Here is a 223,892-nt window from a genome sequence, read left to right on the forward strand (position 1 = left end):
ACATGAGCTTGTGATCGTAGACCGACATCCCTTCGTCTCCTTTACTGAGCGGTGCCGGTGCGCGTGGTCTGCGCGTGGAGGCGTTCGCGGATGCGGGCGGCGATGCCCTCGGAGACCACGGCGCCCTTGGGCTGCAGCAACCGGGTGACGGGGTTGCGGTGCGGCCCGAGGAAGGTCCGTTCGACCAGGCGAACGGTGCACTGGAGCGTCGAGCCCAAGGGGGTGAGCGGCGTGAACACGGCGTCGGGGTCGACGGGCGGCTGGCCGGTGGCGTCGTCGAGGATGACCTCCGCCAAGTTTTCCTCGTCGGGGATGACCTCGGTCGGGGTGACGTAGGGGCGCGGTGCCGGCGGCTCGGGGGCCTCGTCGATGTGCGGCGGCTCCAGCGGGGCGGCGTCCGGCGCGGCAGGGGCCGAGTCGCCCTCGGAGGGCGTCTTGGCGGTGGCCTTGCGGGCGCGAGCAGTGGTGGCCATGGGTGGCTCCTCAAGGGGTGTCGGTCCGAACGCGCAGGGCGCTCAGCTTGTGTCTCGTGGTGGGGAAGGCGGCGAGGGGCCCCGCGGCGGGGCCCCGTCTCCCATCAGCCTCCGGCCGGGGCTTCGTAGGCGAAGCCGTCCGCCTTGATGGCACCGCTGTCCGTGGTGAGGACGACGGGCGCCGCTCCGGCCGTACCGGGCGGCGTCTTCACAGACAGCTCGGCAGCCGAGCGGACGTGAAGACCGGTGCCGGCGACGCCACCGAAGCTGACTGCGGAGACGCCATCGAGGCCGGCCCCCTTGATCGTGACGGTGGTGCCGCCCGTTGCCGGGCCCATGGCGGGACTGATGGTCGAGACCGTCGCCGAGGTGAACAGGCGGTCGACGACGGAGCGCGCGACGATTGTGCCGGTCGGGTACAGCAGGAGGCGCTTGGAGCCCTCGGGCTGTCCGTCTCCGCGCCCGTACGGCTCGGACTCGTAGACGTCTTCGGTGACTCGGACCGGCGGGTCGTCGAGTGCGGCGGCGGGGAACGCTGCCTTGGTGATGCGGGTGCCGTCCTGGCGATACAGGCCCATGGTGTCCGTCCTCCGAATGCAGTGGTCGAAGGAGGATGCGCGCGGGCAGTCGTTTGGGTCGCGCCCTTCGGAAAGGACGGTGCGTTGCCGTTACAGCAGCCGGAGGGGGTCCCAGCCGTCCGGGCCGACGCTGAAGACGAGCAGGCCGGCGGAAGGAGCCTCTCCGCGGGCTGGAGCAGGGCTTCCAGGTCGCTGGGCAGGGATACCGGCCGGGCACCGGCATCCGGTGACTTCGCCGCGGCGGCGGTGCCGTGCCACGGTGTAGGCGGTGATCGCGCGGCCGTGCTGGCTGAGCACTGCGGCGATGGCCGTAGAGGGGATGGTGGGGGTGTCGAGGGTGCGGCACAGCGTTGCCGCGGTCTCCTCGTCGACGGACGCCAGCGCGACCGCGACGCTGCACGGCGGTCCCTTGCGGGTGGCCGGCGCTTCGGTCAGCGCGTCCAGGTCGGCGGCGAGCCCTGCGAGTTCCTTGTGTGTCACTGGCATTCCTCCGTGTCAGATGGTGCAGACGAGGGGTGGAGGGGAGGCGCCGCTCGGGGGCGGTGGGCGGCGCCTCCCTTCCGCCGAGGTCAGCCGGTGGTGGGCTGGGTCCAGGTGCCGATGACGAAGGACTCGGGGCGCGGGACCTCCAGGGCCACGCGCTCGTCGGCTCGGAAGGTGATCAGGCCCTTCTCGAAGTTGTCGGCATTCTCGGAGCTGACGGTCACGGAGACGGACTCGCGGTCATGGAGCTGGGCGCCGAGCCCGAACGCGCCAATGAGGAAGTTGTCGTCCGCCATCGCGGTCGTCTCGACGACGTCGAGGCGCCAGACGCGCTTGGTCGCACCGACGGCGATCTGCAGGGCCACGCGGAAAGCCCCGGTGCGGTCTTCCTCGACCTCGACGTGCTCCCACATCGTGGGGGACAAAACAATTCCGGTCGGGTCGTATTCGGCCAAAAGCGCCTTGGTGATGCTGCGGCGGATCTGGACGCTGTACTGGTCGGTGGCCAGCCCCTTCGTCTGCTGGACCCCGGGCGTGTTGAAGATGCCGGTGAGGCTCTGGCCGTCGCCGACGCTGTGCAACAGGTCCCAGTCCTCCTGGTACTTGACGCCCTCGACCATCCGCGAGTTGATGAAGGTCTTGAGCCTGGGTTCGTCGGCCAGGATGTTCTTGTGGGCGTCGAGCAGGTGGGCGATCTCGCTGACCGGGTACATGACCGGGACGAGCGAGAGCTTCGATCGGGGCGCCCGGCCCCAGTTGTCGCTGTCGGCGCCGGTCGCCGGGCTGACGCCGTCGGCGGCGTAACGTTCCTTCACCTGCCGGGCGTTGTTCGTCCAGCCGGTTTCGCGGGCACCGTAGAGCACGGCCTGCTTGGTGCTGCTCTTGGGGAAGAGGTCGCGGATGTGGAACTTGCGGTACTCGCGCTCGGCGATGCCCAGGTTCTGGGCGGAGCCGAGGGTCTGGTGGGTGACGGTTCCGGCGGACAGGCTGAAGATGGACTTGCCCTCCATCTCCGCCCGGACGTAGGGACGGTCACGGAAGCCGGCCTGGGCCGCGTTCTTGTAGGCGTCGCTCTCGACGAACATGTCGCCGAGGCTCTTGCCCTCGATGGTCTGTGCCTTCTGGCCGTAGTGCTGGCCGGCGGCGGGGACGGAGTCGGGCGCGTCGAGATACTGCTTGACCTCGCTCATGCCCTCGGCGTCGGCGATGAGCTGCTTGAGCTCCATCGCCTGGGCGGAGACCTTCTTGAAGGCGTTGGCCTGCTCGGTGCTGACGACGAAGCCGCCGTTGTCCTCGACCTTGAAGGTTCGCGATATCCGCTCGGCTTCGGCGGACTTCTCGGCGAGCTGGGCCTTGAGGCTCCGGACCAGTCCCTTGCTCTCCGAGGTGACGGGGGTGCTCACGGTGTGCTCTCTCTACGTGCTGGGGTGCGGTTGACGTGCGTCGCTCGCCCGGCCAGCACCGGGACGACCCGACAACGCGGGGCATTTGAGAGAGCGGTGGTGCTTAACGTCGCGTGCTGCCGTTCCTTCCGGGCGAGGGAACGGCAGCACGCATGCTTTGACCTGCTGTTTTGTTGTATGCGGTGGGGTAGGTGCCGCTGTTGCGTCCGCTCGCTGTGAGAGCCGGCTGGTCGCGGTTGTTACCCCTGGATCGCGGCGAGCTGGGCCTTCACCTCGTTCGCATCCAGGCGGACGGTGTCTTCGTCGCCCGGCTCGTCCTCGTCGTCGTCCGGCTCGGTGTCGTCGCCGTTCGGCTCGTTGGCGACGGTGGGGGTGGTGTCGTGGGGCTCGTCGTACGGGTCGTCGTCCCACAGGTCCATTCCGTTGCCGGCCATCGGGGACGGCGGAGGGGGCGGCTGCTGGTCGTCCTCGTCGGCACGGTCGATGTCCAGGCCCTTGGAGGAGAGAGCGGCGAGGAGTTCGCCGACGGTAGCGCGAACAGGTTCAAGCTGTTCGGCGGAGTCGGCGGCCTGGATACGGGCGGTGGCGTCAGCAAGTGCGCGCAGGGCCGGTCGCACGACCATGCTGTCGGTGGTCTCGCTGCTGTCGGCCGCGCGTGCCGGTCCCTGATCGGGGATGACCACGGTGGTCAGTTCGACGGGCTGGGGGGTGCCGAGGGATATCTCGGGCCCCATGCTCTCGTAAGGAACGGTGTAGTTGACCGGGTCGTCGCCGTTTGGGTGGACGGAGACGATGACGCGGTCGGGGTAGGTGGCTTCGATACACGTCCAGGTGCCGTCGTCGGTGGCGAGCAGGCGGCGGACGGCGGTGCCGAGGCGGTCTCGGATCTCCTCGTAGGAGGCGGGCAGCGGCTGGATCGACGGCACGGTGGCTCCTGGGGTGATGCGGGATTTGGCTTCCAGAACGGTGGCGCGGGCACTCTTGTGGTGACCTGGCCTCTTGTCCATGCCGCCTGCCTTGGCTTCGAGAACGGCGGCTCGAGCGGTCTTCGCTTCGACGCTGGCTCGCAGCCCGAGTCCGCTCGCGCCTGGCTGGGCGTTTCCGTTCTGCACTGCGGGTGCGTCGTCGGCCGCTGCGCCGGTGAGGCGGATGGGGGTTGCGTCCGGGCCCCGCACGACGTGCACGGTGTCGAAGACGACGGGGAGGGGCGGCACGACCGGTATGTCCGCCGGAAGGTCGTAGCCGAGGGTGATGTGCGGGACGAACCCGTGGTCGCTGCGCAGCGCTCCGGCCAGGGGTGAGAGGGCCAGTGCGTTGATGACGCGTTCGCGGAGTTCGGTCAAGCCGGGCACGTCGACGGGGACGAACACCGGCTCGCCCTCCCCGGTGTCGGGGAAGCGGCCGATACCTCCCACCGTGCCGGTAAGTGGCGCGGCGCCGCGGAGGGCTGTGGCGAGGATGCCGGCAAGGTCGTCGGGGTGGCCTGGGAGTTGGTCGGCGTCGCCGAGGTAGGCGAGGGTGACGTGTAGGTCGCGTGGGGCTGTCCCGTTGTGGTGGGCGATCTTTCCGGCGACGCCGGCGGGGAGGTAGAGGGCGACCATGGCCCCGCGTCCCACCTGCTGTTCGGCGGCCTTGACGTCGATGTGGCCGTTGGAAGCGGTGGTCTTGTGCTCCAACTCGGGTGTATCAGAGGCGGCCTTGACTTCCAATGATCTTGTCAGTGGGTGGGCACCGTGGAGGACCGGGGAGACCTCGTACAGGTCCAACTTGTGGATCACGCGGACGCCGTCGGAGCGCTTCGTCGCGCCGCTCGGCGGGACGCGGTAGCCGATGGAGAACTGCGCCTCGTTGTGCTCGTGCCACTGTCGAACCTGTTCGTACACATCGCGGCCCCTCGACGTGCGGAGGTTGAACTGGATGGTCGCCACGAGCGCCCCGGCTCCCGCGGGCCAGTTCGGGATGTCGGCGAACCGGGGGTCGCCGGGCTGCCACTCGGCAATGTCCAGGACCACGCCGATGGGCTGCTGCCACTCGTGGTGCCAGACCGTTTTGACGGGTCTGGTGGCCAGGGTGTGGGCGAACGCACCGGGGACGATCAGGTCCGCGACGTCGTCAACGACGCCCGTGACGGCGAAGATTGCCCGACAGATGCCCTTGCGCGCAGGGGCTCGGGATGTGGGGGCGGGTGGCACGGCGAGGAACCTCCGGGGCGGGTGGACAGTTGGCCGCCGCGGACCGTGCCGTGCCTGCTCCCCTACTGTCCTGCGCTGGCCTCTGCCGCGGAGTTCTTGGCTTCGGACGCCGTGCGCGCCGCGACCCACCCCTTGGTCCAGTAGCGGGCGCCGAACTGCTGCGCGGGATCGGCGCTGTACTGGTCGTAAGGGCAGGCATCCGAGGGGTCTCCCGTCGCGAAGGCGACCTTGCCCTCATTGAGGAGCGCCAAGTACCTCTGGCGGTTCAGCTCCACTGGTTCTGCTCCCCACTTTGCTTCGGCGGGAACAGAGCATCCTGCCCGCCGCGTGTGACCGCCGCGTCTCCGCCGCCGTCGTTGGCCTGACTGTGCGCTCGGGTCATCTGAGCGTCGTCGACATCGATGGCCCAGACGTCCGGGTCTGTGTACCGCCACACCTGGCCGGTGGCGTCGCGCACCCATCCTGTCAGGGTGCCGTCTGGAGCCTGGTCCAGCCACGCCTCTTCGCCGTCGGCACCTTTATAGGCGGCGAACGCGTCGGCCGGGTCGGTCTCGTCGCCCTCGTCGTACATGTCACCGGACCATGGCCGCGCGTCGTCCTCCGGGGCGTGAGCTGGGCCGGGGCCGGCGTCGTCATCCGGCGTCTCGGCGCTCTCGGCCGCGGTGGCTCCCCCGTCTGGGCTCGCTTCGTTCGGTATCTCCTCGTCGGCGGTCTCGGTAGGCGGTGGGTTTTCGCTGGAGGCTGCGGCGGATGCCGTGCTCGGGCGGGTGTCGTCCGTTGGAGCTTCGGAGACGGCCGGGTCGGTGGCCGCGCTGTCCGGGTCCTGGTCTTCGTCCTCGTCCCCGAACGGCTTGCCGCCCTTCGGGAGCGCCTTGATGGCGATTCCGTATCTGGTCACGGCGCACAGAGTGAGGAAGCTGACCGGCTAGCGTCCTGCGCTGCTGACCGGACGACGAAGGGCGGTTGCCCTTCTCCGCGGAGGTCACCGTCCGTTGTCCGTGGCTGCTGCTACGGTGGGAATGCCCTCTGTAGGTTCACGCCTTCAACAGGGGTTGCGTCCCTGCGTGAGCGGGGGTGGTCCATACAAACCGGGCGGCATCGGCGAGATGATGCCGTGCTTCCCCGCTCACGCGGGGGTGGTCCGACGTACTGGCCCTCGCCCTTCTTCCTGAAGCGGGTGTCCCCGCGCATGCGGGGGTGAAGCTGGTGGGGCTGCTCGCCCGCTGGTACGGCCCCGGAAGGGGCACACCGCACAGCACCGGTGCGGTCGAACAGCCGGGAACGGCTTCCCGAGTGAGGATCGCGACGACGCATCCACCGAGATGGCGCTGTTCACCAAACGGGTAGATGGCCCCGGGCTCCGGCCCGGGGCCATCACTCATTCCTTCGTCGTGCGGTGGCTCGCGATGACGTCGGTGTACCGGCGGAGGACGGCGAGGATGGTGTCCTCGTCGGTTCCCGATACCGCGCGCGGCGGGCCCGTCGGTGTCAGCATGATCGACTCGCCCGCGTGCAGCTCGACGAGCGCTGCCGCGCGGGCGGAGCCGGCCACCGGCCGGGCCGCGTCTCCGGTGACCTGCACTTGGTAGGCAGAGCCGTCGTCGAACCGGCCGGTGACGGTGTGCATCGTCTTCTCCCTCATCGCGTGGCGAGCAGGCCGAGGAGGAACGCCCGCAGGTCGTCGTCCTCGTACCAGTCGCCGGTGAACATCGCCTGCAACGACCGGGCGAGGCTGTCACCCGTGTCCGTCTGCGTCTGCTGCTGGGCCAGGAGCCTGCCGAGGGCGGTGCGGTCGAGTGTGCGGGCGCCGGGGCGGCCGGTGTGCGTGCGGGTGTACCAGAAGGCGCGCTGCGCGGCGTCCAGGTCCGGCAGGTGCCCGGCGAGGTGTTGCGCCAGGGCGTGCGCGGCCGTGCCCACGCCAGCGTCGCCGAGGTCGGCGACTGTGGCGCGACGGGCATCGGGTTCGTACCGGCCTGCCTCACCTGCGACGGCGGTGAGCCGGCGCCCGTCCGGGGTGGCGAGCCAGTCCCTGGGGATGAGGCGCTGCACGTCGCGCACGGCCCGCTCGGCGTCCGGGGTGGTGTCCGGGCCGAACACGATGCCCGCGGCGCCCTGGGGTCCAAGATCACGGACATCGGCCAGGGCCGCCGCAACGGCGTCGGGCACCGCCGCGGCGTAGCGGCTCCGCAGCTCCTCCCATTCGCGGCGGGCGGCCGCAGCTTCCATGCGGGCGGCAGCGATCTCCACGTCCACGGCCGGGTCCTGGATGGTGTTGCTGCTGCGCGCGGCCTGGAGGTTGAGCAGACGCCGCTCGGTGGCGGCCACGTAGTCGTCTGCGTGGCGGAGGGTGCCGTGCGGGTCGCCGCCGAAGTCGTCACCAAGCGCATCGGCCAGATGGCGGGTCACGTCCTGGTCGACATCCGTGCCGGCCGCCCGCAGCACGGCCATGTGCCGCAGCGCGGTAAGACCGGGGCCGCCGTCGGAGGCACGGTCCGGCACCCACCGGGCCTCTGAGGCGCGGCCGGGGAGTCTGCCCGCGGCGAGCTGTGCCCACGTCGTCGGCCGCCACCAGGAGATACGGCGGGACGCCTGCCCGAAGCGGCCTGGCTCAGGCAGCAGGCCCGCCCACTGGGACACCCGTGCGGCCAGGGACTCGCCCTCGACGTCCGGGAGGTCGAGCGCGGCGTGCAGACGCGCCAGGCGGCGGGACTCCGGCCAGTTACGCACCCGGCCCACCAGGCGGCGCAGGAACGCCTTTAGGCGGGAGAGCCGTTCACGGCGGTCGCGCCACAGCTCGGCGATCTTCTTGGCGGCAGCCTTCACCAGCTCGGTGAGGCGGCGGCCCATGCGTCCCAGCAGAGCGATGGTGCGCGCCAGGAAATCGGGCTGCCGGGCCGCGTCCGGGGACGAGGCGGCGGCGCGGCGGACGATGCGGCGGGCGGCGGCCTGCCGGGTTCCGTCGAGCTGCGCGGTGAGGAGCCGGGTCAGTGCGTCGGTGTCGGCCGGGTCGACGCCGGCCTCTTCGAGCTGCCGCAGGAGCGCTGTCACCGCGTCGTTGACGTGCGTGGTGGCGTCGGCGTGCCCGTCGCCGCCCCGGACATTGCGGGGGCGCGACGGTGAGGCGACCTGGTCCGGGATGAGCCGCAGCAGGTCGGCCGCGCGCTGCGCCAGGTCCTCGTTGCTCTCGCCGGGGAGGGGTTCGAGGTCGTTGACCGTGCGGAGCGCGGCCCGGACGGTCTGTTGGTGCGCCGTCGCGCGGGCCCGGCGGATCGCCTGCTGGATGGCGGCGCGGTCACGGCCGGTGATGCCCGCGGCGTCCAGGGCGGCGCTTGCGCTCTGGCGGGCGGCGTTGCGGGCGTCGTGCAGGGCATCGGGGGTCAGGCGCTGCGCGATCTGCTCGCGCAGGGCGTGGATGTCGCCGGGCGGCTCGGTCCCGGTGACGGCCTCGTCGATGATGCGCACGGCCACCGTCCGGCGGTGGTCGGCGACGATCTGGTGTCGTACCGCGGTGATCGGTGGGTTGGGGTCGCGCGGTGCGGGAGCCGGGTTCGGGGTGTCGTTGCCGGTGGTGTCCGGGCCCGGTTCGGGAAGCTGCCAGAGGGGCATGGCGGCGTGGACGATGCGCCGCTTCCACTGCCGGTTCTCGTCCTCCAGGAGCAGGCTGCGCACCCCGCCGGGGCCTTCTTCCACGTCGATGACGCGGTAGACGTGGATCTCGTCACCGCGGCGCTCGTCGGGCATGGCGATGACGTCGCCTTCGCTGATCTGCGCGGCGTTGGACGGGCGGGGGCGGTCGAGTCCTTCCGGTGCGGTTCGGCCGGCAGCACGGTCGAGGTGGTCGGCGGCGCGCAGCGCGGCTCGTCCCTCGGTGGTCGCCGGGTCCGCGTTCGCCCGGAGCTGGGCCGCGAGGGCGGCGGCCTGCTCCGGTGTGACGGGGAGGTCGGCGCCGAGCCGGGCGGCGGCTTGCTGGGCGTCGGGGTCGTCTTCGGGGCTGCTGCCGTTGGCGGCGATGGCGTCGCGGTCGGCCGGGGTGAGGTCCGGGTCGACGGTGGGGCCGTTGACAGGGTCGAGCGTGGGCTGAGGCTCGTGGACGGTGAGTTCGTCGTCGGCGGCCGGCGCATGGTCCGGGCCGAGGTTCGGTGCGGTGCCGTTGGGGCCTTCGGCCTTGTGAACGACGGCGGTGGCGTCCATGTCGATGGCGCCGAGTTCGCCCGTCGTGGTGTCGACGTAGTCGAGGGCGACGCGGTCGCCGTCGCGGTCGGTGTTCCGGATCTTCACGGTGGTCGGAGCCCCGTCGAGGTCGAGCACGACGGTGTCGCCCTTGTTGATCTCGCCGGCGGTCGACTCGCTGATGCCGGTGATGGGTGCGGTCTCGGGGGTGTCGTCGCGGACTTCCCCGACGACTCGGAGGTCCGAGGCGTGGCGGGTGATGGTGCCCTGGGTGGTGGTGACCGTGATGCTGTCGCCGTTGGCCTCGTCGACCGGGCCGAGGAGCGCTCCGTTCTCGTCGGAGACGACGTGGCCGGGGCGCAGCCGCTGGCCGGCGGGAGTCCAGCCGGTGGGGCGCCGGTCCTGGGTGTCGTCGACTGTGAGGGATGTCGGTGTGACACCGGTGTCGGTGTCGCCGTTGGCCCATCGCACGGAGACCGTGGTGTCGGTGACGCCGGTGACGGTGCCGTCGCGGTCGCCGTTGCCGGTGACGTGGCTGCCGGGGAAGAGGCCGCGGCCGTGGGTGTCGGTGGCGATGGTGTCGGGCAGGTCACCGCTGATGACGTCGCCTTGGGCACCGCTCGCCGGGGCGCCGGACGCGTTGATGTCGGGGGCCTCGGCACGGGCGGCGCTGGCGTTGAGGGGCGTGTAGACGGTGCCGCGGCTGCCGGTTCGGCCGTCGGGCGTTTCGCTGATCGTCGTGCGCCACATGGTCTCGGTGCGGCCCCGGCGGGTGACGGTGACGCGTTCGGGAGCGTTGAGGACGTACCCGGCGCGGGTCACGGTGCGGCCCCGGCGGGTCGTTCCGTCGATGCGCGCCACGTCGCCGAACTGGAGCTGGTCGACGCTGGCCCAGTGGGCGGGTTGCCCGCCGATGGGCTCGGGGTCGAGGCGGGACTCGGGCTCGCGCGAGTGCGTGTGCGGGTTGTCGGGCGTGCGGGTCGGCTTCGGCGCGGGCCCAGACGCGCGGGTCTGGTCGGCGTTCGAGGCTGGGGCTTCGCCCCTCGGAGCGCGCTCGGTGTCGGAGTCGTCACGGCGGTTCGTTTCGGGTGCGGCCCCGGCGCCTGGAGTGCTGTCGCTGTGCGGGGTCTCGCGGGTGTCCGGGGCGCTGTCGTCGCGCGGGACTTCGCGGTTCCGCCGGATGCTGCCACCGGGTGGGGTCTGGACAGCATCCGGAACGCTGTTGCCGTGGGGTGTCTCACGGGTATCCCGAGCGCTGTCACCGCGCGGAACCGCGGCAGCGTCCGGGTTGTCACCCGCAGGGTGCAACTGACTCCCCGCACCAATACGGGGGGCAGCATCGCCCGTTGCGGTTGCGGCCGTCTCCGCAGCGGGCGGCTCCTGTGCGCCGCCGGGGACTGCGCGGGTCGCGGGCGGGGTTGCGCCGTCCGGCTCGTCGCCGGCCCTGTCGGGGGTGTGGTTGTCGTGGTTCTGGAGGAACCCCTCGCGCAGGCGATCTGCCCAGAGGGAGCGCTGCGTGAGGTCCTGGAGAACCTCGCGGTCCTGTGGCTTGCCCGGGGCGGAGGTGAGGGTGTCGTGCAGCCACTGGAAGTCGTCGCGGGCCTGCGCCAGGTCCGTCGCCAGGTTCCCGTTGGGCGACTGCTGCGAGCGGAACGACTCGATGAGGTGCACCAGACGGGCGTAGCGGTCCTTGACCGCCTGGTCGGTGCTGACGTTGTCGGGGAGGCCCGGCAACTCGGGGCTGGGGGCGGCGAGGAGTGCTCTGACCGTATTCCAGGTGTCCTCGTCGGGGTTCGCGGGGTCGGCGGGGTTCCGCATGGCCCGCACCACCAGGTTGGCCACGGCCAGATCCCGGCTGGCGGAGCGGCTGTTGTTGCCGTGGTTGATCGTGAGTAGGGGCGTGGCGTCCCACATCGGGCCGCGGTCGTCATCGTCTCGGTTCGCGTTGCGCACGGTGCCGATGCGGCGGCTGTCCATCCATACGTCGAACGCGTCGGCGGTGGCGGCCGGTCGGAGTTCGGCGCGCTGAGCAAGGGCACGCACCTGCTCGGCGCCGCCGAAGCGGCGGTTCGCGTCGTCCTCGGGCTCCGGGGCCGCGGTGAACGACGGCAGATCGATGTCGTCGATACGGGGCCCGGCGGTGGTGCTGCCAGCCTCTGGGGTGGCTGCGGAGGTCGGCGCGGCTGCGGTGCGGCGCTGCTCCTCCTCGTACTCCTGGCGGGCGCGCTTCTCGTCGTGGCGGTGCTTCTGCTTGTACTGGTTGTAGGTCAGGCGTCCGCCGTTGGCGTCGAACCAGTCGGCGAGTTCCTCGCTGGCGTACTCCCGCCACCGGCCGAATCGGGAGAGGTGGCCGCCGGAGAACAGGTCGCGCTCGCTGACGGGAGGGAGACTCCCGCTCGCGCGGTTGAAGAAGTAGCCGTTGGTGGCGACCATCGCGGCGGCGTACCTGGCCTCGTCGAGGTCCTGGAACTCGCGCTGCAGGCGCTCCTCGCGCGTCTGCGGGCGCCGGGTGATCTCCGAGGTGCCGAAGCCGAGCGCGGCATCCATCGCTTCACCGCGACGGCGTACCTCCTCCGCATCGACTGCCGGGGTGGCGGGGATGGCGTCGCGGACTCGCTGATCGGCGTGGTCGCGCCGGTCCATCTCGGCGGCCACGCGCATCTGGTCGGCCTCGGACAGGCCCTGCCCCCAGGCGGAAGCGAGGTCGTCGTCGCTCAGGTGGCCCAGGTCTTCCGGGAGCGTGACGGTGGGCGCCGGCTCCGGGGAGTGGCCCGGCTCGTCGCCGTCTTGGAACAGGTCGCGCAGGGCACGCAGGGCCTGGGGCAGGGTGCGGCCCTGGTGGTCGCGCCACCGGCTGATGTCCTCGGGGTCGAGTGGCTGGTGCCAGTCGAGGGTCTGCCCTTCAGCGTCGGTGGCGATCTCGAACAGGCTGGCCAGGTCACGGGCGTCGACGGCGTTGCGCGCCGTAAGCGTGATCTTGCCGAAGCGGCCTCCGTTACGGGCCTGCGCGAACTGCCAGCGCCGCATCCCTTCCGGCGTGGTGTCGTCGGTCCACGTGATCAGCCCGCCGCCGGCGGACAGGGTGAGCGTGGGGTTGTCGGCGATCTGGGCGAGGAACTCGCGTCGTTCCGGCGTGTTCTCCTCGGCGGTCAGCCCGCTGCCGCGCTGCCAGGCGGCACGGAGGTCTGCCGCAGTGCGCGGTGTCGTGCGGTCGGCTGCCTCACCGTGGTGCCCGGCGCCGTCGCCGGGCTCTGCGCTGCCGCCGGCCGCCGGGATGCGGGGCGGGCGCGGAACGTCCAGCCGGGGCAGGCCAGGTCCGCCTGTTCCGCCGGGTCCTGCGCCGCCGGGGCTGCCGTTGCCACCACGTCGACGCCGACGACGGCGGCGGCGTTCGTTGTCGTCTTCGTCGTTATGGGTGTTCGGCTCGTCGGTGTCGACATCGTTGTCTTCACGGTCAGAGTCGGAGTTGTGGTCCTGGGAGTCGCGGTCGCCGTCCTCCGGGGCGTCGTGGGGCGCGGTGTCCTCATCGTCCGAGGTGCGTTCCAGGGGCTCCGGCGTCCCCTGTCCGCCGTCCGTGCTGTGCGGGGCCTCGTCGGGCGCTGCCGAGTCCGAGGCCGTGTCCGTTTCCCGGTCGCGGTTGTTGTGCCCGTCGTCGTGCCCGGCCCCGCTCCGGCCCTCTTCCGGCTGCTCGTTGTTTCCCGGTTCCCAGGCGTCCGGGGCAGTGGGAGCTTGCGGTGCGGGGCGATTTCGGTCGTCGTGGTCCGGGCGGGATGCGTCCTCGTCGTCGCCTCGCGCAATGCGGGCTGCCCGGCGGAACAGCTTTCCGGCCGCAGGGCCGAAGCGGCCACCCTTCTCGTACTCCTCCGCCAAGGCGTCGAGGCGCTTGGCGATGTCGCGGAGTTCCGAGTCCGGGTCGTCTGCTGTCTCCGCCCTCTCCAGAGCGTCCGCCAGGTCCTGGATGGCGGGGAGGGCGTCTCCACCCGCGATGTCGAGGGCTCGGCCCACCAGGTCACTGATGTGCGCACTGCGTTGCACGACGTTGAAGGAGGCGGTGTCCGCCTTCGGGGCCGGCTGGTCAGCCGCGGGCTGCGGCGGGTCTGCGGTGTCGGTGACGTTCTCGTCCGGGTAGCGCAGCCGGAGGGCGATGTCACGGGTGTAGAACCGTTCCTGGCCGTCACGGGTGACGATCCGTATGCGCCCGCGGCTTGTGACCCGCGGGGGTTCGGCGACCGTGTGGGTCCGCCCGTCGCTGTCGGTGTATCGATCACCTTCCTGCAGGTCGGCGGCGGCGCGCATTTGGACCGGCCGCAGGTCGCTGGTGTCGCGTCCTTCGTGGTCGGCGAACATGTCGGGCGTACCGAACGGGTCGTCGGCCACGTCGAGCGGGTTGTCCGGGTCGGGAGCGGGCGCGGCAGGCGAGTGGGCGGGTTCCACGTCGAAGAGGCCGGTCGGCTCCGCGGGCTGCCGATCGGGCTTCGCCTCTCGCTTTGGAGCGCGGCCGGCACGTCGGGCTTCCTCTGCCTCAAGGACTGCCATGCGGGTGCGGTCGATGCCCGAGAGCTCTCCCTGGGTCATTTCCCGGCCGATGAGCTCGACCATTTCGTCCGCGATCTCCTGGTCCGTCATCGCGGACGGAGCCTTGGACCCTTCGGGGCGGACGGCGTCGAGCTGCGCGGATACCTCATCGTGGCTGAGGGTGACCGTATTCGGCGGCGTGCCGCTGTCGGTGCTCTGGGGCCCTGTGATGGGCTGTTCGGCGTCGTGGGGCGTGTCGGCGTGTGCCGGTCTGGCGGGTTCGTCGGCGGTGGTGTCGATCTTCGGTGCGGCGGCCGGCGTCTGGGTGGCGCGGGCCTGGCGCCGCTCGGCGACGGCCTTCTCGATGCGCTGCTCGTACGTACGGTAGGCCCGCTGTTCTTCCTCGCTGGATTGTTCGTCGTCGTCATCGCTGGCGAGGACCCATGCCAGGTCCAGAAGGTCCCGGTGGACGGCAAGGGGGCCGTCACTCGCAGGGCCCCGTTCCGTGTCCGCTTTGCCTCGTCGAGGGCCTTGCGGGTGTCTGGGTCCTCCATTGCCGCCGTGCCGTCTTGGCGGTGGAACTCGACGAGGGCTGCGGGCATGGTCACAGCGATGAGTTGTTCGGGCTTGCCCCATGCCGGTGACAGAGGTCGGCCGGGCTGTTCCTCGGCCGGCTGGTGAGGCTGCGCAACGTCGCCGCCGGCCTCCGCGTCCGCCGTGGTGTCGGGCGTGTCGACGGGCTCCTCGGACGTCTTGTCGTTGCCCGAGTGGTCAGGGCGGAGCTGGTCAAGGGTCTGGGAAACCTCCGTGGCGGAGAGCCGGACGCGGTCCGGCTTCGGCTCCGGCCCCTCCGGCTTCTCCGGCTTCTCCGGCTTCTCGGGGCGCTCGGGCTGGGGGAACTTGCGGTCGAATTCCTTAAGTTCACGCACCGCGGCGTCGACGGCCGCCTGGAGCGGTACACGATCCTGGTGCCGCTCCTCGATGAGGTCGCGGCGCTGGGCCTTGCTCAGCTTCTTGTCGAGCGTGTCCGCGTCGAGGTCCGGCAACTTGTCGAGTTCAGCGATCCGGCCGACGATGTCGTCCAGCAGATTCGCGCGGGCCCTCGCGTGCTCGATCTGCGGGCTGAGGTCCACGGCGGCCTGCGCCGACTGCAGAAGGGCTATCTGCTCCTCCAGTTCGGGCAGTCGCGCGCGGTCTGCCTCCTGGAGAGCAGGCGCCTTGTCCAGGGCGTTGGTGAGCCGGGTGATCATGCCCGACCCGGCGCCCTTCTTCTTCAGGTCCTCCGGGCCGCGCTCGAAGTCGGAGCGGGCCAGGTCGGGGAAGCCGACGTGTGCGACCAGCTTGCCGTCCGGGCGGCGCTCGGTGCGTACACCGATATCGAGGCCGCCGAACTGGCCCAGGATTTTCCACGGGCCCATGCCGTCGTGGTTGTGCTCCAGGAGTTGAGTGGTGACCTGGCGGTGAAGTGCTGCTGCGGCGTCGGAGCGCTCGGTGTACGACAGGCCCCCGAGCTTCATGTCGAAGGAGTCACGGACGTCGCGGATGCGGGGCAGGGCCTCCTCGCGGCGGGCGATGCCGTCGCGGGTTTCGGCGAGTTCCTGGTGGAGGTCGGCCAGGGCTTCTTGGCGGCGGACGCGTTCGGCGGCCTCGTTGTGCTGGTCAATCTCCAGGTCCTTGAGCCGGCGGCGGGCCTTCATGAGCTGGCTCATGTGGGGGTTACCGCCGATCTCGGCTTCCATCGTCTCGTAGTCGGGGTAGTCGACGTCCAGCTCGGTGACGGTGTCGCGGGTGTCGCTGTCGGCCATCTCGGGGCGCTGGATGTCGATGAGCCCCTCCGCCTTGGAGGCGACGAAACCCGCTTTCCAGCCGTCGAGGCTGCCCTTGGTGGCGAAGATGTCGATGTCGACTTCGGGGTTCTGGTTGCCGTAGCGGATGGCGCGGCCGTTGCGCTGTTCCATCTGCGCGGCGCCCCAGTCGAGGTCGACGTGCGTGAGGCTGATCATGCGGTTCTGGGCGTTCATGCCGGTGCCGGCGACGCTGCTGGAGCCGATGAGCACGGCTATCTCGCCGTCCCGAGCCTTGCGGAAGAGTTCGGCCAGTTCCTCGGGCTTGCCCGTCTTCTTGTGGTCCTGGACGAACGCGATCTTCTCGGCCGGGATGCCGCCTTCGACCATGAGCCGCTTGAGCTCGGCGTAGGCGTCGAAGCTGCCGCGGTTCCGGGTGCCGGGCACGCCCTCGTTCAGGAAGATCATCTGGAGTGCGCCGGGGACCGGGTGGTCCGGGGCGGAACCGTCGGGTGAGTAGTGCGTCTTGTAGACGCGGCCCTTGTGCTGGTGGTAGCGCTCGACGTGCCGGGCGGCGACGGCGGCGAGTTTGTTGCCTGCCGGGGCGTTCGCGTCGATGAGCCTCGGGTCCAGCGCGACGGACGTGCCATCGTTGGAGACGGCGAGCATGTTGTCCTGCGACTGGTCGACGTCTCCGTTGTGGATCGCGCGGCCGCGGGCGACGAGCCCCTTCAACCGGGCCGTCTGGTCCTTGGTCGGCTCGACCATGATCAGGTTCGGGCCGCCGCCGGCGATCTTCGGGCGCGGGATGCCGACGTCGTCGGCGCGCTTGGTGTCGGCGACCAGGCCCCACATCGTCTTCATGGCGCGGCGGTTGTGGAACTCTGAGAAGCGCTCCACAATGCGCAGGCCACTGCCGTCGGGGGCGTTCTCGATACGGAGGGTCTTGCGGCCGAACGTCGCGGCCCACAGGTCCGGTGCGCCGGCCCGGTAGGAGTCCAGGACCCACGGGGCGGCAAGGGCGAGCATCGTGTACTGCTCGGTGATGCTGTTGCTCAGCGGGGTGCCGGTGGCCAGGGTGACGGTGGCGCGGCCGGCACGGCGGCGGTGGAGGTCAGTGAGCTTCTGGTGCAGGTCGATGCCGCGGATCGAGGCGGGGTCACCGCCGCCCTCGCGGGAGCGGAAGCCGACGCCCTTGTACCTGTGGGCCTCGTCAACGACGGCGTAGTCGAACCCGAGATCGTCCCAGTACGTCTGACCAGGTGTACGCCTCGGCGCATCGTTTCTGCTGATCTTGTTCTGGACCGTCGCGATGCGCGCTTCGATCTTGGCGACGATGAACGGGTGTTCCGGGTTGCTGGCGTCCTCGTACTGCCGGTCGAGCTGCTCGCGCAGGGCTTCCAGCTCCCGGAACTCGTATTCCTCCTGCGCCTCGGGGCTCATCTTGATCGAACCGAAGGCGGGCTCGGTGAAGATCACGAGGTCCGGCCGGTTGGCGCGCAGCCACTCCAGCGTGCTGTCGCGGCGTCCATCAGCCAGGTCTGCGCTGGTGATCAGATGAATCTCGGCGTTGGGGTAGAGGAACCGCGCTTCGTCGTACCACTGCTGGGCGAGGTGGTCGGGGACGACGGCGAAGGGCTTCTCGATCTGCCCGGACGCCTTGAGGGCCTGGGTGCCCATGACGAGGGTGGAGGTCTTGCCCAGCCCGACTTCGTGGGCGAGGATGACCGACCGCTCGAACTGCATGCGGGCGGCGCCGGCGAGCTGCCAGGCGTGCGGGGTGCGCTCTGGGGTGAAGCCGTCCAGGGACGGGCTCATGCCGTCGTAGGAACGGACGACGTGCCCGTTCATGATCTTGTTGTAGGCGTCGGTCAGTCGCGTGAGCCGGTCGGCGTTGGCCGTCGCGTACTTCGCGAACTCCGCCCGCATTTGGTCGGCCTTGTGGCGGACCAGGCGTGACGTTTTTTCGTCGACGTCCCGACGCTTGTCGTCGCGGTAGACGGTCAGCGAGCCGTGGCCGAGAAGGGAGCGGGCGATCTCGACCGCGCTCTTGCCCTTGGTGCCCTTCTCCTCGTCGGCCGCGACGCCGTGCATGACGTTGTTGGCCTTGGGGACCTGGCCGGTGTAGAGCATCCAGCCGTAGCGGTCATCGTGAGCAACCCGCAGCGTCTTGTCGCCGAGGTATTCGCGCAGGAACCCCTGCAGCAGCTCGGGCGGCGTCCAGTGCGCGCTCATCTCCGGCGTGAATTCACCGATTGCGCGGTCGGTCGGCTGGACCGCTTCGAGCGCGGAGACGTTGACGGCGAACGCCGGGTCCGTCTCGGCCGCGCGGCGGGCGGCTTGAAGCTTGTCGCGGACGGGGCCGGAGAGGTAGGCGCCGGCCAGCTCCAGACGTCCGGTGGACGGGTCGGTGAAGACCTCGTTGCCCAGTGCCCGCAGGGCCTCCTGCGGGTCCACGTTCAGCAGGCGCGCGATCTCACCAAGGTCGACTTCGCCTGTGGCGGCGACGACCGCGGACAGGGCCGTCTTCGGGTCGTCGGTCCGGTCAAGCGGCTGCCGGCGCGCGGCGGCACGCTCGTCGAAGACGCGGGAAAGGATCGGTTCCTGCTTGTCGGCGTCCCACCGCTCCAGGGCAAGGACCGAACCGGCGTCCGGGTCGGAGCGGAAATAGCCGACCGCGGTCGGGGTGCGCTCCTCCTTCCCGTCCGGCCGCGTGCCGGTCTTCATGCTGCGGACCTGTCCGGGCTTGGACAGGGGCCCATACCGCTCGACGTAGGCGGTGTGCAGGTCGCGAAGCCGGGCACGCAGTTGTTCGGCGCGCTCGTCTTCTGCGTTCTTGCGGTCGAGCGTGCGCAGCTCAGCGGCGACGTCGCGCAGTTCCATCAGGGCGCGGAGCTGGTCGCCGCGGCCGTCGGACGGCTCGACGGCGACGGGGTTTCCGCCGTTGACGTGTTGGTAGAGCTTGCCGTCGTCGCCCTCGTAGAGGCGGCCGGTCCAGTCGTTGGCGTGCTTCTCCCTGGCGGTCTGCAGGATGACCGGCGGGCGGTTGTCGCCGTCGGGGTGCGGCTGGTAGCCGTTGCCGTTGGCCTTCGCCTTGGTGGCGATGTCCATCAGGGCGTCGCGGAGTTGGTCGGCGGCCTTGGCCGGGTCGCCCTTGACGGTCAGGCGTGGCCCGAAGGGCGAGGACTGGGTGGTCAGTTCTCCCAGGACGTGCTCGGGGTGCTCGGTGAAGTACGTGTTGACGTGCTCGCGGGACTCCCCGACCTTGCGCTCGGGGGCGTTCAGCCATGAGGTGTCGGCCGGCTCGTCGCCGTCGGCGCGGCGCCGCAGCACCAAGACATCGGTGACGACGCTGGTCCCGGCGTCGTTGAAGACTCCGGCGGGTAGGCGGACGGCGCCGAGGAGGTCGCCGTACTTGGCGATCTGCTTGCGGGCCTTGTCGCCCTTGGAGTCGAGGGTGTGCCGGGAGGTGAGAAGCAGGGTGATGCCGCCGGGCCGCGTCAGCGCGAGTTCCTTGGTGATGAACCCGTTGTGCAGGGACTCGGCGGGATACCGTTTGTCGCCGAACGGCACCGACGCGAAGGGGACGTTGCCGATGGCGGCATCGAAGGTTCCGGGGTCGGCGTCGGTCTCGGCGAAGTTCTCGTTGAGGATGTTGGCGTCCGGGTAGATCGCCTGGGCGATCCGCGCCGTGGTCGGGTCCAGCTCGACGCCGGTGAGGTGAGCGCCGGCCGGGGAAAGCCCGAAGAAGGTGCCGGAGCCGCTGCCGGCTTCGAGGACGTCACCGCGCTCGAACCCCAGTGCCTTCAGGCCGTCCCACATCGCCTCGGCGATGGGCTGCGGCGTGTAGTGCATCGACAGCGTGCCGCGTCGGGCCTGCTGCCACTCCAGGGGCGTCAGCTCTTGGGAGAGCTTGGTTCGCAGCTCGCGGTACTCCGCCCAGCGAGCGTGGTCCTGGTCGATCTTCCCGTATCGAGCGCCGCCCTGCTGGTAGCGGGGTTCCTTCTCCTTGGGCTCCGACGCGAACAGGATGGGCACCGCTCCCCACCCGCTCCAGCGGGCGAGGACGGCCTTGTCGTCTTCGGTGGCCGGGCGGTTCTCCCGCTCCAGCCGCTTCATGACCCGGATGGCCTCGACGTTCGCGGCGGCACGCTGGATCGGGCCCTTGGGGGCACCGGCCGGATTGGGCCGGAAGCGGGGGCTACATGTCGTACACCGCGTCCTGCATCGCCAGCAGATCCCGCATCTCCGGCGTCAGCGCCGGTGTCTCCTCGGTCTCCGGCTCCGGTTGCGGCAGCAGCTCCCGCAGAACCATCGCGGTCGCGTCCGCCCTGATCTGCCGGAGTTGACCTGCCCGCGCCTCGTACTCCGTCGCCGCCGGCGCGGCCTGCTCCAGCGCCTCCTCGGCTACCAGGATCGCCGTCTCGATCTCCCTGCCCTTGTTCAGGAAGAACCGCTCCGGGTCGTCCATCTGCGCCAGCTCCCGCGGCCGGTACCGCGCCCAGTGATCCCTGGCCACCTGGCTGTAGATGCTCACCATCAGCCCCTTCATCCGTTCCAAGAGCCGCGCGCAGGGCTGCCTGCTGCGCCTCGATCTCCTCGCGGGAGATGACCTTGCGGTCGTCGTCCCCGCCATCCTTACGTACTGCTGTGCGCTGTGCGTCGATCCCGTGCAGCGCAGCGTTGATAGCGGCCAACCGCGTGCGAGCCTTGGACCGGTCTGATGAGTCCAGCTCCCGGTCGCTGGCCTGCAGCATCATCTCGCGGGAAAGTTCCTCCGTGACTCGGTGGAACTCGGCGAGCAGGCCCTCGGGCACGTCGAGGTTCGCACCCTTGCCGACCTTCCTGGTGATGGGATTGGTGCCGTCCGACCAGCCGCCGTAGGCGTATCCGGTGAACAGGCCGTAGAGGGTCTGGCGCTCCTTGCTGGCCGTGGGGAAGGAATCGGCGCGGCGGAAGGGTCGGTAGTGCTCGAAGAACATCTTCGGCACCCACACGCGGCGCACCGGCCCGTAGAGGCGCACCGGTTCGGTGGCCGGGTCGGTGTCGTAGCTGTCGACGAGCGCGGCGAGGGCCTCGGTCATGCTCGGGAAGGCGCCGAGGTTACTGCCGGGGCTTTCGCCTTGCGCGTTCCACCCGGTCTTGGGCCCGCCCGGCCATGTGGAACCGTCCGCCTGGTAGTCGATCTTGCCGTACTTGTTGCCGTCGACCTGGACGGTCACGCCGTGCGAGGTGGTGAGGGGGTCCTGTCGGGGCTCTGCTCGTTTGACCTTGTGCTCGCGGCCCAGAGCGCCGCGGCGGTTCTGCTCCTCGAAGAGGGCTTTCAGCCGCTCTCCCAGGGCCTCCCGCACCGCTCCGTAGGCCCGGTGCTTTTCCTTGTGGAGGGCGCGGAATTCCTGGTCCAGGTCCGCGTCGCTGAGTCCGGTCGCGTCGGGGCGGTTGCGGTAGACGGCGGCCGCTCGATTCTGGCGTTCCTTGTTCAGCGCTTCACGGCGGGCCGTCAGGATCTCGTTCTGCTCATCGCTCAGCCGAGGCAGGCGGTGGGGCAGGTACAGGTACTCCTTCTCTAGGGTCTGGTCGTCGAGGTCCTGGACCGCCGGCCGTTCCTGGATGGCGTGAAGTCGGCGGGATTGGTCCTCGGTTTCAGCGTCCTTCAGGCGCTCGGATACCTGCTTCCACAGGTCTCGCTCCGGGGCGAGATCGTCCTCGTCGTGCAGCGCCCCGGAGGGTTTGTGGGCCCGTTCCTGCCGCTGCAGGTCCGCCACGTGTGCGGCGAGCTCCTCGCCGCTCATGTCCTGCGGGCGCCCGGCCTGGTTGAGGCGGTCGGTGGTACGGCGCCGGCGGTCGGCGTAGAGGGCCTGCTCATCCTCGTTGAGCCGTTCGCCGCGCCGTGAGCCGTAGGTGCCTCGGTCTCTCTCGGCGGTCTTGATGGCCTCGGCGAGGTGGACGTCGCTCATCGCGGAGGCGCGGTCCTGCGCACTTTGCTTGGGAACCTCGGGTTCCTCGCGCGTCTCGGCGTCCCGCGCGATGCGGCGCCGTTCGAGTTCGGCTTCTACCTTCTGCAGGGCGGCTCGGGCTTGCTGCCTTCGGGCCGCGGTGGTGGCGACCTGGACGTGGATCTTGAGGTTGTCGCGTGACCCGAGCAGGTCCGACTCGGGCATCGCCCTGAGTCGCTTGGTGTCCTCATCCAACTGGGCCTTCGCCGGGGCAGCGGCGGTGTTGTTGAGGTCCTCGTCGGTGACACGGACGTTGCGGCCTTGCCGGATGAAAGCCGCGAGAATGTCGGCGGCCTTGCGGTCACGGGTCTCCGGGTTCCAGCGGGTCCCCGTTACGCGGGCGTTCTGGTGACCGGACCAGTGGAGTTTGCCGGTCACGTTGACGGCCCGGTCGTCGCGCGCGTCGTTCTTGATAGTGCCGCGGACGGCCAGGATGCGGCAGCCCTTGTGGGTGGTCCACGCCAGGTGGACGTGGTCGGCCTGCTCTGGGTGGGCGGTGGCCAGGTGGTGGCGGGCAATGATCTGGTCGGCCACGTCGGCGTTGCTGCCGATGGGTACGCGGACGCCGTCGACCATGGCGTGGCGGTCGCTGTAGCCGCCGACGACCGAGGCGATGCGGGCGCCGTCTGGCCCATACACGGTGATCGGCCCGGGGTTCCAGGAGGTCGCCCAGTACCCGGGCACACCTTCGACGGGTTCGGCGTCCTTGGGCACACCTGCCGGCCGACCGTCAGTCTCGGCTCCAGAGCCCTCTTCCGGTTGCTGCGCTGCGGCAGGCTCGGGTGCCGGCTTCGGTTGCTCGGCCGCCGGATTCCGCTCCTGCTCGCTCTCCTTGTGCCCCTCCCGCGCGTGCACGGGGATCGCCGGTTCGTCGGCGACTTCGGGTCTCGTCGTCGGCTCTGTGACCGCGCCGGCCTTCGGCGCCTGAGCGTCGTCGTCACCGAAGGGGCGCCGCCGCAGCGTCTCGGCGAGACGGTCGGTGGCGATGCTGTGCTTCGGCGGGTGTTCCTTGTCCCACAGGGCGCGGGCGGCCGTCCATTCCTGGTGGTAGTCGCGCCCGTTCGCGGAGCGCCAGTTCTTGCGGTAGTCGGCGAACTTGGGGTCGGAGAAGTCGAGTGGTGTCCCGTCGGCGTCCTTGAGCGTGCCGACGATGTGCTCGGCGAAGCCCTTGGCGTCGCTCTGACGGTCGAACCAGTGCGCCATCTGCTGGCCGGTGCCGGTGGCGTGCAGGTACCAGTCGCCCTCGTCCTGGCGGGTGACGAACTGGCCATCGCCGACGAGCTTGAGCCGCTGCTCCTTCACCAGGGCGTCGAGGTCCTGAGCGGTACGCCGGTCCTCTTCGTTACCGGTGGCACGAAGGGTCTCGGCTCGCTGAGCCCAGTTCGCGCGGACCTGCTGGAGGGTGGTGAAGCGGCCGCCGGTCTGGGTGCGCTGCCGCTTGGGCGTCGGCGTCTTCGGCGCAGGGCCATCTGTGCGGGAGGCGCGGAAGTCCTGTACGGCTCGGTGGATGGCCTGCTGTGCGTCCTCGCCCTTGGTGGACCGCCACGTGCGGAGCGTGTCAGTGATCTTGGGGTCGGAGAAGTCGATCGGCTCGTCGAACTCGCCCGGCATGATGTGCCCGTTGCGGACGTGCTCGCCGATGTACGCGGCCGCCGCTTCGGCTTCCTCGCGGGTGGCGAAGTCACCCGCGTCGAGGTACCCGCCGGTGCCTGTGGCGGTGAGGTACCAGCGGCCGGTGGCGTCGTCGCGGGTGGTGACAAGGCCCCCGGAGGGGGTGACCTGTAGGTCCTCGTCTCCTGCCAGGCGGCGCAGTGCCGGCGCGTTGGCGCCGGGCTGCTGGGCCAGTTCGAGGAAGTGGCGGCGCACCGCGGCCGTGTCCTCGAACCGGGATCCGGCTTGGGCCTTGTGGTTGGGCAGCGCGGTGAGGTCGACGTCGTGGTGGCCGCCCTCGGGCTCGTCCTGATCATCGTCGTCAGGGCTGTCGCCGTCGTCGTCGCCGATGGGGTTGCCCTCGTCGTCGGCGTTGTGCGGCTCGTCGGGAGTGTCCGGGTCGCCGTGGTCGTCGCGGGACAGACCCATGCCTCGGCGTTCGTCGCGGTCCCGCCGGGAGTCCTCTGCCTCGACCTTCTTCTGGTTCGAGGTGGGGGCGCTGCCGTCGGGGCGCGCGACCATGGTGATCCAGCGGGCGCTGGTGCTGTGGCGCCGCCCGGTGTACGTGCCGTCGGCCGCGCGGTCCTGAACGAGGACGCGGTCACGCGGGAGCGCGCGAACGACGCGGGCGAGTTTCCCGCTCCACAACCTCGCGATGCCGCCGGTCTCGATGAACCTGCCCTTGCTGTCGCGGGGATGCAGGGCGGGGTTCCACGGCCGTCGTACGGACTTGGCCTCAAGGGTGCGACTCAGGTCGGCCGGGGAAGTGCGCTTCAGCATGGCGCGGACCATGCATCCCGCGTCCGGTTAGCGTCGCGTGCTGATGGGTGCGGCCGTGCTTGGGCCGGTGCTGTAGTGGAGGCGGCATCGGCAGTTGGCCGTGAGGGCGGTGGGCGCGAACGGGTCTCCGGGGTAGCGCAAGGTGGAGCCCTGGATGGTGTACGGGGTGCCGGCGGGCAGGGTGGTTCCGTTCAGTTGCGTGTGGGCGGGGCGAACGAGGGGGTCGCCGCGGGAGACCCAGGTACGCAGCACGGCGGGGCCCACGGTCTCGGCGGCGGCGTCGACTGCGCCGTTGACGGTCGCTACCGCACAGGACTCGGCGAGGCGGGAGATGAACTTCGCGGACCGGGCACGGTAGAACGCGGCGACCGTGTCGGCGAGGGCTTGAAGGGTGACGGGCTCGTGCTGTGCTGTGTCGAGGACGTCGGCCAGGTCGGCGAGCAGTGAGGTGAGGGCGCGCCCGGCCATGGCCGCGGTGGCGAGCCCGGCAGTGGCCGCGTTCGGCGGTGCTGTAGGCGAGCCGGTCAAGCTCCTGCTGAGTGCCGAGGCGGTGGTCGTCGCGGTCTGTTGGAGGATCGGGGCCAGGGTGGTAACTGCCTCTTCCTCCCATCGGGCTGCACCGACGACGCGTGCTCCCTCGATCGGGGCGTCTCCCCGGCGTAGGTCGGTGTCGCCGTCTGGCAGCCAGTACCGGGTGTGTTTGCGCGACTTGGGGGCGTGCAGGCGGGCGGTGATGACGCCTTCCTGTCGGGCGAGCAAGGCGGTCAGTGCGGCCGTGACGGCGGCGGCGGCCGTGTCGAAGTCGCGGTCGGTCACTTCGAAGCCGCGGTCGTCTTGGGGCAGGGCCTTGCGTTCGGTGCTGCTCCGCGCGGCGTCGACGTCGGCTGCGGCGTCCCTGCGGGTTTCCGGCTTCGTGGTGGTGCGCGCGGCCGTGACGTCGGCGGCGGCGTCACCGGGCAGGGTAAGAGGGACGTTGTTGCGGGCCTGGGCGACGGCGATTGCGGCTGTGCCGTCGGCGGCCGGGTCGCTGGCGGCGTTGCCGCGGGCGGCTGCCACGTCTGCGGCGGCGGTTGTCTGCGGCGCGTGGCCGCGGGCCTCGGCTACCGTATCGGCCGCTGTTCCTCCCACAGGGCCGGAAGCGGCGATCGGGGGCGGCGTGCCGCCGGCGCCGGGGAGGCCGGGTGTACCTCCGGCAGGCGGGTCCTGGGCGACGCCGAGGGCGGCTGCGTCCTGCTCGTTGGCTGGGACGGGCGCCTTCTGCGGGCTGATCCACAAGGCGCGCGTGTGGGGCACGTTGAAGGGCCGGCGCCCGGCGATCTCGCGGTATTCATCGACGGTGATCAGGCCGGCGGTCCATTCCTGTCTGGCCTCCTCCCTGCGCTGGCGGCGGGGGAACTCCAGCGCTTCGACGGTGGAGGTGTTGAAGCGCAGCGACCATCCGTCGTCGAGGTCCAGGTCGAAGGCGGAGGCGAGCAGGGCGAGATGAGGGAGCTCGGTGTGCTGCCAGAAATTCCACTCCTCGCGGTCGGCGTTCGCGTACGTGCGCTCGCTCGCGTTGCCGACGATGCTCTCCGGCACGCCGAACGCGCTCAGGATCTCGTCCTTCGCGGTCTTGGCGAGCACCGCGTAGTTCATGTCGCGTGGACGGGTGCTGGTGTCCACGTAGTTGAGGCCGCCCGGCCCGCTGCCGACGACGACGGTTTCACCCGCGTGGTGGGCGCCAGGGGCGAGCCGTTGTTGGATGCGGTCGATCTCGCGCTGGTCCAGGCCGTCCACGTCGATGCCGACGATTCCCGACGGGCGCGCGTCGTTGTCGATGAAGCTGATGTTGTAGGTCCGGGCTTTCACGTCCAGGTCGACGGACAGGCCCGCGGCCTCCAGGGGTGTGACACCGCAGAAAGGGTCGGTCGGGTGAGGATCGCGGAGCCAGACGACGCGGCTGGGGTCCAGCTCCCGGACCCGGCCGTCGTACGTCGTGAACTCGTAGTGAGAAACGTAGTCGCCGTGGGGGTCGGGAATCGGCTCGACCCGGGTGGGCGGCAGCAGGTCGAGGCGGGTGACAGTGCCTCCACGGCTGCGCGTGACCTCGACGAAGGCGCCCTTCTTGGACAGAAGGAGCTGCGCGGAGAGTCGCTTCTTGAAAACGGTGCCGCGCTCCAGCGGGTTGGCCTGCACATTCAGGACGTGCAGGAGCGGGTGGTCATCGAGCGTCTCAGCGAACTGTCGTTCGTCGCCGCCACGTCCGATCTCCACGTTGAGCGCGCTGGGGTGCTTGGAGATCGCTTCGACGGACTTGAAGGTCCAGATCGACCTCTCGTAGCCCTCCTGGATGACGCGGTCGAGGTCCCAGCCCGCGGCACGGTTCTCGGTACCCCATACGGTCGTGGTGCCCGCGTAGGTCATGGAGACGTAGGAATTGCCGACCGGGCCGGCTGACTTCTCCTCCAGGGGAACCGGCAGGCGGGGGACGAGGAGGCGGCGGAGGCCGGGCAGGAACTGGCGCGGCGCCATCAGGCCCCCTCACTGGCCAACCACACGCCTACCGCGCTGACGCCCACGCCGACCTCGATCGAGCCCAGCAGCGGGAAGTACATGAAGGTGCAACCGACAGCGGCTGCGGCCACGATGCTGCTGATCGTCCATGCGACGGCGCGCGAGACCCTGGTTCTCGGCGGTGCCAGGAAGCGGAAGGCCGCGAAGGTCCCGACGGCCGCCACGCTGCTGCTCAGCACCGGGTGCACGGCACGCAGAGCCACGAGCGCGACGAGGACGCCGGCGGCAATGAGGAGCAGCCCTGCGGTTTCGCGGACGAGGCTACGCGGCGAGGGTGTCTCAGGCGGTGTACTCACGGCCCGGACAATGGAGGCAGGACGACGTTACTGTCTCGTGCTCGCTCGGGGGACTCCGACAGCGCTCAGCGGGGCCGGCTGACCCCGGCCATGTAGGCATGGATACCGCGGCGCTGGACCGTCTCACCGACGATGATCTTGGCACCCTTCGGAGGCAGCGGGATCTTGCGTTTCTTCCTTGTCGACTGGTCGCCGCCGATCAAGTGTCGGTTGTCCACCTTCTCTGCACAGTCCTCGCCCCTCACCTCGTCGTACGGACGTCGGCAGCCCCTGCAGTACACCTCCAAGGCGTCCACGCGTTGTCCGGCGGTCGTCTTGAAGCTGCCGCGGAAGTCGGCGATGCTCGCGACGCGTGCTTCGACCTGGATCTCAGCAGCGACGACCCAGGTGTGCGAAAGATCCTGGGGCGGTTCGGAGGGCGCGGGTGACGCCGCCTTCGTCTCCACCTTGGCCACCGGCGCCTGTGGGGCCAGGGCGGGCTTCGACGGGAACAGCGGCTCCTGCCAGAACGCTCTGCCCGCTGCCGGTGAGAGGGGAGCAGTAGCCGTCGTCACCCATTCCTCCGCGCCGTGTCTGGTGGGGTTGACACAAACGCCAACCCCTTCATAACGCGGAACGTCGAGCGGCCCTGATCTGTTACACCGGCCCGTCGACGACCGAGGTTGCCGCTGGGGATCTCGGACTCGGAGTGTGCTCAGGAAGCCCCAGGAACTTCACCCACGGGGCGGCAGCACCGGGACAGGGGCTTGTGGCGGGCGTCGTCGGGTATCGAACGGTGAAAGATCGGCATGCGCGGGATCGTGGTGGCGTACTGCCCTTACGGGAGACCACGTGCCTACACTGCCCTGGTCCGGACACAAGAGCTCTCCCCTCCTCAAATCCCCTGAGGAGGGGAGAGCTCAGCGCGCGATGACGGTTACCGAGTTCCTACAGCGTGCCGTTGAGCATGCCGGAGCGGAACGCGGCCCATTCCTCCGCGGTATACCGCAGATCGGTGCGGTCAGGGTTCTTGGAGTCGCGGACAGCGACGCCTCCACCAGGAAGGTCGGCGATCTCGACGCACTGGTTGCCGCCGTTGCTTGCGTTGCGCCATTCAGCGCCGCTCAGGTCGAGGGCGTACAGGTCTTCCTTGCGATCCATGTCTAGTCCTTCTCCATGATCTTCTTGATGATTTCCCGTGAGTCATCCACGGGAAGTGCTGTGGCAAGAATGCGCTCGAAAGCCGTCTCGAAGACCTCTACGTCGTCCGTGCCCTCGACGAAGTAGCCGCCTTGCAGATTTTCGAGGTTGATGACAGTGGGCCAGGGGTGTGGAAACCTCACCACCTCGAAGAGACCCATCATCCCGGGGTTCGGCGGCATCGACATCGGCATGATCTGTACCGTGACGTTGGGCAGATCGGAGATTTCCAGCAGATGGCGGAGCTGGTCGCGCATGAGGTTTGGCTGCGACGCGAAACGTTGATGCAACACCGCTTCGTGAATGACAGCCCAGAAGCTGAGCGGCTGCCTGCCGTGGCGCGCGGTGAGCACGGCTTGACGCGCCTTGCGAACCTCCGCGAGCGCGTTGACCTCGTCGGGAGCGCGGTTGAAGGCGGTGGCAGCGATGATCTCCCGGGCGTAGGTGCCGGTCTGGAGCAGGCCCGGGATTAGGTTCGGGGAGTAGATGCGTGTGCTGTCGGCGTCAGACTCCAGCGACAGGTAGTCCTTGTAGTCGGCGGCGACAACATCACCGTAGGTAGTCCACCAGCCCCTCTTGCCGGCGTCTCTGGCCAGACCCTCGATGGCCATGAGGACGTCGGGCGCGTCCACGCCGTAGACGCCAAGGAGCTTGGCCGCTTCAACAGGTTTGATGTGAGCCTTGGCGTTTTCGATCTTGGACAGCTTGGTTCGATCCCAGCCCATGACCTCTGCAGCTTGATCCAGGCTCATGTGGGCACTCTTGCGGAACGACCGGAGCGCTTCGCCGAGGCGCCGCCGCCGGAGGGTCGGTTGAGCAGGTTGATTCGGCATGGACGCGTCGTCCTCCACGGGTGGTGAACTACCTTGCGCGGGTGCGCGCTTGGGCCTCGCGGGTTGCATTGTGCCCGCACCTGGTAGGCCAAGTCGATAGAAAGAGAATTCGGTATGTGCCAATCCAGGTAGCCAGGTTGCGAACCTCGGTTTTGAAGGGGCATCCTGCCGGAGCCAAGGTGATGCGCGCCACGGTTCGCGCTCATCCGGTGATCAGTGCGCGACGGGCCGTCGTCCCCCCGACGAGTAGCAGCGGCCCGCCCTCATCATCCACACCGCTCGTGCTGGAGACCCCCATGCCCCTGTCCCCTGGTACCGGCATGCCCGGGCCCGCCCCCAGGCTGACGTTGCAGCAGCGCCTGCACGCCTCCGTGAAGCCACTCGTACACCTTCCCGGGGACTGCCCGGGGGCGGCATTCGTGGCAGCGCACGGCGACCCGGCGAACTGGTCCGGGGAAGCCTGCGACGTTTACCTCGACCTCGTCCACGCCGAGGGTCTGCGATGACCGCGCCCGTTCACGACCGCGCCTTCGACGAGGCGACGCTCCAGGCCGTGATCCGCCGGGCGCTGGACCGCTTGCCACTCGCTGACACCGTGGACAACCTCATCGCCGCCCTGTGCTGGCACACCGAGCGCCTGGTCCCCGTCGTTGAGGCGAAGGACTGGTCCGCACACGGGCAGGGCGACCTCATCACCGCGATCACGAACGAGGTACGCAACAAGCTCGCCGCCCGTCCCGTACCCGGCACCGTCGCCGTCACCCGCGCCGTCTACGCCCAGGAACTCGCACGTACCTGCCGCATACTCCTCGGCCTGGCCCTCGCCGAACCCGGCAACGAGGGCACCGAACGCCGACACACGCTCGATGAGCACTCGCGCCGGCCGATCAGGCATCGAGCTGATCCTGCATGAGCGGCCCGGCGGCCACCACGCGCGGGTACTGGTGTGAGGTGATCGCGGAAGGACCGGTCTACGGCAAGAGCGAGAGGGCGCGGGTGATCCTGGGGACCTTCCAGACCCCGTTCGTCGGCCGGGCGCTGCGGTGGCTTCGCTACCAGGCGCTGCGTATCGCCGACGGACTCGATCCCCTACCGGATGCCACGTCACCACTGTGCGGTTCCCTTCGCCCGCTCGAATACGCAACCGCCGCCCAAGTGGGGGACGTTCCCGCGGAATTACGCGGTTGGGCAAACGGCGATCAGACTCGCCAGGTTGCGTACGACCAACTGCGCGGCGGAGGGCAGTTCGTTCTGGCCGCAGCCGACCACACGGGCAGATACGTCCTCGCCGCATGGCCTATGGACATCCCGGCGCCTCCTGAAACCCCGCCTACGCAACACGAACAGTCCATGAACTCCCGCTCTGGTCATCTGAAACACAGGAAGCACCGCCACAGGCTGGGCGGTCTCCTCTTTCGGTGATCAGAGTGGGCCAACCGTCCGCCGCTGGTCGGGGGTTTCCCGGGGCACCGGTAACCATCACGGCCGGATTGCCCAGCCAGCGGCGGACCGCTCGGCCCCACGCGTGGGGATGGGGTCGAGCACACCAAGGCCAGCCGACGAACCCTTCAACGAGCCTGACCAGCCGATGACCGCCGAGAGGTGATTAGCCGTGGACACCCGTGCGTGCCGCGAACTCCCGCATCCCCGGCAGGTTCGTCGAGGAGTACAGCAGGTCCGCGGTGAGGGCTTTCACCGACGGCCGTCGGACCTCTTCGGGTGCCTCGCGCTCGATCGCACGAAGCGAAGCGAAGGTGCGTTCGTGGTTGCCGAGCTGATGCCACATGCGGGCCGCGTCCGTGTGGAAGCGGGCTCTGCGCTCGGCAGTTGGGAACTCGCGGGGGTTGACGCGGCGGACAACGGCAACGCCCTCGTCGGGGACACCGAGTTTGTTGAAGACGCCCAGGCGAAAGGTCTCGCACTGCTCACGAGTGGCCTGGATAGTGACCTTCTTCAGTCCGGGTCCGTAGTGGATGCGCGCGCCGATGTCCTGGGCTTCGTCCACCATGTCGAGTGCGGCGGCGCGGTCGCCGTAATGGGCGGCGGTGTAGGCGCAGGTCAGCAACATCGCGGCATGGACGGCGCGGGCCTGCGGGGTGGGGTCGTCGGCCAACTGCCGGCCGGTCTGCATGAGCAGATCCACGGCCTGGCGGTGGCGCCCGGCGTGCCGCATGGCGACCGACAGCATGCGGGTCGCCTCGCCCAACGGCGCGGGCTGTCCGCAGGCGCGGGCGGCGGCGAGGGCACGGTCGGAGGCGACCCAGACCACCTCAGAGCGCTGCTTGACGGCCAGCTCGCCCGCGAGGCTGTAGCTGTAGGCCGCCAGTGCGCAGGCTTGCTCTCTGGCGTGGCCGACCAACTCCTGCCGGGTGGCGTCGGCAGCGGCGAGGAGCGCCGGCAGTTCGGCGCCGAGGATGTCGTAGCGGGCCCGCCGGAAGCCCTCACGTGCCTGCCGCAGTGCTCGTTCCAACCGGTCGAGAGGCACGGGGCCGGTGGGGGGCGGCGCGAACAGCGCCTTCTCCAGCCATGCGCCAGGATCGGCCGCCGGCCGGTCGGCCGCAGCGGCGGGGGTGCCGGTGACCACAGCGGCCCCGATCCCGACTGCCCCGTTGAGAAAACCCCTGCGCCGCACTGCGTCCTCCTGCTGGCCCTCGACGTCCCCTGTGGTCACCGTAACCGTCGCCGGGGCCACGAATGCGAGTGTTTCCGTATCACGTACCCGCTCTCGCTCCGGCGGGTGAGCCGCATTGATCAGGTCATCGGGTGGAATTCCCAGCACCTCTGCGATCCGTACGAGGGTGCTCGGCTGGGGCACAACCTCCCCCTTCTCGACGCGACTAATCCACGATTCGGAGTAACCGACGAGCGCTCCGAGCTGGGCCTGGGTCATGCGCGGCCGACGACCGTTTCGGCCGGCACGTATGAGGACCCCAAGATCAGCGCTTCGTGCTCGGTGCTGCACCTGGTCCGCATGGAAGACCATCGTCTCTCCTCGCCCGAGGACCTGTTCACGGTAGTCGCGCTTTCCGGGCTCCGGGAGGGCGCACGCAGAGAACTTGCCGATGTCGCAAGCCACTTGAAGGGCTCCGGCTTCGTGTGGCCGTGAGCGGATGCCCTGCGCAGACTCCAACGACAGAACCGCCACGCCGGGTGCATGCATCGGCCCGGATCAACCACGTTCCCGGCTCGCGGGCCGGGAGGAACGACTCGACGAATGAGGTAACGGGATGACTGAGCGCACGCCGCAACACGCCGTCGTGATCGCCTCTGGCGGCCTGGACAGCACGACGGTGGCCTACCTGCTGGCCTCCCGGGGAAGCCAGGTGAGCCTGCTGTCCTTCGACTACGGCCAGCGGCACCGCAAGGAGCTCGCGTCCGCGGCCCGGATCGCCGAGCAGCTCGGCGCCGCCCACGAGATCGTCGACCTGACCGGCGTGGGCCGCTTGCTGGGGGGTTCCGCGCTGACCGACAGCTCGATCGCGGTGCCCGACGGCCACTACAGCGACGAGTCCATGCGGATCACAGTCGTGCCGAACCGGAACATGATCCTGCTGTCCGTGGCCGTCGGGGCGGCGGTCGCGGCGAAGGCTGACGCGGTGGCCTTCGGCGCGCACGCCGGGGACCACACGGTCTACCCCGACTGCCGACCGGAGTTCTTCACGCAGATGTCCAAGACGATCCGTGCCGCGAACGAGGACCTCCTCGCCGACGGCTTCGAGCTGCTGGCGCCGTTCCTGGACGCCAGCAAGGCGGACATCGTGCGCACCGCGGCCGGGCTGAACGTGCCCTTTGGCCTGACCTGGTCGTGCTACAAGGGCGGCGCGGTCCACTGCGGGAGCTGCGGCACCTGCTCCGAGCGCCGGGAGGCATTCGCCGTGGCGGCCATCACGGACCCCACCGAGTACAGCGAGCCGCACGAGGTGACCCGATGACCAGCCATGGCCAGCAGGTCCGCTACAGGATCGGCAAAACCTTCCGCTTCGAGGCCACCCGCAGCGTCCCCGGCCACAAGGCTCTCGACGGGCACTCCTTCAGCGCCGAGGTCGTGCTGGGTGCCGACGAACTGATAGGTCCCGGCTTCGTCGCCGACTTCGGCGACCTTGCGCCGGTGCGGCAGTACATCGACGCCAACCTCGACCACCGGCTTCTCGACGACATCATCGGGATGCCGCCCACGAATGAGCGAATCGCCAGCCACCTGCACGCCTGGTGCCACGAGTACCTGCCGCCGCATGCCGCCGACCGGCTTGAAGCGGTGGTGATCCGCACGGGCCGCCCGCTGGCCGACGCGGTGACGTCCGTGGGCTTCAGTGCCTCGCATCATCTGGGCGGGCTGCCCGAGGGACACCCGTGCGGCCGCATGCACGGGCACTCGTACCTGGTCAGCCCGACGCCCGGGAGCATCCTGCCGCCACAGGTCCGCACCTACACCACCTCGGTGCTGGCCGGATGCGTCCTGAACGACGTGCTCCCGGTCGAGCCCACCTCCGAGCTGCTCGCCCAGCACCTCTTCGAGCAGGCCCTGGCCGCCGGCAGCCCGCCGCTGCCGGGCATCAGGGTCTCGGAGACCACCTCAAGCTGGGCCGAGTTCACGGCCGGTCCACGATGACCGCGCCCCACGCCGCGGCGACCGAGCGGGGCCTGTGGGTCGCGGAGATGTTCGCCGAGACGGTGCAGGGCGAGGGACCGAGTACGGGGGTGCCGGCGGCGTTCATCCGGCTCAGCCGTTGCAACCTGACCTGTCTGCCGTGGTGCGACACCCCCTATACCTGGGACACCAGCCGCTTCGACCTCGCCCGTGAATCCCACCGGGCGGCCGTGGCCGACCTGCTGGCCTGGGCGTTGCCCCGGCCGGAGGAACTGATGGTGATCTCCGGTGGGGAGCCGCTCATGCAGCAGCACGCCATGCTTCCCCTTGTTCAGGCGCTGACCGACAGCGGCAAGCAGGTGGAGATCGAGACCAACGGTACCTACGTGCCGTCGAAGGCCCTGATCGAGGCCGGCGCCCACTTCAACGTCTCGCCGAAGCTGGCCAACAGCGGCATGCCCCTGGCGAAGCGGATTCGCTCGCGGGCGCTGGAGGCGTTCGCGGCAGCACCGCGCCGGACGTTCAAGTTCGTCGCCTGTGAAGTCGGCGATCTCGACGAAATCGATGACTTGGTAGCTCGGTACGGCCTGAACCCGGTCTGGGTGATGCCGGAGGGCACGACCGCCGACGCCGTTATCGAAGGCATGCGCGCCCTGGTCCCCGGGGTGGCCGTGCGCGGCTACCGGCTCGCCACCCGCCTACACGTGCTGATGTGGGGTGATGAACGTGGCCGCTGAGCGGCCCGTGGGCGGGCTGGTGATCGTGGGATGCTCACGCCGCAAGATCGTCACCTCCCGGCCGGTGCCCGCCTTCGACCTGTACCAGGGCTGGTGCATCCCGCTGCTGAGGAACCGCATCGGGCCCGCCGTCTCGGAGCGTCAGCGCGTGCTGATCTTCTCCGCCCGGTACGGGCTGATCCGAGCTGACGAGCTGGTCTCCACCTACGAGCAGCCGATGACGCTCGGACGGGCCAGCGCCCTGCGTGCCCCGGTGCGCCGTGCGCTGGCCCGGCACCTGAAGGCGTACCCGACCCGGGAGGCGTTGGTGCTGCTGGAACAGCGCTACCTGGACGTCATGGGCCTGCCCGGGACACCCGTCGTCCACGCGATCAACAATCCCGTCGCCCACTTCGCCGAGGCCCACCGCATCCTCGATTCCTGGAGCTGGCCATGACCTCTGCCGAGAGGGTTTTCGAACGCCGCAGGATCTGGCGGCTGTCCGACGAGTCCTTCCTCCACGCCGCCCACCTGATCGCCGAGGCGGAAGAGCCGCACCGCCCCCAGACCGTGATCGGCATCGCCCGGGGAGGCACCCGCCTCGCCGAAACGGTCGCCGAGCACCTGGGCGTGGACGCCGTGGTCGTGACAGCCCGGCACAACACGAGCGATACGTCCGTACTGCCGGCCACTGGCCGAGTGCACCTCGACGGTGACCAACCGTCGCTGTCCCGCGTCGAGAACGGAAGCCGACTGCTGCTGGTCGACGACATCGCCGGCTCGGGCGCCACCCTGCGCGCCGTCACCGACTGGCTCATCGATCGGCTCCAGCCGACCATCCTGCGGACGGCTGTCCTGTGCCGCAATCAGGGAACCGATCTCACCCCGGACACCTGGGCATGGGACGTCGCCGACTGGGTGCGCTTCCCCTGGGAGGACGGCTCCGGTCTCGTGACCGAACCGCTTCCCGCCCTGACCGTGCTCCAACGCCGCGAGAACAACTTCCCGCCCAGCCCGCGCTAAGGGCCCCAGTCGGCGCCCTGCGCCCACCCGTCACCCTTCCACGGAGATACAAGAGGAGGCAGGCCATGACCCTTGGCCTGAAACCCGGCGACCGCGTTCTGGTCGTGGCGCCCCATCCCGACGACGAAACCCTGGGGGCCGGCGGCACCATCGCCCGCCTCACCGCCGAAGGCATCGAAGTTCACGTCCTCGCTGTGACCTGCTACGCCCTTCCCCGCTGGGGGCAGCCCGCCAGCACCGAACAGCGCCGGGAGGAATTCGAAGCGGCCTGCGACGCGCTCGGTGTGGCCGGCCGGGGAATCGCCTGGGCAGAGGACGAGCGTGCCCGTCACCTCGAAGCCCACCTGACCGAACTCATCCGGCTGATCGAGGACGGCCCCGACCTTTCGCTCAACGCGCTGCGGCCAACCGCTCTGCTCATGCCCGGCACCGGCGCCGTCCACCAGGAGCACCGCCTGGTCCACCGCGCCTGCTACGCGGCAGCCCGTCCCAGCGGCACGACCCGCCACAGCCCGGACATCGTCCTCGGCTTCGAAGGCCCCGAGGACTACACCTGGGGCACCAGCCCCGAGCACCGGCCGATCCTCGTGGACATCACCGACAGCGCCCCCGCCAAGGACAAGGCCCTGGGCTGCTACCGCCGGGAGATGCGCGATGCCGCGCACCCTCGCAGCGCGGAACGGATCTGGGCCATCGACGCCGCCCGGGCCGCGGCCCTCGGCACCGAGCGCGCGGAAGCCTTCTCCGTCTACCGGATGGCCTGGTGATGAACGAATCCGCTGTGCTCGTGCCGCACCAGCCCGCCTACCTGCCGTGGCCGGGCTACTTCTCCCGACTGCTGGACGTCGACGAACTCCTGCTCCTCGACCACGTCCAGTTCACCCGCGGATGGCAGAACCGAAACCGCGTCCGTGGCACAGGCGGCCACGGCCCGGTGTGGCTGACGGTTCCCACACGCCACCGCTTCGGCCAGCCCATCAACGAGGTGCGTCTGGCCGACCCGGCATGGGCTCGCCGGCACTGGCGCACCCTGTCCTACACCTACGCCCGCGCCCCGTACTGGCCGGCCTACCAGGACCAGCTCGCCTCGCTCTACCAGAAACCCTGGGAACACCTGGCGTCACTGGACGTGGCCCTGATCCAGTTCCTGCTGGATGCCCTCGGGCTACGGGTGAGCCTGGTGTACTCCAGCAGCCTCCAGCCCACCGGTACGCGCACGGACATGCTCGTGAACCTGTGCGAGCGAACCGGCCGCCGCATCCTGCGACTCGGAGTAGGAGCGCCGGCCTACCTGGATCTTGAGCTGCTGCGCGCCCACGACATCGACCTGGAGATCGCCTCCTACACCCCCTCGCCCTACGGCGCGGCCAGCCAGGAGTGGACACCGGCTCTGAGCGTCCTTGACCTGCTGCTCCACGAAGGCCCCGCCGCCCTGGACGTACTCCGCGCCGGCGCGCGGACCGAGAGGAAGGCCCTGGTCCCATGACGAATTCCAAGGTCCTGCTGCCCCAGCCCCGGCGCGTGAACACGGCGCGCGTCGCCGAGCTGTACCGGGAACTCCTGGTGGAGCTGGGCGAGGACCCACAGCGCGAAGGGCTCGTCGGGACGCCCGAGCGGGTGGCCGCTTGGTGGGCCGAATTCCTGGACCACGACCCGGGACGAACCGACACCGTCTTCCCGCAGCAACTCGCAGCAGGGGCAGATCAGATGGTGGTCGTAGGCGGATTGCACGCGTGGAGCCTGTGCGAGCACCACCTGCTCCCGATGCACCTGGTGGTGACGGTCGGCTATCACCCCGGCGCGCAGGTTCTGGGTCTGTCGAAGTTCGCGCGCATCGTCTCCGTGCACGCGCACCGCCTTCAGGTCCAGGAACGGCTCGTCGACGCGGTCGCTGAAGAAGTGGCCAAGGCAACCGGGGTCGAGGACGTGGGCGTGGTGGCCGACGGCGAACACCTGTGCATGAGCATGCGCGGCGTGCGCGAGCAGCAAGCCCGCACCGTCAGCTACAGCTTCCGCGGTTGCTTCAGCGGACCGGGACTCGGAGACCGTCTGCTGGCTCTCTCCCGCCCGGGAGGGCGCCGGTGACGACCACGGCGCCCAGACAGGGCCGTCTTTCGCCGACGCCGCGCCCGCGCGTGTTGGGAAGCGAGCGATCCAAGGCGTCGAGGAACGTACCTGCTGCCTGGAGCATCTCCACGGTAGCCGCCCAGGCGGACTCCGTGCAGTGGATTCGCGTGAATGGGGGCCATCTTCCCGAAGGGGAATGGCACCGCCCCCAGGAGGTACCGGACTTGTGGTGGTCCGCGACCCCCCTGGCTGGCCGCGGCCTTCCCCTGACCGGGTTGTCGCTCCACGAGGCGGTGGCACTCGCCGCGGCGCTGGGGGGCCGAGTGCCGACGACGGCCGAGTGGGAGTGGATGGCCTCCGGCGGACAACGCCGCTACCCCTGGGGCGACGAGAGCCCCAGCGTCGAGCACGCCAACCTGCGGAGCCTGGGCCCCGGGTGTTGCACCGGGGTCCACCGGCACCCGGCCGGGCGCACCCCGCACGGTCTGTGGGACGTGGCCGGCAACGTCTGGGAATGGACGACCGCCCCCGGACGCCGCGACGGCGTCGCCCTGCTGCGCGGCGGCTCGTACCACTCCCTCGCCCATTACGCGGCCTGCACCCACGCCAACGACGTGCCGCCCGACCTGCGGTCCCACGGCATCGGTATCCGCATCGTCCGCGATCCCTCACCCACTGCCAGCCACGGCACGACCCCGAACGGAGAGCCCCGGTGAACATCGCCTTCGTCCTGCTGACCCACAACCCCGACGAACCGGCCGGGATCGAGCGCAGCATCGCCTCCCTCGCCGAGGGCCTACGCGAAGCCGGCCACCACCCGCTGATCATCGCGGCCGGACCCGCCAATCCCATGGACGACAGCAGCCTGCTGCGACTGTCCACTCTGACCCTGCCCCGGCCCGCCCGGGAGGAAGACCTCCTCGCCCTGCTCGCCGACCCGACGCCGGTCGAGCGCGAAGTGCGGCACCTTCTGACCACGCACCGCGTCGACCTGGTCTGCTGGGCCGATGCCGTGTGGGGCCTCGGCTACCTCAACCCCGCCCCGGTCGGCGTGCGCACCGCGCTGATGGTGCATGTGCCCCGGGCCGATAAAGCGATGCACCAGAGCCTCGCGCACCGCCCCCGGGCCGTCATCACCACCGGCGACTTCATGATCCGCGAGATGGCCGACACCGGGCTGGACACCAGCTCCTGGCACACCGTGCCCAACGCCCTCCTGCACCAGACCCTTCCGTCCGGCCCGGCCGAGCGGGAACAGCTCCGCCACTCGGGCCCGGTACGGATCGTGGCCCGCGCCGAGCCACAAAAGGGCACCGCCGAACTGCTGGCCGCCTTCCCCGACCGGCTCGGCCGGCCGGTGCAGATCGTGCTGGCCGCCGCCGGATTCGAATACTGGCCCGGCATGCAGAACCAGACCATCGAGCAGTGCCGCGAACTGGCCGCCGGATTGCCGGAGGTGGAGCTCCTCCCGGCACTGCCCTGGCAGCAGGTGCAGCCCTTCCTGGCCAGGGCCGCGGCCACGCTGGTCGGCTCCACCAGCCCCGAGACCTTCGGCAATGTCGCCGCCGAGGCCCTGTCCGTCGGCACCCCCGTCGTCGGCTACCGGCTCGGTCACCTGCCCGACCTAGTCGGGCAGGGCGGGCGGATGGTCGACTTGACCGACGGCCCGAAGCACATCTGGCGCACCCTTGCGGAACTTCTGGACGATCGGGAGGCATACCACGCCGCCGCGCAGCTCGGCCCCACTCAGGTCGCCCCGTTGGCACCCCGCGCCGTCGCCGAGACCTTCCTGACCGCCACGCTCGGGGAAAAGCCGTGACGGGCACGATCGCCGCGCACTCGCTCATGCGGCAGGTCACCGAGGTCAGCAGCCTGAAACGGGCCGCCCGCCAGTGCATGGACCGCACCGGTGCCCCCGGCGTCGACGGCATGACCTGGAAGGAGTTCCGCCAGGACCTCCCCGCCCGCCTGGATGCCCTCTCCCACTGCCTGCGCGACGGAACCTGGCGCCCCGCCCCGGTGCGCACAGCGAGTTTCGAGGCGTGGGGGAAGGAGTACCAACTGAGCATCCCCACCGTCGGCGACCGTGTCGTTCACCGCGCGGTGCGCAACGCGGTCGAGCCGGTCCTCGAACGCGACGCCTACCCCCGTGGATGTTCGGCTGGCGTCGACGGGCCGGACGACCGCTGGCCATCGCCGCGGCCGCCGGCCACCTGGCCGCCGGGCGCGTCTGGGTGGCCGACATCGACGTCGCTGCCGCCACCCGCGGCGTCACGCTGGAACAGGCCGTCACCTCCGTGGCCCGCTTCATCCACGACGGCACCCTCCTCGCGCTGCTGCGCCGCATCCTCACCGCCTTGCCCAACCCGCTCGCCCCCGGCAGTGGCCTGACCCCGATGCTCACCAACCTGCGCATGGCCCCCGCCGACCACGCCCTGGCGGACCTGGAGGTGGTGCGGCTGACGGACAACTACACCGCCTTCTGCGCCACGCACGCCGAAGTCGAGACCGCCTGGCAACGCATCGTCGACGCCCTCGCCGCTCACGGCATGAGCCCCGCGCCCGCGAAGTCGAAGATCTGGCGCCCCAACCCCGAAGACCTCTACGCCGCCGGCTGACCACCAGGAGCCGCCCCGTGCCCAGCACCCCCGCGCTGCTGTACTGCGCCGTCAACGGCATCACCAACTGCACCAACGGCATCGGCCGACAGACCAAGACCCTGCTGGCCACCCTCGAACACCACTACCGCCGCCTCGCCGACGCAGCCGGAGGCCCCTTCACCCCGTACCTCGCTGTTCCCCAGCCCGGACCAGCCACTTGGGGCTTCAACCCGGACGACCTCACCTACGCCCGCAACGTCGTCGGAGAACTCGGAGGTCGCATCCTTACCCTGCCGTACAACACCGAACGGTCCCTGTGGCGGCCCGACACATGGCAGCAGCTCTCCTCCGGCGCCGCGGACGCGGCCCGGACGCTCGCGGCTGAACACCACCACGTGCTGGCCATCGCTGTAGACACGCCCTTCGCCGGACTCGCCCGCGCGCTCTCGGACGATGACGTCGACGTGCTGCTCGCCCTGTTCAGCACCGCGAAGATCACCGAACGCCCGTCACCTGACCCGACCCACGTGGCCTGGGAGCACAAGGCCATCGCGGCGGTCAACCGCAGCCGAACCACCTGGGTGGCCGGCATCGGCACCTACCTGACCAGCCACCTGCGCGACGAGTACGGACTCGACGCGACCCGCATCGTGTCCTGGCCTTCCGGTCTGCACCTGGCCGCCGCAGACCTCGCCCCCATGAACGCCGCCGTCGCCGAGACGACCGTCCGCCGCTTTGGCATCCCCACCGACCGCCCGATCGTGGCCGCGGTCGGACGCACCGACCGCACCAAGGGCCTCGACCAGCTCATCGAGGCCCTCGCCCCCTTGCGCGAACGCGTCCACCTCGCGGCCATCGCGGTCCGTACCGACGACGAACGCGCCGGCCTCCTCGACATCTACCGGGACCGGTGCGCCGAACTCGGGCTACGCTCGACCTGGGTCGGCGCCTTCCATCGGGACCTGCCCCGCGCCCTGGCCGCCCTGCCAGCCACCCGCGTCATGGCCTGCCCCAGCCGCGGCGAGACCCTGGCCAACATTGTCTTCGAAACCGCCCTGTGGGCCGAGCACCAGGGCGCCGTCGTCCTCGCCCCCGCCCAGGACGGCTTCCCCGAACAGATCACCCACCAGCACAACGGCCTGCTGTACCTGCCAGGAACCCACGGTGCACTGGCCAGGGGGATCGAGCAGGCGCTCGCCCTGACCGAAGGGGAACGCGACCGCATGCGGACAGCCGCCGTCGAACGGGTCCGTTCCGAGCGGGATGCCGCCCAGCACCTCGCCGCGCTGCTGAAGCGCTTCTGGCGCACCCCACCGGCGCCGGCCGATACACTCACCGGCCATCCGGCACCGGATACCCGCCCGCCGCGGTCACAGGCACCCGCCATCACCACCGGCACCATGGAGGCCGCACCGTGACCACGCCCGCCCCGCTGCTGCTCGTGGACGGCCATAACCTGCTCTACCGGGCGTGGTACGGCTTCCCCGCCCGCATCCAGGCCCGCAGTACCCCCGGGACCTGACGGGCGTCTTCGGCTTCGCCGCCCTCCTGCGCAAGGCGCATCTTGCCCACGCCGACGGACACGAGGTCTTCGTCGTCTTCGACGCGGAGAACGGTGCCGCCGCTCGGGCCGGCGAGGACGACGCCTACAAAGCGAACCGGGCGGCGCCGGAACCCTGCCTGTTCGAGTCCTTGGCGGACATCAAGCGAGTCCTCGACCTGGCATCGGTCCGCTGGATCGAGCAGGACGGCTGCGAAGGCGACGACGTGATCGCCACCCTGACCACTCTCGCCCGCGGCCAGGACCGCGCCGTGGACATCATGAGCGTCGACAAGGACTTCTACCAGATGCTCGCCGACCCTCGAGTCCGCGTCCTCAACACGATGCTCGCCGAGAACCGCCGCAGCATCGACGGCGCAGCGGTGCGGGCCCGCTTCCACGTCAGCGCCGACCAGTGGCCCGACTATCGGGCACTGACCGGAGACCCGTCCGACAACATCGCCGGCATCCGTGGCATCGGGCCCATGACCGCCGCGCGTCTCCTGGCCCACGGCGGCCACCTTGAGCAGATCCCGCAGTCGCTCATTCGCCCGTCGTGGGGCGAGCAATGGGAACAGGCGTTGCGCTGGCGCGAGATGATTCGCCTGGACTGCAAAGTCGAACTTCCCGATGACCTGCTCACCGGTCAGGCGACGGACGCGATGCCCCGCGCCGCCCATCTGCTCGAAACCCTGGATCTGTGGTGACCCGCCAGCGCATGGTCGTGTGGGACTTCGACGGCACCCTCGGCCACCGGCGCCACGGTACCTGGGCCGAGTGCCTGCTGGAGATCCTTGACCACCAGCAGCCTGGGCGTCCCTTCACCCGCGACCAGCTCTACACCGCTCTGACGAGCGGATTCCCGTGGCACGACCACCTCCGGCCGCACCCGCACCTCGCTGACCCCGACCGCTGGTGGAACCACATCACCGGCGTCATCACCCGCGCGTTGACCGGCCTCGGAGCCCCGCTCCGCACCGCGCAGTCCATAGCCGGTCAAGCTCGGAGCACCTACAGCGATCCCGCGGCGTGGAGCCTGTACCCGCAAACCACCGCGGTCCTTCGTCTGCTCACCGCCAACGGCTGGGGGCACGTCATCCTCTCCAACCACGTTCCGGAGCTCCCCTCCATCCTGGACGCACTGCGCCTGACGCCGTACGTGCAGGCGGTCGTCAACTCCGCATGTACTGGATTCGAAAAACCTCACCCACAAGCGTTCGAACTCGCCCGCGCCGCTGCCGCACCGGCCCCGTGCGTGTACATGATCGGCGACAATCCCCAGGCAGATGTTGCCGGAGCCCGGGCCGCCGGCCTTCACGCGATCTGGGTCCGTCGCGACGAGCCCGGCCATATCCCCGACCTCGATGAGGCAGCGCGCCTCATCCTCCATCCCGCTCACGAATCGAACTCCCGGCCAACAATCCCACGAACGTGGGAAGTTGCCCCACTCAATGCCGGGACCGCCGCCAGGGCGACCCGGATCGGCTAAGCTCTGCCCGTCCGCGAGGCGGGCACCCGGCAGCGCCCCGGCCCTGGTGCCCCGGAGCCCCGCCGTGCTTCATGCCCCTCAGCCTCAAGCCGAGTGCATCACCGCGTTCAACGCCCTGCGGACCGACACCCCAAGGGACGCGTTCGAAGTCGGGGAGGGCTGCAACCGCTTCCCTCCCTCGCCCCTCGTGGGCATCCACCTTGCCGAATCCCTGCGGCGCCTCGTCGAGGACGGCAGCCTGTCCGTCTACATCGACCCCTTCAAAGGCGGCGCCCGCGCAGCGTTCGCCGAGCTGGTCGGCGACCACCTGGGCCTGCACCTGGACGCCGACGACATCCGCTTTGTCCGGGGCGGCACCGAGGCCATCAACCTGATCACCGCCCACCTGGCCTCCACCGGGCACGGCCTCACTCTGCCCCTGCCGAACTACTACGCCTTCGACCACTGCGCGGCCCGCTGGCAAGCCCCCGTCACCGGCTACTACCGCCACGACGGAACCCTTCACCTCACAGGCCATGCAGACACCCCGCACACTGCACTGGTCGATGTCCTGCCCAATGGCGTCACCGGCACCATCTACACCACCCCCGAAGGACCGGACTACGACTTCGTCCTCCTCGACGCCGTCATCCAGGTCGGCCACTTCGGCACTGGCCCCAGCCCCACCTCCGCCCTGCGGGCCAAAGCCCGCGCGCTCGACCTTGAGCACAGTGCGATCATCATGACCGCCTCAAAGGATCTCGCCCTCCCGGGCATCCGGGCCGCCGCCGTCATCAGCCGCAACGCCGAATTGCGCGCCCACATCGGCCGCGACGCCTTCGACCGCGCGCCCGTCACCAGCCCCTTGGGAAGTCTGCTGATGACCCTTTACGCAGCGCTGCTCACAGCCCTCGAAGCACCAGAGGATCACCTGGACAAGGTCCACGCTGCGGCCGAGGACACCGCCGCCCGGCACGGGCTGCCACCCCTGCCTCCCGTGTCCGCCGTTCGCCGCCTGCTTGATCACATGGCACAGATGACCGAGCACTACCAGGCCAACTTCCACCGGCTCGCTCAGGACGCCGACATCCTGTCCCTTCCCGCGGCCCTCGCTCCCACATGCGGCTACTCAGCCTTCCCTGAACTCGCCGTTCCGCGAGCAGACTTTCTCGGCTGGGTCCGACAGTGCGCACTGGACGGGCTCAGGCTGAACCCCACCGTCGTTCACGGCGGTACCACTGACGCCTGGAAGCACCTGATGCCCGGACAGCACCTGCGCATCAACCTGTCCGAGTCGCGTCAGGACATGGCCCGTGGCCTTCAGGAGATCCGCATGCACCTCAATCGCTCGAACAGGCAGGCGCCGTAGTCGGCGAGACCCGATTCCCTGACCGGCAGCGCCACACGACGGTGGGGATGAGGAGTCGGTGGGCCAACGGCCGCCTTCCAGTGGCGCTTTGCACGAACCTTCAGGGGAGGGAGAACAAGCAGGTGGAGAGCCCGTCAGGCAGTAAACAGGCCCCGACCACGGGGCGGCCTCCGATGCCGGAGCCGAAAGAGATCCAGTCGCATCACGTGAACACCAGATCGGCGTTCGCGGACACGTCGTTCTGGAAGCTGTGCCGCAAGATCCCGGCGCTGCTGGCGCAGATCACGCGGATGGCGTGGGCGATCGACCGGCGGGACGTCCTTGTCCTCCTCGGTTGCCAGATCGCCTCCGGTCTCGCGGCGGCGGTGGTGCTGGCGGCCACGGCGCGGGCGATGACTCCGATCCTCGGCGGTGGCCTGGTCCCGGACCGTATCCGCGAGGCCGCGCCGGCGCTGGTGGTGATCGCGTTGGCCGCGGGCGTCGGCCGGGTGGCCTCCGGGCTGGCGTCGTGGTCGGTCAACCGACTCAAGCCACGCCTGATGACCGCCGCCGACATCACCCTCGTCCAGGCGATGGTGTCGGTCGAGCTGGCCGCGTTCAGCCGGGCGAAGTTCTCCGACGAGCACGAGGCCGCCGAGATGGGCGTGATGCGCTGCGAGCGCATGCTCTACGACGCCCAGTCCTTCATGGCCGCGCTCATCCGGCTCGTGGCCGCCTTCGGAGTCGTCACCGCTCTGCATCCGCTGATGTTCGTCGTACTCGTCCTGGCCGTCGTGCCCTCCGGCGTCGGGGCGGTCGCCGAGGCCCGTGTCGAGCACACGACGCACCACGCCCACCTGTCGAACCGCAACGTGAAGGCGATGATGCGCTGGCACGTCACCACCTCGCTGCTGGCGGACGAGGTGCGGGCCAACAGCATGCGCGGCTTCCTGCTGTTCTGGTACGGCACGGTCTCGAAGCGGATCGACGCCGCCATGGTGAGCGCGGCCGGACAGCAGATGCGGATCAACCTGTCCGCCGCCGCGGCCGGCGGGGTGTGCCTGGCGGGGGCGTGGGGGACGCTGGTGTGGCTGACGGTCTCCGGGCAGGTCACCCTCGCCGTCTCCGCCACCGCCGTGGTGGCGGTCCGTACGGCGCTGGGGAACTTGACCAACATCGTCCACTACCTGGCGTCGTTGTTCCAGTCCACGCTGTTCATCGGGGACTGGCGGCGCTTCGTGGACACCGCCGGGAACCTCGCACTGCACCGTGGCACTGTTCAGGCGCCGGCGTGCCCGGAGACGATCCGGCTGGAGAAGGTCACCTACTCCTACCCGAACAAGACCGCGCCGGCCATCGACGACTTATCGCTGACGCTGCGACGCGGCGAGGTCGTCGCGATCGTCGGAGAAAACGGCTCCGGCAAGTCCACGCTGGTGCGGCTGCTGACGGGGCTGTACACGGCGGACAAGGGCACCGTTGCCTGGGACAACGTGGACCTAGCCACGGCGGATCCGGACACAGTGTGGGCGCAGACCGCGCTGGTGCCGCAGACCTTCGCGCACTGGCCGCTCGCCTGCCGCGAGAACGTCACCCTCGGCCAACCCCTCACTTGGGACGACCATCGTGTATGGGAGGCCATCGAGCGGGTCGGCATGCGCGAGACCGTCGAGGAACTGCCTGAGGGGCTGGACATGTTGCTGGCCCGGGAACTGTGGGGCGGTGTCAGCCTCTCCGGCGGCCAGTGGCAGCGCATCGCCTGCGCCCGGGCGTTCTACCGCCAGCCCTCAGTTCTAGTGCTGGACGAGCCAACCTCCGAGATGGACGCCCGCGGTGAGCACCAGATCTTCACCGAGCTGAAGAAGACGGCCCGTTTCTCTGAACTACCTGAGCAACGAGACGCGGAGGCCGACTCGGCGCAACCCGCGCGCCCTCACATGGGGCGGATCACTGTGTTCATTACGCATCGCATGGCAAGTACGCGGATCGCTGACCGGATCATCGTGATGGACAAAGGGAAGATCGTAGAGGACGGAACTCACGAAGAGTTGATGCAGGCTGGCGGCATGTTTGCAGAGCTCTACAAGATTCAGATGGAGGGACCCCAAAGATGAATAGCTGAGGGTTTCCCCATAAATGATCTCCGGGCTGGTTTGGCGCACGCCGGTTGCGTAGAGTCGTTGCGTGCAGTGGCATCTGGTACTCGGCTTCGTGGCCGCAGTCACACCCCTGACATTGATTCCCGGCACTAGTTTCACGCTGGTCACGCAGCAGGTGATCGCGGGGTCGCGGTCCGACGGTATGCGCGCCGCATTTGGCTCGGCGTGCGGGCTCTTGGCCCACGCCACGTTTGCCGCGGTCGGCCTGTCTGCCCTCGTCATGTCGTCGGCTCGGGCGCTGACGGTGGTGAAGCTTCTGGGGGCATCTATCTCATCTGGTTGGGCGTGACCACGTGGCGTTCCGTGCGTCGAGGCGTCGAACCCGCGACACGCAGACGATGGCGCCTGCCGTGGGCTCAACTCGGGGGCTTCGGTCAGGGGCTGTGGTCCAACGTCCTCAATCCGAAAGCTGCGTCGGTCTATCTCACCCTAGTACCACAGTTCCTGACCTCCAGTCGCCCCATCGCGCCACAGATCGCCACGCTTGCGATCGCACATGTAACCGTCGTGCTGGTGTGGCTGCTGTTCTGGACATCCGTGGTCGCCGCCGCACGCACGGCAATCGACACACCTCGATTCCGGCGCGGGGTGAGTCGTCTGGCAGGAGCCGTGCTGGTCGCCTTTGGGGTTCGAACGGTGACGGCGAGCTAGATTATGAGCTCCCCCGCCCAGTCACTTCGCGAAAACCAGGCATCCCGAGGTCAATGGAGCTTTGTCGCACTGCGGATGCGTCCAGCTGCTCGATCTTTTCCGTTGCCCCCGAAAGGCTGACGTGTAGTCCTTCCACCTCGCCAAGCCATCCTTCGCGTTCGGCTTCTTCGATACGCGCAAGCAGATTGTGGCGGATTTCGACCAGCCTTGCCCGCTGCTTGATGTCCGGCTGGAGCATTGGGCACCTCACACAGGCGTGCTCATGGATACAAGGGGTTCCGAACGCGCGGGCGCAGTTCCCGACGGATACCTTGCGCCTCTCGAAGTGCCCAAGGAACTCCTCCCATTCGCCGTCTGTGAGGGTCCGGTACTCATCGCCCGGGCGGGTGGCACGACGCCGCGCGATGAAGGCACGATGAGCTTCAATCGCCTCTTCCGGGTAAATAGCCTTGTAGCCCATGGTCGTTCCTATGTCCTGATGGCCGCACACCACTTGAGCAATGTGGGGTGGGAGTCCATTAAGGATCGCATCCGTGACGAAGAGCCGTCTGAAGTCGTGCGGCGTGAAGGTGAGCGGCCTTCCCTGAGCATCGGTGAGACCGCTCACCCGGAGAACGTCATTCACAAGTTCCCTGAGCGCACTCCTGCTTATCGCCTTGCTCTGTGACCCTCGCCGCCATTGGAAGAGGATTGGCATGGGGGAACTCCAAGTCTCCTCATGGATGTCGAAGGCGGAAACCAGAGGCAGGGCCTCGCGGCCTTCCCGGACACGGAAGATCAGCTCGGCTAGTACTTCGCCGAGTTCAGGAGAGACCAAGAGGAGCCGCTCCATGTCGGTCTTCGACGGCGCAACCTGGAGAAGTGGAACGACCTCACCCGTCGCGGGAAGGCGGTATGAGACGAAGCTGTGATGGGTTAGCTCCGTCAGCTCTTCGAAACGGATTCCCGTATGGCGAAGTACCTCGATGGCAGCCCATGCAAAGAACGCACGCTCTTCAGCAATCGTGAGATCGCGGCGGCGGCCTGAGATTTCCGACACGGCGAACACGTGCCCGCTGGATTTCTTCTTCACGCCCAGGACACGGAGAATCTCTCCGTCGATTGACACAAGGGTGCCTTCACCTCCTTCGCGAGCAAGTCGGAGTTGTTCCTGGGCTTCCTTCCTCCTGCGCTCAGCCGCGGATACCAGTGAAGGCAAGACGGGAAGTCGCTCCCTCGTTCGTTGATCCATTCTGGCCTTGCGTGCCTTGCGGCGCTTGCCGTAGCCAGCGAGATCGCTTTCACGGACGGGCGACGGGGTTACCCACAGCGCCCAGCGAGCCGGATCTTCAGCAGCCCACTGCGCCAGGTCCAGGTAGAAGGCTCGGACCGGTAGCAATACTTCATCAGTTGCTACGCGGTCGCGTATGGGGCGCCCATCCTTGTCCCAGATGCGCTGTATACGTTGCTTCCACGCCGTGGCATGCTCCGCAGACAGAGCAAGGGAATCGATTCCTGGATGGTGTGCCTCGATGTCCTTCCAGAAGGAGCTGCACAGTGTCCTAGCAAGAGACTTGAGGGAGGCGTAATCCAGGGCTGCCTGCCGCTCGCTGAGGTAGTCGACAAAGAGGTCTCGAATGGGACGGCACGCGATCTCGTACTGATCTACCAGCTCCGGGACGGTCAGCTGACCTCGAGTGCGGAAGTAGAAGAGTGTGTGGGGTGCACCTTCTGGAAACACCCCCAGGTCCCTCAAGATCTCGTAGAACAGCGTCCTGCCGGCGGTGCGCGCCTCAGATCTGCGCAACAGTTCATAGAGTTCTAGGCAATCCCCTACTGTGATGTCCCGAAGCCTTCCCCCTTTTCGAATGATGATCCACGTGAGGCGGGTCGTGGCGTATCTCCAGGACGCCTCTGATATGTGGGAAGAAGACGAGCAATGCTCGTCCACCTCTTCGAACCCTTCGGCATCCAGATGAATTCGGGCAAGCCTGAATAGGGCTCGCGGCTGCTGTCGCCGAAGCCAGTGATAGTCAGGGCGCAGTACGCCACCACAGACCATCACCAGCATCCCCCAAAGTAGGTCCGTTCGGTGCCTGCGTGAGGATCGTGGGCGCTGCAGTTGCCACCATTCGACTGCTTCATCGATCCACTGCTGTCCACGGGAATTTGAGCCGCTGGCTTCCCAGCGTTCCTGCCACGTGCTCCCCGGGAAAGACTCCAACCAGTCCAGCATCTTCAGCACTCCGCGCCTTCGACCATTGGCCATTCCTCGCGCGGACCCGCTCAGAGAAGGCTGGGTCAGATGGTCGATCACGTCATGGCGCGGGAGGGCCGTCTCCCGCCAGTCAGCCACGGTTGTCCTCTCAGCCCATCGAGGATCATTAACCATCTGCTTCTCGTTGGCGCCACGATCGCTCTCACTCGATGTGGCAGCCGAGTTCATGATGAGGGTATTAACGGGCATGCTGACGAACTCCAAGTAGCGTATCCAGAACCTCGGGACGATATCCCGGCCCGGGACGCGGCTCCACAGGCTTCTGCGGTTTCTCCGTCTGTCGTGCATGGTAAGCAATTACGTTCTCGATTACCTCACCCTTGTCGGGAGTCAGATATATCTGAGTTGTCGTCAAGCTCGCATGGCCGAGCACCCATTGCACATCCGTCAAGGAGAGTTCCGGATCGCGAGCCATCCGGTAGCTTGCCGTGTGGCGTAGATCGTGGAGCGTCCAATTTGAACCGAGCGCGTCATTGGCTCGATTGAACATCGCGCGTGCCGCATGGTAATTCAAGGGCCGCCATGGACGCCGCAAAGTCCACCAGAGCGGCTGATTGCGGCCTCGTGGCGCCCCCAGGCGCCAGGCCGCCTCCTGGTAGAGGCGAAGCCAAACGAAGGCGTCCGGTGAGGCGGGAAGCTGCTGATAGTCGCCGCTTCCCTTCCGGATCACCCCGATGAGTTGACGGCCTGGATCGGCGTCGCGCAGCTTGCTGGTCAGGAGTTCCTCAGATCGCGCCCCGGTGGATACCCAGAAAGCCAGCAGGGCCCGGTCGCGATGATGATTCAAGCTGGCAAAAAGGGCGTTGAACATCTCATCCGGGATCCTCCGAGGGATACGCTTGGGGACCCTTGGCCGGTAACGCCCCTGTCGCTCATTCCTGAAGCCGGCCATCGGGTTGTGATGAGCGTTTGCTCGTCCAGAGCGGCGAGACCGGTCCAGCGGAAAGGGATTCAGGACCGGCCCAGTGCCCGACTCCCGGTGGAACTCGTAGAAGTTCCTCAACACCGTCTCGCAGTGCGCACGGGTCGACGCCGAGTACTTGCGCCCCGGCGACGGCTTGCCAGTGACGGGATTCGGCGTGCCCGGTGTCGGTTTACGTGGCGAATTCTGTGCCGACGGCGCAGCGCCTTCCTGATCCCGGTACCGCCAATGAACCCGTACAGGCTTGTCGGCGATCTGCATCCAACGCGAGAAATCTCTTGCTTCACCCTGCGTAGCGCGGTCCCACGAAATTCCCAGTGCCCAAAGGAATCGATACCACCGCAACAGGTCCATGCCGTACGAGCGGATGGTCGAGGCCACGTTCCGCGCGGCCTGCAACTCGGCGAAGTACGCTGCGACCGGCTCCACGGCCGTGCCAGTTGCGTCCAGGAGCTGGTACGGCTCCCAGGGATCGTCGGTCTCGATCAGCCGGCCAACGTCGGGTACGACAAGGTCCGCAAGGTTCCGCGGAGAGCTTCCCTCAGTGATCATGCCGGGAAGCTAGCAGAAAGGTCCTCTGACCTGCGAAAACGTCATAGTTAGTTCAGTCAACGGGACGACCGCACCACCGTGGTGGTCACGCACCGGCTCGACAACACCCGGATCGCGGACCGGATCATCGTGATGGAGCGTGGCCGGATCATCGAGCATGGCTCGTTCGAACAGCTCGTGATCGCCGGCGGGCTGTTCCAGGAACTCTACGAACTCAGCAAGGACCGATAGGAGGGGGACCTTGAGCGATCGCTACATCCGGATCTCGACGACCGGCCTCGTCGTCCGTGACGGCCGCATCTTGCTGGGCCGGGGCGACTGGCCTGAGCCCGGAACCTACTGGCTGCCCGGGGGTGGACAACATCCCGGCGAGACGCTGGCCGCCTGCATCGAACGCGAGGTTCTCGAAGAAACCGGTGTCCGCGTCGCCGCCGGACCCGTGATCAAGCTGCGCGAACACATCCCGTGGAACCACCCGGGAAGCCCGAGCACGCCGCACGTTCACCGCGTCGAGGCCCTGTTCTGGTGCCGCTTCGTCGAGGAGCCGGACACGCTCGGCGCCACCGTGCCGGACGACGTGCAGACCGGCGCCGCGTGGGTCCCGGTGGACGAACTCAACGGTCTGCGGTTCATGCCGCCCTCGGTACAGGCCAGCCTCCCGGGACTGATCGCCCAGGCCGGTGCGCTGAACGACTTTTACGCGGGAGACGTCGCATGAATGAGATCGTTCTCATGTCCGACCCGAAGGTCGCGGCGATACCCGTGCGCGAGTGTGGCGAGCGACTGGTCGACGCGCGCGGCAGCGGGCTTCTGGTTGACGAAAGCCGGCAGGACGCGGCCGGACATTACGCGCACGTGCGCAGGAATGTCCTTGAGCGGCTTCTGTCTGCCCAGACCGCCCTTCCTGATGGGTTGCGCCTGCTGCTGGTCGAGGGCTACCGGCCGCCGCGGCTCCAGGAGCAGTATTTCGCCGAGTACGCCGAGCAGCTACAGGCGGAGAACCCGCAATGGACGGACGAGCAGATCCACAGGGCGGCAAGCCGCTACGTCGCTCCGCCCGATGTCGCCCCGCACCCCGCCGGCGCAGCAATCGACATCACCCTCGCCGACTCCAGCGAGGCGGAACTGGACTTGGGGACCCGAATGAACGCCACGCCGGAGGAGAGCGAGGGCGCCTGTTACATGGACGCCGCGAACATCACCTCCCTGCACCGAGCGCGCCGCCGGATTCTCGCTACCGCCATGTCGAACGCGGGGTTCGTGAACTACCCAAGCGAGTGGTGGCACTGGTCATACCGTGACCGCTACTGGGCGCTCGTCACAGGCGCGCCGGCCGCGGCCTACGGGCCGGTCACCCGATGAAGGCATCCCAGGACCCGAAGTACCTGCACCGTCACGTCGTTCGCACGGCACGAGCGTAGGGGGAAGCATGACCGTGATCGTCGGCCTGGTCCACGAAGACCAGGTGCATATCGGTGGGGATTCCGCCGGAGTCTCGAAATACAGCTTGTCCATCGCGATCCGTAAGGACTCGAAGGTTTTCCGAAACGGCCGCTATGCCATGGGATTCACCACCAGCTTCCGCATGGGCCAGTTGCTGCACCATGCCTTCAAGGCACCCAGGCCCAAGGGCGACCTTGAGCGGTTTATGGCCACGAAGTTCGTGGACAAGGTGCGCGCGTGTCTGAAGGATGGCGGCTGGGCGCGTAAGGATTCCGAGCAGGAGTGGGCCGGCACGTTCCTTGTCGGCGTCTATGGACGCCTTTTCGTCATCGGGGGTGACTACCAAGTGGGCGAGCCGGCTGACGGTTATGCAGCCGTGGGCTGTGGCAGCGACTTGGCCCTCGGTGCCCTTCACGCCACGGCCCCAGTTGGCCTGAGCCCGCGCGAACGGCTGGACGCCGCGTTAGCCGCCGCTACTCATCACAGCGCGGGGGTGTGCGGGCCGTACAGCTACGCTACAGCGCCCGCCCACAGTGAACTCCTCAAAATCGAAGCAGCGCAGTACGCGACCGCGAAAATGCCCGCCCCGAGGGGAGAGGAGCCCGCAGATGCGTGAACCAGTGGGCTACGGAGTTCTCCGCCGGACTTCTGCACGAGATCACCGAGCTGGGAGGGAATCACCGATGACCACGATCATGCCGAGGTGGGTGCAGTTGTCCCGCCGCACTGCCTACGCCCAGGGCCGGCTCCAGGTACACGAGGACAAGGTGATCCAGCCGGACGGAGCACGCAGCGGATTCCGGGTTGTCGAAGTCCCCGACGGGGCACTTGCGGTCGCGGAGGACGACGCGGGAAGGATCGCCCTGGTGCGGTACGCCTCGTACGTGAACGGCGAGGTGCTGACCCCGCCCGGCGGCACGATCGAGCCGGACGAGACCCCGGAGGCGGCGGCCCGGCGGGAGCTGGCCGAGGAGGCCGGTATCACCGCCACCACCTGGCGGCGCCTGGGCGAGACCGCGCTGATGACCAAGAACACCTGCCGCCTCCACATGTACGCCGCCTCGGGCCTGACCATCGGCCGGCAGAAGCTGAACGGCACGGAGACCGGAATGACGCTCGAGTGGTGGCCGCTGCCCGACGCGGTCCTGGCCGCCATGGACGGGCGGATGGTCCTGTCCGGCGCCTCGCTCGCGGTGCTGATGTACGCACGGGAGAAGGAGACGCGATGACGAACCCGCTCAACCCCGAGCTGGCTGCCGAGCTCATGCGGCGCGTCGCTGTCGACCAGCACGCCCGCGGGGTCCGCGAGGGCCAGGACGATGTCGAGTCGGACTACGAGGCGATGCGCGCGGTGGATGCGGACAACACCGCGTGGCTCAAGACCGTGGTGGCCGAACACGGCTGGCCCGGACACACCCTCGTAGGAGAAGAAGCTGCGAATGCGGCGTGGCTGCTGATCCAGCACGCCGACCGGGACCTGCCTTTCCAACTGCACGGGCTCCAGCTCCTGACCGCAGCCGTGGAAGCCGGCGAGGCGTTGCCGCGGCATCTCGCCTACCTGACCGATCGCTGCCAGGTCGCCCAGCAGCGCCAGCAGACGTACGGAACGCAATATTTCGACGACAACAAGGGCCGCTTCGGGCCTCGGCCGGTCGTCGACCCAACCCGGCTGGATGAGCGCCGCGCCACGATGGGTCTGGGGCCGCACGCGCAGTACGACGCCGAGATCCGAGCGAGGTACGGCTACCCGCCGACCACATCGGACGGACAGTCCACCAGCCACCCGGACGCGACGTAGGCTGAGAGGATGGACGACGAGAAGCTGCCCACCGATCCCATCGCCCTTCAGGCACTGGAGCAGCGACTTGTCCAACAGCTCGCCCAGGTCCGTGCCGCCCAGGCAGCTCTCGACGACAGCGCGCCGCGGTGGTGGATCCAGCGGATCCCGCACCCGCCCGGCCGGTTCGTCGGCTACCTCCACTACGGCGACTGCTTCATGCCGGGCCAGCCGACGCTGCGCCGCGCCGACGTTCTCATCGAGCTGGAGCGGCAGGACCGGAACCGGCAGGTGATCACCGACTGCAACGTGTGCCGTCCGCTGCTCCCTCTTCAGGACGTGGTGGCAGCATAGGGTCAGGAGGGGGCCGGAGCGTCCTCGGCAGCGGTGATGCGGAAGGCGACCTGGGCGAGCGCGGCGTCGACGAGGAGCTCCTCCGCCGCGATGGGGCGCGCGGTTCCGTCGTACGTCACGCGCACGGTGCGAAGGACCGGGGTGGCTTCGGAGATCCCCAGTGCGGCGCGTTCCTCGGGCTGGGGCATGCGCGCGCTGACGGTCTCGGTCCACGTCAGGTCTCGGCCCGCAGCAGCAAGCTCGGCGTAGACCTTCTCGGGATCGGCGTCCGGCATGTCGGCCAGCGGCGTCCCCTTGATGACGGATTCCGGGATCAGGGTGCGATGGAGCGCTCGGGTGCCGGCAGAAGGGTCCGCCAAGATCCGGTCCGCGACGACGAGCGCCTCTCCTTCGCCCAGTTCCAGGAGCGGGCCCGTGGCGGCCGTCGTTTCCGTGCGGTAGACCTGCGGCGGCTCGGCGGTCTCCCACCGGTGTCCGAGTACGTACGTCGCGCTGTCGTGGCGGGTGATCGTTCGGTGGATGGTGAGGGCGGGAACGGGGGTGGGGCGGACGAAGCTGCCCTTGCCGTGGACTACCTCGATCAGCCCTTCGGAGCGGAGGGCGGCGATGGCGTTGCGGACGGTGGGGCGGGAGACCTTGTAGCGCTCGATGAGCTGGGTTTCGGAGGGGAGCGGTGCTCCCGGCGGGAATTCTCCGGCGGAGATGGCGTTGCGGATCTCGGCGGCGACCTGCTGGTACAGGGCGCCTGGACGCTGGATGCTCCCCACTGGGCACTTCCCCCTCTCGGCCGGCCTCACCACACGGTAAGGTCACTCGTCAATATAAGTGACAAGGCTTCCGCCGCGCACCGCTCCAAGGCCGGCGGCAGTCGCTGGTTCTCCCGGGAGGGCGCGCAGGCAGCCCCTGCAGTCGGCGGGCCCGTGGACTTCTCGGCTCCTCACCTACTCGGCGTGCGGCGCTGCAGCACTTCGCCCCGAGGGCGTGGCCGCCTCGACCTGTCGAACACGGCGAGACCCGCCCCGACGACCGCCCTCCCTCAGCCGCCTTCCGCTTCGGCGACGATCTTTGCTAGCACCGGACACCGCCTGAACCATGCGGCTTGCCGCGCCTGCGCCCGCAAGCTGTCACGTTGGGCGACCAACTTGTTACTGGCTTGCACGTCCCATGGTTGCCCATCGCTCAGGTCATCAAGGCGATCGATGTCAGCGGCGATACGGAGCATCAGCTTGACCATCTCGATCTCACGCGAGGTCGCCCGCGCCCCTGCGGGACCTGTCTCACTCATAAGGGAACCCTAAAGCGGGCGCATCCAGCCCTTCGAGCGAAGCAGCCCGGCCCCCTCGATCGCCCGCGGGTGGAGGCGGTGTCCGACCGCTTCCTCGGGGGTCATCGTTCCCCTTGGAGCGCCCCGGCGGACCAAGCGGCGGGGGTGGCGGGGGTCTGGGGGGCGAAGTAGAGCCGGTAGTCGGGGTGGTGGTGCCAGGCGGTAGCGAGGTAGCGCAAGGCGTTGCCCAGCCCGTCGACAACCCCGGTCGCGTAGTCGGGGCCCAGGCCGGCGAGGCGGGGCAGGATCTCGTTGTACGCCTCCAGCAGGTCGGACGTCCCGGCGGCGAGGTTCTCCGCCGCCCCCGGGTCGGACCCCAGGGCCTCGATCCGCGCGGAGACGAACGCAATCAGCTCCTCGGCCTGGACGCTCTCGGCGGGCCAGGAGGTCGGCTCAGTCGTGCTCAAGGGAAACTCCTTCAGGCTGGTGAGGGCAGGGCATTGTGGTTGAGCGCGACGCTGTCCTCGTGGACCTCAACCGCGACCGGCTCGCCGCGGCCGGGCCCCCGTCCACGGGTGCGGTTCTCGACCCGGGTGCTCGGCCGGCTGCCGCGGTCGCCCTGAGGCGGGCGCCGGGGTCGATGACGAGGGTAGCGATCTCACTTGGCGGCGTTCACGGAGCGGCGCGGAAGACGTGGCCGCAGGTCGACATGGTCACGAGGGAGGCGACAGGCGCCGAAGCCTCCGCGGTAGACCGGCCGTTGGCGTCCCGAGCGTATGCGGCTTCGGCGACGAAGGCGCTGTTCTCGCGAGCGCAGATCGGACACCTCCACCATCGCGGCGTCGCCCAGGCCGTGGCCGACGGGACAGGCGAGATGACCTCGGGCTCGTCGCATGCGAGAGGGTAGGGCTGGTCGGGCGCGGCGGCGTACCGCTCGCCCCAGGTGGGGTCGGAGGCGTCCCATCCGTGCGGAGCGAGCCGGTGGAGGTCGGACGGACGGTCGTCGCAGTTGGGCCCGGCCCCTTCGTTTCCCGCGTTCACATTCAAGGCGTGAATCCTTTGGTGTTGAATTGCCCGACGGGACTTCGCTACCTCGTATCCTTCCACGCAGCCGAAGCCGCCGAGCCGCTATCGCTACCGGCCCCAGCGCCAGGCCAGCGCCGTCGCCCTCAGCGGCCCTCACCATCCGGAACCCACGCGGGCGGAGACCTGACATGCCCTATCGCAGCCCGGAGATATCGCGGCACCGCCCTCTCGATCGCCTGCTGGCGACCATCCACGAAAGTGCTCAGAGGTTTGAAGGGGTGTACCCCGGCACGAAGAACTGGGCATACCAGACGGCCTTCCACCTTGTCCTCGATCTTGGTCGAGGCTTCACCGCCACGGCGCCGCCGGCCGGGCTCGGGAGGATGCCGGCGCGAGAGTGCTACGCCAACGCCGCCCGCTACGCCCTGGAGCACCACAGCCGTGAGGGCGTGATCTACGTCGAGGGCTTCGCCAGTTCCGACGTCTTCGGTGGCCACCTTCCGCTCGCCCACGCGTGGTGTGTTCGTCCGGATGGCACGGTCATCGATCCCACTTGGGTCGATGGCCTGGCCTATGTCGGCATCCCGTTCGCCGAGACCCGGCTGTGGCCTGTCGACGGCTTCGGGCTCCTCGACTACCACAAGCGCCTTCTCCCGCTGCTGCATCACGGCATCCCCGAACAGGTCCTTGCCGACGTCGGCCACCCCTTGCCCCTCCTCGGCCCCAACGATCCCGCCGGCCCTCGCCAACCCGGAACCGTCGAGCAGCGGACCGAGGCGGTCAGATGAGTACGAGCGAGGGGCGCGGGTGGGCGGGGACCATCGCCAGCAGATATGACTTGCACCGGTTCGGCGCGGACCGGCAGGCGCTGTGCGACCCGTCCATCCGCACGTACAGCGCGATAACACCGCGTGACGCCTTCCGGGAGCCGTACATGACTTTGCGGACCCGCGCGGACATCGAGGCCAGCGGATTCGCCCATATGTACACCTTTTGCTCGCGCTGCGCCGATCGGTAAAGCAGGCGCGGCTGCTTCCTCGCTGGGACCTTCGGGCCGCGACAGCCACTCCGGCGCACGGCGGGGCGGTGGCCGCCCGCTCAGGTGTTTCGTCATCCGTGCTCTGCTGACCGCGTCAGCAGCGCCGGCCTTGGTGGCGGCTGGGTGTAACAAGTTTCGCGGCTGCGCGTACCTAGACACGGGATGCTCCGCTCAGGGGTTCCCCGTACGTCGAAATTCCCTACCAGGAGATGCCCCTCCGATGAGCGCTGCACTTGCCGTGAAGGCCCCTGCCTACCCTGTCCCCAAGACGCTTCGCGACCTGGACCGCTTGCTGGCGAACTCCGATGGCCCGAGCGCCCACATCATCGACTTGCACCCCCAACTGGCCGTCCGACTTCTTCGCCGCAACACCAAGAACCGCAACCTGCGGCCGGCGATGGTCGAGGACTACGTGCGCGACATCCAGGCGGGCACCTGGCCGCTCAACGGGGAGGCCATCAAGCTCGACATGAACGGCAACGTGCTCGACGGCCAGCACCGCCTCCACGCCGTCGTGAAGGCCGACGAGCCGGTCACCACCTTCATCGTCGGAGGGCTGCCCCCTGAGGCGCAGACGACGATGGACTCCGGGATGCGCCGCACCACGGCAGACGCCCTGTCCCTCGCGGATGAAACCAACGCCATCACGGTCGCCGCCGTTCTCCGCAAGGTCTGGTCGTGGCAGCAGGGCGACCGCCGGTTCACCCGCCGCATCAGCCCCACCACCACGGAGTCCCGGGCCCTTCTGGAAAAGCACCCCGAGATCCGGCGCTCCGCCGAAATAGCCCTGCGAACCCGCGCGGCCTTCCCGCATATTCCCCAATCCGCGCTGGGCACTGCTCATTTCCTTTTCAACGCCATCGACCCCGATGAGTGCACCTGGTTCTTCCAGCGCCTGGGTGACGGCGTTGAACTCTCCAGCGGCCACCCGATCCTCGCGCTGCGCTCGCGGGTCACGTCCGAACGGGCCAAGGAAGGCCGAATCGCGTGGGAGCGCCACCTGTCCTACTTGGTGTCCGCCTGGAACGCCGTGCGGGACGACCGGCCCTTGACGCGGCTGGTTGTCCGTCCTGACGCCCCCGTGCCGAACCCGAAGTAACGTGCCGAGCAGAGGAGATGCCCCTCCCATGAGCCCTGCCTTTGCCGACTCCGCGCCTCGGCGTATCAGCCGTGTTGGCGGGCTGACGCCGAGCACGCGTTCCGACGGGGTGGTGGAGAAGGCCACCGCCTTGGACTCGGAGCCGGTCTACATACGCCTCCAGCCCAAAGCTGCCGAAGCCCTGGCGCTCGCCGCCGGGCTCCCGCTCTTCCCTCCCCCGCAGGCCGACACCGTCGTGACGGTCCGCAGCGAGGTCCCGTGCCCGGCCTGTGGCGACGGCCGGATCTCTCGGTCCTGGCGCACGGAGCGCCGCGCGCTCGTTGCCGGGGCCGGGTGTCGGCGGCGGCACGTTTTCGTGATGGCGCCGCCACGGATCGAGGGCGGGGCATGACCGCTCTGGCCGTGGAGATATCGACCGCGCCGTGGGCTGGACGCGCCATCGTGCGGGCGGCAGGCGGACTGACACTGCACGTGGCCGTCGAAGGCGCGCAGGTGCCCGCCGCCGCGATGTTCACCGTGCCCGTGGAGTGCCGACCGGACGCCGAGTCCGCGCCGGGCGTACGGCCCTGGTCCGGACCGGTCGACGAGGGGCGGCTGTGCGTGCCGTGCCTGCAGGCGCTGCGAAACGGGCCCGGGTTGGGAACGGCCCGGGTGCTGCCTGCGGGCGCGGCCCCGGCCTCTCCGCCCCCGGCGCCAGAGCCGGACGGGAAGGGGCGACGGCTGCTGGCCGAGCTCGGCGGGCGGCCGCTTCGGTGGTCGAAATGGGGCGAAACGCCACATGTCTCGTGACTCGTCGACGCGCCGTTCGCGCGGAGGCCCCGTACTGCACGTGATGGCCGACGATCCTCAAGGTCACCCCGTCGGCGAGGGTCAGCCCGCTACGCTGGTTCGTCGCCTCCCGCTGCCCGTACTGCAAGGAGGCGCGTGTTCACCAGCAGGCAGGAACGCCGGCGCGCAGCCGGTCACCCGCTTCAATCTCGAGTCCTCGAAGGGAGGCCGCACGTGAGCGCCACCACCGAACCGTCCGCGAAGCTGCTGGGGGAGGTAGCCCTGATCGCCTGCGGCCGCCGAAAGGGCAAGATCAGGTCGTGCCCATCGTGCGAGAGCAAGGCACCGACCCTGCTGAACATCGCCCGCACCGGCGCCATCGACGCCCTCGCAGCCGCCATATGCGGCGGCACCAAGGCCGCCTGCCGAGACTGCCACGACAAGGCCCAGATCATCCTTGACGAGACGGCGGAACGGTGCGCGGCCTGCGGAGAGGCCGGTCCGTAGCCGGGGCGGGACCTGTTCTCCCGGAGGGCCCATTGCTGCCTCGGCGGAATCGGCCCCCTCCGGACGGCGTCCCGCAGGTTCACTGCCGATGCACCGCGTGCGGGAACCCGACGGCGCCGGCTCCCGCGGTGAGCGCGCGACGGTAGGGGCCCGGGGTCTCCACAGTGCCGGGACCTGCCTCTTTCGGCAGGACCCGCGACACAGGAGGACTTCCCCATGACCCAGTGGACCCCGAAGCTGACGAACGTGAAGGGCACGGACGGCACGGTCGGCTCCGGCCACTACGTTGAGAGCGGCGGCGTGGTGACGTTCACCGCGCAGATCGTCGCGAAGAAGGAGACGAACGCGGCCTCGTCCGGCGGCTTCGGCCTGACGCTGCCGCGGCCCGCAGCGACGGGCGTCCGCTACGTCTTCAACCTCAGCCTTGACGGCCGGGACGCCGACCACGGCGTGTGGACGGGCGAGGCTCAGATGTACGCCGGCTCCGACGGCTCGCAGCTCGACCGCCTTCGCGTGACCAGTCCGTCGAACGGCGCGCAGGTGCTGAACATCCAGCACCTGTACGGCGACGTCGAGGGCGCGAAGGAGGCGGAGATCATCACGGTGACCGGCTCGTACCCGGTCGCCTGATCGGTCCGTTGAAGGGCCGCCGTGGACCTCGTGTCCGGCGGCCCTTCGGCGTTCTCCGGACGGGTGTCAGGGCCGCCGAGGGGTTCAGGACGCGCGCTCGTCCGCGTCACACAGCGGGCAGGCCACCTTGCCCTCGTCGAGGTCCACGCACACGACGCAGCCCTGCTCCCCTTCCCCCGCCTGCGGCAAGCCGTCCAGGTCGGTCCCGCACAGTGCCCGGTCCGGATCGCAGCAGTAGCGGTGGCTGATCGCGACGCCGGGCGGCGTCGCTGCCGTGGGAGTCGGCGCCGGGACCGTGCCGCGGACGCGCGCCACGACGGTTCGGGTGGCCTGCTCAAGAGCGGCGAGGAACGGATCCGTCATGGGTTCGGAGGGTACCGTGCCGGGCCCTGCCGCAAACGCCCTTTCCGGCGGGGCCGCCCCGCCTTCATACTGGCGCGATGACGGAACAACCGCAGATCATGTCGGCGGAGCAGGCCGGTGCTCTGGTGGGCGGCGCGCTCGCCGACGACGGGCTCGACCTTGCTGTGCCCCTCGCGCTGTCGTTGGCGCTTCGTGAGGGTTTGCCCAACAGGGTGCTCAGTGGACTGTCGCGCGGGGACTACCACCCGGCGGTCGACGGTGTTCCGGGAAGCTTGACCTATCGGGACGGCGACCAGGTCCGTGTCGTCGCGCTCTCACCTCAGTCGGAGCTCCTTCTCTCCGGGTACCTGTCGGCCTCGGCCTGATCTATCGCGGGTTCCGGGGCCACAGGTCGGGGTCATTCGACGGGTAGCGCGCGCCCGGCTCGAACGGCGGCTCCGTCGAATACTCCAGCTCGCCTTCCAGGTACTGGTCCAGGCCCGCCGGCTCGCAGTCACACGAGTTGCCGTTGTGCGGCCAGCACGACGGCTCCGTGGGCGGCTCCGCCTGCTCCAGCCGGTGCAGGCCGTACTCGGTTTCGTCCTCGTCTCCGGGTCCTTCAGTCACCATGGACTTCCCCTCTGCTTGTCGCTCCGGCGGCGCTCTCCGGCCGCGGAGGCGCCCCAAAGGAGTGTGCCTTGCCGGTACTCACCGTGTACGGCTAACGCCCTACGGGCTTCTCCTCCGCCCTACAAGCTGGGCAGACGGGCTGGGCCTGGTGGCCGTACCGGACGGTGAGACCGCGGCAGCGCACGCACGGCCCGACCTGCCGTGGCTCGCATCGCAGAACCACCGCGGCGGACGCCCGGTCCATCGTGGGATCCAGGCGTCTCGGATAGTCGCTCGTGCTTTCGAAGCTGCTCACGGCGCAGGTGCCTTTCAGTTGAGGAGGCCGCGGCGGCGCGGCTTGTGCAGGGGTTCCGGCTCGTACACCGCTAGGAGAACGGCTTCGGCCCGGTCCGGCGACTTCATGCCGCGCGCCTTCATGGCTTTCTTCGGCTCGATCTGGGTGTAGCCGCTGGTCGTCGAGAGCAGTCGCGGGGTGGAGAGCTGGGCGGCGGCCTTCTTGTCGACGTGAAGGCGCAGCCGACCCCGGCCGGAGGACGGATCCGGCTGGAGGAGGCTCCGGGTCGCCAACCACATCTCGTCCCTCTTGCGCCACGGCCTCATCACGGCGCCGGGGTCATCCTGGCTCGGGGACTCCGAGACCATGACGCCGACGATCTGCGCGCGGTGTCGGCCGGTCTCCGCCCACCGTTCCAGCATGGACACGACGCCGTGGCCGATGCCGTTCTGGTCGACCTTGACGCGTACGGGATGGGGCGAGTTCAGTGCATCGGCAAGGCGCTGCGCGGCATGGATCTCGTCGAGGACCACTTCGGCGACGGACACCTGGTTGTCGTTCGCTGCGCCGGCGGAGGCGTGCCGGAACTCGATGGCTTCACCGACACAGCGGTAGACGGTGAACTCGTCGCCGCCGTCCGCGGCCACATCCACGCCGAGGCGGATCCAGGCGCCTTCCCGGACGGTGTGCTGCGCGGTCTCGCCTTCCAGGCCGAGGTCGCAGAGCCGGTGCCAGCCATCGCCGGTGGGGTCCTCGTGCGATGTGGCGGCCTCGACCCAGCTCGGCGGGATGACGATGCCGCCACCGCCCTTGGGGAACCGGGCGTACACCTTGGCGATCACGTACGGGTGGTCTTCGCCGTAGGAACGGATGGTGCGGTCCACCCAGTCCTGGTCGGGCATGTGGTCGGCGAGGGAGTGCCGGCCGACGCCTTCGGGGCAGTCGGTGCAGTACGGGGCGCGTTCGCCGGTGATCGCCGGGGAGTCGAGCGAGGAGATCGGGATGGTGACGGTGGTCGGCTCGCTCGGGTCGTCGCCCTCGAGGCACAGTTCCTCGAACCAGCTCGCCGGGTCGTCCATCGCCGGGTTGCCGATGGCGAGCATCGCCGCATGCCCGCCGGTGAGCAGGTTGTTGGTGCCGTGGCCGATCATCGGGGCGATACCGCCCGCTTCGTCGACGATGAGCAGCAGATGGGGCATGTGGATGCCCTGCATCGCGGCCTCGTCGTTGGCGGGCGCGGAGAATCCGTAGGCGACCACGACGTCCTGGCCGTACGGGTCGGGCATCTTGTACTGGACGGTGTCGCAGTACCCCGGAAGGCCGGCGCGCGGGACGACCTTGCGGATGTGCGGCCAGAGCTGCCGCTGGACCTGCCGGAAGCGCGTCGCCGTGGTAATGGCCAAGGCGGTGCCGACCGGGTACACGTTGGTGAACCACACGGCAGCGCGCGCGGCGAGGTGGGTCTTGCCGACACCGAACCCTGCCGGGACCGCGACTCTCTTGTGATCGACGATCGCGTCGAGGACGGCGCGCTGCTTGGACCACAGGCTCTCGCCGAGGACGTCCTCGACGAACCCGGACGGCGAGTCCCGCCAGAGGCCGTACAGAGAGCCCGTCGCGCGCTCGACCTCCGTCATGACGACGGCCCGCTCGCGGGCGGTGAGGCGGTGCTTGAAGGCGTTGCGGCGCTCGGTGGGCGGCAGGCGCAGGAGGATGTCGGCAACGTTGGCGGCGTCTCGGGAAACGACGCCGGACCTCGCCTGCTGCAGCGTGGACGCCGAGGGAGCCACGCGCGTGCGTGTCGGCTGCTCAGGCTGCGTGCGGGACATGAAGCGGACGGTGCCGCTCGGCCCGGGTTTGTGTCGCGGTCTGGCCGGGTGCCCATGCCCTGACGTCCCGGCCAGACCGCGGAATTCCGGCGCGCTGTGACTCGTTCGCGCCCCTGCGCGCTGCGCGCCGGAAGTCTGGCTCAAGGCCCGCGCGACCGGGGGGGGTGATCGCGCGGGCCTCAGCACTCAGTAGTACGTCGGGATCGTCGATCCTGTTACACCCGGTCCAACGCCCCCTGCTGCGATCGGTGGCGCGCCGCCGGGGCTACCACTATGCCGGGTCGTTGTACAGGGTGACACCCGCCAGCCCCGGGGCCTGGGCCGTGAGCTTCAAAGGGCCCTTCACGAGCATTTGCGGGGTCTCGAAGTCGTCCCTGTCGATGACGAGGGTGGCCGGGAGCGTGACCGTGCCCCGCTGTGGGTCTTCGAGGACCAGTTCGCACTGCACGCCTTGGCCGCCGGGCTGCCACTCCGCCTTGATTGTCACCATCATGCCGGGACCCTAGTGCGTGGCTCGGGCGAGTCCCAGAGGGCGTATCGGGCTTCCCGTGTGCCGCGGACCGGCGGTCATCCGGGTGTCGGTACCTCGTCGGCGGTGGGCAGGCGGTTGCCCAGGACGGTCACGAGCACCGCGTGTTCCTCGGTCGCGCGGCGCACCGCTTCCTGAATGATCACGGCCTCTGTGACGGCGACGGCCCGCTCCTCGGGAGCAAGCCGGTACCAGGGCGTGAGCTGTGCGCCGCCGGCGGCGAGGACCTCGCGGCGGGTCTCGTAGTAGTGGCGGGCCAGGGGGACGGTGTCGGGCATGGTCGTCATGCTGGAGGGAACGTCGCCTCTGCCGATTCTGTGACAGCGGTGCCGTCCGCTTGGAGTACGCCGCGGAACTGGTCTCGTCGAAGGGGCTGGTTGCTGACCTCCGGATGCCGACGGTGCCTGAGCGAAGCGAAGGCACCGTAACTACTTGATGGTCTTGCTTGATGTTCTTACTAAAGGCGCCTGATCTGCCGGGACCCGGTTGACCGAGACCCGGACCACCGGGAGCCGGTTACACCGGCGCCGGATTTTCAGGCCCCGGGTCACCGGAGACTGAAAACCCGGCCCCGGTGACGCTGCGGGGCCGGGCTGGAAAAGGGGGGCGCGGATCAGCGCTGGCGACGCCTGGCCGCCTCGTTCTTCACGTCCCGCACGTACTTCGCGGTGGTGTTCCCCAGCTCGGCGATGCGCTCCGTGGACCAGTCGTACGGGTCCTCGGTGAGCGTGAGCGCAGCCTCCCGCAGGAACGGCATGGCGGCCTTCCGGCGGGCGGTGGCGACGGACACGATGGCGGCGAGGGCCGGCAGCCGGTCGGCGGCGTCGTCGCGTTCCACGCGCGGCACACCGGCCGCCTCTGCCGCCGCAGCGCGCTCTTCGGCGCTCATCTTCAGGCCGAGGTCGCCACCCTCGTTGATCGGCAGATTCCTGTCGCCGCGCAGGGCAAGGCGCCGCATCTGGTTGTAGGCGCTGTGGGTGACGCCGAGGACTCCGTCCAGGCCGCGGACGCCGTCGTAGAACCACAGCGACATCGCCGCGTCGTTCCGGTCCTCGACGTGCGCGGCGATCTCAAGGTCGGCCTGCTGCACGATCTCGCAGGCCCGCTTGAACCGGTCGTCGGGGCGGGCGATCATGCCCAACTCCTCCTTGACCTGGCTCGTGGCCTCCGCGCGCAGCGCCTTGTGGTCGGGGACGGTGAGGTTGTGGTGCACAGCGGGCATGGCTGGCCTCCGTGTGGACGGGCACCCGGGGGGCGCCGGCGAAGGCTGGGGCAACCCCATGCCGAACGACGCCTAAATAGTACAGCCGAGGTCGCAGAACCTCACGTCAGTCGACGCGCACCCCGCCTGAGCAGGGCAAACCCAAATCGGCCGCACACGATCACCGCCCCATCAACGTCCGTACACCTATCTGGATCGCGGGCGGTCGGTGCGCTGGTGAAGGCGATCCGGCCAACCGCCGTGCCCGGCACGGCGCCGCGGCGCAGAACGCCGAGCCCGCTCAGCCTCTTCACAGCCACCACAGCAGCCGCCGCAGGCCACGACGAGGGCGGAGCAGGGGCGGGAACTCCTCGCTCTCCTTCGCCCACGGGTCGCCCTTCCGCGCCTTGTACGCGGCCCGGGAGTACAAGGGGAACACGGCCCAGGTATGGCGGCCGACCGTGACGGCGGGCCCGCAGGCGCCGTACGGTCGCTCGTTGCGCCCGTAGGTGTAGCCGATCGCGAACCAGGTGCCGGGCTTCGTGGTGGTCCAGGTGGCGGCTGTCCACCGGCCGAAGTCGACGAACCGCGCGGTTCCCCTCTTCACCGGGCCATCCCTACGACCGCGGTGCGCACACCGTCCGGGGTCAGCCGGTACTCCCGCCCGTCGGCGTAACGAACCTCGACCTTGTCGGGGAGCTGCGGGCGCCGCACCTTCCACCCGGCCTCGTACGACGGTTTCGGGTGGTCCTCGAACCAGCCGTTGCACACCTCGCAGGCCAGCAGCAGGTTGTGCGCCTGGTTGATCCACGCCTCGCGCGCGCCGCCCATGCCGCGGTTGACCCGATGGTGGATCGTCAGCCGGTGCAGGGAGCCGCAGCGCACGCAGCGCCCGCCATCGCGCTGGTAAACGAGGTCGCGGACTGTGTCCGTGGGGCCGGTGCGCCGTCGGGCCACGATCGGTCTCCGTCCTGCCCGGCCGCCGGGCCGCGGGGGCGGCCGCGGGGTGCGGCGGGGCGAGCGACGGGAGGGTGGACCGAGGCGGGGCCTTACGTCGCGCTCTCCGTCGGCCGCCGCCCGGCAGCGGCCCGGTCAGTGCGGGGCCGCGCTGACGTCGTGCTCGTCGAAGGCACGCTGCAGGGCGTCGAGGACAGCCACGGCGTCCGGGATGGTGACGAAGGACAGGACGACGCGGCCGTGCCCGAGCGTGCCGAGGGTGAACTCGTACTGCGCAGCCGTCCCCTCGCACTCGTAGACGTAGGTGCCGGGCGGCGCCTCGCACAGGGGCCCGTCGGCGTCGTCGAGGTACGGGAGCTGGATCTCGTCGACAGCGTCCGCGATCACGGCGTTGGGCATCTGGTCGAACTCGACGTTGGCGCGGCCCTCGTCGTCGACGCAGACCCTGCCGGCGCCGAGCCCGGTCTCCTCGTACTCCAGGCGGAGGTCGTCGCAGCCGACGTGGCGCGGGCACTCGCGAAGGTGTGGGAAGGCGATCTTGAGCGCGGTGACGGCCGCGGCCTGCGTCTCGTCCCAGTGCTGCTCCCACGCGCTGATGGCCTGAAGGACGGCGGGCTGCAATGCGGTGCTCCGTTCGGTGGCCAGGCCGCGGCCGCGATCGGGCGGCCGACTCCGCCCGGCAGGGGTAGGTGACAGGCACCATCCGGCCTTCGGGGGCTTAGCGTCGCGGTGACCTGCCTGGCCTCGGCGCCATGGCAACGGAGACCTGGCGCACCGATCGGTGGCCCCTACGCGTCCGCCGTCGGAAGCAGAGGAAGCACTGACGCCGCGGCGGAGGGCCCCGTAAGTTGGCGGTCATGGCTGACATGAGGGATCTGTGGTGGGCGGCGGGGCGGATGGCGTTCGACGTCTCGGAGAAGGACGGGACGTTGAACCGTCGGTGGAGTGAGGCCCTGCGCCGGTCGGCAACGCTTCTGGAGCCCGTCTGGCCCAAGGGCGACAGCAGTGGCGTTTTCACCTTTGCCCTGCCCACCGTCGCCCTGGTCCTGTACTCGCGGCCGATTCGCGAGCATCCGGAGGACGTGCTGATCGGGGACATCATCGAATGGCTCGACCAGCGGCTCAAGGGGGGCGAGGACGCGCTGGCGGCTGTGGGCTTGCCGTCGGAGGAGTTCTTTGCAGCGCTGGAGCACAACGAACGCCTCAGGAAGGACCAACCGTCTTTGGCAGACGTCATCCGGGACCGGATGGTGGAATTCGGCCACGACCTCGACGACGACTCACCCCTGTCCGTCCTGTTTTACCAACTGGCGGGGCGCCGCCCACGGGTAAGCGAAACCGCCGGTGGATTTGAGCTGCCCTCATCGGAACAATCGCCCGGCGGGCCACTGTTGAGCGCGGCGGCGGGTTGGGCTTTTCTCGCCTTCAACCAGCATTACCTGGGCAGTGATTGGGAAGCGGTACAGCGCTACCGCCGCTAGGCGGCTTGACCGAGGCGGCGCAGGTCGTAGTCGGCGCTCACCGCCGCGTGGTCCGACAACTCCCTATCCACCGTCTGCTTGTGCACCTGGTAGTCGACCTGTGCGGCCGCCATGTCAGGGCTCTGCAAGATGAGGTCCTGGCGTCGGGGCACATCTCCTTCACCGAATGCGGCTGTCGCGACCGTTTCCTTGTGGACGGGCACGCTGGCGTCTACGAAGCCGGCGCGGGCGAGCAATTCCACCGCCTCGCGATCGGATACCGCCTCGCGGCCTGGAGAGCGAAGATGCCCGTTGAGCAGGTGGGGCGGAAGGCGATCCCAGTCTGGCTCGGGGTACCCGAGCCCGATCGAATTGATGTCGCCGACGACCAGGGACCGCCGTCCGGGCGCGGCCAGCACTTCCAGCGGGGCGACCTCGCGTGCCCGAGAGCGCGGGTCGAAGGGGTCGAGGTGGAGATTGCGCAGCTCTACCGGCCCCCGACACCGGGTAGGAGCACCTGGGCCCAACCCATCACATGGTGATAGCGATCCCGCTCCGCTCCCTGCGCGACGACCTGAACGCGGCTGCTGAGCATGATGACGCTGTGGAAGCGATGCATGCCGGTCGTCGCGTTGGCGTAGGCGAGGAACGCGGAGCCCATTCCGAGAGCGTTGGCGGTCTCGTACATCCACCTGTTGCCGAGCAGGTCCCAGAAGGTGCACTCCTGCAAGGCCAGAACGTCAGGGTGCATTCCTTTGAGGAATTCCACCTGCCCTTCCCAGCGTTTCCCGGCGCCGAGTCCAAAGTCGTCGTGCCCGCCGAAGAACGTGTTGAACGTGACGACCCTGATGACGGTCATGGCCTTCCACCCCTCCCAGTCCTGCGGAAGTCTGCCAGCCGCGGCAGGCGGGAGGGGGCGGAACGCGGAAAGTTGCTCGGCCGTCAACCGCGCGCGAGGAAAAGCTCATCCCCTGCGGTCTCGTCCGTGTCGTCAGGAGGCGTGGACGGCTGCGCGGCGTCCTCGCTGGGGCTGTCGTCCTCTCTCCCGTCCTGGCACTCCAGGTCGTACAACGGGCAACTCGGCTGCGGCGAAGGGCCGCTCGTCGGCTCGCCGGTGGGCGTCCGCGCGACCGGCGAGTGCGGCGGCTTGGAGTCGGGAGCGGTGCCGCCGCCGAAGACCGCGATGGATGCGATCACAGCGCCCACGATGACGAGAACGGCGGCTCCAACGAAGCCGACGGTGCGCTGAGAGCGCGCGGATACGGTCACTGGGCTTCCTTCCGGAACGGGGAGTCGGAAGGTCGGACAGTGGCCGCCGGACGACTCTTGTGTCACTCGGTGCGCAGCGGCGTTCAGCCGCAACACGCGCTCGCCCCCGTCAAGTGGCCGGAAACGGCTGGGTAATATGCCGCGCGTGAGGCCGCTCCCGGGGCTTTCTCCGCCGACCGTTCGATCATGAAATGCGAGGCACCACCCGTGACTGCGTACGACATAACCCCACCGCCCGGCGGCCCGGACCAGGAGTACGAGGTCACCGTAGGGAAGATCACCCTCTCGCCCCCCGTCGCCCCGGGAGACGCCCGCTACGAAGGGTTCGTCGGCAACGCGCTCGACGCAGACTCCACCTTCTTCGAAGAGGGTGAGCCGCCGCTCCCCGAGTCCTCAGCACCCGTCACCTTGACCTGTCAGCGCCCGTGGGACGACGGCGTGTGCACCTCTTCCCGGCTGCGGGTGCGCGGCACGTGGGACACCCCGGCCGCCATCACCTGCGAGAACGGGCACACGTGGCAGGAATCGGTCGACTTGATGCGATGCGTGATCAGAGCTGTGCATCGGGCGGCGTAGCCAACACGTCGAATTCCGCCACTGTCGGGCACGCGAGCCATCATTGCGCCACGATGCTGCGATGCACGAGGAGTCGTTGGAGGAGTGGGCGCGGCGACGTGAGGCGCGCCGGGCCCGGTCGAAGGGGAAGCTGCGCGCGGTACCGCTGACCTCAGGGCCACACCGCGGCGCGCACGTCGAGCCGGCCGCGCCAAGGGTGATCCAGGAGTGGAGCGGCAGCGAGTGGGTGACGGTGGGCGTCGTGCCGGACCTGGCGGCGGCCCGGACCGTCTTGTACCCGCCGCAGTCGCCCGAGGAGCGTCCGGCCGAGTGGGACCGGCCCGCGATGGGCAAGGGACGGGGCCGTCACCGGAAGTCTTCTGCGGCGGAGCAGCAGCGAGACCAGTGAGCCCCTCGACCTATCGGACCATCGCCAGGTGACGCCCGCGAGCCCCCTCCGGGGCCCACCCGGGCGACGGCGAACCACCCGACTGGCCCCTCCACCACGCGACCCTTGCTGACCAGCCGCTTGCATGCCACGCGAACCGTCGCGAGGGGGCCACGCCCCTCCTTGCCCCGTGCGGGTCGCCCGAGAGCCTCGGTGATGTCCTTGACCGTCAACGGCCGCCCGACACCCACAAGGACCTGCTCCACCTTCGCCATGAGTTCCCCGCGGGGCAACCTTCGCGGCTGATCCCCGCGCCGTCGAGTACGCGCGGCGGGGTTCCGCCGCAGCGATACGCTGCCGGGGAACGGACCGACGGAGGCGTCCTCCGCAGGCTCATCAGCCTGGCAGGTGGGACGGGGCGCCCCTCTCCATCGCGGCTTCGACAACCGCCAGTTCAGCCTCAAGCAGGGCGATGCTGGCCGATGCCCGCTCCAGCTTCCGTGAGTAGAGCTCGATGGCGAGCCGCAACCCGTGCGCCGCCAACGCATCTTCAGCCGCTGTGGGATCCATCAGGCCCTCCCCGTCCCGGTTCGAGCCTGTGGCCCGGAGCATGGACCCTGCTCCGCCCCGTCATTGGGGGCCGCGCACGGCGGTAGGACCGGCGCAAGGAGCAGGGCACGACTCGCGGGGGATGTACCGGGCGTTGGCGTCGAGCCGTCGGCCAGGTGGGCGGGGAGGTGCGGGTGGAGCCGCCCGTACGACGTTCTGCACGACCAGGCGCCCGCTTGCCCGAGCGGGCGCGGCTCGGCCCCTGCCGGGGGGCCGAGCGCACGGAGGGTCAGGCCACCAGGTCGTACTCATCCCACAGGTCTTCGTAGTGGTAGAGCCCGGTGAGGTAGTCGAGCACCTGCGACTCCCAGGCGACACCGTGCAGCAGGGCGAGGACATACGCGGCGACGACGGGGCAGACCACGTCTCCGGCCTGCTGGAACTGGCTGGAGCGGGATCCTTGCCAGGGGTAGGTGGCGCGGAAGGAGACGAGCTTTCCGGCTTCGGCAGGGGTCAGGCGCAGCCCGTCCCGCTCCCGGACCCATGTCCGCGACTTGCCGGTGAGGCACCAGGACGGCTTGTCGGCGGAGAAGCAGTTGCCGCCCTTCGCGCGGCCGGTGGCGGGATCGACGGGCCGGTTGCCTCGGGTGTTGACCCGCTCGCCCTCGGCCCAGCCGAGCGCCTCAGCCATGGTCGTGACGGTCAGGGGCCGAGAGGGCGCAGCGATACCGGCGGCCATGTGCCGGGCGGCGATCATGAAGACGCGCTTTCGGCGGGAGGCAACGCCGAGGTCTGCGGACTCCACGACGGCCCAGGATGTGCGGAACCACTCTGCCCCCAGGAACTCCGTCGAGAGTTCGTCCAGGACGCGCTCGGGCAGGTTGCTGGACTGCTCCATGGCCATCCACTGGATCGGGGCGCCAGCGGCTTGGAGGCCGAGCGGCCAGATGGCGACCTCGGCCATTAGGCCGATGCGCGCGTCGGTGAGTCCGTCGAGCATGGCGCGGACCTCGTTCCAGGTGTGGCCGGAGCGGGGGGCGAAGCCGACGTCATTGCCGTTCCCGTCGCACAGCGGGCACTCGTCGTCGAAGTCACCGTGCAGTTCGTCGCAGCTCAGTTCGGAGAGACTGATGAGCCCGGCGGCCTGGCCGACGAACGCGATGGTCTCGCAGAGGATGTCCAGGTTGGCCTTCAGCAGCCCGGCGCGCTTTCCTGCCGTAGAGAAGCTGGGGCATGGGGGACTGATGATGACGCCGCGCGTGCAGCGCAGTGCCGGGTGCTCGGGGTCGAGCCGCGTGATGTCGGCGCAGATGCGGACGTGCCCGGCGGCGCGGGCGGTCGCGCACGCGTCCTTGTCCATGTCGACGCCGACGACGTCGAAGCGGGTCATGCCCAGGACCGTCTTCAGTCCCTCTCCCCAGCCGCCCGGACCGGCGCACAGCTCGACGACGCGTTCCGGCTCGCCCTCTTCCCAGGGGAGGAGCCAGCGGCCGGGCCACGGCGCGGCGATCTCGTCGAGTTCGGTTATGAGGTGGGCGGGGATCGGAGCGCCGGAGGCTTTGTAGGACAGGGCGGTGGTGATGACGCTTTGCTGGGCTGCGGTCAGCTCGCTCACGTGCGCGGTCTCTTTCGCTTCGGGTCTTGCTGGCGGTTGCTCTCCACCAACACCGAAATAGTACAGCACGCGTCATCGAATGCTTATCTCCGCACCTCAGCCCACGCGCACGACAGGTGCCCAGCTATTCGGCTAGCCCCCGATGGTGGTGTCCCGACCCGCCGGGAACACCGCTGTCCAGCGTGAGGCCAGTCACCCCGGACAGGCAGCCCCAAGCCGCGGGGGCGCCCCCTCGATGTGAGGGGGCGCCCCCGCGCAGTCCCGAGATCCCGTGGGCAAGGCGCTACGCCCGGCGGAGCCGGCGCAGCGCCTTCGGCACTTCAGCGAACCCGGCCCGGCCGCCGGTCAGCCGTCGTCTTCGCCCGAGACCAGATCGACAACGAGCTGCGCACCATCGTCCGGGCGCAGCAGCTCGGCGAGCGTGCCGAGTGCCCCCGACAGCGGCGCGTCGTCCAGGTCGACGATCTCGTTCGGGTCGTCCTGCCCTGCCGCGTAGAGCTCCACGTCCCGATCGCTGAAGTCGGAGTGGCCCATGCACAGCTTCGAGTCCCTGGCCGCGAGAACGGCGGTCACGTACTGGCGACCGTCGCCCGGCACGAGGGCCCGGATCCGGCGGGCGACCGCGCGCCGCAAAGCGGCTTCCTCGGACGCTGCGGCTGTCTCCCGAAGTTCGCTGAGCATCGTGAGGCTGAGGCTGTCCAGGAGCCGCCGCAACCCCCGCGCGCGCTCCCGCCCGGCGGTCGACGAGGGGGACAACTCCCGGAACTCGCGGTCGTCCTCCACCAGGTTGGCCGCGAGGAGCTGTCCGTCGTTGCGCAGCATCTCGGCCAGCTCGGTGCAGGTCTGCCGCCGCACGACGCGGCCGTACGCCTCGGCGTAGGCGCTGATGAGCAACGGCAGGGTCTCGTCGGAAAGGGCGTTCTCAGGCATGGGCGTGTCTCCAGTTCGAGCGGTGCGCCCGGTCGGTGGGCCGGGCGCACCGTGGGGGTGGGTCAGGGGGCGAGGACAGCGGCGAGGTGGACCAGATGGTCGATGCCGACGCCGTGCAGCTCAGCGGTCACGGGGGTGGTGTCGCGGACACGGGCGGTCGGGTCGGCGGGCGGGCAGACGTAGCCGAACGGCCCCGTGGCCGCGCCGAAGGTGAGTTCGCCTTCGTCGAGTTGGTCGACGGGGATGAACTGCACGAGGTGCGCGGCCACTCGACGGATCAGAGCGGTGCGCACACCATCCAGCGGGAACCGAGGCGCCACGGCAGGGGGTTCGGGGAGGAACAGCGGCAGTACCCGTTCGACGGCGGCGACCGGCCCGGTGACGGACAAGTCGCACGCGGGGTTCGCGCCGAAGAGGGTCACGGCGTACCGCACTCCCCGGCTGCTCCACTGCACGAGGTCGATGGTCGGGTAGCGACCGGTGCGGTTGACCGTCGCCGCGCCATGGGCGCGCACCGCGCTTCCGATCAGGTTCAGGTGCCGCAGCCGGGCGCGCCGGGCCTCAGCAGGCCGGTCGGCGTAGGAGAGGGCGGCGGCGTCGTCCAGGCGCGGCAGGACGAGGCGCAGGATCTCGCGGGCCACGGGCCCCGGTGCCGTCTGGTCGGGGCGGAGGTCCGGCTCATACGGCTCGCGGTCGTCGAGCTGCCACGCAATCTCGGTGCACTCGGGGTGCTCGGCGAGGATGAGCGCGCCGGGCCGCCCGGCCTGGGTGAGGCGCGCGGCAGGGCGGGTGGTCCACCAGGCCGCGTACGGGGTGACCTTCCAGGCGTTGCCGTCGCGGTGCGGCAGTCGCTCGGCGACGCGGTGGGCGATTGCCGGCGCGGCGGTCGCGGGGGCGGTGGCAGTGGCCATCAGGTGGTTCCTTCGGGTCTTCCGGCGTTGCTCTCGCCGGGGAGTGGACCGGCAGGGGGCGGCTTGCGTCGCCCCCTGCCGGAGCGGGGGTCGGGCTACTGCTGGAAGTCGTGGAGGTCCAGGCACGCGGTGACACCGGGCGCGGTGCAGCCGGGCGGGCACAGCCCCGGCTCCAGGCGGTTGAGGTACGCGCGGACACCGAGGGCGCCCTCGGTCGTGGCCTGTACGACGCCGTAGTCCGACAGCAACCGGTAGTCGACGCGGAGCACCTTGCCCGAGCGGGCCCCGACGACGATGCGCCCCTTCGGCCCGTGCGGGCCGCGCCCGGCGAAGTGCAGCAGGTGCGTGGTCTTTCCGGTCTCCCAGGACAGGACGAGTCCCTTGGCGACGGCCAAGTCCACGATGCTGTGCGTGTACGTGGACAGCCCGTACGGGGCGATCGGCTTCGGTGCGGCGAAGGTGTTCAGCTCCACGTTCTCGCCGTCCAGCGTGAGGGTCAGCGTGTTGTGCCCGTCGCGCCGGGCCCGGATCAGGTCGGAGTGCAGGCAGGCGCCGGTCTCGGGTTCGTACAGCGGGAACGCGCCGATGAGACGGGAGTCGCCGCCGAGGATGCCTGCGGCGTCGTCTTCGCCCGGTCCGTGTCCCTCGGCGAACGCGTCGCGCGGTGCGCCCTTGTGGGTGGAGTTCCCCGTGAGGTAGGTGCCGCTACTGTCCCGGACCCACCACAAGGCGGCGTGGACGGTCTCTCCGCTCTCGCGTTGGTCGGCGGTGGCGTGCAGCGTGTGACGCGGGGAGCGCGCCGCGTGCATGGCGATGGCCAGTACCTCGTTGAGGGCGAACTTCACGGTGATCATTGGGGGGTGCCTTTCGTTTCGGGGCTGTGCCCGGTTGCTCTCCGGGCGGGTGGGGGTGGGGCGCGCCGAGAGGCGGCGCGCCCCTCGGGTGGCTAGAGCCAGGAGCGGACGACGCGCGGGCTGTCCGCGTAGCACTCGGCGACGACCGTGTAGAAGGTCGCGTCCGGGTCGTCGAGGAGGGTGAGCGCCGCGTTCACGACGAGGTTGTCCAGGTCGGGGGCGGGGCCCATGTGCTCGGCGGCCAGATCGACGCCGTCGTTGACCGCCTTCGAGACTCTCTTGTGGGTGTACTGCGGCGCCTGGTCACCGGCTGTTTCGGACGGCGGCTGAAGGTGCCGGTCCTTCACCCGGGCCCACGACGCGCTCGGCTCGTCGAGCAGCGTCATGACGGCGGTGACCGCGAGCGCGAACCGGTCGGCGGGCAGGGGGGTGCGTGCCTCGTCGGCGGCCAGAGTCGTGCCGTCGTCGATGGCGGCGAGAACCTGGGCGCGGGAGTACAGCTCGGCCGATGCGGGGTCGGCAACGGGAGCGGGCGCGTCGGCGGTGCAGTCAAGGGTGGTCACGGGAGATCCCTTTCGGTTTGGGTCTGGCGGCCCGGTTGCTCTCCGGGCCGTGCCCCGCCGTTGACCGGGCGGGGCTTGGGAGTTCAGTTAGCGGTGTGCAGGGCGCGCAGCATGTCGGCCACCTGAGCGGCGAGCGTCTCCAGTCCCTGGGCGGAGCAGGCACCGGGCAGGTAGGCGCGGCTTTCGTCGACGAGGTTCGCCGACACGTACAGGTCGCCGTCCTCGTCGACACCGACGAGGTAGTGCTTGCCGGTCTCGTGCTCGATGTGGGCACCGACCCCCAAGGGAGAGACTCCGCGTGCCAGTCCGTGCCGAGGAGTTGGATGGCGGCGCGGCCGATGTCGCTGACGCTGAACGGGTACTCGGTGCCCGGGGCGGGGTTGTAGCGGCCGTGGTCGTCGTAGGGGGCCTGCTCGAACGCCTCCATCGCTTGGTACGTCGTGCGGCGGGGGAAGGCGGCGTAGGCGCCCCACGCTGCGCGGGCGGTGGGGGTGAGCGGGGTGATGTCCGTGGTCACGCGGGGTCCTTCGGTGTCTGGCCGGTGGGTCTTCGCCGGCGAAGCCGGGGGCGCCCGTCTGGCGCGCCCCGGGGCAGGTGGAGGGAGCGTTAGCGGGCGGGCGGCTGGTTGGAGGGGCGGGCGTCTTCGGCGGCCACGACCTCAGCCAGGTGGGCCAGGGCCCTCTGGTAGGCGAGAGCGCTGGGCAACCACGCGTCGGTGGCCGCCTCGGTGGTCGCCCTGTCGAGCCAGTAGTGCATCCGCTCCAGGCAGTGCCGCAGGTCGCTGTCGTGCTGAGCGAGGTCGGATGCGACCGGGTCGAGAGCGGGGGGCATCGGCAGGGCGCAGCCGCTGAGCGGGGCCGTGATGTAGTCGGTGAAGTTCACGGGGAACTGGGTGTCGCGGTGTTGAGCGACGAGTGCGCGGGCTTCGGTGAGCGCCTGCTCCGCCTCGGCGAAGGGGGCGTTGGTGGCGCCGGTGTACTGCTCGAAGGCGGTGGCTGCGGCGTCCAAGTGGGTCGCGATAGAACGGAGCACGGCCTTGGTGCGCGGCGAAACGTACCGTATGCGGGCGGTCTCGGCGATGATGCGGGCACGCACGGCGGCGGCCTGGGGCGGAGTAAGGGCGGTGCTGCTCAACTGGGTTCTCCAGGTGTGGGACGGGGCGCGGTGGTGCGCCCCGTGACGGGCATGGGGTCAGATGTGCTGGCAGCGCGGTATCGCGGTACGGCCGATGACGGCCACCCGTTCGGTGCGGCTGTAGCGGAGGGCGGCGGTGCGACCCACGACCCGGACGGTCAAGCGCGGCGCTTTCGGCGGGTTCTCGACGTTGCAGACGACCACGACGACGCCGGGGACGAGTTGGAGGAGATCACCGGGCATGAGGCTGCGGGCGTAGGGGCGGCGGGGGCGCTGGGGCATGGTGTCCATGAGGGGTGTCCTTTGGGGGCCGGGGCGCAGGGTGGGCCCCGGCTGGTGGTTGCGTCCGTTAGGCGGCGGTGAGGGCGGCGCGGATGACCTTGTACTCCGCCTTGCGCGGCTTGTAGTCCGCGACGATCCGGGTGACCTGCTCGGCGGTGTAGCGGTAGACGGTCACCGCGCGGCGGGCGCGGCCGTTGAGGGTGCGGCGGATGCGGGCGGCTTGGCCGCGCACGCCTGCCTTACGGGCCTGAGTGCGCAGGGCGGTAGCGGCGCCCTCGACGACGCTGAGCGGGGCGCCGGTGGCGATGATGTGGGTGGTGAGGGAGCGGGGGCCGGTGCGCACCCGGCGGGCGGAGCGGGTGATGGCTCGGCGGGCGCGGGAGGCGGCGCGGTTGGAGCGGATGCGGTCGCGGAGGACGGCGGCGGCGCGGCGGGAGTCGGCGGAAGCCATGTCGGGCCTTTCGGTTTGGGTCTGTGTCGGCGGTTGCTCTCCGCCAACAAGGTAAATAGTACAGCACGCGTCACGCGGGGTCTAGTTCGAGACCCGACACCTAGGCAGATAAGGGTGCTCGACCTGCAACAATGCCGCTGATCCGAATCCGGATCAGCCCCGCCCATTGACGCAAACTTAGCTAACAGTCGCCTAGAACAAGGCGTCGCGCTGCGGCGGCTCGGCCTTCCCCCGGCGGTGCGGCACGGCCCGGCGGGTGGATGGCTCGTCGCCGAACAAGGCGGCGGTGCCGTACCGGTCCGGGACTGCCGGCACACGGACCCCGCTCCGCACCAAAGCCTCCTCCACCAGGGCCAGCGGCGCGGAAGGGTCGAAATCGGCGCGCCGCATCTGCCTCCAGTCGCGGCCCGTCACCGGTCCTCCCCCTCTCCACAGAAGAGGTCGACCACGGTTTCGCGTCCGCTCTCGTCCGTCACCTCGAACTGAGGCGGCCAGGAGTCGGCGTCGGCGTACCCCTTGAGCTGCCGGTACGCGAGAAGCGCCGCGTCCCGCACGCTGGACGCCTCGAAGTCGGCGCGCCAGGTCACGTGGTAGGTGCGCGTCGGCAGCTCGGCTACAGCCTCCTCGGCGCGTTTCACGGCACCGGCGGGGATCACGGCAACGGGCTGGTTGCGGAGCATGATCGCGCAGGGTTCGTCATCGTCGGAGGGGGCGAGGCACAGGAACCGCCAGTCGACGTCCGCAACGCGGTCATGCCCGCCGAGGGTCCACGCCTCAAGATCCTCGCATTCCTCACACCACTCGCACGGGCATGCGGTGATGGTGTGCGGGGCGGCCGAGAACGGCACGGGCACATGCCCGGACCGGCGCACGCCCGTTCCGTCAGGGAACTCGTAGACCACGAGGTCACCGGCCTTCACCTCGTGAGCGCGGACGGCCACGGCGTCATCGAGGCTGAGCCCGCAGGGCAGGGGCGACGGGAAGTCGGTCCCGGTCGGCCGGTCGGGAAGGGGGAGGACGGCGGAGCCGTCAGCGAGGGTCAAGAAGCGCATGACAGGAGACCTTCCGGAGTTGGGTTCGAGGTTCAGGAGGCCGAGGGGCGGCCCAGCCGCACAGAGGGCGGGCTATCGGCCGGGCGGCGGCAGCGACGCTGCTCACTCGCCGGAGATGGGGCGGGGGCCGCAGACGTGGTTGCCCATGGTGTGGCAGTCCCACCCGGACTCGTCCTCGTCGACGTAGCCGTCCCGGTTGTCGTCGCCTACCGCGTCGACACGGTCGTCCGGGGAACCGTCGTTGTACACGGTGATGACCCCCGTGTCGCCGACGGGCCCGTCGGCGCCGTTCCCGCCGGCGAAGAGGGCGACCCCGAGGGCAACGGCGGACAGTCCCGCCGCACAGGCGGCAGCAGGGCGACGAAGTCGAGTACGAACGCGCAGCTTGCGCATAGGGAAGTCCCTTTCCGGACGGGTCTGTTGACTCGGTTGCTCTCCGAGCCGGTGATGCGATGCGTACGCTACCCGCCACATCACAGAAAGTACAGCTCACGTCATTAATGCGGTGAGCGCCGCCCACACAAGCCGCTCCGCCTGGCCTGACGGGTTCGACTTCCCAAATGGATGACCAGTGCTGTACTATTCAGGTGTTGGCGGGACACCCCGCCTGACAGCCCGGAGAGCAACCGGGCACAGACCCAAATCAAGAGGGACCACCCATGCCCGTCACCCTGCGCAAGACCCCCCGCTCCTTCACCGTCCTCATGCAGGACGGCGCCATACACGCCGTACTCCTCACCCCCTCCACCGAGGAAGACCGCGACGTCCTGTACCTGGACGCCTGGGCAGACTGCCTCGACGTGCACAGGGTGACCGCCATCGACGGCTTCGACGCCCACACTCAGGCCACCAACGCCCACCAGCGCACGACCGCAATCGAGAGCTACATGCTCCGCAGCGGCACCACGTACGAGGCCGCCCACGACCTCTACCGCCGCCTCCGCACCTGGGCCGACTCGATCGGCGCGGAGAACCGGGCCCACTGGGCCAACCGCCCGATCGTCGTCCGCTTCCCCCTGATGCGCTTCGTCCTCACCGAAGCCATGCGCGAACACCGCGACCCCACCGCCTGACCGCCCCGCACCACCCGCCCCACACCAACGGGCGGTGCGCCCCGCCCCCGCACCGGGCCCCCGGTGCCGGCGCCGGGCACACCGCCCCAACCCACCACACCCATAAGGAGCACCACCATGCCTACGCCATTCACCATCAGCGCCCGCTTCGACGTCCACCACCACCCCGACGGTGAGGGGGACGGCTGGTCTGAGCACATGCGCCTCATCGGCGGCCGCCTCTTCTACTTCGAGCACGGCTACACCGCGCAGGGCTACCAGACCATCCGCGCCTACGTCCGTACGCCCCGCACTGACGTCCCCGTTGAGCCGGGCCCGGTCGTCCCCTGGCGGCTCGTGCACGAGCTGCACATCGACTAACCCCACACCCCCGCAGCTCACCTCGGCCCCATCCGCCCCCGAACACACAGCACCGCGCACAGCACCCCGTTACGCGTGCGCGCGCGTAGAGCACTCGCAAAACTCGCGAAATCCGTCTACTCCTCCTCTTGGAAGGACCTCTTCTGATGACCGGTTCGACAATCACGACCGAGCTGACCCCGGCGCAGATCACCGTCACGCTCAACCGGTGGGACCGGCCGATCGTCGTGCTGCCCGACGATGTCGCCGCGCGTCTGGCCGTCTCCTCCCGTACGGATGTGAGGGATTACGGCTACTGCCACTTCGAGTCCCGCCGCTTCGGCGCCGACACCTTCGAGACGCACGCAATCCGGGCGATGTTCGAGGCCGTTCTTGCCGCACACCCCGACGAGCATGGCCTTGGCCAGTACGAGCGGTTCGGCACGGGCTACTTCTACGGCTGGATCGTCGGCACCTCCGGCTGGGACATGGCCACGCGCACCTGGAACGAGTACGAGACCACCAAGCACCTGCACGTGAACGGCATCCACCTGCATCACGACGGGCGTAGCCACTTCGGCTCGTAGCCCGCTCCACGGCGCCCGTCGTCGGCACGGGCGCCTTTCCCCCTCTTGCTCTCCCTCTGAAAGGGCTCCTTCGCCATGCCTGTCTCGCTCGACAAGACCGTCCGCACGTTCACCGTCATCCACCAACGCGGCGAGGTCTTCCACGTCGTCCCGGGGCGCCCCATCCTCCAGCCGGACGGCTCTCTGGGCCCGCACGCGGCGGCGTGGCAGGACATGATCGCCCACTGCCTCTCGTCCACGACGGTCGAGGCCGTCAGCCGTCGGACAGCCGTGCGCGCAGCAGCCGCCGAGATCGGTCCGTACATCAGCGAGCGGGATTGGCTGCTGGCCCGGATCGACGCCTTCGCGCGCCGCAACCGGTCGGCGAACCCGCAGTTGCCCACCAAGGAACTTGCCGTCGTCGTCGACGCTGTACTGGAGGCCGCGTTCACACCCGTGGTCGACCCGACGGGCCCCCTGATCGTGTGGGAGGACGCGTCGGCCCAGGAGCGCCGTGCGTGGCTGGAAGGTCAGCCGACAGGCGTTCTCCTGCGCTGGTACCGGCACGTGCGGCACCTGAACTAGCAGGTCCCCCTTCGTCCCTCAGGGCGGGCGTTGCGGCTGCCGATCCTGACCGGCCCAACGCCCGTCCCGGCGGGTACCCCTTTCCCCCTCGCCGCTCCCCGAGCAAGGCGCGCGTCGCGCCGGCACCCCGCACCGCCCGGACCGTCGCCGAGAACACGCCGTGCTCCTGTGGGAGGGCGAACCAGCATCCGAAAGTGAACCAGAGCGAACCATGACCAGCCAGTTCGGACCACCCATCGATCTCGCCGATCTGCCGAACTTCCGCCAGGAGCAAGCGGGCCCCCGCCGCTCGGTGTTCGTAGGCCGTGTCTCGACCAAGGACAACCAGAACCCGGCCACGTCCCTGCCGCGTCAGGTGTTGCTGGCCAGCGACCGCCTGATGCCCGGGGAGGACTTCACCGCGTACTTCTGGGACGTGGAGTCGGGCATGCTTCCCCCCGAGCTGCGGGGCCTGGGCTCGCAGGAGATGTACGACGCGCTCGACGTGCCGATCCCCCGGGACGGCGGCCTCCAGGACCTCGTGGAACGGGCCGAGCAGATGGGCGTCACTCATGTCCTGGCCGAGCGCTCCGACCGTGTCGCACGCGCCATGCTGACCAGCCTCACCGTCGAACACGAGCTGGAGCGCATCGGGGTGGAGGTCGTCTACGCCAACGAGCCGGTCGGCGGCACGAAGAGCGGCCAGTTGCGCAGCCGTCGGTACGGCCAGGTCGACGCAGAAATCTTCCGGGCCACTCTGATGGAGATGTCGATGGGCGGGCAGTTCCAGCACGCCATCAACGGCTGGAACCACGGCTACCCGCCTTACCCGTACGTGGCGAAGATCGACGAGAACGCCCCCGTGCGGGAGAAGGGGGGTCGGTTCGGCGTGGCGCGGCCGAAGAAGAAGTTGGCCCGCCACCCCGACCCGCGGCGATTCGACGCGGCCAGGGAGCTGTGCCGGCTTCGGCGGGAGGAGCACCTCAAGACGGCGGACATCATCGCGATTCTGTCGGCGGAGCCCGACCGGTACCCGATCGAAAGCCGGTGGACGCACTCGCGAGTCGACAGCCTGATCGCCAACCCCAAGCTCACCGGGTTCCAGGTCTACAACCGCAAGGCGGCCCGCACTGGTCGAAAGGGATTCTCCCGGCTGAACCCGATCTCGGAGTGGGTGTGGTCGCCGAGCATCATGCACGAGCCGGTGATCAGCGTGGAGGAGTGGAAGGAGGCCCAGGAGGTCACCGCGGCTTTGAAAGGTGGGCCGGAGGGCGGACCGTTGTCGCGTATCCGCATTGCCGCCCGTCACCTGGGGCTCACCGTCAGCGTGATCGAGCGCAACGAATCGCACACGCTGTACCGAATCGGCAACCGGAAGATGGTCTTGCCCACACCCATCCCGGACATGCTCGTGCAGCACGTCATCGACGAGATGGAGTGTGCCGCGTGAGCGAGGTCATCGCGTGCCGGGCCATCCGTCGCGGAAGGGTCTGGGTGGCCCACGTCCCCGAGCACGGGGTGTACGGGGTCGGGCACACGCTCAAGGCGGCGCGCGCCAGCGTCGAACGGGGGCTCGCGCTACTCGGCATGAGCGCGGAAGTCGTGGTCACCCCGACGGCGCCGGAGCTGGAAACGCTGCGGTCCGCCGAGGATGCCTACGCCGCAGCCTTGAGCGCGGCGGTGTCCGCCCTGTCCCTACGCCGGGCAACGTTGAGCGACATCAGCACGGCAACGAAGGTGCCCATCAGGCGAGTCAAGGCCCTTCTCGCCGAACGGACGAAGGACTCACCGCCCCCTGTGGATGCCGCAGCCGGCGACACCCGCTGACGCCCCTCGCCACCATCAACCGCACCCCGCCCCCCCAGTTGGGGGGCGGGTGTCGGTCACCTTGCCCCGTTTCCCCGCGTGCAGCAACGGCCCGCCCCTAGGCTCGCCGTCACCTGCGTGCGGTTCCCCGAAGACGGCCTGGACGCACCAGGCCCCACCCGCCCGTGAGGTCTCTTTGAGCACACCTGTCACACTCGTCCATCGCTCCGTGTTCGCCGTGCCGGACACGGAGACGCTGCTCGACACCGCCCGCGGGGTGTCGGGGGATTGGTTGAGGAAGAAATTCCCGAGCACGGACGTGCAACTCGGCACCGGGCAGCACACCCTCGACGACTCGTCGCTGCTGCTGTCGCAGGCCGCGTACGACGACAACGGCGCCGAGTACGCCACCCGTATCCAGCTCCGCGAGGACAAGGCGGAGGCGACCTGGCGCACCACGATGACGGCCGTCCGTTCCGTCACGGGCGGCACGGTGAGCGTCGACCTGGAGTGCTTCGCGAACAGTGCACAGCCCCGCGCCAGCAAACCCCGACTCATCCGCGACCTGGTGGCCGCTCTGGAGCCGCGCGACGGCACGTCGAGACTGAGCGTCAACGCCTTGTGCGTCACGCCCGACCGTGTGCACTCCCTTGTCGACGTGCTGTGCGACCCCGAGCGGCAGATGCCCGCCATCGTCGCAGCACGGCCCACTCAGCCCGACCCGCTGTGGTCGGAGCGCGTGGCCGACACGATGCGGCAGCTCGCCGGAGACGCATCCACCTACCTGCTGTCCGACTTGGCAGCGGTCAACGCCTTCCGAGGAGCGATCGGTGAGCATCACCGCGTGGGCCCCGGCTGCGTGCGGACCTTCCTGCCGCTGGTCGACCCCGCCTGGGCACCGGATGCAGCCCGTCACCGGCTCATGGGGTCCGGACGCTGGTTGGACCCCTCTGACCAGACGTGGCGCAGTGTCGCCCGCCGCGTGTACGCGCTGGCCCTGGAGCGTCCCCTTCCCCGGCAGCTCTCCGCCCTGGCGTTCCCCGATCGGGTTGCCGAGCAGCACCGGCAGGAGCGGCGGGAGTCCATGGACAAGGCGCGCCTTCTCACCGCCGCGCCGGCGCCGCGACCGGGCGAGCAGAACGAGGAACTGCTCGCCGAGGTGGCTCTGCTGAACGGTCTGCTGGAACAGGCCGACAAGGAGCTGTTGGAGCTACGCCGGACCGTCGAGTTGGCCGAGCGGACGAACGCATCGACGCGGGAGCAGCTCCAGGTCGTCATCGCCGAGCGGGACAACGAGATCGAGGAGCACCTGACGACGCTGGACGCGTTGCAGCAGGAACGTGCCGAAGGCGGCCGGTTGCGGCTTCTGCTGCTGCGGCAGGGCCGCTCCGAAGAAGTCGCCGAGGCCGCAGAGAGTGTGCCGGGGATCCCGTCGTCCTTCGAGGAGCTGTGGGACCGCCTGGGCGAACTGGAACATCTGACGGTGACCGCGGATCGGCGCATAGCGCTCGGTCTCGACGAGGACCCGATGTCCCGTACCTGGGCGGCAAAGGGCTGGACGGCGTTGGTGTCCCTCAACTCGTATGCCGCCGCAGCACGCGAGGGGCGGTTCAACGGCGGCTTCTACCAGTTCTGTCGGACTCCCCCTGCGGGCGGAAAGCCGTACTCCGTCAAGCAAGTCGCGATGTCCGAGAGCGAGACGGCGATGGAGCAGTACGGGCACGAGCGGTTGTTCCCGGCCCCCGGCGGAGAACGGGTGCAGATGAAGGCGCACGTCAGGCTCGCCGTGCGCGGCCGAGCACCGCGGGTGTACTTCCTGGATGAGGTGAAGGCAACGCGGGGCGGGAGCGCCGGCCATCTGGTCATCGGGTACGTGGGGCCTCACCTCACCACCGCTACCAGCTAGCCACAACCCGGCCATTGAGCGCAGTGCCCAGCATCTGAAACCACACTGATGGCTCTGGCCAGGCCATATTCCATATCGGTGACGCATGCTGTACTATTTTGATTGTTGGCGGAGAGCAACCGCCGACAAGACCCGAACCGAAAGGGAACCGCCGTGTCCTTGACCCTGCCCCTGCCCGCCGTGGAGGAACTGACCGCCCACCACGGGCCGCTGCGCACCGTCCTCGCCGACGTCGGCCCCGTCGATGTCCGCGCCGAGCACGTGGCCGCGTACGTCCTGGGAATCCTGAGCGGCAAGACGCTGCGCGAGTCCGTCATCCACGGCGAGGTTGGACCCTCACTGCTGATCCGGCTCGTCGAGTACATCGACCCGGTACTGCGCGACAAGCGGTACGGCGTCGAGAAGTGGAGCGCTGCCAGCTTCCGCACCGTCGACCACGCGGTACGCCTGGTCGCCGAAGTCGAGTACGAGCACCAGCTCCGCACCCAAATCTCCGACCCGGCCCTCGCCATGGACCGTGAGCGGTTCACCGGCGCCCCGGCCACGTTCTACAACGCCACCGACGTGTCCTGACCATCCCGCCGGGGCGCCCGCTGCGGCGCCCCGGCTTCCCCCGGCGCAGAGCAACCGCCGACACAGACCCGAAGGAAAAGAACCATGAGCATCCACAAGTTCAACGCCACCGCGCTTGATGCGCTCACCGCTGCCGGTACCCCCGCCTACCTTGACCAGGAGGAGGGATTCGTCATCGCGCACCCTGCCGACGTCCCGAAGGAGCAGGCGACGGCCGGTCATCACGTCACTGTTGCCCGGGGTCCCTACGGGCGCGGCTACTGCGCCACCGCGTGGGAATCCCACGGCAATACGGACTTTCTGGAGGTCGCCACCGTCTTCGAGGGGGACGACCTGACCTTGTGCGTGCGAGCCGTCGCCGAGTGGTTCACCACGCCTCGTCCGACCGCCGGAGCCATGCTGCTCGCCGCGCTCGCCCAGTGGGACATCACCGCGTACGGTGACGGTCTCGGGATGAGCTACGCCATCCCCCTGGACCCTGCCACCCCCGCGAGCTGCGTCCACCACCGCCCACACCTGTCTGTGGGCGACAGCGCCCCTTCCGTCGAACACGTCCCGGCCTCCCACACCGGCTGGGTGGTGAGCCTCCACGACGAGGACGGGTCGCCGGTCGGTGACCCGCTGTTCAACAACGATCGTCGCGGACTGGTCGACTGCGCCGCCGACTCGGCAGCGGCCGCCGAAGTCATCGCGGACTACTTCTCCCGCCCCACCCGTTGACCGCCCGCCGGGGCGCTCTGCGCGGCGCCCCGGCTTCCCCTCAACGGGCGAGCAGCCCATCACAGACCTGCACCGCGCCCAGCCGGGGCGCACCGCCGCGCCTCGGCCCTTCTCCCTGCTCAAGGACCACGCCTGGGCGGAGCACCCGCCGCCGGCGCACCCTCTTGCCGCCCTTCCATCACCACATGAGGTAGCCATGAACAACACCGCCCCCGTCACCATCAAGCACACCGGGGAACTCGCTCAGGGCGACGTCGTCCGCACCGTCGGGATGCGCGTCCGGCTCGACAACGGCACGGCCCGAAAGTTGCCCGACCGCACCGTCTACGTGTGGAGCGGAACCGTCCTCAACCTCGATGACGTGCGCTCGGCGGGCCACGTGCCCATGAGCTTCCTGCGCACCAGGAAGTTCAAGCCCGGCAAGGGGTGGGTGGAGGACCGTAACGATCACTGGGAGGTCCAGGGCAACGAGCGCGCGGAGTGGTTCGTCGAGAACCCTTCCTAGCCCCGCCCGGCCGGGGCGCCCCGCCGCGCCCCGGCCGCCGCGCTCCCCTCCCCTTCGTCGCCAAGGACCTCCGTGCACGCCCCCGCCCAGCTTGACCTGTTCGACACAGCTCCCCTTGCCCCGCCGAAGCCGAAACGGGCCCGGCGCACCCACCCGTCCGTACCCGACGCGCCGGCTGCCTCGGTCCCGACCGCCCTCCTGCGCGCCGCCGACTGGATTCTCCTGAACAGCAGCGGAGGGAAGGACAGCCAGGCGATGGCCTCGCTCGTCTGCCGTCTGGCCGTCAAGCTCGGGCTGCTGCACCGCGTCGTGATCGTCCACGCGGACCTGGGAGACATCGAATGGGAGGGCACCCGAAAGCTCGCCGAGGAGCAAGCCCGCCGACTGGGCGTGCGCTTCGAGGTGGTCAAGGCCGAGGGCGGCGACCTTCTGGCGCGCACCGTCGCCCGCTTCGTCAAGTTGAAGGCGAAGGCCGAGACGCAGGCGCGCGAGCGGGGAGTCGACCCGACCGCGATGAAGGTCGCCCCGGCCTGGCCTTCAAGCTCAGCTAGGTGGTGTACCTCGGATTTGAAGCGGGGGCCGGTCCGGACGCTGATGACGCGGCTCGTCGCCGAACTCGGTGACCTCGGGCGTCCGGTGCGCATCTTGAACTGCATGGGCCAACGGGCTGCCGAGTCGGCGCCGCGCGCTCGGCTCGCGGCCGTGGAGATCGACCGGCCGGCTAGCAACGGCAAGCGCCACGTGACCACGTGGCGGCCCATCCACGGGTGGACGGACGTGGAGGTCTGGAAGGAGATCGCCCGTTCCGGCCTGCCGTACCACGAGGCGTACGACTGGGGCATGAGCCGCCTGTCCTGCTCGTTCTGCGTCCTCGGATGTGAGGCCGACGTTGTTCTCGCCGCGCGGCTGCGCCCGAAGAAGGCCGCCGAGTACATCGCGGTCGAGAATCAGGTCGGCACCGACTTCAAGCACGGCCTGTCCATGCGGAACATCGTCGAACGCGCCGCCGCGCTGGACGCTGAGCATGGCGAGCTGCGCCGCCCGCCGCGCGGCACGGCCATGGCCCGGTACGTCGGCAAGAAGACCACCCGTGAGTACCTCGCTCGTGCCGACCGAGACCGCCTCGGCCTGGCGGTCTGACCCACCGCCCGCACGAACCACGGCCGAAGAGCAACCGGCCTCAGACCCGAATCGGAGAAGCCCCCATGTCCCGTTCCACCCGCCCGCACACCATCGCCAAGCACCTCACGTCCGGCGGCTTCACCCGCCTCGATCTCAGCGAGGCCGAGCAGCAGGAAGGACGGCCCGGCCGGTACGAACATGACGGGTTCGCCGTACGCAACTACACGGCCGAAGACGGCACCGTGCTCACCGTCGCCGGAGCGTACGGTCCGGACTGGTTCATGACCCTGGCCCAGATCCGGTTCCGCTTGGAGCAGCCGTACGTCAAGTGCACGGTCACCGACGACGCGCCGGGCGTCGGTGACCACGAGGTCCTGGTGCGCTGGGCAACGTCGACGGAGTTGCGGGCCCGTCGGCAGGCCCAGGCCGCACGGCAGGCCCCTCTCGTCGCCATGCTGCGCCGGCAGGAGGCCGCGGCGAAGGCAGCCGAGGAGCGGCAAGCTCTGGAGGACGCGGGCCAAGCCGGTCTGTGGTGACCTCCGTCGGCACCGAGGACCTTGGTCAGTGGCCGAAGGCGCGGATCTGGGTGGCGTGCACGGCCAGGGCCTCGGCGAGCGCGGCGGTGTCGTAGTCGGGCCAGAGCCGGTCGTCGAAGTGGATGGTGGCGTCGGCCGACTGCCACAGCAGGAACCCGGACAGGCGGCGCTCGCCGGACGTTCGGATGACCAGGTCCGGGTCCACGAGCCCTGCCGTGGTCAGGTAGTGCTCGATGGCCGGCACGTCGGCCGACGTGCCGGCCGGTACCGCGACAGCCCGATGCGTGGCCTGGGCGATGTCGGCGCGTCCGTCGTAGCCGATACCGAGGCAGACGGTCATGCCGGTGCGGTGCGCGGTCTTCTGCTGAGCGCGATCGAGTTTGTCTCTCAGAAACCGGGGGCGCGCACCGGCATGGTGGCGCCGCTGGAGAGGACCCGGATGGGTCCGGCGGAGACCGCGGCCTCAGTGTCGACGAGGTCGGCGATCACGTCGACCAGGACGGCGACCTCGTCCGGGTCGCGGTCGAAGTTCCGGTCTGACATCAGGAAGACGCTCGCCGTCTCGATGCCGAGCGTGCGGCAGTGTTCCAGGGCGCGGTGAACCGCGGCCGCGCCCTGGCGGACGCCCTCTTCGACGGTGGTGCCGTTGGCCTTGGCCCATCGGCGGTTGCCGTCGGCGATGAACGCGATGTGCCGGGGCAGGGCGCGATCGGCGACCGCGGGGGCGGGGGCGAACTCAGTGAGCGTGGTCATGGTTGGACCTGTACGGTGTTGGCCGCCCTAACGTCAGGCGCTGAGCGCTGCGAAGACGAACCCCGCAGTCGCTGTTCCCGCCATGGCGCCGACGATGGTCTGGGCGGGGGTGTGATCGCGCAGAGCAACGCGGGACCAGGCGATCACCGCGATGATCGGGGCGGCGATCCACACGAGCGGGCCGTAGGTGAGGGCGAGCATCGCGAGCGCCCCTCCGGCAACGGCAGTGTGCACGCTGATCTTCCAGAAGGCGGTGACAGGGAGCAGAACTGCCAGGGTTGCCAGCATCGCCACGACCAGCGCGACCATGGCGGAAGGCGCGCCGAGCCAGAGCATGCCGCCGATGCCGGTGGCAACGGAGGCCATGATCACGGGGATGAGCAGCATCCGGCGTCGACGTTGGCCTATGTGGCGGTCGGCCCACATGCCCTTCCGCATGCCGTACGTGATGTACGCCATCGGTATGGCGGCTGCGAACAGGATGGCCTCCAGCGCCCACAGGAGCCCGGTTGCAGGGTTGTCCTGAGCGACGCCGACCCCAAGGCTCACGAGCACGATGACGTTACGCGGTTCCATCCCGTCGGTGATGCGGCGGGCGGAGCGGATTTCATCCTGTTGCGGCGTAGGCAGGAAGGTGATCATGCTGCGGCTTTCTGGAGGGTCTTCTGGCCGGCGAGTTCGGTGGCGGCTTCGGCCAGTCGGGGAGATGTGTAGTGGTGGGCGACTCGGGCCAGCCAGGCAGCGTTGTCCAGCAGGTCGTTGTGCAGGGACAGAAGCGATACGGCCGGGCGGAGAACTTGGTCCTCCCCGTCGAGGGCCTTCATGCGGCCGACGCGGAGGCAGATGGCCACCCGGGCGGCGCGGGCGTCGGTGCCGTGCAGGCCGGCTGAACGAGCGGCAGCGAGAGCTTGGCGGCGTAGGTCGCTGCAAATCCAGGGCACCAGCTCAAACGTGGCGTCGGAGATTTCGACGACGCGTTCGTCGAGGCGGCCGTAGAGGTCTCGGAGTCGGCGCCGGTCGTCCTTGAGCGACGTGCCGTTCTTGAAGTGGTTGAGGATCACGTCGGGCGGCAGGACGGACGCGAGTTCCTGCCACAAGGGGCGCAAGGCGATCAGACCGCGGCGGTAGCGGATCGAGCGCACGATCACGTCGGCGGCGCGGACGGAGCTGCCCGCGATCACGAGAAGGATCGTGACGGCCTGGATGAGGGCGCCGCCCCGTTGGAACCCGGCTTCGCTGAGTGGGTACGACCAGTGAGTCAGGCCGCACGCCAGGAAGGTGAACCGGTAGACCGGGTAGAGGGCACCCGCACCAGCGCCGGCGGCCATCAGGCCCATGCAGAGCCGCAGCAGCCGGACGTCGGACCGGCGGGCCGCGGTGATGCACAGCAGGGCCGAGAGTGACAGGGCGATGCCCATCGGCAGCAGGTACGTCACCAGGTGCAGCGTGCCGGCGAGGTTGCCGAGCTGAGGCGTGGCGAAGTCGGTGCTTCCGTCGGGGGCTTCCACCGATGGGGCTGCATACGGGAAGGTCACCGCTGCGGCGATACCGGTCACGCCGTAGAGCGCCACGCGGTACTTCAGGCTCGTCCAGCGGCGCCAGGACGGCTCCGGTTCGCGGGGCGGGACCACGGTTTCCACCCACCCCAAGAGCGAGAAGCATGCCAGCATCACCAGCAGGTGCTTGGGCAAAATCGCCAGGTCGCGGATACCGGTCAGATCAGCGATGCCGTGTTCGATGTCGGTCAGGCGCAAGGTCGCGGCGACCGTGAGGGCCGCGAAGGTTCGGAAGATGGCCCATTGCCCCGGGGTCGTGGGCCGGGCGTAGAGCCGGAAGGCCACCACCGCCCACAGCGGGATGGTAGTGAGCAGGTCGATCATGTCGTCGGTGGGCAAGGTGGCGCTTTTCAGGGGAAGGGAAGGTGGAGATCACAGACTGTGGTGCAGTCGGTCGAGGAAGGGGTCGGCTCCGAACTGGGAGTCGCGGGCCTTGTGGTCGGCCGTACGGCGCAGCATGAACGCGAAGCGTTCTGCTTCGGTCTCGATCTGCTGGTAAGTCGGATCTTGGGGTCCGTTGTAGGAGCGGGTGCGGCCTATGAGGCAGCCGCCGAGGAAGTCCGGGCTGAGGAAATGAAAGTCCTCGGGTTCGGGCTCATATTGCGGCTTGGTCCTGAGGACGACGGGCTCATGGCCGAGGAGGATGTGCCCGATTTCGTGCGCGAGGCTGTGGACTGCTGCGGCGCCAGAGAGCTCGGGCGCGATCCACACGGCATCGGTGCCGGTATCGGGGCGGGTCAGCCAGAGACCGTTGGCGTGAAGTCCCTCGATGGGCGGCTCGCCACGAAGCAGTTCCAGGGGTTTGGGGTACACGCTCTGGACTGCGGCGAAGAGCGAGTCGACGGTTACCTCATCCGGTAGAACGAGGTCGTCGAGGGCGCGTCGAATTCGACGGTCGGCATGTTTGATCACCGGGCGTACACCTTGGCAGTGGGGGGAGCGGCTTCGGCAGGGTCAGGCGTCTGCCGCGTTCTCCAGTTTTTCGAGCTGTTCAAGCTGTTCGAGCTGGGAGACATAGCGGGCAGCACGCGCCTGCCCCGCAGGAGAGAGGCGCCGAGCGGCGCGGGCAAGCACCGCGATTTCGGGAGCCTCTTCCTGCGCCTGTTGCTGCCGGCGCTTGGCTTCGACGAATCGCTGGGCTTCGGCCATCACCTTTTCGGCGATCTGGCTCGGCGCACCGCTGATCTTGAACGCGTCGAGCGGCACCTGGAAGAAGTCCGCGAGTACCGAGAGGTAGCGCTCGGTAGGGCTGGGGCCGCCCGGCTTACGCAAACGTCGGATGTACTCGGCGCTGATGGTGCCGTCGCCGTGGCGGCGGTTTATCTCTGCGGCCACCTGCTGATTGGTGTACTCGACGTAGTGGCCGGGCTTCTCAGGGTCTTCAGGGGCGCACGCCTCGAACAACAAGTTCAAGCGTTCGGCGAACGAACCCGTCCTCTGGGCATGAGGTGAGGTCACGGTGATGTGAATCTTCCTTGGCGGGCTTCGGGAGGCTCAACCATAACCTTCCGCCCAACGATCTTTGGATGGGGGGCGATCCAGGGCACACATGGTTGACGAATGCGATCTCAGGGCCTTTCATTGGAACCGGAACAGCACGTTCCGGTACGGGGTAGTCACCGACCGCCATCGTGCGTACGACGCCACCCCTGCGAGCCAAAGGAGCACCGATCGCCATGCAGCCGCCCACCCCAGCCGCTGCCCTCTGCCCTGGAGCCGCAGGTTCGCCGCACCCTCAGGTCCACACCGAGCACACACACATCGAACTGACGTTCACCCGCGCGTCGACCCGCTGGACGGTCAAGCCGTGACGTTCCCCGACGCCATGCCGCTCCTCCTGACCCCCAGCCGACGGCCGAACACCGGCACAGCGGGCGCCGCCGCACAGATCCTCGGCACGGAGAACTCCCTCGAATTCCGAGTCGGCCCCGAGTGCCGACCCACCGAGGCGATGGACCGTGCCACCGGCTTCACCTCGCTGGTCCTGCCGGCACTGCTCCCCGCCACCCCTGAGGCGGCATCCACAGTCGACACCACGCTCGCGGTTCTGACGGAACTCGTCGACATCACGGCGCGACACCGCGCCAGCGTCGACCTGTCGGGCCGCGTCTCGTACGACGGTTCCCATGTCCTGATCACGGTCGGCGACATGGACCAGCGGTTGCCGGAACCCGAGGAGGAGCCGGGCCTGTTCCTCGTTCACCGTCTCACTGACGACATCGGGCAGTACCGCGGCGACGAAGCCGGATATACAACCTGGGCTTCCATACCGGCTGCATGGGCACCAAGCAGCTTTGTTTGATTACGCTTTTCCGACCGTCCCTCACCTGAGGGCGAGTCAACACCCAACCCCGTGAGATCGACCGTTAGCACAGAAGGAAGTCGGGCAAGCCGTCTCGCCGACACCCACGGCCCCGAAAAAGGGTCCTGCTGTCCGACCCGGACCGAGCCGACCCCTTTTCACCCTGCCCTAGAACCTCAGGGTCGACTCATTTCAGCGGACCCGCCCCAGAGGCATTGCGGCCGCCATTCAGCTCGGGGTGCAGGAACCCGGAAGCGCCTCCCTTGCATTACCCGCTCCGGCGCCGGCGACCACTCGCCCGCGTGTCGCACATCACACCCGATGTCCACATGCTGGACATCCATGCCAGGCTGACGCACCAGTGCGGCAGTGACGCACGCCCCCACCCTCTCGAAGCAGACCGGCTGACCGCGGACGGACGACGAGGCGACGTCGAGAGTCCGATTAGCGTCATGAAGAATGCTATGGCCCGAAACGTGCACCGAGAGCAAGGAGACCACGGATGGCGACTCCGCCGTGGTGGGGAGAGCTGGTCAGCATCAGCACCACGCTCGCCGACGCCGATCGCGCTGAGATCGAATACTGGCAAGGCACGTCAGCCGGCAGCGGCGCACACTACGAAGGCCACGCCCCGCCCCTGACGCTTCGGCTGAGCACTCTGGGAAGGGTCTTCGGCGAGCAATCAGCCGACTTCACCCGCGAGCAGAGGCAGCAGGTCCTCAGGCTGCTGGAACGAGTCCAGGCCGACGACCGCGCGGACTACGGCGACGCTGTGTGCACCGGCTTCTTCGAGGCGCTGCTCAACACCTGGGACAACGGCTTCGACCTCCGGCTCCACTGGACGGAGATGGGCCCCCGGTCGCGCTCCTACTGCCGCGCTTGGAACGACTTCACGGGTGTCGAGACGCCGGACTGGATGAGCTAGGCCCTACCGAGCGCGAAACGCTCCACGAGGTGCTCGGCTCGGGCGCCTGCCGGCCCGCCGGTGGGCGGCGCGCCCGTCTCTCCGAGTAGGGCGGCTAAGCTCTGCCGCCCCCCCTTCGGGCGATCCGAGGCAGCCTCCGAAGGGTTGCTGGCTCAGCCTCTGGCCGACACCGCGCCGGGTCGGCGACCGCGGCAGATGGGGAGCGGGATGGCGAACGTAGCCATTTAAGTAGCCATGAGGCGACCACATCGGGCGTTTGCGCAGGTCATAGCGTTTTCATGACTGTCCCCGGCGTACAGGCCGACTCGTCCGCCTCACACCCCGTCTGGTCTGTGGAAACAGGCTCCGGCGGGGCTTCCTTTGGGTTCCTGGGGGTTTTCCGGGGGCTTCGGTCGGCCTCGGCCGCTCACCGGTTGGGCGCTGTCAGCCGGCCGAAGCCATCGTGGCGCACCGATCCGCGGATGCGTCTTTCGGGGCTTTCGCAGGGAGGCCGAAACGGATCGGAAGCCAGTTCGGTAAACACTCGCTCGCACCATCGCCGGTGATCAACTACCCGACTTCTTGAATATCGGCGTTCTCGCGTGGACGGTTGCCGCACATCGCCCCTAGCGTCGTCCCAGCGCGGGGGTGGACCCTGCCGAGAGGGGTGGACTATGGCACGTGAGGGGCTGACGCGGCTCACGGGAACCGGCTCCGGAAACTGCAACAAGAACGACTGCCCCAACGTCTACCGGACGGACAAGGGCTCCATCGTCGTCCAAGGCGATCTGTCCGACGCCTTCACGCCTTCCCAGGGCGAAGGGCTCGTGGAGATTCCCGCGAGCGTACTGAAGGAGGCCGTCCGTGCTCTTGGGTGGTGAGGAGTGGGACGCCAAATTCCTCGACTTCCGCAGCGAAGCCTGGCGGCTGGAGACCTTGCCGGTCTACCGGGTCCCGCAGGAAGACGAGGAGATCCGGCAGTTCCTCGCGGGTGAGCGCATCGACCCTCACTCCTACTCGAACGAGTACACCGACGACCTCAAGCGGGTGCGTCGTGAGGGCAAGACGAAAGGTCGCGTGCACATCGTGACCCGTCCGCTCTCGGAGTACCTCCGGTACGAGTTCATGTACTACGAGCCCCACGTACGGGCCGGTGAGGACATCCGCATCATGGATGTGACCGACAGGGAGAACCCGCTGGCCGGCGTCCAGGACTTCTGGATGTTCGACCGGTCGGAAGTGGTGCTCATGCACTACGCATCCGACGGCTCACAGATCGGCCGGGAACTCTACGAGGGGGACCCGGAACCGTACAGGGAGTATCAGCGGATAGCGCTGGCAGAGTCGGTGCCCTTCGAGGAGTACGTGAAGGGCCTTGACATTCGAACCTGAGCGGCTGGGCCGATCCAAGGCCGACTTGGCCGCCACGCTGAAGACGCTCCGCAAGCGAGCCGGACTTTCACAAGTTCGGCTCGCTCGGCGTTGCAACACGTCTCAAACCAAGGTCAGCAACATTGAGAGCGGAAAGGTAACCCCGAACCTTGTCGACGTCGAGCTGATCCTGCGGGCCCTCGACGCTCCCCCACAGCTGGTCTCAGAGGTCACAGCCCTTGCGCGGATCGCGAACACCGAATGGCAGGACGACCGATCCCTGCTCCGCAGGGGGCTCGACAAACGGCAGAACGAACTGGCTTGCCTTGAGAGGTCGTCCAAGGAGTTCCGGTATTTCCTGCCAACGATGATCACGGGCCTCCTGGCTACGCCGGAGTACGTGAGAGCGAGCATCGCAGACGTTCCGGGCGACCAGAGCAAGACCATCGCAAAGAAGCTGGAACGCCAGACAGTCCTCTACGACAGGTCGAAGGAGTTCATTTTCGTCCTCACCGAGCAGGCCGTCAGGTGGCCCTCGTAGCTCCCAATGCCCTGGCCGTACAAATTGACCGTCTCGCATCATTGACGTACCTGCCGAACGTTCACCTTGGGGTCATCCCGATCGGACACGGCGTGAAGCCGGGGCCCCTAAGCGTGTTCACCGTGTACGGCAACGACATGGCTACCGTCGAGACCCCAACGGGAGTCCTCATTTTTAGGGACCACAGAGATGTGTCCGCGTACCTGGACGAATTCGCCACGCATGAGGCTCATGCCGTGTTCGGTGAACAGGCCAGGGAAAAACTCGCGGAGTGGGCGACTCTATGCCGTTCATGATCTTTAATCGGGGTCTCGCATAAAACTGGACCTGTTCAGCCCGACCTCACCACGATGTCCCCATGACCTCGGACATCGAATCAGCAGCGCAACAAGCCGCCACCTTCTTGGCGGGCAAGAAGAAAGCCGACGAGGCCGCGTTCGCGCTGGCCCAAGTGCTGGCGATGATGGGCGTCAAGGTCGGCGACAGGCGCTCGTGGCCGCAGCTCGCGGGGCGGGCCTCGCTCTCCGGGGAGCCGTCCGTGTATCTGGGGACGGTGCCGATGGCGACGGCCAAGAAGCTCGTCGAGGCTCTGATCCACGCGGAGTCGGCGAGGCGGTTTCGGTGGAGTCTCACGCCGCCGGTCGGTGACGACGCGTCCGTATCCGCCGTCCGTCAGGGGGACTTCTCCTGACGGGAACCGAAACTTCCGTGCACTCGCGACCGGATCGAGCCCGCAATCTCGTCCAGCAGCGCCGCCAGGTCCGCGGGACGCGAGAGCATCGGCCAGTGGCCCGTCGGGAGGTGGCGGAGGTCCATGCGGGCCATGGGGGCGAAGACCGGGTTGCCGGTGGCGGCCAGCGTGCGGGCCTGGTCGGGGGTAAAGGTGCAGGCGATGACCGTGGCGGGGACCTCCACGGGATTCGCGGGGCGGTCCAGGGTGCCCGTCACCGTCGCGAAGGGCTGGGGGGTGGAGAGTGCGCGGAGGCGGGTGAGGTGGTCGTCGGAGAGGCCAGCCAGGTCGGCCGGGGCCGTCGCCGGGTCGAACGATGGAGGTGGGAGTCGCCAGCCGTCGCCCTCGTTCGCTGCCTGGTCGCGCCATCCGGCCCGCGTCTTCGGGTCGTTGAAGTCGATCACCGCCATGTCCGCCGGCAGCGGGCCCGTGTCCACGTACACCAGCCGCGCGATCCGCTCCGGAATCCGGGCCGCCGCACCGGCGACCGGCACGCACGCCCCGCTGTGCCCCACCAGCACCACATTCCGGAGGTCGCCGCCCTCGATGACGCGGACGATGTCCTCGGTGTGCGTGCGGACGTCCACCTCCGGCGTCGCCTCGGCCGCCCGTTCGGCCAGTCCGGTCAGGGTGACCGGGTGGACGCGGTGTCCCGCCGCCCGCAGTGCCCGTGCCACGTCCTCCCAGGCCCACGCGCCCAGCCAGAACCCGGGGATGAGGACGATCTCCACCATCGCCGCCTCCTCTTTCCTTGCCGTCCGCCGTGTCCGGCCGAGCGTAGGGGGGATGGCGGACGGCCGGTGGCCTATATGCGGCGCGTCGGACCCCCCCCGCGCGTCCCCCGCGTCAACTCACCGCCACGGCAACGGTGATCATCGGGCCGGAACGGCGATAGCCTGCCCCATGCCATGAACGAATTCGTTGACGAGGCACGCTCGCGCGTCGCACACCTGCTCAGGATGGCCAATACGACGGACGACGAGGTGAGGGCGCGGCTCATCGCGTACGCGGATGCCACGCCCGAGCCGCCGGTCATGGACCGGGCGGGGATCGTCACCACGGGCTGCGCCCGGTGCCGGGGACGGCGTGGCGGCGGCAGGACAGGGACGGGCCCGTGTGGGTGTGCGGGTCCTGCGGGCATGTGGAGGGGGTGACGGTGGAGTGTCCGCACTGCGCGGTGGACATGGAGCCGCCGCTGCCGGGGGCGCCGGATCTGTGGTGCTGCCCCGAATGTCCCCGCACCGCGGCCACCGGCGAGGGGCCGCGCGAGATCGAGGAGCGGGAGAGGGAACGGGAGAGGGAACGGGAGCGTCAACGGCGCCGTAACGGCGGGCTGTTGGGGCGGACCGTCGTCGGGACCGGCATGATACGAAGCGGCGGTCCCGACGCCGGGTCAGCGCCTCACCGCAGGTGCGACGTGTCGTTCAGCAGCCGCAACGACGTGTTCCCGTCCGCGTAGTACGCCACCGCCGACAGCGAGGCCGCCGACAGCTCCATCTTGAAGAGGGACTCCGGAGGGGCCCCAGTGCCAGCCTGACCAGGGACTTGATCGGGGTCACGTGTGACACCAGCAGCACCGTCCGTCCCGCGTAGCGGGTGAGGAGGCGGTCGCGGGCGAGGGCGGCGCGGCGGGCAACGGCCGCGAAGCTCTCGCCGTCGCCGGTGGGGGCGGCCTTGGTGGAGGCGAGCCAGGCGTCGAGGTCGGCCGGGTGGCGTTCGCGGACCTCGGCGAAGGTCAGCCCCTCCCAGGCGCCGAAGTCGGCCTCGCGCAGGCCCTCTTCGACGCGGACGTCGAGGCCGAGGCGGGCCGCCACCGCGCCCGCCGTCTCGCGGCAGCGGCGCAGGGGTGAACTGACCACGGCCTGGATCGTGCCGCGCGCGGCCAGCGCGGCGGCGACGGCCTCGGCCTGGCGGCGGCCGGCGGGCGACAGTTCGGGGTCGGAGCCGCCGCTTCCGGAGAATCGCTTCTGCGGGGTGAGCGCTGTCTCGCCGTGCCGGAGCAGGACGAACGTCGTCGGCGCCCCGAGGTCGGCGGGCGCGGCCCAGCCGAGGGGCGCGGCCTTCGGTTCCCCGAGCGGTTCCACAGGTGGTGCGGCGAGCGCCGCCGGCTCCACCGGCGCCACCGCGTCGGCGGCGCCCGTGACCGGCCGCGGCCGCCCCGAAGGCTCCCAGGCCAGGCCCTTCTTCCCCGCGTCCATCGCCTCGTTGGCGAGCCGGTCGGCGTGCTTGTTGCGCTCGCGCGGGATCCACTCGTAGCCGACCCGGTCCACGGGGAAGATCAGCCGCGCCCGGGCGGCCAGCGGCCGCATGTCCGGGTGCTTGATCTTCCAGCGGCCGGACATCTGCTCCACGACGAGCTTGGAGTCCATCCGCACGCTGATCTCCGCGTCCGGGTCGAGCGCCCGCGCGGCCTCCAGACCGGCGATGAGCCCCTTGTACTCGGCCACGTTGTTGGTGGCGGTGCCGATGTACTCGGCGGCCTCGGCGACGACCTCGCCGGTCGCCGCGTCGAGCACGACCGCGCCGTACCCGGCGGGACCCGGGTTGCCCCGGGAGCCGCCGTCGGCCTCGACGACGAAGCGGTGGGCCATCTGCTGCCTACAGCCCCGACTCGGGGGTGCGGACCAGGATCCGGCGGCAGTTCTCACAGCGGACGACCGCGTCGGGGGCGGCGGCGCGCACCTCGTTGACCTCGGTGATGTTGAGCTCCAGGCGGCAGCCCTCGCAGCGGCGCTGGTAGAGGCGGGCCGCGCCGACGCCGCCCTCCTTCTCGCGCAGCTTGTCGTAGAGCTTGAGCAGGTCGGCGGGGACGGAGTCGGCGACGAGGCCGCGCTCCTTCGTGACCTTGGCGGCCTCGGCGTCGAGCTCGGCCAGGACCTCGTCGCGGCGCGCGACGGCCGCGTCGACCTTGCCCTGGACGGCCTCGACACGGGCGGTGAGCTCGGTGACGCGCTCCTGGGCGGCCTCGCGGCGCTCCATGATCTCCAGGACGACGTCCTCCAGGTCGCCCTGGCGCTTGGCGAGGGAGGCGACCTCGTGCTGGAGGTTCTCCAGGTCCTTGGGGGTCATCCCGGCGCCGGAGTCGAGCCGCTGCTGGTCGCGGGCGGCGCGCTTGCGGACCTGGTCGACGTCCTGCTCGGCCTTGGCCTGCTCGCGGGCGGTGTCGCTCTCCTCGGTCTGCGCGGCGACGAGGAGGTCGCGGTGCTGGGTGAGGTCCCCTTCGAGGGCCTGGATCTCGGCGTGCTCGGGCAGCGACCGGCGCTTGTGGACGAGCTGGCCGAGGCGGGTGTCGAGGGCCTGGAGATCCAGGAGGCGGATCTGGTCGGCGGGCGCGGCGTTCAGTTGGGGGCTCCTCTTACTGGTGATCGGAGTGATCGGTGGGGGCGGAGGACGCCGCGTGGGCGGTCCAGGGGTCGGTGACCAGGCGCGAGACATGGGTGCGCAGGCCCCAGCCGTGCCGGTCGGAGATCTCGTCGAGCTGGGCGGCGGCCTGCTCGGTCCAGGGCCACTCGGTGGCCCAGTGGGCGGCGTCGACCAGGGCGAGCGGGCCGTGCTGCCGCGCCTCGGAGACGGGGTGGTGCCGCAGGTCGGCGGTGACGTACGCGTCGACGCCCGCGGCCCGCACCTCGTCGAAGAGGGAGTCGCCGGAGCCGCCGCAGACGGCGACGGTGCGCAGCACCCGCCGCGGGTCGCCTGCGACGCGAATGCCCTGCGCGGTGGCGGGCAGCCGGGCCGCGCAGCGCTCGCCGAACTCGGCGAGGGTCAGCGGCGCGACGGGCTCGCAGATGCGGCCGAGGCCGCGGCGGCCCGTGGGGTCGGTGGGGTCCGGCACCAGGGGGCTGATGACCCGAAGGTCGAGGGCGCCCGCGAGGGCGTCGGAGACACCCGGGTCGGCGCGGTCGGCGTTGGTGTGGGCGACGTGCAGCGCGATGTCGTTCTTGATCAGGGTGTGCACGGCGCGGCCCTTGAACGTGCCGGCCGAGACCGTGGTCGTCCCGCGCAGGTAGAGGGGGTGGTGGGTGACGACCAGGTCGGCGCCGAGCCTCACGGCCTCGTCGACGACGTCCTGGACGGGGTCCACGGCGAAGAGGACCCGGCCGACGTGGGCGTCGGGGTCTCCGCAGACCGTACCGACGGCGTCCCACTGCTCGGCCCGCTCCGGGGGCCAGAGGGCGTCGAGGGCGGCGATGACTTCAGACAGTACGGGCACGGGGAAAGGCTACCTGGCTCCCGGGGGCGGGCGGCCTGCCTCCCGGCGGGCGCCTGCGGCGGGGGGCGCCCCGGTCCCGCCCTCTCACCGCTTCTTGCGGGGGCGCGCCCCCCGCACCCCCCGAAACCGCGCTCCGACTGGATCGCGCCCCTTTACTTGACCAGGAAGCCCCGCAGATCGTCCAGCACGCTGTTCGCCGCCGTCACACCGAGCCCCAGGTACCAGGTCTCGTCGCTGACATCGCGGGCCCGCCCCTCCTTGACCGCCTTCAGGTTCTTCCACAGCGGGTTGTCGCGGGCGACGTCGCGCTTGGTGCGGTCGGGGGCGCCGTAGACGCCGGTGAAGATCCAGTCGGCGTCGGCCTGGTCGATCTTCTCGGGGCCGATCTGCACGGCGAGCTCGTCGGCCTGCTGGTTCTTCGGCCGCGGCAGGCCGGCGTCCTTCAGGACGGTGCCGATGAAGGACTTCTGCGCGTACAGCCGGGTGAACTGCGGCATGTAGCGGACCATGCTGATGGTCGGCTTCTTCCCGCCGACGTCCTCGCCGAGCTTCTTCGCCTTCGCCTCGTACGCGGCGAGGTTGGCCTTGGCCTTCGCCGTCTCGTCGAGGGCGGCGGCGTTGAGGAGGTAGTTCTCCTTCCAGGTGAAGCCGGGGCGGACGGAGAAGACGGTCGGCGCGATCTTCGACAGGTCCTTGTAGTGCTTCTCCGCGCGGAGCTTGCTGCCGAGGATCAGGTCGGGGTGCAAATTGTTGATCGCCTCCAGGTTGAGGCCGTTGATCGTGCCGACGCTCTTGGGGTCGCCGGCGTCCTTCCGCAGGTAGGACGGGATGCCGTCGCCGCCCTCGGCGGGCGCGTAGCCGACGGGCTTGATGCCCAGCGAGACGACGTTGTCGAGCTCGCCGACGTCCAGGACGACGACCCGCTTCGGCTTGGCCTTGATCTCGGTCCTGCCCAGGGCGTGGGTGACGGTCCGGGGGAACTGCCCGGCGGCGGCGTCGGTGCCCATGTTCCTGGTGAGGTCGGCGGCCTTGCCGAAGTCCTTCCCGCCCTGGGCCACGTCCTTCGATCCGGCGCCGCCGTCCTTGCCCTTGCCGTCCCCGTCGGATCCGCAGGCCGCCAGCGAGAGCGCGGCGGCGAGGGCGAGGGCTGCGGCGGCCGTGCCGCGGCGGCGGAGTGGCATGAGGGCGCTCCTGGGGCTGTGGGGTGCCGGAGGGGACCGGCCTGACGGTTAGGGCACCCTTACTTTAGAGGGTCCGGACGCCGCGTCACCAAGGGGGACGGACCATCGCAAGAGAGGCGAGACCCCCGCAAGCACACCCACCCCACCTCCCTCCGGCGAATCGGACAACCTCCACCCTTACGCGTGAAGCCGTCTCACTCGCAGGGTGGGGCCCCGGGCGCGAAAACTACGTTCTGTGCCGGAGGTGACGTTTCTCATGACGGTCTGTGCCCCCCAGAGCACTCCGGAGACCACTCCCCGGCGTGCGCCCATGGACTCCCGACGTCCGGCGTTCACCATCGCGGCCGACGGCTCGTACGCCGCGTGGCTCGCGCTCAGCCGGGCCACGGGCGGCTGGTTCCCGGAGCGCTGGACCCTCGACGGCCCGGAGCCGTACGCGGTCCCGCTGCCCGGCACCCAGCCAGAGGAGCCGGACAGCGAGGTGCTGCCGCTCACCGACGGGAGGGTGCTCATCCGGCGCCGGGTGGCCGAGCGGTACGCCCTGTCGCTGCTCTACCCCACCGGCCCCGGCACCGGCGAGCTGCCGCTCGGCGCGATCGAGTGCCCCTACCTGTCGCTGCTGCCGCCCGCGCCGGACGGCCTCTCCGCGTACGCCCTGGTGCACGGCGAGCGGACGACCACGCTGTGGCGCGTGTACGGCTCCCCCGCCGGACCCGAGCTGCTGGCCCGGGTGCCCGGACGCTGCTCCGGCGGCGCCTGGCTCGACCGGCCCGGCCGGCTGCTCGCCCTCGACCGCGAACTCGACGGGCTCACCAAGGCCGTCGTCGTCGACCTCGGCCGCGGCGGCGAGACCACGCCGCTGCTGCAGATCGCCGAGAAGAGCAACGACCGGCTGGTGCTCGCCGACCCCGACAGCGGCCTGCTCCTCGTCCGGTCCGACGCGCCCGGCGAGGAGCGGCTGGGCTGGGGGGTGCTCGGCTCGGCGCGGCCGGTCCGCTTCCCCGAGTGCCTGCGGCAGCCCGGCGCGGCGGTGACGCCGTTCGCCGTCCAGCCCGGGCAGACGCTCACCCCCGAGGTGTGCTCGGTGGCGTTCCGCGTCGACCGCGAGTCGGGTACGTCGGTGGGCGTCTGGCGGCCCGCGGAACGGCAGTTGCGCCAGTTCCCCGGCCCGCTGGGCTGGGTCGCCGGCGCCGGCCTGTGGACGGCCGGCGGGGAACTGCGCCTGCCGTACGCCACCCCGCACGTCCCCTGCGGGCTGGCCCGCCTCCGCCTGCCGGACCCGGAGGAGGGGGAACCGGGCGGCCCCCTGGGGGAGATGACGGAGAACGGAGGACCCTCGGCCCCCCGGCCGGTGCCGCTCCAGCAGGCACCACTCCGGCAGGCGCCGCAGCCGCACACCCGGGTGCGGTAGGAGCGGCGCGGCGGCCGGGCGCGGTGCGGCGGTCGGGCGCGGTGCGACGGTCGGGCGCGGTGCGACGGCGACAGGGTGCGACGACGACGCCGGTGCCGGTGCCGGTGCCGGTGCCGGTGCCGGTGCCGGTGCGACGACGGTGGGGGCGCGGCGACGATGCCGGTGCGACGGCGACGGGGGCGCGGCGGTGGTGGTGATACGGCGCTGACGTACGGCGGCCGGGAGCTCACACCGTCCGCTCGCGAGGGGGGCACCCCGGCCCCTCCCCCGCAGGGCGCCCCCCCCCTTCTCCATCTCCGCGAAAGGCCCCGCACCCCGCGGAGCCGCGCCGCGCGCGGTCATCCCGAACGCCGGACAGGCCGATACGGCACCCGCGGAAAACCGGGGGCGCCTCCCGGCGGCGGCCGGGGAAAAGGGTGGGACCGGGGCACCCGCCGGGGGGTGGCTCACGCGATCAAGGTCCCGTTAGACTTCGGGGCCGGGGGTTGCACACGTGGTACCGGCGGAGCACCGCGGTGCGCCGAACGACCGCGCATGGTACGGGCGTTGACCGTATCCAGGGGTGGCACCCACGGGTGCCCCCGCGGGCGGTGCCCATGGGCGCCGTCCGGCGCCGCGGCCCCCGACGCGCAGAGCACGCACCCACATCCCACGGAGTGACTCCCGACATGTCCGAAGCCCGAACCGACACGACCGAGGCGCGCCCCCTGGAGGCGTCCGCCCGGGCCGCAGCCGCCGGCTCCGGCAGGCACCGCGGCCCGGCGTCGTCCGACGACGCCGGCGGTCCCGCCCACGGCAAGCACCGGCGCACCGCCGAAGCCGCCTGAGAGGCGGTCCCGGGAGGCCGACGGCTCCCGGGAGCAGCGCGGCCCCGGCGGCGGAGCGGGCCGGCCCGCTCCCCCCGGGGCTGCGCCACGTCGGGGCGGCGGCCCGGGGCGGCGGCCCGGGGCGGCGGCCCGGGGCGGCGGCCGCCCTCAGACGTGCTCGACGACCGTGTCGGCCAGCACCTCCGCGTCGTCCCGCTCCACGACCGTCACGGACACCCGGATCCGCCCGGGCCCGGGCGTATCGCGCCACATCCGCACCCGCAGCGTCTCCCCCGGGTAGACGACCCCGGCGAAGCGGGTGGCGTACGAGCGGACGAGGTCGACCCGCCCTTCCAGAACCGTGTCCACGACCGCCTTGAGGGTCATCCCGTAGGTGCAGAGCCCATGCAGGATCGGCCGGTGGAAACCGGCGCGGGCGGCGAACTCCGGGTCGGCGTGCAGGGGGTTCCAGTCCCCCGACAGCCGGTAGAGCAGCGCCTGGTCCTCGCGGACGGCCCGCTCCACGGTCACGTCCGGCTCCCGGTCCGGGAGCCCGAGCCGCGTCGACTCGCCGCGCTCGCCGCCGAAGCCGCCCTCCCCGCGGACGTAGATCCGCGCGTCGCCGCGCCACAGCGGCCCGTCCACGTCGTCGACGTCGGTGCGCAGCACGATGACGGCCGCCTTGCCCTTGTCGTACACGGCGGCGACGCGCGAGGTCTGGGTGACGCCGTCGGCGCGGACGGGCAGCGGCCGGTGCAGGGTGATGTGGTGCCCGCCATGCAGCACGCGGGCCAGGTCGACGTCGATGCCGGGCGTGGAGAGCCCGGCCGCGAGGGCCATCCCGCCGCCCGCCACGGTGGCGAAGGAGGGCAGGACGTGCAGCCCGCTCTCCAGGGTGTAGCGGAGCTCGGCGGGGTCGGTGGCGGGGACGCCCGCGCCGATGCCGAGGTGGTAGAGGAGGACGTCCTTGTGGTCCCAGGAGAGGGAGACGGTCCGCGGTTCGGCGGCCGTGGCCTTGGCTGCGTCGATGGGCATGGAGAGGGACTCCTTCGCCGGCACGGGTCAACTTGGGCAGCGGGATGGGGCGGCGGAAACGCCGGTGCAACGAGAACGCGTTCCACCGACCGGTCCCTTATAACCGCTCCGCCGCCCCGGAGGAAGGTCCCCGCCCCCGCCGCCCCACCACGGCCCGCCCCGGGACAAATGTCACGGCCTTCCCCATACATCCGGCATCTGCGCAGGTCACAGCGGCAGTGCTTAGGATGCGGCCTATGAAGCGCATGGGCGAGGAAATCGAGAAGATGAAGGCGCCCGGCCGGAGGGCCTTCATCCCGTGGCTCTTCGCCCTCAGCGGCGACACGATCCACATGTTCCTCGGCGACATGCCGCTGCCCTGGCTCGCCGGCCTGGGCGAACTCACCTTCGTCTGCCTGTACGTGACCGCCGTCTTCACCTCCCTGGACGAGCACCGGCGCTACACCCGCCTCCCCAAACTGACCCTGATCGGCCTGGCCGTGCTCGCCTTCGCCCTCAACATGGGCTACGGCGCCTACTGGCAGATGTGCTTCCCGCTGCTGTCCATCGCCACCGGCATGGTGCTGCGCCACCGGCAGCGCCTGATGGCCGCCGCCCTCGGCTCGCTCGGCGTCGCCTGCGGACTGTCCTGGCTCATCCGGCCCGACGACGACAGCGCGGGCAGCGTCCTCGCCGTCAGCTGGGGCACGGCCCTGGGCGGCCTGGTCGCGGCGGCCGTCCTCAACCTCTTCGAGGCCATCGCGGTCCTGCGCGACACCCGCGAGGAACTCGCCCACGCCGCCGTCGAACGCGAACGCCTGCGCTTCTCCCGCGACCTGCACGACCTCCTCGGGCACACCATGTCCGTGATCGTCGTCAAGGCGGAGGCGGTGCGCCGGCTCGGCCCCCGCAACCTGGACGCCGCACTCGGCCAGGCCGCCGACATCGAGGCGGTCGGCCGCCAGGCGCTCACCGAGATCCGCGAGGCCGTCACCGGCTACCGTGAGGGCAGCCTCACCACCGAGCTGGACAACGCCCGTTCGCTGCTCGACGCGTCCGGCATCACCGCCGAGATCCGGCAGTCCGGCCCGCCGCTCCCGCCGCAGACCGGAGTGCTGCTGGGCTGGGTGGTGCGCGAGGGCGTCACCAACGTCGTCCGGCACAGCGGCGCCTCGCGCTGCGAGATAGACGTGCGCGGCGAACCCGACCGGGTACACCTGGAGATCACCGACAACGGCCCGGGCGTAGGCTCGGCCGAACCCCCGGCCGCGTCCACGGGCGGCAACGGCCTCAAGGGCCTCACCGAGCGGCTGGCCGCCGCCGGCGGCTCCCTGAGCGCCCGGCCCGACGGCCGGCGCGGCTTCCGGCTCGTGGCCGAACTGCCGGTGGACGACGAGCCGTACGCCAAACCCGGCGACCCCCATCCGAACAGCGACCAGAGCGGCGACAGGCGCGGCGAGAAGGAGCGAGCGGCGTGATCAGGACACTGCTGGCCGAGGACCAGGGCATGATGCGGGGCGCGCTCGCGCTGCTGCTCGGGCTGGAGGACGACATCGAGGTCGTCGCCCAGGTCGGCAACGGCGACGAGATCGTGCCCACCGCCCTGGAGGCGCGCCCCGACATCGCCCTCCTCGACATCGAACTGCCCGGGCGCAGCGGCCTCGACGCGGCGGCCGACCTCCGGCAGCGGCTGCCCGAGTGCCGGGTGCTGATACTCACCACCTTCGGGCGGCCCGGCTACCTCCGCCGCGCCATGGAGGCCGGCGCCTCCGGCTTCCTCGTCAAGGACGGCCCCGTCGAGGACCTCGCCGCCGCGATCCGCCGCGCGCTCGCCGGCGAGCGCGTCATCGATCCCGCCCTCGCCGCGGCGGCGTTGAGCGCCGGGCCGAATCCGCTGACGCAGCGGGAGCGGGACGTCCTGGCCGCGGCGGTGGACGGCGCGACGGTCGCGGACATCGCGGCCAAGGTGCACCTGTCGCCCGCGACCGTCCGGAACTACCTCTCCGCCGCCATCGGCAAGACGCAGACGCGGAACCGGATGGAGGCGGTGCGGGCCGCCCGGCAGAACGGGTGGTTGTAGGGTGCCCCGGTCCCGCCCTTCCTCCCCCGCGCCCCCGGGACGGGCTGTTCAGCCCGTCCGGCGTTTGAGGACAAGGGGGTCCGGGGGCTTGCCCCCGGGAATCGGCGAAGGGGAGGGCCCGGGGCACCGCCCGCCGCAGGCGCCCACCACCCACCCACCGACCACCCAAGGACGACCGTGCCCCCCAAACCCCAAACCCTGACCGCCTTCGAAGAAGCGAAGGGCTTCATGCCCCTGGACGAGGGCCTCGCCCTCCACCAGGCAGCCCACACCGCGGCCTCCGAACTCCGCCTCCCCCTCCTCGAAGTGGGCACCTACTGCGGCCGCTCCACCCTCCTCCTCGCCGACGCCGCCCGCGAGGCCGGGACGACGGTCGTGACCGTCGACCACCACCGCGGCAGCGAGGAGCAGCAGCCCGGCTGGGAGTACCACGACACGTCCCTGGTGGACGACGCCCCGGGCGTCGGCCGGATGGACACGCTGCCGACGTTCCGCAGGACGCTGTACCGGGCGGGCCTGGAGGACCACGTGGTCGCGATCGTGGGCCGCTCCCCGCAGGTGGCCGCGTTGTGGGGGACGCCGCTGGGGCTGGTGTTCATCGACGGCGGGCACACGGACGAGCACGCGACCGCGGACTACGAGGGCTGGGCGCTGCACCTCGCGCAGGGCGGGCTGCTCGTCGTCCACGACGTGTTCCCGGACCCGGCGGACGGCGGCCAGGCGCCGTACCGGGTGTATGTAAGGGCCCTGGAGTCGGGTGGGTTCACGGAGGTCTCCGTGACGGGGTCGATGCGGGTTCTGCGCCGGACGGGCCCCGCGATCTGACGGGCGGCGCTAGCATCGCCCGGGTGTCCTACGGCAGCTCTCCTCGTCACTCCGGCCGCGCCCGGCCCGCCCGCCGGGCCCGCCGCGCCCGTCCGGCCGTCGCGGCCCTGACCGCCCTGCTGCTGGCGGCGGTCGCGGGGTGCGACGACCGTGACGGCCCGGTCGACGACGCCAAGGCGTCGGCGCCGCCCGGTGGTTCCCCGTCCGCGTCGGCCGGCCGCTCCCCCGCGGCCGTCCCGCCGTCGTCGCCGCCACGGGAGGCGAAGAACACACCGCCGTCCCCACCGGGCGCCACGGAACCGCCGAAACCTTCCGCCCCGCCCGCGGGCGACGGCGGCGACGGGCCGCTCCGCGGGAAGGTCGTGGTCATCGACCCGGGGCACAACATCCACAACCAGCAGCACACGGCGGAGATCGACCGGTCCGTCGACATCGGCACCGGGCGCAAGGAGTGCGACACCACCGGTACGTCCACCAACTCCGGTTACGCGGAAGCGGCGTTCAGCCTCGACGTCGCCCACCGCATCCGGACGATCCTCCAGGCGCAGGGCGCGACGGTCACCCTCACCCACGACGGCGACCGGCCGTTCGGCCCCTGCGTGGACGAACGGGCCGCGGCCGGCAACAAGGCGCACGCCGACGCCGCGCTGTCCGTGCACGCGGACGGCGCCGCCCCCGGCCAGCGCGGCGTCCACGTCATCCTGCCCGCCAAGGTCAAGGGCGGCCGGGCGGACACCGGCCCGATCGTCGAACCGTCGAAGGAGCTGGGCGAGCGTGTCCTCGGCAAGTTCGTCCAGGCGACCGGCAGCATCCCGTCCAACTACATCGGCCACAACACCGGCCTGGACGTCCGGAGCGACCTCGGCGGCCTCAACCTCTCCACCGTGCCGAAGGTGTTCATCGAGTGCGGCAACATGCGCGATCCGCAGGACGCCGCACAACTCACCGACGACGGATGGCGGCAGAAGGCGGCCCAGGGGATCGCCGACGGCATCCGGGAGTTCGTCCTGAGCCGGTAGCGCGCCGCCGACGCGGCAACCGAGCCGTATAACGGCAGGCCACGGCCGTGTCACGAGGTCGAAACGAAGAGGCGCCCCGGACACCGGGGCGATAGGTTCCCCCGTACGATGGGGGGCCGCGTTCGTCCGCGCCCTCCCGTCTCGCGTCCGGCGACAGCGACGAGACCGACCGACTCTGAAGGCACTGACAAAGGATCTCAGGTGAACTTCCGCTCCCTCACTAGAGGCGACGGCGTGGTGATCGGAGCAGCGGTGTTGCTGTTCGTCGCGTCGTTCCTCGACTACTACTCGTTCGACTGCGGCGGTCGTCCGCTCTGCGACAAGTCGGATCTGCCCAACCTGTGGGAGGGCAAGGTCTTTCCGGCGCTGCCGTCCATCGTCCTCGCCGGCCTGATCGCCGCGGCGCTCATCGTCGCCTCCCGTTTCCGGGCCCAGGACCGCCAGGTCCTCGGTCTCACGCTGGCGCAGTGGGGCACGGCCCTCGCGGTCTTCGCGACGTGGACCACCCTGTGGACGATGTTCGACGGTCCCCTGGAGGACCAGACCGACAAGATCGGTGTCGGTATCGGTCGCATCCTGGCGCTGATCGCCAACCTGCTGATCGCCGCCTTCGCGCTGTTCTCGGACCGCCTCCCCGCCCTGAAGGCCCCCCTCCTCGGCACCCCCACCCCCAGGTGCAGTCCCCCTACGGGACCGGCGCGCACCCCGGCTACGGCTACCCGGGCCCGGGCGGTCCGGCCGGCGGTTCCTTCGGGGGCAGCCGTACGGCGCGCCGCAGCAGGCCGACCAGTCCGGTCCGCAGCAGGCGGCCGCGCAGCAGGCCGCCGGCGGTACGGGCGGGGCCCCCGGGGCGGGTGCCCAGGCTCCCGCCGCGGGTGCCTCGGACTTCGCGCCGTTCTGGTTCGCGGTGCCGGTGAACCGTCCGCTGTTCCCGGAGGACGGCGGCCAGACGCCGATCGCCGAGCTGGCGCCGGGCACCTGGTACCTAGCGGTGGACCAGCGCGGCGCGGCGCTCGTCGCGCAGACGCAGGACGGCCGTCGCGGCGTCCTCCAGGACACCTCGGGCATCCAGCGCGGCTGACGCGCCCGCGCTCCGTCGCACGAGAAGGCCCGCCGGACTCCCCGGCGGGCCTTCTCCGTTCCCCCGCCACCGCGCTAGCGGTGGTCCGGCTTGGCCGCCTTGAAGAGCCAGGTGTCGAAGAGGTCGCCCAGGTCCCGGCCCGACTTCTTCCCGCACAGCCGGATGAAGTCGTCGGTGCCGGCGTTGCCGTAGCGGTGGTCGCGCGCCCAGGTGCGGAGGATGTCGAAGAACGTCGCGTCGCCGACGGTCTCGCGCAGCTTGTGCAGCACCATCGCGCCCCGGCCGTACACCGGCCGCCCGGATATGGTCTCGGCGGTCGGATAGGCGGGCGGGAAGGCCCAGATGTCCTCGCCCGCCTCGCCGCGGCTCTCCGGGTCCCTGCCGTCGTAGTAGTCGTCGAAGATCTGCCGTTCCGTGCGCTTCTTCTCCTGCTGGGCTTCCCACATCCACTCGGTGTACTGGGCGAAGCCCTCGTTGAGCCACATGTCGCGCCAGGTGCGCGGGGTGACGGAGTTGCCGAACCACTGGTGGGCCAGCTCATGGACGATGATCTTGTCCTTCGGCGGCTTCTCGTAGTACGGCTTGGTCTGGGTCTCGAGCGGATAGTGGATGTACGGATTCCGGTCGATGACCGCGCCGGACGACGCGAAGGGGTACGGGCCGAACAGCTTCTCCTCCCAAGCCAGCATCTTCGGCACCACCTCCTTCATGTGCCGCCCGGCCGCGTCCTCCCCCGCCGCGTAGGCGATGTACACCGGCACCCTGCCCTTGTGCACCGCTGCCGTCGTCTCCACCACCTTGAACTCGCCGATGGCCACGCTCGCCACATAGCTCGCCATCGGCTCGCCGCTGTGCCAGCGGAAGGTGGTCCAGTCGTCCCCGTGCTCGTCCTTGACCGTTTTCGTGCCCCGCGACTCGCCGTTGGCGACGGCGGTGAAGCCCTTGGGGACGGAGACGGTGAAGTCGTACGTCGCCTTGTCGGACGGGTGGTGGTTGCCCGGGAACCAGGCCATCGAGCCCTCCGGTTCGCCGAGCCCGACCGCTCCGTGGTCCGTCTCGACCCAGCCCTCCGTGGCGCCGTCCCGGTCGCGGATCGTCTCCGGCCGTCCCTCGTAGGCGATCTCCGTGCGGAACTCCCGGCCCTTGGCGAGCGGGTGCGCAGGCTCGATCCTGAGTTTGGTGCCCGAGCGGGAGGTCTTCGCGGGCTTTCCGTCGACCTTGGCGGACGTCACCTTCAGCCCCGTCAGGTCGAGGGTGAACGCGCTCAGCTCCTTCGTCGCGCGGGCGGTGATGACGGCGTCGCCTTCGAGGGCGTTGCCGTCGGGCCGGTAGTCGAGGGTCAGGCCGTAGTGCCGTACGTCGTAACCGCTGTTGCCGAGGGTGGGGAACACCGGATCGCCGACGCCCGTCCCGCCCTCCTCCGGACCCCCACCGCCCCCGCCCCCGCCGTCGCAGGCCGCGACGAGCACGAGGGCGAGGGCGAGGGCGGCGGGCAGGGCCCGATGCGGCACCGAGCGGGGGACGGCTTCCGTCGACCGGTTCATGGGCCCCATGCTGTCATCGGCTTCCGGGCGGCCGACGGGACCGGGATCCCCGACGGGCGGCTATCGGTCAGCCCTTCTGGAGCTCGCTCGCCGACGGCTCCTTGTCCGTGACGGGGGCGCCGGCGCTCTTGCCCGCGTCCTTGACCTTGTTGATGACGCTGTCGACGGAGTTCACGTCGCCGTCGGTGGCGTCGCCCTTGCGGAGCTTGGTGCCGAGCCCCTTGAGGGAGTCGATGCCCGCGTTGACGGGGGCCAGGGCCTTGGAGAGCGTCGGGTCGCCCTGGGCGTTGCGGGTGGCGGCCTTGAGCCGGTTGTAGGTGAACACCCCGGCCAGGCCCGCCTTGACGAGGGCACCCGTCCGGCCGTCCGCCCCCTTCTTGAACGCGCCGTTGCGGTACGGCTTGATGATCCACTTGTAGGCGGCGCCGGACGCGAGGCCGGCGTTGGCGACGAACCGGGTCTTGGCGAATTTCTGCTTCTCGATCGAGCTCGTCGGGCTCGCCTCGCCGGTGGACTTCTCCTTCTTGTCGCCTCCACAGGCCGAACCGGCCAGCAACAGGCCGCAGACCAGCGGCAGGACGACAACGGTGCGGCGGACACGGGCACGGTCGGACACTCTTGCCTCCGGGGCCGGCGGGCACGGTACGGGACCAGCGTGGCCCGCGCGGCGGCCCGGCGCATCCGGACCGCATCGTTCGGGCTACCGGGTGCGGACGTACACGTCGGAAACGGGCCAGATACGGAACGGGGCCGGGCCCCGGCCGGATCCGACCCCCATCCGGCAGTTCCCGGCCCTCGTCCGGCCGCTCCCGGCCCTCATCCGGCGATTCGCCCGGCCCTCGTCCGGCCACTCCCGGCCCCCGTCCGGCCGCTTCCGGCCCTCGTCCAGCCGCGACCGGCCTCCGTCCGTTCACGCACCGCCCCCGGGGCCCCCGCCCCTACGCCCCGGCTCCGGTCAGCCGCAGCAGTCCGGTTCCAGCCCCCGGGGCAGCCGTTCCCCGCCGAACACCGCCGTCGTCGCCTCGTCGCCGCCCAGCGCGGCCACCGCCAGCAGCAGCGAACCGGCCGTCCAGGTGGTGAGCTCCTCGGGCCACACGGCGTCGTCCTCGAAGACGTACCCGGTCCAGTACATGCCGTTGTCGGCGCGCAGGTGCTGGATCCAGCGGAGGATCTCCAGGGCCCGGTCCGACTCGCCCATCACCCAGAGCGCGAGGGCGAGTTCGCAGCTCTCGCCGCCGGTCACCCAGGGGTTGGGCAGGACGCAGCGCACGCCCAGGCCGGGGACGACGAAGCGGTCCCAGCCCTCGGCGATGCGCGCCGCCGCCTCCGGGCCGGTGACGGCGCCGCCGAGCACCGGGTAGTACCAGTCCATGGAGTAACGGCTTTTGTCCAGAAACCGCTCAGGGTGCCGGCGTATCGCGTGCGCCAGCAGACCCGTGGCCAGCTCCCAGTCCGGCTGCGGCTCCTCGCGGTGCTCGGCGATGGCCAGGGCGCAGCGCAGCGCCTGGTGGATGGAGGACGAGCCGGTGAGCAGGGCGTCGGTGACGTCGGCGCCGCTGCCTTCACCGTCCGGCGCCTCCCGCTTCCAGCCGATCTGGCCGCCGGGCTGCTGGAGCGTGAGGACGAACTCGACGGCCGCGAACACCGTCGGCCACATGCGGTCGAGGAAGGCGTCGTCGCCGGTGGAGAGGTAGTGGTGCCAGACGCCCACGGCGACGTACGCGACGAAGTTGGTCTCGCGGGTACGGTCGGTGGGCTCCCGGTGGTCGCCGTCGGCGTACGCGGCGTACCAAGAGCCGTCGGGGTTCTGGTGCTCGGCGAGCCAGCGATAGGCGGCCTCGGCGCGGCCGTGCTCGCCCGCGGTGTCCAGGGCCATGGCGGCCTCGACGTGGTCCCACGGGTCGAGGTGGTGGCCGCGGAACCAGGGTATGGCGCCGTCCTCGCGCTGCCCTGCGGCGATGCCGGCGACGGTCGCGCCGAGCTGCTCGGCGGTCAGGACGCCGGGGAGGACGAGGCGTTCGAGCCGGCCGGGGCGGCGGCTGTGGGTGGTCACGCGCGGTCCCCCGCGGGAGCGGCGTGGGTGACGGAGGCGGGGCTTTCGGCGCCCGTCGCGGCGTCGCCCGGCAGGTGCGGCTTGGTGGCGTAGGCGACGAAGCTCTTGCCGATGACCGGGTTGAGGACCTGCTCGGCGAGGCGCGTGGCCGCCGGCTTCTTCATGATGTCCCAGACCAGCAGCTTGTGGTACGCGCGGACGGGCAGCGCCTTGTCGTTGTCGACGCCGAAGGCGCACTTGAGCCACCAGTAGGGGCTGTGCAGACCGTGCGCGTGGTGGGTGCCGTACGGCTTCAGCCCGGCCTCCTCCATCTTGCGCAGCAGTTCGTCGGCCTTGTAGATGCGGATGTGGCCGCCCTCGACCTCGTGGTAGGCGTCGCTGAGCGCCCAGCACACCTTCTCGGGGCCGTAGCGGGGCACGGTCACGGCGATCCGGCCGCCGGGCTTCAGGACGCGGACCATCTCGGCGAGCACGCCCTTGTCGTCGGGGATGTGCTCCATGACCTCGGAGATGATGACGACGTCGAAGCTGTCGTCGGGGAAGGGCAGGGCCAGGGCGTCGCCCTCCATGGCGGTGGCGGTGGCGCCGGCCGGGGCCTCGCCGGCCTCCTTCATGGCGGCGAACCACTTGGCGACCTCGCGGATCTCGTCCGCGTCGCGGTCGAGGGCGACCACCCGGGCGCCGCGCCGGTAGCACTCGAAGGCGTGCCGGCCCGCACCGCAGCCCAGGTCGAGGACGCGGTCGCCGGCGGCGAGCGGGAAGCGGGAGAAATCGACGGTCAGCACGGAGGTCTGCTTTCGTCCGACGGGGCAGGTCAGTGACGGTCGGCGCCCGGCCGGGCGGGCTGCCGCGCGGAAGCGGTGCCGCCCGGGGGCGGCGGGTGGATCGAGGCCGGGCGGGTGCCGCCCCTGGGAGGAAGCGCGCCCCCTACGGGCGGGTGCCGGAAGTACGGACGGGCAGCGGGCCGGCGCCGCTCCTGGCCCGGGCTCTCGCCCGGGCGGCCCGCTCGATCGAGATCCGGTAGCGTTCGGCGGTCCCGATGGCCGCCTGCCGCCAGGTGAAGCGGGCGAGTACCCGCTCCCGTCCGGCGGCGCCGAGGCGGCGGCGCAGTTCCCCGTCGCCGAGGAGCCGCTTCAGGGCGCCGGCGAGGGCGTCGGCGTCGCCCGGCGGGACGGCGAGGCAGGTCTCGCCGTCGGGGCCCGCGACCTCGGGGATCGCCCCACCGGTGGTGGCGACCAGCGGCGTCCCGGTGGCCATGGCCTCGGCGGCGGGCAGCGAGAAGCCCTCGTACAGCGACGGCACGCAGGCGACCTGGGAGCCGCGCACCAGGTCCACCAGCTCGGCGTCGCTGATGCCCTTGACGAACTTGACGGCGCCTTCCAGCCCGTAGGTCTCGATGGCCCGCGCCACCGGCCCGTCGTCCGCGCGCCGGCCGACGACCACGAGGTGGGCGTCCGGGTTCTCCGTCCGCACCTTCGCCAGCGCCTCGACCAGGTACACCAGGCCCTTGAGCGGGACGTCGGCGCTGGACGTGGTGACGATCCGGCCCGGGACCACCGGGACGGACGGGTCGGGTGAAAAGAGGTCGGTGTCGGCGCCTATCGGCACCACGTGGACGCGGTCCGGGCGCACCCCGAGGTGGTCGACGATCTCCTGCCGGGACGAGCCGGAGACGGTGACGATCGACGGCAGGCAGCGGGCCACCCGCTCCTGCATGCGGGTGAAGCCGTACCAGCGGCGGACGGAGAGCCGGCGCTTCCAGTCGGCCGCGGCGTCCAGTTCCAGCCGCCGGTCGACGGTGACCGGGTGGTGGACGGTGGTGACCAGCGGGGCGCCGAGGTCGGCGAGGAGGCCGTAGCCGAGCGTCTGGTTGTCGTGGACGACGTCGAAGTCGCCGCGGCGGGCGGCCAGATGGCGCCGGGCGCGCAGCGAGAAGGTGAGCGGCTCGGGGAAGCCGCCGGTCCACATGGTGCCGACCTCCAGCGCGTCGACCCAGTCGCGGTACTCGTCGCGCTTGGGGGTGCGGAAGGGGTCGGGCTGCCGGTAGAGGTCCAGGCTGGGGAGTTCGGTGAGGGTGACGCCCTCGTCCAGGACGGGGTACGGCTGGGCGCCGATCACCTCGACGGAGTGGCCGAGCCGGGCCAGTTCGCGGGAGAGGTGGCGGACGTAGACGCCCTGGCCGCCGCAGAACGGGTTGCCCTTGTACGACAGCAGCGCGATGCGCAGCGGCGCGTCGCCCCCGGCCGGGGACACCGCGGGGAGCGGACGTGACCCGACTGCCTGGGCGGTCTCAGCGGTCACTCGCGGCCCCCATTCTTCCTGCGGTTCAGCGGGAGCGTAACCGCTCCCGATTCTCTAGAACAAGTTTCACTATCCGAACCGGCTGGGAAACCGGTGGAAAGCCCGACAAGTCCAGAACGTACCCGAGCCACCGGCGGGCGGCGATACGGACCGCTCCCGCCCGGGCCCCGGCGCGCCCCCGACGCACTCCGGCACACCCCGGCCGGGTCCGGCGGCCTCCGGCCCCGTCGCACCCCGTCCGGCCGCGGACCTGGGGCGCGGGCCGGACGGCCCGCTAATGTGGAACACGTTCCAGTGATTCGCGTCACTGAACCACGCCCTGCCATCATGCTGGCGACCGCCCCCTGCAGAGGAACGCACCGACGTGGGACAGAAGACCGCAGACCCGAGAGCCGCCTCCGCCCCGGCCGCCCCGCTGACCCAGCGTCAGGAGGCCCGGCGGCGCAGCATCCTCGCCGCCACCACCCGGCTGGCGAGCCGCGGCGGCTTCGACGCGGTCCAGATGCGCGAGGTGGCCGAGTCGTCGAACGTCGCCCTGGGCACGCTCTACCGCTACTTCCCCTCCAAGATCCATCTGCTGGTCGCCACCATGCAGGACCAGTTGGAGCAGCTCCACGAGACGCTGCGCAAACGCCCCCCGACGGAGACGGACCCGGCCGCCCGCGTCGCCGGCACCCTGATGCGCGCCTTCCGCGCCATGCAGCGCGAGCCGCACCTCGCCGACGCCATGGTCCGCGCCCTGACCTTCGCCGACCGCTCGGTCAGCGCGGAGGTGGACGCGGTCTCCCGGCTGACCACGGCGATCATCGTGGACGCGATGGACCTCCCGGTGCCGCCCGGCCCTGAACAGCTGTCGGTGGTCCGGGTGATCGAGCACACCTGGCACTCGGCCCTGATCACCTGGCTGTCGGGGCGGGCGTCCATCGCCCAGGTGAAGATCGACATCGAGACGGTGTGCGGGTTGATCGGGCGGCGCTGAGCGGTACGGGTGGGCGGCGCTGAGCGGTGCGGGTGGGTGGCGGCGAGCGATGTCGGCGGGGGCGCCGAGCGCGGAGACTCCCGGCCCCCTCCCCCCGCCCGGTTAAAGTGGGCACAAATCGACAAGAGCGCCCACGCCGCCGCCGCGACCCCGAGAGGCACCCCACCCCCATGGCTCCCTCCCCCGCCGCCCGTACCCGCAGGGCCACCCGTATCCGTAGGGGCGCCGTGACCCGTAGGGGTGCCCTGGCCCGTAGCGGCGTCCTGGCCCGCAAGGGGGCCGTCGCCCTGGCCGGCGCGGCCGTTCTGAGCGCCGCCGCGGTCCCGGCCGCACTCGCCGACGCGTCCCCGTCCGCCGCGTCGCCGAACGCGGCGGCCCCCGGCCTCTATGGCAGCGCCGACCCGAAGTTCGACGGCGTCTTCCGGCAGTCGCTGGCGTTCCTCGCCCAGCACTCCACGGGCGTCACCCCGGCCAAGCCGGCGATCGACTGGCTGGCCGGGCAGCAGTGCGCGGACGGCGGGTTCCCGGGCTTCCGGGCCGACACCGGCAAGCCGTGTGACGCGGCCAAGGACGAGTTCCCCGACCAGACCGCCGCCGCCGTGCAGGCGCTCGCGGCGGTCGGCGGGCGCGGCCGGCAGGTCGAGAAGGGCCTCGCGTGGCTGAAGGGCCACCAGAACGGGGACGGCGGCTGGGGCATGAACCCCGGCGCCGAGAGCAACGCCAACTCGACGGCCGCCGCCGTCGGCGCGTTCGCCGCGGCCGGCCAGGACCCGGCGCAGGTCCGGTCCAAGGACGGCAAGAGCCCCTACGACGCGCTCCTCACCTTCCAACTGGGCTGCGACGCGCCGGAGGGCGAGCGCGGCGCGTTCGCGTGGGCGCCGCAGAAGGGCAAGCTCAACGCCGACAACTTCGCGTCCGCCGCGGCCACCACGGCCGCCCTCGGCAAGGGCTACCTCGTCGAGCCGGCGGGCGGAGCGGACGGCAAGGAGAACAAGCCCGTCCAGCCGCTCGCCTGCTCCGGCGACGGCGACGGTGCCAAGGCCAAGCCCAAGGACGCGCCCTCCGCCGCCGCGGCCTCCGCCGCGTACCTGGCGAAGAAGCTCGACGCCGGGCGCGGCCACTTGGAGGCGTCCATGCCCGGCGCCCCCAAGGGCCCCGACTACGGCACCACCGCCGACTCGGTCACCGCGCTCGCCGCGGGCGGCCACCGCGAGGCGGCCGGCAAGGCGCTGGACTGGCTGAAGTCGGCCGACAGCAAGACCCTGGCCTGGGCCGAGGGCGACAACCGCAAGGGCGACCCCGGCCGGCTGGCCAAGCTGGTGCTCGCCGCCCGCGCGGTGGGCGCCGACCCGCGCGACTTCGGCGGCACCGACCTCGTACAGAAGCTGAACGCGACCGGCCCGGCCCCGGAGTCCGTCGCCACGTCCGACGAGGAGAAGAAGGACGACGAGAAGGGCTCGTCGTCCGGCAACTGGTGGTTCGTGGCCGTCGCCTTCGTCGCCGCCGTCGGCGTGGGCTTCCTCTTCAGCAACCGCCGGAAGAAGCAGCGGTGACCGCTGTCCCCTCCTTCCGCACCACCGCGGCCCTGTCCTTCCGCACCACTGCGGCCCTGCTGCTCGCCGGTCTGCTGGCGGTGCTCGCCGGGGTGACGGCCGCCGCGCCCGCGCACGCGGCCGGCTACCGCTACTGGTCGTTCTGGCAGGCCGACGGCAAGAAGGCGAGCCACGGCTGGACGTACGCCACCCAGGGCCCGTCCCAGGCCCGGCCCGGCGACGGCGACACCGTGGGCTTCCGCTTCGCCGTCAGCGCGGACTCCTCCGACGCGACGAAGCCGCGGAGCGCACCGGACTTCGCCGCCGTCTGCGACCGGACGCCCGCCCGGGACGGCGGCAAGCGGATCGCCGTCGTCCTCGACTTCGGCACGCCCGCCGACGCCCCCGGCGGCGAGCGCCCGCCGGCGGGCCGGACCGCCTGCGCGCGGGTCGCGGACGACGCCTCGGCCGCCGACGCCCTCGCGGCCGTCGCCAAGCCGCTGCGCTACAACTCGGCCGCCCTGCTGTGCGGCATCGACGGCTACCCGCGGACGGGCTGCGGCGAGAAGGCGGAGGCCACCGCGCCGAAGTCCGCCGAGCCCAGGGCGGAGGAGGAAGAGGACGGTTCCGGCGGGCCCTCCGCCGGCCTGATCGGCGGCGTCGCGGCCGTCGTCGCGCTCGGCGCCGCCGCCGCGTGGCAGGCGCGCCGCCGGCGCGCGCGGTGACGCCGGCGCTGCACCCCGGCGCGTGGTGGATCTGGGCGCTGGGGCTGGCCGCCGCCGCGTCCCGGACGACCAACCCGCTGCTGCTCGCGCTGCTGGTGGCCGTCGCCGGTTACGTGGTGGCGGCCCGGCGCACGGACGCGCCCTGGGCGCGCAGTTACGGGGCGTTCCTCAAGCTGGGGCTGGTGGTGATCGGCGTCCGGCTGCTGTTCGCGTTCTTCCTCGGCTCCCCGATCCCCGGCACCCACACCGTCGTCGTCCTCCCCGAGATCCCGCTCCCCGACTGGGCGCGGGGCGTGCGGCTGGGCGGCCGGGTGACGGCCGAGGGCCTGGTGTTCGCCCTGTACGACGCCCTGCGGCTGGCCGCCCTGCTGGTCTGCGTGGGCGCCGCCAACGCGCTCGCCAACCCGGCGCGGCTGCTGAAGTCCCTGCCGGGGGCGCTGTACGAGGCGGGGGTCGCGGTCGTCGTCGCCATGACGTTCGCGCCGAACCTCGTCGCGGACGTCCAACGGGTGCGCGCCGCGCGGCGATTGCGCGGCCGGCCGGACCGGGGGATCGCCGGCCTGCTCCAGGTGGGGCTGCCGGTGCTGGAGGGTGCCCTGGAACGTTCGGTGGCCCTGGCGGCGGCCATGGACGCGCGCGGCTACGGCCGCACCGCGCAGGTCCCGCCCGCGGTGCGGCGCACCACGGCCGCCCTCACCCTCGGCGGCCTGCTGGGCGTGTGCGCCGGAACGTACGGGCTGCTGGCCGACGAGGGCGCCGGGTACGGGACGCCCCTGCTGCTCGCCGGCGTCGTCGCCGCCCTCGCCGGACTCCGGCTGGGCGGCCGCCGCTCGGTCCGCACCCGCTACCGCCCGGACCGCTGGGACGCGGCGGCGTGGCTGGTCGCGGGCTCGGGCGCGGCGGTGACGGCCCTGATGGTGTGGGCCGGCACCTACGCCCCGGAGCCCCTCCACCCCCCGGCCGTCCCCCTGACGTCCCCGGCCCTGCCCCTGTGGCCCGCGGCCTCGATCCTCGTCGGCCTGCTGCCGGCACTGCCCCTGCCGGGACGGCGGGGCGGCAACGGCCCGGAGCGCGCGCCGTCCGGCGGGCGCCCGTCGCCCGGGCGGCCGGGGCACACGCCGCCCGGCCCGGGCGGCCCCGCGTCCGGCCCGGACGGCACCCGCCGCCCTGCCCGGGGCGCGGTAGGACCGCCCGCCGGGCTCGGCGGCGCGTCCCCGCATCGGGGGGACCGCCCGGATCCGTACAGGTACGGATCCGGATACGGGCACGGGCACGGGCACGGGTACGACAACCGGCCGGGCACCGGCGGGAGTCCGTCCCCCACCCCGGGCCGGCCGCCCGTCGGCGCGGAGCCGTCCCGGGTGCGCCCGGCCGTCGCGCCCGCCCCCGCCACACCCACCGCAGCACCCCGAAGGAGCCGCACCCGGTGATCCGCTTCGAGCAGGTGACGGTGACGTACCACGACGCCGCCGCGCCGACCCTCCGGGATCTCGATCTGACCGTTCCCGAGGGGAGTTGTGTCTGCTGGTCGGGCCGTCCGGGGTCGGGAAGTCGACGCTGCTGGGCGCCGTGAGCGGGCTGGTGCCGCACTTCACCGGGGGACGCTGCGCGGCCGGGTCACCGTCGGCGGGCGGGGCACCCGCACCCACCGGCCGCGTGAACTCGCCGACGTGGTCGGCACGGTGGGCCAGGACCCGCTCGCGCACTTCGTCACCGACACGGTCGAGGAGGAACTGGCCTACGGCATGGAGTCGTTGGGGCTGCCCGCCGACACCATGCGCCGCCGCGTCGAGGAGACCCTCGACCTGCTGGGCCTCGCCGACCTCCGGGACCGCGCCCTGCGCACCCTCTCCGGCGGCCAGCAGCAGCGCGTCGCCATCGGTTCGGTGCTCACGACGCACCCGCGCGTCCTGGTGCTGGACGAGCCGACGTCCGCGCTCGACCCGGCCGCCGCCGAGGAGGTCCTCGCGGTGCTGCAACGGCTCGTCCACGACCTGGGCACCACCGTGCTGCTCGCCGAACACCGGCTGGAGCGGGTGGTGCAGTACGCGGACCGGGTGGTCCTGCTGCCCGGGCCGGGCGAGCCGCCCGTCGTCGGCGGACCGGGCGAGGTGATGGCCGTCTCGCCGGTGCACCCGCCCGTCGTCGCCCTCGGCCGGCTCGCCGGCTGGTCCCCGCCGCCGCTGACCGTGCGCGACGCCCGGCGCGCCGCCGCGCCGCTCCGCGCCCGCCTCGCGGACGTTCCGCCGCCGGCCGCGCGCGCCGCCGCACCGGCCCCTGCCGTGGCGGACGCACCCCGCGGTCCCTCCCGCTACTTCCGCCGCTTCCGGCGCACCACCCCGGCCGCGCCCCCCGCCGGTACCCCGGCCCGCACCCCGGCCGCCGAGGTGACCGGCCTGGCCGTCCGGCACGGCCGGGTGGACGCCCTGCGCGGGGTGGGCCTCACCGTCCGGCCGGGCGAGACGATCGCGCTCATGGGCCGCAACGGCGCCGGCAAGTCCACCCTGCTGCGCACCCTCGTGGGCATGCACGAGCCGGCCCGCGGCACGGTCCGCACCGGCGGTGCCGCGCCGCACCGCACCGGCCCGCGCGAGCTGCTGCGACACGTCGGCCTCGTCCCGCAGGAACCCCGCGACCTGCTGTGCGCCGACACGGTCGGCGCCGAGTGCGCCGCCGCCGACCACGACGCCTCCGCCACGCCCGGCACCTGCCGCGACCTGGTCTCCGGCCTGCTCCCCGGCGTCCCCGACGACGCCCACCCGCGCGACCTCTCCGAAGGCCAGCGGCTCGCGCTCGCCCTCGCCGTCGTCCTCGCCGCCCGGCCGCCGCTGCTGCTCCTCGACGAGCCGACGCGCGGCCTCGACTACGCGGCGAAGGCCCGCCTGGTCGAGATCCTGCGCGGCCTGGCCGCCGAGGGCCACGCGATCGTCCTGGCCACCCACGACGTGGAACTGGCCGCCGAGCTCGCCCACCGCGTCGTCGTCCTGGCGGAGGGCGAGATCGTCGCCGACGGCCCGACGGCCGACGTCGTCGTCGCCTCGCCGGCCTTCGCACCGCAGGTGGCGAAGGTGCTGGCGCCGCAGCCGTGGCTGACCGTCGCACAGGTGCGGGACGCGCTGGGGGCGACGGGGGCGGGGGTGGAGGCGGGCGCGCCGGGGGCGGCTCCCATGGGAGCGGACGGCCCGACCTCGACGGGGCCGAATCCGACCCCAACCCCGACGGGACCGGAGCCGTCGGGGACGGGCCGGTCGGGGACGGACCCGTCGAGGCCGGTCCTGGCGGGGACGGACCTGGCGAGGTCGGACCTGTCAGGGACGGGCCTGGCGGGAACGGACCCCTCACGGGTGGACGCCTCACGGACGGACCGTACGGGACGGGACGCGCCGGAGAGGGGCCCGTCAGAGCCGGGCTCCAAGGGACCCGGCGCGCCGGGGACGGACCCGTCAGGGACGGGCCCCACAGGACCGGACCCATCAGCGCCAGACCCGTCAGGGACGGCCCCCACAGGACCGGACCCCACAGGCCCGGGTCCGTCCGGGGTGTCCTCGTGACCGCGCCGACTCGGCCTCGCGTGACGGCTCAGCCGCGCGTGAGAACGCGGGCCCGCGCCGTCCGCCTCGGCCGTCGCTCCGCCGTGGCGCTGCTGCTCCTGACCGTCGCGGGCGTCATGGCGTTCGGCTGGCCGCTGCTGGCGGCCCCGGCGTCCGGGCTGGCGCACTCGCGCGACGCGCCCTGGCTGTTCGCGGCGCTGCTGCCGTTGCTCCTCGCCGTCGTCGTGGCGACCATCGCCGACACCGGCCTGGACGCCAAGGCCGTCGCCATGCTCGGCGTCCTCGCGGCGGCGGGCGCGGCGCTGCGCCCGCTGGGGGCGGGGACGGCCGGGATCGAGCCGATGTTCTTCCTGATGGTGCTGGCGGGACGGGTGCTGGGCCCGGGTTTCGGGTTCGTCCTCGGGGCGCTGTCGATGTTCGCGTCGGCACTGCTCACCGGCGGGGTCGGGCCGTGGATGCCGTTCCAGATGCTGGCCATGGGCTGGGTGTCGCTGGGCGCGGGCCTACTGCCGGGCGCGGACCGGCTGCGGGGCCGCCGCGAGCTGCTGATGCTGGCGGCGTACGGCGCGGTGGCGTCGTTCGGTTACGGCACGGTCATGAACCTGCAGGGCTGGCCGTACATCGCCGGCCTCGGCACAGGTGTCTCCTTCGTCCCGGGCGACCCGCTGGGCGACAACCTGGCCCGGTTCGCCGCGTACTGCCTGACCACGTCCCTCGGCTGGGACCTGCCGCGCGCGGCGGTCACCCTGGCCGCGACGCTCCTCCTGGGACCGGCGGTGCTCAAGGCGCTACGGCGGGCGACTCGCCGGGCCGCGTTCGAGGCACCGGTGACGTTCGAGGAGCCGGTGGCGTCGGAGGGGCCGGTGACGCCGGAAGGGCCGGTGACGTCAGAGGGACCGGTGAAGCCGGAAGGGCCCGTGGCGTCGGAGGCGCTGGTGGCGTCCGGCAGGTCAGTGGCGCCCAAGGGGCCGGCAACGTCGGAGGAGCCGGTGCCTTCCGAAGGGCCAGTGGAGTCCGAGGAGCCAGTCGCGCCGGAAGAGGCAGTCGCGTCCGAGGAGCCGGCAGCGTCGGAGGAACCGATGCCGACCGAGGCGGGGGTGTCGCCCGAGGCGGGGGTGTCGCCCAAGGCGGAGACGTCGCCCAAGGCGGAGACGTCGCCCAAGGCGGAGACGTCGCCCAAGGCGGAAATGTCGCCCGAGACGCAGGCGACCTCCGAAAGGGCGCCGGCGTCCGAAGGGTCGGTGCCGGACAGCCGTCCCGCGCGGAAGCCGGGCGGCGGCGCGTAGCAGCACAGCCGGGCAGCAGTGGCGTCACGCCATGGCCGCCTCCGCCATGGCCACCGCCTCCGCCTCGGACAGGCCCAGCGGGAACACCAGCTCCGGGCGTTCCCACATGATCCTCGACGGCACCACGGGCAGGGTCCCCGTGCGCACGGCGCCCATCGCCAGGTAGAAGCCCTCGGCCGGCGGGTGGGAGACGACGCGCACCCAGCCCAGACCGGCGGCCCGGGCCCGCTCCTTCATATGGGCCACCAGGGCCCGGCCCACGCCGAGCCCCTGCGCCGAGTCGGCGACGAACATCAGGTCCAGCTCGGGCGGGTCGAGCAGGAGCGCGTAGAAGCCGAGCCGCCGGCCGGAGTCGGCGGAGGGGCCGTCGACCACGGCGACGAACACCGAGTGGGCGGCGAGGTAGTCCCGGCCGACCGTGTAGCCCTCGACCATCGGGGCGTACATGCCGTCGTACGCGCGGGAGGACCGCACCATCCGGGTGAGGGCGGGTGCGTCGGATGCCTCGGCACGCCGTATGACGTAAGAGATGCTCACGAAGCCAGGGTATTACCAACCCGTGAGGGCCCCCACATGACCCGCGCCACAAACGACCCTCTTTCGTGGAAAACCCCCTCGATTCCGCACGCCGGACGGCAAGCGCTGCCTCTCTCCTCCGATCCTCCCTAGTAACCACCGGCCGTTGCACCGCCCCGGAACCGTCCCGCAGGTTGGTTGAGCCGCCAGGGACCGCACGGTCCGGCGGCGCTGTCCTGCCCCCGACGGAAGGTTCTCCTCCGTGACGTTCTCGACCATCAGCCGCCTCGCCTCCCGCAAGCTGACCGCCGGCGCCGGTGCCGCCGTGGCCCTGGCCGCCGCGGGTGCCGTCCTCGCCTCCGGTCCGGCCCAGGCCGCGACCGCCGCGCCGCAGGCCGCCGCGCAGGAGACCGCCCGGCAGATGATCAAGGATGAGGGCCAGTTCCAGTGCTTCAGCAACATCGTCGAGCATGAGAGCGGCTGGAACCCCACCGCCACCAACGCCTCCAGCGGCGCCTACGGCCTCGTCCAGGCCCTCCCCGCCTCGAAGATGGCCTCGGCCGGCGCCGACTGGCAGACCAACCCCGCCACCCAGATCAAGTGGGGCCTGGACTACATGAAGGACCGCTACGGCAGCCCCTGCGGCGCCTGGTCCTACTGGCAGGCCCACCAGTCGTACTGACCGGCCCGCCCGGAGACGACTCGCGAACGGCGGCGGCCGCCTTCCCCGGTTCAGGGGGGAAGGCGGCCGCCGCCGTTTCGCGTACCGGCACGCCCTCACCGGGGCCGCACCGCCCCGACACCCTTGACCGTGCGCAGCACGGGCGTGCTCTCCTGTCCGGTGACCGCGCCCAGGGCGAGCCGCCGCGTAAGGCAGCGGCGAAGACGGCCATACCCGGGTCCTCGCGCCTTCCGGTCGCCCCTTCGGTCACCGCGCTTTTCCGTCCGGCGGCACGGTCAGGGCGCCACCAGGCGCAGGTTCATGCCGGAGACCTGGGCGAGGTACCGTCGCTCGCGTTCCGTCCGTCCCCTGAAGGGAATGCCGCAGCGTTCCAGCAAGACGAGGGAGATGGGGAGCACACCGTCCAAGAGCCGGTGGACGAGGTCGTCCTCGTATTCCGTGCGGTAGGCCATCGCCCTTTTGACGAACAGCTCGAAGGCGGGAACGTCGATCCGGTACAGCTCTCCGGGAATGGCGATCAGCCCAGTGGCACGTCCCAACGCCGCGCCGACGGCCTCGGCCATCCCCGAATAAAGGGCACCCAGCCGGAGGTGCGGCATCCAAATGGTCTTGTCGCCGACGTCGAACAGATAGCTCAAGTCGTCCACCTCAATCATCTGCCCGCGTCCGGATGCGGCGCGCGAAACGCGCTGAGGCACAGCCCAACTGGGCACGAGTTCAGGTGCCTTACCGGACTTGACGAATCACATGCCGATGGGGGCGTTTCCCGTAGCCCTTGACGTACTGCCGGCCCCGGTGCACGGCCGCTTCCTCTCCGCACAGCATCCCGGCACCCTCGCGCCGACATCCGTGACGGTGCCGCCGAAGCCGTCCGGGTTGTCCATCTTCGAGTTCCGCTCCACCCTCTTCAAGTGGTATTCGCAGACCGGGCCGAGACCGGCCCCCTCCCTCGGCATCGCCGACCGGGTCCGGGCCGCCGTCCTCGTGGCCGGCGCGGGCCCCTCCGCCGGACGGGACGGGCCGCCAACCCCCTTACGGGCGACGGAAATCGGCGTGCACCCGGGCCCTTGTCAGTGCCCGGCTGCGGACTTACTCTCGGGTACACCTTGCGGGACGGCGGGTTCGTCCCCCTGCGCGTCCACCGTGTCGCGCCTGGGCGCGGCGGACGCCTCTTCACGTCACGTGTAGCACGCGCACCAGGTACACCAAGCACACCACGTACACCGGATGCACCGGATACACCGCTAAACGCACCTCGCACCTCTGCCACTACGCGGACATCGCGGCCGGCACGGGCACCCACGGCACTCCGGCAGCGTTGTCGCACCGCCCACGGAGGGGACACGCAGCATGAAGGACGCACAGGGAAGACAGGTGACGGGCCGGGTCAGGTGGCGGAAATTCGCCGTACTGGCCGTCCCCGGGTTCGCGGTCACGGGCGCGCTGGCCGTGGCGCTCTCACAGGGCGCGCTGGCCGCCTCGTTCGCCGTGTCGGGGCAGGAGTTCAAGGTCTCGGCGAAGAGCATGACGGGCGAGGGGTTCGCGCAGTACGGCGGACTGGACTACAACCTGCGCAACGGCGAGGACCACCCCTTCCCCGTGGCCGTGACCGCCCTGAAGAAGGCGAAGATCAACGGGCTCTGCCAGTCCGTGGTGACGACCATCCCCGTCATCGGGACCTTCTCGCTGAACATCTCGGCGGGCAACGACCCGAACAAGCCGGTGGAGGCCAAGGACCTGGTCCTGGACGTCAACCAGCTCGAAGGCGACGCCGACTTCGACAACATCGAGATCGGCCGGGACGCCTCCACCCTGGACAAGGGGCCCACGACGGCACAGGGCATGCAGGACCTCTTCGCCCAGCAGGCCGACAAGGTCACCATCAAGGACGTCAAACAGGTCGCGTACGCCACGACCGCCGCCAAGTTCAAACTCTCGGGCCTGAGTCTCAAACTCCACACGGGCAAGTCGGAGTGCTTCTGACGTGACGTCCGGCACCGAGGCACGCCGTCATCCCTGGCTGGCCTGGCGGACGTGGCGCAAGGGCCGCCCCTTCTGGGGCGGTCTGCTCAGCACCCTCGCGGGGGCCGAGATCTGCGCCATTCCGCTGGGGCCGCTGAAGATCATGCTGGTCCAGGGGATCACCGGCATCCTGTCGATCCTGATGGGCCTGGTGATGATCATGATGGGGCTGAGCGCCTGGTTCGCCCCCTCCTACCGGATGTTCGCCGGGATCGTCACTGTCATGTGCGCCGCCGCGGCACTGGTCCTCTCCAACCTCGGCGGGTTCCTGCTGGGGACCCTGCTCGGAGTCATCGGCGGCAGCATGGTCTTCGCCTGGCAACCGCACCAACAGCGGCAACCGCACCAGCCGCCACATCCGCAGCAACCGCCGCATCCGCCGCCGGACGGACCGGAGGACGGACCGCCGGACGGACCGGAGGACGAGCCCGTCGAGCCGGCGGCGGGTCATCCCGCGGCGAGCCCGCTTCCCCCCGCCGTCCCACCCGCCCCGCCGCCACCCACCGCACCCCCACGCGTCCCCCTCCGCAAAACCCTCCGCGATTCCCTCCGCAAAGTCCCCCAAGCACCACCCCTCCCGCCGAAGGAGCCGCAATGACCGCACCGCTCCCCCGCCTCCGCGCCCGCACCCTCCTCGCCGCCGGGGCCGGCTTGTCCATGGCCGCCGCGCTCGCCCTCACCGGCGCCGGAACCGCCTCGGCCGGAACCGCCTCCGGAACCACGGCGACCGGCCCGGCCCGGGCCGCCGACGCCGCCTCCACCACCGTCACTCCCGCCGGCCACTCCTTCACCGCGAAGCTCAATGGGAAGGCGACGTTCAAGGCCGGTTCCGTCACCGTCACGTGTACGGTCTCCAGCTCCGAGCCCTCGGCCGACAGCGGCAACAACCGGATCCCCGACGCCCCCGGCAACCACAACGCGTCCGGCCCGGTGAGCAACAACATCAACCCGCCCACGTTCAGCGGCTGCACGACCAGCATGCCGGGCGTGAGAGCCGCCGTGGAGACCTCCGGCACCTGGACCGTCGCCATGCAGAACGGGGACCCGATCGTCGCCACCCTGGGCATGCCCACCGCGGGCTTCAAGCTCACCACGACGGGCCTGGCGTCCTGCACCGTCACGGCGGCGCCCACCGGCCCGGCGAGCCTGCCGGCCGTGTTCACCAACGGCGACGCCGACAACCCGTCGCAGATCACCCTCACCGGCGCCCCGGCGCCCGTGAAGGTCGAGGGCGGCTTCGGCTGCCCGACGGCCGCCAAGACGTCCGCGTTCAGCGCGGTCTACGACGTCACCGACGTCACCGACCCCGCGTCGCGCGTCCTCGTCGGCGAGTGACCGGCGCTTGATTGACGATTGAGCGTCCACTGAGCGGCGGCTGAGCGGCGGGTGACCGGGGCTCGCCGCCGGATCCGGTGACGACCGCGCCCGCCGACAAGCCGTCACCCCTCCGTCACCCCTCCTCCGGCTCCCGCCCGCCGCGCCCCCGTCGGCGGGCGGGGGCCGGCTCCGCGCACGCCTCGGCGATCACGGCGGTGTCCCAGTAGAAGGGCCGTACGCGGGCGATCCGCCCGTCCCGCACCTCGATCGTCTGGACGATGGGGAACTCCAGTTCCCGCCCGGTCGCCCGGGCCCGGGCGCGGACGCGGCTGTGGACGACGACCGTGTCGCCGTCGACGCCGAGGAACCGCTGGTCGAGGATGTCGAACCGCTCCCAGGCCAGGCTCATCGCGAGGAAGAACCGGGCCATGCCGGCGTGCCGGTGCCAAGTCCCGCCGTACGGCAGGGAGTCGGCTTGGTGCAGCACCACGTCGTCCGCGAAGTAGGGGGCGAGGAGGTCGAAGGAAGCGGCGCCGGGGCCGCCGGCGGCGAGGTAGCGGGCCTCGGCCTCGTACATGCCCTTGAGGACCGACAGGGGGTCGGCGGTGGCGGCCGCCGCCGACGACGCGTCCGCGGTCGGCGGCGCCTCCGACACCGCCGCCGAGGGAGAGGGCACCGTCGCCGGGGAGACCACCGGAGAGGGCGCCGAAGAGACCGCCGGCGAGGGCGAAGGTGACGGAGATGAGGGCGACGAGGGGGATGAGGGCGAAACCGCCGGAGATGTCGTCATGCCGCCAGCATCGTCCGGCCTGAACCGGGCGCGCTGGCGGCCGTCGGACGTCTACGTCACCCGGCACGTCACCCGGCGGCCCCAGGAACGGCCGGGATCGGCAACGGCCAGGACCGGCGACGGCCGTGGCCGACAACGGCCAGGCCGGCCGCAGCCGTCCCCGGGCCGAGGCCGGCCCCCGGCCGAGCACAGCCCCAAACCCCGCCCCGACCCGCCTCAGCCGCGCCCGTCAGCCGCCGACCCGCGCGGGCGGCGCCGCTCCGGCGGTCTCGGCGTCGTCCCCCCTGCGCGCCGCCGGGATCCGGGCGAGCGCGGTGCGGCCCGGCCCGGTCAGCGCGTACTGGATGCCGAAGCCGCTGGCCACCACCAGCGCGCCGCCGCACGCGTCGAGGACGTAGTGGTTGGCCGTGCCGATGATCACCAGGAAGGTCATCATCGGGTAGACCATCCCCAGCGCCTTCATCCACACCTTCGGCGCCACGACCGCGATCATGACACCGCACCACAGCGACCAGCCGATGTGCAGCGAGGGCATCGCCGCGTACTGGTTGGACAGGTCGGTGAGCGCGCCGAAGTCGGGGTTGGACAGGTCCTGCGGGCCGTTCGCCGTGTCGATGAAGCCGCGGCCCGGCATCAGGCGCGGCGGTGCCAGCGGGTACGCCCAGAAGCCGACCAGCGCCAGCAGAGTGGCCAGGGCCAGGGCCGTGCGCGCCCACCGGTAGGTGGCCGGGCGGCGTACGTACAGGAAGGCCAGCAGGGACAGCGGCACCAGGAAGTGGAAGGTGCCGTAGTAGTAGTTCATGGTGTCCTTGAGCCAGCCGATGCCCGCCACGAAGTGGTTGAAGCCATGCTCGAAGTCGATGTGCAGGAACTCCTCGGCACCGATGATCTGCCGGCCGTGCGACTCCGCGAGGCCCCGCTCGTCGGGCGCGCTGGCGCGGATGTACGAGTAGACGAAGTAGCCCACCCGTATCAGCATCAACTCCAGCAGCAGATTGGGCCGGTTGAGCGGCCGCTTCCAGAACCTCAGCAGCGGCACCCACGCGAACCGGCCGCGCTGCGGCTCGGCGACCGGCGTCGGCGCGGGCCGGTCCCACATCGGTGATGTGCGGGTGAGGAACGGCACGGCGCAGGCCGCGGCGAGCGCGGCGAGCAGCGGCGCGTTGTCGCCGATCGGGACGAGGACGGGGTTGTCCGGGACGATGATCGTGTGGTTCAGCGTCATGACGAGCACGACGAGGACGGGCCACACCATCCGGTCCGCGCGCCGCTTGCCGACGCGCCCGGCGATGGCCAGCAGGATCCACAGCTGCTGGTGCTGCCAGGCGGTGGGCGACACGGCGACCGCGACGCAGCCGGTGATGGCCGTGGCGAGCAGCGGCTGCCCGTCCCGCGCGTAGTGCGCGGCCCGGCGCAGGCCGAGCACGGCGACGGCGACGGCCAGCACCCCGTACAGCGCGATCTCCCCCGGCCCGCGCAGGCCGAGGCGGAGCAGCAGGCCGTGCAGCGACTGGTTGGTCAGCCCGTCGGGCTTGTCGCCGAGGCCGGCGCCGGCGATGTGGTGGATCCAGTACGTCCAGGAGTCGTCGGGCGCCACCGCCCACGCCAGGGCGGTGGCCGCGGCGAACGTCGCACCGGCGGTGACGGCCGCGCGGCGGCGGCCGGTCAGCCACAGCAGCGGGGCGAAGAGGAGGACGGCCGGCTGCAGCGCCGCCGCGACGCCGACGAGGACGCCGCTCGCCCGCCCGGACCCCTGTGCCAACCGCGGTACGCAGCAGGCCAGGAGGACGAGCAGGACGGGGATGATGCTGGTCTGGCCGAGGTTGAAGGTGCTGCGGACCGGCAGCGACAGCACGGTGAGGCTCACCGCGACGGGGGCGGCCAGCAGGGCGGTACGACGGGAGAGCGGCCCGGGGAGCGCGCGGGCGGCGAGCAGCGCGACGGCGACGACGAGCAGCAGCGTCGCGAACGTCCAGCCGATGCCGAGGCTGCGCTCCGCCGCGTTGGTCAGCGGTCTGAGCACCAGGCCGCCGACCGGGGTCCCGGTGAACCGGTCGTCCTCGTAGAACGAACCGCGCGTCCGCAGGACGCCGTGCTCCCCTATCCACGTGGCCAGGTCCGTGAACCGGCGGTCGGGTGGTCTCCGCAGCACCACCGCCGCCTGGCGCACGGCCAGGACCCCGGCGATCAGCCAGAGGGCTCCCAGCGCCACGACGGTCCGCGAACCCGCCCGCGGCGGGTCGCCCGCCCCGCTCCGCTCTGCTTCCACCACGCCTTGCCGCTCCTCCGGTCGCCCGGCTCGGTCACCCTCGTCCGGCTCTTTGAGACCTTACTGAGTCCTGCCGAACAGCCGCAGGTCGCCCCCAGGTCACCTCAAAGACGCCGAACGTGGCCGGAATGCGTCCCCTTAGGGGGCGGGTTGCCCGCAAGCCCGGCCATTTCGGGCGGCGGGACGCCGGAGTGGGGCGCGGGAGGAGGGTGGGAAGCGTGCGGAACGGGGGGCGAGGCCCGCACGCCGGGGCGAGCCTCGCCCGTACGGGTGCACCCTGACGTCGCCCGGCCGGTGCCGGAGACGCGCCGCGACCCGGCCGAGGCCCGGGCGCTGTACGCCCCGCACGGTTACACCGCCGTCGAGCCGTATGTACACGGCCCTTACACGGAGGTGTGGCCGGGCAAGGCGCCGGACGGCCGGCGCGGCGGTGCCGGCGCGGCAGTACCGAAGCGGCGGTACCGGAGCGGCGGTACCGGGACGACGGCACCGGCGCGCCTCACGGGAGCCGGTGATCGGCCAGGTCGTGCCGGTGCTTCCCGTCGTGCGGCTGCTCGGCGTCCGATCCGCACAGCTCGCCGCACAGCTCGCGGACGAGCGCGTCGAGGTCCGTCGGCCGGTCCGGCGTCCACCAGTCGCCGAGCAGTTCCGCGAGTGACTCCTCCCGTACCCGGAACAGCAGGTCGGCCTGGTCCCGGCCCGCGTCGGTGAGGAAGATCCGGAGCCCCTCGCGGCGTACGAGGCGGCCCGATTCGAGCTGCCGGACGGCGTCGGTGACGACGCGCAGCGGGACGTCGACGCGTTCGGCGAGGGCGGCCGGCTCGGCGTACCCGTGCCGCCGGGTGCGCAGCAGCAGCCAGCTCGCGGCGGGGTGCAGGTCGAGGCCGGCGCGTTCGGTGATGCGCTCGTAGATCCGCTTCTGGCCCTCGCGGCTGCCGAGCACCGACAGGGCGCGGGCGACCTCGTCGTGCGAGGAGCGTTCGACGGGGTTGCTGGAGACGACCTCGCTGTGGTCGGGGGCGGTGACCCCGGCGCGCAGCGGCTCCTCGCGCAGGAACCAGGCGAGGACGAAGGCGGCGATCCCGGCGGGGACGGCGTAGAGGAAGACGTCGGTGATGGAGTCGGAGTACGCGGCGAGGACGCCGCCCTTGGCGGCGGCGGGCAGCCGGTCGACGGCGCGCGGGTCGGCGGTGAGCGTGCCGGGGTTGAGCCCGGGCGGCAGCGGGACGCCGGCGAGGGCGTCGGTGACGCGGGGGGCGAGCTTGTTGCTGAAGATCGTGCCGAAGACGGAGACGCCGAACGACGCGCCGATGGACCGGAAGAAGGTGGCGCCGGAGGTGGCGACGCCGAGGTTCTCGTAGGCGACGGAGTTCTGCACGATGAGCACGAGCACCTGCATCACCAGGCCGAGCCCGAAGCCGAACACGAAGAAGCAGACGCTCATCACGGTGGTGCTGGTGGCGGGCCGGAACTGGTGCAGGAGCAGCAGCCCGACGCACATCACGGCGGTGCCGGCGATCGGGAAGACCTTGTAGCGGCCGGTGCGGCTGACGATCTGCCCGGAGGCGGTGGACGAGATCAGCATGCCGGCGACCATGGGCAGCATGTGGACGCCGGAGAGCGTGGGCGTGACGCCGTGCACGACCTGGAGGAACGTCGGCAGGTAGGTCATCGACCCGAACATCGCGAAGCCGACGACGAAGCCGATCACCGAGCAGAGGGTGAAGGTGTGGTTCCGGAACAGCCCCAGGGGCAGCACGGGTTCGGCGGCCCGCCGTTCGACGAGGACGAACGGCACCAGCAGCGCCACGCCGAGTGCCCCGAGCCCGATGATCTGCCAGGACGACCAGGGGTAGCTGACGCCGCCCAGCGAGGTCATCAGGACCAGGCAGGTGGCCACGCCCGCGATGAGGAAGGTGCCGAGGTAGTCGATGCGGTGCGGGGTGCGGCGGACGGGGATGTGCAGGACGGCCGCGATGACAGCGAGCGCGACGATGCCCACGGGGACGTTGATGTAGAACACCCAGCGCCAGCTGAGGTGGTCGACGAAGAGTCCGCCGAGCAGCGGGCCGAGCACGCTCGTCCCGCCGAAGACCGCCCCGAACAGACCCTGGTAGCGGCCGCGTTCGCGCGGCGGGACGATGTCGCCGACGATCGCCATCGACAGCACCATGAGGCCGCCGCCGCCCAGGCCCTGGACGGCCCGGAAGGCGATCAGCTCGGGCATGTTTCGGGCGATGCCGCACAGCACCGAGCCGATCAGGAAGATCACGATGGCGGTCTGGAAGAGCTTTTTCCGGCCGTACTGGTCGCCGAGCTTGCCCCAGAGCGGGGTGGCCGCCGTCGAGGCGAGCATGTAGGCGGTGACCACCCACGACAGGTGCTCCAGGCCGCCGAGGTCGCTGACGATGGTGGGCAGGGCGGTGGACACGATCGTCTGGTCGAGCGCCGCGAGGAGCATGCCCAGCAGCAGGGCCCCGATCGCGAGCCGGACGGTACGGGCGGGGTGCTCGTCGCCGGGGGCGGGGGCGGTCGCCGTGGCCGCGGCGGCAGCCGCATCGGCCGGGACGGACGCGGGCACGGCGGCGCCCGAGGTGTCCGGTGCACCCGGGGTGCCCGGGGTGTTCGGGGTGCCCGGGGTCTCCTGGGACATGGCAGCGCCTCCTCGGGGACGGGGTCCGGGGTGCGGACGGGTTCCGTGGTGCGAACCGGTTCCGGCGCGTCGCCTTCCCATCGTCGTCCGGATGGCCGCCCGGGGCCCGCCGGGCTAGGCCGTCACGGCGACCCAACGGACCCCTCACGACCCGGCTGACCTGGGGCGTTGGCGCGAAGGGCAGGACTTTTTGTATCTTTGGGAAACAAAGTGGTTCCGCCCGCACTCCCTGACCGGCGGGCGGAACCGCTTGTTCTCTCGCGCCTCGGCGTCCCCTCCCCGCTCCTTCGCACCGCTCCGCGCTCACTCGCGCTCCCGAGGGCTACGCCTTACGAATTCTTCTTACGAGTTGTTGCGGGCGGGGCCGCCCTCCTCCCGCTTCAGGAACGCCACCTCCGGGAACTCCGCCGACGGGCCGTCGAGCAGCTTCCCGGGCGCGTCGCGCAGCTGCCTGTCGAAGAAGGCGACGAGGTACGCGCGGGTCAGCGCGTTGGCGCGGTCGCTGGTGAGCGTGCCGAACGCACCCGCCGCGTCCTCCGGAGGCACCCCCTCCGGCAGACCGACCCGATCCGCGAGCCAGTGCATGTCCGTGAAGGTCATATGGCCGCCCTTGCCGACGTCCAGCCAGCGCTTCCAGCCGGTCAGGCCCTTCCAGGCGGGGCTCCAGGTGTCCATGGGCCCGCCGAGGTCACCGGCGCGGGCCGCGCCGAGCAGCAGCACCGGCTTCTTGACGCCGCCGGCGGGCGGCTCGGTGAAGAAGTCACCGTCCATGTCGGCGACGGCGGCCACCCGCGCGTCCTGCCCGGCCGCCTCGACGGCGCTCGCGCCGCCGATGGAATGCCCGGCGACACCGATCCGGGCGCGGTCGACCCGCAGGCCGGACACGGCCGGGGAGCCGGAGGTGAGCCGGTCGAGGACGAAGCGGAGGTCCTTGGCGCGGTTGCGCACCACCTCCGCGTTGTCACGCCGCTCCGGCCCGCAGACGGCGCACTGCTCGATCCGCCCGCCCGGGAACTCGACGGCGGTCTCGTAGGTGTGGTCCACCCCGGCCACCACATAGCCGTGGCTCGCCAGTTCCTCGGCGACGGAGGTGAGAGACGCCCGGCTCTGCCCGAACCCCGGCGAGAGCACGACGAGCGGCCGGGCCCCACCCGCCGCCGGCGCGGCGTCGACGACGGCGTGGGTGCGCACGGTGCTCAACTTGGCGTTGCCGTACAGCGCCTCGGAGAGCGCCGGCGAGACGTACGGCGCCGTGGCACCCCGGCCGGACCGCGCCGGGTACCAGACCGAGACCATCAGCTCGCGCTTCCCGGCGGACGGCTTCCAGGGGTCCGTCCGGGCCTCGTCGACGAGGCGGAGGACCTTCTCCCCGATCGCCTGCCGGACGGTGGGGGCGGGCACCTCGGGCCCGGCGACGGCTCCGGCCCGGGTGGCTTGAGGGGCGCGGGTGGCGTGAGCGGCTTGGGCACCGGTGGTGGCCGGGGCCGCAGTGACGGCCGGGGCCGCGGTGGCGACGGCGCCGGCGGGTATCCAGGAGGCGGCGAGCGCGCCGAGCAGGGCCGCGGCGGTGACCGCGCTCCTGTGGACGCGCCGGTCGCGAAGGGGGCGTTGCGCGGTAGAGGGGCGTTGTACGGAACGGCGTGCGGAATTCCTCGTCATGTCCGCCACGGTAGAAAGCCCTCAGGGGACGGGCATCGCCCCGAGGAAGGAAGGCAAGGCCCTTACGGGACGTACCACGTGACGGGAGGTCAGCCACACGAACGATGTAAGGGCCACCAACCGGCGGGGGTGCGCGCGAAGGGTGCCCGCGCGCGACACGCGCGATGGCCCCCGCCGTCAACTCCCCGCCGCGTAACACCGAACGGCCACCTTCCGCCCCGGCCCCCACTCCTGTTCGACCGTGGCGAGCAACCGCCAGCCGAGCCGCTCGTACAGCGCCGCGGCCGCCACGTCGGAAGCCACCACGTCGAGCACCGGATGCACACCGCGTTCCCGCGCTTCCGCGACCGCCCGCGCCATCAGCAGCGCGCCGGTCCCTCGCCCGCGTGCCGACGGAGCGACGAACAGCCGGCCGACCACGGCGGTCGCGTCGACGCCCACCCCCGTGCGGGCGCTCCACACTGCGGGCGCCGCGTCCCCCGCGCCACTCCGGGACAGACCGACATGCCCGACGACACGTCCGTCCGACTCCGCCACCCACGAGGCGACAAGCGACGCCGGTGTCAGCCAAGCCGCGGGAGACTCGGGCCAGTTCACCGGATATCCATCGCGTTCATGGGTCTCCGCCAACACCCGGACGCAGGCACCGAGGTCACGGTCCTCCCGCCGCCGAACACGCGCGGAAACTTTCACGCCGGACGCACTCTCGCTCTCCATCGCGGCATGGAAACACAGCCCGCACCTCGCGACCAGCGACTTTCCCCATCACCGGGACTCGTAGGCGGGCGCGTGCGGTCCGCCCGGCCGTGGACCACGGGCCTCCACCGCACCTCGACGCACCTCGACCGGGAGCGCCGGAACGCGCACGCCTGAGCGGACACGGACGCGAATGAGACGCGCCCTTGGCGCGTCCCTCACCGTTTTGTATCGTGGAGGAACAAAGCGGAGCCGCTCGCCCGGGAGCGAGCCCGGTGACGCCCGCCCCACCCCCGCAGGAGCACAGCATGCCCAGGTCCGAGTCCATTGGTGCGATCAAGGCCGTACTCCTCGACATGGACGGCACCATCGTCAACTCCGACGTGGTCGTCGAGCGCTGCTGGCGCCGCTGGGCCGAGGAGCACGGGCTGGACGCGGACGAGGCCCTGAAGGTGGTCCACGGCCGCCAGGGCTGGGCCACCATGGCCGTCCTGCTGCCCGACCGTCCCATGGAGCTCAACCACGAGGACAACCGGCGCATGCTGGCGGCCGAGACCGCCGACATGGACGGCGTGGTCCCCGTCGCCGGCGCGCCCGCGTTCATGAGCGCCCTCGCCGGGCTCCCGCACGCCCTCGTCACCTCCGCGGACCGGCCCCTCGCCGAGGCCCGCATGGCCGCCGCCGGGCTGCCGATGCCCGCCGTCCGCGTCACCGCCGAGTGCGTCGGTGCCAGCAAGCCCGACCCCGAGGGATTCCTCAAGGCCGCCGCCGAACTGGGCTTCGCCCCGCACGAGTGCGTCGTCTTCGAGGACTCGGGCGCCGGCATCGCGGCCGGCCGCGCGGCCGGCATGCGCGTGGTCGGCGTGGGCCCCCGCGCGGCGGCCCACGCTCCCGACGCACACGTCCTGGACCTCACGGAGGTCCGCGTGGAGGCCGCGGAGGACGGCGGCATGACCCTCCACCTCACCGCCGAAGGCGACCGCTGACGCGCCCGCCCGGCCCGACCGGCTCCGACGAACCGGACGGGCCGGTCAGGTGAACCGGACAGGCGGTCAGGTGAACCGGACGGGCGGTAAGGCGAACCGGTCCGACCGGTCAGGCGAACTGCCCGGGCCGATAGTCGCCGGCGGGCTGCCGGACCATGACGTTCATGCGATTGAAGGCGTTGATGAGCCCGATGAGGAACACCAGACCGGCGAGCTGCCGCTCGTCGTAGTGCCCGGCGGCGTTCGCCCACACCTCGTCGGGGACCCCGCCGGCCCCGTCGGCGATGCGGGTGCCCTGCTCCGCCAGTTCCAGGGCGGCCCGCTCGGCGTCGGTGAATACCGTCGCCTCCCGCCAGGCCGCGACCATGTGGAGCCGGTTCGCGGACTCGCCCGCGTGGACGGCCTCCTTGACGTGCATGTCGAGGCAGAAACCGCAGCCGTTGATCTGGCTGGCGCGGATCTTCACCAGCTCCTGCGTCGCGGTCGGCAGCCCCGAATCCGTCACGACCTTGCCCGCCGCGACGAGGTGCTTCACGATCTCGGCGGTCTGCGGGTCGCCGAAGAGGTTCAGACGCGCGTTCATGTGGACTCCCGGGTCGCGTCGCTGTTTCGCTGTCACCTCTCGGACGGGGCAGCCCGCCGCGCTGTGACGGCTCCGCGAGTGATCCGCGTCTCACCGCGCCGCCCCGGTCCCGCACCGGCCCGGCCGTCCACCCCGCCGACGCACCAGACCAGCACCGAGCACAGGAAGGCCGCCGCCGCGAAGACCAGCGAGGGCGCGAGGCCGTCGTCCCGCGCGCCGGCGACGAGCGCGCCGGCCGCCGACAGCGCCATGGCGGCCGTCCGCGACGCACGGGAACGCCGTGTGCCGCCCGGCAGGGCAGTGCCCGGCGCCTCGTCACGCGGCAGCGCCCGGGCCGCGACGCCGTAGCAGGCGCAGGCCAGCAGCGTGGAGCCGATTACGTCGCTGGGCCGGTGATGGTAAGTCGCCTGGACGGCGCCGGCGGTGACGGCCAGCCAAAGCATGCCGGCCGCGGTGACGTGGGTACGGAAGCGGGGCGCGCTGACGAGGACCGCACCGAGGACCAGCCCGACGGGAACGGCCACGTGCCCGCTGGGGAAGCTGCCCTCGCCGAGCACCCCCGGGGCGCCCACCAGGTCCGGCCGGGGCAGCAGCATCCTGGCGAACTCCTTGCCGCCGACCGCGGCCCCGACCACACCGGCCGCCGCGACCCCGCGCCACCAGCACCTGCGCGCCACGGTGACGGCCGCGATGACCACGAGGCCCACGAGCAGGGTGGGCATCGCGGTGTGCTCCAGGGGCGGCAGGGCCGACGAGCCGTAGGCCGCGCCCGACCAGTCGTAGATCCACGCCGGTTCCGCACCGCCGTCCCCGCGCATCAGCGCGTTCTCCGCCCGCTGCCCGAACGGCGTGCAAACGGCGAGCAGATAGACCACCGGGAAACCCAGGAGGCACAGCACGGGCAGGGACGAACGGTCGTACCGGGGCATGGTTTTCTCCGCCTTCATGAGGGGACGGCGCGGTGCGGGGACGGCGCGGTGGAGCGGACGGCGCGGTGGGGAAACGGCGCGACTGAGGGGGCGGCGAGGGTGGAGCGGGACGGCGAGGCAGGGCGGGACGGCGGGGTGGAGTGGCCGGCGGGGGCGAGCGGACGGCGCGGTTGCGGTAACGCCACGCTTGCGGGAACGGCACGCTTGCGGGAACGGCGCGGTGTGATCCCCTCCGGCGCGGTGTGACCCCCGCCCGCTCCCCCGCCCCTACCCGGCGAGCGCCCGGTCCCGCCGGTGCCGGGCGGTGATCGCCAGGGCCGGAAGGGGGGCGACGAGGAGGACCAGGACGACCAGGTCCGGCAGGGACCGCAGGAAACCGTCCGGCCGGCCGACGATCGCCTGTGTGCGGACGAACGCGAAGGCCGCGACGGGGATCAGCCAGCGGCGGTCGCCGGTGGCGGATGTCGCCACCCATGCGGCGAACAGCCCGGCGACCTCGAGGACGAACAGGCCGCGCTGGAAGGACGGACTGACCGGGAGGACGTGCAGGCCCCCGGCCGTGAACATGGCGAGCACCACGGGGATCAGCCACCGGTACGAGTGCCTCCGCAGCCGGCCGGTACCGCGGCACGCGGCCAGTACGGCACACGCGGCGCACAGCGTCCCGGACAGCACCAGGTCGCGGGCCGTGATGGGAGCCCCCAGCCCGTAATAGCCCAGCCCCGCCTTGCCCTCGTCGCCGAAGAGCGTCGTGCTGGTGTACGTGGCACCGGCGAGGACCATGGCCGCCGCGGCCGGCAGCGCGACCCACCGCCTGCCGCGCAGCAGGGCGACCAGGCAGACCAGCGGCAGCAGCCCGTAGGGCAGCATCCGCGTGCGCGTACCGGAACCCCGCGCCCACGGGTACCAGCCGGAGAACCGGAAGGCGATGGCGTGCCGGCCGGGGTCGACGCGCAGCGCCCAGTGCCACACGTCCTGCAGGTACGGAACCAGGGCCAGCGCGGCGAGGACGAGGGCGCTCAGGTGGACGCCGTCCACCCACCACGGCCGGCCCGTGTCGTCGACGACGGCGCGGGCGCGGGCCTGCGCCCCGGCGCGCACCAGGGCGACGGCCTCCCGCGGCGGGGCCAGGAACGTCCGGGGTACGCCTCGGACAGGCAGGCCAGCAGTTCCTCCCCCTGCCGGGAGCGGTAGGACTTCGGGAAGGCGGCGAGCAGCAGACGGTTCACGCCGGGGCCGTCCCGGCGTTCCGCGAGCGCCCTATGACGAGCGCCGCCGCCTGCTGCATCCGCAGCGCCTCCCGGCCGAGCGCCTCGGTGCCGTCCTCCGTGAGCCGGTAGTAGCGCCTCGCCCGCCCGTCCACGATCTCCTCTTCACCGGGGTCCACCAGCCCGGCCCGCTCCAGCCGGTCCAGCGCGCCGTAAAGCGTGCCGACGGCGATCCGGAGGCGCCCGCCCGTGGCCTGCTCGGCGGCCTTGATGATGCCGTAGCCGTGCAGGGGTCCGTCCATGAGCGCTGCCAGGATGAAGTACTGCGGCTCGGTCAGGGACGACTTCTGTCGTGTCATGCGGAGGAGCATATATCGCGCTGCGAAATATAGCGTCACAGGGAACGGCCACCCGCTCCCTCGCCGACCGGCCCTGTCACCTTCTCCGCACGGCACTCGTCATAGGGGCGACGACCGGCATGCGAACGGCCGTCTCACCGGCGAGCGAATCGAGAAGACGATGCTGACCAGCCTCATGTACGTGACGGTCTACGTCACCGACCAGGACCGCGCCCTGGCCTTCTACACCGACGGGCTCGGCCTGGAGAAGCGGATCGACTTCTCCGGACCCGACGGACGCTTCCTGACCGTCGGCGTTCCCGACAGCCCGGTGCAGATCGTCCTGTGGTCGTACGCGCCGGCCGCGGGACAGCCCGGCGAGAGGGACGAACCCCCCGCGCCCGGTCCGCTGATCCTCGAATCCGACGACCTGCGCGAGGACTTCGAGGCCATGCGCCGCCGCGGCGTCGTCTTCGAGGGGGACGCACCCGAGGACTACCCGTTCGGGGTCCGCGTCGAGGCGGTGGACCCGGACGGCAACCGGATCTCGCTCCGTCAGCAGCGAAAGCCGTGACCGACCGCCCGCCCGGCCTCCCGGCCGAGACGTTCGAAGCCCGGCGCGACCGGCCGCGCGCCGCCGCACACCGCGTGCCGGGCTCGCAGGCCGACGCCGAGGAGGTCGTCCGGTAAGTCGCTCAGCCCGCCGCCCCCGCCCGTTCCGCCCGGGCGCGTTCCGTGCCCCGGCGGGCGGCCGGGAGGTCGCCCCCCGGACCCCTCCGTCGGCTCCGCGGCCGGGGCACGTCCGGGCGCAACTCGACGACGGACACGTTGAGTCCGTCGGCCGGCCGGCCCGTTCAGTACGCCGATCCGGTTGACCGGCTGGACCCCCCGCTCGACCCGCGAGAGCCGGCTCGTGCTGCGGCCGAGGAAAGCCGCCGGCTCCTTTGCGGCAACCCGCGCCGGGCCCGCCGTCCCGCGACGCGGGCGTCGAACGCCCGCCGTTCCCTGTCGCGTTCTTCCGAATCCCCGCGATGCCCGCGGACCCCGCGCCCCACGCCGGTCACCGTTCCGCTCATGCCCCGCCGTGCCCGCCGGCGCGTTCTCCGTCGAGGCGCTCCAGAAAGGTGACGTCGGTGCCGATGACGTATTTCTCGCGTTCGGCGAGGAAGTGCCGCACGTGCGGCTGCCGTTCATGGTCGTCGAACGCGGCGCGGTCGGCGTACAGCTCGTAGAAGACCCGCACGTGGGGCTCGTCCGGCACGCGATGCGTCGCGTACACCAGAGTCCCGGGTTCATGCCTTCGGATGTTCTGGACCGTCCGCGCGACCAGCGTGTCGAAGCCCTCCGCGGCCTCCGCGCCGCGCAAGGTGAACCGGACGACCAGGCCGAAACCGGCAGCCATAAGCGCTCCCCTCGTGTCGCACCAAAGAATCGCAGAGGTCCGGGCAGGGCGGTACGGTCGCAGGATTCCTTGACCCACCGGGTGCAGAGAATCTCGATGTCGCCGGACCGGCCGGCCCGCACGGGGAGGTGGCGCACTCGCCCTCCCGCGTGAGGCCGTGCGGGTGACCGAGGGCGGCGACGGGGAGGGCGCGCCCACGGCGCGGCCCGCGCCCACCGCGAAGCCGGCCTTACCCTTCGAATTCGTACTCGAGGACGTACGAGGCGGAATCGAGCGTCATCTCGTTGACCTCGACGGCTCTCCCCTCCCCCGTGAACGCGGTACGGCAGATCAGGACCACCGGCGTACCGGGGGCGAGATCGAGGCTTTCCGCCTCCTCGCCGGAGGGCATACGGCTGCGAATCTCTTCCCGGAACCTGACCGGGCGGTGGCCGAGTTCCGCGAGGCGGGCATACGTGCCACCGGGCCCGGTGTCCTCGCTCTCGACGGAGGTGCCGGCCACCAGTTCCGCCGGAAGATACGAGACCGAGAAAAGCACCGGCTTGCCGTCAAGGACATACCGGCGACTGCGGACGCGGACGGGCTCACCCTCCGGCACCCCCAGTTGTTCGGCCACGGGTCCGGGAGCCGGGCGCTGCGCGACCTCGAGCCGGTCGACGACGAGCGTGCGGTCCTCGATATCTCCGGACCATATGGACCGGCCCGATCCCCACCTCGCGGAGCTGAGACGCGGAATGCCCCTCCGCCGGATCGGACGGAACGAGCGGACGAAGACTCCCGCGCCCTTCCGGGCTTCCACGATGCCCTCGGTCTGCAGGACTCCGAGGGCCTGCCGTGCCGTCATGCGCGCGACCTGATAAGCGGCCATCAGGTCGTTCTCGCCCGGCAGCCGGTCACCCGGCCCGTATTCGCCGTCCTGGATGGCCTGTCGCAGCGCGGCGGCGATGCGCTGGTACTTGGGCAGGCGGCGGGCGCCCTGATCGGCCATGGGGTGATCACCTCTTTCTTCACCGGACAGCGTAGAGGGCCGGGCCCGGCGGCTTCGGGAAAGAGAATTTTGCCCACTTTCCGCCCCAAGGGGCGGCGATTGACATCTCTAGAGGGAAGCGCTTCACTGATTTCGTCTCTAGAGATGCCCTCCGGGCGTCCCGAAGCATCTGGACAAGGGGTCCGCGCGTGCGTGAAAAGACCTTCGGAACAGAAGTCCCCCTTCAAGCGCGTTCCGCCGGGCTCAATTCCGGTGCGGCGCCTTTCTCTTGGCACCTCGAAGGCACCCGGTGGCACCTCGAAGGCGTCCGGGAACGGTGTCGCGGAGCCGCCCGGCAATCGGACCACTCCCTCTCGGCGCCCGCATGAGCGGCACCCCGTTCCTGACGCCGCCCGCCAAGTGTCAACACCCGGCCTGGGGTTGGACGACGACAGGCGGCATGCGGACCTGCGGCGCGTGCGGGACGCGCAGGGTGGACGACTACCGGGCGCTCGCCCTCGCCCTGGAACTCCCGGCGCCGACGAGGCTGTTCGGGGCGACCGCCCGCTGCCGGGGCACCATGACGATCACACCTCACAGCCACCCCACCGACCCCACCGCCGACCGCCGCGCGGACCTGCTCAGGCGGGTACGGGAAGCGAACCGCTGGAGCGCCGAGCGGCGGCCGTGAAGGGCGGGTGTGGGTCGGGGGCGGGTGCGTCAGGAGCGGATGCGCCAGGGGGGAGCCCTAGCCCACCGCCGCCTCGTACAGGCTGAAACCGGCCAGCGCCAGCATGACCAGCGCCGCGATGCGGGTGATCAGCGTCAGGGGCACGTACCGCATCAGGGTCCGGCCGCCCACGATGCCCAGGCCCGCCACGGCCCACAGGCCCAGGACCGCGCCGAGGCCGACCGAGACCGGGTCGTCGTAGCGGGCCGCGAGGTTGGCGGTCATGATCTGGGTGAGGTCGCCGAACTCGGCGACGAGGATGAGCATGAAGCCGGCGCCCGACACCTTCCAGAAGGACTGGTCGGCGGGCTTCCTGACCTCCTCGTCGTCCTCCTCCTTCTGGAACAGCAGCATCGCCGCGCCGATCAGGAAGGCCGCGCCGACGATCGCCTGGAGCAGGCGGTGCGGGAGGAGGGTGAGCAGGCTGCCCGCGGCGATGGCCAGGGCGACGTGGACGACGAAGGCGGCCGCGACGCCCGCGAAGACGTACGAGGCGCGGTAGCGGGTGCCGAGCATGAGCGAGGCCAGGGCGGTCTTGTCCGGCAGCTCGGCCAGGAAGATCACGCCGAAGACCAGAGCGGTGACGGTGAGGCTGATCACAGGTTTCCTCTTCGGTGGGGCTGCCGCACCGGAAGGGTCCTGCCCTGGGCCCTGGGGGATTCGAGGGATTCAGGGGTCGCTTCGGCACGGCAGCGTCATGGACACTGCGGCCGAAGGTCTCGCTGGCCGACACCCTTGCGGGTACGGCCTCCGGGCGCCGGCCGGGCCTGGGCCCGGCAGTATGTCGACGTTCCGGCGAAGAGCTACTCCCCTTCTGCTCCTCTCAGGGTACGGGACGGGAGCGGCTGCCGTCGTCCCCCGATTCCGCAGAGGCGGGTGGGACGGGCCGCGGATGGCCGGGCCGGCCGGGTCGAGCACGCGTTCCACTTTTCGTGGCGCGCCGGAAGTCGCACGCTGTCATCAGGGGGACCGCACGACCGGCCGCCGGACGACACCGGCGAACCGCCGGGGCGCCCGGCGCACGACCGGAGGCGCTCGAAGCGAAAGAAGAACTTGAACTTGCAAGTATCGTTAGGGGTACCTAACCTTTGGACCTCTCGTCGTATCCGTCCCCCGACACGAGGAGCAGTCCCATGCCCCCCACACCCACTCAGGCCGCCCCCCGCTCGGCCCCCGCGTCCCGCGGCTCCGCACCGCTCACGGAGCGCCTGGACGCGGCCCGGCCGTACGTCCTCTCGCTGTTCCGGATCGTCGTCGGCCTGCTGTTCGCCTGCCACGGCGCGGCCTCCCTCTTCGGCGTCCTCGGCGGCGCGGCCGGCACGCACGGCGGCACCATTGAGGCCGGCACCTGGCCCGGCTGGTACGCGGCCGTCATCCAGCTCGTCTGCGGCGTCCTGGTGATGCTCGGCATCGGCACCCGCGGCGCGGCGCTGATCGCCTCCGGTTCCATGGCGTTCGCCTACTTCGACATGCACCAGAAGGTCGCGCTCTGGCCCATCCAGAACGGCGGCGAGGCCGCGGCGATGTTCTGCTGGGCCTTCCTCCTGCTGGTCTTCACGGGCCCGGGCGCCCTCGCCGTCAGCCGGCTGTACTCCCGTCGCTGAACGGTCTCCCGGTTCCCCCGGGGGCGCGGCCGCGCAAGCCCCCGGCGCACGGCCGCACAACCCTGGCGGCATGGCCGCACGACCTTGACGGCACGGCCGCACGACCCCGACGGCGCGGACACGCCCCCCTGACGGCACCGCCGCCGGCCCCTTGGGGACACGGCCGCGAGCCCCCCGAAGGCCGTACCGGGGCCCCCGAAGGCCGTACCGAGGGCTCTCACAGGCCCTAACGGGACCCCGGTAGACCCGATTGGGGGCGCGTGATACGTACTACATCGCGCGCCCCCCTTCACTTGCCTCAGGAGTCCCAGGCGTACTCTGTACGGTTGTGAAGGCCGCTCCTGCCGCTCCCCTGCGACATCGCGGCGGGGGACCGTAACAGGAGATCGGACGTGCTGGATCAGCTGGGGGCGTTGGCCGACACCCCATGGATATACGTGATCGTCGCCCTATCGGTGCTACTGGACGTCTTCTTGCCGGTGCTGCCGAGCGGGGTGCTCGTGATCACCGCGGCCACCGCGGCGGCCGGCTCCGCCGTGGGCACCCACGGCCACACGGCGCTTCCGGAGATGTTCGCCCTGGTGGCGTGCGCCGCGACGGCGTCGGTGGTCGGCGACCTGGTCGCGTACCGCGTCGCCTGGCGCGGCGGTGACCGCTTCGACCGCGCCATCGCCCGCTCGCGCCGCCTCACGGCCGCCCAGGAACGGCTCGGCACCGCGCTGCTGCGCGGCGGCGGCGCGCTCGTCGTCCTCGCCCGGTTCGCCCCGGCCGGCCGCTCCGTGGTCAGCCTGGGCGCGGGCGTCATGCACCGCAGGGTCCGGGAGTTCCTGCCCTGGTCCGCCCTCGCGGGCGTGACCTGGGCGCTGTACAGCGTGTTCCTGGGGTACTTCGGGGGACAGTGGCTCGGCGCGACGTGGATCGGCACGGCCGTGTCCGTCCTCGCCCTGTTCCTCGCCGGCGCGGGCGCGGCGTTCCTCGTCCGCCGCCCGCACGAGCCGGAGGCGGCAGCGGCGGAGGCCGGCTGACGACCGGAGTGCCACACCCCGCATCGACCGAACGCCGGACGGCCCGGTCCCCACTCACCCCGGGGGCCGGGCCGTTCGGCGTTCCACGTCGCCCGTCAGGGCCTGCCCCTGGGGGCAGAGGCGCCCGCCAAGGCGGAAGCGCCCCTCAAGGGCCGGGCCGCACACGGCCATCCGCCGGCCCGCCGGCCCATCAGTGGATCAGCTCCGGCTCAGTAGATCTTCTTCAGCGCGCCCTGCTTGTCGAACGCGGTCAGCCCGTTGCGCCACAGCGAGTCCACCCGGCCGCGCTCGTTGGCGTTCGGGTAGCGGTTGGTGCAGGACGGGCCGGGGCCGCCGCCGGACATCAGTTCGCTGCACGGGCCCGAGTAGTGGTCCGGCAGGCCGAGGACGTGGCCGGTCTCGTGAGCGGTGACGCGCACCGAGTCGTACTGCTGGTTCTGCTGGTAGTCGAGGAAGACGTACCCGCGACCGTGGCCGTCGGTGCTCGCGTACGAGCCGCGCGAGTCGTCGCCCTCGTAGTACTGGAAGTCCGCGTTGTAGCCCGCCTGGAGGCGGACGTTCCGGACGGAGCCGTTCCATATCTGGGCGCTCTGCGCTATCTCGTCGGCGAAGCTGGGCGCCTGGCTCGCGTCGTACGTCACCGTGACCGTGCGCAGCCCGGGCGACGCCGCCTGCTTGGCCTTCGCCGACTTCATGACCGCCTCGAAGAACGCCTTGTTGTTGGCCTCTTCCTGAGCCGAGCCGACGTACGACGATCTCGTCATGCCCTGCCCCGCCTGCCCCGCCTGCCCCGACGGGACCGTCTGGGACTTCTGGGACACCTGGGCCGTCTGGGACGCCGTGGTGGCCGCGGTCGCCGGAACGGCCGCGGTGGTGGCGGCGACGGCGAGACCGAGGGCCGCCGCGGCGACCAGGGCGGAGCGCCGCGTGGAGCGCTTCAGGGAACGCTGCATGGAGTGGTTCATGTGGGGGACTCCATTTCCTGCGGTCCGCCGCCACGGGCCGTGCGGGTGGGACGCACGTCCGGGTGACGAACCGGTGAAGTGTCTGGTCCCGCAGAGTGTCTGCCGAGCCGTCGGCGGCCGGGATGATGCCAATCCGCGATAGCTCCGGCCAATCACCCCGGCCGCCCACCACCCCGTCCGGCACGCCATGGACCGACCCGACTGCACCGTTCCGCTTCAGCCCCCGACGCAACACCAACCACTTCCGCACCACTCACCTCACCCGCCCCGCAACGCACCACCGTCCATACACCGACGCGCGGTTGACGAGCGGCTCACACACCTGCCCGAGAATGTGCCTGGTGTGGCCAAGGGGGCACGGTTATGCTCCGGACCGTGGAGCTTGAGGTCAGGCACCTCCGTGCACTGTGCGCCATAGCCGACACCGGAAGCGTACGGAAGGCCGCATTACAGCTGGGCATGACCCAGCCCTCGCTCACCACCCAGCTCAGGCGCATCGAGGGAGCGATCGGCGGGGTGCTGTTCACCCGCGGGCAGACGGGCAGCCGCCCCACGCCCCTCGGCCACTCCGTACTGTCCCGCGCCCGCCCGATCGTGGCCGAGATGACCGCCCTGGTGATGGCCGCGCGGGACGCCGCCTGCGGCATGGGCGGCCTCTGTCTGCGCCTCGGCAGCGTCGGCGGCCCGACCGTGGCCGCGTGGCTGCGCCGCGTCCACCGCCGGCTCCCGGGCACGGACACCACGATCCACATAGAGGTCTCGTCGGCCGCCCTGATCCAGCTGCTCGCCACCAACCAGCTCGACGTCGCCCTCGTCCAGGAGCCGGCCGGTTTCCCGCTCCACCTCCCGCCCGGCCTGGAACGACGCGTCTTCGTCGACTGCGAGCCCCGGTTCGTCGCGCTGGCCGCCGGACACCCCGGCGCGGCGCTCGGGTGCGTGCCGCTGTCCGCACTCGCCGACGACTCGTGGATCATCGACCCGACCGCCGACCACGACTGCGCCGCCCTCCGCCGCGCCCTCTCGACGGCCGGCCTCAACCCCCGGCTGCTCCAGGTCCGTGACACCGCCACCGCCGCCGACCTCGTCGCGTCCGGCGAGGCCGTCCGCCTCTGCCAGCCCACCGCCGAACCGACCGATGGCACGGTCGTCCGCCCGCTCCTCGGGGACCCCCTCACGGCCCGGCTGTCCCTGGTGTCACGGACGGGCGCGCTGCCCATCACCGAGGTCGACGCGCTGTTCGAGGATGTCGCGCACGCCTACGAGGAGTTGGCGCGCGGCAGCACGGCGTACCGCGCCTGGCGCGAGCGGCGTGGCGAGATCCGGCCGCCGGAGGCGTACGCCGCCTCGCAGCTCCCCTCCCCCACTCCCCCTGTGGATCACACGCCTCCCGCGTCCCCCGCCGCTCCCCCGCCCCACGCCGTCCTCCGCGCGCCGGCCGTCCGGCTGTCACCCACCGGAGCACCGCAGGAGCACCGGCACCTCTCCGCCTGAGGCCACCCGGGTGAGTCCGGGCGGATTCCCGGATGGGAACGCCCGGCGGCGGGCAGTCCTTCCTCACCCGGGCGGACGCACGCGCCCGGCGACGAGGAGCACGCCTCATGCCTTCACGTCAACGACCCCGTAACCGAAGCCCGTTGAGGAGCGGCAGCCCCTGAAGCGTCCGCGCCCGTCCGGGGTACGGCGGTCCCCCGGCGGGCCGGACCGGGCGGGCGGTGGCGGACGTCCTCACCGCCACCGCCCGCCACCCGCCACCCCAAACCGACCGCCCACCACCCGACTCCCACCACCCGCCGCGCTTATCCAAGCAACAGCCGCTCCGCCTGCTCCATCACCTCGGCCCTCTCGAACGTCAATCGCCCCACATGCACCCCGTCCGACCCGTACGCCGGTTCCTTGAGGACGGCGCTCCGCGCGACGTCCAGCGTCCAGGGCTCGCCGTGTACGACGAGTCCGACGGCCGGCGGCATGACGCTCATGCTCCAGCCCGCGCCGAGCAGCCATCTCCCGTAGGAATCGGCCTCGTTGGAGGGGTTGGACGGCAGGTTGCGCGCCGCGAGTTCCCACAGCGAGGCCGCAGCCGGTGACGTCCCCGGCACCGGCACGGTGGCCACCACCGCCATCGACTCGTGCCTGGCGTACGCCAGCACACACCGGGCGTCCGGCCACTGGGCCGTGAAACGCGCCATGATCACCCGGTCCGATCCGGTGATGCGCCTGGCCATGCCGGTCCCCTCCCCTTCCGCCGGTGCCCCCGCCGGCCTTTTCTCGTGCAACCAACAGCTGTGGGACGTACGGGGTCACGGGTACGGCCGAGGTCACCCGTACCCCAGGCGTCGCACCCGCATGTCCGCAATCGCACCTCCGCCGGGCGGGGTGGTGCCAGGTACACCCCGCCCCCGGTGTCCAGACCCATGGCCCGCCCCAGGCCCCGGTGATGAGATCAGTGCGACGAAACGACGCGAGTGCGAGGAGAACGGATCATGCGGGTGCGCGGACGCGATCGGCGACCGAGCCGTCGGAGCGGTAGGGCCGTCCTGGCCGGCGGGGCGGTCGCCGCGGTGGCGGCCCTGCTGACGGGTTTCACCCCGGCCACCCCGACGCAGGCGGCCACCAACAGCCGTACGGCGAACGGCGGCACGCTGGACGCGGACGTCCGTGCCCTCCGGTCGGCGGGCGGGGACGTCCGGGTGCTCGCCGAGGTGGACACGGGCCGCGGCGTGGCCCGGTCGCGCGCGGGCGGCGGCTCGGCACCGACGCCCTGGGACGCCCGCTTCCGGATCGCGAGCACCACGAAGACGTTCACCTCCGTCGTCGTCCTCCAACTGGTCGCCGAGGGCAAGCTGTCACTCGACGACACCGTCGAGAAGTGGCTCCCCGGCGTCGTCAAGGGCCAGGGCAACGACGGTTCGCGGATCACCGTCCGCGACCTGCTCCGGCAGACGAGCGGCCTGTTCGACTACGTCAGGGACCCGGAGCTCGGCCGGGCCCTCGGCGAGGGCTTCGACAAGGTCCGCTACAACGCGACGTCCGCCGAGGAGTGGGTGGCCGTCGCCATGCGCCACCGGCCACTGTTCACACCGGACCACGCGCACCCGCGCTGGGCCTACTCCAACACCAACTACCTCCTCGCCGGCATGATCGCCGAGAAGGCGGGCGGCATGGGCTGGCGCGAGCAGGTGGAGCACCGCGTCATCGCCCCGCTGGGCCTGCGCGACACCTCCGTGCCGGGCGCCAACCCGTACCTCCCCGGCCCGCACGCCCGCGTCGTCCTCCGCACCCCCGACGGCAGACTGACGGACGTCACCGATCACAGCATCCAGCACACGGCCGACTCGGGAGTGGTCAGCACCACCGCCGACCTCCGTACCTTCTTCCGCGCCCTGGCCGGCGGAAAGTTGCTGCCGCCCGCCCAACTCCGCGAGATGCGGCGGACGGTGGCCAGGACCGGCGACGCGGACGACCTCGCGCAGTGGCCGGACGGCGGGTACGGGCTGGGCGTGCGCTGGACCCCGCTCACCTGCGGCGGCGGCTACTGGCACCACGAGGGCGACGGCTTCGGCTCGTACACCCGCACCGGCGTGACCCCGGACGGCCGCCGCTCCGTCGCGGTCTCCATCACCACCAACGGCGCCGCCCCCGATCTCGTCCGCCTCAACAAGGCCGCGCGCAAACTGGCGGACGACGCGCTGTGCGGGCGCGTGGAACGCTGAGCGGAGCGGGGTACGCCGAGTCGAGCGGGGAACGCCGAGCTGAGCGGGTCCGCTGAGCCGAAGCGGGGACCGCCGAGTTGAGCGCGCAACGCCGAGCCGAGCGGATCCGCTGAGCCGAAGCGGGGACTGCCGCCCCGGGTGGGGTCTCCCACCCGGGCAGGGAACGCCGGGCCGAAGCGGGGGCCGTCACCCCGAGGGCCGCCGCCCCGAGCGGAGGAAGCCGAGCCGAGCATGACCGCCGCCCCGAGCAGGGGACGCCGAGCCGAGCACGACCGCCCCCGCTCAGACGGCCGGACGCACCCCGAACTCCACCCGCCGCAACCCCCCGCCACCGTCGGCGACCCACCGCGAGACGGAGGCGTTCGGCACCGGCCACAGCTGATCCGGCGTCTCGCCGCCGAGTACGTGGCGCAGCGCCACGACGACCGCGTCGTGCGCCACGAGCAGCACCCGCCGGCCGGGCGGGACGGCGGCGGGGTCGCGCAGCAGGGCGCGGACGCGGTCGGCGACGTCGGGCAGCGACTCGCCGCCGGGCGGCCGGTACGTCCACTCGCCGGCCCGTTCGCGGCGCAGGACCTCGCCGGGGTCGCGGTCGCGGATCGCGTTCGCGTCGTGCCCCTCGAAGACGCCCATCCGCCGGTCGCACAGCCGCTCGTCGAGGATGGGCGGAGGCAGGGGCGGCCGGCAGCCGAGCCGTCCGGCCGTTTCCGCCATCGCCTCCCACGTCTGCCGGGCCCGGACGTACGGGGAGACGACGACGGCGTCCGGGGCCGCCCCGGCCAGCCACCGGCCGAGTCCGGCGGCCTGCTCCCGGCCGAGCGGGGTCAGCGGTACGAGGGGGTCGGCGCCGGGCGGCAGCACGGCGGGCGTGCCGGTGGCGCGGGCCCGGTCGAAGAGCACGTTGGCCGTGCTCTGGCCGTGCCGGACGGCGATCAGCTCGGCGGGGAGGGCGGGTTCTGCCACGGGCGGACTCCTGAAGAGGGGCGGCCGGACGAGCCGGGGGAAGGCACCGTCCTGAGCCGTACGTACCCCGCGAGGCACATCTCACGTCGCACCCGAGGCACACCACACGTCACACCCGAGGTCACACCCGAGGCGCGACACATGTCACGCCCGAGGACACCTGGAAATCACCGACCCGCACGTCATCGCGCTCAGCGGCTCCGCCCACCACCCGATCCTCCGGCCGACGGGCGACCCCGCCGACACGGTCGAGGGCACCGCGCCGCTGCTCACGGAGGCGGAACCGGCCGCGGCGGACGACTACGAGCGCACGCCGGTGCCGCTCGCCTCCGGCGCGGAGGCGTGGGTGTACGCGCCGGCGGGAGCGGGGACGGCCGCGTGAAGGCGCTCACGTCCCGGGCGGCGGAAGCACCTTGCCGACGCCGCCCGGAGCCTCGGTCGCGCACTTGGTGATCCGCCACAACTGGCCCTGCTGGTTGCTGACGTAGATCTGGCCGTCGGCGGTGTCCAGCGCGAGGCCCATGCAGGACTGGAGTCCCGAGGCCACCACGCGCTGCCCTCCGTCGGCGAGCGTGATCTCGTAGAGGCGCCCGAGCTGCTGCTGGGGAGCGAGGACGTAGGCCCTGCCGGCGCCGTCGAGTTCCACGCGCACGGCGTTGGCCCCGGGCAGCTCGGTCAGGACGTGGTGCTTGCCGTCGGCCAAGGCGGCCTCCTGCAGGGTGCCGGAGGTGTTGCCGACGTACGCCTTGCCCTTCCCGTCCAGTGCGACGCAGTTGATGCCGCCCCCCAGGTCCGTCACGGCCGGGCGGGTGTTCTTGCCGCCCAAGTCCACCTCGGTCAAGTGCCCCTCGGTGTAGTCGGCGACGTACGCCTTGTCCTGCCCGGCCAGTGCCACGCCGTACGCGCCGGTGACGCCGGTGTGCACGGTGAACGAACCGTCGGACAGGTTCACCACCAGCAGCCGCGCGCCGGCGTAGTCGGTGACGTAGGCACGGCCCTTCCCGTCCACCTTCACGTCGCCGACGTCCCCGAGATCCTTCGCGATCACGCGCTGGGCGCCGGTGGCGAGGTCCACCGCGGACAGCTTGTGGCCGGCCCGGTCGGCGACGTACGCCGTGTTCCGCGCCGGGTCCACCGCGAGGCCCTCCGACGACCCCAGGCCCGTCGTGACCAGGGAGTAAGCCGCCCTGTCGTCGATGAGATCCGACAGGACGTCCATCTTCGGCATGTCCTTGTCGCTGATCTCCGCCTTCGGCGGGCCGCACGCCTTCATGCTCGACGACGCCGTGCGGGACACCGACTGGGGGTCTTCGGAGACCTTGCGCTGTGCAGCGGACACCTCCTTGGCATTCCGGAAAAGCCCGCTCAGGAACTCCATCGCGCCGAACGCCCCGTGCGCCGTCTGGCGCACCAGCCACGGGTCGCGTTCCTTTTCGAGGTCGCCCGCGTCCTTGGAGACGCCCTCGGCTCCGGGGGTGTTCTTCCGGAGCTTTTCGGTGGACTGCTCGGCGGAATCGTGCTGGTCCCCGCCCTTGTCGAAGACGTTTCCAAAAGACATGCCCGTCCTCCTGACCGGCTCGGCACGCGCAGAGGCCCCTCTTCTCTTCCGGGTCTTGCCGGAAGCTTTCAGAGAGGCTGCTTCTGATCCGCCATATTGATCTCCTCGGGCTGGAAGACCCGATGCTCCCCGACCTTCACGGCGACGACTTCCGCCACCCCCTTCTGCATGAACCTCTTCCCCGGGTCGGACATGTCGAAGTTGTCGTTCCCGTCGGCGACTTCGCCGAGCGGCCACGCGATGACGTGGCAATACTCGCTCCCGCCCTGCGGCGGAGTGCATTTGACCGGCACCGGTTGCTCGTAATACAGGGCGACCAGGCCGCCGAAGGTGACCGGGATGTCGTATGAGAAACGTCTGATCTGCCGCCGCGTCGTGGCCATGACGTCCACGCGACTGCCCACCGGCACGGTGACCGACGAGGTGTGCTTCCAGGCGGTGGTCAGCGAGCCGCTGACCGAGGCGGTGATGCCGAGCATCAACTGCGCCGACAGTTCCCCGGTACCCGTCGCCGAACCCGACGCCGTCGTCGTACTCGTCGCCTGGGTCTGGGACTCGTTGTCGACGCCGATGTTGTCCTTGCTGTTCTTCAGCGTGGTCTTCATGGACTTGTTCAGCGCCATGCTCTTCTGCAACTGCGTCTGCACCGCCGCGGAGGTCTTCGCTCCGAACGTGAGCTGCAACGTCCCCTGCAGCGACCAGCTGATGGTGTTCGAGATCGAGAACTCGACCGTGTCCGTCGCGGTGAACTGGACGGGGTCGGTGGCGTTGACGTACGTCTGCTTGGAGAGCACGTCGGGAGGAGGCTGCTCGATGCCGCACTCCTCCTCGATGAGCGGCACACCCAGATTGAGGTAAGCACGCCACCCGCGCCGGCGTGCCGTGTCCTCCCCGGCGGGAAACCCCTCATAGCGCACGTCGTTCAGGGAGAACCCGACCGGGCAGATCTCCTTGTCCCCGTCTTTGGGCTTCCTCTTCAGCCTGGACAGGTTCCGCTCCAGAATGGCCCGTGCCTTCCGGGGGATTTCGAGCTCCTCCTGGTTCTCCGTCGTCAGGGGATGACGCATGAATACGTCGCCGAGATAAGCCCGCCCTACCGGGTTCTTCTCACTGGGATCGGCCATCGCCTTCCGGCTCCTCTCGCCGCACGTCTCCCGCCGCGCGTCGCGTTGCCGGGGCGGGAGGAGAGCTCTGGGGAGGAGGCCGCCGCGTGCCGGCCCCGCCGACTCCCAGGCACCGGTTCCAGAGTCACATCCCCGACGGCGGCTGTCGCGCCGGCGAGGTCACACGGGCGATCCACGACCGCGAAGGCCGGCCCGCACCCGGCTCAGCGCCCGCGCCGCCACCGCAGCGGACCGGCGGCCAGCCACTCCGCGCGCAGCTGCTCGTACTCCCGCCGCTCGGTGGTGGTGAGCGCGCGTCCCCGGCGCTCGGTCAGGAAGGCGCGGATGGCGCGGTTGATCTCCTCGGCACACGGCTGCCGGCGGACGGACTGGTGGGCGGGCTGCAGTGAGGGCTGGTGGGAGGACTGACGGGAGGACTGGTGGACGGACTGCAGAGAGGGCTGACGGGAGGGGACCAGGGACATGCCGACAGGCTAAGGGGGGCCACTGACAAACGGCCCATGATCCGCGCAGAGTTCAGGAGAAGCTCATCAAATCCTCATCAAGCGGGGCAGGCGGGCCGGCACAGCGGCCGTACCGCTCCTGCGGCCCCACACCGGCAAGAAGCCTCGCTCGTCACACCCGCACCAACGCTCACACCCACGGGCCATCCCCACGCTCACACCCGCCGTCACGCCGCCGTGCAGTACCGGCCCCGCCCCCGGGTGGCCGCGAGCCACTCGGTCCGCAGGCGGGCGTACTCCCGCCGCTCGTCACCGGTCAGCGCGCGGCTGCTGCGCGCGGCCAGGAAGCTGCGGATGGCGTGGTTGATCTCCTCGGGGCATGCGGGACCTGCGGTCCGGGCGTGGGACATGCGCCCAGATTACGAACGCACACGAACCACCGCATCCGATTAACGCCCCGGCGCGCGCCCGCACCGATCACCGGCCCCTCACCGTGGCCGATCACTGATCCCTGGGTGATCGGTGACCGGCCACCGATCACCGATCACCGACGATCGCCACCGCGAAAGCCAACCTCCGGTCGAGCCAACGGGACTTGACGCGGAAGTCGACCCCCTCCGACCGCATCACCTCCTCGCCCCCGGCCGTCCAGAGCAGCGTCCGGTCACGGCGCGGCCCGTCGCCGCCGTCGGCGCCGAAGGAGAGCGCCGAGTCGACGACGCCTTCGACGAGCTTGCCGACGGCGTGGACGGCGGCGTCCTGCCGGGAAAGAGCGGCCCACTTGTTCCGTCCGACGACCTCGGGGCGTCCGGGCTGCTCGACGCGCCAGGTGTGCCGCAGCAACCGCCTCGCCGGCGGCACCCGCCGGACGCGCCCGACCTCCAGCCCCTCCCCGTCCCGTACCAGGTAGCACCGCTCGTCACGGCCGTCCGGGCCACCGCCCTCCCGCTCGACCGTGCACAGAACGCGCCGCATCTCCCGGTCCTCGTACAGCACGCTCGCGCCCGCGCCGGGGGCGGCGACCAGGGCGCACGGCGGGTAGACCCGGCCCGCGCCCTCCCGCCGGGGCACGCGGACGGCGGTGGGCCCGAACACCGTCCGTCCGCCCTTCGCGTCCTGCCGCTCCACACCGCCGACGGTGAACGTGGTGACGTCCCGCCAGTCGAGAACCGGCGGCAGCGGCTCCCCGCCCCGCCCGCCCCGCGTCGTCCTTCCGAAAACCATCCCCCGACCCTAAACGGCCGCTCCTGGGGCCGGCCGCTCAGTCCCACCGGTTGAACAGCACCGACCCGAGGTTCTCGGGCCGCCAGTAGGCGATCTGCTCCCGCTCGGCGCCGGACAGGGCGGCAGCGTCGGCCTCCGTGAGCGGCGCCGACAGCCGCGCCGCGCTCAGCAGGGTGAACCCCAGGCCCCCGCGGCCGGAGGCCCACATGGGCGGCTCGCGAAACCCGTCCTGCCCGTCGGCGAAGGCGACCAGCGGATAGTGGGCGTTGAACAGCGCGACATGCCGCCCGGTCCGGTCGTCGGCCGTGGCACGGTGGAAATCGGCCGGATACGCCGCTGCCGCGAACTCCCCGACTCGCGCTCGCCCCACCCGAGTCACGGCGTACCAGGCGGCCCGGCACTCCCGCGGTTCGACGACGGGCACGGCCGGTTCCCCCCGCCCCCGAAACCCGGTCACCCCCATCGCGACCGTGAACACCGCCTCACCCACCCCTCTCGCCACAGCCCTCCGGGCCGGAACGATACCGGCGCACCCCCACCCCCCATTCGAACGCACAATCGAATTCGCATACGATCACGGGCCGACCCACCCCAAGACGGCCCCCAGGAGACGCCCGTGCCCACCCCCACCCTCCGGCGGCAGCTCGCCGACCGCTTCCTCGACGTCAACGGCGACCACCCGATGACGGCCGCGGACGACGCCTACGTCACCGAGCAGTTCGCCGTCCTGGACGAGCTCTGCGCGGCACACCTCCGGGACGCGGACGAGGTACGCGGACTGATGCTGGCCCGACGCCTGCCCCTCCCCTCGTACCTGCGGTCGGACGGCGCCGAGATGGTGCCGGCGGACCTCTTCGGCCTCGCCGAGGCGGCCGGGGGGCCGGACCGGCTGGAGGCGTGGTTCGTTGGCCACTGGGCCGATCCGGCCGAGGGCCGGGCGGAGTGGGACGCCTACCTGAGCGGCCGGTACGTGTGCCTGCGCTCCGTGCGCCCGGACACCATCCAGCGCAAGGAGTACCTGACGGCGGCGATCGGCGCCGCCCCCGGGGCCGCCGACGCCGGCACCGCCCCCTGGTCGGCGCGCCTCCACGCCCTGATCGACGAACTCGACGTGCTGGAGCCCGCGTTCGCCCCCTACGACCGCCTCCGCTTCGGCGGCCCGACCTCCCGCGACACCTGCATCGACGCGATGCGCGCCCGCTTCCCCCGACCGGCGGCGGAGGCGGACGCGTAAGACCCCGCACCCCGCGCGCTCTCCCCCGGTCGATATTCGCTCGCCCCGCAAACCGGCGAACCACCATAATCCGGTGCGGGAGGGGAAGAACCACATGCCCGAGGTGATCGTCTGCGCACGGTGTGACGCCGTGCTGTCCGCCCCCGTGTCGCGGGTCGCGCTGCCCGCCAACGCCCGCTCCTCGTACGGACACGAACTGCTCCCCGTGCTCATGGAGTCCGGTACGTACGCCGTCGACCCCGAGCCGTCGGGCCCGCCGTGGCGGCTCTGGGACGAGGTCGGGCCGGAGGAGGCGGCGGCCCGGGGCGTGTACGCGCCGGTGTACTCCCTGTCGTACGGGCCGCCCGGCGCGATCGTCATCGCCCCGGGCGACTCCCGGGGCACCGCCTTCATCCCCGGACGGGCCGGGGGCTACTGCTGCGGGGTGGGGGGACGGACGGGCCCAACCTCGCCTGTGAGCACTGCGGCCGGGAAGTCGCGACCCTCGATGACGACTGCTCGATGTGGCAGGCGCTCTGGTTCCTCGTACACGCCGTACGCCGACGCCCGGCCGGGACGACCCGCCGGGCGGACGACGGGAGTTCCCCGCCGGCCGAACGACCGGGCATACCGTCCATTCCCCCCACCGAAGGCTGGGACGTCCGCTGGGAGATGGCGGCCGGCGCCGCACTGGCCCACCTGCTGGCCGCCTCGGGCGGCAGTCCCGTGAGCCTTCCCGACGGCTTCCTCACGGACATGTTCGGCCGCACACTCGCCGCCCTCCTCCCACCGCGGGCCCTTCCCGGCGCCCCCGCGAAGCGGGCGGCCCTGGCCGGGCCGGGCCTGCCCGCCCCCGGTTCCGACGTCGACATCGTCGTGGTCCCCCGGCATCCGCGGACAGGGGAGCCCTCTCTCCCGCCAGGCCGCGCGGGGAAGGCGCCGGCGACCGTCCCCCTGCCCGCCGACATCTGGACGTACCTCGCCTTCCCGGAAGACCGCCGCTTGGTCCAGGCGCCCGGCACCCTCCCCGTCGAGATCCTGCGCGACGATCCCCTGCCCCCACGCCGCCTGTACCTCTTCCGCCCGTATCCCGACACCTTCCTCGACACACTGGCCCGGCTGCCGGCCGTCCGGCAGCCGTGGCTGCGCGCGATTTACGACCGGGTGCGGAAGACCCGGTACCGGTCACTGCTCTGATTCCAGGGCTTCCCGGCGGTGTGCGAGAAGGCGGGGGAAGGCGGGGATCTTTTAGACGCACGTCGCCGACGCGCTCCCGCGCGACGGTGAGGAGCCGGCCCAAGCGGGGTCTGGGCCCGGATCCCCGGAACGCCCCTGCCCGGGCTCGGGGATGCCTCATCGGGTGGCCCGGGGCGAGCCGTTGACGGCCACCCCGTTGCGCCGCCGTATCGCGTCCACCCACCGGGCCCGCAGTTCCTCGTACACCCGGCGTTCGGCCGGGGTCAGGGGGCGGTCGCGGTCGGCGAGGAACGCGCGGATGGCGCGGTTGATCTCCTCGGCGGGGCACGGCGGCTCCGAGGCTGCAGGCATGTCCTTCAGCCTAGCCAAGCCGCTCTCACCGGAGCCCGAGGAAGAAGACGCGCACCGGCCCCTCCGGATCTCCCCCGTCACAGAGGGGGGCCGCCCACCCCCTCGACCGGCCCGCTGCCCGCATGGCCGGGCAGATCCCGAACAGCCAGCCTGAATGCGCACGGATCACTCACCGCGGATCCACCAAGCGCAAAAGGAAAACCTCAGTGCTCAGGTTCAAGCCCCCACGCCACCGCACGCCCCGCACCGCTGGCACCTCCCACCCAACTGGCGTCACGCACATCACCCGCATCGTCGCGGTCGGCGCTCTCGCCGCCGCGGCCTGCGCCACCGTCATGGTCGGCAGCGCCGGAGCCATCGTCAACGGATCGGAAACCACCGAGAGTTATCCGTTCATGGCGGTCATCCCGGCCTCGGCCCCGGAGTCCGGTCTGCTCGACGGGAACTGCGGAGCGTCGCTGATCGACCGGCAGTGGGTGCTGACGGCCGCCCACTGCGTACAGGGCGAGGGCCTCAAGCTGGACGGCATCGTGCGGATCGGCAGCGACCACCGCAAGACCGGCGGCACGGTCCGCAAGATCGACCGGACCTTCGTCCACCCCGGCTACGCGAACGGCGACGACAAGGCCCCCAACAAGAACGACATCGCACTGATACGCCTGGACCGCCCGGTCGCCGAACGGCCCGTCAAGCTCGCCGACCAGCCGGGACCGCCCGGCACACCCACCCGGCTCCTGGGCTTCGGCACCACCGTCGAGGGCGAGTACGCGTTCCCGGACCGGCTGCGGGAACTGAACACCCGCAGAGGCGCCGCATCCGAATGCGCCCCCGGCTACGCCGACCGCACCCGCCTCTGCACCATCAGCACCGTCCCCAAGACCATGGCCTGCCACGGCGACTCCGGCGGCCCACAGATCCAGCGAGGCCGCCACACCCGCTGGGAACTCATCGGCATCACCTCGGGCCCCGGCACCCCAAACGTACCGTGCTCCCAGGGCCCCGGCCTCTACACCAACGCCCCCGCCTACGCGCACTGGATCACCAGAACCATGAACCCCAACAACACCCCGAAGCCGGCGGCCAAGGGCTCCACCTCAGCCGGGCTCCGGACGAACGGCAAGTAGCTTCCCAGGTGTTCGTTCGCTTTCACGGCCCTTCCAGCTGGGCTGCCTGTGTCGTGCCCTAAGGTCTGGCCATGACCGCTAGCGTTGTGGAGATCAAGCCGGGCGACATCCGTACACGCGCGGAGATACGCGCCATATTCGGAGGAAGTCCGCAGGGAGGGATCTGCCCCTCCGACGACAAGCAAAGCGTCAACCTGTACTCGGACCCAGATGTGGGCGAGCAACTGGGCTACTACGACGGGTGGTTGGCCGAAGAGGACGAGCTGGGGCCCGTCTACGAGTACACGGGCGCCGGCAAGGTCGGTGACCAGACCTTCGACGGCGTCGCCGGTTCAGGAAACCGAGCGATCCTTCGCCATGCGGAGCAGGGGCGGGTCCTGCGCGTGTTCACGCGGGTCGGCAAGATCCCTGGAAGTGACACGAAGACGCACAGGTACCTGGGGGCGTTCGCACTGGATGGAATGCAGCCGTACGTGTGGCGCAGAATTCATGGCGAGGACGGGAATGAGCGCAATGTCATCGTCTTTCGCCTGCGCGCCGAGGGTGAGGTGCAACACACAGAACAGGACGTGATTCCTCCCGCTGGTGAGACCTCGGCGGAGTTCGTACCGTTCCAGGTGGTTACGGCTGCCATGTTCGAATCAGATCCGGCTACGAGCGGAGACTTGCCGCTACCCAAGCCGCAGGCGCCCAAGCGGACGACTTCCCGAGGGGCGGCGCCCAATCCTGAGACCAGCGGAACTTTCGTGGTGCCTGCGGCTTTTAGCGCCAGGCTGAGCCTCCGAGCTGCGACCGCAGCGACCGTGGCCGTCCGCCACGAGGCCGAACTAACCCAGGCATACAGGGCTCGTTTGGAGGCCGCCGGGCATCGAACCGGCGCCTTCCAGATCAAGGTGAAAGGGCTCACTTCGACGCTTCGCACCGATCTGTACGACGCGACGGACCATGTGCTCTACGAAGCGAAGGGGTCAAGCTCCCGGGAAGATGTACGCACGGCCCTAGGGAAACTTCTGGATTACAGCCGGTACGTCAAAGTTCCCGAGCATGAAGGTGAGCCCAAGCGCATCATTCTTTTGCCATCTAACCCTGATCCCGACATGTACACCTTGCTTGACAGGTACGACGTGGGAGTGATCTATCGCTCGGATGACGGCCGTTTCGTCGGTGATGCAGTTCTCTAAGTTGCATGAGAGGTGATTTTTCCGTGTCGCGTCAGACTGCACGGCGACACGGAAAAATCAACACTCAAGCCTCTGCTACATGGACCAAGCGTTGGAAATTTTCCCTAGCATTGTGGCGCCAGAGTAGGGAATCAAATCGAGCGGGTGCATCCAAGCATCAGAAAAGTGCACATTGAGGTGGAGCGTCCAGGGGAGAAGAACATCCTGCTCTGATATCGCGTCGATCTGAACAAGCGACGCGCCCGCCTTCGGCGACCTAAGCAGGCTGCCGTTGCGCGGGTCCCTCCACTGCAGGTACCCCTTGCCCGCCACCCATACACTATCCGGCCACTCAATGGGATTACGGGTTCGGCACCATTCCACAAGATGCCTACCGATGGTTTCCAAACTCAGACTGTCGAATGCAAAAATCATGCCCGACGTGGGGAAGTAACTATGCTTCCTTCCGTACGCATTGGTTGATCGGGCGATCACGCCGGGTATGGGGCGGTACGCTATTTTGGGAAGCATCCGCATGCGGCTGATCTTCTTGCAGGCGTCGACGAGTTGATCACCATCAAGCTTAGTCTTCACTTCCACCATCCCGTAAACGCATTCGTTTGGGATGATACGGAAGCCGCTAAGGCTTGTGAACGGAGGCGTACCGCGATCGATGAGAACGATGTCACACTGCGGAGACACGTCACCGTTGGCTGCAATGACTTCGGCGTTATGAACAGCTTGGACATGTGCCGGTAGATATCCGGACAGAAAATTTTGGACGAGCACCTCGCGCGACGTCCCAGCTTCCCCGTTATGGTTGAAGTTTCGCGACTGCTCGAAGTCGGCACGCATTCTCTTTGCCACCGACGTAAGTATCTTGCCGAGCTTCTCTTGATGCATGTGAACCCCCTGAACCTCATGCTGAGCGCAGTCCGGACCCTGACTGCGGTGGATCCCTTTGGATACGGACCATCGGTGTGGGCCAAAGAGACGTGCACGTGCGCTCACGTCTAACTCACCCGCTCCTGCGAACAGGCCCACGACCTCAAATCCGTCCATTTCGCGATCCTAGGTCGGCCGCACTCATCCGTCACCGTCGCTACCATCCGTCACACGACCCTGGGCGCCGGGGTGTTCGTGCGCTGCTCCATGGATTGCGTTGGCAGCCCCTGAGGGCGGCGCGGCGCGGTTCCCCTCGTCAGGGGTATCGGTGGTCACACGCGTGAACCACTGGTCGATCTTGAGGGCGATGGCATCCGGATCGCGGACCGCCCCGACGACGTCCCCGCACTGCAGCGACCGCCACGACAACGTGACGAAGGGCCGCCGACACCATGCGGTCTCTCTGCCGGCCACAGCACTGTGCCGCTGCATCGAATGAGCTCCACAGCGTCCAGCCGGACGCCAAACGCCCCGGAGCGAGCTCGCTCCGGGGCGTTACTGCTGGTGGGCACAGACGGATTTGAACCGCCGACATCCGCTTTGTAAGAGCGGCGCTCTACCGCTGAGCTATGCGCCCGCAATGGAAGGACAGCCTACATGTCCCCGGCGGCCTCCCGGCAAACCCGTGGGGCCCGGGCGGACGGGGCCGGGGGTTGTCCCCACCCCCGATGCGGTGGAGCGGGGTATGCCGGGCGGTGGGCCGGGGGCCGTAGCGTGGGCGGGCCGGGGCGGGGTACGGGGACGTCAAGGTCATCCGGTGGTTCGACGGGTGGTCGGTGGGTGGGTCCGTGAAGGTCAGCTGGGCGATGGAGGAGGGCGGCACCCTCAAGCTGCGGCAGCACTGCGACGGGATCAGCGTGCACTGCGAGGGCAAGCACCGCATCGTGGTGCCGCGCGGGGTGCGGGTGGTGGTGAAGGACCGGAACGGCGGGGTCGGCTCCCGGGGGATCAAGGGCGACCTGCGGCTCGAGTCGCGGAACGGCGACATCGTCGTCCACGATGCCGACGGGCGGCTGGAGCTGGCCTCCAAGAACGGCGACGTCCGCGCCGAGGACGGCATAGCCTCCCGCTTCGTCTCCGCCCGCTCCGAGAACGGGAACGTCACCGTCCGGCCGGCCCGCGTCCCGGACCGGGTGAGCGGCGAGAGCGAGAACGGCGACGTCGCCGTGCGGGTGCCCGTCGGCTCGTACCGCGTCGACGCGCGCAGCGGATCCGGACGGACGCGAGTCGGCGTCCACCGCGGCGCGGCGAGCCCGCACGTCGTCGGCGCGCACAGTGAGAACGGCGACGTCACCGTGCGGACGGCGGAGTGAGCCGTGCCGAGGGGCACGCCAAGGGCCACGCCGAGGGCCACGGCAAGGCCGTACCTGGAGCTACGGCAAGTTCCACGCGAAGAGCCACGCACGGTTCCGGCCACGGATCCCCGCACAGTTCCCCCGGAGATCCACACCGCCGCCTGAGTGCATGACCCGAGAAGCCGGCGCCGGCCCCGACCCGGGCCGCCACCGTCCTGTGTGATCGTCCCCAGCGGGTGGGACAATGGCCTCCGGGCCTGGGGCGATCAACGGGAGAGGCAGAGGGCACGTGACGGCTACCTTCGCGCAGTCCGCACGACCGGCCGGTCGGCTTGCCATATCCGAAGGGCCTGGGAAGCCGGAAGGGCCCGGACGGCAGGAAGGGCCCGGGAAGCCGGAAGCTGCCGGCCGGGCCGCCGCGTCGGCGCTCCGCGACGCCGTCGCCCTCGTCCTCCTGCCGCTGCCCCTGCTCGCCGCCGCCGTCACCGTCGCCGCCGCGGCGGCCCCGGCCGCGTTCGCCGGCGGCGGGACGCGGCGGTGGGGCTGGGGCCGGGGCGACGCGCAGCGGGCCGAGGCGCAGGCTGCGAAGGACGCCGCGGCCACGGCGTTCTACGAGCTGGACACGGCCCAACGGGACCTGCGGATCTCCCTGGAGACGATCGCCGCGGTGGACTCCTCGCCCGCCGGCCGGCGGGCCGCCCAGGAGTTCGCCGCGCTCGGCGCCCGCATCGACGAGGTGTCGGGCGCGTACATCACCGCCGTCGACGCCCACGACCTGGACCGCGAGGACCTCGACTCCTCCGCCGCCGCCCGGGCCCGCACCGACCTGAACCGGGCGAAGGACGAGCTCGTCCGCGTCAAGGCGGACCTGGACCGGTTCGCGCAGGGGCTCGGACCGCTGCTGGCCGCCGCCGAGGCGGAGCTGGCCCGACTGGCGCCCGCCGTCGAACGGGCACGGCAGGCGCTGCTCGCGGCGACCGAGGCGCTTGACGCGACCCGGGCCGCCGGGCTGCGGGCCGACGACCTGGCCGCCCGGCTCGCCGCGCTCTCCCCGGAGCTGACCAAGCTCAACCAGGGCGCCGGGCAGCACGGCGTGGCGGAGACGATCGCCCGCGCGGAACGGGTCCTGCGCGAGGCCGACGCGATCCGCGAGGCCGCCGCGCAACTGCCGCAGCGGGCCGCCGAGATCGACAAGCGGCTCGTGTCGCTGCGCACCCGCGCCCAGGCGATCGCCACGCGCGCCACACAGGTGGCGCCCGTCCTCAGCGAACTCCGCCGGCGCTACAGCGCCGCCTGCTGGCAGGACCTCCAGCAGGTTCCCGAGGAGGCCCGGCAGGCCGTGGCACAGGCGGAGGCCAAGCTCGCCGAGGCGCGCACGGCCCGCGACGAGCAGCGGTGGCCGGATGCCACCGCCCTGCTGTCGACCGTCCGCGCACTCCTGACGACGACCGACGCGTCCGTCTCCGCCGCCGGCGACCGGCTCCGACGCCTCGATGAGGTCTCCGCCGACCGCCAACAGGAGGTCGAACGCACCCGGTTCGCCATCCGGGACGCCCAGCGCCTGGCCATGGCCGGCCGCAGCACCCCGGACCCCCGCCACGCGGCCCCCTTGGACGAGGCCGTGGCCCGCCTGGACCGCGCCGTGGCCGGCCTGGAGGGCCGCCACCCCGACTGGTGGCGCTTCCTGACGGAGACGGAGGCCGTACGACAGTCGGTCGCGACCGTGGTCCAGGCGATCCGCGAGGAACGCGGCGGCGCGGGCCGTTGACCGGACGGCAGCGGGCGGCATTGGATGGTTGACCGGTTTGCGCCGGGTGGTCGACCGGTCTCCACCGGGTGGTCGACCGGTCTGCGCGCCGGGTGGTTGACCGGCTTGCACCGGGCGGGCGTTTCACCGGCGGTGCCGAGGGTTGACCGGCCTGCACTGGGCGTCTGTCCGACGGCGCCAAGCGGTTGTCCGGCCGGACCGGGCGTTTGACCGACAGCGCCGGGCAGTTGTCCGGCAGCACCAAGCAGTTGACCGGCACATGGACGGACGAAAGCACACGCCGCAGGGCCCCGTTTCAGCCCTGCCCCACCGCCTCGTTCCCGACGTACCCGAGGTCGACGGGCACCCCCGGCACACCGTCCCTGCGCACGCCCGCGAGCAGTTCGGGCAGTTGCGGCGGCCACAGCGGCTCGGCGCCGGCGGCGGCCAGGTCCTCCGGCGACCACCACCGCCACCGCAGGATCCCGTCCGCGGCATGCGCGGCGGTGAGGTCGCCTGCCGGGTCCCGGCGGGGTCCCTGGGCGAGGAAAATGTGCTCGTGCTGGCGGACCGGGACGCCGGCCCGGGTAAAGTCGTGTTCCCACAGGCAGAGCACGGTGCCGTCGATCTCGATGTCGGTCCACCCGGTCTCCTCGCGCACCTCGCGCCCGGCCGCCCGCAGCGGTGACTCGCCCGGGTCCAGCCCGCCGCCGGGCAGCGCCCAGTGGACGCCGACCTCCTCGTTGTCGTACCGGAACATGAACACCGACCCCGCCGGGTCCAGGACCGCGACTCTGGCTGCTCGTCTGGCTATCCGCATCGCACAAGCCTGCCAGCGCCGGGCGCCGCCGGCCGGGCCCCCGGACCTCCCCCTGGTTATGCTGCCTGACATGCCTCGTTACGAATACCGCTGCAAAGCCTGTGGTGCCACCTTCGAGCTGCGCCGGCCCATGGCGCAGTCGTCCGCGCCGGCCATGTGCCCTCAAGGGCACCTGGACAGCGTGAAGTTGCTGTCCACCGTCGCGGTGACCGGCGCGGCGTCAGCCGGGTCGTCGTCCGGGCCCTCCGCCGAGAGCGGTGGCGGAGGAGGCGGCGGGTGCTGCGGGGGCAGCTGCTGCGGCTGAGCGTCGGGGGGCGCGCCCGCGACCGCACCACCACAAACACAGCCACACCACCACAAGCGAAGCCGCACGACCGCGACCGTACGGACGTGACCACAGCCGTACAGACGTGACCACGGCTGTACGAACACGCTCCGCTGCCGCCCGAACGCGACCGCAGCCGTACGGAACGGGGTGCGCGAGCCGGCGCCGCCCGCGCACCCGCCCCCCGTCAGTCGCTCTTCTTGCGCGCCAGCGTCAGGCCGTCCGCCACCGTGAGCATGACCGCCTCCATCCGCCGGTCCGCCGCCACATGGTCGTTGAACGCCTTGACGCCCTCGCCCGCCGACGACGCCGTGGGGGCGACGACCTCGCCGTGGAAGAAGACGTTGTCGGCGACGATCAGGCCGCCGGGGCGGAGCCGGGGGACGATCTCCTCCCAGTAGTCGACGTAGTGCTCCTTGTCCGCGTCGAGGAAGACGAGGTCGAGGTGCGGCTCGGCGGGGAGGGCGCGGACGGACTCCAGGCCGTCGCCCAGACGCAGTTCGACGCGGTCGGCGACGCCGGCCTTGGCCCATGCCTCGCGGGCGTGGGCCGTCCACTCCTCCGAGATGTCGAGGGCGATCAGTCTGCCGCCGGCGGGCAGCGCCTGGGCCATGGAGAGGGCGGACAGGCCGGTGAAGGTGCCGATCTCCAGGATGTCGCGGGCGCCGGTCAGGCGGACCAGGAAGGCGAGCAGCGGAGCCTGCTCCTCCGCGACCTGGAGGTGGGCGCTGTCGGGCAGCAGCGAGCGGGTGGTCTCGACCAGGGCGCGCTGCACGGGGTCGAGCGGCGGATTGTGGTCGATCATGTACTCGTAGAGCTCGGAAGTGAGCGGACTGCTCTTGGACTCGGTCACGCGAGGCTCCTCGGTTCGCTGACGCCGCGCGGCGACGCGGCGCTCCGGTGGTCACCGGGGCACGGAACCGTCGACGGCACGGGGTGAAGGGCATCGACGCCACGGGTCTCCCGAGCACGTTGATGCCTCAACGAACGTTAGTTGTCACCGAGTTTCGGGAAACAGCCGCTTATCAGACATTGCGTCCTGCCCTCCCCAAGACGCGAAGAGCACTACCCCGCGGAGATCCGCACCCCCACCGCCTCCGCGAACGCCCGCGCGATCTCCTCTCCCGCCGCCACGCCGGCCGTCTCCAGAGCCACGACGTGCGGCGCCCCCCACCCCGTCTCGGCCAGTTCGCCGTGGCCCGGGCGCCAGCCGCGGTCGGCGGTCAGCAGCAGGTCGGCGTCGAGCAGGGAGTCGCCGGCGGACAGGACGCACGTGGCGCCGGTGCGGCGGGCGACCTCGGCGACCGCCGCGCTCTTGGTGACGGGCCGCGGGACGGCGTAGATCTTGCGGCCTTGGAGCGAAACGTTCCAGCCGCGCTCGCCGGCCCACTCGGTGAGCTCCTTCACCCACGCGACGGGCAGCCGCTCCCGGTCGACGACGAGGTAGGCGAACAGGTCCTCGGCGGTCCGCTCGCGCAGCAGCCACGCCGGGTCGGCCGTCGCGACCAGGCGCGCCCGCACCTCGTCGAGCGTCGCGCACTCGGCGGCGACCGCCCGCCGCACCCGCTCCCGCCAGCCGGTGTCCGGCTCGCCGTCGACGAGGATCTCGCCGCCGTTGGCGCAGACCGCGAACCGGGGTACGGGCCCGGGCAGCCGGATCCGGCCGTACTGCGCCCGCGTCCGCGTGGTGGCGGGCACGAACGCGCCGGTCCGGGCGAGGCCGTCGAGCAGCGCCGCGGCCGTCTCCGTCACATAGGACAGCGGCTTCCCCTCGTACACCTCGACGCACAGCAGGCGCGGCGCCCGCGCGTCGTCCGCGCCGAGGCGGAGGGCGGCGGCGGAGTAGACGAGCGTGCGGTCGAGGTCGCTGGCGACGAGCGTCTCCACCGAAGGGACGGATTTCTTCACCGAAGGAGCGGAACCCCGCACCAAAGGGACGGAAACATTCACCGAAGGGGCGGGTTCGTTCACCGAAGGGACGGGTTGCTTCACCGAATTCGTCTTCACGAGGACCGCACCGCCCGCCCGTCCGTGCCCGTCGCCCCGCGCGTGTACCGCGGGTGGACGAGGCCGACGCAGCTGTACGGCAGCCCCTCGACCTCCTCCACCGGCACCCCGCGCTGGGCGGCCAGCAGCCGGACGTGGTCGAGGTCCGCGCCCGCGCCCCGCTCGGCGAGGATCTTCCAGGGGACGCGGCGCAGCAGCACGCGCGTGGTCTCGCCGACGCCGGGCTTGACCAGGTTGACGTCGTGGATGCCGTACTCCTCGCTGATCCGCTCGACCGCCGCCCAGCCCCGCCAGGTCGGCGTGCGGTCGGCGTCCGCGAGCTCCTTGGCGTCGTGGGCGACCTCCTCCTCGACCTCCGCGAACCGGGCGGCGACCGTGTCGAGGAAGGCGCGCGAGACGTCGGCGTCCGCCAGCTCGCGGTAGAACTTGGCGCCGTGGAAGTCACCCGGACCGACGAGGTCGGCGCGCAGCACCGTCCGCGAGATCAGGCCGGAGACGGTCGAGTTGAGGCAGGCGGACGGGATGAGGAAGTCGTCCCGGGTGCCGTACGTCTCCACGCAGTGGCCGGGGTCGGCGAGGACGGCGAGCCGCGGGTCGAACGCCGTTCCCCGCAGGGCCTGTTCGAGCTCCCGGGTGACCGCGCCCTTGCCCGTCCAGCCGTCGACGAAGACGACGTCGGACGGGTCGTGACGGTCGGCGAGCCAGCGCAGCGCCGCCGTGTCGATGCCCCGGCCGCGGACGATGGAGACGGCGTAGTGCGGCAGGTCCAGGCCGTGGGCGTACCGCGCCCAGCGGCGCATCAGGACCCCGACGGGGGTTCCGGCGCGGGCCAGCGAGACCAGTACCGGACGCGGCGACCGCTCCGCGAGGACGGTCTCGGTGACCGCTCCCACGGCACGGGCGAGCCGGCCCGCGGACGACTCCAACGCGGCGGCGTACAGGGCCTGGTAGCGCTCGGACGGCTGGTACTCGACGGGCAGCGACTCGGCGTAGTGCGCGCCGCCGTTCTGGATCGCCTCCTCCCGCTCCTCGATCGGCGCTTCGAGCGCGACGGACGACAGGTCCTGGAGCAGCCAGCCGACGTCCTCCGGCGCGTAGGAGGAGAAGGCGGGGCCGCGCAGGGGCTCGCCGGGGGCGCGGTGGGAGGGGATCACGGCCAGCAGGACCTTCCGGGTGTGCGCGGCGAGCCGGTCCAGGAGGCCGCCGGGGGCGTGCAGGGCGGGGGTGTCACCCGTCGAGTCGGTGACGACGACGACCGCGTCGAAGCCGCCGCCGGCGACGTTGTAGGCGTAACGGTCGGCGGAGGGACTGCCGGCGGGCGTACCGGAAGGGCCGTCGGCGGGCGCCTCGGAGGAACCGCCGGCGGACGCGCCGGCCGATACGTCGTGGGCCGGGAAGACGAGGCGGGTGCGGATGGCGTACCCGGGGTCGTCGACGGGGACGACGGGCGACCGGGTCGTGGTGGAGAACAGCACGTCCGCGCCCGCGAGGCGCTCCTCCAGCGCCCCCGCCAGCCGCAGCGGCGCGTACATCAACTCCTCGGTCCCGAGCACGAGAACGCGCCGCGCCTCACCCCGGCCCTCCGGCAGCGCCTCCGCGATCCGCGCGGCCATGCGCGGCAGCGCCGCCTCCAGCCGGGCCCGGTGCTCGGGGGTGAAGCCGTGCCGCCCCCCGTCGGGCAGACCGGCCGGCCAGCCGAGGTCGATCCGCTCCGGGGCGGCCGCACCGCCCCCGGCGGGGGCGGTCTCGCCGCCGTCCCACTCCTCGGCCAGCTCCTGCCCCCGCCGCAGCACCCCCTCCGGCAGCGCCACCGTCCCCGACGCGAGGGCGACGACGTCCACCCGCGCGCCGAGCTCCGCCGCGAAGGTGTCCAGGGCGGCGCGCTCCTCCGCCGGGCGGAGGTCGACCAGGGCGACGACGACGTACCGGTCGCGCGGGCGGCGGCCGTGCAGGGCGGCGATCGTGTTGCGGATGGTACGGCCGGTGGAGAGTTCGTCGTCGACGAGCACCAGCGGTCCGTCGCCCGCGAGGAACCGCGGGTCCTCGGGGAGCAGCAGGTGGGACGTGGCGTGGCTGTGCTCCTCCTCGAAGCCGCCGGCGGGGGCGACGCCGGGCACCGTCCGGCGCGTGGAGTGCAGGTAGGGGGCGGTGCCGAGGCCGTCGGCGACGGAGTGGCCGAGGCCGGTGGCGGTCTCGGCGTAACCGAGGACGACCGCACGGGCGGCCTCCTCCTCCCCGAGCAGCCCCCGCACCCGGCGGCCGAGGTCCAGGCCCACGCCGTGGACGACGGACGGCCGCTGCGGCACGTGCTTGCCGAGCACGCGCGAGACGAGCAGGTGCGCCCGCTTGGGATTGCGGCGCAGGGCCAGGCCGAGCAGCCCGCGCAGCTCCGCGTCGCCCTCCAGCCGTACGCCGAGCCGATCGGTCACCCACTGGCCCGACCACATCAGAACGCCACTCCCTCTCGCACCGCGCCTACCGTCGCCGTCGGCACGCTCGCGCCCAGCAGCTCCACGAAACCGACATCCTCTCGTGCCACACCGAACACCTCGGCCCGGAGCAGAGTCCTTTCTGCCCAAGCGCGGTGCGGCTTCACCTCGTTCATCTTGTTGGTGTAGGCGGAACGCAGCACTCCGCCGCCGTCCTCCACGGACCGCAGGATGTCCCGGGCATCGGTGAACTCCTCGTGACTGACCACGGAAAGCGCGTGCACCGGCGCGACGTGCGACGGGTGGATGCACGTCTTGCCCTGGAGGCCGTTGGCGCGGTCGAGTTCGATCTCGCGCAGCAGGCCGTCCATGTCGTGCTCGATCAGGGCGGAGCGCAGCGCCTCCGCGGGCCCGGCGAACGGGCTGCGGCGCAGCTGCGGTTTGAACATCCGCTGGTGCTGCCGGAAGTACTCCCACACCGGCCCGGTGACGGTGAAGCCGCTGCCGTCCGCGCGGCCGAGGACGTTGACGACGTCGGCTATGACGGAGGCGACGAGCCGGACGTCGTAGGCGGTCATGTCGGGCGCGCGGCGCAGTCCGTAGGCGGAGCAGAAGTCGGTCACGCCCAGCCGGAGGGCCAGCACCCGGTCGCGGTACTTGGTGACGGCGCGCGCGATGCCGCCCAGCGTCTCGGTCCTCGTCTCCAGGTGCAGCAGCTCCGGGGACTCCAGAACGGGCATGGCGAACAGCCGCTGCCCGTGCGCCGCTTCGGCCTCGGCCAGCGCCTCCAGGAAGGGCAGGCCGCGTTCCTCGGTGAACTTGGGCAGGACGAAGCCGGAGAGCAGCCGCCGGGCGGGACCGAGGCGGCGCATGAGGTCGGTCGCCTGCTCGGGCCGGCGGACGCGGACGAACAGCAGCGGCACCCGGTCCCCGGGCCCGGCGGCCAGCTCCGCGAACTGCCGGACCAAATTCTCCTCCGCGTCGGCCACCTCGCCGTCCGCGATGGAGTCCTCCAGGCACAGGACCATGGACACGACACCCTGGCCGGCCTGCTTGACGACGTCCTGGGCCAGCGCGGGCCGGGTGGCGGGGCTGTAGAGGGTGGCGCCGAGGGCGACGGCGAGCGTGCGGGCCGGGGAGTCGACGCCGAACTCGCCCGGCTCCCGGTGGAACAAACCGTTCCGGACCTCGGGCGCGAGGTGTCCAAAATGCCGCATCTTTCTCCCCGTTGTGCCGCGCCGTCCCGCCGGACCGTCCAGCCGACGAACGTGGCCGATTATCGTACGTCCGGGAACGGGTCAAGAGTTCCCCAAATGCCGGCGGAATCTCTTCCCCTCCCCACACCACCTGCCCCCGCCATCCGCCCCCATGGCTTCCGCGCCCCGCCCCGCGCCCCGGGCGCTCCCCCGGCCCCGGCTCCACCCCGGCCGCGCTCCGGCCGGGGCCGGGGCCCGCGTTGTCCGCGGCCCGCGCGGGAGGGCAGGATTGCGGGCATGACGCACGCGATGCTGAAGGGATCGAACATCCCGCTGGAGGCCCCGGCCGTACGGGCGGTGCTGCGCTGGACCCCCGGCGCCGGCGTCCCCGACGTGGACGTCTCCGCCCTGCTCCTGGGCGCCGACGACCGCGTGCGTTCGGACGAGGACTTCGTCTTCTACAACCAGCCGCGCCACCCCTCCGGACTGGTCCGCCACCTGCCCAAGAAGCGGCTGCACGAGGGCCTGACCGACACCGTCGAGGCCGACCTCGCCCCGCTGGACGGCTCGGTACGCCGGGTGGTGATCGCCGCCTCCGCCGACGGCGGGACGTTCGGCCTGGTCAAAGACCTGTGCCTGCTGCTGTACGACGCCTCGGTCGCGACCCCGGCGAACGCCACCCCCGGCGACACCGCCGCCCTCGGTCCCCTCGTCGCCCGCTTCGACGTCCGGCCCGAGACGGGCGACGAGACCGCGATGATCTGCGGCGAGCTCTACCGCCGCGGCGACGGCTGGAAGTTCCGCGCTCTTGGGCAGGGCTACGCGACGGGGCTGGTCGGGCTGGCCACGGAGTACGGCATCTCCGTCGAGGACGAGGAGGAGGCCGGCGACGCGGCGGAGCACGGCACGCCGGGATCCACCGCCGCGAGCGGTACGGACAGGGGTACGGGTAGGGGTACGGGCAGGGGTACGCGCGGCGGGACCGGCACCGGCGCCCGGACACCGTCGTCCCCGAGATCACTCCGGCCCCCGCCGCCACCGCCGCGCCCGGCTCCCCGTCCCGCCATCCCGAGCCCATACATCCGGCGCCCGCCCACGCCGCGCCCGCGGGCACGGTCGCCCCTGCGCCCCCGTCCCGGCGGCCACCCCGCCGGCGCCCGCCGCCGACGCGCCCACCACGGCCGTCCCGCGCCCGGCCGCCGCCGGTTACGGCTACCCGCCGCCGCCCGACGTCCCCCGGCCGTCCCACCGGCCCCGCCCGCATACGGCTACCCACAGCAGTACCCGGCCGCCCAGCCGTCCTACGGCTATCCCCAGCAGCCTCTTCAGCCGCACCAATCCCAGCAGCCGCCGCAACAGCAGCCCCAGCGCCAGCAGCCGTTCCAGGAGCCCCAGAACGACTACCCGCTGCCCCGCCGGCGGCCCCCGACCCGGCGTTCCGGCTGCCGCCCCAGGGACCGCAGTTCCTCCCGGGCCGCTGACGGGCCACGGCCGCTACCGCACAGGCGGACGGGCAGAAGACCGATGCCGGCCGACGGACGGGGGCCAACGGGCGTGCCGGCGGGCGGCGACGCACCCCGCCACCGCCCGCCGCCGCCCTCACCTCACGCCGCCCTCACACCTTCGACTTGTACCCCCGCCCCCACTGGAGCCCCCACCCGTACAGCCGGTCCAGCTCCGACTGGAACCCGTACACGTACTGCATCTCCCGCCGGACGACGATCTCCTTCTTGTCGTTCTCGATCAGGACGACGGCGCACGACCGTGCCTCCGGCGCGCGCTCGTGGAGCGCGATTTCGAGCCGGGGGCCGTTGCCGGGATACAGCGTCACCGTCGCCTGGGTACGGTCGAACGCCGGGGTGCCGTCATAGATGTAGACGAAGATCAGCAGTCGCTTGATCTCATCCCGGTGGTCCATGTTGATGTAGATGGTCTCCCCCGAGCCGGAGCCGAACCGGTCGTCGCCGCTGAGCTGTACGTACGGTGGGGAGTTGATGCTGCCCAGTATGTTGCCGAGCGGTTGCACTACGCCTTTCGCCCCGTCCCACAGCTCGTACATGCAGGCGAGGTCCAGGTCCACGCTGACCATCGCCGGGCCCTGCGCCTGCACCATCTCGGGGGTGAACTTGCGGAAGGGGTGCCGCACCCCGCTGCGGGCCGGCTTCTCGTGGATGACCGTCGTCCGCATCTGCCACGACAGGTTGACCCGCATGTTGCCGCTGACCGCGCCGTTCTTGGTCAGCGAGTAGACCGGGCGGCGTTTGGTCAGCTCGACCGCGCCCGACGCGCTGTGCGGAGCGTCGAACTGCCAGGCCGCGCCGCGTCCCCAGTTGCCGAACAGCTTGTCCCGTACCGTCATCTGCTGCCCCCACCCTCGCGGTCCGGTTTCCGCCCCGGAAACCGGTGAGCGGGACGGCCGTGAGGTGATCTCACCGCCGCCCCGCTCAGAGGGTTCCCGCGCAGGTGCCGGGGTCACACCCCGGAGGTGACCTCCTGACGGCTTCCGTCGCCGTCCCCGGCCGCGGCCTCCTTGCGGTTGCGCGCCACCGAGGACCAGAACGAGAGGCCGATCAGGGCCACGCCGATGAGGCCGGTGACGACCTCGGGGATGTCGTACTTGATCGTGGCCAGCAGGATCAGGGCGAGCGCGCCGATCGCGTAGTGCGCGCCGTGCTCCAGGTAGACGTAGTCGTCCAGGGTTCCCTTGCGGACCAGGAAGACCGTCAGGGAGCGGATGTACATCGCACCGATGCCGAGGCCCAGCGCCATCACGAAGATGTCGTTGGTGATCGCGAAGGCGCCGATGACCCCGTCGAAGGAGAAGGAGGCGTCGATGACCTCCAGGTAGAGGAACATGAAGAACGCGGCCTTGCCGGCCAGCCCGACGACCGAGCCGCCGCTCTTCTTCTCCGCCGGAGCGGACTCCTCGGCGTCCTCCTCCTCGTCCTCCAGGCGCTCCTCGAAGAACCCGGAGATCCCGCCTACGACCAGGTACGTCACCAGACCGCCGACCCCGGCCAGCAGCACCGTGGCGGCCTTGTCGACCGTGCCGTCCCCGCCGTGCACCGGGACGGAGGTGGCCACGGTGGTGGCCGCGATGATCAGCACCACCAGGGAGACGATGACCGACAGGCCCTCGACCTTGCCCAGCCGCGCGAGGAACCGCTCCACCGGGCCCAGCCACTGTATGTCCCGGTCCTCGAAGACGAAGTCCAGGAAGATCATGAGCAGGAACATCCCGCCGAACGCGGCGATCGCCGGATGGGCGCCGGTGACGAGCTGCTCGTAGCGGTGGTGGTCGTTGATCGCCACGTCGACGGCCTCGATGGGCCCGAGCTTGGCGGTGATGGCCACGATGACGACCGGGAAGACCAGCCTCATGCCGAAGACGGCGATGAGGATGCCCACTGTCAGGAACATCTTCTGCCAGAAGGCGTTCATCTTCCGGAGGATGCCGGCGTTGATGACCGCGTTGTCGAACGAGAGCGAGATCTCCAGGACGGACAGGATCGCGACGAGCGCCAGCCCTTTCCACCCCCAGAGCACGCCGGCCAAGGCAAAGCCGATCGCCGTGATGGCGAACGACCAACCAAAGGTTTTCAGGAGCACTGGCTACCCAATCCTTCGCTGCGATGCTGTCCGCGCTGTCCGCGGCTTTACTAAACGTTGACCACGCAGTCTAGAGGGCTCGCCCCGCAGCCGGGAGGGCCGACCTTCGGGCGCACGCGGCGCCGCCCGGTGCCATCAAGGCTCCCGTGACGACGCCGCGTGCGCCCGCGCCTACCGTGCGTCGATCACGAGACGTTGACGCCGAAGTCCAGGGCGATCCCCCGCAGACCCGACGCATACCCCTGTCCGACCGCGCGGAACTTCCATTCGCCGCCGTACCGGTACACCTCACCGAAGATCATCGCTGTCTCGCTGGAGGCGTCCTCGCTCAGGTCGTAGCGGGCCAGCTCGGAGCCGTCCGCCTGGTTGACCACGCGGATGTAGGCGTTGCTGACCTGGCCGAAGTTCTGACCGCGGAGGTCGGCCTCGTGGATGGAGACCGGGAACACGATCTTGTCGCAGGCCGCCGGGACCTTGGCGAGGTCGACCAGGATGGTCTCGTCGTCGCCGTCACCCTCGCCGGTGAGGTTGTCGCCGGTGTGCTCGACCGAACCCTCGGGGCTCTTGAGGTTGTTGTAGAAGACGAAGTACTCGTCGCCGAGCACCCTCCCGGAGGCGCACAGCAGGGCGCTGGCGTCCAGGTCGAAGTCCGCGCCGGTGGTGGTGCGGGCGTCCCAGCCCAGACCGACCACGATGGCCGTCAGGTTCGGCGCGTGCTTGGAGAGGGAGACGTTGCCTCCCTTGGCGAGCGTGACACCCATGGTCCTGTTCCTCCCCGAGTTGAACGTAGGTCGCCGCGCACGTCCGGCGCCGTACTCCCGGACTGCCCGGTACGGGCTGCCTGAACACGGGAGTACGGCGCCGGAGGTGAGCCGCCTGTGGCCGCTTGGGCGGCCGGGCCGTCGGTCAGACGTTGACCCCGAAGTCCTGCGCGATGCCACGCAGGCCCGAGGCGTAACCCTGGCCGATGGCGCGGAACTTCCACTCCGCACCGTTGCGGTACAGCTCGCCGAAGACCATGGCGGTCTCGGTCGAGGCGTCCTCGCTCAGGTCGTAGCGGGCCAGCTCGGAGCCGTCCGCCTGGTTGACCACGCGGATGTACGCGTTCCGCACCTGGCCGAAGCTCTGCTGACGGCTCTCGGCGTCGTAGATGGACACCGGGAACACGATCTTGTGCACATCGGCGGGGACGCCGGCCAGGTTGACCTTGATGACCTCGTCGTCGCCCTCGCCCTCACCGGTGAGGTTGTCACCGGTGTGCTCGACCGAACCGTCCGGGCTCTTCAGGTTGTTGAAGAACACGAAGTTCTGGTCGTTCGCGACCTTGCCCTGGTCGTTGGTGAGCAGCGCACTGGCGTCCAGGTCGAAATCCGTACCGGTGGTGGTACGGGCGTCCCAGCCGAGACCGACGATGACCGCGGTCAGGTTCGGGGCTGCCTTGGTCAGCGAGACGTTGCCGCCCTTGCTGAGACTGACTCCCACGAGTCCTCCATTGGTTCGAGGGGCCTGGCCGGCCGGCCCTGCCCCCGGTTGTGCGATGGCATCCGGTGAACGTGTGGATCCTAGTGACCGGTTCCCACCGATCCCAGGGTCTTGCTCAGAGCGCGGCCAGTTCCCGGGTGTACTCGTTCAGGTCGCGTGCGTCGGGCAGCCCGTTGACGATCGTCCAGCGGACGACGCCCTGCTTGTCGATGATGAAGGTGCCGCGCAGCGCGCAGCCCTTCTCCTCGTCGAAGACGCCGTAGGCGCGGCTGACCTCGCCGTGCGGCCAGAAGTCGGAGAGCAGCGGGTAGTCGAGCTTCTCCTGCTCGGCGAAGACGCGCAGCGAGAACGGCGCGTCGTTGGAGACCGCGAGCAGCTGGACGTCGTCGTTGACGAAGTGCGGCAGCTCGTCGCGGAGGGCGCAGAGCTCGCCGGTGCAGACGCCGGTGAAGGCGAACGGGTAGAAGAGCAGGACGACGTTCTTCTCACCGCGGAAGTCGGAGAGGCGGACGGTCTCGCCGTGCTGGTTCTTCAGCGCGAAGTCCGGGGCCTCGGTGCCGACGTCGATCGCCATAGGTCGCATCCCTCTCTCGGCGGGCCGGCCCCGGGCCCGCGGGTCTGCGGCCCCGGCCGCCGGCGCGGGTAGGCGGCCAGTCTGTCACTGCCGTCCCGGGGGACGCACGGCGCCCCCGGCAGCGGTGCTGCCGGGGGCGCGGTGGGGCCGCCAACGGGCGGGCTCAGCGCTTGGGGGTCACCAGGCGCGTGCCGGTCCAGTCCTTGCCCACGCTGATGCTCTTGCTCTGGGAGAGGCCGGCGGTCTGGGAGGCCTCGGAGATGTCGCTCGGCTCGATGTAGCCGTCGCGGCCGGTCTTGGGCGTCAGCAGCCAGATCAGGCCGCCGTCCTCCAGCAGACCGATGGCATCCACCAGCGCGTCCGTGAGGTCTCCGTCCTCATCCCGGAACCACAGCAGGACGACGTCGGCCACGTCGTCGTAGTCCTCGTCCACGAGGTCCTGGCCGATGAGGGACTCGATACCTTCACGGAGATCGTGGTCGACGTCGTCGTCGTAACCGATCTCCTGGACCACCTGTCCGGGCTCGAAACCCAGCCTTGCGGCGGGGTTGGTCCGCTCCTCCGCGTGGTCCGCGGTCGCGCTCACGGATTGCCTCCTGTCATCTTTCGAGAAACTGTCGTGCCTCCCGCGTACGCGAGGCATTGGGCGTAGTCCACACGTGCCGGACGGATCGCGCAAGTACCCGCTCAGCGATCCCTCCCAAACGTTGACGTCTCGTGGCAACTCCCATCATGAGGCAGCGGGCGCGAGTGATTCACGCCACAGCGTTCCGCCGGGTTTGCGAAGTTACTCCCTGGGATTGCGGCGGTCGGGGCCGAACGGCCGTACGCGAGGGACCCCCATAGGGGGCGTATGGTTGCGATTTGGCCGCCGCGTGGCGGCCGCCCTCCGACGCTTCGTCTACCGGGTGGTGGTTACCGCCCGGTAGAGATGACGTTTCCGTCGCCGCGGTCCACGATGGGAGCCGGCGCGACATAAGCGAAGACAGTATGTGACCGCGTGCGCAGCAACGATTGCGTGCAGAGCACGACACACCCGAACAGCGAAGGAACAGCGTGGCTTCCGGATCCGATCGCAACCCGATCATCATTGGCGGTCTTCCCAGCCAGGTCCCGGACTTCGATCCCGAAGAGACCCAGGAGTGGCTCGACTCGCTCGACGCGGCCGTCGACGAGCGGGGCCGGGAACGTGCCCGCTACCTCATGCTTCGCCTGATCGAGCGGGCGCGCGAGAAGCGTGTGGCCGTGCCCGAGATGCGCAGCACGGACTACGTCAACACCATCGCGACCAAGGACGAGCCGTTCTTCCCCGGCAACGAGGAGATCGAGCGCAAGGTCCTCAACGCGACCCGGTGGAACGCGGCCGTGATGGTCTCCCGCGCCCAGCGCCCGGGGATCGGCGTCGGCGGTCACATCGCCACGTTCGCCTCCTCCGCCTCCCTGTACGACGTGGGCTTCAACCACTTCTTCCGGGGCAAGGACGAGGGCGACGGCGGCGACCAGATCTTCTTCCAGGGCCACGCCTCGCCGGGTGTCTACGCCCGCGCCTTCCTGCTGGACCGCCTCTCCGAGCAGCAGCTCGACGCCTTCCGCCAGGAGAAGTCGAAGGCCCCCTACGGCCTGTCGTCGTACCCGCACCCGCGGCTGATGCCGGACTTCTGGGAGTTCCCGACCGTCTCCATGGGCCTCGGCCCGCTGGGCGCGATCTACCAGGCCCGGATGAACCGCTACATGGAGTCGCGCGGCATCGCCGACACCTCCAAGTCGCACGTCTGGGCGTTCCTGGGCGACGGCGAGATGGACGAGCCCGAGTCGCTCGGCCAGCTGTCCCTGGCCGCGCGTGAGGGCCTGGACAACCTGACCTTCGTCGTCAACTGCAACCTGCAGCGCCTCGACGGCCCGGTGCGCGGCAACGGCAAGATCATGCAGGAGCTGGAGTCGCAGTTCCGCGGCGCCGGCTGGAACGTGATCAAGCTGGTGTGGGACCGCTCCTGGGACCCGCTGCTGGCCCAGGACCGGGACGGCATCCTGGTCAACAAGCTGAACAGCACCCCCGACGGCCAGTTCCAGACGTACGCCACCGAGACCGGCGCGTACATCCGTGAGCACTTCTTCGGCGACGACCACCGTCTCCGCAAGATGGTCGAGGGCATGACCGACGACCAGATCCTGCACCTGGGCCGCGGCGGTCACGACCACAAGAAGATCTACGCGGCGTACGCGGCGGCCAAGGCCCACAAGGGCCAGCCGACCGTGATCCTGGCGCAGACGGTCAAGGGCTGGACGCTCGGCCCGAACTTCGAGGGCCGCAACGCGACCCACCAGATGAAGAAGCTGACGGTCGAGGACCTGAAGCGCTTCCGGGACCGCCTCCACATCCCGATCGCCGACAAGGAGCTGGAGTCCGGCCTGCCGCCGTACTACCACCCGGGTCGCGACTCGGAGGAGATCCAGTACATGCACGACCGCCGCAAGGCGCTCGGCGGCTACGTGCCCACCCGTGTGGACCGCTCCAAGCCGCTGACCCTGCCCGGCGACAAGGCGTACGCGCCGACCAAGAAGGGCTCCGGCCAGCAGTCGATCGCCACCACCATGGCGTTCGTCCGCCTGCTCAAGGACCTGATGCGGGACAAGGAGATCGGCAAGCGCTTCGTGCCGATCGCCCCGGACGAGTACCGCACCTTCGGCATGGACTCGCTGTTCCCCTCGGCGAAGATCTACAACCCGCTGGGCCAGCAGTACGAGTCCGTGGACCGCGAGCTGCTGCTCGCGTACAAGGAGTCCCCGACCGGTCAGATGCTGCACGACGGCATCTCCGAGGCGGGCTGCACCGCGTCGCTGATCGCGGCCGGTTCCGCGTACGCCACGCACGGCGAGCCGCTGATCCCGATCTACGTCTTCTACTCGATGTTCGGGTTCCAGCGCACCGGTGACCAGTTCTGGCAGATGGCCGACCAGCTCGCGCGCGGTTTCGTCCTCGGCGCGACCGCCGGGCGGACCACCCTGACGGGTGAGGGCCTCCAGCACGCGGACGGCCACTCGCACCTGCTGGCCTCCACCAACCCGGCCGTCGTCGCGTACGACCCGGCGTTCGGCTACGAGATCGCGCACATCGTCCAGGACGGTCTGCGGAGGATGTACGGCGAGAACGCCGAGGACATCTTCTACTACCTCACCGTCTACAACGAGCCGATCCAGCACCCGGCCGAGCCGGAGAACGTGGACGCCGAGGGCATCCTCAAGGGTCTGTACCGCTACAAGGCGGGCGAGGCCGGCGCCATCCCGGCGCAGATCCTCGCCTCCGGCGTGGCCGTGCCGTGGGCGATCGAGGCCCAGAAGATCCTCGCCGAGGAGTGGAACGTCAAGGCGGACGTCTGGTCGGCGACCTCCTGGAACGAGCTGCGCCGCGACGCCATCGCCGTGGAGGAGCACAACCTGCTCCACCCGGAGGAGGAGCAGCGCGTCCCGTACGTGACGAAGAAGCTCGCCGGCGCCGAAGGTCCGAAGGTGGCCGTGTCCGACTGGATGCGTGCCGTTCCCGACCAGATCGCGCGCTGGGTGCCGGGCACGTACCAGTCGCTGGGCGCCGACGGCTTCGGCTTCGCCGACACCCGTGGCGCGGCCCGTCGCTTCTTCCACATCGACGCGCAGTCGATCGTCCTGGGCGTGCTCACCGAGCTCGCCAAGGAGGGCAAGGTCGACCGCTCGGCGCTGAAGCAGGCGATCGACCGCTACCAGCTGCTCGACGTGGCGGCGGCCGACCCGGGCGCCGCGGGCGGCGACGCGTAAGGGTCGTCCCGCGAGACAGGTGAAGGGGCCCCGGCCGGTGAGAACCGGCCGGGGCCCCTTCGCCCGTTCGGGCTATTCGTGAGCCCGGAGAGCGTGGGCGGCGCGCGGCGGTCAGATGTGCGCTGCGCCCTGGGCGGCCTCGGCGTTCTCGCCCCGCCGGGTGAGCAGGGCGAGCAGGGCGGCGGCGACGGCGACGCAGCCGGCGACGACGAACGAGATGCTCATCCCGGACACGAAGGTCTCGTGCGCGGCCCCGGCGATCTTCCCGGCGACCTCCGGCGGGGTGCCCTTGGGCACCGGCGGGACGCCGACCTCGACCACGGCGGAGGCCGCGTCCTTCTGCTCCTTCGACAGCGGCGGCAGCCCGGCGTCGGCCCACTTCTCCGGCAGCTCGTGCCCGACCCGCGAGGCCATGACGGCGCCCAGGACGGCCGTGCCGAGGGTGCCGCCGACCTGCATGGACCCCTGCTGGAGGCCACCGGCCAGACCCGCGTGCTCCAGCGGCGCGTTGCCGACGATCACCTCGGTGGCGCCGACCATGACCGGGGCCAGGCCGATGCCGAAGAGGGCGAACCAGACGGACATCAGGCCGGTGCCGGAGTCCACCTTCAGGGCGGACATGCCGAAGCAGGCCACGGCGGTGCACACCATGCCCACGAACAGCGGGATCCGCGGCCCGACCCGCCCGATCACCGCACCGGCCACCGGCGACGCGACGATCATCATCCCGGTGAGCGGCAACAGGTGCAGACCCGCGTCGACCGGCGTCATCCCGTGCACGTTCTGCAGGTAGAAGGTGACGTAGAAGAGACCGCCCATGAAGGAGAAGGCCATCAGGACGATCAGGGCGGCGCCGGCGGAGAGCGGCACGGACCGGAAGAGCCTCATCGGCAGCAGGGGCTCGCGCACCCGGTTCTGCCAGAGGACGAAGATGACGAAGCCCACCAGCGCCGCCGCCAGGAAGATCAGCGTCTTGGCGTCGCCCCACTGCCACTTGGGCGCCTTGATGAGGGCCCAGACGAGACAGAACATCGCGCCGGAGAGCAGTGCGATGCCCAGGAAGTCGAAGGAGCGGGGGGCGTTCTCGGCCCGGTGGTCCTTGAGGAAGACCAGCCCCATGACCAGCCCGAGCGCGCCCACCGGCACGTTGATGAAGAAGACGGACTGCCAGTTCACATGCTCGACCAGCAGCCCGCCGACGATCGGCCCGCCCGCGGTGGACGCGCCGATGACCATGCCCCAGAGGCCGATGGCCATGTTGAGCTTCTCGGGCGGGAAGGTCGCCCGCAGCATGCCGAGCGCGGCCGGCATCAGGAGGGCGCCGCAGAGGCCCTGGAGCACTCGGAAGGCGACGACCATCGACACGCTTCCGGAGAGGGCGATGAGTCCCGAGGCGGCGGCGAATCCGGTGGTACCGATGAGGAAGATCAGGCGGTGCCCGAAGCGGTCGCCCAGCTTTCCGGCCGTGATCAGCGCGACCGCGAGGGCGAGGAGGTAGGCGTTGGTGATCCATTGGACGTCGGCGAGCGAAGCGTCCAGGTCCTTCTGGATGGCCGGGTTGGCGATGGCGACGATCGTGCCGTCGAGCGCGACCATCATCACGCCTATCGCGACCGTCACAAGAGTCAGCCAGGGATGTCCCCGCAGTCCACTCCGGGGCCCGAGGTCCGGCGGCGTCGCGTCCGCGACGGTGGTCTGAGACGTCATGCACCGAGATTATGGCAGCCACTGACAATTGACAAACAGTGCCTTGAGTCGTTATCTGACAACTTGTCCAGAGCACTATTCTGGCCAGCGGAAACACCGAGCAGAGGCAGGGATCCATGCAGGCGATCGACGGCGTGGCGGAGCGTGAGACGCTCCTCGGACTGCGGGAACGCAAGAAGCAGCGGACACGGAACGCCCTGACCCTGCACGCCCTGGAGCTGTTCGCCCGCAAGGGGTACGACGGCACCACCGTCGACGAGATCGCCGAGGCCGCCGACGTCTCCCAGCGCACCTTCTTCCGCTACTTCGCCAACAAGGAGGAGGTCGCGCTCGCCCTCCAGGAGATCGAGGAGGCCGTGGCGCTCGACGCCCTGGAGTCCCGCCCGCCGGAGGAGCCGCCGCTCACCGCGATGTGCCAGGCGGCCCTGGCCACGTGGGACGCGATGAGCCGCGCCATCGAGGACGTCGTCCCGCTCGAACTGCACCTGACCACCCAGCGCATGATCGAGTCGACCCCGCCGCTGCTGGCCGCCCGGCTGCGCCGCCTCGGCCACCTCGAGGACCGGCTGGCGGCCGAGATCGCCCGTCGCGAGGGCGTCGACCTGGCCACCGACCCCCGGCCGCGGGTCCTGGTCGCCGCGTGCAGCGGGGTGTTGCGGGCCGCGTCCCGGGTCTGGGGCGAGAAGGAGAACGGCGACCTGGACGATCTGCTCCGCCTGGTCACGGACTACCTCGGACTGCTCGGCCCGGCCCTGACCGACGCCTGGCGGACCCCGACGGAGGCCGGCCCGGACCCCAGGTGACCCACGGGGCGCCGGCCGGTGGCGGAGCCGAGTGAGGCAGCGCACGTATGTCCAGCGTCACTTGCGATCAAACGTGATCCTCGCCACTGTCTTGGCGGACGCGCCGTCCTTTCTCCTAGTGTGGTCCGCGGTGACTTCCTTCCCGGAGCTCGGCTCTCCCTCCTCGCCGTGGACGAACACGGCCACGGTCTGGCGCGCACTGCTCGCGCTCACCGTGGTCTTCGTCATGCTGACCACGACCGGCTGGACCGCCGTCCGCGGCCGCGGCGCGGCGGCCGACCCGCGCCGCGCGGCGCTGACGGCCTGGCTGCACGGCAGCGTCGCCGGGCACCCGCTCCCGTCCCCCTACGCGGACCCGGGCGTGCTCGGACGGTTCTTCGCCGCCCTCTCCCGCCCCGACCGCACCCGGCTCGCCGACCGCTACCCCCTCGTCGTCGGCAACCTCAACGGCGCCCCGGTGTCCCTCCGCTACCGCGCCAACCGGACGGCCCTCACCCAGGCCCGTACCGTCGAGGAGCGCCGCACCCGCGACAACGGCCTCACCCCGGCCGGCCGCTACGAGGCCAAGCGGCGCATGCACCGCTTCGACTCGCTGCTCTCCCACGACCGGCAGATCCTCGCCTTCGACCCGAGCGGCACCGGACGGGTCGCGGAGGTCCTCGGCGACCTCGAACACGCCGAGCGGGTGTCCGTCGTGGTGCCCGGTGTCGATACGAACGTCCTCACGTTCGAGAAGAGCGGACGTCCGTACGCCGCCCCCGTCGGGATGGCCGACGCCCTGTACACCACCGAGCGCAGCATCCGCCCCGCCGCCCGTACCGCCGTCATCGCCTGGGCCGACTACACCTCGCCCGCCGGCGTGGGGGTGGACGCGGCCACCGGCAAGCTCGCCGCCGAGGGCGCGCTGCGGCTGCGCGCCCTGGTGCGCGGACTGCCCGGCGGCTCCTCCGTCTCCCTCTTCTGCCACAGCTACGGCTCGGTGGTGTGCGGCGTCGCCGCCCGCGACCTCGACACCCGCGTCACCGACATCGCCGTCGCCGGCAGCCCCGGCATGCGCGCCCGGAACGTCTCCGACCTGCACACCAGCGCCCGGATATGGGCCATGCGCGACGCCGACGACTGGATCAGGGACGTCCCGCACATGGAGGTCGGCGGCCTCGGCCACGGCGCCGACCCCGTGTCCGACGGCTTCGGCGCCCGCCTGCTCTCCGCCGCCGACGCCGACGGGCACGCCGGCTACTTCCGGCCCGGCACCGTCAGCCTCGCCAACTTCGCCCGCCTGGGCACCGGGGACACCAGCGGAATCCGCTGCTCCCCGTCCGACACCGACTGCGCCGCCGGCACCACCGCCCCCCGCTGACGCATGACGCGCGTAGCTCCGGAGGGGGGACGCGCGGGCGGGCGCCGCATACGATGACCCGCATGGGTGATGTGCTGGCCGGTTTCCACACCGTCTGGGAGTTCGACACCGACTCCGTGCTCATCCGCTTCGAACGGGGGATCCGGACACCGAAGCTGCTCCAGGCGCTCGGTGAACGGCGCATCCCCTACGAGGCGCTCGCGGCGGTCGAACACGTGCCGGGCAGACGCGGCACGGTGGTGCTGCGCGCCGTGCCCAGGCCCGGCGCCGATCCGCTGATGGACGCCGCCGACGGCCAGTTGAAGGAGGGCACCGACCCCTACCGGCTGGTCCTGCCCGCCGAGCGCGCCACCCTCGCCGAGTACTACGCCGAGGAGATACGCGCCCTGCTCGGCCCCGACGCGGCCGAACCCGCGGAACACCCCCTCGTCACCGCCCCCGAGCCACCGCGCTCCTTCAAGGCGTACGACGGCCGGGCCACCTTCGACGGCCGGACCGTCGCCTTCCGCTGGTTCTGGTCCGGCGCGACCTCCGCCAAATGGAAGGCCGGTGACCAGCGCTTCGCCATAGGCGAACTCGCCGACGTCCAGTGGCGCTCCCCCGACCTCATGGGCGGCCACCTCCGCCTCGTCCTCCGCGACCCGGAACGGCCCACACCCGGGCAGGTGGACCAGGATCCGGCGTCCGTGGTGTTCGGGATGGGGTACGGGCCCGTGCACGAGTCCTTGCCGTTCGCGGCGGCGGTGCTTCAGTCTGTGCGGGCGTCGTCGCCCGTGCCGGTGGCGCCGTCTCCGTCCCCGTCGCCCGCGGCGCGGCCCGATCCCGGGGCCATCGCGGATCGGATCCGGCACCTTGGGGATCTGCATTCGGCGGGGTTGCTGACGGATGAGGAATTCAGCGCGAAGAAGGCGGAGTTGCTGGCGGAGCTTTAGGGGTGCCCTTCGGGTGGGGGTGCCCCGGTCCCGCCCCTTCGCCGTTTCCTGGGGCTGCGCCCCAGACCCCGCTTTTCGCGGCTTCGCCGCTCGTCCTCAAACGCCGGATGGGCTGGATAGCGCGCCCGGGCGCACACTTCAGCCCGCCCGGCGTTTGAGGGCAACCGCGCGAAGCGCGGTTTGGGGGGTCCGGGGGCTTGCCCCCGGGAATCGGCGAAGGGGCGGGGCCGGGGCACAGCCCGCCGCAGGCGTCCCGCCCCCTCCCACGCCCCTTCCCTTACGCTGAGCGAGCCATGCCCAAAGCCTCACTCCGCCACCGCCTCCCCCACGCCCTCACAGCCCTCCTCACAGCGATCCTCCTCCCGGTCACGGCGACGATCCTCCCGAACGACTACGGCGTGCACCCGGGCCTGGCCCTGCTCTACGCCACCCTGGAGACCGGCCCCCTCCTCCTCGCCGTCCGCAAGCCCCTCCTCGCCTGGGCGATCACGTTCACCGCGGGGACCGCCTGCGCCCTCACCATCCCCCGGAGGCGGCACCGCACGGCGTCTGGCCCTGGCCCCCCACCCTCCTCATCGCGTACCTCCCGATCCTGTTCTTCCTGGGCCTGCGCGCCCGCGCCCGCACGATGCTGGCGGTCTGGGCCGGCTACACGGTCCTGAGCTACGGCTTCGACGCCTCCGATCCGCAGCGCAGCAACGGCAGTTGGCTGATCGTGACGCTGCTCGGCGGCACACTGCTGCTGCTCGGCGCGGCGTTGCAGAGGAGCGACCGGGCGCAGCGCGCCCTCGACGAGCAGGCGACGATCAGCGAGGCCGAGCGGGCCCGCCGGACGCTGCTGGAGGAGCGTGCGCGGATCGCCCGCGAGCTGCACGACGTCGTCGCCCACCACATGTCGGTGATCACCGTGCAGGCGGACAGCGCCCCGTACCGCATCGCGGGCCTGCCGCTGGAGGCCACCGAGGAGTTCGGCACGATCGCCGCCACCGCGCGCGAGTCGCTGAGCGAGATGCGCCGGCTGCTGGGCGTGCTGCGCAGCGAGGACGCGGGGCAGGGCGGCGGGGAGCGGACCCCGCAGCCCGGCGTGGACCGGATCGGGCAGCTGGTCGAGGCGACGGTACGGGCCGGGCAGCCGGTCGAGCTCGCGCTCGACAGGGAAGCGGCACCGGAGCGACTGCCGCAGGCCGTGGACCTGTCCGCGTACCGCATCGTCCAGGAGGCCCTGGCCAATGCCGTCCGGCACGCGCCGGGCTCCGACACCCGCGTCTCGGTCGCGGCGGACGCCGAGGGGCTGACCGTCCTCGTCGTCAACGCCCCCGCCGGCCGCCCGCACGTCCCGCTGGAGACCACCGGCACCGGCCACGGCCTGGTGGGCATGCGCGAGCGCGTCCGCCTGGTCGGCGGCAGCCTCGACACCGGCCCGCTGCCGGACGGCGGCTTCCGGGTGGCGGCCCGGCTGCCGTACGCGGCGGAGGCGCAGGACGCGCCGGACGCGCCGAGTCCCGTCACCGAACCGACAACGCCGACCGCGCCGACAGACAAGGAATCCCCGGCCGCATGACCATCAAGGTGATCATCGTCGACGACCAGGCGATGGTGCGGGCGGGCTTCGCCGCCCTGCTCGCCGCCCAGCCCGACATCGACGTGGTGGGGGACGCCCCCGACGGCGTCCGGGGCGTGGAGCTGAGCCGCACCGTCCACCCGGACGTGGTGCTGATGGACGTCCGTATGCCGGAGATGGACGGCCTGGAGGCCGCCCGCCGCCTCCTCGACCCCCCGGCCGGGGTCGTCCACCGCCCGAAGGTGCTGATGCTGACCACCTTCGACGTGGACGACTACGTCTACGAGGCGCTGCGCGCCGGCGCCTCCGGCTTCCTCCTCAAGGACGCGCCGCCGGCCGACCTCATCTCGGCGGTCCGGGTGGTGGCGGCCGGCGAGGCGCTGCTCGCGCCGTCGGTGACCCGCCGCCTCATCGCGGACTTCGCCCGGCAGCGACCCGCCCCGCGCCGGGACCGCTCACTGCGGCTGAAGGGTTTGACGCCACGCGAGACGGAGGTACTGGAGCTGATCGCCCGCGGGCTGTCCAACCAGGAGATCGCCGGATCGCTGGTGCTGGCGGAGCAGACGGTGAAGACGCACATCGGGCGGGTGCTGGCCAAGCTGGGGCTGCGCGACCGGGCCCAGGCGGTGATCTTCGCCTACGAGTCGGGCCTGGTGAAGCCGGGGGCGGCGTAGCGCTCCTCGTCGGCGCGCCGGGCCTCCGCGTACCGGTCGATCTTCCGGTCGAGGACGTCGAGCGTGCTCCTGAGCTCGGCCATCCGCCGCCGGACGTCCTCGCGGTGCGCGCTCAGCAGCCGTTCGCGCTCGGCGACCGTCGCCTCGCCCTCGCGGACGAGTTCGGCGTAGCGGACCATGTCCGCCACCGGCATCCCGGTCAGCCGCAGCTTGCCGACCAGGTCCAGCCAGTCCAGGTCGCGGTCGGTGTAGCGGCGCTGGCCCGTGTGGGAGCGGTCGACGTGCGGCATCAGGCCGATCCGCTCGTACCAGCGCAGGGTGTGGGCGGACAGTCCGGTGTACGCGGCCACCTCGCCGATCGTGTACCGGCCGCGGCCGGCGCCCCGGACGCGGCGTCCGGTGTCGGCCGGCGCCCCTGCCGGTGTGGTGTCGATGACGGTCATACGCTGGCTCCCCCTCGTGTCCCCGCGGTCCCTTCCGGCACCCTGTTCACTCCTGGGCAACGCCGAAGCGGTGCGCCGCACTCCGCACCCCCGGATCCTTGACGGAATCTTGGACCTGCCGAGTGGCTTAGGCTCGTCCCATGGAGAGCCTGCAGAGCCTGCGGAAGATCGAGAACTGGCCGGTGCCGACCGCCGCGGCGGCCGTCGTACGGGCCGACGGAACGGTGGCCGGAACGCACGGACCGACCGCGCACCGCTTCGCCCTCGCCTCGGTCACCAAACCGCTCGCCGCCTACGCCGCGCTCATCGCCGTCGAGGAGGGCGCGATCGAACTCGACGAGCCCGCCGGCCCGGCCGGCTCCACGGTCCGTCACCTCCTCGCCCACACCTCGGGACTGGCCTTCGACGAACACCGTCCGGCGGCCGAGCCCGGCACCCGGCGGCTCTACTCCAACGCCGGCTTCGAGGTCCTCGGCGACCACATCGCCAAGGCGACGGACATCCCGTTCGCCGAGTACCTCCGCCAAGCGGTCCTGGAACCCCTCGGCATGACCGCCACCGACCTCCCCGGCTCCCCCGCCAAGGACGGCGTCTCCACCGTCGACGACCTCTGCCGCTTCGCGGCGGAGTTGCAGGCACCGCGGCTGCTCTCGCGCGAGACGCTGGCCGAGGCGACGACGGTCGTCTTCCCCGGCGTCACCGGCGTACTGCCCGGGTACGGCCACCAGCGGCCCAACGACTGGGGGTTGGGATTCGAGCTCCGCGACGGCAAGTCGCCGCACTGGACGGGCTCCCTCAACTCGCCGCGCACATACGGCCACTTCGGGCAGTCCGGGACGTTCCTGTGGATCGACCCGGAGGCGGGGGCGGCGTGCGTCGCCTTGACGGACCGGGACTTCGGGGCGTGGGCGGTGAAGGTGTGGCCGGCGTTGTCGGATGCGGTGCTCGCCGAACTCGGCGGGGAGTAGCCCCAACCCCTCCCCCAGAGGGGGCACCCCCATTCACCGTTTCTTGCGGGGGCAAGCCCCCGCACCCCCGAAACCGCGCTCCGCGCGGTTGTCCTCAAACGCCGGACGGGCTGGATAGCGCGCCCGGGCGCACACTTCAGCCCGTTGGGGGTGCCCCCTCTGGGGGAGTTTGAGGACAAGCGGCGGAGCCGCTTTCACGGGGTCTGGGGCGCAGCCCCAGGAAACGGCGAAAGGGCGGGTCAGGGGCACCACACCAAAACCTCAGCCCCACCCCCCACCGCAACCACATCCAGTCCCGAAGCATCACGCACCCGAGCCGAGTCCCCTGCCGTCAGCTCCTCCTCCCCCAGCCCCACAACCCCCCGCACCACGTGCGCATAGAGCCACTCCGCCGCAGGCAGGGCGCACCGCTCACCGGCTCGGGGGCGCAGGACGTGCAGCGCCGCACCAGCGTTCGGGACCGCGAGCACAACCCCGTCGCGCACGGAACGCGCCACCTCGTACGCCGGCGCGCCACCGCCCTCGACCGGATCGAGCCACATCTGCACGAACCGCAGCGGCACCCCGGAAGCATTGCGTTCCACATGCCGAACCCCCGCCCCGGCACTCAACCACTGCACGTCGCCAGGACGGACCGTCACGACATGCCCGGCCGAGTCCTCATGCGTCAGCTCCCCCTCCACCACCCACGTCACGATCTCCACGTCCCGGTGCGGGTGCTCGTCGAACCCCGCGCCCGGCGCGAGCGACTCCTCGTTGCAGGCGATCAGCGGGCCGAAGCGCACGTTGTCGGGGTCGTAGAAACCGGAGAAGGAGAACGCGTGCCGCGTCACGATGCCGGCCTCCGCGTCCCCTCCGCGATACCGTTCCGCCGCCCGCCACAGCTCGATCATCGGGCTACGGTAGCCCGGCCGCCCCGTGGCGCACCCGAATAGGGCAGGCTTGTCCCCGTGCCTGAATCCGCCGCTCACCCACCGCATCCGCACAGCGCCACCCTGCGCAACCTGGAGAAGTCGTCCGGGACCCTGGCCGCCGCCGCCATCGCCAGGATGGACGCGCAGCTTCCGTGGTACCGGGCGATGCCGCCGGAGAACCGCTCGTGGATCGGGCTGGTGGCCCAGGCCGGCATCGCGGCTTTCACGGAGTGGTTCCGGCATCCGGAGACCCCGCAGGCGATCAGTACGGACGTCTTCGGGACCGCGCCCCGCGAGCTGACCCGGGCGATCACTTTGCGCCAGACCGTGGAGATGGTCCGGACGACGATCGAGGTCATGGAGTCGGCGATCGACGAGGTCGCCGCGCCGGGTGACGAGTCGGCGCTGCGTGAGGCGCTGCTCGTCTACGCCCGGGAGATCGCCTTCGCCACCGCACAGGTGTACGCGCAGGCCGCCGAGGCGCGTGGCGCGTGGGACGCGCGGCTGGAGTCGCTGGTGGTCAACGCGGTGCTGTCGGGCGAGGCGGACGAGGGGGTGCTGTCCCGGGCCGCGGCGCTGGGCTGGAACTCGCCGGCGCACGTCGCGGTGGTGCTGGGGACGGCGCCGAACGGCGACAGCGAGCTGACCGTGGAGGCCATCCGGCGGGCGTCCCGGCACGCCAAGCTCCAGGTGCTGACCGGGGTGCTGGGCACCCGCCTGGTGGTGATCGCCGGGGGCAGCGACAACCCGCTGCAGGCGGCGAAGGCGCTGATCGGGCCGTTCGCCGCCGGGCCGGTGGTGGCCGGTCCCGTCGTCCCCGATCTGCTGGCGGCGACCCGTTCCGCGCAGGCCGCCGCGGCGGGCCTGAAGGCGTGCGCGGCCTGGCCGGACGCCCCCCGCCCGGTGCTCGCCGACGATCTCCTGCCGGAGCGCGCGATGGCCGGTGATCCTGTGGCGCGGGTGCAGTTGGTGGAGGAGATCTACAGACCGCTGGAGGAGGCGGGTTCGGCGCTGCTGGAGACGCTGAGCGTCTACCTGGAGCAGGCGAGCAGCCTGGAGGGCGCGGCGCGGATGCTGTTCGTCCACCCAAACACCGTGCGGTACCGGCTCCGACGTGTGACGGACGTCACCGGATGGTCACCCTCCGATGTCCGCTCGGCCTTCACCCTCCGCATCGCGCTGATCCTGGGGCGTCTGGCCGCCGCCGAGTGACAGCCGTAGGCTTTTGTGGAACGCAAACAATTCCCCTGACGGTTCTTCGTCCCTGTCCCCACGGGTGGCAGAACCCGTCCACGAGAGAGAGTGTGAGGGTGCTCGTACTCGTCGCTCCCGGCCAGGGCGCTCAGACGCCCGGCTTCCTGACCCCCTGGCTCGACCTTCCCGGTGTCGCCGACCGCCTGCGGGAGTGGTCGGAGGCCATCGACCTGGACCTCGTCCACTACGGCACGAACGCCGGAGAGGAAGAGATCCGGGACACCGCCGTCGCCCAGCCGCTGCTGGTCGCCGCCGCGCTGGTGTCCGCGGGCCGGCTCTTCCCCGCCGGCGATGACGTCGCACGACTGGTGGGTGCCACCGCCGGGCACAGCGTCGGCGAGCTCGCCGCGGCCGCCCTGGCGGGCGTGCTGTCCGAGCGGGACGCGATGCTGCTCGTCCGCAAGCGGGGCCTGGCGATGGCCGAGGCCGCCGCCGTCACCGAGACGGGCATGTCGGCGCTGCTGGGCGGGGAGGCCGACGTCGTCCTCCCGCATCTGGAGAAGCTCGGCCTGACCCCGGCGAACGTCAACGGCGCCGGTCAGATCGTTGCCGCCGGTACCATGGAACAGCTGGCGGCGCTCGCCGCGGACAAGCCCGAGGGCACCCGCCGCGTCGTGCCGCTGAAGGTCGCGGGCGCCTTCCACACCGAGCACATGGCCCCGGCGGTCTCCGTCCTGGAGGCCGCGGCCCGCGAGCTGGAGCCGGCCGACCCGCGCACCCGCTACGTCTCCAACCGCGACGGAGCGGTGGTGACGGAGGGCGACGATGTCGTGCGGCGGCTGGTCGGCCAGGTGGCCAACCCGGTCCGCTGGGACCTGTGCATGGAGACCTTCAAGGAGCTGGGCGTCACGGCGATCATCGAAGCGGCCCCCGGCGGCACCCTGACGGGCATCGCCAAGCGCGCCCTGCCCGGTGTGCGGACGCTGGCGCTGAAGACGCCGGCCGACCTCGATGCCGCCCGCGAGCTGATCGCCGAGCACGCCGCCGACTCTTCGGCCGCGTAAGGAGCCCCGGACATGACTGCCAAGATCAAGCCCTCCAAGGGCGCGCCGTACGCGCGCATCATGGGCGTCGGCGGCTACCGCCCGGTGCGCGTGGTGCCCAATGAGGAGATCCTCAAGCGCATCGACTCGTCGGACGAGTGGATCCGCTCCCGTTCCGGCATCGCCACCCGGCACTGGGCCGGCCCCGAGGAGACGGTGGCCACCATGTCGGTGGAGGCCGCGGGCAAGGCCATCGCCGCCGCCGGGATCACCCCGGAGCAGATCGGTGCCGTGCTGGTCTCGACGGTGTCGCACTTCAAGCAGACCCCGGCCATCGCCACCGAGATCGCCCACCGGATCGGCGCCGGCAAGCCGGCCGCCTTCGACATCTCCGCCGGCTGCGCGGGCTTCGGCTACGGCCTGACCATGGCCAAGGGCCTGGTCACGGACGGCTCGGCCGAGTACGTGCTGGTCATCGGCGTCGAGCGGCTGTCGGACCTGACGGACCTGGACGACCGTTCCACAGCGTTCCTGTTCGGCGACGGCGCCGGCGCCGTGGTCGTGGGCCCGGCCCAGGAGCCGGCCATCGGCCCGACGGTGTGGGGCTCGGAGGGCGACAAGGCGGAGACCATCCGGCAGAACCTGCCGTGGGACGTCTACCGCGAGAGCAGCGAGGTCCGCACCGAGGTCCGCTTCCCGGCCATCACGCAGGAGGGCCAGGCGGTGTTCCGCTGGGCCGTCTTCGAGATGGCGAAGATCGCCCAGCAGGCGCTGGACGAGGCCGGCATCACCGCCGACGACCTGGACGTCTTCATTCCGCACCAGGCGAACATGCGGATCATCGACTCGATGGTCAAAACGCTGAAGCTGCCGGAGAATGTCGTGGTCGCCCGGGACGTGGAGACCACCGGGAACACCTCGGCGGCCTCCATCCCGCTGGCCATGGAGCGCCTCCTGGCCACCGGGGCGGCGAAGAGCGGCGACACCGCGCTGCTCATCGGCTTCGGGGCGGGTCTCGTGTTCGCCGCGACGGTCGTTACCCTCCCCTAGGCGAGATCCGCCCGGAACGGCACCAGCCGACCACGGCGCGGGAGCTCTCCACAGCAGTTCCCTGAGCAGTTTTTCCAGATCCACCGCACAATTAAAAGGAGCGCCACCATGGCCGCCACGCAGGAAGAGATCCTCAAGGGCCTCGCCGACATCGTCAACGAGATCGCCGGCATCCCGGTCGAGGACGTCAAGCTGGACAAGTCCTTCACCGACGACCTGGACGTCGACTCGCTCTCCATGGTCGAGGTCGTCGTCGCCGCCGAGGAGCGCTTCGACGTGAAGATCCCCGACGAGGACGTCAAGAACCTCAAGACGGTCGGTGACGCGGCCGACTACATCGCCAAGCACCAGAGCTGATCCCGCGTTCGTCGCCACCCCGGCGGGTGGCGTTTCCAGCACCTCTATTCGTGGAGACAGAATTCCTGTGAACTCGACCAATCGCACCGTGGTCGTCACCGGTATCGGCGCAACCACACCGCTGGGTGGCGACAGCGCGTCTACCTGGGAAGGGCTGCTCGCCGGTCGCTCCGGCGTGAAGTCCCTGGAGGGCGAGCGGTTCGCCGACCTCCCGGTCCGGATCGCCGCCACGGCGGCGGTCGACCCGTCCGAGGTCCTGCCCCGTCCCCTCACCCGCAAGCTCGACCGGTCGGCGCAGTTCGCGCTGATCGCGGCCCGTGAGGCGTGGGCCGACGCGGGCTACACCGCCCGGGCCGGCGAGGACGCGGCCATCGCCCCCGAGCGGCTGGGCGCGGTCATCGCCTCCGGCATCGGCGGCGTGCAGACCCTGCTCGACCAGTACGACGTGCTCAAGGAGAAGGGCGCCCGCCGCGTCTCCCCGCACACCGTGCCGATGCTGATGCCCAACAGCCCGTCCGCCAACGTCGGCCTGGAGGTGAACGCCCAGGCGGGCGTGCACACCCCGGTCAGCGCCTGCGCGTCCGGCGCCGAGGCCATCGGCTACGCCGTGGAGATGATCCGCACCGGCCGCGCCGACGTGGTCGTCGCGGGCGGCACCGAGGCGGCCATCCACCCGCTGCCCGTCGCGGCCTTCGCCAGCATGATGGCGATGTCCAAGAACAACGACGAGCCGGAGAAGGCATCCCGCCCCTACGACAAGGCCCGTGACGGCTTCGTCCTCGGCGAGGGCGCCGGCGTCATCGTGCTGGAGTCGGCCGAGCACGCGGCCCGCCGCGGCGCCCGCGTCTACTGCGAGCTGCTGGGCCAGGGCCTGTCCGCGGACAGCCACCACATCGCCCAGCCCGAGCCCACCGGCCGGGGCATCGCCGCGGCGCTGCAGGGCCTGCTGGAGTCCAGCGACCTCAAGCCGTCCGAGGTGATGCACCTCAACGCGCACGCCACCTCGACCCCGCAGGGCGACCTCGCGGAGATCAAGGCGCTGCGCAAGGTCCTGGGCGACGACCTCGACCACGTCGCGGTCTCCGCCACCAAGTCGATGACCGGCCACCTGCTGGGCGGCGCCGGCGGCATCGAGACGGTCGCGACCGTCCTGGCCCTGTACCACCGCACGGCCCCGCCGACCATCAACATCGACGAGCTGGACGACGGGATCGACGCGGACGTCGTCCGCGAGAAGCCCCGCGAGCTGCCCGGGGGCACCATCGCGGCGATCAACAACTCGTTCGGTTTCGGCGGCCACAACGTGGTGCTGGCCCTGCGCACGGTCTGACGCCCGCCTGGCGCGTTGATGACGCACGAGGGCCCGCCCGGTCGTTCACCGACCGGGCGGGCCCTCGGCGTTCACCCCTCCCGCGGTTCCTCGAAGCTCGCGAAGTACGACGCCGCCATGTCCTCGTCGCCGTGGCCCTGTTCGACGGCCCGCCGGAAGCGCTCCGCGCCGGCCGCCGCGACGTCGAGCCGTACGCCGGCCCGCTCCCCGGCGGCCACGATGAGGCGGGCGTCCTTCTCGGCGGTGGCGGTCGCGAAGCTCGGCGGGGTGAGGCCGCCGTCGAGCAGCAGGGCGGACTTGGCCCGCAGGTAGCCCATGTCCAGCGGGCCGCCCTCGACGGCCGCCAGGAAGTCCCGGGCGTCCACGCCCAGCCCCGCGGCGAGCGCCAGCGCCTCGGCGGCGCCGTGCGTGACGGTCAGCACCCAGCTGTTGAGCACCAGCTTGAGCCGGGAGGCGCTGCCCGCGGCGCCGTCCTCGCCCGTCCACACCGTCCGGGTGCCGACGGCGTCCAGGACGGGGGCGAGCGCGGGGCGGACGGCGGTGGGCCCGGCGGCGAGGACGGTGAGTTCGCCCTTCTCGGCCGGTGCCCGGGTGCCCAGGACCGGGGCGTCCACGAGGACGACGCCGTACTCGTCGGCGAGGGCCGCGAACTCGTCGAGGACGTCGAGGCCGGCGGTGGTCGACTGGAGCCACACCGCGCCCGGCCGCAGCCCGGGGGCGGCCCGGCGCATGACGTCCAGGACGGCCGCGCCGTCGTACAGCATGGTGAGGACGGTGCCGGCGTCGCGGGCGGCGTCGGCGGGGGTCCCGGCGATCCGGACCCCGTCGGAGGCGAGCGGTTCGGCCTTGGCCGGGTCGCGGTTCCAGGCCCGGACGTCGAGGCCCGCGCGGGCGAGGTTGCGGGCCATGGCGGCGCCCATGATGCCGGTGCCGAGGACGGCGACGGAAGCGGTGTCGGTCATGCCGGAACCGTACGGGCTGGAGCGCGCTCGAGGGCAAGCCCCGCCGGTCACACCACCTGGTGCAGCCATCGCACCGGCGCGCCCTCGCCCGCGTGCCGGAAGGGTTCCAGTTCGTCGTCCCAGGGTTTGCCGAGGAGGGCCGCGACCTCGGTGGGCAGGTCGGTCTCGCCGCGCTGGGCCCGGTTCAGGGCGGCGCGGAGGCGGTCCTCGGGGATCAGGATGTCGCCGTGGACGCCGGTGACCGCGTGGAAGACGCCGAGGTCGGGGGTGGAGCTGTAGCGCTCGCCCTCGGTGCCGTCGGCGGGGTCGGCGGTGACCTCGAAGCGGAGGAGGTGCCAGCCGCGGAGGGCGGAGGCGAGGCGGGAGGCGGTGCCGGGACGGCCCTGCCAGGAGAATTCGGTGCGCCAGGTGCCGGGGGCGGCGGGCTGCCGGATCCAGTCGAGGGTGGCGCGGGCGCCCAGCACCCCTTCGACGGCCCATTCGACGTGCGGGCAGAGTGCGCGCGGTGCGGAGTGCACGTAGAGAACGCCACGTGACGTCACCGGGACCTCCAGTGCGGTTCGAGGTTCGCCTTCCCCAGGGCCTCGCGGCCGTTTCGGTCCCGCCCGGGGCGGCACCGGGCGTTCGTCCCCATGGCCCCTCCCGCACCAGCTCGCGAGGTTACCAACAGTAAACACCATAGGGGGCAATTTTCCGGAAAGGGACAGGATGTGACGTGTTGTGATCCGGCGCAGTGGTGGTGCGGACAGGACCGGTAAGGCCCCGGTCACTCCCGGGAGGAACCCCGCACGCGGTCGGGATGCCGGCCGGGTGACGTACCGTCGGTCCAGGACACCTGTCACCCGGCCGGAGGGGGAAAGACGATGCGCACCAGCACCGACCGCCCGTCGCGTGCCGCCGCCGCGGCGCTGACGGCGGTGGCGGCGCTCACCGCGGGACTGCTCACCGCGGGCTGTGACGACCGGGCCCCCGGCACGGCCGCGGAGCGTCCGGCGGCGAAGCCGAGAGCGAGCGCCGGGCCCGTCTGGAACACCCGGCCCGACTCACTCGCCTCCCTGGGCGACTCGATCACCCGGGGTTTCGACGCCTGCCGGCTGCTCAAGGACTGCCCGGAGGTCTCGTGGGCCACCGGCACCGAGGTGGACAGCCTCGCGGCCCGACTGCTGCCGTCGCCGGAGACGCGGAGCTGGAACTTCGCGCGCACGGGCGCCCGGATGGCCGACCTCCCCCGCCAGGTCGCCGCGGCCGTTCCGCACCGGCCGCAGCTGGTGACGGTGCTGCTCGGGGCGAACGACGCCTGCCGGGCCGACGTGGCCGAGATGACGCCGGTGAAGGACTTCCGGGCCGACTTCGAGAAGTCGCTCAAGGAGCTCCGCCGGTCGCTGCCGAAGACGCAGGTGTACGTGGCGAGCGTCCCCGACCTCAAACGGCTGTGGTCGGAGGGGAGCAAGAGCCCTATGGGCAAGCAGGTGTGGAAGCTGGGGATCTGCCCGTCGATGCTGCGGGACTCCGACCTGGTGGACGCCCCCACCCGGGAGCGGCGGGAGCAGGTGGACCGGCGGGTGACGGAGTACAACGCCGCCCTGGAGGACGTCTGCCGCCGGGACCTGCTGTGCCGCTACGACGGCGGGTCGGTGCACTCCTACGGCTTCACCGGCGCGGACCTGAGCCACTGGGACTGGTTCCACCCCAGCAAGGAGGGCCAGCGGCGGCTCGCCGAGCTCGCCTACCGGCGGATCACGGCGGGAGGCCGCTGACGCCGGGACGCGGCGGGAGGCCGGGGGCGGGGTCCGTCAGGTGACCCCGCCCCCGCCCGTTCCGCACGGTAGCGGATGATCGCCCTTCGACGGGCCAACTCGCCCGTCCTGTACGCGCGTTCGACGGTCATTCGGTGCTGTCGCGGTGGGCGCGCAGCCCCACGTCGAGGACGCCCTCCCAGTCCGCCAGCTCCTCGACGAGCGGATGCGCGGGCTTCCACCCCTCCAGCCCCAGCACCACCTCCGCCTCCCGGCCCTTCCCCTTGCCCTTGCCGCTCTCGCCCTCCCGGGACTCGGAGTGGATGTGCACGTCCGTGACCCGGAACCCCTGGCTGGTGCAGAGCTCCAGGACCCGGCCCAGCACCCCGCGGCGCGTCCGGTAGGAGAGGAGCAGCTCGAACCGCTCGACCGTGGGGACGGCCGTCAGCCGGCGGGTGAGCAGCGGGAAGCCGCGGACGACGAGGAAGTGCACCACCGTGGCGGCGGCGGCGAGCAGCGGCAGGCCGCCGCCGCAGGCCATGCCGACGGCACAGGTGAGCCAGATGGTCGCGGCGGTCGTCAGGCCGCGGACCGCGTCCCGGCGGACGAAGATCAGGCCGCCGCCGATGAAACCGATGCCGGAGACGATCTGCGCGGCGACCCGCGAACCGTCGAATCCCGTGCCGGCCAGCCCGTTCGCCGGGCCGAAGCCGTGCAGGGAGACCTCCACGAAGAGGGCGCTGCCCACCCCGACCAGGGTGTGGGTGCGCAGTCCCGCGCTCTTCTGCTGGAGTTCGCGCTCCAGGCCGATGAGGGAGGAGAGGAGCAGGGCGAGGCCCAGTTCGGTGAACTGCCGGGCGCCCTGGCCGCCACCGCCGAACAGTGCGGCCGCCCGGGGCAGACCGAGGGATATGAGGGGGTGCGCTCCGATGAACTCGGCTGTATGCATGTGTCATTGTGGCGTGAAAGCAGTGCTCCGGGGGCTGGAATCGTTCGGCACGAGGGCCCGGGTAGCTGCCTCTTCCGCGATGTGGGCAACGCTGATTTCATACGGCCCCATGAACCCCACCACGCTCGCATCGCGACTTCCGGGCGCCGTCCTCGTCGCCTCCGCGCTGGCCCTGGCCCCTCTCGCCGTCCCGGCGACCGCCGCCCCCGTGCCCGTACCGTCGTCCACCCAGGAGGAGAGCCGGCTGGACGGCCGGGCGCCCCAGGAGATCCTGCGGCGCTCCGGCTTCGACGCGGCCGCCGGCGAGCTCGCCGGGGCGCTCGCGCACGCCCGGACGCCCGGGCAGGCCGAGCGGGCCACGGCCGACGCCGGGCACCGGCTGTGGCGGAAGGCCGTGGCCCGGGTCCAGGGCCGTGGCTTCGCGGCCGGGGACCTGGCGCGCGACGACGACCGGCCGCTGTACTGGGCCCGGCTGAGCATGACCCGCGAACTCCGGCGCTGGAAGCCGGCGTTCACGCTGTCGGACGCCCGTCGGACGGCGTTGCTGGACGTGCTGGAGCGCGGCTCGCGCGGCCAGGACTCGATCGACTTCCCGGCCGGGTCCAAGGTCAAGCGGGTGCTGGTCACCGGGTTCGACCCGTTCCAGCTCGACGGGGACATCCGGCGCTCCAACCCGTCGGGCGCGGCGGCGCTCGCCCTGGACGGCACGGTGATCGACACCCCGTCGGGTCCGGCCCGGGTGGAGGCGGCCGTCTTCCCGGTGCGCTGGGAGGACTTCGCGCGGAGCACGGTGGAGCGGACGCTGCTCCCCCACTTCCGTCCCGGGCCCCGCCGGGTGGACCTGTTCACCACCATCAGCCAGGGCCGCCCGGACCGCTTCGACGTGGAGCGGACCAACGGCGCCTGGCGCGGCGGCGGTACGGACAACGAGCGGCTCCGGGGCGGCCCCGGCCTGGTGCCGATACCGGCCGGGATCCCCACCGTCCGCCCGCAGCCGCAGTGGACGCGGACCTCCCTGCCGTACGCCGCGCTGGCCTCGGCCGCCACCGGCCCGTTCCCGGTGCACGACAACACCGAGGTCACCGAGGTCCCGGCGGGCTCGGACACACCCGTCGTCCGGCCCGACGGGCCGACGCCCGGGTCGGCGGCGCGCGCGGGCGGCGGGGGCGACTACCTGTCCAACGAGATCGCCTACCGGGCGACGCTGCTGCGCGACGCGACGCGGCTCGCGGTGCCGGGCGGCCATCTGCACACGCCGGTGCTGCGGTTCGGCGCGGACAACGGCTCGCCGGACGGCCGCGTCACCGACCCGGAGTTCGAGCGGAACCGGCAGGAGATCACCGCGCAGGTCCGGGCGCTGCTCGGGGTGGCCGCGGGAACCCTCCGGCGGTGATGATGGGCGCATGATCATCGCGAGTGCGCAGTTCACGGCCCGGCCGTGCGACATCGGGGCCAATGTCACCACCATGGCCGGGCTGGTCCGCGAGGCGGCCGGGCGGGGCGCCGCGCTGGTCGCCTTCCCCGAACTGGCCGTCACCGGATACGAGTTGGCGGCGGTCGCCGTCGACCCCGGCCGGCTCGCCCTGGAGCCGGACGACGCCCACCTGAGCCCGCTCCGCGAGGCGTGCCGGGAGACCGGCACGGCGGCCGTCGTCAACTGCGCAGGGAGCCCCCGGGAGGCCGGGTCCGGCCCGACGATCAGCGCGTTCGCATACGGGCCCGACGGCGTGCCGCATGTCCGCTACGACAAGCGGCACGTGACGGAGAAGGAGGCCGCCGCCGGCTTCGCGGCCGGCCCCGAGGAGGGCGGCCGGTTTGTCCTGGACGGCGTCCGGATCGGCCTGGCGATCTGCTACGACGTCGACTTCCCCGACATCGCCGCCCGCGCCGCGGCGGACGGCTGCGCGCTGCTGGTGGCCACGTCCCTCTACGGCAGCGACGGCGGCCGGGAGGAGCGGGACCGGCTGTTCCCGGCACTGGCCCGGGACCACGGGATGCATGTGCTGCTCGCCAACCACGTGGGCCCGGCGGGCGGTTACGTCGGCTGCGGCGGCAGCGGGGTGTGGGGGCCGGACGGCGCCCTCCTCGCCGCGGCGCCGGAGGAGGCGCCGGGCGTGGTGACGGCGGACGTGCCGCTCTGACGGCGTCCGGGCCGCGCGGGTGTCCGGGCCGCGCGGACGTCCGGCCCGCGCGAGCGTCCGGCCCGAGCGGACGTCCGGCCCAAGCAGACGTCCGGCCCGAGCGAGGGCCCGGGCCGCGCGGGCGTCACCCGACGGCGTCCGGCCCCCGCGCGGCGTCAGCGGACGGAGAGGGTGACCTCGATGTTGCCGCGGGTCGCGTTGGAGTACGGGCAGACCTGGTGCGCCTTCTCGACGAGGGCGAGGGCGGTGGCCTCGTCCACGTTCGGGATGTGCGCGGACAGGGCGACCTTCAGGCCGAAGCCGCCCTCCGGGGTCTTGCCGATGCCGACCTCTGCGGTGACGGTCGAGCCGGAGATGTCGGCCTTCTCCTGGCGGGCGACGACGCCCAGCGCGCCCTGGAAGCAGGCGCTGAAGCCGGCGGCGAAGAGCTGCTCGGGGTTGGTGCCGGCGCCGCTGCCGCCCAGCTCCCTGGGCGGGTTGACGACGACGTCGAGCTTGCCGTCGTCGCTGGCGACGCGGCCGTCGCGGCCGTTCTCGGCGGTGGCGACGGCGGTGTAGGCGACGTCGACGGGCTGGATGCTCATGGGGGCTCCTGAGAGGTGCGAGGGGGAAGGGGGGTCAGTCGGCGAGGGAGACGATCATCTTGCCGGTGTTCTCGCCGCGCAGCATGCCGAGGAAGGCGTCGGCGGTGTTCTCGATGCCGTGCACGACGGTTTCGTCCCGCTTGAGGGCGCCGGACCGGATCCAGCCGCCGACCTCCTCGAAGAACTGCGGCCGCAGGTGGGCGTGGTCCATGACGATCATGCCCTGGAGGCGGATCCGGTTCTGGATGAGCAGGCCGAGGTTGCGCGGGCCGGGGGCCGGCTCGGTGGCGTTGTACTGGGAGATGGCGCCGCAGATGGTGGCGCGGCCGTGCAGCCTGAGCGCGCCGATGGCCGCCTCCAGGTGCTCGCCGCCGACGTTGTCGAAGTAGACGTCGATGCCGTCGGGGGCCACCTTGGCGAGCTGCTCGGCGACCGGGCCGTCCTTGTAGTTGAAGGCGGCGTCGAAGCCGTACTCCTCGACGAGGCGGCGGACCTTCTCGTCCGAGCCGGCGCTGCCGACGACCCGGGAGGCGCCCTTCAGTTTGGCGATCTGCCCGACCTGGCTGCCGACGGCGCCGGCCGCGCCGGAGACGAAGACGGCGTCGCCCTCCTTGAAGGAGGCGACCTCCAGCAGGCCGGCGTAGGCGGTCAGGCCCGGCATGCCGAGCGCGCCGAGGTAGGCGGAGAGCGGTACGTCGCCGGCGTCGGCCTTCACCGCGTACTTGGCGTCGAGGACGGCGTGCTCGCGCCAGCCCAGGTCGTGCAGGACGTGGTCGCCGACGGCGAAGCCCTCGGCGCGGGAGGCGACGACCACGCCGATCGCGCCGCCGGTCATCGGCTTGTCCAGCGCGAAGGGCTCGACGTACGTCTTCCGGCCGGTCATCCGGCCGCGCATGTACGGGTCCACCGAGAGGTGCAGGTTGCGGACCGCGATCCGGCCCTCGGCGGGCTCGGCGAGCGGGATCTCGCGGAGGTCGAAGTCGGCGGGGGTGGGGGTGCCCTTGGGGTAGGAGACGAGGTGCCAGGCGCGGGTGGTGGCGGGAAGCGGTGCGGTCATCGGAAGGACCTCCTACGTTGTTTCAGGTACTGAAACAATAGTTGACCTAGATATTTTAGGTTGTCAAGCAACTGGGTACTCTTCTTCCATGGCCCCGCCGACACCCCGCCCCGACCCCGTGACGATCGAGGTCGTCGAGCTGATCGCGACCGTCGTCACGCGCTACCACGAGGAGTACGACGAGGCGGCCGGCCGGCACGCCCTCACCGGCGCCCAGGCCCGGCTCCTCGCTCTGCTGTCCAGGGAACCGCTGCCCATGCGCCGGATCGCCCGGAAGCTCAAGTGCGAGCCGTCCAACGTCACCGGCATCGTCGACCGCCTCGCCGCCCGCGGCCTGGTCGAGCGCCGGCCCGACCCGGCCGACCGCCGCGTCAAGCTGGCCGCCGTCACCGAGGACGGCCGGGAGACCGCGCGGCAGCTGCGGGAGGAACTGGACTTCGCCAGGGAGCCGCTGGCCGGGCTCTCCGCCGGCGAGCGGCGGCACCTGCGCGACCTGCTGCGGCGGGTGGTGGGCGGGATACCGGACGGGGAGGACACGCCCGAACCGCACTGAGGCGGAACCGTCCTCGCGGCCCCGCCGCCACCGCGCCCACGGCACGATGGAACCCATGGATCCCACGGACCCCACGGGCACAGCGCCCCTCACCCCCCTGGACTTCCAGCTCGTCCTCCTGCGCCGGATGGCCGACCACCAGCCCGGCCTGGTCGAGGACGCCCTGCGGGAGCTGGACACCGGCCGCGCCGCCATGCGGGAGGCCAACCGGCGCTGGCAGGCCATGCTGCGCTCGCCGCGCCGGCGCGGGGCCGGCGCCCGCTACCGGTCCGTCCTCGGCCCGCCCGAGACCGTCGGCGAGCGCCGGATCGGCGACCTCACCATGGAGGCCGCGGCCTGGCCGGTCCCGCTCTGGCCCGACCTGCGGTTCGAGGTGCTCACCGCGCCCGGCGGCGCGGTCTGGAACGAGTGGCTGGTCCGGGCGACCGGCGCCCCCTCCCCGCCCCGCGCACCGTCGAGGAGCTGCGGCCCTGGTCGTGCACGGTGGACGAGGTGGCCCGCGCGTTCGCCCCGGCCCGCCCGATGGAGGGCACCGCGCCGACCCGCTGGCAGCTGGCCTTCGCCGCCCCCGACGCGTCCGGCGAGCGGCGGCAGCACGTGGCGGAGTTCACCTGGGGGCTCTTCCAGCGGCTGGTGCGCTGATCCCGCCGTCTCCCCGGGGCGATCCCGCCGTCTCGTCCTTTCGGCCGAGGCGGGCGCGGAGGGACCGGCCGTTTACCCGAAGCGGTCCGCCGCCCGGGGTCCGTAGCGTGGGCGCGTCCCCTGCCCCCGTCCCGGACGGAACCCCCATGGCTCCCTCCCACCGCCCCGCCCTGGCCCGGACCCTGCTGGTCCTGGCCGCCCTGGTGCTGCCGGTGGCCCTGCTGACCGGGCTGACCGGCTGCTCCTGGGGCGGGATCGACAACTCCAAGGCCATCGGCACCCCCGCCTCCCCCGACGAGCCGCAGCGGGTGCGGATCCCCTCCCTCGGCGTGGACAGCCCGCTGCTCCGCCTCGGCACCGACCGGGACACCGGCCGCCCGGTGCGGCAGCCGCCGAAGGACCACAGCGGCACCGCGGGCTGGTGCACCGGCAGCGCCCTGCCCGGCCGGCCCGGCACCGCCGTCCTCGTCGGACACCGCGACGACGGCGACGGGAGCGGCGTGTTCCGGAAGCTCGGCACCCTGCGCGAGGGCGCGGCGGTCGACGTCGAGCGCGGCGACGGAAAGGTGCTGCGCTTCACGGTGACGTCCGTCCGCACCCTGGACGCCGACGCGGCGTTCGCCGCCCGGAAGGAGCACCCCACCGGCCCTCCGGAGCGCGCCCTGCGGCTCGTCGCCTGCGCGGGCGACGGCCCCGGCGGGCGGTCCGGGCACCGCTTCCTCGTCGTCGACGCGCTCCTGCGATCATGACGGCCCGCCGCCGACCATGAGGGCGTGACGCCCCGGCCCCTGCTCGCCGCGCTGCTCGCGCTCACCGTGGTGGGCGGGGCGCTCGACGCCGTCAGCTATCTCGGCCTCGGCCACGTCTTCACGGCCAACATGACCGGCAACGTCGTCGTCCTCGGCTTCTCCGCCGCCGGCGCGGCCGGCTTCTCGGTCCCCGCGTCGGCGCTGGCCCTGGGCGGCTTCCTGTTCGGGGCGCTGCTCGGCGGCCGGTTCGGGACGGCGATGGCGGGCCGCTCCCGGCGGCTGTGGCTGGGTGGGGCGCTGACGGCGGAGGCGCTGCTCACCGGCGGCGCGGCGGCGCTGGCGGCCGGCTTCCCGGGCGGCCTCCCCGGCGGTCTCCCCCACGACGAGGCCCGCCGCTTCGCCATGATCACCGTGCTCGCCGTGGCGATGGGCGTACGGGTCGCGACCGTCCGCGCGCCGGCCGTGCCGGACATGATGACGACGATCCTCACCCGCGTCCTCACCGGCATCGCCGCCGACTCCCGGCTCGCCGGCGGCTCCGACCCCCGGCTCGGCCGGCGGCTGGGCTCGGTACTGGCCATGGCCCTCGGGGCGTTGGCCGGCGGCTGGCTGCTGATCCACCACGGCCCGGTGTGGCCGCTGGCCCTCGCTGCCGGCGCGGTGGCGCTGCTCGCCGCCGGCTGCCTGGCGGCCGGTACCGGGCGTCAGCCCGGCACCGGCCCGGGCGTCAGCCGAGCTCGGCGGAGAGGGTGATCGTCGTCCCGGCGAGCGCCTGGCTGACCGGGCAGTTCTTCTTGGCGTCCTCGGCCGCGGCGGCGAAGCCCTCCTCGTCCAGGCCGGGCACCGTGCCGCGGACGTAGAGGTGGATGCCGGTGATGCCCTCGCCCGGCTGGAAGGTGACGTCGGCCTTGGTCTCCAGGCGGGTGGGCGGGGTGCCCGCGCCGGTCAGGCCGTGCGAGAGCGCCATGCTGAAGCAGCTGGAGTGGGCGGCGGCGATGAGCTCCTCGGGGCTGGTCTTCCCGTTGGCCTGCTCGGCGCGGGACGGCCAGGAGACCGGCTGCGAGCCGATGCCGGACGAGTCGAAGGTGACGGTGCCGCTGCCGTTGAGCAGCTCGCCCTCCCAGACGGTGTGCGCGGTGCGGGTGGTGGCCATGGCGGTCCTCCAGGGATGTGACGGAAACCGGGGCGCCCGGGCCCCGGAACACGGCTGAGCGATCGGACGGTACGGCCGTACGGCCATCGGGGCGACACCCCGTCCGATCATCCGGTTCCGTTCCCCGGCCGCCCGGCTCCGACACGCCCGTCCGGGGCCGGTGTGTTCCAGGCCACCAGGGCCGGCCGGTCGTGCTCGGTACCGATCCGGCTGACGGTCCCGGTGTCCAGCCGGAACAGGGCGCCCGCCGCGGGCGGCAGACCGAGCCGCCGGGCCGTCAGCACCCGCAGGAAGTGCGCGTGGGCGACGAGCACGACGTCCCCGTCGTCCCCCGCCAGCCAGGGCGCGATCCGGGCCAGCACCCGGTCGGCGCGGGCGCCCACCTCGGCGGGCGTCTCCCCCGGGTGCCCGTCCGGGCCGGGGACCACGCCGTCGTCGAAGAGGAACCAGTCCGGCCGCTCCTTCCGGATCTCGGCGGTGGTGATCCCCTCGTAGCCGCCGTAGTCCCACTCCCGCAGGTCGGGTTCGATCCGTACGTCCCGCAGCCCGGCCAGTTCGGCGGTGCGCAGGGCGCGGGCGCGCGGGCTGGCCAGGACGTGCGCCACCGGGCGCTCGGCGAGCAGCGGGCGCAGTGCCGCCGCCTGCCGTTCGCCCCGGGCGGTCAGCGGCAGGTCGGTCCAGCTGGTGTGGAGGCCGTCGCGGCTCCACTCGGTCTCGCCGTGCCGGACGAGGAGGAGCTCACTCACCGTCCCGCTGCTCCTTCCGGTCCTTCTGCTCGCGTGCCACGGCGGCGCGCACCTCGTCCATGTCGAGGGCGCGGGCCTGCCGGATCACGTCCTCCAGCGCGGCCTCGGGGAGCGCCCCGGGCTGGGCGTAGACGGCGATGTTGTCGCGGACGACCATCAGGGTGGGGATCGAGGTGATCTGGAAGGCGGCGGCCAGCTCCGGCTGCGCCTCGGTGTCGACCTTGCCGAACAGCAGGTCCTCGTGGCGCCCGGCCACCCGCTCGTAGACGGGGGCGAACTGCCGGCAGGGGCCGCACCAGGCGGCCCAGAAGTCGATCAGGACGAACCCGTGCTCCGAGACCGTCCCGTCGAAGTTCTCCTTGGTGAGCTCCACGGTGCTGCTCATGTGCCTTCTCCCGCTTCCGTCGGCCGGCCCGGTGGTGGATCCCGTTCCCGGACCCGGCAGCCCCAACCCCGAACCGGCGCGCCCTATTCCGCGGCCGGCGCGCCGTTCCGCAGCCACCGGATGGCCTACAGCCGCCTCCGCGGCGAACCGGTGTGACCGTGGTTACATCATCGCCGGAGGTGCGTTTGTATGACCGGCGACCGACCGCAGAGCGGTGGCAGAACCGACGACGAGCAGGTCCGTACATCGACGTCCCAGACCTCGCGGCGCCTGGTGCTGGCCACCGCCGCCCTGGCGCCGATACTGGCCGGGCTGGCCGGCCCCGCCCCGGCCAGGGCCGGGACCGCCGTGCCGGGGACCACCGACCCGTGCGGCAGGCGCCGCGCGCTGGTGCACCCGGCGACCACCAGCGAGGCGGACTGGGAGGACGTCGTCGACGTCCTCCAGCACCGGGGCCGGCTCGCCAACAACCAGGTCTACCGCATGGGCTTCCTCCGCCAGGACCTGAAGGTCACCTCGTACGGCTACGCCCTCACCCCGGCCCTGGGCGTCGGGTCGTTCGTCTCCTTCCTCCGCTACGAGGACGGCAAGGTGATGATGATGGGCGACATGGCGGTCACCGAGCGGGAGATGCAGCGCGTCATCGACATCCTCGACGCGCACGGCATCACCCAGACCGCCATCCACAAGCACCTGTTGGCGCACGATCCGGCGGTCTGGTGGATGCACGTCCACGGGATGCACGACGACGCCACCTACCTGGCCGGCGCGCTCCGCTCGGCCCTGCAGGCCACCGGCACCCCGCCCGGTTCCGGAGTGCCCGTCAAGAAGCCGCTGGACCTGGACACCTCCGGCATCGACCGGGCGCTCGGCGCCCAGGGCGACACCGAGGGCGAGATCTACAAAATCGTCTTCGCCCGCAACGAGACCGTCATCGACCACGACCGGATCCTGCCCCGGATGACCGGCTCGACCACCGCGATCTCCTTCCAGCCGGTCGGGAAGCGCAAGGCGATCGTCAACGGCGACTTCGTGATGCTGGCCCACGAGGTGCAGGACGTGGTCAGGGCGCTGCGGCGCGGCGGGATCGACATCGTCTCGATCCACAGCCACATGCTCACGGACGACCCGCGCCTGTTCTTCCTGCACTTCTGGGGCGTCGGCGACGGCGTCCGCCTGGCCCGCGCGCTGCGTGCCGCGGTGGACCGGACGAACGTCTCGGCCGCGGTGGCCCTCGGCTGAGGACGGCCCGGGAGGCGGGGCCGGATCGCGGGCGTGACGCCCTCGGGACCCGCCGCCTCCGGCGGGGGCACCGGCCCGAGCCGCGGCGTTCGGCGCCGTTCACGACGGCGTCCGCACCCCGGACCGGGCGCGCCTCGTCCGGAGCCGGGGCGGGCCGGACTCCGCAGCGGCGGAGTCCGGGGGCGGAGTACGCCGACGCCGCGGTCACGGGCGGCCCGGCCGGTTCGGGGCGCGGCGGGTTCACGGCGCTTCGCCGCGCGAGGACGGGACGCCGGTGTGCAGGTGCCAGCGCACGTCGCGCACGCGTGGTTCGCGGGTCAGCCGGACCACCAGGCGTTCCAGTGCGGCCGTGTCGGAGCCATCCAGGACGAGGCCGACCTGTACGACGACGTCGTCGTCCGGCTCGATGATGTGCAGGCTGTTCAGGCGGGTGCCGGTGCCCGCGAACGCGAGGACGCACAGGGCCCGCACTTTGTTCTCCACCTCACGGTCGCACGCGGCCTGGAGGGTGCACCGCACGGGCGCGGGAGGCGCGGGGTCCGCGAGGCGTCGGGAGCGCGGGCGGGGCAGGAGGTTCATGAGACCGCCTCTCGAAGTGGTCGGACCGTGGCTCGTCGTTCAGGGCTCCACACGCCAGCCGGCCTCCAGGCGTCGGCGGCCGTCCCGCCCGGTCACGGCGTGCCAGTGGGCACGAGGCCGTCCGCTCGTGGCACGGCCGGCGGCCGTACGGACGGGAACGGGACCGCTCAGGCTGTGGAGAACCGGGGTGTCGACGGCTCCGGCGGCGATGCGCCGGACGGCTTCGCGGAGGAAGGCGCCGATGCCGTCGACGGCGCGGGGACGCGCGGCGCGGGGGACGTGCAGGAGGAGGGGCATGGAAGGTCACCTCCGTCAGGGCATGCCTGATACAGGCGTGCGCGGCCGGGAAGGGTGGTCGGAGTGGTCAGGGGCGGGTGAGCGCGGCGGCTTCGGCGACGCGGTGGACGACGCTCAGCGGCAGACCGGTGAAGCGCGCCAGCCGACGGACGTCGTGCCCCTGACGGATCAGGAGGTAGGCGAGGTGCACATAGGGGTCGTAGACGGCCCCGCGTGCCATTGCCGCCGGGCAGTCGTGCGGATCGTCGAGCAGGTACAGACGCTCGGGGCCGTCGTCCAGCGTCAGGCGGACGCAGGGAAAGACGGGTCCCGTGGCCGGTGCGGTCGGGGCGGTGGGGCCGGGGAGGAGACGCATGGGTGCGTCCTCCTTGTCGTGAGGAGCCGTTGCCGGAAGTGGGCCTCCGAGCGGCGGGAGGGAAGCACGCACCACCGCTCAAGGCCAGGGGCTGCGCGCGACCGGCACGCCACGGACGACCGGCTGCGACGCGTCAGCGGCCGGACGAAGGTGGTCTGCTCGAACTGGTTACCGCGCAGCGGAGGTCAGCGAGGACTTACGGGGAAGGGGCCGACTGTGGCCCGGACTGCTGCAACTGCCGTCCATGTCTCTCGCCTCCTCCCGGCCGGGGCGCACACGGGCGCCGGACGACACGGCAAGGAGCGGACCGGCCCGCGGAGACCGGCTCACCCCAACTCGTCAGAGCTTTGGCACTGCACGGCGTAATCCCCCGGACGGGGCAGCCACTTGGGGTCACCCCTTGAGCCGGGGAGACCTGTCCTGAACCTGGGCGTCTCTCGACGTCGTGGGGTCAGTGGCCTGTGTCCGTGCAGACGCCTCACCGAACGAGGTGCCTTCACCGGCGTGAGTGTATCGCCGCGGACACGCGCGCGGACAACCGTTTGACGCAACCTTGACGCCCGGCCGGCAAGCGGCTCCGGCCGCCATGGGAAGGGATGGCGCGAGGAGGGGAGAGTTGTATCGAAGGGGCCGCCGTCGAGAGGGCGGCCTCCCGGAACACAGGACGTGACTCACGGGATTTTCGCGCCCTGGACCATGAAGTGGGGCGGGTGGGACTCGAACCCACGACCGACGGATTATGAGTCCGCTGCTCTAACCGGCTGAGCTACCGCCCCGTTCACGGCGCGTCGCGCACATCTGTGCGCGCCGTCTGCCGCAGCATAGCCGCTCATACGATCTGTTGCCCCGGTGGGGGCACATCGTGTGACCAGCCTGACCTTGAGGACTGCGGGCGCGGCGCGATGGTTCCCGCCCGGTGGGAAATCCCGGCATGAAAAAAGGACCCCGCGTAGGGGTCCTCTTCCGGATGGCTCCTCCGACTGGACTCGAACCAGTAACCTGCCGGTTAACAGCCGGCTGCTCTGCCAATTGAGCTACAGAGGATCGCGCTCCCCCGACTGGACTCGAACCAGTAACCTGCCGGTTAACAGCCGGCTGCTCTGCCAATTGAGCTACAGGGGATCATCGCGTGCCTCGAATGCATCTTCGTCCGGTCTCCCGGGCGGCGTGCGCTCGCTGCGAGACATACATTAGCGCAAGCAGGGGGGTGCTCCGCCAATCGGTACTCCCGGAGTGACCTCCGGGCACGCAGGGTAGGCGGCGGGCACAGCCCGGCAGGGGCCCGCGAGGCCGCGGGTTCCACGGGATCCGAGGGAAGGATGGGGTGTGATGCGCTACCGGCTGACGTTCATCGCCGGCGCCGCCGTCGGCTACGTGCTCGGCGCGCGGGCGGGCCGCGAACGGTACGAGCAGCTGCGCAAGGGGGCGCGGCGGATCGCGCAGAACCCGGCCGTGCGGAACACCGCGGAAACGGCCGCGGTGAACGGCAAGGCCCTGGCGGGCCGCGCCCTCGGCAAGGTGGGCGATCGGGTCCCCGGCTCGGTGGCCGACCGGATCCGCTCGCTGCGCGAGCAGCGGAGTCCCGCCGAGGACGAGTGGGGCACCAGCAACACCTGACCGGATGCGGGCGGGTGGCCGCGGTTTGGCATCATCCTCCGCATGGGCATAGTCGCGGGGCTGGACAGTTCGACCGAGAGCACACGGATCGTCGTCTGCGACGCGGACACGGGCGCCGTGCTCCGGCAGGGGTACGCGCCGCACCCCCCGTCCGCCGCCGAGGGTGATCCCCAGGCGTGGCTGATCTCCCTCGGCGAGGCCGCCGCCGGCGGGCTGCTGGAGGGCGTCCAGGCCATCGGCGTCTCGGCGCAGCAGCACGGGCTGCTCACGCTGGACGCCGGCGGGGTGCTCGTCCGTCCGGCGCTGCTGGGCAACGACAAGCGGGCGCAGCCCGCCGCCGCCGACCTCACCGACGCGCTGGGCGGCCGGGCCGCCTGGTCGGAGGCGGTCGGCACGGTCCCGCAGTCCGCCATGGCCATCGCCAAGCTCCGCTGGCTGGCCCGGAACGAGCCCGAGTCGGCCACCCGCACCGCCATGCTGCTCCAGCCGCACGAGTGGCTGGTGTGGCAGCTGCTGGGCCGGCCGGCGCGCCGGACCACGGACCGCGGGGCCGCCTCGGCCACCGGCTACTGGTCCGCCGCCACCGGCCAGTGGCGCCCCGACCTGGTCGAACTGGCGCTGGGCCACCACGCGGCGCTCCCCGACGTCCTCGCGCCCGCCGAACCCGCCGGGCACACCCCCGAGGGGCTGCTGATCTCCGCCGGCACCGGCGAGACCATGGCCGCCGCCTTCGGCCTCGGCGTGGGCCCGGGCGACGCGGTGATCTCGCTGGGCGCCTCCGGCTCCGTCTTCGCCGTCCACCACCAGGCGCTCGCCGACCCGTCCGGCACCATCACCTCGTTCGCCGACGCCACCGGCATGCAGCTGCCCGCCGTCCACACCCTCAACGCCGTCCGCGTGCTGCGCGGCACCGCCGAGCTGCTGGGGCTGGACCTGGCCGGGCTCTCGGAGCGGGCGCTGCTCTCGTCCTGGGGCTCGTACGGGCTGGTGCTGCTGCCGTACCTGGAGGGCGAGCGCACCCCGCACCTGCCGCACACCGCCGGGACGCTGGCCGGGCTGCGGCGGGAGAGCATGAAGCCCGAACACCTGGCGCGGGCCGCCTTCGAGGGGATGCTGTGCGGGCTCGCGGACGCGCTGGACGTGCTGCGCGGACGCGGCGTCGTGGTGCGCCGGGTGTTCCTGCTGGGTGCGGCGGCCGAGCTGCCGGCCGTGCAGGCGCTGGCCCCGGCCCTGTTCGGGGCGCAGGTCGTCGTTCCCCAGCCGGCCGACTACGCGGCCCTGGGCGCGGCCCGGCAGGCCGCCTGGGCGCTGGGCGTGCAGCACGGGATGCTGTCCCCGCAGGAACCGCCGCGCTGGCCGCAGGGCGCCGGGCAGGTGTTCGAGCCGGGTGAGGAGCTGCCGTCGGGGCAGGCGGTGCGGCAGCAGTACGCGACGGTGCGCGAGCAGACCCACCCGGGGGCGTTCCGGCAGTAGCGCGTCAGGCGGCGTCAGTCGAGGTAGCCGCGGAGTTGGTCGGCGAAGGCGTGGTCCCGGAGCTTGTTGAGCGTCTTGGACTCGATCTGCCGGATCCGCTCCCGGGTGACGCCGAATATCCGGCCGATCTCCTCCAGCGTCCGCGGCCTGCCGTCCACCAGCCCGTAGCGCAGCTGCACCACCTTGCGCTCGCGCTCGCCCAGCGTGGACAGCACGGCCTCCAGGTGCTCGCGCAGCAGCAGGAAGGCGGCGGACTCGACGGGTGAGGCGGCGTCGCCGTCCTCGATGAGGTCGCCGAGCGCGACGTCGTCCTCCTCGCCCACGGGCGCGTGCAGCGACACCGGCTCCTGGGCGAGGCGCAGCACCTCGCTGACCCGCTCCTCGGAGAGGTCGAGGTACGCGGCGACCTCCTCGGCCGTCGGCTCGCTGCCGCGCTCCTGGAGCATGCGGCGCTGCACCCGGACCACCCGGTTGATCAACTCGACGACGTGCACCGGGACGCGGATCGTCCGCGCCTGGTCGGCCAGGGCCCGGGACATGGCCTGGCGGATCCACCACGTCGCATACGTCGAGAACTTGTAGCCGCGCGCGTAGTCGAACTTCTCGACCGCCCTGATGAGGCCCAGGTTTCCCTCCTGGACCAGGTCGAGCATGGTGAGGCCGCGGCCGATGTAGCGCTTGGCGACGGAGACGACGAGGCGCAGGTTCGCCTCGATCAGACGGCGCTTGGCCATCCGGCCCAGGACGACGAGGCGGTCGAGGTCGAGCGCCAGACAGGTGTCGAGGTCGGGATCGTTCGACAGCTTCTCCTCCGCGAACAGCCCGGCCTCGACCCGGCGCGCCAGCTCCACCTCCTCGGCCGCGGTGAGCAGCGGGATCCGGCCGATCTCGCGGAGGTACTGGCGGAAGAGGTCCGAGGAGGGGCCGTTGCTCTCGGCGGCGCGCCGCTCGCGGTCGCGGTCCCGCTCCACGAGCGGCTCCGGCTCGTCGGCCAGGGTCTCGGACGGTGGCGGCCCGGGCTGCCGCGGAACGGCCCCTACGGGATCGGCCAGGGCCTCGGGGAGGGTGGGGGTCCGGGTCTGCACGGGGGCGACCTCCAGGGTGATCGCTGCGTTTGGCAGAGTCTCGGCCGCGGCGGCGGCGCCGCCCACCAGTGTGGGGCACGACGCGGCTCCGCCACGAGGGGCGTGCGACCACTTTCTGTGGGCGGAGGGTGACGCTGCGCGGGCTGTGCCCCGGTCCCTCCCCTTCGCCGATTCCTGGGGCCAGCCCCCAGACCCCCGAAACCGCGCTCCGCGCGGTTGTCCTCAAACGCCGGACGGGCTGAAATCAGCCCGTTGGGGGTGCCCCCTCTGGGGGAGGGACCGGGGCAAACCCCGCCCGTCAGGGCTACAGCGCCGCCGCGCCCCGCTCCTGCAACGCCTTCCCGTACTGCTGCAGCACCCACAACTCATTCTGCACAGCGGCGAGATGATCCGGCGCGGACTGCGCCCCCAGCCGCACCAGACTCCCCTGCACCTCCCGCACCCGCCGTTCCACGGCCCGCAGCCGCACCTGCACGAGTTGCTGCCCGGCGTAGACCTCGTCCACCGTCTTGGCGTGGATCGCCTCGACGGCGAGCTCGGTGATCATGGAGCGGACGGTGTCGTCGGGGGCGGCCTCGCGGACGCGGGTGAGGTAGTCGGCGTCGGCCAGGGAGACGCCGCCGGCCTGCTCGATCGCGCGGCGGACGACGGCGTAGGGCGGGGCGGTGAACTCGTCCTCGCCGTAGGCGTCGAAGGCGGGGGCGACCAGCTCGGGCCGCTGGAGGGCGAGCTTGAGGAGCTCGCGCTCGGTGCGGTGGGCGGGGCTGCGCAGGTTGAGGGCGGGCCCGCGCGGGCCGGCGGGCGCGGCCGGTCCGGCCGGCTGGGCGGGGCCGCCGCCCGAGGGGCCGTCCGGCCGCGGCCGCCGTCGCCGCGCGCGTCCCGTTCACGCGCCCACCGCGCCAGCTGCCCCACCCGCATCACGACGAACTGCGTGTCCAGGATCCCCAGCAGCCCGGCCAGCCGCACGGCGTACTGGTGCCGGATCGAGCTGTCCTTGATGTGCGCGACGATCGGGGCGGCCTCCTCCAGGGCCGCGGCCTGCCCCTCGGGGGTGTCGACGTCGTGCCGGGCGACGACGGAGCGGAGGGCGAACTCGAAGAGGGGCGTGCTCTCCTCGATCAGCTGCCGGACCGCGTCGTCGCCCTTGTCGAGCCGGAGGTCGCAGGGGTCCATGCCGCCGGGCGAGACGGCGATGTTGGTGTGCGCGGCGAACTTCTGGTCGTCCTCGAAGGCGCGCAGGGCGGCCCGCTGCCCGGCCGCGTCCCCGTCGAAGGTGAAGATCACCTTGGCGCGGGAGTTGTCCATCAGCAGCCGGCGGAGGATCTTGACGTGCTCGCCGCCGAAGGCCGTGCCACAGGTGGCGATGGCGGTGGTGACGCCGGCCATGTGGCAGGCCATCACGTCGGTGTAGCCCTCGACGACGACCGCGCGGTTGCCCTTGGCGATGTCCTTCTTGGCGAGGTCGATGCCGTAGAGGACATGGGACTTGCGGTAGATGGGCGTCTCGGGGGTGTTGAGGTACTTGGGGCCGTTGTCGTCGTCGCGGAGCTTGCGGGCGCCGAAGCCGACGACGTCGCCGGTGATGTCGCGGATGGGCCACATCAGGCGGCCGCGGAAGCGGTCGATGGGGCCGCGTCGGCCGTCCTGGGAGAGGCCGGAGAGGATCAGCTCCTTGTCGGTGAAGCCGCGGCCGCGCAGGAACCGGGTGAGGTGGTCCCAGCCGGCCGGGCTGTAGCCGACGCCGAAGTGCTGTGCGGCGGCCTGGTCGAAGCCGCGGCCGGCCAGGAAGGCCCGGCCGATCTCGGCCTCGGCGCCGTCGAGCTGCTCGGCGTAGAACTTCGCCGCGACCTTGTGCGCCTCGACCAGCCGGGTGCGCTCGCCCTGCTGGCGGCCGGGCGTGTAGCCGCCCTCCTCGTAGCGCAGGGTGATGCCGGCCTGGGCGGCGAGCCGCTCGATGGTCTCGGTGAACGACAGGTGGTCGAGCTTCATCACGAAGTCGACCGTGTCCCCGCCCTCCTGACAGCCGAAGCAGTGGTACAGCCCCTTGGACGGGCTGACGTGGAAGGACGGGGACTTCTCGTCGTGGAACGGGCAGAGGCCCTTGAGGTTGCCGCCGCCGGCGTTGCGCAGCTGGAGGTATTCGGACACGACGGCGTCGATCGGGACGGCGTCCCGGACCGCCTTCACATCGTCATCGTTGATCCTGCCTGCCACGCGTGAAGTCTACTGGCGGTCGGCGACACGCCCGGCCCCGCGGTCCGCGGGAGCGGGGAGATCTCAGGGAACCAGCGATTCCAGCGGCACCCCGGGGTCGGCCAGCGCCTCGGCGTCCGGGCGGGCGCCGGCCCGGATGAGCCGCTGGACGGGCTCCGTGACGTCCCACACATTGACGTTCATCCCCGCCAGCACCCGGCCCTCGCTGAGCCAGAAGGCGATGAACTCGCGCTTGCCGACGTCCCCGCGGCACACCACCTGGTCGTAGGAGCCGGGCGGCGCGTACCCCGAGTACTCCATGCCGACGTCGTACTGGTCGGAGAAGAAGTAGGGGACCCGGTCGTAGACGACCGGCCGGCCCAGCATGGCGCGGGCCGCCGCCGGGCCGCTGTGCAGGGCGTTGGCCCAGTGCTCGACGCGGAGCCGGCCGGTCCCGTCCGGGCGGCCGATCGCGGCGACGTCGCCCGCGGCGAAGACCTCCGGGTCGGAGGTGCGCAGGGACGCGTCGACGGCGATGCCCCCGCCGTCCGCGCGGTCGACGAGGGCCAGCCCGGCGGCCTCGGCGAGGGCGGTGCGCGGGGCGGCGCCGATGGCGGCGAGGACGCTGTGCGCGGGGTGCTCCTCCCCGTCGTCGGTGCGCACGGCGAGGACCATGCCGTCCTGGCCGGTGATCTCGGTGAGGCGGGCGCCGAAGTGGAAGCGGACGCCGTGCTCGGCGTGCAGGTCGGTGAAGACCTGCCCGAGCTCGGGGCCGAGGACCCGGTGCAGCGGGGTGGGGTCGGACTCGACGACGGTCACCTCGGCGCCGTAGCCGCGGGCGGCGGCGGCCACCTCCAGGCCGATCCAGCCGGCGCCGGCGATGACGAGGTGGCCGTTGTCCCGGCCGAGGGAGGCGAGGACGCCACGCAGCCGCTCGGCGTGGGCGAGGCGGCGCAGGTGGTGGACGCCGGCCAGGTCGGTGCCGGGGATGTCGAGGCGGCGCGGTTCGGCGCCGGTGGCGAGCAGCAGCCGGTCGTAGTGGACGCGGGTGCCGTCGCCCAGCCGGACCGTGCGGGCGGCGCGGTCGAGGTGGACGGCGGGCAGGCCGAGGTGGAGCTCGATGTCGGCGCGGGCGTACCAGGCGGGTTCGTGGACGAAGACGCTGTCCCGCTCGTCCTTCCCGATCAGGTACCCCTTGGAGAGCGGCGGGCGCTCGTAGGGGTGGTCGCGTTCGTCGCTGATGAGGATCACCCGCCCGGTGAAGCCCTCCGCGCGGAGGGTCTCGGCCGCCTTCGCGCCGGCGAGCCCCCCTCCGACGATGACGAACGTCTGGTTCGCGTCCACCACTTGCTGCCTCCTCGCTCGATGTGCCACTTCGAGTCCCCGGTGCGTGCGCCGGAACGGCCAGTGCGAGCGTCCCGCACGCGGCGGGCCGCCGGAAGAGGGCCGCGCCGGGGACCGTCCGCGGCCCTGGGCCCCTCGCTCCCCGCCCCGGGTCAGCCGGCGGACGGCGGACGGCCTCCGGTGAGCCGGGCGTGCAGGGTGCGCGCGGAGGCGTCGGTGAGGGCGGCGATCTGGTCGACGACGACGGCGCGCAGCCGGCCCGCGTCGTCGGCCGCGGCCGTGTACAGGGAGCGGAACTGCGGGTCGAGGCCGTCGGGCGCCCGGGAGACCAGGGCCTCCGCCAGCTCGGCGATCACGATGCGCTGGTCGGCGCGGAGCTTCTCCTGGTCCTCGCGCTGGATGACGTACCGGTCGGCGACGGCCTTGAGCACGGCGCACTCCAGCCGGGTGCCGTGCGGGACGACGAGGGCGGCGCGGTGGCGGGTGAGCCGGCCGGGACCCCATGCCTCCCGGGTGGCGGTCTCGGCGGCGAGGCAGAACCGGCCGATCAGCTGGCTGGTGGCGTCCTTCAGGCGGGCCTGGGCGACGGCCGAGCCGTCGTAGCCGTGCGGCCACCACTCCTGGTCGAGCAGCCGGTCCAGGGCCTCGGCCAGCTCCTCGGGGTCCGCGCCGGGGGCGTAGCGGCGGGCGGCCACGGCGAAGATCTCCCGGCGTTCCGGCTCGGCGGCGAGGACGTTGGGGTCCAGGTGGCCCGCGTGCAGCCCGTCCTCGACGTCGTGGACGGAGTAGGCGACGTCGTCGGCCCAGTCCATGACCTGGGCCTCGAAGCTCCTGCGCTGCGGGGGCGCGCCCTGCCGCAGCCAGGCGAAGACCGGCAGGTCGTCGGGGTAGACGCCGAACTTGGCGGAGTCGGGGTCGGTGGGGTGACCGGCGCGCGGCCAGGGGTACTTGGTGGCGGCGTCGAGCGCGGCGCGGGTGAGGTTGAGGCCGACGCTGGCCGGTTCGCCGGTCTCGGGGTCGGTGGTGAAGCGCTTGGGCTCCAGCCGGGTCAGCAGCCGCAGCGACTGGGCGTTCCCCTCGAACCCGCCGCAGGGACCGGCCACTTCGTCGAGCGCCCGTTCCCCGTTGTGCCCGAACGGCGGGTGGCCGAGGTCGTGCGCGAGGCAGGCGGTCTCGACGAGGTCGGGGTCGCAGCCGAGGGCGGCGCCCAGCTCCCGGCCGACCTGGGCGCACTCCAGGGAGTGGGTGAGCCGGGTGCGCGGGCTCGCGTCCCAGACCTGCCCGCTGACGCCGGGGGTGACGACCTGTGTCTTCCCGGCGAGCCGGCGCAGCGCGGCGGAGTGCAGGACGCGGGCGCGGTCGCGCTGGAAGGCGGTGCGGCCCGGCCGCTTGTCGGGCTCGGGGCCCAGCGCTCCAGGTCCTGGGCGTCGTAGCCGTCGAGGGCGGGCGCTGCGCCGCGGGCGGTTGCTGCTGAGCCGTTCATACCCCCGACGGTAGTCCCCGGGTCTGACAAGGGCATGGGGTCCCTCGGCCCGTTCCGGCCGGCCCGAGGGCCCCTTGAGCCTGCCCGTACCCCGTCCGGCCTGCGCACTCGGGGAACCGCCGGGCCCCGCGCGGCGTTCCTTCCGTCCGGAGAGGGGGAGGCGAACATGAGTGTGAAGAAGTGGCCGCGCCGTTGGCTGCCCGCCACCCGCAAGGGCAGGCGCCGGGCGGTCCGGGCGGTGATGGCGGCCTGTGTGCTGGCCCTGCTGCCCGTCACCTGGGTGCACGCCGCCGCGGAGTCCCGGCTGCGGGGGGTCGAGGACGTGCCCCCGGCGCCGGTGGCCGTCGTGTTCGGCGCGGGGCTGTGGGAGGGCAAGCCGTCCCCGTACCTGGCGCACCGGCTCGACACCGCGATCGACCTGTACCGCGCGGGCAAGGTCCGCGTCGTCCTGGTCACCGGCGACAACGGCCGCCGGGGGTACGACGAGCCGGACGCCATGCGCGCCTACCTCCGCGGGCACGGCGTCCCGGACGACCGCGTGGTCGCCGACTACGCCGGCTTCGACACCTGGGACTCCTGCACCCGCGCCCGCCGCGTCTTCGGGGTGCGCAAGGCGGTGCTGGTCACTCAGGACTTCCACATCCGGCGGGCGGTGGCGCTGTGCGACGCGGCCGGGATCGACGTGTACGGGGTGGGCGTGGAGGCGCGGCGCGACCGCACCTGGTACGCGGCCGGCGCCCGGGAGATCCTGGCGGCCGGGAAGGCGGCGGTGGACGCGGCGGTACGGCCGGGGCCGAAGTTCCTGGGCCCGCGCGAGCCGGGGGTGGACCGGGCGCTGGAGGCGGCGGAGCGGTGACCCGCGGGGCGCGGCCGCCGGCCGGGTGCGCGGTCGTCGACGGTGTGCCGCGCCGCCGGACGGTCGCACGGCCGTTCAGCGCCCGGCGGGCCACCGCCTGAGCCCCCGTCGGCCCGGCACCCGGCGGCCCTGCCGCCCGGGCTCGTGGACACGCGCCGCCGCCGGCGCTACCGCTTGGGGTCCCGGCCGTTTATGGCGTCGAGGTACAGCCGGAAGGTCTCGTCGTCGTTCAGCGGGCTGTACGACACCTGGGACGAGCGGTCGCCGTCCGGGCCGCCGCCGTTGAGGCCGCCCAGGACGCCGACCAGGTCGCCGGTCCGCGTCCGCTCGTTGAAGTGGACCAGCCAGGGGCTGCCGGAGGTGCCGGAGAAGAAGCCGTCGCACCGCATCTTCAGCTGATTGTGGTTCTCCAGCTTGCTCGTCAGGGCGGTGCAGCGGATGGCCTCGTCGGCGGGGTCGTCGTCGGCGCTGGGATAGCCGATGACGGTCACCCGGTTGACGTAGCCGGGGGTGCGGGCCAGCCGGTTGGCGCCGGTGACCTGCTCGATCTGACGGCCCTTCGCGTCGGGCCGGACGGTGGCGAAGGCGAAGTCCAGGTCGGAGCCCTCACCGGTGTCGGTGCGTCTGGGGTCGGTGAAGGTGCGGTCCACCGCCCACACGCCGTACGGCTGCTCCTTGGCGCCGGCCTGATAGTCCGGCACGAACGCGGCGTCCTCGCCGATCGAACAGTGCCCGGCCGTGACCAGCAGGTTCCCCTTGGGGCTGTGGACGACGCTGGCCGTGCAGTGATGGCTCTTCATGTCCTCGTCGGTGTAGAAGAGGACGCCCACCGAGGGCACCCCGCCGAAGTGCCGGGCGCTGCCCGTGATGCGCTGGGCCTCGCTCCGGGCGTCGGCGTCCGCCGCGTCGTCGGACACCGCCCCGGCGGACGGGGTGGGGGCCTCCGGGCCCCAGAACCGCCGTGCCTGCTCGCTGGTCCAGCTGCGGTCCTTCCCGTGGCCGCCGGCCTGCGGGACGGCTGCCGCCAGGACGACGACATACAGTCCCGCCAGCGTGGCCCGGCCCCATCGGGCCCGGCTCCACCGGGGAAAACGCACAGGCACCCCCACCACGTTCGGAAGGTCGTTCACAGGCTAACCGCAACTTCCGGCGCGGACGGCCGCCGGACGGTTTTCCGTACCGTCGGACGACCGACGATCCGGTGTATGAACAGCGTACGAATGATCGTCAACCATCCACCACATCCGGTACGGGAAGTCTCACCCCGTTCGCGCCGATCACACGAACGGCGTCCGCCCTGTCCGGCCCATCGGCCGTACCCGGGCTACGCGGCTCGCCGGCCGTACGCGCCCTATCCGGCCCACTGGTCGTAGCCGAGCTTGCAGAGCAGCCCCAGCACCACGACGACCAGGACCACGCGCACGAACCCGCTCCCCCGCTTCAGCGCCATCCGGGCGCCCAGCGTCCCGCCCGCCAGGTTGAAGACGGCCATCGGCAGGGCCACCGACCACAGCACCGCGCCCTGGAGCGAGAAGGTGACCAGGGCGCCGATGTTGGTGCAGACGTTGACGATTTTGGCGGTGCCGGAGGCGGCCACCAGGTCCATGTGCAGGATCCCGGCCAGCGCGAGGACGAGGAAGGTGCCGGTGCCGGGGCCGATCAGACCGTCGTAGAAGCCGATGCCCAGGCCGGCGACGAGGATCGCCGTCCACACCCGCCGCCGGCTCACCGGCCCGGAGGCCGCGGCGGCCGCGCCGAAGCCCGGACGCAGCAGGACGAAGGCGAGGACCGCGACCAGGATCACCATGATCAACGGCCGGAGCAGGGCGCTGTCGATGCCGGAGGCGAACACCGCCCCGGCCAGCGAGCCGCCGAGCGCGGCGAGTCCGGTGCGGAAGGCGGTGCGCAGGTCGAGGGGGGCGCGGCGGGCGTACGAGACCGCGGCGGCGGCGGTGCCCCAGATGGCGACAGCCTTGTTGGTGCCGAGCACGTGCGCGGGCGCGGCGTGCGGCAGGCCGACCAGCAGGGCGGGGAGTTGGAGCAGGCCGCCGCCGCCCACGACGGCGTCGATCCAGCCGGCGGTGGCCGCGGCGAGGCAGAGCAGCAGCAGGGTGGTCAGGGATATGTCGTGGGTCACCACGGGATCGTACGGGCGGCGGACGCTCCAACTCCGTTCCGCGGGGCGCCCGCTGTCCCGTATCCCGCCGCGCGTGGGCCGTTGTCGGTGCCGTCCCCTAGGCTGGGTACGGCAGGTCGCGATCACCCCTGACATGCCTGGTGAGGCAGGGCGGAGGAGCACATGACGAACGGCTGGACGCTCGACGACATGCCCGACCAGAAGGGCCGGACGGCCGTGGTGACCGGCGCCAACAGCGGCATCGGGTACGTCACCTCGCGGGAGCTGGCCCGGCGCGGCGCGCGCGTGGTACTGGCCTGCCGGGACGAGACGCGCGGCAGGGCCGCCGAGGACCTGCTGCGGCAGCAGGTGCCCGGCGCGGACGTCCGCCTGGCCCGGCTCGATCTCGCCGACCTGGCGTCCGTGCGCTCCTTCGCCGCGGAACTGCCCGAGGAGCGACTCGACCTGCTGATCGACAACGCCGGGGTGATGGCCCTGCCGCGGCGGCGCACGGTCGACGGCTTCGAGATGCAGTTCGGCACCAACCACCTGGGGCACTTCGCGCTGACCGGGCTGCTGCTGCCGCGGATGCGGGACGCCGGGTACGGGGCGCGGGTGGTCGTCGTCTCCAGCTTCATGCACGTCATGGGCACGGTCGACCCGCGCGACCCGCAGCTGGACCGGGGCTACCGCCGGTGGATCGCCTACGCCCGCTCCAAGAGCGCCAACCTCCTCTTCGTCCACGAACTCGCCCGCCGCCTGGCCGCCGACGGCTCCCCCGTCGTCGCCGCGGCGGCCCACCCCGGCTTCGCGGCGACCGGCCTCCAGACGGCCGGGGTGCGGCTGGAGGGGCGGCAGCGCACCGAGCGCGTCGTGGCCGGTGCCACGCGGCTGGTCGCGCAGACTGCCGAGCACGGGGCGCTGCCGACGCTGTACGCCGCGACGGCGGAAGGTGTCCGGCAGGACGATTTCATCGGCCCCGGCGGCCCGTTGATGCGGGGGGCGCCCGCGCGGTCGCCGCGTGCTCCGTGGACGCGGGACGACGTGGCGTCGGCGGGGCTGTGGCGGTTGTCGGAGCGGCTGACGGGGGTGCGGTACGGGTGGCCGGCGGGGGTGTGAGGCCCCGCTCCCTCCCCCAGAGGGGGCACCCCTCACTCCATCCCCGACGCCCGGAGCACCCCCCGCACCCCTTCCCCGTCGATCCGGTTCGCCAGAGCCGCGAGCACCGGCGCGCCCTCCCGCAGCAGCCCCCGTGCCAGCGCCCTCCGAGCCCCCGTCTCCAGTTCGTGCCACAGCAGCGGATTGCTCCGCAGCACCCGCGGGTCGAGCTCGACCCGCCCTCCGCCCACGTCGCGGAGGACGAGCCGGGGCGCCACCCCGTCCGACTGCCGTACGCGGGTGAGCAGATCCGTCCGCACCCGTCGCTCGCGGAGGAGGCCGCGGGAGGCCAGCCAGCCGTCGCCGACGGTGACGCGCGGCGGCCGCAGGACCGCCACCAGGGCCGTGCCGAGCGCGGCCCAGGCGCAGGCGCGGGGCGCGTCGAGTTCGCCGCGCAGCAGGTCGACGAGGGTGAGGAGGCCGCCGAGGGCCGTCCCCCAGCACCATGCCTCGCGGGCCTCGCGCCGCCAGTGGCGGTCCCGGGCGAGTACGCCGCCGGTGGCCGTGGCGGCGGGCCGCCCGGAGCGGGGCCCGTGTCTGCGCGTCCTTACC

General features: G+C 71.5%; 218 protein-coding genes, 4 tRNA genes, 14 pseudogenes and 1 riboswitch (2 of these 237 cut by a window edge). Of the genes and pseudogenes, 108 read left to right on the forward strand and 128 right to left on the reverse strand.

The genetic code is table 11. The features are described from left to right. The 17 genes from ACQEVS_RS09820 to ACQEVS_RS09900 all read right to left on the reverse strand — a co-directional run. On the reverse strand, nt 1-28 hold the 5' end (the start) of the coding sequence (locus ACQEVS_RS09820; RefSeq protein ID WP_433018083.1) for a hypothetical protein. The gene continues 380 nt to the left of window position 1, outside the view; the window shows 28 of its 408 coding nt (coding positions 1-28); it begins with the start codon at nt 26-28; its stop codon lies off the left edge, out of view. Nucleotides 29-41: 13 nt separating this feature from the next. Then, nucleotides 42-473, reverse strand: coding sequence for a hypothetical protein (locus tag ACQEVS_RS09825; RefSeq protein ID WP_433018086.1), 432 nt, complete (start codon nt 471-473; stop codon nt 42-44). Between the two features lie 104 nt (nt 474-577). After that, nucleotides 578-1,051: an IPT/TIG domain-containing protein gene (locus tag ACQEVS_RS09830; protein WP_433018089.1), complete on the reverse strand. Its 474-nt coding sequence runs from the start codon at nt 1,049-1,051 to the stop codon at nt 578-580. A gap of 90 nt (nt 1,052-1,141) precedes the next feature. Further along, on the reverse strand, nt 1,142-1,531 hold the full coding sequence (locus tag ACQEVS_RS09835) for a hypothetical protein (protein WP_433018091.1): 390 nt from the start codon (nt 1,529-1,531) through the stop codon (nt 1,142-1,144). Between the two features lie 89 nt (nt 1,532-1,620). Continuing rightward, nucleotides 1,621-2,937 (reverse strand): phage major capsid protein, encoded by a 1,317-nt coding sequence (locus tag ACQEVS_RS09840; RefSeq protein WP_433018094.1) that lies wholly within the window; start codon nt 2,935-2,937, stop codon nt 1,621-1,623. A 239-nt stretch (nt 2,938-3,176) separates the two neighbouring features. After that, on the reverse strand, nt 3,177-5,129 hold the full coding sequence (locus tag ACQEVS_RS09845; protein WP_433018097.1) for a 2'-5' RNA ligase family protein: 1,953 nt from the start codon (nt 5,127-5,129) through the stop codon (nt 3,177-3,179). Nucleotides 5,130-5,191: 62 nt separating this feature from the next. After that, entirely contained in the window at nt 5,192-5,404 is a 213-nt protein-coding gene (locus tag ACQEVS_RS09850; protein WP_433018100.1) for a hypothetical protein, read from the reverse strand. After that, the gene (locus tag ACQEVS_RS09855) at nt 5,395-6,027 is read right to left on the reverse strand and encodes a hypothetical protein (protein WP_433018103.1); all 633 of its coding nucleotides are present in this window, start codon (nt 6,025-6,027) and stop codon (nt 5,395-5,397) included. Before ACQEVS_RS09855 ends, ACQEVS_RS09850 begins: the two co-directional genes overlap by 10 nt. Before the next feature lie 480 nt (nt 6,028-6,507). Further along, nucleotides 6,508-6,756 carry a hypothetical protein gene (locus ACQEVS_RS09860; RefSeq protein WP_433018106.1) on the reverse strand — a complete coding sequence of 83 codons (249 nt, stop codon included), beginning with the start codon at nt 6,754-6,756 and terminating at the stop codon, nt 6,508-6,510. Between the two features lie 11 nt (nt 6,757-6,767). After that, on the reverse strand, nt 6,768-13,925 hold the full coding sequence (locus ACQEVS_RS09865) for a hypothetical protein (protein WP_433018109.1): 7,158 nt from the start codon (nt 13,923-13,925) through the stop codon (nt 6,768-6,770). After that, nucleotides 13,922-19,717 carry a helicase-related protein gene (locus ACQEVS_RS09870; RefSeq protein WP_433018112.1) on the reverse strand — a complete coding sequence of 1,932 codons (5,796 nt, stop codon included), beginning with the start codon at nt 19,715-19,717 and terminating at the stop codon, nt 13,922-13,924. Before ACQEVS_RS09870 ends, ACQEVS_RS09865 begins: the two co-directional genes overlap by 4 nt. Beyond that, complete coding sequence (locus ACQEVS_RS09875) at nt 19,714-24,024, reverse strand: hypothetical protein (protein ID WP_433018115.1); 4,311 nt, start codon at nt 24,022-24,024, stop codon at nt 19,714-19,716. The genes ACQEVS_RS09870 and ACQEVS_RS09875 overlap by 4 nt, the downstream gene beginning before the upstream one ends. A 27-nt stretch (nt 24,025-24,051) precedes the next feature. Continuing rightward, nucleotides 24,052-26,535: a phage portal protein gene (locus tag ACQEVS_RS09880; protein WP_433018118.1), complete on the reverse strand. Its 2,484-nt coding sequence runs from the start codon at nt 26,533-26,535 to the stop codon at nt 24,052-24,054. Continuing rightward, entirely contained in the window at nt 26,535-26,873 is a 339-nt protein-coding gene (locus ACQEVS_RS09885) for a hypothetical protein (RefSeq protein ID WP_433018121.1), read from the reverse strand. The genes ACQEVS_RS09880 and ACQEVS_RS09885 overlap by 1 nt, the downstream gene beginning before the upstream one ends. A 65-nt stretch (nt 26,874-26,938) precedes the next feature. Then, the gene (locus ACQEVS_RS09890; RefSeq protein WP_433018124.1) at nt 26,939-27,427 is read right to left on the reverse strand and encodes a hypothetical protein; all 489 of its coding nucleotides are present in this window, start codon (nt 27,425-27,427) and stop codon (nt 26,939-26,941) included. Nucleotides 27,428-27,800: 373 nt separating this feature from the next. Further along, the gene (locus ACQEVS_RS09895; RefSeq protein ID WP_433018127.1) at nt 27,801-28,013 is read right to left on the reverse strand and encodes a DUF397 domain-containing protein; all 213 of its coding nucleotides are present in this window, start codon (nt 28,011-28,013) and stop codon (nt 27,801-27,803) included. Between the two features lie 2 nt (nt 28,014-28,015). Then, nucleotides 28,016-28,903 (reverse strand): helix-turn-helix domain-containing protein, encoded by an 888-nt coding sequence (locus ACQEVS_RS09900; RefSeq protein ID WP_433018130.1) that lies wholly within the window; start codon nt 28,901-28,903, stop codon nt 28,016-28,018. Nucleotides 28,904-29,387: 484 nt separating this feature from the next. On the opposite strand from ACQEVS_RS09900, the gene ACQEVS_RS09905 reads away from it, so the two are divergent. Continuing rightward, nucleotides 29,388-29,798 (forward strand): DUF6415 family natural product biosynthesis protein, encoded by a 411-nt coding sequence (locus ACQEVS_RS09905; protein WP_433018134.1) that lies wholly within the window; start codon nt 29,388-29,390, stop codon nt 29,796-29,798. A gap of 693 nt (nt 29,799-30,491) precedes the next feature. On the opposite strand, the gene ACQEVS_RS09910 is transcribed toward ACQEVS_RS09905, so the two are convergent. Next, nucleotides 30,492-31,577, reverse strand: a complete 1,086-nt coding sequence (locus tag ACQEVS_RS09910; RefSeq protein ID WP_433027407.1) for an XRE family transcriptional regulator — start codon at nt 31,575-31,577, stop codon at nt 30,492-30,494. Nucleotides 31,578-31,697: 120 nt separating this feature from the next. Continuing rightward, a pseudogene (locus ACQEVS_RS09915) lies at nt 31,698-32,045 on the reverse strand (helix-turn-helix domain-containing protein); the annotation flags it as partial. Nucleotides 32,046-32,112: 67 nt separating this feature from the next. On the opposite strand from ACQEVS_RS09915, the gene queC reads away from it, so the two are divergent. From queC to ACQEVS_RS10000, 17 genes and pseudogenes are all read left to right on the forward strand, one after another. Next, entirely contained in the window at nt 32,113-32,817 is a 705-nt protein-coding gene (gene queC / locus ACQEVS_RS09920) for a 7-cyano-7-deazaguanine synthase QueC (RefSeq protein ID WP_433018137.1), read from the forward strand. Next, nucleotides 32,814-33,494 (forward strand): 6-carboxytetrahydropterin synthase, encoded by a 681-nt coding sequence (locus ACQEVS_RS09925; protein WP_433018140.1) that lies wholly within the window; start codon nt 32,814-32,816, stop codon nt 33,492-33,494. The genes queC and ACQEVS_RS09925 overlap by 4 nt, the downstream gene beginning before the upstream one ends. After that, nucleotides 33,491-34,210 (forward strand): 7-carboxy-7-deazaguanine synthase QueE, encoded by a 720-nt coding sequence (locus tag ACQEVS_RS09930; RefSeq protein WP_433018143.1) that lies wholly within the window; start codon nt 33,491-33,493, stop codon nt 34,208-34,210. The genes ACQEVS_RS09925 and ACQEVS_RS09930 overlap by 4 nt, the downstream gene beginning before the upstream one ends. Continuing rightward, on the forward strand, nt 34,194-34,646 hold the full coding sequence (locus ACQEVS_RS09935) for a DUF6884 domain-containing protein (RefSeq protein WP_433018146.1): 453 nt from the start codon (nt 34,194-34,196) through the stop codon (nt 34,644-34,646). The genes ACQEVS_RS09930 and ACQEVS_RS09935 overlap by 17 nt, the downstream gene beginning before the upstream one ends. Then, entirely contained in the window at nt 34,643-35,212 is a 570-nt protein-coding gene (locus ACQEVS_RS09940; RefSeq protein WP_433018149.1) for a phosphoribosyltransferase, read from the forward strand. Before ACQEVS_RS09935 ends, ACQEVS_RS09940 begins: the two co-directional genes overlap by 4 nt. A gap of 65 nt (nt 35,213-35,277) precedes the next feature. Beyond that, a complete protein-coding gene (locus tag ACQEVS_RS09945) occupies nt 35,278-35,979 on the forward strand; it encodes a PIG-L deacetylase family protein (RefSeq protein WP_433018152.1) in 702 nt (233 codons plus the stop codon). After that, nucleotides 35,979-36,698: a WbqC family protein gene (locus ACQEVS_RS09950; protein ID WP_433018155.1), complete on the forward strand. Its 720-nt coding sequence runs from the start codon at nt 35,979-35,981 to the stop codon at nt 36,696-36,698. Before ACQEVS_RS09945 ends, ACQEVS_RS09950 begins: the two co-directional genes overlap by 1 nt. Then, nucleotides 36,695-37,297 carry a GTP cyclohydrolase I gene (gene folE, locus ACQEVS_RS09955; protein WP_433018158.1) on the forward strand — a complete coding sequence of 201 codons (603 nt, stop codon included), beginning with the start codon at nt 36,695-36,697 and terminating at the stop codon, nt 37,295-37,297. Before ACQEVS_RS09950 ends, folE begins: the two co-directional genes overlap by 4 nt. Nucleotides 37,298-37,446: 149 nt before the next feature. Continuing rightward, a complete protein-coding gene (locus ACQEVS_RS09960) occupies nt 37,447-37,995 on the forward strand; it encodes a formylglycine-generating enzyme family protein (RefSeq protein ID WP_433018161.1) in 549 nt (182 codons plus the stop codon). Next, the gene (locus ACQEVS_RS09965; protein WP_433018164.1) at nt 37,992-39,098 is read left to right on the forward strand and encodes a glycosyltransferase family 4 protein; all 1,107 of its coding nucleotides are present in this window, start codon (nt 37,992-37,994) and stop codon (nt 39,096-39,098) included. Before ACQEVS_RS09960 ends, ACQEVS_RS09965 begins: the two co-directional genes overlap by 4 nt. A gap of 334 nt (nt 39,099-39,432) precedes the next feature. Continuing rightward, on the forward strand, nt 39,433-39,897 hold the full coding sequence (locus ACQEVS_RS09970; RefSeq protein ID WP_433018167.1) for a hypothetical protein: 465 nt from the start codon (nt 39,433-39,435) through the stop codon (nt 39,895-39,897). A 17-nt stretch (nt 39,898-39,914) separates the two neighbouring features. After that, nucleotides 39,915-41,297 carry a glycosyltransferase family 4 protein gene (locus tag ACQEVS_RS09975; protein ID WP_433018170.1) on the forward strand — a complete coding sequence of 461 codons (1,383 nt, stop codon included), beginning with the start codon at nt 39,915-39,917 and terminating at the stop codon, nt 41,295-41,297. Nucleotides 41,298-41,397: 100 nt separating this feature from the next. After that, nucleotides 41,398-42,126 carry a 5'-3' exonuclease gene (locus tag ACQEVS_RS09980; protein ID WP_433027410.1) on the forward strand — a complete coding sequence of 243 codons (729 nt, stop codon included), beginning with the start codon at nt 41,398-41,400 and terminating at the stop codon, nt 42,124-42,126. Continuing rightward, entirely contained in the window at nt 42,120-42,908 is a 789-nt protein-coding gene (locus ACQEVS_RS09985) for an HAD family hydrolase (RefSeq protein WP_433018173.1), read from the forward strand. The genes ACQEVS_RS09980 and ACQEVS_RS09985 overlap by 7 nt, the downstream gene beginning before the upstream one ends. Before the next feature lie 187 nt (nt 42,909-43,095). Continuing rightward, nucleotides 43,096-44,256: an aminotransferase class I/II-fold pyridoxal phosphate-dependent enzyme gene (locus ACQEVS_RS09990; RefSeq protein WP_433018176.1), complete on the forward strand. Its 1,161-nt coding sequence runs from the start codon at nt 43,096-43,098 to the stop codon at nt 44,254-44,256. 173 nt (nt 44,257-44,429) lie between these two features. Next, a complete protein-coding gene (locus ACQEVS_RS09995; RefSeq protein ID WP_433018178.1) occupies nt 44,430-46,349 on the forward strand; it encodes an ABC transporter ATP-binding protein in 1,920 nt (639 codons plus the stop codon). Between the two features lie 160 nt (nt 46,350-46,509). Further along, nucleotides 46,510-47,045, forward strand: a pseudogene (locus ACQEVS_RS10000) (LysE family translocator). A gap of 1 nt (nt 47,046) precedes the next feature. Here the strand turns inward: ACQEVS_RS10000 and ACQEVS_RS10005 are convergent. Both ACQEVS_RS10005 and ACQEVS_RS10010 read right to left on the reverse strand, forming a co-directional pair. Then, entirely contained in the window at nt 47,047-49,095 is a 2,049-nt protein-coding gene (locus ACQEVS_RS10005) for a tyrosine-type recombinase/integrase (RefSeq protein ID WP_433018180.1), read from the reverse strand. Nucleotides 49,096-49,480: 385 nt separating this feature from the next. Then, nucleotides 49,481-50,776, reverse strand: coding sequence for a tyrosine-type recombinase/integrase (locus ACQEVS_RS10010; protein WP_433018182.1), 1,296 nt, complete (start codon nt 50,774-50,776; stop codon nt 49,481-49,483). Nucleotides 50,777-50,854: 78 nt separating this feature from the next. Here ACQEVS_RS10010 and ACQEVS_RS10015 point away from each other — a divergent pair, with 78 nt between their 5' ends. From ACQEVS_RS10015 to ACQEVS_RS10045, 7 genes are all read left to right on the forward strand, one after another. After that, nucleotides 50,855-51,007, forward strand: coding sequence for a hypothetical protein (locus tag ACQEVS_RS10015; RefSeq protein ID WP_433018185.1), 153 nt, complete (start codon nt 50,855-50,857; stop codon nt 51,005-51,007). A gap of 10 nt (nt 51,008-51,017) precedes the next feature. Beyond that, complete coding sequence (locus ACQEVS_RS10020) at nt 51,018-51,494, forward strand: NUDIX domain-containing protein (RefSeq protein ID WP_433018187.1); 477 nt, start codon at nt 51,018-51,020, stop codon at nt 51,492-51,494. Next, entirely contained in the window at nt 51,491-52,138 is a 648-nt protein-coding gene (locus ACQEVS_RS10025; protein ID WP_433018189.1) for a M15 family metallopeptidase, read from the forward strand. The genes ACQEVS_RS10020 and ACQEVS_RS10025 overlap by 4 nt, the downstream gene beginning before the upstream one ends. Before the next feature lie 67 nt (nt 52,139-52,205). Continuing rightward, the gene (locus tag ACQEVS_RS10030; RefSeq protein WP_433018191.1) at nt 52,206-52,835 is read left to right on the forward strand and encodes a hypothetical protein; all 630 of its coding nucleotides are present in this window, start codon (nt 52,206-52,208) and stop codon (nt 52,833-52,835) included. 67 nt (nt 52,836-52,902) lie between these two features. After that, complete coding sequence (locus tag ACQEVS_RS10035; protein ID WP_433018193.1) at nt 52,903-53,448, forward strand: NUDIX hydrolase; 546 nt, start codon at nt 52,903-52,905, stop codon at nt 53,446-53,448. Further along, entirely contained in the window at nt 53,445-54,017 is a 573-nt protein-coding gene (locus tag ACQEVS_RS10040) for a DUF6624 domain-containing protein (RefSeq protein WP_433018196.1), read from the forward strand. The genes ACQEVS_RS10035 and ACQEVS_RS10040 overlap by 4 nt, the downstream gene beginning before the upstream one ends. A gap of 9 nt (nt 54,018-54,026) precedes the next feature. Further along, on the forward strand, nt 54,027-54,350 hold the full coding sequence (locus ACQEVS_RS10045) for a hypothetical protein (protein WP_433018199.1): 324 nt from the start codon (nt 54,027-54,029) through the stop codon (nt 54,348-54,350). Nucleotides 54,351-54,352: 2 nt separating this feature from the next. Here the strand turns inward: ACQEVS_RS10045 and ACQEVS_RS10050 are convergent, their stop codons facing one another. The 3 genes from ACQEVS_RS10050 to ACQEVS_RS10060 all read right to left on the reverse strand — a co-directional run bounded on the left by ACQEVS_RS10050 (nt 54,353) and on the right by ACQEVS_RS10060 (nt 56,081). Beyond that, on the reverse strand, nt 54,353-55,117 hold the full coding sequence (locus tag ACQEVS_RS10050) for a GntR family transcriptional regulator (protein ID WP_433018202.1): 765 nt from the start codon (nt 55,115-55,117) through the stop codon (nt 54,353-54,355). Nucleotides 55,118-55,386: 269 nt separating this feature from the next. Next, entirely contained in the window at nt 55,387-55,635 is a 249-nt protein-coding gene (locus ACQEVS_RS10055; RefSeq protein WP_433018205.1) for a hypothetical protein, read from the reverse strand. A gap of 101 nt (nt 55,636-55,736) precedes the next feature. After that, nucleotides 55,737-56,081 carry a hypothetical protein gene (locus ACQEVS_RS10060; RefSeq protein ID WP_433018208.1) on the reverse strand — a complete coding sequence of 115 codons (345 nt, stop codon included), beginning with the start codon at nt 56,079-56,081 and terminating at the stop codon, nt 55,737-55,739. A 747-nt stretch (nt 56,082-56,828) separates the two neighbouring features. Here ACQEVS_RS10060 and ACQEVS_RS10065 point away from each other — a divergent pair. The 5 genes from ACQEVS_RS10065 to ACQEVS_RS10085 all read left to right on the forward strand — a co-directional run bounded on the left by ACQEVS_RS10065 (nt 56,829) and on the right by ACQEVS_RS10085 (nt 60,683). Next, on the forward strand, nt 56,829-57,428 hold the full coding sequence (locus ACQEVS_RS10065; RefSeq protein WP_433018211.1) for a hypothetical protein: 600 nt from the start codon (nt 56,829-56,831) through the stop codon (nt 57,426-57,428). 471 nt (nt 57,429-57,899) lie between these two features. Then, nucleotides 57,900-58,778: a hypothetical protein gene (locus ACQEVS_RS10070; RefSeq protein ID WP_433018214.1), complete on the forward strand. Its 879-nt coding sequence runs from the start codon at nt 57,900-57,902 to the stop codon at nt 58,776-58,778. A gap of 387 nt (nt 58,779-59,165) precedes the next feature. Then, a complete protein-coding gene (locus ACQEVS_RS10075) occupies nt 59,166-59,567 on the forward strand; it encodes a hypothetical protein (RefSeq protein WP_433018217.1) in 402 nt (133 codons plus the stop codon). Nucleotides 59,568-59,780: 213 nt separating this feature from the next. Beyond that, the gene (locus tag ACQEVS_RS10080) at nt 59,781-60,053 is read left to right on the forward strand and encodes a hypothetical protein (RefSeq protein ID WP_433018220.1); all 273 of its coding nucleotides are present in this window, start codon (nt 59,781-59,783) and stop codon (nt 60,051-60,053) included. Nucleotides 60,054-60,269: 216 nt separating this feature from the next. Further along, the gene (locus ACQEVS_RS10085) at nt 60,270-60,683 is read left to right on the forward strand and encodes a hypothetical protein (RefSeq protein WP_433018223.1); all 414 of its coding nucleotides are present in this window, start codon (nt 60,270-60,272) and stop codon (nt 60,681-60,683) included. An 84-nt stretch (nt 60,684-60,767) separates the two neighbouring features. On the opposite strand, the gene ACQEVS_RS10090 is transcribed toward ACQEVS_RS10085, so the two are convergent. Continuing rightward, the gene (locus ACQEVS_RS10090; protein ID WP_433018226.1) at nt 60,768-61,046 is read right to left on the reverse strand and encodes a hypothetical protein; all 279 of its coding nucleotides are present in this window, start codon (nt 61,044-61,046) and stop codon (nt 60,768-60,770) included. 77 nt (nt 61,047-61,123) lie between these two features. Here ACQEVS_RS10090 and ACQEVS_RS10095 point away from each other — a divergent pair, with 77 nt between their 5' ends. Then, nucleotides 61,124-61,411 carry a hypothetical protein gene (locus ACQEVS_RS10095; protein WP_433018229.1) on the forward strand — a complete coding sequence of 96 codons (288 nt, stop codon included), beginning with the start codon at nt 61,124-61,126 and terminating at the stop codon, nt 61,409-61,411. Between the two features lies 1 nt (nt 61,412). On the opposite strand, the gene ACQEVS_RS10100 is transcribed toward ACQEVS_RS10095, so the two are convergent. The 8 genes from ACQEVS_RS10100 to ACQEVS_RS10135 all read right to left on the reverse strand — a co-directional run bounded on the left by ACQEVS_RS10100 (nt 61,413) and on the right by ACQEVS_RS10135 (nt 67,066). Next, complete coding sequence (locus tag ACQEVS_RS10100) at nt 61,413-61,655, reverse strand: hypothetical protein (RefSeq protein ID WP_433018232.1); 243 nt, start codon at nt 61,653-61,655, stop codon at nt 61,413-61,415. A 309-nt stretch (nt 61,656-61,964) separates the two neighbouring features. Next, nucleotides 61,965-63,758 carry a hypothetical protein gene (locus ACQEVS_RS10105; protein ID WP_433018235.1) on the reverse strand — a complete coding sequence of 598 codons (1,794 nt, stop codon included), beginning with the start codon at nt 63,756-63,758 and terminating at the stop codon, nt 61,965-61,967. Nucleotides 63,759-64,029: 271 nt separating this feature from the next. Beyond that, the gene (locus ACQEVS_RS10110) at nt 64,030-64,251 is read right to left on the reverse strand and encodes a hypothetical protein (RefSeq protein WP_433018238.1); all 222 of its coding nucleotides are present in this window, start codon (nt 64,249-64,251) and stop codon (nt 64,030-64,032) included. Between the two features lie 74 nt (nt 64,252-64,325). Then, on the reverse strand, nt 64,326-64,565 hold the full coding sequence (locus ACQEVS_RS10115; protein WP_433018241.1) for a hypothetical protein: 240 nt from the start codon (nt 64,563-64,565) through the stop codon (nt 64,326-64,328). 335 nt (nt 64,566-64,900) lie between these two features. After that, nucleotides 64,901-65,509, reverse strand: coding sequence for a hypothetical protein (locus tag ACQEVS_RS10120; protein ID WP_433018244.1), 609 nt, complete (start codon nt 65,507-65,509; stop codon nt 64,901-64,903). A gap of 289 nt (nt 65,510-65,798) precedes the next feature. Continuing rightward, nucleotides 65,799-66,095, reverse strand: a complete 297-nt coding sequence (locus ACQEVS_RS10125) for a hypothetical protein (protein ID WP_433018247.1) — start codon at nt 66,093-66,095, stop codon at nt 65,799-65,801. Then, nucleotides 66,092-66,445, reverse strand: coding sequence for an HNH endonuclease (locus ACQEVS_RS10130; RefSeq protein ID WP_433018250.1), 354 nt, complete (start codon nt 66,443-66,445; stop codon nt 66,092-66,094). The genes ACQEVS_RS10125 and ACQEVS_RS10130 overlap by 4 nt, the downstream gene beginning before the upstream one ends. A 135-nt stretch (nt 66,446-66,580) precedes the next feature. Then, nucleotides 66,581-67,066 (reverse strand): hypothetical protein, encoded by a 486-nt coding sequence (locus tag ACQEVS_RS10135; RefSeq protein WP_433018253.1) that lies wholly within the window; start codon nt 67,064-67,066, stop codon nt 66,581-66,583. 236 nt (nt 67,067-67,302) lie between these two features. On the opposite strand from ACQEVS_RS10135, the gene ACQEVS_RS10140 reads away from it, so the two are divergent. Continuing rightward, nucleotides 67,303-67,926: a hypothetical protein gene (locus ACQEVS_RS10140; RefSeq protein WP_433018256.1), complete on the forward strand. Its 624-nt coding sequence runs from the start codon at nt 67,303-67,305 to the stop codon at nt 67,924-67,926. Here ACQEVS_RS10140 and ACQEVS_RS10145 read toward each other — a convergent pair. From ACQEVS_RS10145 to ACQEVS_RS10155, 3 genes are all read right to left on the reverse strand, one after another. Further along, nucleotides 67,923-68,324: a hypothetical protein gene (locus ACQEVS_RS10145; protein WP_433018259.1), complete on the reverse strand. Its 402-nt coding sequence runs from the start codon at nt 68,322-68,324 to the stop codon at nt 67,923-67,925. The genes ACQEVS_RS10140 and ACQEVS_RS10145 overlap by 4 nt on opposite strands. Before the next feature lie 68 nt (nt 68,325-68,392). Continuing rightward, on the reverse strand, nt 68,393-68,764 hold the full coding sequence (locus tag ACQEVS_RS10150; RefSeq protein WP_433018262.1) for a hypothetical protein: 372 nt from the start codon (nt 68,762-68,764) through the stop codon (nt 68,393-68,395). Nucleotides 68,765-68,847: 83 nt separating this feature from the next. Further along, on the reverse strand, nt 68,848-69,174 hold the full coding sequence (locus ACQEVS_RS10155) for a hypothetical protein (protein WP_433018265.1): 327 nt from the start codon (nt 69,172-69,174) through the stop codon (nt 68,848-68,850). 207 nt (nt 69,175-69,381) lie between these two features. On the opposite strand from ACQEVS_RS10155, the gene ACQEVS_RS10160 reads away from it, so the two are divergent. Both ACQEVS_RS10160 and ACQEVS_RS10165 read left to right on the forward strand, forming a co-directional pair. Next, the gene (locus ACQEVS_RS10160; protein ID WP_433018268.1) at nt 69,382-69,750 is read left to right on the forward strand and encodes a hypothetical protein; all 369 of its coding nucleotides are present in this window, start codon (nt 69,382-69,384) and stop codon (nt 69,748-69,750) included. A 61-nt stretch (nt 69,751-69,811) separates the two neighbouring features. Next, the gene (locus ACQEVS_RS10165; RefSeq protein WP_433018271.1) at nt 69,812-70,138 is read left to right on the forward strand and encodes a DUF6087 family protein; all 327 of its coding nucleotides are present in this window, start codon (nt 69,812-69,814) and stop codon (nt 70,136-70,138) included. Between the two features lie 375 nt (nt 70,139-70,513). Here the strand turns inward: ACQEVS_RS10165 and ACQEVS_RS10170 are convergent, their stop codons facing one another. The 13 genes from ACQEVS_RS10170 to ACQEVS_RS10230 all read right to left on the reverse strand — a co-directional run bounded on the left by ACQEVS_RS10170 (nt 70,514) and on the right by ACQEVS_RS10230 (nt 78,851). Continuing rightward, entirely contained in the window at nt 70,514-70,687 is a 174-nt protein-coding gene (locus ACQEVS_RS10170; protein WP_433018274.1) for a hypothetical protein, read from the reverse strand. A gap of 268 nt (nt 70,688-70,955) precedes the next feature. After that, nucleotides 70,956-72,281, reverse strand: coding sequence for a DNA cytosine methyltransferase (locus tag ACQEVS_RS10175; protein WP_433018277.1), 1,326 nt, complete (start codon nt 72,279-72,281; stop codon nt 70,956-70,958). Between the two features lie 345 nt (nt 72,282-72,626). Then, nucleotides 72,627-73,211, reverse strand: a complete 585-nt coding sequence (locus tag ACQEVS_RS10180) for a hypothetical protein (RefSeq protein WP_433018280.1) — start codon at nt 73,209-73,211, stop codon at nt 72,627-72,629. A 62-nt stretch (nt 73,212-73,273) separates the two neighbouring features. Beyond that, nucleotides 73,274-74,122, reverse strand: coding sequence for a hypothetical protein (locus ACQEVS_RS10185; protein ID WP_433018283.1), 849 nt, complete (start codon nt 74,120-74,122; stop codon nt 73,274-73,276). A gap of 95 nt (nt 74,123-74,217) precedes the next feature. Continuing rightward, entirely contained in the window at nt 74,218-74,976 is a 759-nt protein-coding gene (locus ACQEVS_RS10190) for a hypothetical protein (RefSeq protein ID WP_433018286.1), read from the reverse strand. Nucleotides 74,977-75,068: 92 nt separating this feature from the next. After that, the gene (locus tag ACQEVS_RS10195; protein WP_433018289.1) at nt 75,069-75,539 is read right to left on the reverse strand and encodes a hypothetical protein; all 471 of its coding nucleotides are present in this window, start codon (nt 75,537-75,539) and stop codon (nt 75,069-75,071) included. Between the two features lie 83 nt (nt 75,540-75,622). Next, nucleotides 75,623-75,823 (reverse strand): hypothetical protein, encoded by a 201-nt coding sequence (locus tag ACQEVS_RS10200; RefSeq protein ID WP_433018292.1) that lies wholly within the window; start codon nt 75,821-75,823, stop codon nt 75,623-75,625. 322 nt (nt 75,824-76,145) lie between these two features. Then, nucleotides 76,146-76,673 (reverse strand): hypothetical protein, encoded by a 528-nt coding sequence (locus ACQEVS_RS10205; RefSeq protein WP_433018295.1) that lies wholly within the window; start codon nt 76,671-76,673, stop codon nt 76,146-76,148. Between the two features lie 57 nt (nt 76,674-76,730). Further along, the gene (locus ACQEVS_RS10210; protein ID WP_433018298.1) at nt 76,731-76,964 is read right to left on the reverse strand and encodes a hypothetical protein; all 234 of its coding nucleotides are present in this window, start codon (nt 76,962-76,964) and stop codon (nt 76,731-76,733) included. Between the two features lie 58 nt (nt 76,965-77,022). Next, nucleotides 77,023-77,406: a hypothetical protein gene (locus ACQEVS_RS10215; protein WP_433018301.1), complete on the reverse strand. Its 384-nt coding sequence runs from the start codon at nt 77,404-77,406 to the stop codon at nt 77,023-77,025. A gap of 192 nt (nt 77,407-77,598) precedes the next feature. Further along, nucleotides 77,599-77,820, reverse strand: coding sequence for a hypothetical protein (locus ACQEVS_RS10220; RefSeq protein WP_433018304.1), 222 nt, complete (start codon nt 77,818-77,820; stop codon nt 77,599-77,601). Further along, nucleotides 77,817-78,458 carry a hypothetical protein gene (locus tag ACQEVS_RS10225; RefSeq protein ID WP_433018307.1) on the reverse strand — a complete coding sequence of 214 codons (642 nt, stop codon included), beginning with the start codon at nt 78,456-78,458 and terminating at the stop codon, nt 77,817-77,819. Before ACQEVS_RS10225 ends, ACQEVS_RS10220 begins: the two co-directional genes overlap by 4 nt. A 102-nt stretch (nt 78,459-78,560) precedes the next feature. Further along, nucleotides 78,561-78,851, reverse strand: a complete 291-nt coding sequence (locus ACQEVS_RS10230; RefSeq protein ID WP_433018309.1) for a hypothetical protein — start codon at nt 78,849-78,851, stop codon at nt 78,561-78,563. Between the two features lie 266 nt (nt 78,852-79,117). Between ACQEVS_RS10230 and ACQEVS_RS10235 the strand changes: the two genes are divergently transcribed. The 12 genes from ACQEVS_RS10235 (at nt 79,118) to ACQEVS_RS10290 (ending at nt 88,168) form a co-directional block, all read left to right on the forward strand. Further along, nucleotides 79,118-79,531: a hypothetical protein gene (locus ACQEVS_RS10235; protein ID WP_433018312.1), complete on the forward strand. Its 414-nt coding sequence runs from the start codon at nt 79,118-79,120 to the stop codon at nt 79,529-79,531. 117 nt (nt 79,532-79,648) lie between these two features. Then, entirely contained in the window at nt 79,649-79,891 is a 243-nt protein-coding gene (locus ACQEVS_RS10240; protein WP_433018315.1) for a hypothetical protein, read from the forward strand. Nucleotides 79,892-80,037: 146 nt separating this feature from the next. Then, entirely contained in the window at nt 80,038-80,457 is a 420-nt protein-coding gene (locus ACQEVS_RS10245; protein WP_433018318.1) for a hypothetical protein, read from the forward strand. Between the two features lie 75 nt (nt 80,458-80,532). Beyond that, nucleotides 80,533-81,021, forward strand: a complete 489-nt coding sequence (locus ACQEVS_RS10250; RefSeq protein WP_433018321.1) for a hypothetical protein — start codon at nt 80,533-80,535, stop codon at nt 81,019-81,021. 211 nt (nt 81,022-81,232) lie between these two features. After that, nucleotides 81,233-82,450 (forward strand): recombinase family protein, encoded by a 1,218-nt coding sequence (locus tag ACQEVS_RS10255; RefSeq protein ID WP_433018324.1) that lies wholly within the window; start codon nt 81,233-81,235, stop codon nt 82,448-82,450. Further along, entirely contained in the window at nt 82,447-82,827 is a 381-nt protein-coding gene (locus ACQEVS_RS10260; protein WP_433018327.1) for a hypothetical protein, read from the forward strand. Before ACQEVS_RS10255 ends, ACQEVS_RS10260 begins: the two co-directional genes overlap by 4 nt. Before the next feature lie 208 nt (nt 82,828-83,035). Then, on the forward strand, nt 83,036-84,712 hold the full coding sequence (locus tag ACQEVS_RS10265; RefSeq protein ID WP_433018330.1) for a hypothetical protein: 1,677 nt from the start codon (nt 83,036-83,038) through the stop codon (nt 84,710-84,712). Between the two features lie 153 nt (nt 84,713-84,865). Next, complete coding sequence (locus ACQEVS_RS10270) at nt 84,866-85,285, forward strand: hypothetical protein (protein ID WP_433018333.1); 420 nt, start codon at nt 84,866-84,868, stop codon at nt 85,283-85,285. Between the two features lie 84 nt (nt 85,286-85,369). Continuing rightward, complete coding sequence (locus ACQEVS_RS10275; RefSeq protein WP_433018336.1) at nt 85,370-86,005, forward strand: hypothetical protein; 636 nt, start codon at nt 85,370-85,372, stop codon at nt 86,003-86,005. 196 nt (nt 86,006-86,201) lie between these two features. After that, the gene (locus ACQEVS_RS10280; protein WP_433018339.1) at nt 86,202-86,510 is read left to right on the forward strand and encodes a hypothetical protein; all 309 of its coding nucleotides are present in this window, start codon (nt 86,202-86,204) and stop codon (nt 86,508-86,510) included. A 72-nt stretch (nt 86,511-86,582) separates the two neighbouring features. Continuing rightward, entirely contained in the window at nt 86,583-87,650 is a 1,068-nt protein-coding gene (locus tag ACQEVS_RS10285) for a phosphoadenosine phosphosulfate reductase family protein (RefSeq protein ID WP_433018342.1), read from the forward strand. 65 nt (nt 87,651-87,715) lie between these two features. Continuing rightward, complete coding sequence (locus ACQEVS_RS10290) at nt 87,716-88,168, forward strand: hypothetical protein (RefSeq protein WP_433018345.1); 453 nt, start codon at nt 87,716-87,718, stop codon at nt 88,166-88,168. A gap of 25 nt (nt 88,169-88,193) precedes the next feature. On the opposite strand, the gene ACQEVS_RS10295 is transcribed toward ACQEVS_RS10290, so the two are convergent. From ACQEVS_RS10295 to ACQEVS_RS10320, 6 genes are read right to left on the reverse strand one after another with little or no spacing between them, the layout of a single operon-like run. Beyond that, a complete protein-coding gene (locus tag ACQEVS_RS10295) occupies nt 88,194-88,508 on the reverse strand; it encodes an undecaprenyl diphosphate synthase family protein (protein WP_433018348.1) in 315 nt (104 codons plus the stop codon). Between the two features lie 47 nt (nt 88,509-88,555). Next, complete coding sequence (locus tag ACQEVS_RS10300; protein ID WP_433018351.1) at nt 88,556-88,921, reverse strand: undecaprenyl diphosphate synthase family protein; 366 nt, start codon at nt 88,919-88,921, stop codon at nt 88,556-88,558. Between the two features lie 33 nt (nt 88,922-88,954). Continuing rightward, nucleotides 88,955-89,563, reverse strand: a complete 609-nt coding sequence (locus ACQEVS_RS10305) for a hypothetical protein (RefSeq protein WP_433018354.1) — start codon at nt 89,561-89,563, stop codon at nt 88,955-88,957. Continuing rightward, the gene (locus ACQEVS_RS10310) at nt 89,560-90,816 is read right to left on the reverse strand and encodes an MAB_1171c family putative transporter (RefSeq protein ID WP_433018356.1); all 1,257 of its coding nucleotides are present in this window, start codon (nt 90,814-90,816) and stop codon (nt 89,560-89,562) included. Before ACQEVS_RS10310 ends, ACQEVS_RS10305 begins: the two co-directional genes overlap by 4 nt. A gap of 33 nt (nt 90,817-90,849) precedes the next feature. Beyond that, nucleotides 90,850-91,389 (reverse strand): hypothetical protein, encoded by a 540-nt coding sequence (locus tag ACQEVS_RS10315; RefSeq protein ID WP_433018359.1) that lies wholly within the window; start codon nt 91,387-91,389, stop codon nt 90,850-90,852. A 42-nt stretch (nt 91,390-91,431) separates the two neighbouring features. Further along, on the reverse strand, nt 91,432-91,935 hold the full coding sequence (locus ACQEVS_RS10320; protein ID WP_433018362.1) for a hypothetical protein: 504 nt from the start codon (nt 91,933-91,935) through the stop codon (nt 91,432-91,434). Between the two features lie 349 nt (nt 91,936-92,284). Here ACQEVS_RS10320 and ACQEVS_RS10325 point away from each other — a divergent pair, with 349 nt between their 5' ends. From ACQEVS_RS10325 to ACQEVS_RS10350, 6 genes and pseudogenes are all read left to right on the forward strand, one after another. Beyond that, entirely contained in the window at nt 92,285-92,779 is a 495-nt protein-coding gene (locus ACQEVS_RS10325; protein ID WP_433018365.1) for a hypothetical protein, read from the forward strand. 502 nt (nt 92,780-93,281) lie between these two features. Then, nucleotides 93,282-93,704: a hypothetical protein gene (locus ACQEVS_RS10330; RefSeq protein ID WP_433018368.1), complete on the forward strand. Its 423-nt coding sequence runs from the start codon at nt 93,282-93,284 to the stop codon at nt 93,702-93,704. 653 nt (nt 93,705-94,357) lie between these two features. Continuing rightward, complete coding sequence (locus tag ACQEVS_RS10335; RefSeq protein ID WP_433018371.1) at nt 94,358-94,564, forward strand: hypothetical protein; 207 nt, start codon at nt 94,358-94,360, stop codon at nt 94,562-94,564. After that, on the forward strand, nt 94,548-95,075 hold the full coding sequence (locus ACQEVS_RS10340; protein WP_433018374.1) for a DUF6879 family protein: 528 nt from the start codon (nt 94,548-94,550) through the stop codon (nt 95,073-95,075). The genes ACQEVS_RS10335 and ACQEVS_RS10340 overlap by 17 nt, the downstream gene beginning before the upstream one ends. Continuing rightward, nucleotides 95,059-95,891, forward strand: a pseudogene (locus ACQEVS_RS10345) (helix-turn-helix domain-containing protein). Before ACQEVS_RS10340 ends, ACQEVS_RS10345 begins: the two are co-directional and overlap by 17 nt. 62 nt (nt 95,892-95,953) lie before the next feature. Beyond that, entirely contained in the window at nt 95,954-96,286 is a 333-nt protein-coding gene (locus ACQEVS_RS10350) for a hypothetical protein (protein ID WP_433018377.1), read from the forward strand. On the opposite strand, the gene ACQEVS_RS10355 is transcribed toward ACQEVS_RS10350, so the two are convergent. From ACQEVS_RS10355 to ACQEVS_RS10375, 5 genes and pseudogenes are all read right to left on the reverse strand, one after another. After that, entirely contained in the window at nt 96,268-97,059 is a 792-nt protein-coding gene (locus tag ACQEVS_RS10355) for an alpha/beta fold hydrolase (RefSeq protein ID WP_433018380.1), read from the reverse strand. The genes ACQEVS_RS10350 and ACQEVS_RS10355 overlap by 19 nt on opposite strands. A 667-nt stretch (nt 97,060-97,726) precedes the next feature. Further along, nucleotides 97,727-98,916 (reverse strand): annotated as a pseudogene (locus tag ACQEVS_RS10360) (bifunctional RNase H/acid phosphatase). Between the two features lie 7 nt (nt 98,917-98,923). Beyond that, a complete protein-coding gene (locus ACQEVS_RS10365) occupies nt 98,924-99,667 on the reverse strand; it encodes a zinc ribbon domain-containing protein (protein ID WP_433027413.1) in 744 nt (247 codons plus the stop codon). Nucleotides 99,668-99,680: 13 nt separating this feature from the next. Next, entirely contained in the window at nt 99,681-100,535 is an 855-nt protein-coding gene (locus ACQEVS_RS10370; RefSeq protein ID WP_433018383.1) for a Nif3-like dinuclear metal center hexameric protein, read from the reverse strand. Nucleotides 100,536-100,687: 152 nt separating this feature from the next. Next, nucleotides 100,688-101,716 (reverse strand): ABC transporter substrate-binding protein, encoded by a 1,029-nt coding sequence (locus tag ACQEVS_RS10375; protein WP_433018387.1) that lies wholly within the window; start codon nt 101,714-101,716, stop codon nt 100,688-100,690. A gap of 310 nt (nt 101,717-102,026) precedes the next feature. Between ACQEVS_RS10375 and ACQEVS_RS10380 the strand changes: the two genes are divergently transcribed. Both ACQEVS_RS10380 and ACQEVS_RS10385 read left to right on the forward strand, forming a co-directional pair. Next, a complete protein-coding gene (locus tag ACQEVS_RS10380; RefSeq protein WP_433018390.1) occupies nt 102,027-103,127 on the forward strand; it encodes a hypothetical protein in 1,101 nt (366 codons plus the stop codon). A gap of 668 nt (nt 103,128-103,795) precedes the next feature. Further along, entirely contained in the window at nt 103,796-103,954 is a 159-nt protein-coding gene (locus ACQEVS_RS10385) for a hypothetical protein (RefSeq protein WP_433018393.1), read from the forward strand. Between the two features lie 147 nt (nt 103,955-104,101). On the opposite strand, the gene ACQEVS_RS10390 is transcribed toward ACQEVS_RS10385, so the two are convergent. Further along, nucleotides 104,102-104,968, reverse strand: a complete 867-nt coding sequence (locus tag ACQEVS_RS10390) for a MaoC/PaaZ C-terminal domain-containing protein (protein ID WP_433018396.1) — start codon at nt 104,966-104,968, stop codon at nt 104,102-104,104. Between the two features lie 236 nt (nt 104,969-105,204). Here ACQEVS_RS10390 and ACQEVS_RS10395 point away from each other — a divergent pair, with 236 nt between their 5' ends. From ACQEVS_RS10395 to ACQEVS_RS10415, 5 genes and pseudogenes are all read left to right on the forward strand, one after another. Continuing rightward, a complete protein-coding gene (locus tag ACQEVS_RS10395) occupies nt 105,205-106,425 on the forward strand; it encodes a sensor histidine kinase (RefSeq protein ID WP_433018399.1) in 1,221 nt (406 codons plus the stop codon). Further along, entirely contained in the window at nt 106,422-107,027 is a 606-nt protein-coding gene (locus ACQEVS_RS10400; protein WP_398276527.1) for a DNA-binding response regulator, read from the forward strand. Before ACQEVS_RS10395 ends, ACQEVS_RS10400 begins: the two co-directional genes overlap by 4 nt. Nucleotides 107,028-107,255: 228 nt before the next feature. Further along, on the forward strand, nt 107,256-107,852 hold the full coding sequence (locus tag ACQEVS_RS10405; RefSeq protein WP_433027416.1) for a class I SAM-dependent methyltransferase: 597 nt from the start codon (nt 107,256-107,258) through the stop codon (nt 107,850-107,852). 23 nt (nt 107,853-107,875) lie between these two features. Continuing rightward, complete coding sequence (locus ACQEVS_RS10410; protein ID WP_433018402.1) at nt 107,876-108,871, forward strand: N-acetylmuramoyl-L-alanine amidase; 996 nt, start codon at nt 107,876-107,878, stop codon at nt 108,869-108,871. Nucleotides 108,872-109,072: 201 nt separating this feature from the next. Continuing rightward, nucleotides 109,073-109,952: pseudogene (locus ACQEVS_RS10415) on the forward strand (hypothetical protein). A gap of 74 nt (nt 109,953-110,026) precedes the next feature. Here the strand turns inward: ACQEVS_RS10415 and ACQEVS_RS10420 are convergent. The 6 genes and pseudogenes from ACQEVS_RS10420 to ACQEVS_RS10445 form a co-directional block, all read right to left on the reverse strand. Then, nucleotides 110,027-110,641, reverse strand: a complete 615-nt coding sequence (locus ACQEVS_RS10420) for a M1 family aminopeptidase (RefSeq protein ID WP_433027419.1) — start codon at nt 110,639-110,641, stop codon at nt 110,027-110,029. A gap of 147 nt (nt 110,642-110,788) precedes the next feature. After that, nucleotides 110,789-111,505, reverse strand: a pseudogene (locus ACQEVS_RS10425) (M1 family peptidase); the annotation flags it as partial. Nucleotides 111,506-111,563: 58 nt separating this feature from the next. Then, complete coding sequence (locus tag ACQEVS_RS10430; RefSeq protein WP_433018405.1) at nt 111,564-112,112, reverse strand: hypothetical protein; 549 nt, start codon at nt 112,110-112,112, stop codon at nt 111,564-111,566. Between the two features lie 339 nt (nt 112,113-112,451). Then, complete coding sequence (locus tag ACQEVS_RS10435; RefSeq protein ID WP_433018408.1) at nt 112,452-113,549, reverse strand: prenyltransferase; 1,098 nt, start codon at nt 113,547-113,549, stop codon at nt 112,452-112,454. Beyond that, the gene (locus ACQEVS_RS10440; protein ID WP_433018411.1) at nt 113,546-114,334 is read right to left on the reverse strand and encodes a methyltransferase domain-containing protein; all 789 of its coding nucleotides are present in this window, start codon (nt 114,332-114,334) and stop codon (nt 113,546-113,548) included. Before ACQEVS_RS10440 ends, ACQEVS_RS10435 begins: the two co-directional genes overlap by 4 nt. Nucleotides 114,335-114,476: 142 nt before the next feature. Further along, on the reverse strand, nt 114,477-115,850 hold the full coding sequence (locus ACQEVS_RS10445) for a glycosyltransferase family 4 protein (protein ID WP_433018414.1): 1,374 nt from the start codon (nt 115,848-115,850) through the stop codon (nt 114,477-114,479). 364 nt (nt 115,851-116,214) lie between these two features. Here ACQEVS_RS10445 and ACQEVS_RS10450 point away from each other — a divergent pair, with 364 nt between their 5' ends. The 6 genes and pseudogenes from ACQEVS_RS10450 to ACQEVS_RS10475 all read left to right on the forward strand — a co-directional run. Further along, complete coding sequence (locus tag ACQEVS_RS10450) at nt 116,215-116,829, forward strand: TetR family transcriptional regulator (RefSeq protein ID WP_004953102.1); 615 nt, start codon at nt 116,215-116,217, stop codon at nt 116,827-116,829. 227 nt (nt 116,830-117,056) lie between these two features. Then, nucleotides 117,057-118,382 (forward strand): prenyltransferase/squalene oxidase repeat-containing protein, encoded by a 1,326-nt coding sequence (locus tag ACQEVS_RS10455; protein WP_433018417.1) that lies wholly within the window; start codon nt 117,057-117,059, stop codon nt 118,380-118,382. Further along, entirely contained in the window at nt 118,379-119,086 is a 708-nt protein-coding gene (locus ACQEVS_RS10460) for an SCO2322 family protein (protein WP_433018420.1), read from the forward strand. Before ACQEVS_RS10455 ends, ACQEVS_RS10460 begins: the two co-directional genes overlap by 4 nt. Continuing rightward, a pseudogene (locus tag ACQEVS_RS10465) lies at nt 119,056-120,166 on the forward strand (energy-coupling factor transporter transmembrane component T); the annotation flags it as partial. The gene ACQEVS_RS10460 and the pseudogene ACQEVS_RS10465, both read left to right, overlap by 31 nt. Nucleotides 120,167-120,512: 346 nt before the next feature. Further along, nucleotides 120,513-122,205: pseudogene (locus tag ACQEVS_RS10470) on the forward strand (ABC transporter ATP-binding protein); the annotation flags it as partial. Between the two features lie 428 nt (nt 122,206-122,633). Then, a pseudogene (locus ACQEVS_RS10475) lies at nt 122,634-123,515 on the forward strand (ECF transporter S component); the annotation flags it as partial. A 432-nt stretch (nt 123,516-123,947) separates the two neighbouring features. On the opposite strand, the gene ACQEVS_RS10480 reads toward ACQEVS_RS10475, so the two are convergent. After that, nucleotides 123,948-124,400 (reverse strand): GNAT family N-acetyltransferase, encoded by a 453-nt coding sequence (locus tag ACQEVS_RS10480; RefSeq protein WP_433027422.1) that lies wholly within the window; start codon nt 124,398-124,400, stop codon nt 123,948-123,950. A gap of 301 nt (nt 124,401-124,701) precedes the next feature. Between ACQEVS_RS10480 and ACQEVS_RS10485 the strand changes: the two genes are divergently transcribed. Then, the gene (locus ACQEVS_RS10485; RefSeq protein WP_433018423.1) at nt 124,702-125,121 is read left to right on the forward strand and encodes a transglycosylase SLT domain-containing protein; all 420 of its coding nucleotides are present in this window, start codon (nt 124,702-124,704) and stop codon (nt 125,119-125,121) included. 275 nt (nt 125,122-125,396) lie between these two features. Here ACQEVS_RS10485 and ACQEVS_RS10490 read toward each other — a convergent pair whose 3' ends face one another. Next, the gene (locus ACQEVS_RS10490; RefSeq protein WP_433018426.1) at nt 125,397-125,759 is read right to left on the reverse strand and encodes a DUF6086 family protein; all 363 of its coding nucleotides are present in this window, start codon (nt 125,757-125,759) and stop codon (nt 125,397-125,399) included. 712 nt (nt 125,760-126,471) lie between these two features. On the opposite strand from ACQEVS_RS10490, the gene ACQEVS_RS10495 reads away from it, so the two are divergent. The 3 genes from ACQEVS_RS10495 to ACQEVS_RS10505 are packed head-to-tail and all read left to right on the forward strand — an operon-like array spanning nt 126,472 to nt 128,478. Beyond that, nucleotides 126,472-127,104 (forward strand): DUF6230 family protein, encoded by a 633-nt coding sequence (locus ACQEVS_RS10495; RefSeq protein WP_433018429.1) that lies wholly within the window; start codon nt 126,472-126,474, stop codon nt 127,102-127,104. Nucleotide 127,105: 1 nt separating this feature from the next. Next, on the forward strand, nt 127,106-127,741 hold the full coding sequence (locus ACQEVS_RS10500; RefSeq protein ID WP_433018431.1) for a DUF6114 domain-containing protein: 636 nt from the start codon (nt 127,106-127,108) through the stop codon (nt 127,739-127,741). Then, nucleotides 127,738-128,478 (forward strand): hypothetical protein, encoded by a 741-nt coding sequence (locus ACQEVS_RS10505; RefSeq protein WP_433018434.1) that lies wholly within the window; start codon nt 127,738-127,740, stop codon nt 128,476-128,478. Before ACQEVS_RS10500 ends, ACQEVS_RS10505 begins: the two co-directional genes overlap by 4 nt. Before the next feature lie 115 nt (nt 128,479-128,593). On the opposite strand, the gene ACQEVS_RS10510 is transcribed toward ACQEVS_RS10505, so the two are convergent. The 5 genes from ACQEVS_RS10510 to ACQEVS_RS10530 all read right to left on the reverse strand — a co-directional run bounded on the left by ACQEVS_RS10510 (nt 128,594) and on the right by ACQEVS_RS10530 (nt 136,548). Next, entirely contained in the window at nt 128,594-129,037 is a 444-nt protein-coding gene (locus ACQEVS_RS10510) for a nuclear transport factor 2 family protein (RefSeq protein WP_433027425.1), read from the reverse strand. A gap of 442 nt (nt 129,038-129,479) precedes the next feature. Continuing rightward, nucleotides 129,480-131,522 carry a phosphatase PAP2 family protein gene (locus tag ACQEVS_RS10515; protein ID WP_433018437.1) on the reverse strand — a complete coding sequence of 681 codons (2,043 nt, stop codon included), beginning with the start codon at nt 131,520-131,522 and terminating at the stop codon, nt 129,480-129,482. A 496-nt stretch (nt 131,523-132,018) separates the two neighbouring features. Then, nucleotides 132,019-134,172, reverse strand: a complete 2,154-nt coding sequence (locus tag ACQEVS_RS10520) for an MFS transporter (protein WP_433018440.1) — start codon at nt 134,170-134,172, stop codon at nt 132,019-132,021. Between the two features lie 342 nt (nt 134,173-134,514). Further along, complete coding sequence (locus ACQEVS_RS10525) at nt 134,515-135,831, reverse strand: alpha/beta hydrolase family protein (protein ID WP_433018443.1); 1,317 nt, start codon at nt 135,829-135,831, stop codon at nt 134,515-134,517. A 177-nt stretch (nt 135,832-136,008) separates the two neighbouring features. After that, nucleotides 136,009-136,548 (reverse strand): GNAT family N-acetyltransferase, encoded by a 540-nt coding sequence (locus tag ACQEVS_RS10530; protein ID WP_433018446.1) that lies wholly within the window; start codon nt 136,546-136,548, stop codon nt 136,009-136,011. A 287-nt stretch (nt 136,549-136,835) separates the two neighbouring features. Between ACQEVS_RS10530 and ACQEVS_RS10535 the strand changes: the two genes are divergently transcribed. Beyond that, nucleotides 136,836-137,513 (forward strand): HAD-IA family hydrolase, encoded by a 678-nt coding sequence (locus ACQEVS_RS10535; RefSeq protein ID WP_433018449.1) that lies wholly within the window; start codon nt 136,836-136,838, stop codon nt 137,511-137,513. Between the two features lie 109 nt (nt 137,514-137,622). Here the strand turns inward: ACQEVS_RS10535 and ACQEVS_RS10540 are convergent, their stop codons facing one another. From ACQEVS_RS10540 to ACQEVS_RS10555, 4 genes and pseudogenes are all read right to left on the reverse strand, one after another. Then, complete coding sequence (locus ACQEVS_RS10540) at nt 137,623-138,096, reverse strand: carboxymuconolactone decarboxylase family protein (protein WP_433018452.1); 474 nt, start codon at nt 138,094-138,096, stop codon at nt 137,623-137,625. A gap of 32 nt (nt 138,097-138,128) precedes the next feature. Further along, nucleotides 138,129-139,025, reverse strand: coding sequence for a phosphatase PAP2 family protein (locus ACQEVS_RS10545; RefSeq protein ID WP_433018455.1), 897 nt, complete (start codon nt 139,023-139,025; stop codon nt 138,129-138,131). Nucleotides 139,026-139,292: 267 nt separating this feature from the next. Continuing rightward, nucleotides 139,293-140,254 (reverse strand): annotated as a pseudogene (locus tag ACQEVS_RS10550) (hypothetical protein). Beyond that, the gene (locus ACQEVS_RS10555; protein ID WP_433018458.1) at nt 140,251-140,592 is read right to left on the reverse strand and encodes a PadR family transcriptional regulator; all 342 of its coding nucleotides are present in this window, start codon (nt 140,590-140,592) and stop codon (nt 140,251-140,253) included. Before ACQEVS_RS10555 ends, ACQEVS_RS10550 begins: the two are co-directional and overlap by 4 nt. Before the next feature lie 160 nt (nt 140,593-140,752). Between ACQEVS_RS10555 and ACQEVS_RS10560 the strand changes: the two genes are divergently transcribed. Beyond that, nucleotides 140,753-141,145 (forward strand): VOC family protein, encoded by a 393-nt coding sequence (locus ACQEVS_RS10560; RefSeq protein WP_433018461.1) that lies wholly within the window; start codon nt 140,753-140,755, stop codon nt 141,143-141,145. A 498-nt stretch (nt 141,146-141,643) separates the two neighbouring features. Here ACQEVS_RS10560 and ACQEVS_RS10565 read toward each other — a convergent pair whose 3' ends face one another. Both ACQEVS_RS10565 and ACQEVS_RS10570 read right to left on the reverse strand, forming a co-directional pair. Further along, nucleotides 141,644-141,973, reverse strand: coding sequence for a putative quinol monooxygenase (locus tag ACQEVS_RS10565; protein WP_433018464.1), 330 nt, complete (start codon nt 141,971-141,973; stop codon nt 141,644-141,646). A gap of 229 nt (nt 141,974-142,202) precedes the next feature. Then, nucleotides 142,203-142,961: a GntR family transcriptional regulator gene (locus tag ACQEVS_RS10570; RefSeq protein WP_433018467.1), complete on the reverse strand. Its 759-nt coding sequence runs from the start codon at nt 142,959-142,961 to the stop codon at nt 142,203-142,205. A 364-nt stretch (nt 142,962-143,325) separates the two neighbouring features. Between ACQEVS_RS10570 and ACQEVS_RS10575 the strand changes: the two genes are divergently transcribed. Further along, entirely contained in the window at nt 143,326-143,631 is a 306-nt protein-coding gene (locus ACQEVS_RS10575; protein WP_433018470.1) for a DUF6255 family natural product biosynthesis protein, read from the forward strand. 57 nt (nt 143,632-143,688) lie between these two features. Here ACQEVS_RS10575 and ACQEVS_RS10580 read toward each other — a convergent pair whose 3' ends face one another. Continuing rightward, the gene (locus ACQEVS_RS10580; RefSeq protein ID WP_433018472.1) at nt 143,689-144,270 is read right to left on the reverse strand and encodes a TMEM165/GDT1 family protein; all 582 of its coding nucleotides are present in this window, start codon (nt 144,268-144,270) and stop codon (nt 143,689-143,691) included. Nucleotides 144,271-144,803: 533 nt separating this feature from the next. Between ACQEVS_RS10580 and ACQEVS_RS10585 the strand changes: the two genes are divergently transcribed. Together ACQEVS_RS10585 and ACQEVS_RS10590 are read left to right on the forward strand one after the other, a co-directional pair. Next, nucleotides 144,804-145,274, forward strand: coding sequence for a DoxX family protein (locus ACQEVS_RS10585; RefSeq protein WP_433018475.1), 471 nt, complete (start codon nt 144,804-144,806; stop codon nt 145,272-145,274). A gap of 392 nt (nt 145,275-145,666) precedes the next feature. Further along, entirely contained in the window at nt 145,667-146,299 is a 633-nt protein-coding gene (locus ACQEVS_RS10590; RefSeq protein ID WP_433018478.1) for a DedA family protein, read from the forward strand. A gap of 209 nt (nt 146,300-146,508) precedes the next feature. Here the strand turns inward: ACQEVS_RS10590 and snpA are convergent, their stop codons facing one another. After that, a complete protein-coding gene (snpA, locus tag ACQEVS_RS10595) occupies nt 146,509-147,264 on the reverse strand; it encodes a snapalysin (protein ID WP_433018481.1) in 756 nt (251 codons plus the stop codon). Between the two features lie 363 nt (nt 147,265-147,627). On the opposite strand from snpA, the gene ACQEVS_RS10600 reads away from it, so the two are divergent. Beyond that, entirely contained in the window at nt 147,628-148,755 is a 1,128-nt protein-coding gene (locus tag ACQEVS_RS10600) for a LysR family transcriptional regulator (protein ID WP_433018484.1), read from the forward strand. Nucleotides 148,756-149,060: 305 nt separating this feature from the next. Here ACQEVS_RS10600 and ACQEVS_RS10605 read toward each other — a convergent pair whose 3' ends face one another. Beyond that, nucleotides 149,061-149,486: a hypothetical protein gene (locus ACQEVS_RS10605; protein ID WP_433018487.1), complete on the reverse strand. Its 426-nt coding sequence runs from the start codon at nt 149,484-149,486 to the stop codon at nt 149,061-149,063. 258 nt (nt 149,487-149,744) lie between these two features. Here ACQEVS_RS10605 and ACQEVS_RS10610 point away from each other — a divergent pair, with 258 nt between their 5' ends. Further along, entirely contained in the window at nt 149,745-150,974 is a 1,230-nt protein-coding gene (locus tag ACQEVS_RS10610) for a serine hydrolase domain-containing protein (protein WP_433018490.1), read from the forward strand. A gap of 282 nt (nt 150,975-151,256) precedes the next feature. Here ACQEVS_RS10610 and ACQEVS_RS10615 read toward each other — a convergent pair whose 3' ends face one another. The 7 genes from ACQEVS_RS10615 to ACQEVS_RS10645 all read right to left on the reverse strand — a co-directional run bounded on the left by ACQEVS_RS10615 (nt 151,257) and on the right by ACQEVS_RS10645 (nt 156,710). Further along, a complete protein-coding gene (locus ACQEVS_RS10615; protein WP_433018493.1) occupies nt 151,257-151,937 on the reverse strand; it encodes a histidine phosphatase family protein in 681 nt (226 codons plus the stop codon). A gap of 388 nt (nt 151,938-152,325) precedes the next feature. Then, nucleotides 152,326-153,495 carry a hypothetical protein gene (locus ACQEVS_RS10620; protein ID WP_433018496.1) on the reverse strand — a complete coding sequence of 390 codons (1,170 nt, stop codon included), beginning with the start codon at nt 153,493-153,495 and terminating at the stop codon, nt 152,326-152,328. A gap of 68 nt (nt 153,496-153,563) precedes the next feature. After that, on the reverse strand, nt 153,564-154,619 hold the full coding sequence (locus ACQEVS_RS10625) for a gluconolaconase (protein WP_433018499.1): 1,056 nt from the start codon (nt 154,617-154,619) through the stop codon (nt 153,564-153,566). Between the two features lie 203 nt (nt 154,620-154,822). Further along, a complete protein-coding gene (locus ACQEVS_RS10630) occupies nt 154,823-155,083 on the reverse strand; it encodes a hypothetical protein (protein ID WP_433018502.1) in 261 nt (86 codons plus the stop codon). 206 nt (nt 155,084-155,289) lie between these two features. Beyond that, complete coding sequence (locus tag ACQEVS_RS10635) at nt 155,290-155,472, reverse strand: hypothetical protein (RefSeq protein ID WP_433018505.1); 183 nt, start codon at nt 155,470-155,472, stop codon at nt 155,290-155,292. Nucleotides 155,473-155,599: 127 nt separating this feature from the next. Next, nucleotides 155,600-156,286: a hypothetical protein gene (locus ACQEVS_RS10640; protein WP_433018508.1), complete on the reverse strand. Its 687-nt coding sequence runs from the start codon at nt 156,284-156,286 to the stop codon at nt 155,600-155,602. A gap of 37 nt (nt 156,287-156,323) precedes the next feature. Further along, nucleotides 156,324-156,710 carry a hypothetical protein gene (locus tag ACQEVS_RS10645; protein WP_433018511.1) on the reverse strand — a complete coding sequence of 129 codons (387 nt, stop codon included), beginning with the start codon at nt 156,708-156,710 and terminating at the stop codon, nt 156,324-156,326. 192 nt (nt 156,711-156,902) lie between these two features. Between ACQEVS_RS10645 and ACQEVS_RS10650 the strand changes: the two genes are divergently transcribed. Continuing rightward, nucleotides 156,903-157,520, forward strand: a complete 618-nt coding sequence (locus ACQEVS_RS10650) for a DUF6058 family natural product biosynthesis protein (protein WP_433018514.1) — start codon at nt 156,903-156,905, stop codon at nt 157,518-157,520. 501 nt (nt 157,521-158,021) lie between these two features. Beyond that, nucleotides 158,022-158,696, forward strand: a complete 675-nt coding sequence (locus ACQEVS_RS10655) for a hypothetical protein (protein WP_433018517.1) — start codon at nt 158,022-158,024, stop codon at nt 158,694-158,696. 156 nt (nt 158,697-158,852) lie between these two features. On the opposite strand, the gene ACQEVS_RS10660 is transcribed toward ACQEVS_RS10655, so the two are convergent. Further along, nucleotides 158,853-159,047 (reverse strand): hypothetical protein, encoded by a 195-nt coding sequence (locus ACQEVS_RS10660; protein ID WP_433018520.1) that lies wholly within the window; start codon nt 159,045-159,047, stop codon nt 158,853-158,855. A gap of 335 nt (nt 159,048-159,382) precedes the next feature. On the opposite strand from ACQEVS_RS10660, the gene ACQEVS_RS10665 reads away from it, so the two are divergent. Both ACQEVS_RS10665 and ACQEVS_RS10670 read left to right on the forward strand, forming a co-directional pair. Continuing rightward, nucleotides 159,383-160,171: a S1 family peptidase gene (locus ACQEVS_RS10665; RefSeq protein ID WP_433027428.1), complete on the forward strand. Its 789-nt coding sequence runs from the start codon at nt 159,383-159,385 to the stop codon at nt 160,169-160,171. Nucleotides 160,172-160,242: 71 nt separating this feature from the next. Further along, the gene (locus tag ACQEVS_RS10670; protein WP_433018523.1) at nt 160,243-161,352 is read left to right on the forward strand and encodes a hypothetical protein; all 1,110 of its coding nucleotides are present in this window, start codon (nt 160,243-160,245) and stop codon (nt 161,350-161,352) included. Nucleotides 161,353-161,427: 75 nt separating this feature from the next. Here the strand turns inward: ACQEVS_RS10670 and ACQEVS_RS10675 are convergent, their stop codons facing one another. Both ACQEVS_RS10675 and ACQEVS_RS10680 read right to left on the reverse strand, forming a co-directional pair. Next, a complete protein-coding gene (locus ACQEVS_RS10675; protein ID WP_433018526.1) occupies nt 161,428-162,234 on the reverse strand; it encodes a DUF6602 domain-containing protein in 807 nt (268 codons plus the stop codon). Nucleotides 162,235-162,778: 544 nt separating this feature from the next. Then, nucleotides 162,779-162,853, reverse strand: a tRNA-Val gene (locus tag ACQEVS_RS10680). 211 nt (nt 162,854-163,064) lie between these two features. Between ACQEVS_RS10680 and ACQEVS_RS10685 the strand changes: the two genes are divergently transcribed. Together ACQEVS_RS10685 and ACQEVS_RS10690 are read left to right on the forward strand one after the other, a co-directional pair. Then, nucleotides 163,065-163,589, forward strand: a complete 525-nt coding sequence (locus ACQEVS_RS10685) for a DUF4097 family beta strand repeat-containing protein (protein ID WP_433018529.1) — start codon at nt 163,065-163,067, stop codon at nt 163,587-163,589. A 271-nt stretch (nt 163,590-163,860) separates the two neighbouring features. After that, a complete protein-coding gene (locus ACQEVS_RS10690) occupies nt 163,861-165,339 on the forward strand; it encodes a hypothetical protein (protein WP_433018532.1) in 1,479 nt (492 codons plus the stop codon). 295 nt (nt 165,340-165,634) lie between these two features. Here the strand turns inward: ACQEVS_RS10690 and ACQEVS_RS10695 are convergent, their stop codons facing one another. Beyond that, nucleotides 165,635-166,138 (reverse strand): NUDIX hydrolase, encoded by a 504-nt coding sequence (locus ACQEVS_RS10695; RefSeq protein ID WP_433018535.1) that lies wholly within the window; start codon nt 166,136-166,138, stop codon nt 165,635-165,637. Between the two features lie 70 nt (nt 166,139-166,208). On the opposite strand from ACQEVS_RS10695, the gene ACQEVS_RS10700 reads away from it, so the two are divergent. Then, nucleotides 166,209-166,442, forward strand: a complete 234-nt coding sequence (locus ACQEVS_RS10700) for an FmdB family zinc ribbon protein (protein WP_433018538.1) — start codon at nt 166,209-166,211, stop codon at nt 166,440-166,442. A 208-nt stretch (nt 166,443-166,650) separates the two neighbouring features. On the opposite strand, the gene ACQEVS_RS10705 is transcribed toward ACQEVS_RS10700, so the two are convergent. The 4 genes from ACQEVS_RS10705 to ACQEVS_RS10720 form a co-directional block, all read right to left on the reverse strand. Further along, nucleotides 166,651-167,316, reverse strand: a complete 666-nt coding sequence (locus ACQEVS_RS10705) for an O-methyltransferase (protein ID WP_433018541.1) — start codon at nt 167,314-167,316, stop codon at nt 166,651-166,653. A 212-nt stretch (nt 167,317-167,528) separates the two neighbouring features. Further along, on the reverse strand, nt 167,529-168,371 hold the full coding sequence (locus tag ACQEVS_RS10710) for an HAD family hydrolase (protein WP_433018544.1): 843 nt from the start codon (nt 168,369-168,371) through the stop codon (nt 167,529-167,531). A 95-nt stretch (nt 168,372-168,466) separates the two neighbouring features. Beyond that, nucleotides 168,467-170,917, reverse strand: coding sequence for a phosphoribosyltransferase (locus ACQEVS_RS10715; protein ID WP_433018546.1), 2,451 nt, complete (start codon nt 170,915-170,917; stop codon nt 168,467-168,469). Next, nucleotides 170,917-172,116, reverse strand: a complete 1,200-nt coding sequence (locus ACQEVS_RS10720; RefSeq protein ID WP_433018549.1) for an HpcH/HpaI aldolase/citrate lyase family protein — start codon at nt 172,114-172,116, stop codon at nt 170,917-170,919. Before ACQEVS_RS10720 ends, ACQEVS_RS10715 begins: the two co-directional genes overlap by 1 nt. A gap of 288 nt (nt 172,117-172,404) precedes the next feature. Between ACQEVS_RS10720 and ACQEVS_RS10725 the strand changes: the two are divergent. Continuing rightward, nucleotides 172,405-172,890, forward strand: a pseudogene (locus ACQEVS_RS10725) (TerD family protein); the annotation flags it as partial. 820 nt (nt 172,891-173,710) lie between these two features. Here the strand turns inward: ACQEVS_RS10725 and ACQEVS_RS10730 are convergent. The 6 genes from ACQEVS_RS10730 to ACQEVS_RS10755 form a co-directional block, all read right to left on the reverse strand. Then, nucleotides 173,711-174,454, reverse strand: a complete 744-nt coding sequence (locus tag ACQEVS_RS10730) for a TerD family protein (RefSeq protein ID WP_433018552.1) — start codon at nt 174,452-174,454, stop codon at nt 173,711-173,713. A gap of 113 nt (nt 174,455-174,567) precedes the next feature. Then, complete coding sequence (locus ACQEVS_RS10735) at nt 174,568-175,704, reverse strand: DUF475 domain-containing protein (RefSeq protein ID WP_433018555.1); 1,137 nt, start codon at nt 175,702-175,704, stop codon at nt 174,568-174,570. A gap of 185 nt (nt 175,705-175,889) precedes the next feature. Then, entirely contained in the window at nt 175,890-176,465 is a 576-nt protein-coding gene (locus ACQEVS_RS10740) for a TerD family protein (protein WP_004946723.1), read from the reverse strand. 145 nt (nt 176,466-176,610) lie between these two features. Further along, entirely contained in the window at nt 176,611-177,186 is a 576-nt protein-coding gene (locus ACQEVS_RS10745; protein WP_433018559.1) for a TerD family protein, read from the reverse strand. A gap of 115 nt (nt 177,187-177,301) precedes the next feature. Continuing rightward, nucleotides 177,302-177,760: a peroxiredoxin gene (locus ACQEVS_RS10750; protein WP_004946731.1), complete on the reverse strand. Its 459-nt coding sequence runs from the start codon at nt 177,758-177,760 to the stop codon at nt 177,302-177,304. Between the two features lie 163 nt (nt 177,761-177,923). Beyond that, on the reverse strand, nt 177,924-178,346 hold the full coding sequence (locus tag ACQEVS_RS10755) for a DUF3052 domain-containing protein (RefSeq protein WP_433018564.1): 423 nt from the start codon (nt 178,344-178,346) through the stop codon (nt 177,924-177,926). A gap of 470 nt (nt 178,347-178,816) precedes the next feature. On the opposite strand from ACQEVS_RS10755, the gene aceE reads away from it, so the two are divergent. Then, nucleotides 178,817-181,549: a pyruvate dehydrogenase (acetyl-transferring), homodimeric type gene (gene aceE / locus ACQEVS_RS10760; RefSeq protein ID WP_433018567.1), complete on the forward strand. Its 2,733-nt coding sequence runs from the start codon at nt 178,817-178,819 to the stop codon at nt 181,547-181,549. Between the two features lie 111 nt (nt 181,550-181,660). Here aceE and ACQEVS_RS10765 read toward each other — a convergent pair whose 3' ends face one another. Further along, complete coding sequence (locus ACQEVS_RS10765) at nt 181,661-183,256, reverse strand: MFS transporter (protein WP_433018570.1); 1,596 nt, start codon at nt 183,254-183,256, stop codon at nt 181,661-181,663. A gap of 116 nt (nt 183,257-183,372) precedes the next feature. Here ACQEVS_RS10765 and ACQEVS_RS10770 point away from each other — a divergent pair, with 116 nt between their 5' ends. The 5 genes from ACQEVS_RS10770 (at nt 183,373) to ACQEVS_RS10790 (ending at nt 188,586) form a co-directional block, all read left to right on the forward strand. Beyond that, entirely contained in the window at nt 183,373-184,059 is a 687-nt protein-coding gene (locus ACQEVS_RS10770) for a TetR family transcriptional regulator (protein ID WP_433018573.1), read from the forward strand. Between the two features lie 130 nt (nt 184,060-184,189). Further along, complete coding sequence (locus ACQEVS_RS10775; protein ID WP_433018576.1) at nt 184,190-185,419, forward strand: alpha/beta hydrolase; 1,230 nt, start codon at nt 184,190-184,192, stop codon at nt 185,417-185,419. 62 nt (nt 185,420-185,481) lie between these two features. Next, the gene (locus ACQEVS_RS10780) at nt 185,482-186,351 is read left to right on the forward strand and encodes a DUF4429 domain-containing protein (RefSeq protein WP_433018579.1); all 870 of its coding nucleotides are present in this window, start codon (nt 185,482-185,484) and stop codon (nt 186,349-186,351) included. 628 nt (nt 186,352-186,979) lie between these two features. After that, on the forward strand, nt 186,980-187,912 hold the full coding sequence (locus ACQEVS_RS10785) for a sensor histidine kinase (protein WP_433018582.1): 933 nt from the start codon (nt 186,980-186,982) through the stop codon (nt 187,910-187,912). Further along, nucleotides 187,909-188,586 carry a response regulator gene (locus tag ACQEVS_RS10790; protein ID WP_185940675.1) on the forward strand — a complete coding sequence of 226 codons (678 nt, stop codon included), beginning with the start codon at nt 187,909-187,911 and terminating at the stop codon, nt 188,584-188,586. The genes ACQEVS_RS10785 and ACQEVS_RS10790 overlap by 4 nt, the downstream gene beginning before the upstream one ends. Here the strand turns inward: ACQEVS_RS10790 and ACQEVS_RS10795 are convergent. After that, a complete protein-coding gene (locus ACQEVS_RS10795) occupies nt 188,550-189,029 on the reverse strand; it encodes a MerR family transcriptional regulator (protein ID WP_433018585.1) in 480 nt (159 codons plus the stop codon). The genes ACQEVS_RS10790 and ACQEVS_RS10795 overlap by 37 nt on opposite strands. 140 nt (nt 189,030-189,169) lie before the next feature. Here ACQEVS_RS10795 and ACQEVS_RS10800 point away from each other — a divergent pair, with 140 nt between their 5' ends. Next, entirely contained in the window at nt 189,170-189,997 is an 828-nt protein-coding gene (locus ACQEVS_RS10800) for a serine hydrolase domain-containing protein (protein ID WP_433018588.1), read from the forward strand. Between the two features lie 239 nt (nt 189,998-190,236). Here the strand turns inward: ACQEVS_RS10800 and ACQEVS_RS10805 are convergent, their stop codons facing one another. Beyond that, the gene (locus ACQEVS_RS10805) at nt 190,237-190,890 is read right to left on the reverse strand and encodes a pirin family protein (protein ID WP_433018591.1); all 654 of its coding nucleotides are present in this window, start codon (nt 190,888-190,890) and stop codon (nt 190,237-190,239) included. A 57-nt stretch (nt 190,891-190,947) separates the two neighbouring features. Here ACQEVS_RS10805 and ACQEVS_RS10810 point away from each other — a divergent pair, with 57 nt between their 5' ends. The 5 genes from ACQEVS_RS10810 (at nt 190,948) to fabF (ending at nt 195,885) form a co-directional block, all read left to right on the forward strand. Then, nucleotides 190,948-192,123 carry a PucR family transcriptional regulator gene (locus tag ACQEVS_RS10810; RefSeq protein WP_433018594.1) on the forward strand — a complete coding sequence of 392 codons (1,176 nt, stop codon included), beginning with the start codon at nt 190,948-190,950 and terminating at the stop codon, nt 192,121-192,123. Between the two features lie 98 nt (nt 192,124-192,221). After that, nucleotides 192,222-193,169, forward strand: coding sequence for an ACP S-malonyltransferase (locus ACQEVS_RS10815; protein ID WP_433018597.1), 948 nt, complete (start codon nt 192,222-192,224; stop codon nt 193,167-193,169). Between the two features lie 12 nt (nt 193,170-193,181). After that, a complete protein-coding gene (locus ACQEVS_RS10820; RefSeq protein WP_433018600.1) occupies nt 193,182-194,198 on the forward strand; it encodes a ketoacyl-ACP synthase III in 1,017 nt (338 codons plus the stop codon). Between the two features lie 108 nt (nt 194,199-194,306). Next, nucleotides 194,307-194,555 carry an acyl carrier protein gene (locus ACQEVS_RS10825; RefSeq protein ID WP_433018603.1) on the forward strand — a complete coding sequence of 83 codons (249 nt, stop codon included), beginning with the start codon at nt 194,307-194,309 and terminating at the stop codon, nt 194,553-194,555. Nucleotides 194,556-194,622: 67 nt separating this feature from the next. Beyond that, nucleotides 194,623-195,885 carry a beta-ketoacyl-ACP synthase II gene (gene fabF, locus ACQEVS_RS10830; protein WP_433018606.1) on the forward strand — a complete coding sequence of 421 codons (1,263 nt, stop codon included), beginning with the start codon at nt 194,623-194,625 and terminating at the stop codon, nt 195,883-195,885. Nucleotides 195,886-195,956: 71 nt separating this feature from the next. On the opposite strand, the gene ACQEVS_RS10835 is transcribed toward fabF, so the two are convergent. Next, entirely contained in the window at nt 195,957-196,847 is an 891-nt protein-coding gene (locus tag ACQEVS_RS10835) for an NAD(P)-dependent oxidoreductase (protein ID WP_433018609.1), read from the reverse strand. A 47-nt stretch (nt 196,848-196,894) separates the two neighbouring features. After that, complete coding sequence (locus tag ACQEVS_RS10840) at nt 196,895-197,389, reverse strand: DUF3145 domain-containing protein (RefSeq protein WP_433018612.1); 495 nt, start codon at nt 197,387-197,389, stop codon at nt 196,895-196,897. A gap of 321 nt (nt 197,390-197,710) precedes the next feature. Here ACQEVS_RS10840 and ACQEVS_RS10845 point away from each other — a divergent pair, with 321 nt between their 5' ends. Next, nucleotides 197,711-198,604 (forward strand): SGNH/GDSL hydrolase family protein, encoded by an 894-nt coding sequence (locus ACQEVS_RS10845; RefSeq protein WP_433018615.1) that lies wholly within the window; start codon nt 197,711-197,713, stop codon nt 198,602-198,604. A 127-nt stretch (nt 198,605-198,731) separates the two neighbouring features. Here ACQEVS_RS10845 and ACQEVS_RS10850 read toward each other — a convergent pair whose 3' ends face one another. After that, complete coding sequence (locus ACQEVS_RS10850) at nt 198,732-199,532, reverse strand: MgtC/SapB family protein (protein WP_433018618.1); 801 nt, start codon at nt 199,530-199,532, stop codon at nt 198,732-198,734. A 109-nt stretch (nt 199,533-199,641) separates the two neighbouring features. On the opposite strand from ACQEVS_RS10850, the gene ACQEVS_RS10855 reads away from it, so the two are divergent. Next, on the forward strand, nt 199,642-200,925 hold the full coding sequence (locus ACQEVS_RS10855; protein WP_433018621.1) for a pyroglutamyl peptidase: 1,284 nt from the start codon (nt 199,642-199,644) through the stop codon (nt 200,923-200,925). Nucleotides 200,926-200,935: 10 nt separating this feature from the next. Next, nucleotides 200,936-201,673, forward strand: a complete 738-nt coding sequence (locus ACQEVS_RS10860; RefSeq protein ID WP_433018624.1) for a carbon-nitrogen hydrolase family protein — start codon at nt 200,936-200,938, stop codon at nt 201,671-201,673. 155 nt (nt 201,674-201,828) lie between these two features. Here ACQEVS_RS10860 and ACQEVS_RS10865 read toward each other — a convergent pair whose 3' ends face one another. After that, the gene (locus tag ACQEVS_RS10865; protein ID WP_004946798.1) at nt 201,829-202,257 is read right to left on the reverse strand and encodes an organic hydroperoxide resistance protein; all 429 of its coding nucleotides are present in this window, start codon (nt 202,255-202,257) and stop codon (nt 201,829-201,831) included. Between the two features lie 34 nt (nt 202,258-202,291). Continuing rightward, nucleotides 202,292-203,314: an NADP-dependent oxidoreductase gene (locus tag ACQEVS_RS10870; protein WP_433018627.1), complete on the reverse strand. Its 1,023-nt coding sequence runs from the start codon at nt 203,312-203,314 to the stop codon at nt 202,292-202,294. A gap of 88 nt (nt 203,315-203,402) precedes the next feature. Here ACQEVS_RS10870 and ACQEVS_RS10875 point away from each other — a divergent pair, with 88 nt between their 5' ends. The 4 genes and pseudogenes from ACQEVS_RS10875 (at nt 203,403) to ACQEVS_RS10890 (ending at nt 206,011) form a co-directional block, all read left to right on the forward strand. Then, entirely contained in the window at nt 203,403-203,867 is a 465-nt protein-coding gene (locus tag ACQEVS_RS10875) for a MarR family winged helix-turn-helix transcriptional regulator (RefSeq protein WP_433018630.1), read from the forward strand. 46 nt (nt 203,868-203,913) lie between these two features. Further along, nucleotides 203,914-204,509, forward strand: a pseudogene (locus ACQEVS_RS10880) (hypothetical protein). Between the two features lie 146 nt (nt 204,510-204,655). Continuing rightward, nucleotides 204,656-205,258: a sortase domain-containing protein gene (locus ACQEVS_RS10885; RefSeq protein WP_433018633.1), complete on the forward strand. Its 603-nt coding sequence runs from the start codon at nt 204,656-204,658 to the stop codon at nt 205,256-205,258. Between the two features lie 24 nt (nt 205,259-205,282). After that, nucleotides 205,283-206,011: a YoaK family protein gene (locus ACQEVS_RS10890; RefSeq protein ID WP_433018636.1), complete on the forward strand. Its 729-nt coding sequence runs from the start codon at nt 205,283-205,285 to the stop codon at nt 206,009-206,011. Here ACQEVS_RS10890 and ACQEVS_RS10895 read toward each other — a convergent pair. The 3 genes from ACQEVS_RS10895 to ACQEVS_RS10905 form a co-directional block, all read right to left on the reverse strand. Further along, on the reverse strand, nt 205,986-206,411 hold the full coding sequence (locus ACQEVS_RS10895; RefSeq protein WP_433018639.1) for an OsmC family protein: 426 nt from the start codon (nt 206,409-206,411) through the stop codon (nt 205,986-205,988). The two genes, ACQEVS_RS10890 and ACQEVS_RS10895, sit on opposite strands and share 26 nt — an antisense overlap. 107 nt (nt 206,412-206,518) lie before the next feature. Further along, complete coding sequence (locus ACQEVS_RS10900) at nt 206,519-207,157, reverse strand: histidine phosphatase family protein (protein WP_433018642.1); 639 nt, start codon at nt 207,155-207,157, stop codon at nt 206,519-206,521. Next, nucleotides 207,150-207,542, reverse strand: coding sequence for a thioredoxin family protein (locus ACQEVS_RS10905; protein WP_433018645.1), 393 nt, complete (start codon nt 207,540-207,542; stop codon nt 207,150-207,152). Before ACQEVS_RS10905 ends, ACQEVS_RS10900 begins: the two co-directional genes overlap by 8 nt. Nucleotides 207,543-207,731: 189 nt before the next feature. Between ACQEVS_RS10905 and ACQEVS_RS10910 the strand changes: the two genes are divergently transcribed. Then, entirely contained in the window at nt 207,732-208,784 is a 1,053-nt protein-coding gene (locus tag ACQEVS_RS10910) for a DUF1259 domain-containing protein (protein ID WP_433018648.1), read from the forward strand. Between the two features lie 240 nt (nt 208,785-209,024). On the opposite strand, the gene ACQEVS_RS10915 is transcribed toward ACQEVS_RS10910, so the two are convergent. The 6 genes from ACQEVS_RS10915 to ACQEVS_RS10940 all read right to left on the reverse strand — a co-directional run bounded on the left by ACQEVS_RS10915 (nt 209,025) and on the right by ACQEVS_RS10940 (nt 211,137). Beyond that, nucleotides 209,025-209,363: a hypothetical protein gene (locus ACQEVS_RS10915; protein WP_433018651.1), complete on the reverse strand. Its 339-nt coding sequence runs from the start codon at nt 209,361-209,363 to the stop codon at nt 209,025-209,027. A gap of 39 nt (nt 209,364-209,402) precedes the next feature. After that, complete coding sequence (locus ACQEVS_RS10920) at nt 209,403-209,660, reverse strand: hypothetical protein (RefSeq protein ID WP_433018653.1); 258 nt, start codon at nt 209,658-209,660, stop codon at nt 209,403-209,405. 67 nt (nt 209,661-209,727) lie between these two features. Then, entirely contained in the window at nt 209,728-210,015 is a 288-nt protein-coding gene (locus ACQEVS_RS10925) for a hypothetical protein (protein WP_433018656.1), read from the reverse strand. A 323-nt stretch (nt 210,016-210,338) separates the two neighbouring features. Then, nucleotides 210,339-210,512: riboswitch (M-box (ykoK) riboswitch) on the reverse strand. Nucleotides 210,513-210,717: 205 nt separating this feature from the next. Then, a tRNA-Ile gene (locus ACQEVS_RS10930) sits at nt 210,718-210,791 on the reverse strand. 192 nt (nt 210,792-210,983) lie between these two features. Continuing rightward, nucleotides 210,984-211,059 (reverse strand) — tRNA-Asn (locus ACQEVS_RS10935). A gap of 5 nt (nt 211,060-211,064) precedes the next feature. After that, nucleotides 211,065-211,137, reverse strand: a tRNA-Asn gene (locus ACQEVS_RS10940). Between the two features lie 207 nt (nt 211,138-211,344). Here ACQEVS_RS10940 and ACQEVS_RS10945 point away from each other — a divergent pair. Further along, complete coding sequence (locus tag ACQEVS_RS10945; protein WP_433018659.1) at nt 211,345-211,632, forward strand: YtxH domain-containing protein; 288 nt, start codon at nt 211,345-211,347, stop codon at nt 211,630-211,632. Nucleotides 211,633-211,674: 42 nt separating this feature from the next. Further along, nucleotides 211,675-213,105: an FGGY family carbohydrate kinase gene (locus ACQEVS_RS10950; protein WP_433018662.1), complete on the forward strand. Its 1,431-nt coding sequence runs from the start codon at nt 211,675-211,677 to the stop codon at nt 213,103-213,105. A gap of 14 nt (nt 213,106-213,119) precedes the next feature. Here the strand turns inward: ACQEVS_RS10950 and ACQEVS_RS10955 are convergent, their stop codons facing one another. From ACQEVS_RS10955 to ACQEVS_RS10970, 4 genes and pseudogenes are all read right to left on the reverse strand, one after another. After that, on the reverse strand, nt 213,120-214,256 hold the full coding sequence (locus tag ACQEVS_RS10955) for an RNA polymerase sigma factor (RefSeq protein ID WP_433018664.1): 1,137 nt from the start codon (nt 214,254-214,256) through the stop codon (nt 213,120-213,122). 238 nt (nt 214,257-214,494) lie between these two features. Beyond that, nucleotides 214,495-216,404: pseudogene (dnaG, locus tag ACQEVS_RS10960) on the reverse strand (DNA primase). A gap of 63 nt (nt 216,405-216,467) precedes the next feature. After that, on the reverse strand, nt 216,468-217,730 hold the full coding sequence (locus ACQEVS_RS10965) for an NAD(P)/FAD-dependent oxidoreductase (RefSeq protein ID WP_433018667.1): 1,263 nt from the start codon (nt 217,728-217,730) through the stop codon (nt 216,468-216,470). A gap of 149 nt (nt 217,731-217,879) precedes the next feature. Then, nucleotides 217,880-219,210: pseudogene (locus ACQEVS_RS10970) on the reverse strand (deoxyguanosinetriphosphate triphosphohydrolase). Between the two features lie 166 nt (nt 219,211-219,376). Here ACQEVS_RS10970 and ACQEVS_RS10975 point away from each other — a divergent pair. Continuing rightward, nucleotides 219,377-220,066: a SanA/YdcF family protein gene (locus ACQEVS_RS10975; RefSeq protein WP_433018670.1), complete on the forward strand. Its 690-nt coding sequence runs from the start codon at nt 219,377-219,379 to the stop codon at nt 220,064-220,066. Nucleotides 220,067-220,233: 167 nt separating this feature from the next. On the opposite strand, the gene ACQEVS_RS10980 is transcribed toward ACQEVS_RS10975, so the two are convergent. Then, complete coding sequence (locus tag ACQEVS_RS10980; protein ID WP_433018673.1) at nt 220,234-221,169, reverse strand: trypsin-like serine peptidase; 936 nt, start codon at nt 221,167-221,169, stop codon at nt 220,234-220,236. A gap of 248 nt (nt 221,170-221,417) precedes the next feature. Continuing rightward, entirely contained in the window at nt 221,418-222,203 is a 786-nt protein-coding gene (locus ACQEVS_RS10985; protein ID WP_433018676.1) for a TSUP family transporter, read from the reverse strand. A 162-nt stretch (nt 222,204-222,365) separates the two neighbouring features. Between ACQEVS_RS10985 and ACQEVS_RS10990 the strand changes: the two genes are divergently transcribed. Then, complete coding sequence (locus ACQEVS_RS10990; RefSeq protein ID WP_433018679.1) at nt 222,366-223,301, forward strand: oxidoreductase; 936 nt, start codon at nt 222,366-222,368, stop codon at nt 223,299-223,301. 32 nt (nt 223,302-223,333) lie between these two features. Here ACQEVS_RS10990 and ACQEVS_RS10995 read toward each other — a convergent pair whose 3' ends face one another. Then, nucleotides 223,334-223,892 carry the 3' portion of a hypothetical protein gene (locus ACQEVS_RS10995; RefSeq protein ID WP_433018681.1) on the reverse strand. The gene runs 17 nt beyond the window's last position, so the window shows 559 of its 576 coding nt (coding positions 18-576); the start codon falls outside the window, past its right edge; its stop codon occupies nt 223,334-223,336.

Source organism: Streptomyces sp. CA-181903 (assembly GCF_050937075.1).
In the GTDB taxonomy this organism is placed as follows: domain Bacteria; phylum Actinomycetota; class Actinomycetes; order Streptomycetales; family Streptomycetaceae; genus Streptomyces.

Coding starts and splice junctions, on each gene's coding strand:
- ACQEVS_RS09825 (WP_433018086.1), bottom strand. CDS start 473: ATGGCCACCACTGCTCGCGCCCGCAAGGCCACCGCCAAGACGCCCTCC.
- ACQEVS_RS09830 (WP_433018089.1), bottom strand. CDS start 1,051: ATGGGCCTGTATCGCCAGGACGGCACCCGCATCACCAAGGCAGCGTTC.
- ACQEVS_RS09860 (WP_433018106.1), bottom strand. CDS start 6,756: ATGCACACCGTCACCGGCCGGTTCGACGACGGCTCTGCCTACCAAGTG.
- ACQEVS_RS09865 (WP_433018109.1), bottom strand. CDS start 13,925: ATGACGGACCAGGAGATCGCGGACGAAATGGTCGAGCTCATCGGCCGG.
- ACQEVS_RS09870 (WP_433018112.1), bottom strand. CDS start 19,717: ATGAAGCGGCTGGAGCGGGAGAACCGCCCGGCCACCGAAGACGACAAG.
- ACQEVS_RS09875 (WP_433018115.1), bottom strand. CDS start 24,024: ATGCTGAAGCGCACTTCCCCGGCCGACCTGAGTCGCACCCTTGAGGCC.
- ACQEVS_RS09880 (WP_433018118.1), bottom strand. CDS start 26,535: ATGGCGCCGCGCCAGTTCCTGCCCGGCCTCCGCCGCCTCCTCGTCCCC.
- ACQEVS_RS09895 (WP_433018127.1), bottom strand. CDS start 28,013: ATGGATCGCAAGGAAGACCTGTACGCCCTCGACCTGAGCGGCGCTGAA.
- ACQEVS_RS09905 (WP_433018134.1), top strand. CDS start 29,388: ATGACCGCGCCCGTTCACGACCGCGCCTTCGACGAGGCGACGCTCCAG.
- queC (WP_433018137.1), top strand. CDS start 32,113: ATGACTGAGCGCACGCCGCAACACGCCGTCGTGATCGCCTCTGGCGGC.
- ACQEVS_RS09925 (WP_433018140.1), top strand. CDS start 32,814: ATGACCAGCCATGGCCAGCAGGTCCGCTACAGGATCGGCAAAACCTTC.
- ACQEVS_RS09930 (WP_433018143.1), top strand. CDS start 33,491: ATGACCGCGCCCCACGCCGCGGCGACCGAGCGGGGCCTGTGGGTCGCG.
- ACQEVS_RS09935 (WP_433018146.1), top strand. CDS start 34,194: ATGAACGTGGCCGCTGAGCGGCCCGTGGGCGGGCTGGTGATCGTGGGA.
- ACQEVS_RS09940 (WP_433018149.1), top strand. CDS start 34,643: ATGACCTCTGCCGAGAGGGTTTTCGAACGCCGCAGGATCTGGCGGCTG.
- ACQEVS_RS09945 (WP_433018152.1), top strand. CDS start 35,278: ATGACCCTTGGCCTGAAACCCGGCGACCGCGTTCTGGTCGTGGCGCCC.
- ACQEVS_RS09950 (WP_433018155.1), top strand. CDS start 35,979: ATGAACGAATCCGCTGTGCTCGTGCCGCACCAGCCCGCCTACCTGCCG.
- folE (WP_433018158.1), top strand. CDS start 36,695: ATGACGAATTCCAAGGTCCTGCTGCCCCAGCCCCGGCGCGTGAACACG.
- ACQEVS_RS09970 (WP_433018167.1), top strand. CDS start 39,433: ATGTTCGGCTGGCGTCGACGGGCCGGACGACCGCTGGCCATCGCCGCG.
- ACQEVS_RS09995 (WP_433018178.1), top strand. CDS start 44,430: ATGCCGGAGCCGAAAGAGATCCAGTCGCATCACGTGAACACCAGATCG.
- ACQEVS_RS10005 (WP_433018180.1), bottom strand. CDS start 49,095: ATGCTGGTGATGGTCTGTGGTGGCGTACTGCGCCCTGACTATCACTGG.
- ACQEVS_RS10010 (WP_433018182.1), bottom strand. CDS start 50,776: ATGATCACTGAGGGAAGCTCTCCGCGGAACCTTGCGGACCTTGTCGTA.
- ACQEVS_RS10025 (WP_433018189.1), top strand. CDS start 51,491: ATGAATGAGATCGTTCTCATGTCCGACCCGAAGGTCGCGGCGATACCC.
- ACQEVS_RS10030 (WP_433018191.1), top strand. CDS start 52,206: ATGACCGTGATCGTCGGCCTGGTCCACGAAGACCAGGTGCATATCGGT.
- ACQEVS_RS10035 (WP_433018193.1), top strand. CDS start 52,903: ATGACCACGATCATGCCGAGGTGGGTGCAGTTGTCCCGCCGCACTGCC.
- ACQEVS_RS10040 (WP_433018196.1), top strand. CDS start 53,445: ATGACGAACCCGCTCAACCCCGAGCTGGCTGCCGAGCTCATGCGGCGC.
- ACQEVS_RS10045 (WP_433018199.1), top strand. CDS start 54,027: ATGGACGACGAGAAGCTGCCCACCGATCCCATCGCCCTTCAGGCACTG.
- ACQEVS_RS10055 (WP_433018205.1), bottom strand. CDS start 55,635: ATGAGTGAGACAGGTCCCGCAGGGGCGCGGGCGACCTCGCGTGAGATC.
- ACQEVS_RS10065 (WP_433018211.1), top strand. CDS start 56,829: ATGCCCTATCGCAGCCCGGAGATATCGCGGCACCGCCCTCTCGATCGC.
- ACQEVS_RS10070 (WP_433018214.1), top strand. CDS start 57,900: ATGAGCGCTGCACTTGCCGTGAAGGCCCCTGCCTACCCTGTCCCCAAG.
- ACQEVS_RS10075 (WP_433018217.1), top strand. CDS start 59,166: ATGACCGCTCTGGCCGTGGAGATATCGACCGCGCCGTGGGCTGGACGC.
- ACQEVS_RS10085 (WP_433018223.1), top strand. CDS start 60,270: ATGACCCAGTGGACCCCGAAGCTGACGAACGTGAAGGGCACGGACGGC.
- ACQEVS_RS10090 (WP_433018226.1), bottom strand. CDS start 61,046: ATGACGGATCCGTTCCTCGCCGCTCTTGAGCAGGCCACCCGAACCGTC.
- ACQEVS_RS10095 (WP_433018229.1), top strand. CDS start 61,124: ATGACGGAACAACCGCAGATCATGTCGGCGGAGCAGGCCGGTGCTCTG.
- ACQEVS_RS10100 (WP_433018232.1), bottom strand. CDS start 61,655: ATGGTGACTGAAGGACCCGGAGACGAGGACGAAACCGAGTACGGCCTG.
- ACQEVS_RS10105 (WP_433018235.1), bottom strand. CDS start 63,758: ATGTCCCGCACGCAGCCTGAGCAGCCGACACGCACGCGCGTGGCTCCC.
- ACQEVS_RS10110 (WP_433018238.1), bottom strand. CDS start 64,251: ATGATGGTGACAATCAAGGCGGAGTGGCAGCCCGGCGGCCAAGGCGTG.
- ACQEVS_RS10115 (WP_433018241.1), bottom strand. CDS start 64,565: ATGCCCGACACCGTCCCCCTGGCCCGCCACTACTACGAGACCCGCCGC.
- ACQEVS_RS10120 (WP_433018244.1), bottom strand. CDS start 65,509: ATGCCCGCTGTGCACCACAACCTCACCGTCCCCGACCACAAGGCGCTG.
- ACQEVS_RS10140 (WP_433018256.1), top strand. CDS start 67,303: ATGGCTGACATGAGGGATCTGTGGTGGGCGGCGGGGCGGATGGCGTTC.
- ACQEVS_RS10150 (WP_433018262.1), bottom strand. CDS start 68,764: ATGACCGTCATCAGGGTCGTCACGTTCAACACGTTCTTCGGCGGGCAC.
- ACQEVS_RS10165 (WP_433018271.1), top strand. CDS start 69,812: ATGCACGAGGAGTCGTTGGAGGAGTGGGCGCGGCGACGTGAGGCGCGC.
- ACQEVS_RS10170 (WP_433018274.1), bottom strand. CDS start 70,687: ATGGATCCCACAGCGGCTGAAGATGCGTTGGCGGCGCACGGGTTGCGG.
- ACQEVS_RS10180 (WP_433018280.1), bottom strand. CDS start 73,211: ATGCCTGAGAACGCCCTTTCCGACGAGACCCTGCCGTTGCTCATCAGC.
- ACQEVS_RS10185 (WP_433018283.1), bottom strand. CDS start 74,122: ATGGCCACTGCCACCGCCCCCGCGACCGCCGCGCCGGCAATCGCCCAC.
- ACQEVS_RS10190 (WP_433018286.1), bottom strand. CDS start 74,976: ATGATCACCGTGAAGTTCGCCCTCAACGAGGTACTGGCCATCGCCATG.
- ACQEVS_RS10210 (WP_433018298.1), bottom strand. CDS start 76,964: ATGGACACCATGCCCCAGCGCCCCCGCCGCCCCTACGCCCGCAGCCTC.
- ACQEVS_RS10215 (WP_433018301.1), bottom strand. CDS start 77,406: ATGGCTTCCGCCGACTCCCGCCGCGCCGCCGCCGTCCTCCGCGACCGC.
- ACQEVS_RS10225 (WP_433018307.1), bottom strand. CDS start 78,458: ATGCGCTTCTTGACCCTCGCTGACGGCTCCGCCGTCCTCCCCCTTCCC.
- ACQEVS_RS10230 (WP_433018309.1), bottom strand. CDS start 78,851: ATGCGCAAGCTGCGCGTTCGTACTCGACTTCGTCGCCCTGCTGCCGCC.
- ACQEVS_RS10235 (WP_433018312.1), top strand. CDS start 79,118: ATGCCCGTCACCCTGCGCAAGACCCCCCGCTCCTTCACCGTCCTCATG.
- ACQEVS_RS10240 (WP_433018315.1), top strand. CDS start 79,649: ATGCCTACGCCATTCACCATCAGCGCCCGCTTCGACGTCCACCACCAC.
- ACQEVS_RS10245 (WP_433018318.1), top strand. CDS start 80,038: ATGACCGGTTCGACAATCACGACCGAGCTGACCCCGGCGCAGATCACC.
- ACQEVS_RS10250 (WP_433018321.1), top strand. CDS start 80,533: ATGCCTGTCTCGCTCGACAAGACCGTCCGCACGTTCACCGTCATCCAC.
- ACQEVS_RS10255 (WP_433018324.1), top strand. CDS start 81,233: ATGACCAGCCAGTTCGGACCACCCATCGATCTCGCCGATCTGCCGAAC.
- ACQEVS_RS10275 (WP_433018336.1), top strand. CDS start 85,370: ATGAGCATCCACAAGTTCAACGCCACCGCGCTTGATGCGCTCACCGCT.
- ACQEVS_RS10280 (WP_433018339.1), top strand. CDS start 86,202: ATGAACAACACCGCCCCCGTCACCATCAAGCACACCGGGGAACTCGCT.
- ACQEVS_RS10290 (WP_433018345.1), top strand. CDS start 87,716: ATGTCCCGTTCCACCCGCCCGCACACCATCGCCAAGCACCTCACGTCC.
- ACQEVS_RS10295 (WP_433018348.1), bottom strand. CDS start 88,508: ATGACCGTCTGCCTCGGTATCGGCTACGACGGACGCGCCGACATCGCC.
- ACQEVS_RS10300 (WP_433018351.1), bottom strand. CDS start 88,921: ATGACCACGCTCACTGAGTTCGCCCCCGCCCCCGCGGTCGCCGATCGC.
- ACQEVS_RS10305 (WP_433018354.1), bottom strand. CDS start 89,563: ATGATCACCTTCCTGCCTACGCCGCAACAGGATGAAATCCGCTCCGCC.
- ACQEVS_RS10330 (WP_433018368.1), top strand. CDS start 93,282: ATGGCGACTCCGCCGTGGTGGGGAGAGCTGGTCAGCATCAGCACCACG.
- ACQEVS_RS10335 (WP_433018371.1), top strand. CDS start 94,358: ATGGCACGTGAGGGGCTGACGCGGCTCACGGGAACCGGCTCCGGAAAC.
- ACQEVS_RS10350 (WP_433018377.1), top strand. CDS start 95,954: ATGACCTCGGACATCGAATCAGCAGCGCAACAAGCCGCCACCTTCTTG.
- ACQEVS_RS10355 (WP_433018380.1), bottom strand. CDS start 97,059: ATGGTGGAGATCGTCCTCATCCCCGGGTTCTGGCTGGGCGCGTGGGCC.
- ACQEVS_RS10375 (WP_433018387.1), bottom strand. CDS start 101,716: ATGCCACTCCGCCGCCGCGGCACGGCCGCCGCAGCCCTCGCCCTCGCC.
- ACQEVS_RS10380 (WP_433018390.1), top strand. CDS start 102,027: ATGGACTCCCGACGTCCGGCGTTCACCATCGCGGCCGACGGCTCGTAC.
- ACQEVS_RS10385 (WP_433018393.1), top strand. CDS start 103,796: ATGTCCGAAGCCCGAACCGACACGACCGAGGCGCGCCCCCTGGAGGCG.
- ACQEVS_RS10390 (WP_433018396.1), bottom strand. CDS start 104,968: ATGCCCATCGACGCAGCCAAGGCCACGGCCGCCGAACCGCGGACCGTC.
- ACQEVS_RS10395 (WP_433018399.1), top strand. CDS start 105,205: ATGAAGCGCATGGGCGAGGAAATCGAGAAGATGAAGGCGCCCGGCCGG.
- ACQEVS_RS10405 (WP_433027416.1), top strand. CDS start 107,256: ATGCCCCTGGACGAGGGCCTCGCCCTCCACCAGGCAGCCCACACCGCG.
- ACQEVS_RS10420 (WP_433027419.1), bottom strand. CDS start 110,641: ATGCTGGCTTGGGAGGAGAAGCTGTTCGGCCCGTACCCCTTCGCGTCG.
- ACQEVS_RS10480 (WP_433027422.1), bottom strand. CDS start 124,400: ATGGTGCGGTCCTCCCGCGCGTACGACGGCATGTACGCCCCGATGGTC.
- ACQEVS_RS10495 (WP_433018429.1), top strand. CDS start 126,472: ATGAAGGACGCACAGGGAAGACAGGTGACGGGCCGGGTCAGGTGGCGG.
- ACQEVS_RS10505 (WP_433018434.1), top strand. CDS start 127,738: ATGACCGCACCGCTCCCCCGCCTCCGCGCCCGCACCCTCCTCGCCGCC.
- ACQEVS_RS10510 (WP_433027425.1), bottom strand. CDS start 129,037: ATGTACGAGGCCGAGGCCCGCTACCTCGCCGCCGGCGGCCCCGGCGCC.
- ACQEVS_RS10520 (WP_433018440.1), bottom strand. CDS start 134,172: ATGTCCCAGGAGACCCCGGGCACCCCGAACACCCCGGGCACCCCGGGT.
- ACQEVS_RS10525 (WP_433018443.1), bottom strand. CDS start 135,831: ATGACGAGGAATTCCGCACGCCGTTCCGTACAACGCCCCTCTACCGCG.
- ACQEVS_RS10530 (WP_433018446.1), bottom strand. CDS start 136,548: ATGGAGAGCGAGAGTGCGTCCGGCGTGAAAGTTTCCGCGCGTGTTCGG.
- ACQEVS_RS10535 (WP_433018449.1), top strand. CDS start 136,836: ATGCCCAGGTCCGAGTCCATTGGTGCGATCAAGGCCGTACTCCTCGAC.
- ACQEVS_RS10540 (WP_433018452.1), bottom strand. CDS start 138,096: ATGAACGCGCGTCTGAACCTCTTCGGCGACCCGCAGACCGCCGAGATC.
- ACQEVS_RS10545 (WP_433018455.1), bottom strand. CDS start 139,025: ATGCCCCGGTACGACCGTTCGTCCCTGCCCGTGCTGTGCCTCCTGGGT.
- ACQEVS_RS10555 (WP_433018458.1), bottom strand. CDS start 140,592: ATGACACGACAGAAGTCGTCCCTGACCGAGCCGCAGTACTTCATCCTG.
- ACQEVS_RS10560 (WP_433018461.1), top strand. CDS start 140,753: ATGCTGACCAGCCTCATGTACGTGACGGTCTACGTCACCGACCAGGAC.
- ACQEVS_RS10565 (WP_433018464.1), bottom strand. CDS start 141,973: ATGGCTGCCGGTTTCGGCCTGGTCGTCCGGTTCACCTTGCGCGGCGCG.
- ACQEVS_RS10570 (WP_433018467.1), bottom strand. CDS start 142,961: ATGGCCGATCAGGGCGCCCGCCGCCTGCCCAAGTACCAGCGCATCGCC.
- ACQEVS_RS10575 (WP_433018470.1), top strand. CDS start 143,326: ATGAGCGGCACCCCGTTCCTGACGCCGCCCGCCAAGTGTCAACACCCG.
- ACQEVS_RS10585 (WP_433018475.1), top strand. CDS start 144,804: ATGCCCCCCACACCCACTCAGGCCGCCCCCCGCTCGGCCCCCGCGTCC.
- snpA (WP_433018481.1), bottom strand. CDS start 147,264: ATGAACCACTCCATGCAGCGTTCCCTGAAGCGCTCCACGCGGCGCTCC.
- ACQEVS_RS10600 (WP_433018484.1), top strand. CDS start 147,628: ATGCTCCGGACCGTGGAGCTTGAGGTCAGGCACCTCCGTGCACTGTGC.
- ACQEVS_RS10605 (WP_433018487.1), bottom strand. CDS start 149,486: ATGGCCAGGCGCATCACCGGATCGGACCGGGTGATCATGGCGCGTTTC.
- ACQEVS_RS10610 (WP_433018490.1), top strand. CDS start 149,745: ATGCGGGTGCGCGGACGCGATCGGCGACCGAGCCGTCGGAGCGGTAGG.
- ACQEVS_RS10620 (WP_433018496.1), bottom strand. CDS start 153,495: ATGTCTTTTGGAAACGTCTTCGACAAGGGCGGGGACCAGCACGATTCC.
- ACQEVS_RS10625 (WP_433018499.1), bottom strand. CDS start 154,619: ATGGCCGATCCCAGTGAGAAGAACCCGGTAGGGCGGGCTTATCTCGGC.
- ACQEVS_RS10630 (WP_433018502.1), bottom strand. CDS start 155,083: ATGTCCCTGGTCCCCTCCCGTCAGCCCTCTCTGCAGTCCGTCCACCAG.
- ACQEVS_RS10635 (WP_433018505.1), bottom strand. CDS start 155,472: ATGTCCCACGCCCGGACCGCAGGTCCCGCATGCCCCGAGGAGATCAAC.
- ACQEVS_RS10640 (WP_433018508.1), bottom strand. CDS start 156,286: ATGGTTTTCGGAAGGACGACGCGGGGCGGGCGGGGCGGGGAGCCGCTG.
- ACQEVS_RS10655 (WP_433018517.1), top strand. CDS start 158,022: ATGTGGCAGGCGCTCTGGTTCCTCGTACACGCCGTACGCCGACGCCCG.
- ACQEVS_RS10660 (WP_433018520.1), bottom strand. CDS start 159,047: ATGCCTGCAGCCTCGGAGCCGCCGTGCCCCGCCGAGGAGATCAACCGC.
- ACQEVS_RS10665 (WP_433027428.1), top strand. CDS start 159,383: ATGGTCGGCAGCGCCGGAGCCATCGTCAACGGATCGGAAACCACCGAG.
- ACQEVS_RS10670 (WP_433018523.1), top strand. CDS start 160,243: ATGACCGCTAGCGTTGTGGAGATCAAGCCGGGCGACATCCGTACACGC.
- ACQEVS_RS10675 (WP_433018526.1), bottom strand. CDS start 162,234: ATGCATCAAGAGAAGCTCGGCAAGATACTTACGTCGGTGGCAAAGAGA.
- ACQEVS_RS10695 (WP_433018535.1), bottom strand. CDS start 166,138: ATGCGGATAGCCAGACGAGCAGCCAGAGTCGCGGTCCTGGACCCGGCG.
- ACQEVS_RS10700 (WP_433018538.1), top strand. CDS start 166,209: ATGCCTCGTTACGAATACCGCTGCAAAGCCTGTGGTGCCACCTTCGAG.
- ACQEVS_RS10715 (WP_433018546.1), bottom strand. CDS start 170,917: ATGTGGTCGGGCCAGTGGGTGACCGATCGGCTCGGCGTACGGCTGGAG.
- ACQEVS_RS10720 (WP_433018549.1), bottom strand. CDS start 172,116: ATGCGGCATTTTGGACACCTCGCGCCCGAGGTCCGGAACGGTTTGTTC.
- ACQEVS_RS10730 (WP_433018552.1), bottom strand. CDS start 174,454: ATGACGGTACGGGACAAGCTGTTCGGCAACTGGGGACGCGGCGCGGCC.
- ACQEVS_RS10740 (WP_004946723.1), bottom strand. CDS start 176,465: ATGGGTGTCACGCTCGCCAAGGGAGGCAACGTCTCCCTCTCCAAGCAC.
- ACQEVS_RS10750 (WP_004946731.1), bottom strand. CDS start 177,760: ATGGCGATCGACGTCGGCACCGAGGCCCCGGACTTCGCGCTGAAGAAC.
- ACQEVS_RS10765 (WP_433018570.1), bottom strand. CDS start 183,256: ATGACGTCTCAGACCACCGTCGCGGACGCGACGCCGCCGGACCTCGGG.
- ACQEVS_RS10770 (WP_433018573.1), top strand. CDS start 183,373: ATGCAGGCGATCGACGGCGTGGCGGAGCGTGAGACGCTCCTCGGACTG.
- ACQEVS_RS10780 (WP_433018579.1), top strand. CDS start 185,482: ATGGGTGATGTGCTGGCCGGTTTCCACACCGTCTGGGAGTTCGACACC.
- ACQEVS_RS10785 (WP_433018582.1), top strand. CDS start 186,980: ATGCTGGCGGTCTGGGCCGGCTACACGGTCCTGAGCTACGGCTTCGAC.
- ACQEVS_RS10790 (WP_185940675.1), top strand. CDS start 187,909: ATGACCATCAAGGTGATCATCGTCGACGACCAGGCGATGGTGCGGGCG.
- ACQEVS_RS10795 (WP_433018585.1), bottom strand. CDS start 189,029: ATGACCGTCATCGACACCACACCGGCAGGGGCGCCGGCCGACACCGGA.
- ACQEVS_RS10800 (WP_433018588.1), top strand. CDS start 189,170: ATGGAGAGCCTGCAGAGCCTGCGGAAGATCGAGAACTGGCCGGTGCCG.
- ACQEVS_RS10805 (WP_433018591.1), bottom strand. CDS start 190,890: ATGATCGAGCTGTGGCGGGCGGCGGAACGGTATCGCGGAGGGGACGCG.
- ACQEVS_RS10820 (WP_433018600.1), top strand. CDS start 193,182: ATGACTGCCAAGATCAAGCCCTCCAAGGGCGCGCCGTACGCGCGCATC.
- ACQEVS_RS10825 (WP_433018603.1), top strand. CDS start 194,307: ATGGCCGCCACGCAGGAAGAGATCCTCAAGGGCCTCGCCGACATCGTC.
- ACQEVS_RS10835 (WP_433018609.1), bottom strand. CDS start 196,847: ATGACCGACACCGCTTCCGTCGCCGTCCTCGGCACCGGCATCATGGGC.
- ACQEVS_RS10845 (WP_433018615.1), top strand. CDS start 197,711: ATGCGCACCAGCACCGACCGCCCGTCGCGTGCCGCCGCCGCGGCGCTG.
- ACQEVS_RS10850 (WP_433018618.1), bottom strand. CDS start 199,532: ATGCATACAGCCGAGTTCATCGGAGCGCACCCCCTCATATCCCTCGGT.
- ACQEVS_RS10855 (WP_433018621.1), top strand. CDS start 199,642: ATGAACCCCACCACGCTCGCATCGCGACTTCCGGGCGCCGTCCTCGTC.
- ACQEVS_RS10860 (WP_433018624.1), top strand. CDS start 200,936: ATGATCATCGCGAGTGCGCAGTTCACGGCCCGGCCGTGCGACATCGGG.
- ACQEVS_RS10865 (WP_004946798.1), bottom strand. CDS start 202,257: ATGAGCATCCAGCCCGTCGACGTCGCCTACACCGCCGTCGCCACCGCC.
- ACQEVS_RS10870 (WP_433018627.1), bottom strand. CDS start 203,314: ATGACCGCACCGCTTCCCGCCACCACCCGCGCCTGGCACCTCGTCTCC.
- ACQEVS_RS10875 (WP_433018630.1), top strand. CDS start 203,403: ATGGCCCCGCCGACACCCCGCCCCGACCCCGTGACGATCGAGGTCGTC.
- ACQEVS_RS10885 (WP_433018633.1), top strand. CDS start 204,656: ATGGCTCCCTCCCACCGCCCCGCCCTGGCCCGGACCCTGCTGGTCCTG.
- ACQEVS_RS10895 (WP_433018639.1), bottom strand. CDS start 206,411: ATGGCCACCACCCGCACCGCGCACACCGTCTGGGAGGGCGAGCTGCTC.
- ACQEVS_RS10905 (WP_433018645.1), bottom strand. CDS start 207,542: ATGAGCAGCACCGTGGAGCTCACCAAGGAGAACTTCGACGGGACGGTC.
- ACQEVS_RS10910 (WP_433018648.1), top strand. CDS start 207,732: ATGACCGGCGACCGACCGCAGAGCGGTGGCAGAACCGACGACGAGCAG.
- ACQEVS_RS10915 (WP_433018651.1), bottom strand. CDS start 209,363: ATGAACCTCCTGCCCCGCCCGCGCTCCCGACGCCTCGCGGACCCCGCG.
- ACQEVS_RS10920 (WP_433018653.1), bottom strand. CDS start 209,660: ATGCCCCTCCTCCTGCACGTCCCCCGCGCCGCGCGTCCCCGCGCCGTC.
- ACQEVS_RS10925 (WP_433018656.1), bottom strand. CDS start 210,015: ATGCGTCTCCTCCCCGGCCCCACCGCCCCGACCGCACCGGCCACGGGA.
- ACQEVS_RS10945 (WP_433018659.1), top strand. CDS start 211,345: ATGCGCTACCGGCTGACGTTCATCGCCGGCGCCGCCGTCGGCTACGTG.
- ACQEVS_RS10950 (WP_433018662.1), top strand. CDS start 211,675: ATGGGCATAGTCGCGGGGCTGGACAGTTCGACCGAGAGCACACGGATC.
- ACQEVS_RS10975 (WP_433018670.1), top strand. CDS start 219,377: ATGAGTGTGAAGAAGTGGCCGCGCCGTTGGCTGCCCGCCACCCGCAAG.
- ACQEVS_RS10990 (WP_433018679.1), top strand. CDS start 222,366: ATGACGAACGGCTGGACGCTCGACGACATGCCCGACCAGAAGGGCCGG.